Source organism: Pseudomonas sp. RL_105y_Pfl2_101 (assembly GCF_963970585.1).
GTDB lineage: Bacteria > Pseudomonadota > Gammaproteobacteria > Pseudomonadales > Pseudomonadaceae > Aquipseudomonas.
Genome location: NZ_CAXAPG010000002.1, coordinates 110651 through 338199 on the forward strand (window position 1 = coordinate 110651; position 227549 = coordinate 338199).

The window sequence follows — 227549 nt, forward strand, 5'->3', positions numbered from 1 at the left end:
CCAGGGCCTGGGGCGGCAGCACCAACTCCGATTGCAGGCGCAGCCAGGAGAAGAAGTCCGGCAGGTGCAGGAAGCCGATCAATGCGATCAAAAAGAGAATGAAAGGAAACAGCGAAAACAGCATTTGGTACGCCAATGCCGAGGCGTAGGTCGACATCTCGTCGTCGAGAAACTCGGTCACGGTGCGCATCATCACACGATGCAAGGGTAAGCCTTTCAAGGCCGGGAACATCATGTGCGTCTCCTTTCGCCGCAAAAAAAGAGGGGTCGCTTGGCGACACAGGGGCCGTTATCACAACAAAGTAGCCTGTTTGGCGACGTTGGATCAATTTCGTCTTTCATGCCCGACGCAGAATTGACCGACGATTGCCGAGCCAAGTTTCATTGTTCCTACAGGCGGGGCTTTATGTTTGCCTTGCAACCACCGAGAATGCCCCACGTATTCAGGCTGCAACCTGAAGCTTCAACCCCGTAGGAACGTTATGAAACTCGATAAAAAGCAGGCCATCGCCCGCAGAAACCAGGAACTGGGCGGCGCCGTACTGGGCGTCAATAACTGCCACTTCAGCGAATTGAACCGTAACCGCAACATCTTCTGGTTCGATCTCCCAGTGGCGCGCCTGGCCATCGGTCAATACGAATGGATTCACCTGCTGCTGCACACGCCGGCCACCGATGAGCTGCTGCACCTGAAGGTGCCGACCGTGTTCCTGCGCGAGAAAATGGAAGGCTTGGAAGTGCGCAACCAAGGTAAACGCAAGGCAGCCCTGAGCCTGGAACTGAGCGCCGACAAAGACTCCTACCTGCAGGACATGCGGCCGGGTGGCACCAATCTGGATTTTGCGCAGTTCAGGTTGTAACGTGATTCTCTAGGGCAAAGCTTTGGTGTGTATATCCGTTTTTTGCGTAACGGCGGCAACGGATATGTACCCAATCCAGCCCAAAAGAAAACGGCGCTTTCCCTCCCTCGGAAAAGCGCCGTTTCTTTAAGTGAAGAGCATTACCGCATCAGCGGTATTTGTCATTGGCAATGGGCTTACTTCTTCAGCCCCAGTTTCCTAAGTTCTTCATCCCGCAACTCGCGCCGCAGGATCTTGCCCACGTTGGTCGTCGGCAAGGCATCACGGAACTCCACGGCCCTGGGCACTTTGTAGCCGGTGACGTTGGCCCGCATGTGTTCCATCACCTGCTCTTTGGTCAACGTGACACCCGGTCGTGCGACGATGAATATCTTGATCGCCTCACCCGACTTCTCGTCCGGTATGCCGATGGCCGCGCACTGCAGCACGCCCGGCAGGGTTGCCAGCACATCTTCCAGTTCGTTGGGGTACACGTTGAAACCGGAGATCAGGATCATGTCTTTCTTGCGATCGACGATGCGCATGTAGCCGTCCGGCTGGATCAGCGCAATGTCCCCGGTCTTGAGCCAGCCCTCACTGTCGAGGATCTCGTCGGTGGCTTCCTGGCGTTGCCAATAGCCCTTCATGACCTGCGGACCTTTCACACACAATTCGCCGATTTCGCCCAATGGCTGTTCGACGCCCGCGTCATTGATCACCTTGCACAGCGTCGACGGCACCGGAATACCGATGGTACCGACCTGGATGTTCTGGATCGGGTTGACGGTAGCCACCGGGCTGGTTTCAGTCATGCCATAGCCTTCGCAGATCGGGCAGCCGGTTACTGCTTTCCAGCGCTCGGCGGCTGCCAGTTGCAGGGCCATGCCGCCAGACAGGGTGACTTTCAGAGCCGAGAAATCCAGCTTGCGGAAGGCTTCGTTGTTGCACAGGGCCACAAACAGCGTATTGAGGCCGACGAAACCGCTGAACTTCCACTTTGACAGTTCCTTGACCATCGCCGGCAAGTCACGCGGGTTGCTGATCAGGATGTTGTGGTTGCCGATCAGCATCATCGCCATGCAATGAAAGGTGAAGGCATAGATGTGGTACAGCGGCAGCGGCGTGATCAGGACCTCGCAACCTTCATTGAGGTTGGAGCCCATCAGCGCCTTGCACTGCAACATGTTCGCCACCAGGTTGCGATGAGTGAGCATCGCGCCCTTGGCCACGCCAGTGGTGCCGCCGGTGTATTGCAGCACGGCCACATCGTCGCTGGTGGGGTTGGCTTCGCTCACGGGTTGGCCGTGGCCCTTGCTCAGCACATCGTTGAACTTGACGGCCTTGGGCAAGTGATAGGCCGGGACCATCTTCTTGACGTACTTGATCACGCTGTTGATCAACAGGCGCTTGAGCGGCGGCAGCAGGTCGGCGACTTCGGTGACGATGACGTGCTTGACGCTCGTCTTGGGTACCACGGTCTCGGCCAGGTGCGCCATGTTCGCCAGGCACACCAGCGCCTTGGCTCCGGAGTCGTTGAACTGGTGTTCCATTTCCCGCGCGGTGTACAGCGGGTTGGTGTTAACCACGATCAGCCCGGCGCGGATCGCACCGAACACGGCCACCGGGTACTGGAGAACGTTGGGCAGCTGCACGGCGATTCGATCGCCCGGCTGTAAATCGGTATGCTGTTGCAGGTACGCGGCAAAGGCACCGGACAACTCGTAGAGTTCACCGTAGGTGATCGTCTTGCCGAGGTTGCTGAATGCCGGCTTGTTGGCAAAGCGTTGGCAGGATTGCTTCAACACCGCCTGAATATTCGGATACTCGTCTGGATTGATGTCGGCAGCAATCCCAGCTGGGTACTTATCCTTCCAAAAGTCTTCAATCATGGAAGCCCACTCCTCAGCAACGCGAATTCTCACCGCATTTGATGCGATTATTATTGGTGTGTGTTTATTGGTGAATCTGGCTTGAATCAAGGCCGAGAAGTCACAAAAGCGCGCCGAGAGTAGCAGCTTTGCCAAGGGCCGCCTAGAGCCAAAAGCAGCCCCCACAGTCACAAACATAACTCATGAATATTTCATGGTCATTTTTAGAGTAAAAATTCTAAGCTCCTGCTAAATCCCCCTGAATACACAAACGACCGTGGGAGCGAGCCCACTCGCGATGCGGTGTATCAGCCAACATCGCTGTCACTGGTATACCGCTATCGCGAGCAGGCTCGCTCCCACAGGATGTCTACTGGACTTCTCTAACCTCAGGCGATATCCCGCAGCTCCCGTCGCAGAATCTTGCCCACCGGGGTCATTGGCAACGACTCCCGCAGCACGATGTGCTTGGGGATCTTGTAGCCGGTGAAGTTCTCCTTGCAGTAGGCCTTGAGCTCTTCAAGGCTGACCCCGGTTTCCCGCGCCACCACGAACAGTTTCACCGCCTCCCCCGAACGCTCGTCCGGCACGCCGATCACCGCGCAGTTGGCCACCTTGGGATGGGCCATCACCACGTCTTCGATCTCGTTGGGGTACACATTGAAGCCCGAGACGATGATCATGTCCTTCTTGCGGTCGACGATGCGCACGAAACCGTCCGGATCGATCACTGCGATATCGCCGGACTTGAACCAGCCCTCGTGGTCCAGCACTTCGGCCGTGGCCTCAGGCTTGTTCCAGTAGCCTTTCATGATCTGCGGGCCCTTGATGCACAGCTCGCCGCGCTCGCCGAAGGGCTGCTCGACGCCATCGTCGTTGATCACTTTCATCAGCGTGCCCGGCACCGGCATCCCCACCGTGCCCAACCGGGACTTGCCGCCATAAGGATTGGCACTGGCCACTGGCGAGGTTTCGGTCAGGCCATACCCTTCGGTGATGCCGCAACCGGTGATCTGCTCCCAGCGCTCGGCGGTGGCCTTGATCAGCGCCGTGCCACCCGAGTTGGTGACCTTGAGGTTGGAAAAATCCAGGGTCTTGAAATCCGGATGGTCCATCAATGCCACGAACAATGTGTTGAGCCCCAGCAGCAGCGAGAAACGCCAGTTCTTCAGTTCCTTGATGAAACCACCGATGTCCCGCGGATTGGTGATCAGCACGTTGTGGTTGCCGGTCACCATCATGCACATGCAGTTCGCCGTAAACGCATAGATATGGTAGAGCGGCAACGGCGCGATCATGACCTCCTGGCCTTCGCGCAGCAGTGGATGGCCGTCATCACCGAGCTGTCCCAGGCAGGCCCGGGCCTGTTGCATGTTGGCCACCAGGTTACCGTGGGTCAGCATCGCGCCTTTCGCCAACCCGGTGGTGCCGCCGGTGTATTGCAATACCGCAATATCGTCGAGACTGACTGTCAGCGGCTTGATGCCCTGGCCGTGTCCCAGACGCAAGGTGCTCTTGAAGGAAGTGGCCTGGGGCAGCGAATAGGCCGGGACCATTTTCTTGACCTTGCTCACCACCGTGTTGACCAGCCAGCCCTTGGCGGTGGGCATCAAGTCACCCATCTTCGCTTCGATCAGGTACTGCAGGTCCGTATCGGGCAACACCTCCTGGACTTTCTGCCCGAACATATTCAGGTACACCAGCGCCCGAGCACCGGAGTCCTTGAACTGATGACGCATTTCCCGCACGGTGTACAACGGGTTGGTGTTGACCACGATCAGCCCGGCGCGCAAGGCTCCGAATACGGCGATCGGGTATTGCAGAATGTTAGGCATCTGCACCGCGATTCGATCACCCGGTGCCAGGTCGGTGTGGGCTTGCAGGTAGCCGGCGAAAGCCGCGCTGTAGCGCTCGAGCTCGGCATAGGTGAGGGTCACCCCCATGTTGCTGAACGCCGGACGGTCGGCAAATTTCTTACAGGAACGTTCGAACACCTCGATCACCGACTTGTAGGTCCCCAGATCAACATCCAGGGGCACGCCGGCCGGGCGCTTGTCATTCCAGAAATCAGGTTGCATTGTTTTTGTCCTCTTTACCTGAGCATGTCCGGGCCGCGTCTGTATCGCTTACAGAGGCGGAGCTCTTGGGACACTAGCAGCTATGGCCAATCAGGCAAATATGGCAACCTGCGTCATAGATTGTGTGAATCTTCTTGCCATGGGCGAGACGCAATGGATGCGCTATACAATGCAGCGACGCTGCGTCTGACTTTGTGCAAAGGAATCGCCATGATCCACCAAACGTTCTGGCTGACCGCGACCGACCATAGCCGCCTGCTCGTCAACCAATGGCTGCCTGAAACCGCCCCGTTGGCGGTGATCATGCTGGCCCACGGCATGGCCGAACACAGCGGCCGCTATGCACGCCTGGCCCAGGCGTTGTGCGACGAAGGCTACGGTGTCTGCGCCATGGACTTGCGCGGCCATGGCAAGACGGGCGAGGAAGCGATTCTCGGCCACTTTGCAGACGAGGACGGCTGGGCCAAGGTCGTGGGCGACCTGGCCAGCCTCAACCAGCACATCGGTCAACAACACCCCGAAACCCCCATCGTGTTGCTCGGCCACAGCATGGGCAGCTACATCACCCAGGGTTATTTATTGCATCACAGCGCCAGCCTGCACGGGGCGATTCTCAGCGGCTCGAACTTTCAGCCGGTGACGCTCTACCGCAGCGCTCGCCTGATCGCCCGCTTCGAACGCTGGCGCCAGGGTGCCACCGGGCGCAGCGCATTGATCGAGTGGCTGTCGTTCGGCAGTTTCAACAAGAAATTCAAACCCACGCGTACCCCCTTCGACTGGCTCAGCCGCGACCCGGCCGAAGTCGACCAGTACGTCCACGACCCGCTGTGTGGCTTTCGTTGCTCCAATCAACTGTGGGTCGACCTGCTCGGCGGGTTGCAGCAAATCAGCAAAGCGTCCAATCTCGCCCAGATCGATCCGGGCCTGCCCCTGCTGGTGATGGGTGGCGAATGTGATCCGGTGAGCGAAGGCAAGCGTCTGAAGGATCTGGCCGACGCCTTGCGTGACGCCGGCATCCGGCACCTGCAATTGACGATTTACCCGCAGGCCCGGCACGAACTGTTCAATGAAACCAACCGCGATGAAGTGACCGCCGACGTGCTGGCCTGGATTGCCCAGGCCCTGAGCCGCAAGCGGCCGCCACGCAGCGAGTAGGCTTGCAGCGTTTTTTCCTTTACCCGTCACAGGATTTGAAACAGATGACCCAGGTTACCAACACCCCTTACGAAGCCCTCGAAATCGGCCAGACCGCCAGCTACAGCAAGACCGTCGAAGAGCGTGATATCCAGCTGTTCGCGGCGATGTCGGGCGATCACAACCCGGTGCACCTGGACGCCGAGTTCGCCGCCGCGAGCATGTTCAAGGAGCGCATCGCCCATGGCATGTTCAGCGGTGCGCTGATCAGCGCGGCGGTGGCCTGCGAGTTGCCTGGGCCGGGCACTATCTATATCGGTCAGCAGATGAGCTTCCAGAAACCAGTGAAAATCGGCGACACCCTGACCGTGCGCCTGGAAATCCTGGAAAAACTGCCGAAATTCCGCGTGCGCATCGCCACACGTGTGTTCAACCAGCGCGACGAGCTGGTGGTGGACGGCGAGGCCGAAATCCTCGCACCGCGCAAGCAGCAGACCGTGACCTTGCCGACGTTGCCTACGATTACTGTGGGTTGATTACCGCGCTCTAAAGTGAATGGCATGTGGCAAGCCGCCCGCTCTGTGGAGCAGGGCTTCTGTGGGAGCAAGGCTTGCCCGCGATGATGGTGATGCGGTCCTTGAGCAGTAGGCGCTCGTTTCGCGAGCAAGTTTTGCTCCCACAGAGCAGGCGCCTTGCCACAATGGCCATTGTGCAACGAGTTACAGCTGGTCTTCGCGCACCTGCACGCTCGCCGTCATCCCGGCGCTCAAGTTCACCCCCTCCGGCACCTTGTCCAATTTGATCCGCACCGGTATCCGCTGGGCCAGGCGCACCCAGTTGAAGGTCGGCTCGACCTCCGCCAGCAACTGCGCATCGGGGTTGGTGTTGCGGTCGGTAATGCCACGACTGATGCTCTCGACATGCCCTTGCAGGGCATGGCCGGCGCTCATCAGCCAGATTTTGACCGGGTCACCGACGCGGATCCTCGGCAACTTGGTTTCTTCGAAATAGGCCTGCACATAGAACGTCGAGTCGTCGATCAGCGCCATCACCGGCTGCCCGGCATTCACGTAGTTGCCTTCGGCCAGGCGCAGGTTGGTGATGTGACCGTTGCGTGGAGCCAGGACCTGGCTGCGCGCCAGGTTGAGCTCGGCCACCTTGGCCTCGGCCTGGGCTTCACGCAGTTCGCCTCGAGCGATGCCGGCGTTGATCTGGGCGTTTTCCCGCAGTTCGGCACTGATGGCCTGGGGCCCAAGGGCGGCGCGGCGGCTGGCTTCGTGTTCGCGCAGGCTCAGTTGCTGCTGGCGCGTCTGGACCACGGCCCGAGCCTTCTCCACCGCCGCCTCGAAACGCTCACGGTCGATATTCAACAACACATCGCCGGCTTTGACCTGCTGGTTATCCACCGCCTTGAGCTCGCGCACCCAACCCGACACGTCGGGTGCAATCACCACCACGTCGGCGCGGATCCGCGCATCGCGGGTCCAGGGTGTGAGCATGTAGTACTGCCACAAGTGAAACCCGGCGAAGATCGCCACGGCCACCATGCACAGCGTGACGGCGACACGTACGGATGTACGCATGTTCAACTCCTATAGCGGCCCGAGGACCACGGTAATAACGGTCAGGACACAGACATACAGGGCGCAGTCGAACAAGGCCTCATGCCAGATCCAGCGCCCGGCCGGCACCAGGCTGAGCAACAGGCGCAACGCACCGGTCACCAGCAACGCCAGCACCACATAAATCAGGAACGGGCTAAGCAACACCCCGCCAATCGACCACTCACGCAAGCCCATGGCTGTGCTCCCGTCGTTCAGGTTCGTGCTGGTGGCACCAGGCGCGCCAGCTGTTTTGCAATTGCACCACCGCGCCCAGGGCCAGCTTCAGTGCGTCACCGGGCGGCTGCGTCGACAATACGTTCAGGAACTCGGCGCTTGCCGGGGCCAGCGCATCGGCCCGGTCACCGGCCGGGCCGTGCTCAAGCACCTGCTCCAGCGCTTCGAAATACCGGCGCTGCGCCCGGGTATCGGGCACCTGGGCGACGGCCAGGCTCAGGCGCAAATGCAACAGTTCATCGCCAATGTCCAGGCCCAGCAAACCATCGTCCCAGCGGCTACGCGCCTGCACCGGCAATTCGGGGTAATGCCGCGCCAACTGCAACAGCCGGTCGGCCATGCGCCCGCCGAACCAGCTTTCAGCGCCACGCAGGCTGCGATGGGTCAGGCGCACCAGATCGTGGAGGGTCGCGGACAGCAGGCGGCGGCTGTGCCAGGCCGGGTTACGCAAAACCAGCAGATTGAAGGCCAGCACCGCCGCGCCCACACCAATCATCATGGCCTGGGCGTTGTTGAAGAACGCCGCGACGTCGTACTTCATGGCATTGAGCGGTGAAATCAACACCACGAAATGCAGGCAGAACGACGTCGCCGTGGCGAAAATCTGCGGCTTGGCCATACCCAGCGCGCCGAAAAACAACGGCACGCCCATGGCCATGCCGAGCATCGCGAAACTGCTCCATTGCGGGAGTACGAGCTCACCAATCACGAACGCCGTTGGCACGGCCAACAGGATGCCGCGCAGAAAACTCATGCCGATCTGCGCGCCGTTTTCGCGACTGGCGAACAGGCTGCACACCACGCACGTCAACAGCATCGCGCCCGATGCGGCGGGCCAGGCGGTCGCCAGCCAGAAACCGGCAACGACCAAAAACGCCAGGGCGCTGCGAGCGCCGAAGACCATGGCCAGGGACAGATCACGATGAGGCGCCAGGGTTCGCGGTGGATCCGCCGCTTCCCTGCCCTCCTGCACCGCCGTCAAAGCCGCGCAAGCGGCCAGGGCGGTGTCGAGCAACAAGGCAAACCGCGCCAGGCAGTAACTTTGTGCCGAGCTGATCTGCGGGTCATGAGACGCATCCCACACCCGGGGGCGCAAGGCTTGCAGGGTCGCATCGTCGGCGTCGAGGGCTTGCTGCACCTCGTTCATCCACGGCCGGAGGGCCTTGGCCTCCTCGGGGTCGAGTTGTTTCCACTGCCGACGCACCGAGCGCGAAAGGCGCAGCAGCATCAGCAATTTCTGACTCAAGCCGCTGATAGCTCGGGCTCGCTGTCGGCCACGGCTGCCTTCGAACCAGGCATGTTCACGCTGGGCATCCACCGCGACGATCCTGCCCAGAATTTCCAGCAACCCTTTACGGGCCTGGGCATCGCCAGCCAGGGTCGCACGGGCGGCCTGCATGCCGCTCTGCCAGGCAGCAAATGCCTGACCGGCCAATTGCCGCTCGACCCGCAACGGCCAGAGCAAGGCACTGGCCGCCGTGGCGCAGACGATGCCCAGGCTGATCTCGGTGCAGCGCGCCACCGCTTGGTCGAATATACCCAGCGGGTGGGAAATGGCTGGCAAGGCAATGATCGCCACCGTGTAGCCGGCCAACACGAATGAATACGACCAGGCACTGCGCAGCAGCGTCGAACAGGCTGTGCACAACCCCAGCCAGAGCGCCAAGGCTAGCAGGAACAACCAGGGCGCCTGGGCAAACAGGCCCATGAACACCACCGACATGACGGTGCCCACCAACGTGCCAAGCAATCGCGCCAGCCCCTTCTGCACCACCATCCCGGACAGTGGCTGGGCGACGATGATCGCAGTCATCAGCGCCCATGACGGCTGCTCCAACCCCCAGCGCAGCGCCAGCCACAACGCCAGCCCAGCGCCAAGCACCGTCTTGATGGCGAACTGCAAAGCGAGACGGTCAGGGGCAAACAAGGCCTGGAAGGTTATGGGCACGCGAAAAACTCTTTGGGGGACGCCAGTAACAATAGATGCAATGCAGGGATAGGCGACGCAATTATTAGCTAGCTATCTATTAGAGTCCAGAGTTGTTTGTCGCCCAATCATGCGAACGCTTTGGCGGTCGCAGATTGCTCCCGCTAGAACCTGTAGGAGCTGGCGAAGCCTGCGATCTTTTGATCTTTTGATCTTTTGATCTTTCGCTTGAGATTCAAGTGTCTGGGGAAGATCGCAGCCTCGTTTCACTCGACAGCTCCTACACAGCGCCTACACAGCGCCTATGGGCCCAGCGAGGTGATCTCTGTCGACAAAAAAACGCCAGGCATGCTGGCGTTTTTTTTGGCGTTGACCGCGTGCTTAACTGTTGGCGCGCGTCTGGTTACGCAGTGCCTTGACCTGGTCATGGTTGCGTTGCACACCGTGGTACTGACGCTCAACCAGATCACGAATACCCACCAGGTTGTTCTTGCTGATTTTCTCCAGCGCTTCGTTGTAGGCCTTGAGCGCATGGTCTTCGCCGCGCTCGGCTTCGTTGAGCACCGCTTCTTCATCCTGGCCGGTGAACATGGATTTCACGTCCACCCAACGACGGTGCAGGTCACCGGCGACGCTGGTGGAAGTTTCCGGATCGCCGCCCAACGAGCGAACCGCCGCTTGCAGCTCGGCCGCAGCGGTCGCGCAATCGGCAGCACGTTGAACGAACAACGCCTTGAGCTCTGGGTGCTTGATGTCTTCAGCACAGGTCTTGAAGCCTTGCTGACCATCTTTGCTGATCTCAATCAGGTCGTTCAAGACGGAGATGGCTTCTTTGTTGGTGTCAGTCATTTTTCAGCTCCTTTGCTGGGGGAATAAAAAACCTGCAAGGGATATTGCATCGGCCATGCCAGTCAAATAACTCAGTTAATTTTCTTTAAAATCAGCAAGTTAATGAAATCTCAGAAAACTGTATCCGCGTTATTTGCATGATCTGTCATTTGGCCTGCATGCAGAATGCCTGTATTTTCGAGGCAGATTTGAATCAAGACGATTGCCATGAACCCGGAAAAGCTCGAATTGCTCATCACGCGTCAAATGCCGTTCGGCAAATACAAGGGTCGAATCCTGGCTGACCTGCCCGGTCAATACCTGAACTGGTTCGCCCGCGAGGGTTTTCCTCACGGCGAACTGGGTGGCTTGCTGGCACTGATGCAGGAAATCGATCATAACGGGCTGTCGGACCTGCTCGATCCATTGCGTGCCAAATATGGCAGACCCAAGCCTCGCCCCTGAGCAATTGAGCCCCCGCCATGCCAGAAAACACGCTACGCGCCCACGATGAAGCTTTCTGGCAGACGTTTGCCGGCCGCTACGACGTCGATCCCGACGGCCCGCTCAACCTGGAAAACGGCTACTTCGCACGTATGTCCCGCACCGTGGTGGAGGAGTACCAGCGCAACATCGAATTCATCAACCAAGGCAACTCGGTGTATGTGCGCCAGCATTTCGACCGTGAACACGGCGAAGCCATTCGTCGACAGGTGGCCCGGCTGATCCACGCTTCACCCCAAAGCGTGGGGTTGGCCGGCAGCGCGGTGGATGCCTTGCAGACGCTGATTCGCAACTACAACGGCCTCAAGCCAGGCGATCAAGTGCTGATCTGTGATCTGGAATACGCCTCGGTCAAAAGCGCGATGCGCTGGCTGGCCCGCCAGCGGGGCGTGGAGGTGATCGAAATCGTCCACCAGCACCCGGCCAGTTTCGAAAGCCTGGTGGGCACTTATCGCGAAGCGTTCATTCGCTACCCTCGCCTCAAGTTGATGATGCTGACCTACGTCAACCACCTCACCGGGCTGGTGATGCCGGTCCAGGCCATTGCCGAGAATGCCCGCGAGTTTGTCGTCGACATCATCCTCGACGGTGCCCACGCCCTGGGCCAGATCGATTTCGACCTGAAGAAGCTCGGGATCGAATTTGCCGGATTCAACCTGCAGAAGTGGATCGGCGGGCCCCTCTCCCAGGGCTTCCTGTACATCGCCCCGCAGCGGTTGGCCGACATCGACCCGGACATGGACGAAGACAGCTACCCCGTCACCGACATCCGCTCGCGCACGCCCCACAGCACGCCCAATATCCCTGCCTTGCTCACGCTGCCGCTGGTCTTCGAAGAACACCAGGCTCTGGGTGGCGCTTCGGCCAAAGGCGCGCGTCTCTGTTACCTGCGTGACCTGTGGGTGAGGGCCGTGCGCGATGTGCCGGGTATCGAAGTCATGACCCCGGATGACGGGCGTCTCTATTGCGCAATCACCGCGATGCGCTTCACCGCCCATACAGACCAGCAGGCAATGGCCGATCGATTGCTCAATGACTATGGGATCTTCACCGTGGTACGCAACACGAGCGTTGGGCCATGCATCCGCATCACACCCGGCCTGGTCACCCTGGCGAGCGACATTCAGCGGTTGACCCGAGCGCTGATCGAACTGAGCAGTACCTAGATCCCTTGCTCCCGCTGGGCCCTGTAGGAACTGGCGAAGGCTCGGGCCGCGTTCGGACGATCTTTTGATCTTGATCTTGATCTTTCGCTCTCGACTCAATTGTCAGTGGAAAGATCGCAGCCTCGTTGCACTCGTCAGCTCCTACACAGCTCCTATACGCAGCCCAGCGGGAGCAAGCTCGCCACAAGAATTTTGTACTGCCATAAAAAACCGGGCAAAAAAAAACGGCGCGCCGACCAAGCGCACCGTAAAACCGTAGAACACCCAACGAGGTTCGGTAAAACAATCAGTCCAGCAGTGCCAAGGCCTCGGCGGTGCATTCCTGAATGCGGGCCCAGTCGCCGTTCTTGATCCACTCAGGATCAAGCATCCAGCTTCCGCCCACGCACATCACGTTTTTCAACGCCATGTAGCTCTTGATGTTGGCCGGGCTCACGCCGCCAGTCGGGCAGAATTTCACTTCGCCGAACGGGCCACCCAAGGCCTTGATGGCCGCGACGCCGCCGCTGACTTCAGCCGGAAACAGTTTGAAGCGGCGATAGCCCAGGCCGTAGCCTTCCATGATGCCCGAGGCGTTGCTGATGCCGGGCAGTAACGGGATAGAGCTGTAGACGCTGGCCTCGAGCAGATCACGGGTGATGCCCGGGGTGACGATGAACTGCGAACCGGCAGCCTCGGCGGCGTCCAGCATCTGGCGGTCGAGCACCGTGCCGGCACCGGTCACCAATTCAGGACGCTGCTCGCGCAGCACCTGGATAGCCTTGAGGCCGTATTGGGAACGCAGTGTCACTTCCAGCGCCGTCAGGCCACCGGCAGCCAGGGCATCGGCCAGCGGCAGGATGTCCTGTTCACGGGCGATGGTGATCACTGGCAGAATCCGCGCCTTGGCGCAGAGGCTGTCGATCAGGGCAACTTTGTCCGCCATGGAAACGGTCGGGGATGGGTTTGTCATAGCGGCTGATCCTTGGTTCATGGGCACCAGTAAATCTCTAACGTAGGTTGCAAAAACGCGCGGATCGGCATTTCGGCGACATCGTCTCCCGCCACCGCAGCGTTCAGGGTGGTCAATTTCGACTGACCGGAAATCGACAGCACTTTGTGTTGCGCCGAAGCCAGCAAGGCACGGCTCATGGTCAAGCGCTGGTGCGGCACGGTCGGCGCCAGCATCGGCCAGCAACGACGTGTGCCGTTAGCGTCCAGGGCCTGGGCCAGGTTCGGGCTGTCAGGGAACAGCGAGGCGGTGTGCCCATCATCGCCCATGCCCAATACCAGCACATCGATCAGCGGCAGCTCGGCCAGCAGACGATCGGCCTGCTCGGCAGCTGCTTCCAGGTTGGCGCTGGCGCTGTAGAGGCTCAGGAACTGGGCCTTGGCCGCCGCGCCTTGCAGCAGGTAACGCTTGAGCAGGCCGGCGTTGCTGTCGGCGTGCTCAACCGGTACCCAGCGCTCATCGGCCAGGCTGACCACCACGTTGGACCAGTCCAGCGCCTGCTTGGCCAGGTGCTGGAAAAACGCCACCGGGCTGCGGCCACCGGAGACCACCAGGGTCGCCGCACCGCGCGTCTCGATTGCATTGCGCAACTGCTCGGCCACTTTCAGCGCCAGGCCTTCGGCCAGCACCACCGGGTTCTTGAACTCATGGGCGCTAACGCCCTGCGGCAGTTTCACTTCAGATATCGCCATACCATGACCTCCCATCCCGCGTGATCAGTGCAATGGAGCTCATCGGCCCCCAGGACCCGGCCGCATACGGCTTGGGCGCATCGCCGGATTTCTTCCACCCGGCGATCAACTGGTCACACCACGTCCACGCGGCTTCAATTTCATCTTTACGGACAAACAGGTTCTGATTGCCGTTCATGACCTCCAGCAACAACCGCTCGTAGGCATCGGGAATACGTGCGCTGCGATAGGTATCGGAGAAGTTGAGTTGCAACGGACCGCTGCGCAATTGCATGCCCTTGTCCAGGCCCTGCTCCTTGGTCATCACCCGCAAGGAAATCCCTTCGTCCGGTTGCAGGCGGATGATCAGCTTGTTGCTGATCTGCAAACGCTGCTCGGGCGCGAAGATGTAGTGGGACGGCTCCTTGAAGTGAATGACGATCTGCGACAGCTTTTGCGGCATGCGCTTGCCGGTACGCAGGTAAAACGGCACCCCGGCCCAACGCCAGTTGCGAATGTCGGCACGCAGGGCGACGAACGTCTCGGTGTCGCTCTGGGTATTGGAGTTGGGTTCTTCGAGATAGCCAGGCACTGCCTTGCCCTCGCTGTGGCCGGCGATGTATTGGCCGCGCACCACCTGGGTGGTCAGGCCTTCCGGGCTGATCGGCGCCAGGGCCTTGAGCACCTTGACCTTCTCGTCACGGATGCTGTCGGCGGACAAATCAGCCGGTGGGTCCATGGCGATCAGGCACAGCAACTGCAACAGGTGGTTCTGGATCATGTCCCGCAGTTGGCCAGCCTTGTCGAAATAACCCCAGCGGCCTTCGATACCGACCTTCTCGGCCACGGTGATTTCCACGTGGGAAATGTAGTTCTGGTTCCACTGGGTTTCGAACAGGCTGTTGGCGAACCGCAGCGCGATCAGGTTCTGGACGGTCTCTTTACCCAGGTAATGGTCGATGCGATAGGTACGGTTTTCCGGGAAGAACTGTGCCACGGCGTCGTTGACCTTGCGCGAAGACTCCAGGTCCGAGCCGATGGGCTTCTCCAGCACGACACGGGTGTTCTCGCTCAAACCAACCTTCGCCAGGTTCTCGCAGATCGCCCCATACACCGCCGCTGGGGTGGCGAAATAGGCAATGACCTGCTGGGCCGAACCGGCTGCTTCGGCCAAGGCGACGTAATCGTCGGCCTTGAGGAAATCCACGTGCAGGTAGGTCAATCGTGCCAGGAAGCGCTCGAGTACGGCTTCGTCCAGGTCTTTTTCACCGACGTAGCGACGCAGTTCGGCGGCGATGAATGCCAAGTGCGGCTGCTCGCTGCCGGGTTCACGGGCCAGCGCGATGATCCGCGTGTCCTCGTGCAACAATTGGGCGCCATCAAGCTGATACAGGGCAGGAAAGAGCTTGCGCAAGGCCAGATCGCCCAACGCGCCAAATAGGGCAAAGGTGCACGGTTCAACCGTAATCGAAGGCATGATGTTTGTTCTTTTATCAAGTTAAACTACAAATACCTTTTTTCAAGGCATCACTCAAGGAAAAATGTAGTAATAACCACAACATTTTTCGAAAATACCGATTCCGAGTGGTGGTCCGTCGGAGCCATCAGTAGGATAGGCCACCGCAAAGGGTCGTATCAAAGACCCGTCTTCCTAGGAATCTTGTATGGACCGCGTGCGAAATTTACTGGAACAGATCCAGAGTCGCCTTGAAGACCTGAACAAGGCCGAACGCAAGGTGGCCGAGATCATCCTGCTCAACCCGCAGCAGGCGACCCGCTTCAGCATCGCCGCCCTCGCCCAGGCGGCTTCGGTCAGTGAACCGACCGTCAACCGTTTTTGCCGTTCGTTCGGCGTCAGCGGTTACCCGGAACTCAAGTTGCAACTGGCCCAAAGCCTGGCCAGCGGCGCTGCGTATGTGAGCCGTGCGGTGGAGGCCGACGACGACCCGGAAGCCTACACCCGGAAAATCTTTGGCAGTGCCATTGCCTCATTGGACAGCGCCTGCCAGGCCCTTGATCCCAATTTGATCAGTCGCGCCGTAGACCTGCTGATCCAGGCCCGGCAAATCCACTTCTTCGGCCTCGGCGCCTCCGCCCCGGTGGCGCTGGATGCCCAACACAAGTTTTTCCGCTTCAACCTGGCGGTAACCGCGCACGCCGACGTACTGATGCAGCGCATGATCGCGTCGGTGGCCCATACCGGTGAACTGTTCGTGATCATTTCCTACACCGGCCGCACCCGCGAACTGGTGGAAGTGGCGCGCATCGCCCGGGAAAACGGCGCATCGGTGCTGGGCTTGACTGCCGAAAACTCGCCACTGGCCAAGGCCAGCACCCTGAGCCTGAACATTCCACTGCCCGAAGACACTGATATCTATATGCCGATGACCTCACGGATCATCCAGCTCACCGTACTGGATGTGCTGGCCACCGGCATGACCCTGCGTCGGGGCGTGGACTTCCAGCCGCACCTGCGCAAGATCAAGGAAAGTTTGAACGCCAGCCGGTATCCGGTGGGGGATGAGTTCAACTGATCCGATTCAGGGTTTTCGGCGCCCGATAACCCCTCTTCGCGAGCAAGCCAGCTCCCACAGGGTTTTTGTGAACACCCAAGATCCATTGTGAGGGCGGGCTTGCTCGCGAAAGGGCCAGCCGCCACACCCCACATCCTGAATCAAGCCCCCACTCGCGCCTGCAAACTCAGATGCGCCCGCTCCCCCGGTGCCAGGCACAGGCTGTCGGTGCCGCCACTGGCCGCTTCGACGCAGACGAATTCGCAGACCTCATCCCAACTCACCCCCAGCAACGGCCGCGCACCGGGATGCCAGACCACGGTGTCGGCGCTGGCGCCGGTGTCGATGCACAACTCACGCTGCCAAGCGTGGTCCTTGAGCTGCAACTCTCCCTCATGCTGGAACACTCGCTGGCAACCACCCTCGACCCGTAACTCGCCTTCCTGCTGGCAAATCGCACGGTTCAACTGGTCATAGCCTTGGGCGCCTTCGAGGCCAGACAGCGCTACCTCGCCGACATCACCAATACGCCAATAGGCGTGCAGCGCCTGGCTCAACTGGCACGGCAGGCTGTCCTGATGCTCGGTGCTCAAGCGCAGCTCCATGCGCTCACCCAGGTCTGCATGCAGGTCCACTTGCCAGTCGCACAACTGCAGTTGCCAGTGCAAATGCACACCGTCTTCATCGCTGCGGCTGTCGAGCAGTTTCCAGTCGATCAACCGCGCCCAACCGTGGGACGGCCAGGCGTTTTCACTGGGATGACGGCCATACCAAGGCCAGCACACCGGCACCCCGCCGCGTATCGCACCGACTTGCGGCCACTTGGCTGCACACCACAACCAGGGCTTCTGGCCTTTGGGCTGAAAATGTAGCAACTGTGCGCCCTGACGACTGAACACCGCTTGGCACAACGGGTGATCGATCAGCAACACATCGCGCTGCTGATAGCGCTCCCACGCGAACACCGGGCGCTCGCGCAAGGATCTGAAAAAGCGTTGTAGCGGATGCTCATGCATGGGCCGCGGTCCTGGAAATCATTGAATACCCAACTTTGGACGACACTTCTTTTTTGTGGCGAGGGAGCTTGCTCCCGTTCGGTTCTGTAGGAGCTGTCGAGCGAAGCGAGGCTGCGATCTTTCCACAGCCCATTGAATCGAGAGCGAAAGATCAAACTCAAAAGATCGTCCGAACGCGGCCCGAGCCTTCGCCAGCTCCTACAGAACCCAGCGAGAGCAAGTCCTGCGCTCCCCAAAAAAAAGCGGACAGCCTTGGCTGTCCGCAAATATGCGCACATAGAGAGGAGCTTATCGCAACAGCGTTAGAACACCGACTGAATTTTCAGGCCGGCCACCAGCGCGTTGTCGACTTCATCCACACCACCTGGGTGAGTGATGTATTGCAGGTTGGGACGCACGGTCAGCCAGTTGGTCACGTGGAAACCGTAGTTGATCTCGTAGTTGTACTCGGTGCCACGCAACGGCGCGAACAGTGGATCATCGTAGTCGCTGACGCCATTGGCGGCGTTGACCAGTTCGGCGTTTTTCTTCACGTCTTCGTTGACATGGATACGGGAGAAACCGATCCCGACGTCATCTTTAGGACGCGCATCGAACGGCCCTTTGTACACGAACATCAGCGACTGGTAGTTGTCGACGAAGTTGGTTTCCTTGTCGTGGAAGGTGGCGTTGGCGGCGATGTTCAGACCGCGCGAAGCGTCACCGTTGTGGGTGGTGAGCTGTTGCTGCGCCACGAACCAGTAGCCGTCCTTGCTGCTGTGGCTGCGATAGGCGTTGCCGGTGGTCGCGGCGTCGTTGCCATCGTCGTCCTTACGGACGTCATCTGCCTTGGCCGTACTTTTGTAGTAACCGATACGGTACTCGCCCGGCAGACTATTGAGCTTGGGCGACCAGACCAACTCGATCGGAATGAGAGTGCCCTTGGTGCCACTGCCGCTGAGTTTATAGCGGTTTTTGTTTTCCAGTTGCGAAGGGTTCTGGTTGTAGGCACCGATCTGCGCGTAGAGCTCAGGCGTGAGGTTGTACTTGACGCGAATCGCCGCCTGCATGATCGGCCAGTTGTACCAGATGCCGGTTGCCCAGTTACCCGCTTGGGAACCGCAAAACGCCAGGTTCTGGAACTCGCACGGGAAGGTGTTGAAGTCTTCGCCTGGACCGTAATAACCGGCTTTGACATCCAGCTTACTGTCGAAATACTTTTGCTGGATCCACAACTGGGTCAGACGGGTGGTTTGCCCACGACCCCAGACTTCCTGGGAAGAACTGAGGGTACCGGCACGTGGATCGCCGATACGGTCGTTAGAGATGTTGCGACCATCACGCCGGGTGAACTGAATCTTGGCCGTTGTGTCGCCCCAGCCCGCCAGTTTTTCCAGGTCCAGCGCGACGCCCAAGCCAAACTGCTGGGACCAACGCGCCGTCTTGTCATCGTTGTAACCGCCGTCGAGGTTGGCGCCCATCTCACCGACGAAGTCAGCCTTGATATCGATACCTTGTTCGATCAGCTTGGTCCGCTCGCCCCCCCAGTCACCCGTCATCCACTGCGAATCGGCGCTGAACGCGTCGGCAGCGTGTGCGCTACCGGCCAGCATCATCGCCGCAACGGCTGATAGCTGGCAGATAAGCTGGGCGTTGTTTTTCTTCTTCATCCCTACATCCTCGTCTTTATTGTTATTAACTGTTTTTATCTAACGCGGTTTACAACGATTGCGGCGGATGTCCCCATCCACCGCATACTCCTTGCTGTGGAAGCAGGCCTGCTCCCCCATCTGTTCTTCATCGGCCTTTGAACTGCGCCACGTTCGCCGACCGGGCATCTGCCTGCGGCTGACCGGCCACGCCCAGGCGTTCACCGGACTGAGCGTCGAACAGCAGCACTTTCGACGGATCGAATTGCAGCGTCAGGGTCTCCCCGACTTGCGGCGCCACGTCCGGCGCCAGGCGGCAGCAGACCTTGGTGTCGTTGAGATTGACGAACACCAGGGTGTCCGGCCCGGTAGGCTCGGTGACCTGGACTTCGGCGCGAATGGTCGGCAAGCCATTGGACTCGCTGCCCGCCAGCATGATCTGCTCCGGGCGCATACCCAGGATCACCTCACGGTCTTCCAGGCCGGCGTCCTGCATGCCCATCGGCAGTTCGCAACGGGCCTGGCCACTGTCGAGCAGCGCCAGCAGGCGACCGTCCTTGCGTTGCAGGCGCAGTGGGATGAAGTTCATCGGTGGCGAACCGATGAAACTCGCCACGAACAGGTTGGCCGGGTTGGTGTAGATGTCTTTCGGCGTACCGAACTGCTGGATGATCCCGTCCTTCATCACCGCCACTTTGTCGCCCAGGGTCATGGCTTCGATCTGGTCGTGGGTCACGTAGACCGTGGTGGTCTTCAGGCGCTGGTGCATCAGTTTCATTTCGGTACGCATCTCGACCCGCAGCTTGGCGTCGAGGTTGGACAGCGGTTCGTCGAACAGGTAGATCTTCGGCCGCCGCGCCAGTGCCCGACCCATGGCCACGCGCTGTTGCTGGCCACCGGAAAGCTGGCCGGGCTTGCGATTGAGCAGGTGTTCGATTTGCAGCAGCTTGGCCACGCGGGTGACTTCTTCGTCGATGGCGGCCTGGTTCATCTTGCGAATTTTCAGGCCGAACTCGATGTTCTCGCGCACGCTCATGGTCGGGTACAGCGCGTAGGACTGGAACACCATGGCGATGTCACGATCCTTCGGGCTCATGCCGCTGACATCCTGATCACCGATCATGATCGCGCCACCGGTGATGGTCTCAAGGCCCGCGATGCAGTTCATCAGCGTCGACTTGCCGCAGCCCGAAGGCCCGACGAGAATCAGGAACTCACCGTCCTTGATCGACAACTCGATGTTCTTCAGGGTGTCCGGCAGGCCGGCACCATAGGTCTTGTTTACGTTGCGAAGTTCAAGCGTTGCCATGATTACCCCTTGACTGCGCCGGCCGTCAGACCGCGCACGAAATACTTGCCTGCGACCACATAGACCAGCAGGGTCGGCAGCCCGGCGATCATCGCCGCCGCCATGTCCACGTTGTATTCCTTGGCCCCGGTACTGGTGTTGACCAAGTTGTTCAGCGCCACCGTAATGGGCTGCGAGTCACCGCTGGAGAACACCACGCCGAACAGGAAGTCGTTCCAGATCTGCGTGAACTGCCAGATGAGGCAGACCATGATGATCGGGGTGGACATCGGCAGGATGATCCGCCGGAAAATGGTGAAGAAACCCGCGCCGTCCAGCCGCGCCGCCTTGACCAGCGCATCGGGAATGCTGACGTAGTAGTTACGGAAGAACAGCGTGGTGAATGCCAGGCCGTAGACCACGTGCACGAACACCAGGCCGGAAGTGGTACTGGCCAGGCCCATTTTGCCGAGGGTGAACGAAGCCGGCAGCAGGACAGTCTGGAACGGCAGGAAGCAACCGAACAGCAGCAGGCCGAAGAACAACTGCGAGCCTCGGAAGCGCCACATCGACAACACGTAGCCGTTCAAGGCACCGATAGCCGTAGAGATCATGACCGCCGGCACAGTGATCTTGATCGAATTCCAGAAGTAACCGTCGACCGCCGCCCAGGCCTTGACCCAACCGATACCGCTGACCACGGTCGGCCAGCTCAGCAGGTTGCCGGTACTGATGTCCTCCGGCGTCTTGAAGCTGGTCAACAGCATGACCACCAACGGCACCAGGTAAAGCAGTACGGCGAGGATCAGTACCGCGTAGATCGCGATGCGACTCAGGCTGATGGAAGGTTTAGTAGCGAGACTAGTCATGACGCTTGGTCCTCAGCTCGGAGTACAGGTAAGGCACGATGATTGCGAGAATCGCACCGAGCATCAGGATTGCACTGGCCGAGCCCATGCCCATCTGACCGCGACTGAACGTGAAGGAATACATGAACATGGCTGGCAGGTCGGAGGAATAACCCGGGCCGCCGGCCGTCATCGCCGCCACCAGGTCGAAGCTCTTGATCGCGATGTGCGCCAGGATCATCACGGCGCTGAAGAACACCGGCCGCAGGCTCGGCAGCACCACTTTCCAGTAGATGCGCGGCATGCTTGCGCCATCGATCTGCGCGGCACGAATGATCGATTGATCGACACCGCGCAGGCCGGCCAGGAACATCGCCATGATGAAGCCCGAGGCCTGCCATACCGCTGCGATCACCAGGCAGTACACCACGCGATCCGGGTCGATCAGCCAATCCAGGCGGAAGCCTTCCCACCCCCAGTCACGCAACAATTTGTCCAGGCCCATGCCCGGGTTGAGCAGCCATTTCCAGGCCGTACCGGTGACGATCATCGAGAGCGCCATCGGGTACAGGTAAATGGTGCGGATGAAACCTTCACGACGAATGCGCTGGTCAAGGAACACCGCCAGCAACACGCCGATCACCAGCGTGATACCGATGAACAGGCCGCCGAACAGCGCCAGGTTCTTGCTTGCCACCCACCAGCGGTCGTTGTCCCACAACCGGGCATATTGCGCCAGGCCTGCCCATTTGTAGTTGGGCAAGAACGTCGAAGTGGTGAACGACAGGACGAACGTCCACAAGATATAGCCATAGAAGCCCACCAGAACGATGAACATGCTCGGCGCCAGCACCAGTTTTGGTAGCCAGCGCTGCAACACATCGAACGGCGAGGCCTTGCTGAACACAGCAACAGAACTCATGGGAAGATCCAAAACAAGGTTACAAGGACATCCCTTTGTGGGAGCAAGCTTGTGTGGGCGCTGCGCTTGCTCGCGATGAAGGCACCTCGGTCTTTCTAATGACCGCGTCATCGTTCATCGCGAGCAAGCCTTGCTCCCACAGTCTCGCCCCCACATGGGGACTGCGGCGCTAATTACTTGGCAGACTGGACCGCTGCGCCCAGTTTCTTGGCAGCATCGGCAGGGTCGGCTTTCGGGTCGTTGATGTAGTTGGTCACCACATCAAAGAACGCCCCCTGTACGGCCAGCGTGGTCGCCATGTTGTGCGCCATGCTTGGCTGTAGGCCGCCGGACTTGGCGTCCGCCAGGAAGTCCTTGGCAGCGGTCTGTGCGCAGGAATCGAAACCGTACTTGGCCATGTCGCCCAGCATGTCGTTACGCACCGGGATCGAGCCCTTGTTGATGCTGAAGACTTTCTGGAAGTTCTCACCCAACACGACCCTGGCGATGTCCTGCTGGCCAGCCGCGGTGCCATCGTCCTTCTGCTTGAACACCGCCAGGGAGTCGATGTTGTAGGTGAAGGCCTTGTCGGTGCCCGGGAAGGCAACGCACTCGTAGTCCTTGCCGGCGACTTTCTTCGCCGCGGTCCATTCGCTCTTGGCCCAGTCACCCATGATCTGCATGCCGGCCTTGCCGTTGATGACCTTGGCCGCTTCCAGGTTCCAGTCCTGCCCTTTACCGTCAACGTCCATGTAGGTCGCGATTTTCTTCAGCTCGGTCAACGCCTTGACCATGTCCGGCCCGGTCAGTGCCTTGTTGTCCAGGTCGACCAAGGCCTTTTTGTAGCCATCGGCGCCCATGACCGAAAGCACCACGGCTTCGAACACGGTGCTGTCCTGCCAAGGCTGGCCACCGTGGGCAAGCGCGATGAAACCCGCGGCCTTGAGCTTGTCGCCCGCCGCGTAGAATTCTTCGAGGGTGGTCGGAGCTTTTTCGATGCCGGCTTTCTTGAAGACTTGCGGGTTGATCCACAGCCAGTTGACGCGGTGGATGTTCACCGGCACGGCAACGTAGTCACCTTCGTACTTCACGGTATCGGAGACTTTCTTATCGAGCAGGCTGTCCCACTTCTCTGCTTTGGCAACGTCTTTCAGCACGTCGGTGTCGAGCAGCCCGGTGGACGCCCATTCCTGGATGTCCGGGCCCTTGATCTGGGCGACACCCGGTGGGTTGCCGGCCACCGCACGGCTCTTGAGCACAGTCATGGCAGTGGAACCACCACCCCCGGCGACAGCGCCGTCCTTCCAGGTAAAGCCGTCTTTTTCTACCTGGGCCTTGAGCACATCGACCGCGGCTTTTTCGCCACCCGACGTCCACCAGTGGACGACTTCCACGGAACCTTTGGATTCAGCGGCAAGGGTAGTGACAGGGAATGCTGCGACGGGAAGCAAGGAAGCAAGAGAAATGACAGTAGCGAGGCGAGAAATCGCATTCATCTAGAATTACCTTTCTTGTTGTTATGCATGCAAGTCTGGTGCTTGCGCTGCATAGATTCTAATCAGAGGGAATCCCTTCGCAGGTAACGAAGGGACGTGTAAATGTCACGACATGGTTACACAGGCGAAGCGCTGGATAACCGCGCCAGGGCTGACGCCATGCTCGGTGCCAGGGGCAGGCGCGGAATCAAGACCGCCTGCCAGGCGTGATACAGGTCCGGCTTGCCCGGCCAGATGTCGGCGCTGGGGCAATTCTGCGGATCGAGTTCGTGATGCCAGCTGCCGTTGCAGCGGTCGATGAAATGTTTGTCACAGAACTCCCAGAAGCGCCGGTACCAGGCTTCGTACTTCGCCTCGTCGGTGCGTTTGAGCAAGGCGCTGGCAGCAGCCGCCGCTTCGGCGTGAACCCAGTGCAGGCGATGGCGAACCACGGCGCGGTTGTCCCAATCCAGGGTGTAGACAATGCCCGGCGCACCATCGACGCCCCAGCCGTGGTGGCAGTTCTGATCGAAGAGTTTTTGTGCGTCCTGGGCCAGCCAACCCGGGGTCAACATGCCGATCTGGACCCGTGCCGCTTCAAGGTGCAGCAGCAGTCGCGCCCATTCGAAACCGTGGCCTGGGGTGGTGCCATAGGGGCGAAAACCATCGGCAGGATTGTCCTGGTTGTATTCGCGCAGCGGCTGCCAGTGGCGATCGAAGTGCTCCACCACCAAGTAGTCATTGGTGGCGGCATGGCCGTGGATCACCCGTTCGACGATGTGCAGGGCGCGGGTCAGCCAACGTGGGTCGTCGGTGACATCGGCCAGGGCGAGGAAGGCTTCGGTGGCGTGCATGTTGCTATTGGCGCCACGATAGGCCTCTTCCTCGCTCCAATCGCGGTTAAAGGATTCGCGCAGCGCCCCCTCTTCTTCGCTCCAGAAATGCTCATCGATGATCCGCACCGCCTCATCCAGCAAAGCCTGGGCGCCGGGACGCTGGGCCACCACCGCGGAACTGGCCGCCAGGGCAACGAATGCATGCAGGTAGGCCGCCTTGCCCGCGCCGTCTTCATCAGGCCGCGTCGTGGCAAACCAGCCACCGTGCTCGGCGTCGCGCAAAGGGCCGCTCAGCGCCTGGACGCCGTGGTCTACCAGCTCGGCAAAGCCCGGCAGGCCCTGGATGTGGGCCATGGCGAAGCTGTGGGTCATGCGCGCAGTGTTCATGGTCTCGGCCTGGGCATCGGCCGGCAGATGGCCACGCTCGTCCAGGTTGCCAAAGCCGTCCGCCAGCTTCGATGCCTGGGCGAACGCCAGCAGCCGCAAGCCTTCGTCGGCAAGCCATTGCTGATGGGCAGGGGCATTCAGCCAACTGCTGAAGGCCGGTTGGAAGGTGTCCATTGGGTGGTACCTTTTTTCTTGTTTTGACGCAGGGAGTCTAAACAAGGGATGGCGAGGGGCAGGTAACGAAAGGGGCGAGTTATGTCACCGAGTTGTGACATTTACCTGGGAGAGGCGTTGAGGCTACTGGCGCCATCGCGAGCAAGCTCGCTTGTACAAGGAGATCGGTGTTCCATGACACCCACTGTGGGAGCGAGCCTGCTCGCGATGAACGATAACGCGGACCGATCAATCGACACTGCGGGGCAACTGCAACGTCACCCGCAAACCGCCTTCACGCAGGTTCTGCAAGCTCACTTCCCCGCCATGGCTGTGGGCGATGTTGCGGGCGATGCCCAGGCCCAGGCCATAACCTTGCTGTTGCCCGGCGAGGCGGAAGTGCGGTTCGAAGACTTGCTCCAGGCGCTGTTCCGGCACACCGGGACCTTCGTCGTCGACGTGCAGGATGAACGCGGCTTCATCGTCATCGATGTGCAGATGGGCGTTCTGCCCGTATTTCAAGGCGTTGTCGATCAGGTTGCCGATGCAGCGTTTGAGGGCCAGCGGCTTGCCGGGATATGGCGCCAGCGCCCGGCCATCCTGAGTCACCTGGCCGTTGCCGTTGGGCGCCAGGTAAGGTTCGACCAGGCAATCGAGCACATGGTTGAGGTCCACCGGCTCGATGTTTTCGTGGATGTCGGTGTCCTTGACGCATTGCAGCGCGCCTTTGACCAGCAGTTCCAGCTCATCCAGGTCACGACCGAACTTGGCCTGCAGGTTCTCGTCTTCCAGCAGCTCGACCCGCAGCCGCAATCGGGTGATCGGTGTGCGCAAGTCGTGGGAGATCGCGCTGAACAACTGGCTGCGTTCCGTCAGGTACCGACTGATGCGTTCGCGCATGGCATTGAACGCCCGCCCCACCTCCACCACTTCGCTGCCGCCGCCCTCGGCCACTGGCTCCACTTCGGCGCCCAGGGACATGTCTCGCGCGGCCCGGGCCAGACGCTTGAGCGGCCGGCTCTGCCAGTGCACCAGCAAACCGATGAACAGCAACAACAAGCTGCTGGTGAGCACAATGAAACCGACCTGTTGCTTGGGCAGGCCTTGCTCTTCAAGGCTGGTGTAGGGTTCGGGCAGCAGCGAGGCGATGTACAGCCATTCTCCCGGCGCCATCTGGATCTGCGTGACCAGCACCGGAGGGTTCACCGGTTCCAGGGTCAAGGCGTAGTGAGCCCACGAACGGGGCAGTTCATCGAGTTTGAGCCCAGCATTGAAAATCCGCAGGTCATCGGGGCTGACGAACGTCACCGAGATGTCGGCGCTACTGCCCAACGAGCGACGCAGCACATCGTCCACCGCCTTGAGCACCGCCAGTTTGCGCGGCGTGACCGGCAGCACATCCATGCCCAGGGGCTTGTCGTTGAGGGTGACGACAAACCGCGTGCCGCCCATGCTGCGCAACTGGTCCAGCACCAATGGCCGGTACGCCACCGGCAGAGAACGCAAATAACTGACGCTGGCGGTCATCGAATGGGCCAGGCTGCGGGCGCTGGTGACCAGGCCTTCGAGCTGGGTGGCGCGCAGTTGCGCGACCCAGATCAGGCTCGACAAGGTCTGGGCGAACAACACCACCAGCAACGTCAGCAACAGCATCCGTCCTAGCAACGAGCGCGGCACCGGCACCCGTCGGGCGACTTTTTTGAACCCGTCAATGACCATTGCTGGCAACCACACTGGCCGCCAGTTGATAACCGCTGCCACGCACCGTGCGAATCAGCCGCGGCGGCTTGTCGGTGTCACGCAGGCGCTGGCGCAGACGGCTGACCGCCATGTCGACGATCCGATCCAGGGGCATCAACTCACGACCACGGGTCGCATTGCCGATGGTGTCGCGATCGAGGATTTCCTGGGGATGATCGAGAAACAACTTGAGCAGGGCGAAATCGGCACCGGAGAGAATCACCTCTTCGCCGTCGGCGTGAAACAGCCGATGGCTGACCATGTCCAGCCGCCATTCATCGAAGGCCAGCACTTCGCCGCCGGAGCGTTCCTGGCCAAATTGCGCCCGACGCAGCAGCGCCTTGATGCGCGCCTGCAATTCACGCGGACTGAAAGGCTTGCCCAGGTAATCATCGGCGCCCAACTCAAGGCCGATGACCCGGTCGGCCTCGTCGGAACTGGCGGTGAGCATGATGATCGGCACATGGGCCTGGCGTGGGTGCTGACGAACCCAGCGGCAAAGGCTGAAGCCGTCTTCATCGGGCAGCATCACATCGAGGATCACCAGGTCGCTCGGCGCATCGTTCAGCGCCTGGCGAAACCCGGCGCCGTCGGGTGTGGTCCGCACCTGGAAACCCGCACGACTGAGGTAGGTGTCCAGCAGTTCGCGAATCTCCTGGTCGTCGTCGACCAACAAAATCGATTTGTTCACTGAACTCACGGGCCTCGTCCTTGTTGTTTGGATGGGGGCGATTATGCCTGATGGATGAGGACTACAAACACACTACCCCCCTTGTGAGAGCGGGCTTGCCCGCCCCACAAGGGGTCGTATTTCAAACTTCAAGCGTGCGCCGACTGCTCCAACGCCACACCCGCGCCCATCAGGCCGGAGTACGGCGCGGTCACCAGCCAGACCGGAATGCCCTTGAAGTAATCGCTCATGCAGCCCTTGTCGGCGAAGCAGCGGACGAAACCACTTTCGAGGAAGAAATCGGCAAACCGCGGGACCACGCCCCCGACGATGTAGACACCGCCGCGCCCGCCCAGCGTCAACACATTATTGCCGGCCACACGCCCCAGCCAGCGGCAGAACTGCTCGAGCACTTCGAGGGCAATGGGGTCGCCAGCCAGGCCGGCGGCAGTGATGGATTCGGGGGTGTCGAGTACCGGCACATGGCCATCCACCGCGCAAATGGCCCGGTACACCCGAGGCAACCCGCTGCCACTCAGGGCGGTTTCGGCGCTGACATGGCCGATTTCGTTGTAGATGTGCTGCCACAGCTGGGTTTCCCGCGGGCTGCTCATGGGCAGGTCGACATGGCCGCCCTCCCCCGGCAACGCCGCGAAACGGCCTTCGCCCAAGTCCAGCAACGTACCAACGCCCAACCCGGTGCCTGGGCCGATCACCACTGCCGGGCGCAACGGCTCCGGGGTGCCTTCGCACACGACCCGGTATTCATCGGGATGCAAACGGGTCATGCCCAGGGCCATGGCCGAGAAGTCGTTGACCAGCACCAGCTTCTCCACTTGCAAGGTCTGGCAGAACGCCAGGTTGCTCAGGCGCCAATGATTGTTGGTAAAGCGAAACTCATCGCCGCTCACGGGACCGGCCACCGACAGGCACACCGAACCGACGGCGCCCGGCTTCAGGCCCAAGCCGTTCAGGTACACCTGGATGGCATCTTCCGGGCAGGCATAATCGGCCGTTGCCAGCACCTGAATGTTTTCCAGGGTGTGGTTTTTCCACAGCGCAAAGCGTGCGTTGGTCCCACCGATGTCACCGACCAAAGCCAGTTTCAATTAAGCGTCTCCAGGGCAGAAGTGAAGGCGCTGGCGCCCTGCTCCGCGGAGCTGAAGGCCATGCGCATGAAACCGAACAGCTCGCGACCGGTGCCGATGTTGTTGCCCAACAGGCCCTTGGCCGGCGTGCGCGCGGCGAATTCCTCGGCGTCCACCTTCAATTCCAAGGTGCCTTTGACGCCATCGACACGGATGATATCGCCCTCCTGCACCCGGGCCAATGCACCGCCGACATAGGCTTCGGGGCTGACATGAATGGCCGCCGGGATTTTCCCCGACGCGCCAGACATGCGCCCGTCGGTCACCAGCGCCACTTTGAAGCCACGATCCTGCAGCACGCCGAGGAACGGCGTCATTTTATGCAGCTCGGGCATGCCATTGGAGCGCGGCCCCTGGAAGCGCATCACCGCGACAAAATCTTTCTCCAGCAGGCCAGCCTTGAATGCATCGGCCAGGTCCTGCTGATCCTGGAACACCATCGCTGGCGCTTCGACAATCTGGTTTTCCAAGGCCACGGCGGAGACCTTCATCACCCCACGGCCCAAGTTGCCTTCCATCACCCGCAGGCCGCCTTCAGACGAGAACGCGCGAGCCACTGGGCGCAGGATGTTTTCGTCAAGACTTTCGATCGGGCCGTCGCGCCACACCAGCTCGCCGTCCTCGAGGAACGGTTCCTGGGTGTAACGGCTCAGGCCGTGACCGAGCACGGTGTTGACGTTTTCGTGGAGCAAACCGGCTTCCAGCAATTCACGGATCAGGAACGACATGCCGCCCGCCGCCTGGAAGTGGTTGATGTCAGCCTTACCGTTCGGGTAGACGTGGCTCAGGGTCGGCACCACCTCAGAGAGGTCGGCCATGTCCTGCCAGGTCAGTTGGATACCCGCCGCCATGGCGATGGCCGGCATGTGCAGGGTGTGGTTGGTGGAGCCGCCGGTGGCATGCAACGCGACGATGGAGTTGACCAGCGAGCGTTCGTCGACGATTTCGCCGATAGGCATGAAGTTGCCGCTTTGCTTGGTCATGCGCGTGACCTGGAACGCCGCTTCACGGGTCAGGGCATCGCGCAGTGGCGTATTCGGGTTGACGAACGAGGCGCCCGGCAAGTGCAGACCCATCACTTCCATCAACAACTGGTTGGTGTTGGCGGTGCCGTAAAAGGTACAGGTGCCGGGGCTGTGGTAGGACTTCATCTCCGATTCCAGCAGCTCTTCGCGGGTGGCCTTGCCTTCGGCATAGCGCTGGCGCACGTCGGCTTTTTCCTTATTGGAAATGCCCGAGACCATCGGCCCGCCTGGCACGAAGATCGTCGGCAAGTGGCCGAAGCGCAGCGCGCCCATCATCAGGCCTGGGACGATCTTGTCGCAGATGCCGAGCATCAGTGCGCCGTCAAACATGTTGTGGGACAGCGCCACCGCCGTGGAGAGCGCGATCACTTCGCGGCTCGGCAGACTCAGTTCCATCCCCGCCTCGCCCTGGGTCACGCCGTCGCACATCGCTGGCGTGCCACCGGCGAACTGGCCGACCGAGCCAATCTCGCGCAGGGCTTTCTTGATCTGTTCCGGGAAGGTTTCGTAGGGCTGGTGGGCCGAAAGCATGTCGTTATAGGACGACACGATGGCGATGTTGGCGGCGTTCATCATCCGCAGGTGATGCTTGTCTTCGGTGCCGCAACCCGCCACGCCGTGCGCGAAGTTGGCGCATTGCAGCTTGCCGCGCATCGGACCGTCGCTGGCTGCATCGTGGATCAATGCAAGGTAAGCCTGACGCGTGGCGCGGCTGCGGGCGATAAGCCGTTCGGTGACCTCAAGAACGCGGGGATGCATGTGTAGAACTCCAGGCTAACGGGTGTGGCGACCTGATTGTCTATGCTGATCAAAAGCCCACTGCACGCTGTGTAAAAGGCGAGACGACAGACGGTTTTTGACCATTCGGACCAGTTGATTCAGGTCACTCGTTGTAGATAAAACAAAATATTGCCATTAAAAAGGCTTGTTTTCTATTTTTATGCGAATAATCTTGTAATTCCAACAACAAATCGACGGCGGCGCATTTAATGACTCTTCGAATCGCAATCAATGGTTTTGGCCGCATCGGCCGCAACGTCCTCCGTGCACTGTATACCCAAGGCTATCGTCGCGACCTGCAGATCGTCGCCATCAACGACCTGGGCGACAGTGCAATCAATGCCCATCTGCTCAAGTTCGACACCGTCCACGGCACGTTCGATGCTGACGTGCAGCATGATCACGAAAGCCTGACGGTCAATGGCGACCGCATCTCTGTCAGTGCCATCCGCAATCCGGCCGAACTGCCCTGGGCGGCCGAGAAGATCGACGTCGTTTTCGAATGCACCGGCCTGTTTACCGACCGTGCCAAGGCAGCCGCGCATCTCAGCGCCGGTGCCCGCAAGGTGATCATTTCGGCTCCGGCCAAAGGCGCCGATGCCACCGTCGTGTATGGCGTGAACCACGATATCCTGCGCCAGTCCCACCAGATCATCTCCAACGCTTCGTGCACCACCAACTGCCTGGCCCCTGTGGCCCAGGTGCTGCACCGCGAACTGGGCATCGAAAGCGGCCTGATGACCACCATCCATGCCTACACCAACGACCAGAACCTGACCGACGTCTACCACAGCGACCCGTACCGCGCCCGTTCGGCTACCCAGAACATGATCCCGAGCAAAACCGGCGCCGCCGAAGCGGTGGGCCTGGTGCTGCCGGAGCTGGCGGGCAAGCTGACCGGCATGGCGGTGCGTGTACCGGTGATCAACGTGTCCCTGGTGGATCTGACCGTGCAACTCAAGCGCGAAGCCTCGGCCGAAGAAGTCAACGAACTGCTGCGCCAGGCCAGCCAGCATTCGAAGGTCCTCGGCTACAACACCCTGCCGCTGGTCTCCAGTGACTTCAACCACAATCCGCTGTCGTCGATCTTTGACGCCAACCACACCAAGGCCAGCGGCAAGCTGCTCAAGGTACTGGCCTGGTATGACAACGAATGGGGCTTCTCCAACCGCATGCTGGATAACTGCCTGGCGTTGTGTAACGCCGAATAATGTTCGGCACCGTAGGAGCTGCCGCAGGCTGCGATCTTTTCAGGCTCAATTGAATCGCGAGCGAAACATCAAGATCAAAAGATCGAAGCCTGCGGCAGCTCCTACGAGGAATCAGCGCTTGACCAAAAGAGTAGATGATAAGCATTATCATCTACTCGAACCGGATCGGGCCCTACCGTGAGTCAATCGCGCTTTCATCACGTCTTCCTCGCCCAGCGCACGCCGCTGCTGCGCACCCTCGAGCGCATGGTCAGCAACCCCAGCACTGCCGAAGACCTGCTTCAGGAAACCTACCTGCGCGTCACCCGCGCACTGGGCGAACGCACGGTCGAGCACCTCGAACCCTTTGTTTTCCAGACAGCCCGCAACCTCGCGCTGGACCATCTGCGTGCCCGGCGCATCCAGTCGCGGAGCGTGCTGGATGACGTACCGCCGGAGGTCGTCCACAACGTCGTCGCCCCCCAGAGCAGTGCCGAGGACGCCGCCCATGCCCAACAACTGCTTGAGCGCCTGAACGTCAGCCTCCAGGCCCTGAGTTCGCGACAGCAGCAGATTTTCATTCTCAGCCGCCTGCAGGGTCACAGTTACCAGCAAATCGCCGAACGCCTGGGCGTGTCCCTGAGCACCGTGCAAAAGGAACTGAAACTGATCATGGCGATCTGTGTGGGAGTGGCTGAACGCAGCCACGGCGAGCAGTGACCCGCCCCACGCTTCAGGCCATAAGCTGCGTACACGCTTGCCACTTGCTGCATACAGCTTGTAGCTTGAGCCCGTGCCGCTAATACCGAGAACCCACTGTGACGGACAATCACCGCTCTGCCGAGCCCACTGTGACGCAGGAAACCGCCCATGCCATGGAGCAGGCGCTGGACTGGCTGATCCTGCTGGACAACCCCAGCGAGGAACAGACGCGGCAGTTCCACGCCTGGCTGGCGGCCGATCCACGCCACGGCGAGGCGTTCGCCCGGGCCCAGTCGATCTGGAACGGCCCGCAGGTGATGGAAAGTGCCCGCCGACTTGAAGCCACGTCCAAGGTCTCCGTGCTGTCGCGCCTGCGCGCCCACTGGAAACCCCTGGCCACCGCCGCCGTGCTGTTTCTCGGCCTGTTCAACTTCAGCGACCTGCCCCTGCGCTTGCAGGCCGACCACCTGACCGTGGTCGGTGAGCGCCAGCGCTTGCAGTTGGAGGACGGCTCCAAGGTCCTGCTCAACACTGATTCGGCCTTCTCCAGCACGTTCAACGAACAGCGGCATGTGGCGCGCCTGTACAAGGGCGAGGCATTTTTCGAAGTCCCGGGCAACCGTAACCTGCCGCTGGAAATCGATGCCGGCCCGGTCATGGCCAGCGTCAGCGACACCACGTTCGCCGTGCGTTACCTCGACGGCGTGGCCCAGGTCCAGGTGCAGCGCGGCGACGTGGACCTGCGGGCCACCCGCAACGACGCCCATGTACGACTGTCGGCCGGCGAAAGCATCCGCATCGGCCCCAACGGCTTCGACCACCCGGCCCGGCTCGATGCCAACACTGACCTGGCCTGGGTCCAGGGTCGGCTGGTGTTCGAAAACCGGCCACTGAGCCAGGTACTGGCCGAGCTGCGACGCTATTACCCCGGCTGGATCATCAACAGCAACGAACAGTTGGCCAACGTTGCCGTGACCGGCAATTACCGCCTCGACCAGCCATTGGACGTGGTCCGTTCGCTAGCCAATATCACCTCGGCGCAGCTTCAGGAGTTCCCGGCGCTGGTCATCTTGAACTAAATGAGAATTATTTTTACTCGATAGGCTCCGCTGATTCGTCTCGTTATAGTCAATGCAATTGATTCGCATCCAGCGATGTGAATCTGCACCTATAACAGATGCGACACGGAGCGCTATCGATGTCCTCTCGCCTTACTTGCCGGTTTCTTGCCCCTTCTTGCACGCTGTCACTGCTCACCGCCGCCCTCCTGATGGCCGGCACTGCGCCGCTCGCCCTGGCCGCCACCACCGTACAACCCGCTGCACGTAACATGGGCGACTACACCTTTGCCATCGCCCGGCAGCCACTGGTCTCGGCCCTGAATGCCTTCACCACGGTCACAGGCTGGCAGGTCGGGATGTCGGCGGAACTGGCCGCAGGTGTCGCCTCGCCAGGGGTGAACGGCTCGCTGTCACCTGAAAAAGCCCTCTCGCGCCTGCTGGTGGGGACCAACCTGAGCTACCGCAAGCTGGGCGACAACAACATCATCCTGGAAAAACGCAGTGCTGGCAGCGCGCTGGAGTTGCAACAGGTGACCATCAGCGCCACCCGCCAGGAACAGGACATCACCAGCGTACCGAGCACGGTCACGGTCCACGACCGCCAGGAACTGGATCGCAACAACGTCAATACCCTCAAGGACCTGGTGCGCTATGAGCCGGGCGTATCGGTGGGCGGCGCGGGCCAGCGCGGCGGTATCAGCGGCTACAACATCCGCGGCATCGACGGCAACCGGATCCTGACCCAGGTCGATGGCGTGGAAATTCCCGGCGGCTTCTTCAACGGGCCTTACGCCAAGACCCAGCGCAACTACGTCGACCCGGAAATCATCAAGCGCGTGGAAATCCTGCGCGGCCCGGCCTCGGTGCTGTACGGCAGCAATGCCATTGGCGGTGCCGTCAGCTACTTCACCCTCGATCCGGACGACATCATCAAGCCGGGCGAGGACGTTGGCGCCCACCTGAAGACCGGCTACAGCTCCGCCGATGAGAGCTGGCTCAAGTCCGCCACGGTGGCCGGTCGCAGCGGACAGTTCGACGGTCTGTTGCACTACAGCCAACGCGACGGTCATGAAACCGAATCCTACGGCAGCCACAACGGCACCGGCCTGGACCGCACCGCGGCCAACCCGGAAGACGTGCGCGCCAACAACGTGCTGGCCAAGCTCGGCTGGAACTACAGCGATGACGCACGCCTTGGCCTGGTCTACGAGAAATACAAGGACGACCGCGACACCGACCTGAAAAGCGCCTATGGCGGCCCCTACTCCAACGGCCGCCCCACGATCCCCTCCTCCATGCTGCCCGGCGGCATGTACCAGTGGCGCACCGGCAACGACACCATCACCCGCGAGCGTTTCGGCCTGGAGCACAGTTTCGCCCTCGACAGCCTGCTGGCCGATCACATCAAGTGGAGCCTGAACCACCAGGTCGCCAAGACCGATGAGAGCACCGCCGAGTTCTATTTCCCCATCACCCGCCAGGTCCTGCGCACCCGGGAGACCCTCTATGAAGAGAAACAGTGGGTCTTCGACGCGCAACTGGACAAGGCCTTCAGCGTCGCCGACACCGATCACGCGCTGACGTACGGCACCACCCTAAAGCAACAAAAAGTCACCGGCTCGCGCAGCGGCAATGGTGTGTGCCTGGCGATCGGTGCCGGTTGCTCCGCGGTAGGCGCCATCAGCACCCGGGACGTGCTGGCAAAAGCCAGTGATTTCCCGGACCCGACCATCAACACCTACAGCCTGTTCGCCCAGGACCAGATCAGTTGGAACCGCTGGACCTTCACGCCAGGCCTGCGCTACGACTACACCCGGCTCAAGCCGCACCTGACCGAGGAGTTCCTCAACGCCGTGAACCCTACCGGCGGCGGTACAGTCAGCGACAAGAACAAGACCTGGCATCGCGTCTCACCGAAGTTCGGCGCGACCTACGCCCTGAGCGATGAGTACACCTGGTACGGCCAGTACGCCGAAGGTTTCCGCACACCGACCGCCAAGGCCCTGTACGGTCGTTTCGACAACCCCAGCGTCGGCTACAGCGTAAAACCCAACCCCGATCTGGAACCGGAAAAAAGCAAGAGTTACGAGACCGGCCTGCGCGGCCGTTTCGATTCCGGCTCGTTCGACGTGGCGGTGTTCTACAACAGGTACCGCGACTTCATCAACGAAGATGCCATCACCCCCGGCGCCGACCAGTTGACCTTCCAGAGCAACAACATCAAGCACGCCACCATCAAGGGCGCCGAAGTCAAGGGACGCCTGGACCTGGACGTGTTCGGCGCACCGAAGGGCTTGTACACCCAAGGCTCGGTGGCCTACGCGTACGGTCGCAACGACGACACTGGCGAACCGCTCAACAGCGTCAACCCGCTGAGCGGCGTATTCGGCCTGGGCTACGACCAGGACCGCTACGGCACTTTGCTCAGTTGGACCCTGGTCAAGAAAAAGGACCGCGTCGACGACAGCAACTTCAACTCGCCCGATGGCGTGAGCAGCCAGTTCAAGACACCGGGCTTCGGCATCCTCGACCTGAGCGGTTTCTACAAGGTGACCGACGACCTAACCGTCAGTGGCGGTCTCTACAACCTCACCGACAAGAAGTACTGGCGGTGGGATGACGTGCGCGGCTACGACAGCGTCGGCGAAGCGGCGGTGCTGAGCCCCGCCAACCTCGATCGCCTGACCGCGCCAGGGCGTAACTTCGCGGTGAACCTGATCTGGGATATCTGACGGCTCTGCACCGTAGAAGCTGTCTGCCGTAGGCGCTGTCGAGTGCAACGAGGCTGCGATCTTTCCCAAGACACTTGAGTCTCAAGCGAAAGATCAAAAGATCGCAGCCTTCGACAGCTCCTACACGAAGCGAGCGGCTGCAAGCTCCCTCGCCACAAGTTCTCATTTGAAGGATTTTTTCATGACCACACAACGTCCCGCTTCACGTTCCCAACGCCTGAACCAGATCACCCACGAGCCCCACAGCAAGCTCGACGCGCTGGTCAAGGCCCACGCCCCGTTCGAAACCCCGGCCAGCTTCGCCCGTTTCGTCGTCGCCCAGTACCTGTTCCAGTCAGAACTGGTGGCGCTGTACAACGACGCCGAACTGTCCGCGCTGATTCCCGACCTGCCGGACCGATGCCGGGCGGATGCGGCCGAGGCGGATCTTGTCGACCTGGACACCGAAGTCCCCGCGCCAGTGGCCGGTGCGGTGAAAAACCCGACTCAGGCTGAGGCCTTGGGCTGGCTGTTCGTCTCCGAAGGCTCCAAGCTCGGCGCCGCGTTCTTGATCAAGCGGGCCGTGGGCCTGGGGCTGAGCGAGGCCTTCGGCGCCCGGCACCTGGCAGAACCTGCCGGTGGGCGCGCCGAAGGCTGGAAATCCTTCACACGCACCCTCGACGGCCTGGCCTTTACCGAACAGCAGGAAGCCGAGGCGGACAAAGGCGCGCTGGACGCCTTCAACCGGTTTACGGTGCTGTTGGAACAGGCCTACGCGGCCGAGTTGGCCTGAAAATCACCGCTATTCTCTGTGGGAGCGGGCTTGCCCGCTCCCACAGAGATTGTGCATGACTGAAAAACGCTGATGAACCGCCCCTCAAAACTCACCCAACTGCTCTTCGCCCTGCTCGCCTACACCAGCCTGGCCATCGGCCTGGTCGCCATCGTCGTGCCCGGCTTGCCGACCACCGAGTTCATCCTGTTGGCCGCCTGGGCCGCGACCCGCAGTTCGCCGCGCCTGAGCGCCTGGCTGGAGAACCATCGTCTGTTCGGGCCGATGCTGCACAACTGGCGCAACGGCAAGGTCATCGCGCGCCGGGCCAAGGTCGGTGCCACCACCAGCATGCTGCTCTGTGCAGGATTGATGCTGGTGCTGATCGACCACGGCTGGCCGGTTTACCTCGCGCTCGCCGGCATGGGCCTGGGCAACCTGTGGATCTGGTCACGCCCGGAACGGGTGCCGGGCCCTTGCTCCCACTCGGACGCGCAGCGGCCCCCAACGGTTTTTTGATCTATGCTCGCCCTCTCATACTGGAGGGCTTTCGATGTCAGATCTGCTCACGTCCATGCAAGCTGCGCTCGGCCTGCCCACAACCCCAATCACCTTCACTGGCGCTGGCGCCCTGCCCTCGGCCTTCGCCGTCACGGGGCTGGCCAGCGCCAGCATTGCCGTGGCCGGCCAGGCAACCACCGAACTCATCCAGCAACAAACCGGTCGCCTGCCGCCTGTCGAGGTCGACCGGCGCCTGGCGTCGTTCTGGTTCTCCACCTCCCTGCGCCCTATCGGCTGGAGCGTGCCACCGATGTGGGACCCGGTGGCCGGCGACTACGCCAGTGCCGACGGCTGGATTCGCCTGCACACCAACGCGCCGCATCATCGCCTGGCTGTGGAAAAAGTCCTCGGCACCTGCACCGACCGCGCCGACATGGGGGCCAGCGTGGCCCGATGGAACAAGGCCGAGTTGGAGCAAGCCGTGGTCGATGCAGGCGGTTGCGCCGCCCAGATGCGTTCGTGGCAGGCCTGGCAAACCCACCCCCAAGGCCTGGCCGTCAATGCCGAGCCGCTGGTGCACCTGAGTGAAACGCCTGAAGAGCAGCGCAAACCCTGGCTCGGCTCCGTGACCCAGCCACTGGCGGGCCTCAAGGTGCTGGACCTGACTCGCGTGCTGGCCGGCCCCGTCGCCAGCCGCTTCCTCGCAGGCCTGGGGGCCGACGTGCTGCGCATCGATCCGCCGACCTGGAACGAACCCGGCGTGGTGCCGGAAGTCACCCTGGGCAAACGCTGCGCCCGCCTCGACTTGCATCGGGCCGATGATCGCGCGGCATTCGAAGCATTGCTCAAGGACACCGATATTTTTCTGCATGGCTACCGTGCCGACGCCCTGGAGCGCCTGGGCTACGGCGCCGAACAGCGCCGGCAACTGGCCCCGGGCCTGATCGACGTCAGCCTCAATGCCTACGGCTGGAGCGGCCCGTGGCAGAACCGCCGTGGCTTCGACAGCCTGGTGCAAATGAGCAGCGGCATCGCCGAAGCGGGCATGGGCTGGAAACACACCGACAAACCGACACCGCTGCCGGTGCAAGCGCTGGATCACGGTACTGGCTATCTGCTTGCGGCCAGCGCTCTGGTGTTGTTGTCCCAGCGCCTGGCAAGCGGTCACGGTGGCTCGGCACGCTTGTCACTGGCGCGCACGGCGAAACTGTTGATCGAACGTGGCGCCGGGGACTCGACCCCATTGCGAGCCGAGACAGAGGATGATCAAGGCCTAGTGGTCGAACAAACGCCGTGGGGGCCAGCCCACCGCTTGCAGGTACCCTTGAAAATCACCGGAACGCCGCTGCAATGGGCCTTGCCGGCAGCGGAACTGGGGGCGCATCGGGCACGGTGGTGATGGCCGTTCATTGTGGCGAGGGGGATTTAGGTGGGAACATCGCGGGCAAGCCTTGCCCCCACAGAACCTCTTCAACGCCCCAAAAAGGTGACCTTCGCCTCACAGCGCCAAAAAGCCACTGTACAACCCATACGCCGCCACGCCCGCCCCGGACATCACACAAGCAAAGACGCCTTTCTCCACATGAGTGAACAAGGGCTGTCCCTGTTCTCGCTTGGCCTGGGCAAACAGGATCACCCCTGGCGCGTACAGCAACGCCGACAGCAGCAGGTATTTCACGCCACCGGCATACAGCAGCCACACCGCGTAGCACAGCGCGACGCCACCGATGCACAGGTCTTTCATGCGCCGGGCCGAGCCCTGTTCGTAGGTTTCCCCCCGGGCGCAAAGCAGCACCGCATAGGCCGCCGACCACAGATACGGCACCAGGATCATCGACGAGGCGAGGTAGATCAGGCTGGTGTAGGTGCCTGCGGAAAACAGAGTGATCAGCAGGAACAGCTGGATCATGCCATTGGTCAACCACAGCGCATTGACCGGCGCATGATTGGCATTCTCCTTGGTCAGGAACGCGGGCATGGTCTTGTCCCGGGCGGTGGCGTAGAGGATTTCAGCACACAGCAGCGCCCAGGACAGCAAGGCTCCCAACAATGAAACCGCCAACCCCACGCTGATCAGCAACGCGCCCCAGGGCCCGACAATGTGCTCCAGCACGCCGGCCAAGGATGGGTTCTGCAACTGTGCCAGTTCCGGCTGGCTCATGACCCCCAGGGACAACACATTTACCAGCACCAGCAGCGCCAATACGCCGAGGAACCCGATCACCGTCGCACGCCCTACGTCCGCACGTCTTTCTGCCCGCGCCGAATAGACGCTGGCGCCTTCGATGCCGATGAACACGAACACCGTGACCAGCATCATGTGCCGCACCTGGTCCATCACACTGCCCAGGTCCGGGCTCATCGCGCCCCAGATATCGCGGGTGAAAATCTCGGCCTTGAAGGCCACAGCGGCCATGACGACGAACATCAGCAGTGGCACGACCTTGGCCACGGTGGTCACCAGGTTGATGAAGGCCGCCTCCTTGATCCCGCGCAACACCAGAAAATGCACCGCCCACAGCAACAACGAAGCACACCCGATGGCCACCGGCGTGTTGCCTTGGCCGAATACCGGGAAGAAGTAGCCCAAAGTGCTGAACAGCAGCACAAAGTAGCCGACATTGCCCATCCAGGCGCTGATCCAGTAGCCCCAGGCAGACGAGAAACCCATGTAGTCGCCGAACCCGGCCTTGGCATAGGCGTACACGCCCGAGTCCAGCTCCGGCTTGCGATTGGCCAGGGTCTGGAACACCAAGGCCAGGGTCAGCATGCCGATGGCGGTGATGGCCCAGCCGATCAGCACCGCACCGACATCGGCCCGAGCCGCCATATTTTGCGGCAGGGAAAAGATCCCGCCGCCGATCATCGACCCCACCACCAGTGCGACCAGTGCACTCAGTGGCAACTTTTCAATCGACTGCGGCATTTTTTCTCACTATTAAATTAAGTAAATAAAGCGACATAAGTTTTTTGAATAACGTCACCCACACAAAGTCCAAAGCCTTATGACTCGAGCATTGTCGGCGCGCCCAATTAAAAACACCATGACACCCAAATATTGTTGTCATGAACGCAGTCTACAAAATAGTGGCGACTCAATGGGAATCAACTAGCGTGAATAGTCCTGCGCCAAGGAAAACCTTCAAATATCCATTACCAAAGGCCCTGAAACGGGCCTTTCGAGCAACTTCAAGACGCCAACGGTCGCTGTTAACTCCTTCATTAACAATGGAATGTTGCCATGCACTGATCCAGATCAGCTATTCAACTTTCAAATCAACCTAGTCTGTTGACTCTCCTTCTCCTGCACTGGAGTCTCGCAAATGTCTGATACCCCCGGAAAACTTCGATTGGGTGCGCTGGTTGCACTGGTGGTCGGCTCAATGATCGGCGGGGGAATCTTTTCCTTGCCACAAAACATGGCGGCCAGCGCCGATGTCGGCGCGGTACTGATCGGCTGGGCGATTACCGCCGTCGGCATGCTGACCCTGGCCTTCGTGTTCCAGACCCTGGCCAACCGCAAACCCAATCTGGACGGCGGTGTGTATGCCTACGCCAAGGCCGGCTTCGGCGACTACATGGGCTTCTCATCCGCCTGGGGCTACTGGATCAGCGCCTGGCTGGGTAACGTCGGTTACTTTGTGCTGCTGTTCAGCACCTTGGGCTACTTCTTCCCGATTTTTGGTGAAGGCAACACCGTAGCAGCGGTGATTGGCGCCTCGGTGTTGTTGTGGGCGGTGCATTGGCTGGTGCTGCGCGGCATCAGGGAAGCGGCATTCATCAACCTGGTGACCACCGTCGCCAAGATCGTGCCGCTGGTGCTGTTCGTATTGATCGCGGTGTTCGCCTTCAAACTCGATATCTTCACCGCCGACATCTGGGGCCTGAAAAATCCGGACCTGGGCAGTGTGATGGACCAAGTGCGGCGCATGATGCTGGTCACCGTGTGGGTGTTCATCGGCATTGAGGGGGCGAGTATTTTTTCCGCCCGCGCCGAGAAACGCACCGACGTGGGCAAGGCCACCGTCATCGGCTTCATCACCGTGCTGCTGTTCCTGGTGCTGGTGAACGTGCTGTCCCTGGGCATCATGACCCAGCCTGAACTGGCGAAGTTGCAGAACCCGTCCATGGCCGCCGTGCTGGAGCATGTCGTGGGGCACTGGGGCGCGGTGCTGATCAGCGTCGGCCTGGTGATTTCGCTGCTCGGCGCCCTGTTGTCCTGGGTGCTGCTGTGTGCCGAAATCATGTTCGCCGCCGCCAAAGACCACACCATGCCCGAGTTCCTGCGCCGGGAGAACGCCAACCACGTACCGGCCAACGCCTTGTGGCTGACCAACGCGATGGTCCAGCTGTTTTTGGTCATTACTCTGTTCTCGGCCAGCACCTACCTGTCGCTGATCTACCTCGCCACCTCGATGATCCTGGTGCCGTACCTGTGGTCGGCGGCCTACGCAGTGCTGTTGGCGGTGCGCGGCGAGACCTATGAGAACGCCCTGGCCGAGCGTCGCAAAGACCTGGCCATCGGTGCCATCGCCCTGATCTATGCGGTGTGGCTGCTGTATGCCGGCGGGATCAAGTACCTGCTGCTCTCCGCCCTGCTCTATGCGCCCGGCGCGATCCTGTTCGCCAAGGCCAAGCGCGAGCTGGGCAAACCGATTTTCACCTCTGTCGAGAAGCTGATTTTCGCCGCAGTGATCGCAGGCGCCCTGGTGGCGGCCTACGGGCTCTACGACGGCTTCCTGACCCTGTAACTGGCCGATTGTTCTAACTGGAGGATTTGTAATGACCACGGAAAAAATGAAGTACGGCGTGCATTCCGAAGCCGGAAAATTACGTAAAGTCATGGTGTGTTCCCCAGGCCTGGCCCACCAGCGGCTGACCCCGAACAACTGCGACGAGCTGCTGTTCGACGATGTGATCTGGGTCAACCAGGCCAAGCGCGACCATTTCGATTTCGTCACCAAGATGCGCGAGCGCGACATCGACGTGCTGGAAATGCACAACCTGCTGACCGACATCGTCGCCATCCCCGAAGCCTTGGACTGGATCCTGCAGCGCAAGATCACTGCCAACTCAGTGGGCCTGGGCCTGGTGAATGAAGTCGGTTCGTGGCTGCGCAGCCTGGAGCCGCGCCATATCGCCGAATTCCTGATCGGCGGCGTCTCGGCCGATGACCTGCCGGACAGCTTCGGTGGCAAGACCATCCAGATGTTCCGCGACTTCCTCGGACACTCCAGTTTCATCCTGCCGCCGCTGCCCAACACCCAGTTCACCCGCGACACCACGTGCTGGATCTACGGCGGCGTGACGCTGAACCCGATGTATTGGCCGGCGCGCCGCCAGGAAACCCTGCTGGCCAACGCCATCTACAAATTCCACCCCGAGTTCACCCAGGCTGACTTCCAGGTCTGGTACGGCGACCCGGACCAGGATCACGGCAACGCCACCCTCGAAGGCGGCGACGTGATGCCCATTGGCAACGGCGTGGTGCTGATCGGCATGGGCGAGCGCTCGTCCCGCCAGGCCATCGGCCAACTGGCACTGAACCTGTTCAAGAACAAAGCTGTGGAACGCGTGATCGTCGCCGGCTTGCCGAAATCCCGCGCCGCCATGCACCTGGACACCGTGTTCAGCTTCTGCGACCGCGACCTGGTCACGGTTTTCCCGGAAGTGGTGAGCCAGATCGTCGCCTTCTCCCTGCGCCCCGACGAAAGCAAGCCCGGCGGCATCGATGTGCGTCGCGAGGACAGCAGCTTCCTCGACACTGTGGCCGCGGCCCTCAAGTTGCCAACACTGCGGGTGGTGGAAACCGGCGGCAACAGCTTCGCCGCCGAGCGCGAGCAATGGGACGACGGCAACAACGTGGTGGCCCTGGAACCGGGCGTGGTGATCGGCTACGACCGCAATACCTACACCAACACCCTGCTGCGCAAGGCCGGTGTGGAAGTCATCACCATCAGCGCCAGTGAACTGGGCCGAGGCCGGGGCGGTGGTCACTGCATGACCTGCCCGATCATCCGCGACCCGATCGATTACTAACCTTTGAGCCTGGGCCGGCACTGCTCTCCATCCCACGGCAGAGACCGGCCCCGGGGATAACCTACACCTGAGGAGATCCACATCATGGCGTTCAACATGCGCAACCGCAGCCTGCTGAGTCTGATGCACCACACCAACCGCGAGCTGCACTTTTTGCTGGACCTGTCCCGCGACCTCAAGCGTGCCAAGTACACCGGCACCGAACAGCAGCACCTCAAGGGCAAGAACATCGCGCTGATCTTCGAAAAAACCTCGACCCGCACCCGTTGCGCCTTCGAAGTCGCGGCCCATGATCAGGGCGCCCACGTCACCTACATCGACCCGGTGTCGTCGCAGATCGGTCACAAGGAAAGCATGAAAGACACCGCCCGAGTCCTGGGGCGGATGTTCGACGCGATCGAATACCGAGGCTTCGAGCAAGAGATCGTCGAGGAACTGGCCAAGTTCGCCGGGGTGCCGGTGTTCAACGGCCTGACCGCTGAATTCCACCCCACCCAAATGATCGCCGACACCCTGACCATGCGCGAACACAGCGACAAGCCGCTGCATGACATCAGCTACGCCTACCTGGGCGATGCCCGCTACAACATGGGCAATTCGCTGCTGATGATCGGCGCCAAACTGGGCATGGACGTGCGCATCGGCGCGCCGAAAGCCTTGTGGCCGCATCAGGATTTCATCGACCAGTGCCAGGCCTTCGCCGTCGAAAGTGGCGCGCGCATCACCATCACCGAAGACCCGAAAGAAGCCGTCAAGGGCGTGGACTTCATCCACACCGACATCTGGGTGTCCATGGGCGAGCCAGTGGAAGCCTGGGATGAGCGCATCGAGCAATTGCTGCCCTACCAGGTCAATGCGCAAATGATGAACGCCTCGGGCAACCCACGGGTGAAGTTCATGCACTGCCTGCCGGCGTTCCATAACAGCGAAACCAAGGTCGGCAAGGACATCGCCGCCCGTTATCCGAACCTGGCCAATGGCGTGGAAGTGACCGAAGAGGTCTTCGAATCGCCGGCCAACATCGCCTTCGAGCAAGCGGAGAACCGCATGCACACCATCAAGGCGATCCTGGTGTCGGCGCTGGCGGATATCTGAGCAACCGACACATTCCCCTGTGGAAGCGAGCCTGCTCGCGATAGCGATAGACCAGCCAACATCAATGCAAGCTGACACTCCGCCATCGCGAGCAGGCTCGCTCCCACAAGGAGACCGAGTCGTCCGTTATTTCTCTGTCAGAAGGACAGCACCATGCGTATCGTCGTTGCCCTGGGCGGTAACGCCCTCCTGCGTCGGGGTGAACCCATGACCGCAGACAATCAACGCATCAACATCCGCACCGCGACCGAACAGATCGCGAAAATCCACTCAGGCAACCAACTGATCATCGCCCACGGCAACGGCCCGCAGGTCGGCCTGCTGTCGTTGCAGGCGGCGGCCTACACCTCGGTCACGCCGTATCCGCTGGACGTGCTCGGCGCCGAAACCGAAGGCATGATTGGCTACATCATCGAGCAGGAACTGGGCAATCTGCTGGACGTCGACGTCCCCTTCGCCACGCTCCTGACCCAGGTTGAAGTAGACGCCAACGACCCCGCCTTTCAAAAACCCACCAAGCCCATCGGCCCTGTCTACAGCCAGGAAGAGGCGCAGAAACTGGCCGACGAAAGAGGCTGGGCCATCGCCCCCGACGGCGACAAGTTCCGCCGCGTGGTCGCAAGCCCCAGGCCCAAGCGCATCTTTGAAATCCGCCCGATCAAATGGCTGCTGGAAAAAGGTAGCATCGTGATCTGTGCCGGCGGTGGCGGCATCCCGACGATGTATGACGCCCACGGCAAGCTGCAAGGCGTGGAAGCGGTGATCGACAAGGACCTGTGCTCGGCGCTGCTGGCCGAACAGTTGGAAAGTGATCTGCTGGTGATCGCTACCGACGTCAACGCCGCCTTCATCGACTTCGGCAAGCCGACCCAGAAAGCCATCGCCCAGGCCCACCCCGACGAAATGGAAAAGCTCGGCTTCGCCGCCGGCTCCATGGGGCCGAAGGTACAGGCGGCCTGCGAGTTCGCGCGCAATACTGGCAAGGTCGCGGTGATCGGTTCACTCTCGGACATCAACGCGATTGTCCAGGGCAAAGCCGGCACCCGCATCAGCACGGCGACACCGGGCATCGCTTATCGATAACAGGAAACTTGCGGGGCGGATCCAGGGTCTGCCCTACTCCCCATGCCTACAAAGGAGAGTTGCTTATGGCCATGTTCGAACCCGGGCACCTGCACATGGAACGCCATGCGCTGAACAAGGATGATTTCAGCTACAACCTGTGCATCGACTACAAGGTCGACCAGGACGGTAAGGAAGGCGCGGGCATGTCGTTCCGGATCCACGGCACCGTCGAGGACAAGCCCCTGGACGAGATGTTCTTCCTGGCCAAGGACCAAGCTTTCGACTTCGCCCGCCATGCCACGCGCATCGCCCAGAAACACGGCTTGCCCAAGACCGCCAGCATTGGCTCGATGCACAAGTACTACGACGAAATGTTCGAAGACGTGCGTAAGCAACTGGACGTCAAGCCAGGCGACCCGATGAAGCCAGAACACCTGGAATAAGCGCCCGAAAGCCCCTATCCCCTGTTTGAGGGAGCAGACCTGTGGGAGCAAAGCCTTGCTCCCACCCACAGGGGGTTATCAGTGTTCTGAATATCGGGTTAAACACACTCACTGCCTGGCTGGCAACTCACCATAGCTGACCTATTCTGAAAGTAGTACCCCCGGGTATTCGTTCAGAGGTCACCGCCATGAACATCAAAACAAGAAGACGCCTCGCCATTTTCGTCACCTGCGCCGCCACGCTTGCGCTGTATGGCACGGCGGCTTACCGGGTTGAGCAGGCCAGGCAATTGCCCCGTGAATACGCCAGTTGCAACTTCGAGCGGTGCGTCCCCCACAGCGCAACCCTGAACGCCCTGCGCTGAGGCGTGGTCAGTCGTCCTGTTGATCGGTCTTGAGCCGGTCCCGGAACGCCTTGGGCGAGATGCCCACGCGCCGGCGGAACAGCCGGGTGAAGTTGGTCGGGTCGGAAAACCCGAGTAGTTCTGAAATTTCGTAGATGGTCATGCCGGTGTAGGTCAGCAAGCGCTTGGCCTCCAGCAACTGGCGCTCATGCATGATCTGCAACGCCGGTTGCCCCGCCAGCTCCCGACAGGTGCCGTTGAGGTGCGACACGGAAATGCCCAGGCGGTGGGCCAGGTCCTCGACCTTGACGTGCTCGCGATAGGTTTCTTCCACCAACTGAATGAACCCGTTGAGGTATTCCCGGGCCCGTTGCGGGCGCTGGGCCTGGGAGTGTCGCTGCATCACCTGGCGGCTGACCCAGACCATGATCACGCTGACCAGTGCATGCATCAGCATTTCCCGGGCCGGTTGATGCCCCCCGTACTCATTCTGCAAGGCGCTGAACAGGCTATTGAGGTACTCGGCATTCTCAAGGGTGGGGTAACTTTCGGCCTGAGCCAGGACGTTGACCGAATGCCCCAGTTGCGCTTGCAGATGCGTGACCAGCGGCGCCGCCAGGGTCACCACGTAACCTTCCACATCCTCGGAAAAACGAAAGCCATGGACCGACAGCGGCGGCAGGATCTGCACGGCCGGCTCGGTGAGTAGCGTGCGGCGGCCCTCAATCTCCAGTTCCGCCTGGCCCTTGAAAACAAACAACAACTGGCACAGATCGGCATGCCGATGGGGTTTGATTTCCCATTGATGCTCGCGGCTGCGCTTGGAGATGGTCTCGCAGTGCAACAGGTCCGGCGTCGGCCATTCCTGGCTCTCGCCGTAGAGCTTGAACACCGGGATCGAAGGCAGGTCAGGTTTTTTCATAACGTGGATCTGGGCCTGGGGTTGCGGGCGATAATCGCACCAATTGGCAAAAAGAACAGGTATCGGCTCAGTTTTCCCCTTCAATTGACAGGTCCGCAAGCGAAAAATGTAGGCACTCGATTTCTAATAATCAACACCGACCCTGGTCGCGTGCTTCGTGCGAGTCATAAGAACAATGAAAACCCTCAAGACCCAAGTCGCTATTATCGGTGCCGGCCCCTCTGGCCTGCTGCTCGGCCAGTTGCTGCACAACGCCGGGATCGACACTGTCATCCTCGAACGCCAGACCCCGGAATACGTACTGAGCCGCATCCGCGCCGGTGTGCTGGAGCAAGGCATGGTCGAACTGCTGCGCCAGGCCGGTGTTGGCCAACGCATGGACGCCGAAGGCCTGCCCCATGACGGCTTTGAACTGGTGCTCAACGATCGGCGGGTGCACATCGACCTCAAGGGCCTGACCGGTGGTAAAAATGTCATGGTCTACGGCCAGACCGAAGTGACCCGTGACTTGATGGCTGCCCGCGAAACCACCGGCGCCCGGACCCTGTACCTGGCCAGCAATACCCAACCCCACGACACGCAAACCGAACACCCCTTCGTGACGTTTGAGCACCTGGGGGAAACCTGGCGCCTGGACTGCGACTACATTGCCGGTTGCGACGGTTTCCACGGCGTGGCGCGACAGTCCATTCCAGCGGATAAACTCAAGGTCTTCGAACGCGTCTACCCGTTTGGCTGGCTCGGCGTGCTGGCCGACACCCCTCCGGTCCACGAAGAACTGGTCTACGCGCGTCACGCACGCGGTTTTGCCTTATGCAGCATGCGCTCCAAGACCCGCACCCGTTATTACCTGCAAGTGCCCGCCGAGGAACAAGTGGCCGACTGGCCGGACGAGCGTTTCTGGGAGGAACTGAAAAACCGCCTGCCCGCCGACCTCGCCGACGCCCTGGTGACCGGCCCCTCCATCGAAAAAAGCATCGCCCCGCTGCGCAGCTTCGTGGTTGAGCCGATGCAATACGGGCGAATGTTCCTGGTGGGCGATGCGGCCCACATCGTCCCACCCACCGGCGCCAAGGGGCTGAACCTGGCGGCCAGCGATGTCAGCACGCTGTTCAACATTCTGCTCAAGGTCTATCGCGACGGCCGTGAGGATCTGCTGGAGAAGTATTCAGCCATCTGCCTGCGACGCGTCTGGAAAGCCGAACGGTTCTCCTGGTGGATGACCTCGATGCTGCACCGCTTCGACGACGATGCCTTCAACCAGCGCATCAGCGAAGCTGAGCTGGAATATTTCGTCGACTCCGAGGCCGGTCGCAAAACCATCGCGGAAAATTACGTCGGACTTCCTTACGAGGCTATCGAATAGTCGCCTATCGACTTAAACTGCGGGCTCCCATTTTGCCTCTCCGGCGCGATGCCCGCAGGTTCTGCCTTGACTCAGTTCAATACGCTCCACGCCCAAAAACCGGCCATCCGCAGCGTACTGGTGGCCCTGATGCTGGCGATTTTCCTGGGTGCGCTGGACCAGACCATCGTCGCCGTCTCGATGCCGGCCATCTCCGCACAGTTTGCCGACGTCAGCCTGCTGGCCTGGGTGATTTCCGGCTACATGGTCGCCATGACCGTGGCGGTGCCGATCTACGGCAAGCTCGGTGACCTCTACGGTCGCCGGCCGCTGATGCTGTTCGGCATGGGCCTGTTCACCCTGGCCTCGCTGTTCTGCGGGCTGGCACAAAACATGGAACAACTGGTGCTGGCGCGGATTGTCCAGGGCATCGGTGCCGGCGGGATGATTTCGGTGAGTCAGGCGATCATCGGCGACATCATCCCGCCCCGCGAACGTGGCCGCTACCAGGGCTATTTCAGCAGCATGTACGCGGTGGCCAGTGTGGCCGGGCCGGTGCTCGGCGGCTACATGACCGAGTACCTGTCGTGGCGCTGGGTGTTCTGGATCAACCTGCCGCTGGGGCTTGCGGCCTGGTGGGTGGCCCGGCGCAGCCTGGTTGGGCTGCCGGTGCCGCAACGCACGCCGATCATCGACTACCTGGGCACCGTGTTGCTGATCATCGGCCTGACGGCGCTGCTGCTGGGGATCACCCAGGTCGGCCAGGGCCATGCCTGGCACAGCCGTGAAGTGCTGGGGTTGCTGGGGTGCGCAGGAGCAGCGCTGGGGGTGTTCGCCTGGCACGAGCGCCGGGCGCGGGAACCGTTGTTGCCGATGCACCTGTTCGCCAACCGCGATGCGGTGCTGTGTTGGTGCACGGTGTTCTTCACCAGCTTCCAGGCGATTTCCCTGACGGTGCTGGTGCCGTTGCGCTTCCAGAGCGTGACCGGCGCCGGCGCCGACAGTGCGGCGTTGCACTTGTTGCCGCTGGCGATAGGGCTACCGATCGGCGCGTATTTCGCCGGACGCCGGACTTCGGTCACAGGGCGCTACAAACCGATGATCCTGAGCGGCGCCCTGCTCTTTCCGTTCGCCATCCTCGGCATGGCCTTCACCCCGCCTGCCGCGTTCTGGCTCAGCAGCTTGTTCATGCTGCTCAGCGGCATCGCCTCCGGCATGCAGTTCCCCACGTCGCTGGTGGGCTCGCAGAACGCCGTACACCAACAGGACATCGGCGTCGCCACCAGCACCACCAACCTGTTCCGCGCCCTCGGCGGCGCGGTGGGCGTGGCACTGATGTCAGCGTTGCTGCTGGCCTTGCTGCAGGATTCAAGCTTCGCCCAGCTCGCCAACTCGTCGCTGATCGGTGAAGGACATTCCGGCAGCGTCTTGCTGGACGGTCTGAACGCCGCCCCGGGTGAGGCGCAGGATGCCTTGCGCGAGGAATTGCAGGCGACGTTCCGGCACTTGCTGGCGATCAGCGCGGCCGTGTCGCTGCTGGGGCTGGCGGCGGCGCTGGTGATGCCCAATCGCTTGCTGCGTGGGCGGGATGAGAAAGCTGGATAGACACGGGCGCCTGTAGGAACTGTTGAGCGAAGCGAGGCTGCGATCTTGCCCCAGACTGTTGAGTCTTAAGCGAAAGATCAAGATCAAAAGATCGCAGGCTTCGCCAGCGCCTACAGAGCCCGGCGGGAGCAAGCAGCCTCTTCACTCAACCTATTCAGGCCGTTGCCACGGCACCTTCGGGCACCACCACCGCGCTCATTCCGTCCTTCATCCGCTTGGCATCGCGCACGAAGCAGCGTGACGCCAGGAACAGGAACACCATGGTCAGGAACAGTGCTATCGGAATCAGGTACATGGCGTCATGCAGACCAATGGCCTTGAACGCTTCGGTCATCTGCTCGACCCCGGCCGCCGCCATGGCCGTGCGGGCGAAGTAGTCGGACAAACCACCCACCACCACCGGCCCCAGGCCGCCACCGAGCAGGTACAGGCCGGCGAAGAACAGCGCCATCGCTGTGGCCCGCAGGCGCGGCTCGACCACGTCCTGGATCGCCGTGTACACGCAGGTATAAAAGGTATAGGCGAACAACCAGCCGACACTGAACACCGCGACGAACACGCCGATTTCAATCCGCCCGGCATGCAATGCCCAGGCGGTGGTGAGCGTCGAGATCACCAGGCTGAACGCGGCAAACAGCAAGCGACCACTGGGCACGCGCTGGTGAATCTTGTCGGCGATCCAGCCGCCGAGGGTCAAGCCGAACAACCCGGTCACGCCCACCATGATCCCGGTGGCCACCGCCGCCTCGTGCAACGGCATCAGGAAATAGCGTTGCAGCATCGGCACCAGGAAGGAGTTGCAGGCATAGGTGGCAAAGTTGAAGCACAACCCGGCCAGCACCAGCCACAAGAAAGTGGGAATCGCCAATACCCGACGGATCGGCCGGTCGATCTTTTCCTGGGACACCAGCACGGTTTCCGCCGCACCGCGCTTGGGTTCCTTGATGAAGAACATGAACAATGCCAGCACCAAGCCAGGCACCGCGGCAATAAAGAACGGCGCGCGCCAGCTATCGAAGGCCTTGACCATCGCCCCGATGGTGAAGAACGCCAACAACAACCCAATCGGCAGGCCCAGCATGAAGATGCCCATGGCCCGCGCCCGGCGATGGGCCGGGAACAGATCGCCAATCAATGAGTTGGCAGCCGGCGCGTAGCTGGCCTCGCCGATCCCGACGCCCATGCGCACCACCAGGAACGCCCAGAAACTGCCCACCAGGCCATTGACCGCCGTCAGCGCGCTCCAGGTCGCCAGGCCCCAGCCCATCAACTTGCTGCGCGAACCGGTATCGGCCATGCGTCCCAAGGGCAACCCGGCAATGGCGTAGACGATGGTGAAAGCTGTGCCGATGATGCCGATCTGGAAGTCGCTGAGGCTCCACTCCATGCGGATCGGCTCGATGATGATCGCCGGGATGGTGCGGTCGAAGAAGTTGAACAGGTTGGCCAGAAACAACAGGAACAGAATGCGCCAGGCATTCGCCGCTTGGGTCGAGTTCTGCATGGGTCCGTCTCTTTTATTGTTATGGAGCATTAGCGGAATCTGCAATCTAGACAGCGGCGCGCGGGCTGTCTCCAATCATTCGCAAGGCTGATACCCGCCCATGGCGAGCGGCGCATTTCTTGATAACGGTCAATTCCCTGTAACAATTGCCATCATTTTGCCCATCCTTGATTAAAGATCGTCTCCCGGTGGCCGATTCAACCTATCAGGAAAGAATCTCTCGAGCGGCGCTCAGGCCATAGCCCTGAACGCTCGGGCCGACCTTCGCGCCATCCAAGGACGCGAGCTCCCATCCGCGATGGTTCGATGACAGCGCTCGTCGAACCAACCAGTTCAGGCATACGGCGCACAATGACTTCCAAAAAAACAGCCACTGCGGTATCCGATCTGACCCTGAGCCCGGCCGCCAACGGCCCTGAAGCCTCGAAACCACCGAGTAGCTCGCGTCCCCTGTCGACTCAGCAGTATCTGTATTTCACCGAAACCAACACCGATCGGATCCTCGACAACCTCGATGGCCTGCGCGACGCGGTGTTTCCGCGACCGCCCCATCTGGTAGAAGACGAGAACGATCGAGCCCAGCAGGAGTTCCCGTCGGTGTGCCTGATCGGTCTGGGACGCTGCGGCTCCAACATCGCCCTGGACGTGGCAGAACTGGTGTACAACGCCCGCAAGTTCTACCTCAACGAATTCAACGCTGAAGACAAGGGCTACAGCGACAAGGGCTACAGCCCCGCGCAGTGGATCCGCAACAACCTGCGCCTGGGCAGCAGCAAGGCCAGCAAACCGGTGTTCCTGGTGGAACCGCTGGTGATGCTCGGCGACTTGGACAAGGACATCGCCGGGCGTATCCGTTTCTCGCGCAAGGGCGAGAAAAGCGGCTTTTTACGCGACTACAGCAAAATGAAGATCATGGACCTCTCGGAGGTCCACGCCGGTGGCGCCGGTAACGCGCCGATCCTGGGCCAGTACCTGGCCAAGATCATCCTGAACAAGGACACCCAGCGATTCTCCAGCCCCGACTGGAAGATGATCCACTCGTACCTGATCGACAGCTGTGGCATCAAGGCCAACCAGTCGCGCCTGTACTTCTCGATCTTCAGTGCCGGCGGCGGTACCGGCTCGGGCATGGCCTCGGAGTTCGGCCTGGCCCAGCAATACTCGTACATGAACAAGACGTTCGACACCAAGCCGATGGACGAACACGACAGCAAGAGCGGTCACTCCTTCGTCTTCGAACCGATTTTCACCAGTGGCATCTGCGTGCTGCCGAACATTTCCGACCACCGCAGCGAAATGTCCGAGGCCTTGCACATCAACGCCGGACGCCTGCTGTGCAAATACCTGTCGGAAGAATGGGATTTCTCGTACAACTTCGCCAACGAAGACAGCAGCGAAGCCAGCGTGATGGGCCGTATCCGCCCCTGGAACGCGATGATGCTGATCTCCAACGACATCATGCGCTACGCCGAAGAGAGCGATGACGGCAATATCCAGAACATTGATGTCAATGCCATGGAGAAGCACGCCAACCAGTACATCTCCCAGCAGATCTTCAACATCCTGACGGCCCAGGCGGTCACCACCGACTACGACCAGAACTATTTCCGCCGTGCTGGCATCGACATTGGTGAAACCATTCGCCTGGACGCCAACGACCTGTTCATGAGCCTGGCCGGTCCGGTAGCGATTGCCTACGCCGAGTCCGTCGTCCCGGAAACCCCGGCGCCAAGCGGCGACAAGTTCAAGGTGTTCGAGAAAGAGCCTCCACGCCTGAACATCGACGACCTGTTTTTCCGCTCCATCGACCTGCCGCACTTCAACAAAGTCACCCAAGCCATCGAAGGCATCAGCCTGTTGCCGATCGAATCCAAGCGCTACCGGGCATCCCTTGAGCAGTACAAGAATTCCGGCTACGACGCCGCGGCCCTGCATGACCTGCACTTTTTCAAGAATTGCTCGTCGGTGGTCTCCATCGTCTCCCTGCCCAAGGACTACAAGCTGTCCTACATGGACCTGAATCGGCTCAAGACCCACCTCAACAGCCTGTTCCCCAACACCACCCTCAAACGTTACGCGTTGGTGATCGGCGCGTCGGCCAACCTGTCGCTCACCACCCTGATCGCCAAGAGCCCGTGCCTGTCGGATGATTTCCTGACCCTGATCGTGGCCTTCATCAAACGCTGCTTCGCCCGCAACCCGTACCGCTTCGACGACACCCTGGACAACTCGATCCTGGACTTCATCATCAATGAAGACTTCGACGAAGAACATATCGACGACCTGCTCAACGAATTCGAAAACCCGGCGAAGATCCTCGACACCAACTGGTACGCGATCAAGCCGATGTACGAGAAGAAGTATCGCGAGCTGATTAACGACAAGGACAAGTTCGTCTCGATCAACGACATCCGCCTGTCCCGCGACTGCGTAAAAAAGGCCATCAAATACCTGCGCGAAATCTACCGTCATCGCATTGGCAAGACCAAGGTTATTTCCCTTAATAACCATACGGGCAAGACTTATTGATGTGTGGTGCCCCAATCGCGAGCAGGCTCGCTCCCACATTTGATCGCAGTCTTTCTGAAAGAATGCGGTCCCCTTGTGGGAGCGAGCCTGCTCGCGATGACGGCCTCAGCCACACCGCGAAAACAACATTCAGAAACAATTAAGCAGCCCAAAGGCTGCTCCATAAACTGTTCCCGTTACGTATACGTCACCCTCCCCTGTGGCGTTTCGCCACGGCAGGACGCAATCACGCTACTCACCTACACACTTTCTTGCCCATCCGAACACGAACCAACTTGGTGCATCGATCAGTTCGACGCCCTTTCCTGGATCATAATCCAGGGCGAAACCACCACCGCCCAAAGTTGCGGATCGCGTTCCAGAAAATCCAGCGCCCGCGTTTCAGACAGCTTGGCGACCTGGTCGGCGGCCAGCCAGGCGGCGACTTTGGTACCTTCATCCTGGGCGACGGCTTCGGCGGCGGCGATCAAATCCAGGGCCGGATCGACCCACAATAGGGCACCCTTGGCAAAGAACGGCTCCAGCTCTTTCCAGGTGATCGATGCGGTTTCACCAAGCAATTTGGCATAGAGGGTGCTAGGTTCTTGATTCATGGGACCTGTCCGGAAAAGAAATCGGCGCGAATGATAACGTCGGTGGTCTGGTAGAAAAACCCGGTAGCAATTGCAGTACCGATTGAAAAGTGCAGGAAAGCCAAGGATTGCCGATTTGACCGGACGAACCCCGCCGCTATTCTGTCTTTTTCTTTCAATTACGCGACACCCTCAGGTTTTGCCCCCAAGCGCCAGCTTCCCTTGCCAACAATCGGCGCTCTACACTGTACCGGTACAGTTGCCGGGGGCATTTTCCGCGGGGGTATCGAAGATATCTGACCCGGTTCTGCTGCTACGGCGCCAGGGCTATAAAAACTACAACAGCATGAGTGGAGCACTATGACTAAGGCTACTAAGCAGATTTCCAAACTGTTTGCCGCTATGGTTCTGGCCGGGGTTGCCAGCCATTCGTTTGCCGCCGACACCATCAAGATCGGCATCGCCGGCCCAAAAACCGGCCCTGTAGCCCAATACGGCGACATGGAGTTCAGTGGCGCCAAAATGGCCATCGAACAAATCAACGCCAAGGGCGGCGTCAACGGCAAGCAACTCACCGCCGTTGAATACGATGACGCCTGTGATCCAAAACAAGCGGTCGCGATCGCGAACAAAGTCGTCAACGACGGCGTCAAGTTCGTGGTCGGCCACCTGTGCTCCAGCTCCACCCAGCCGGCTTCGGATATCTATGAAGACGAAGGCGTGATCATGATCACCCCGGCCGCTACCAGCCCGGACATCACCGCTCGCGGCTACAAAATGGTCTTCCGCACCATCGGCCTGGACAGCGCCCAAGGCCCTGCGGCCGGTAACTACATCGCCGACCACGTCAAGCCGAAAGTCGTTGCGGTCCTGCACGACAAGCAGCAGTACGGTGAAGGCATCGCCAGCGCCGTGAAGAAAACCCTCGAAGGCAAAGACGTCAAGGTTGCCGTCTTCGAAGGCGTGAATGCCGGCGACAAAGACTTTTCCTCGATAATCGCCAAGCTCAAGCAAGCCAACGTCGACTTCGTCTACTACGGCGGCTACCACCCTGAGCTGGGCCTGATCCTGCGTCAATCCCAGGAAAAAGGCCTGAAAGCCAAGTTCATGGGTCCGGAAGGCGTGGGTAACGACTCCATCTCGCAAATCGCCAAGGAGGCTTCCGAAGGCCTGCTGGTGACCCTGCCGAAATCCTTCGACCAGGATCCGGCCAACATGGCCCTGGCTGAAGCGTTCAAGGCCAAGAAAGAAGACCCGAGCGGTCCGTTCGTGTTCCCGTCCTACTCCGCTGTCCAGGTGATTGCCGGTGGTATCGCAGCCGCCAAGAGCGAAGACACAGCCAAAGTGGCTGAAGCCATCCACGCCGGCACCTTCAAGACGCCAACCGGCGACCTGAGCTTCGACGAGAAAGGCGACCTGAAGGACTTCAAGTTCGTGGTCTACGAGTGGCATTTCGGCAAACCTAAAACCGAAGCCTCGCCTCAGTAAGGCCTGGCCTGACTGACTGCCAATAAAGCCCACGGCGTGCCGTGGGCTTTGTTTTAAATGTATTGGGCCGCGCTGGCGTGATCCGCCAGTCTCCCCACCTGAAAATCTCAAAACCGTCATCAGCGGTTCGCTGGCAAACCTCGTGTTCGAAGTGGATGCAGATCTGCGGGACCCGGGCGGGAAAATGACTCCACCAGTGAAATGCGTATCAGGTTTTTAGGAGCGCTGTAATGCCTGACATCTATCACTTCTTCCAACAGCTGGTTAACGGCCTGACCGTTGGCAGCACGTATGCCCTGATCGCCATCGGCTATACGATGGTTTACGGCATCATTGGAATGATCAACTTCGCTCACGGCGAGGTGTACATGATCGGCTCCTACGTGGCGTTCATCGCCATCGCCGGGCTGGCCATGATGGGACTCGACAGTGTCCCGCTGTTGATGACCGCGGCTTTCATCGCGAGCATCGTGGTTACCAGTTCCTATGGCTACAGCATCGAACGGATCGCCTACCGCCCCTTGCGCGGCAGCAACCGTCTGATCCCGCTGATTTCCGCCATCGGCATGTCGATCTTCCTGCAGAACACTGTTCTGCTTTCGCAAGACTCCAAGGACAAATCCATTCCCAACCTGATTCCGGGTAACGTTACCTTCGGGCCAGGGGGGGCACAGGAAGTGCTGATTTCCTACATGCAAATCGTGGTGTTCGTGGTGACCCTGGTCGCCATGCTCGGCCTGACGCTGTTCATCTCCCGTTCCCGCCTGGGCCGCGCCTGCCGCGCCTGCGCCGAAGACATCAAGATGGCCAACCTGCTGGGCATCAACACCAACAACATCATTGCCCTGACCTTCGTCATCGGTGCGGCCCTGGCGGCCATCGCCGCGGTGCTGTTGAGCATGCAATATGGCGTGATCAACCCCAACGCCGGTTTCCTCGTGGGCCTGAAAGCCTTCACCGCCGCGGTTCTGGGCGGCATCGGCAGCATCCCCGGCGCGATGCTCGGCGGGCTGGTGCTGGGCGTGGCGGAAGCCTTTGGCGCCGACATCTTCGGCGACCAGTACAAGGACGTCGTGGCATTCGGCTTGTTGGTTCTGGTTCTGTTATTCCGGCCGACCGGCATCCTGGGCCGCCCGGAGGTTGAGAAAGTATGACTAGACATCTCAAATCGGCGCTCTTCAGCGCGCTGCTGGTCTGGGCCGTGGCCTACCCGGTACTCGGTCTTAAACTGACCATCGTCGGCATCAACCTGGAAGTACACGGCTCCAGCCCGGCCATCCTGGCGACCATCGCCGTGTGTTCGCTGCTGATGTTCCTGCGCGTGCTGTTCAGCACGCAGATCAGCGCCATGTGGAAGTCCTCGCCCGGCCTGCCGGCGATCCCGGCCAAGGCCAGCAATTTCCTGACCCTGCCGACCACCCAGCGCTGGATCATCCTGGCCCTGGTCGTCCTGGCACTGGTCTGGCCGTTCTTCGGCTCTCGCGGCGCGGTGGACATCGCCACACTGATCCTGATCTACGTGATGCTCGGCCTCGGCCTGAACATCGTGGTGGGCCTGGCTGGCCTGCTGGACTTGGGTTACGTCGGTTTCTACGCCGTCGGGGCCTACAGCTATGCGCTGCTGTCCCACTACTTCGGCCTGAGCTTCTGGATCTGCCTGCCAATCGCCGGGATGATGGCAGCCACCTTCGGGTTCCTGCTGGGCTTCCCAGTGCTGCGCTTGCGCGGTGACTACCTGGCGATCGTGACCTTGGGGTTCGGCGAGATCATCCGCCTGTTCCTGCGAAACCTCACCGGCATCACCGGTGGCCCGAACGGCATCAGCAACATCGAGAAGCCGACATTCTTCGGCTTGACCTTCGAGCGTAAAGCCGCCGAAGGCCTGCAGACCTTCCACGAGTACTTCGGCCTGCAATACAACTCGATCAACAAGGTGATTTTCCTTTACCTGGTTGCCCTGTTGCTGGCCCTGGCCGCGCTGTTCGTCATCAACCGCCTGCTGCGCATGCCCATCGGGCGCGCCTGGGAGGCGTTGCGTGAAGACGAAATCGCCTGTCGTGCCCTGGGTCTCAACCCAACCGTGATCAAATTGTCGGCCTTTACCCTCGGCGCTGCGTTCGCCGGTTTTGCCGGCAGTTTCTTCGCCGCCCGCCAGGGTCTGGTGACGCCGGAATCCTTCACCTTCATCGAGTCGGCGATCATCCTCGCCATCGTGGTGCTGGGCGGGATGGGCTCGCAGTTGGGCGTGATCCTGGCGGCCATCGTGATGATCCTGCTGCCCGAAATGATGCGTGAGTTCAGCGAATACCGCATGTTGATGTTCGGCGCTTTGATGGTGCTGATGATGATCTGGCGTCCTCAAGGTCTGCTGCCTATGCAACGCCCCCACATGGAGCTGCGCAAATGAGCCGCGAGATTCTGAAAGTCGAAAACTTGAGCATGCGCTTCGGCGGTCTGCTGGCGGTCAATGGTGTGGCCCTGACCGTGAAAGAAAAACAGGTAGTCGCCCTGATCGGGCCCAACGGCGCGGGCAAGACCACCGTGTTCAACTGCCTGACCGGCTTCTACCAACCTACCGGCGGCACTATCCTATTGGACGGCGAGCCGATCCAGGGCCTGCCCGGTCACCAGATCGCCCGCAAGGGTGTGGTGCGCACCTTCCAGAACGTGCGGCTGTTCAAGGACATGACGGCAGTCGAAAATCTGTTGATCGCCCAGCATCGTCACCTGAACACCAACTTCCTTGCCGGCCTGTTCAAGACCCCTGCGTTCCGCAAGAGCGAACGCGAGGCCATGGAGTTCGCCGAGTATTGGCTGGAGAAGGTCAACCTCAAGGAGTTCGCCAACCGTACCGCCGGGACGCTGGCCTACGGTCAACAACGGCGCCTGGAAATCGCCCGCTGCATGATGACCCGTCCGCGGATCCTCATGCTCGACGAACCGGCCGCCGGCCTGAACCCGAAGGAAACCGAAGACCTCAAAGCGCTGATCGGCGTGCTGCGCGAGGAGCACGACGTCACCGTGCTGCTGATCGAGCACGACATGAAGCTGGTCATGAGCATTTCCGACCACATCGTCGTGATCAACCAGGGCACACCGCTGGCCGATGGTTCACCGGAACAGATCCGAGACAATCCTGAAGTGATCAAAGCCTATCTGGGGGAAGCGTAAATGCTGCAATTCGAAAACGTTTCCACCTTCTACGGCAAGATCCAGGCCTTGCACAGCGTCAACGTCGAAGTCCGCCAGGGCGAAATCGTGACGCTGATTGGTGCCAACGGCGCCGGCAAATCCACCCTGCTGATGACGCTCTGCGGTTCGCCCCAGGCCCACAGCGGCAGCATCCGCTACATGGGTGAGGATCTGGTGGGCCAGGACTCATCACGGATCATGCGCAAGAGCATCGCGGTGGTGCCGGAAGGTCGTCGGGTATTTGCCCGGCTGACCGTGGAAGAAAACCTCGCCATGGGCGGATTCTTCACCGACAAGGGCGATTTTCAGGAACAAATGGACAAGGTCCTGCACCTTTTCCCACGCCTGAAAGAGCGCTTTAGCCAGCGCGGCGGCACCATGTCCGGCGGTGAACAGCAAATGCTCGCCATCGGCCGTGCACTGATGAGCAAGCCCAAGCTGCTGCTGCTCGACGAGCCTTCCCTGGGCCTGGCACCGATCATCATCCAGCAGATCTTCGACATCATCGAACAACTGCGCAAGGATGGCGTGACGGTGTTCCTGGTGGAGCAGAACGCCAACCAGGCGCTGAAAATCGCCGACCGGGCGTACGTGCTGGAGAATGGTCGCGTGGTGATGCAAGGTACCGGTGAAGCCCTGCTGACCGATCCGAAAGTGCGCGAGGCGTACCTGGGCGGTTGAATCCGTTGCGATGAAAGAAACGGCCTTCGGGCCGTTTTTTTTGTGGGAGCAAGGCTTGCCCGCGCTGAAGGCGATGCGTTTTTTCAGCAATCGAGGCGCCTGTTTCACGAGCAAGCTTTGCTCCCACACCGTCAACTCTCAACTCATTGGGTTTCGGGGGTAAACAAAAAAAATCGAGGCCCCGCTGTAACACTCGTCCACCTCCCCTCTCTAGTTCAGTAGACCGGCGCTAACGCCGGTTCATTTCCCTGAATGACTGGAGAATCATCATGACTGCTTCGACCCGCACCCTGTCCGCCACCGCCCTGATCCTGGCCCTGGGTTCCGCCCTGAGCATGACAGCCGTCTCGACCGTCCACGCAGCCGACGACACCATGGAAAAATGCTTCGGCGTTGCCCTCAAAGGCAAGAACGACTGCGCCGCCGGCGCCGGCACCACCTGCGCCGGTACGGCAAAAATGGACTATCAGGGCAACGCCTGGAAATCGGTACCCAAAGGCACTTGCACCACCATGGAAAGCAAAACCTCCCCGACTGGTTTCGGCCAACTCGAAGCCTTCAAAGCCAAGTCTTGATCGCATCTGCCTGAGGCCCGTCACCATGTTGACTACCCCTACCCTCGCCACAGATAACCGGCTGCCGCCAAGGGCAGGGTTGGGGCTCAAGAGCGAGCATTTTCGTGAGGTGCTCCAGACCCGACCGGACCTGGGCTTTTTCGAAGTGCACGCGGAAAACTACATGGTGGCCGGTGGGCCGCTTCATCACTTCCTGGGGCGGATACGCGAACAGTACCCGCTGTCGCTGCACGGCGTCGGCCTGTCTATCGGTGGGGAGGGGCCCCTGGATGTCGCGCATTTGCAGCGCCTGGCCGCATTGATCGAACGCTATCAGCCCCAATCCTTTTCCGAACACCTGGCCTGGTCCAGCCACGGCCCGATGTTTCTCAACGACCTGCTCCCCCTGGCCTACGACGAAGCGACCCTCGACCGTGTCTGCGAACACGTCGACCAGGTGCAGTCGAGCCTCAAACGTACGCTGTTGCTGGAAAACCCGGCGACCTATCTGGCGTTCGAAGCCTCGACACTCGACGAGCCACACTTCATTAGCGAAGTCATTCGTCGCACCGGCTGCGGCCTGCTGTTGGATGTGAACAATGTCTACGTTTCGTGCGTCAACCACTGCCGCGATCCGCAGGCCTACCTCGATGCCCTCCCCCTGCAAGCGACCGGTGAAATCCACCTGGCCGGCTTTGCCGAAGACACCGACAGCCTTGGCGAGCGTCTGTTGATAGACGACCACGGCGCGCCAATCGACAACGCAGTCTGGCAACTGTACCTCAAGGTTCTGGAGCAGATCGGGCCGGTAGCCACCTTGATCGAGCGCGACAACCACATCCCCCCATGGGAGGTGCTGTTGGCCGAAGCGCGTCAGGCCGATCAACTTTTAAATACCGCAGGAGTCCGGTCATGAGCGGGCAGCGCGCATTCGCCGCCGCCCTGCTCGACCCGCGCAAGGCGTGCCCCTGCGGCCTGATCAGCGCCAACGGCGCCGACCCACAGAGCCGCTTCGCGGTGTACCGCAACAACGTGCTCAGCTCATTGATCAACGCCCTGGCCGACAATTACCCGGTGGTGGCGCAACTGGTGGGCGAGGATTTTTTCCGAGGCATGGCTGGGGTCTACGTCCAGTCGGCGCCACCGCGAAGCCCGGTGATGAGCGACTACGGGGATGATTTTGCCGGGTTCATCGAACGCTTCGAACCCGCCGCCTGCGTACCGTACCTGGCAGATGTCGCCCGACTGGAGCGACTGCAGGTGCAAGCCTGGCATGCCGCCGACGCCGAGCCCATGGCCGGAGAACGGATCATCGAGGCGCTGTCGTCCCCCACACAGCCAAGGCATCTGAAGATCGGCCTGCACCCGTCACTGCGGCTGCTGCAATCGCCCTTCGCCGTGGTGACGATCTGGGCCGCCCATCAGCACGAGACGCCCGTGCCGTTCGAGGCGTTTGTTGCACAAAACGCCTTGGTGCTGCGCAACGACCTCGACGTCCAAGTGTTCGCGATCGATCACGCGGCCCATGAGTTCATCACCGCCCTGCAACAAGGGCTGTCCCTGACCACTGCCATTGAAGCCTCAATCGACCTCGACCTGGAACAGACCCTGGCGGGGCTCATTCGCCACAGAGCTATCACTCATCTCCTAGCTGAACAGGTGTCCCCATGAACGCCCTGATTGCCGGTTCCATTCAATGGCTGGAGAAAATCCCCCACAGTCTGATCGCCTTCATCGCGCGATTCTCGATTGCCGCGGTGTTTTGGAAATCCGGCCAGACCAAAATCGAAGGCCTGGCCATCGACCTGTTCGACGGCACCTTCCAGATCGGTCTGCCACGGCTGGCGGACTCGACCATTCCCCTGTTCAAAAGCGAATATGCCCTGCCGTTGCTGTCGCCGGAACTGGCTGCGTACCTGGCGGCCTCTGCCGAGCATGTGTTCCCGGTCCTGATCCTGCTTGGCCTGGCGACACGCTTTTCAGCGCTGGCCTTGCTGGGCATGACGGTGACCATCCAGTTGTTCGTCTACCCGGGCGCCTACCCGACCCACGGCACGTGGGCGGCGGTATTGCTCTACCTGATGGCCCGTGGGCCTGGGGTGTTGTCAATCGATCACCTGATTGCCAAGCGTTACGCCCGCTGATTGCGACTAGAAACTCCCACAAGGGCTATCCAATGGGTTGAGCCCCTTGTTACTTGAGCCGATCCAACGCCTCACCACTGCGCTTGAACCAGTCGATCAAATAGTCAGCCAGCACTTGGGTGCGCTTGGGCAGTCCACCCTGGTACGGGTGCACCAGGTACATCGGCATGCGCCGGGTCTGGTAGTCGCGCAGCAACCAGTGCAGGCGTCCGTCGGCCAACTCTTCATGCAGCAGGTACGACGGCAGCCGGGCGATCCCGGCGCCGGCCAGGGCAGCTTTTTTCAACAGGCTGTAGTGATTACTGGCGAACGGCCCCGACACTCGGACCCGTAGCAGTTCGTGTTGCTGGTGGTAAAGCCATTCTTCCCGGCCGCTGTAGTGGCTGTTGAGCAGGCAACGGTGCTCGGCCAGGGCCAGGGGCGTCTCGGGTTCGCCATAGCGCTCAAGGTAGGCCTGGCTGGCGCAGGTCATTTCGTGCCACGCCAGCAACGGCCGGGCCACCAGCCGCTCATCGATGGTGGCATCGGAGCGTATCGCCAGGTCGAAGCCATCGCGGGTCAGGTCTCGGTAACCGTTGTTGAGCTCGAGTTCAATCTGCACGTTGGGATACCTGCCAGCGAACTCCATCAGCAAGCCTTCGAAGAAAGTTTCGCCCAACGAAACCGGAACCGTCATACGCACCGGTCCGGAAATATCGTCCTTCAACCGGGCCAAAGCCTGACGTGCCCTTTGCACCTGCACCAGCAGCGCCTGGGCCTGGGGCAGCAACGCCGCCCCCGCCGCCGAGAGGCTCAGGCGCCGCGTAGTGCGTTGCAGCAACACCACCGAAAACCGCCTCTCCAACAGACTGATGCGCTTGGACAACTGGCCCTTGCTGCACCCCAACTGCTGGGCCGCCAAGGTGAAACTGCCAGCCTCCATCAACACGGCAAACGCCGCCAGGTCATCCATTTCGCTCATTGGATTGTTTCCAATTGAAAACCAAAGGTTGCCTATTAGCATGATTATCAGCACAAAGAACCTCTCTAGACTGAAAACTCATTCAATCCTTTGAGGAACAGCTCATGAAAATCCTGTTGATCGGCGCCAACGGCACCCTCGGTTCGGCCATCGATCACGAACTATCACCGCGCCACGAAATCGTGCGGATCGGCCGCCACAGCGGTGAACTGCAGGTGGATATCAGCGACAGCGCCTCAATTCGCGCGCTGTTCGCAAAGACCGGCCCTTTTGATGCCCTGGTTTGCGCCGCCGGCAACGTCACCTTTACGCCCCTGGACGACATGACCGAAGACAGCTTTGCCCTGGGTTTGAAAGACAAGCTGATGGGCCAGGTCAACCTGCTGCTGATCGGTCGCGAATTCGCCAACGACGGTGCGTCCTTCACCTTCACCACCGGCGTCCTCAGCCACGATCCGATCAAAAGTGCTGCTTCAGCGGCCCTGGTCAACGGCGCCCTGGACAGTTTCGTGCGCGCCGCAGCAATCGAATTGCCACGGGGCTTGCGGGTCAACTCGGTGAGCCCGAACGTGTTGCTGGAAGCCATGGACACATACGCCCCATACTTTCGCGGCTACAAACCCGTCCCGGCCGCCGATGTCGCATTGGCCTACGCCAAGAGTGTCGAAGGCCTGCAAACCGGTCAGACCTTTCACGTGGGCTAACCGACGCCCTACCCGTAGGAGCTGCCGCAGGCTGCGATCTTTTGATCTTTTGATCTTTTGATCTTTGGTCTTTCACTCAAGACTCAATTGCCAGGGGAAAGATCGCAGCCTCGTTGCACTCGACAGCTCCTACACAGCTCCCACGCAACTTCTATGGGTTGTGGTGTGGGATCAGTCTGAGTAACGTGGCGGCACTTGTCTGGAGACCCAATGATGCGTGCCGCCCGCTCCCTGCTGTTTGTCGCCCTCCTGCCGCTGTTCAGCGGCTGCCAATTGCTCGATGCCCCTCGTCAGAGCGCCTCCCACGCCGGCCAGACGCGCATGCAGGGCGAGCTGACGGCAGCCGATGGCAAGCTGGTGTTCCAGCCGTGCCAGGAACAGCGCCGCTACATCGTCAACGACAGCGGTGGCACCAGCGTGCTGCAGCAGGCCGCCGGTCTGGCCGATGACCAGGGCAAACTGTTTGCCGATGTGCGCGGCCCTATCGTCTCCAGCACAGTGGCTGGCACCGACAGCCAGTTGGACCTGGAGCAGTTGTATCGCCTGGAGCGCTCGGGCAGCGCTTGCGAGGACGTTAATTTCAAACGATTGGTCTTGCGTGCCGCCGGTCACGGCCCGGAATGGAACCTCAAGGCCAGCGGCAAGGGCATGGTGCTTGAGCGTGAAGGCGAACCGACGCTGGCGGTGCCTTACCTTGAAGAACAACTGGGCGATGGCCGCTTCAATCTCAGCACCGAAGCCAACGGCCAGAAGGTCGAGCTCTGGGTGGCCGCTCAGCGCTGCGTCGACAGCGTCAACGGCAGTGTGCAGCACATGAGCGCCGAACTGCGGGTCAATGGCCAGGTCCAGCGTGGCTGCGCCTACTTCGGTGGCGCACGCAACGACTGATTCGCCGGTTTTGGCTTATAATCGCCGGTTCACGCCCTGGTGCAGTTGTGCATCCCGCGAACCGGATCCCACCATGTTACGAATCACCGAACTCAAGCTGCCGATCGACCACCCAGAAGAAGACCTGCGCCCCGCCATCGTGCAGCGCCTGGGCATCGCCAGCGATGACCTGCTCGACTTCACCTTGTTCAAGCGCAGCTACGACGCGCGCAAGAAATCCTCCGAACTGTGCTTCATCTACACCATCGATCTGACGGTACGCGACGAAGCCAGCCTGCTGCGCAAGTTCGCCGATGACCGTAACGTCAACGAGGCGCCGGATGTCAGCTATAAAGTGGTGGGCCAGGCACCGGCTGACCTGAGCGAGCGGCCGATCGTGGTCGGCTTCGGCCCGTGCGGGATCTTCGCCGCCCTATTGCTGGCGCAGATGGGCTTCAAGCCGATCATCCTCGAGCGTGGCCCGCAAGTGCGCCAGCGCACCAAGGACACCTGGGGCCTGTGGCGCAAAAGCGTGCTCAACCCCGAATCCAACGTGCAATTTGGTGAAGGCGGCGCCGGGACGTTTTCCGACGGCAAGCTCTACAGCCAGATCAAGGATCCGAAATTCCTTGGTCGCAAGGTTCTGCACGAATTCGTCAAGGCCGGTGCGCCGGAAGAAATCCTCTATGTCAGCAAGCCGCACATCGGCACGTTCCGTCTGACAGGTGTGGTGGAAACCATGCGTGAGCAGATTCGCGCCCTGGGCGGCGAAGTGCGCTTCCAGCAGCGGGTCACCGATGTGCTGATCGAGGACGGCCAACTGCTCGGCGTCGAACTGGCCAGCGGCGAACAGATTCATTCGAAACATGTGATCCTGGCTCTGGGCCACAGTGCCCGGGACACCTTCCGCATGCTCCACAGCCACGGCGTGTACATGGAAGCCAAGCCGTTCTCGGTGGGTTTCCGTATCGAACACCCGCAATCGCTGATCGACAGCGCGCGCCTGGGCAAGTATGCCGGCCACCCGAAACTTGGGGCCGCCGACTACAAGCTGGTGCACCACGCCAAGAATGGTCGTTCGGTGTACAGCTTCTGCATGTGCCCGGGCGGCACCGTGGTGGCCGCGACGTCCGAGCCGAACCGCGTCGTGACCAACGGCATGAGCCAGTATTCGCGCAACGAGCGTAACGCCAACTCCGGCATCGTCGTCGGCATTACCCCGGAAGTGGATTATCCGGGTGGCCCGCTGGCCGGGATCGAGTTGCAGGAGCGCCTGGAATCCCACGCTTACGTACTCGGCGGCAGCAATTACGAGGCCCCGGCGCAACTGGTGGGTGATTTCATCGCTGGCAAGCCGTCTACAGCACTGGGCAGCGTCGAACCGTCCTACAAGCCAGGGGTGTCCCTGGGTGACTTGGCCCTGGCTCTGCCGGATTTCGCCATCGAAGCCATCCGCGAAGCCTTGCCGGCGTTCGAGAAACAGATTCGCGGTTACTCGCTGCACGACGCCGTGCTGACCGGCATCGAAACCCGCACCTCATCGCCCCTGCGCATTACCCGCAACGAATCGCTGCAGAGCCTGAACGTCAAGGGCCTGTTCCCGGCCGGAGAAGGCGCCGGTTATGCTGGCGGGATCCTGTCGGCGGGCGTGGACGGGATCCGGATTGCCGAGGCGGTGGCGCGGGATATCCTCGGCCTCGAGGCCTGACACCTCCCCACTGTGGGAGAGCCTTTGTGGGAGCTGGGCTTGCCCGCGATGCAAGCAACTCGGTCTATCAGGTGAACCGAGGTGATGCTATCGCGGGCAAGCCAGCTCCCACACAAGCCCGCTCCCACAAAAAACCTCAGTGTCTTCGGGGTCAGATATTGGCCCGCAACACACTCTCCGGCAGCGCCTCGCCCCGTTCCACACACGCCGCCACGATGTCCATCAGCCCACTCAGCTCATACCCCTGGGCCTTGAGCCACGCTGGGTCGTAATAGGTCGTGGCGTAGCGCTCACCACCATCACACAAAATCGCCACGATCGACCCCGACTCTCCCGCATCCACCATCTGCCGGGCCGCCATGAGTGCGCCGATCAGATTGGTACCGGTGGACCCGCCGACCCGTCGTCCCAAGCGTAGGGCCAGGTAATGCATGGCCGCCAATGACAAGGCGTCCGGGACCTTGACCATCGCATCGATGACTTTCGGCAAGAACGACGCTTCGACCCGTGGCCGGCCGATGCCTTCGATGCGTGAACCGCAATCCAGGCGCAGGCTGGCATCGCCGCTGCGGTAATAGTCGAAGAACACCGAACGCTCGGCGTCAGCACACAGCACGCGGGTACCGTGCTGGCGATAACGCACGTAGCGCCCCAGGGTGGCGGTGGTGCCGCCAGTGCCGGGGCTTGAAATCAACCAGCTCGGCTCCGGGTGCCGCTCGAAGCGCATCTGCTGGAAGATCGACTCGGCAATATTGTTGTTGGCCCGCCAGTCCGTGGCGCGCTCGGCATAGGTGAATTGGTCGATGAAATGCCCATCATGCTCGCGGGCCAGGCGTTCGGACTCGGCGTATATCTGCGTGGGATCGTCCACCAGATGACTCTGGCCGCCATAGAAAGCGATCTGTGCGATTTTTTCCCGGGAGGTGGTCGCCGGCATCACTGCAATGAACGGCAAGCCCAGCAACCTGGCGAAATAAGCCTCGGAAATCGCCGTCGAGCCGCTGGAAGCCTCGATCACCGGCGCACCGGGCTTGAGCCAACCGTTACACAACGCGTAGAGAAACAGCGAACGAGCCAGTCGGTGCTTGAGGCTGCCGGTGGGATGGCTGGACTCATCCTTGAAATACAGTTCGATGCCCGGCAGGCCAGGCAGCGGCAGCGGAATCAGGTGGGTATCGGCGCTGCGCTGGAAGTCAGCCTCGATGATGCGGATCGCTTCGCGCACCCACTGGCGATGGTCATTCATGGTGTTTTCTCACTGGCTCGGTTCGACGCGGGGAAACCTGATGGTCATGCAGGTGCAACTTGGTCTCGGAAAACCAGTCGCAAGCTTAGGAAAAAACCGACATCGCGCACAGGTACAGCTAAGGTCCAATATGGCCCATAACTGCCCGACTGCGTGGAGCAGGCGTTGTAACGATATATAACAAAAAAGAATATAACTTTTGTTTTAACAACTAACAGTACGAGTTAGGGTGTGCCATCTTTTTGATTCAATGAATGGAGAGCGATCGTGGCTCTACGCAATTCTCTGACCCGTTTTTTCCAACTGGAGGCTGCCAGTGGCCTACTGCTGATCGCCGCCGCCCTGCTGGCCCTGGCCATCAATAATTCGCCGCTGTCCTGGCTGTATAACGGCCTGCTGGACACCCCGGTGGTCGCCCAGGTCGGCGCGTTGAAGATCGCCAAGCCCTTGTTGCTGTGGATCAACGACGGCCTGATGGCGATGTTCTTCCTGCTCATCGGCCTCGAAGTCAAGCGAGAGGTCCTCGGCGGGCAACTGTCGAAACCGTCGCAAATCGTCTTGCCGGGTGCGGCGGCGATTGGCGGCATGGTGGTGCCGGCGCTGATCTACTGGTTCCTCAACCGCGACAATCCCCCCGCCCTCTCCGGCTGGGCTATTCCGACGGCCACCGACATCGCGTTCGCCCTCGGCGTGCTGGCCTTGCTCGGCAAGCGGGTACCGGTGTCGCTCAAGCTGTTCCTGATGACCCTGGCGATCATCGACGACCTGGGCGCCATTATCATCATCGCGATCTTTTACTCCGGCGCCCTGTCCACCCTGTCGCTCATACTGGCGGCAACCTGCATCGCCACGCTGGTGGCGTTGAATCGGATGGGCGTGGTCAAGCTAGGGCCCTACATGCTTGTCGGCTTGATTCTGTGGGTCTGCGTGCTCAAGAGCGGTGTCCATGCCACCCTAGCCGGGGTGACCCTGGCGTTCTGCATCCCGCTGCGCACGAAAAACGCCGAGACTTCGCCGCTGCTGAGTCTGGAACATGCGCTGCATCCCTGGGTGGCCTATGGCATCCTGCCGCTGTTCGCCTTCGCCAACGCAGGCCTATCCCTGAGCGGCGTCACCGTCGAAAGCTTCACCCATCATGTGCCAATGGGCATTGCCATTGGCCTGTTGCTGGGCAAGACCGTCGGCGTCTTCGGCCTGACCTGGCTGGCCGTGAAAATCGGCATCGCCAGCCTGCCCCTAGGCGCCAACTGGGGCCAGGTATTGGGTGTGGCGATCCTGTGCGGTATCGGGTTCACCATGAGCCTGTTCGTCGGGTCCCTGGCGTTCGAGCCAGGCGTAAGTGACTACGCCGGTATGGACCGGATGGGGATTCTCACTGGTTCGATCCTGGCGGCGTTGCTCGGTTATGCGGTGACGGCGGCGGCCAGTCGCAAGCAGCCTGCATTGCCTGGCTGACTCCTGGCTGCCAGGAGGGGTGTGCATATCCGTTGCTGCGGTAACGGATATACACCCCGTCCCCCGAAACGAAGCCATAAAAAACGGCGCGTTCCCATTCAGGAACAAGCGCCGTTTTTTCTCTTACCTAACCAAGCTTAGTGCGATACGCGACTCGTACCACCCACAGTGGAAATACGAACCCGCTCACCCACACGGAACACCTCGTTCTCCTGAACCTGCTGCACATAGGCACGCATGCTACCGTCATCTTCACGAACGGTGATTTCCACGCCCTGGGTACGGGTCAGACCTTCTTCAGTAGCAGAACCAATCAGGCCACCAGCTACCGCGCCGATCACAGCAGCGACAATGCTGCCACGGCCACCACCGATGGCACTGCCGCCGACACCACCCACCACCGCACCGGCTGCACCGCCGATCGGGGTCTTGGTGCCTTCGATCTTGACCGGACGCAAGGATTCGATGGTCCCCATGCGAATCGTCTGCACGCGACGCGCTTCGTCACGGGAGTAGGAGTCACCGGTCAGGCTCGACTGACAACCAGTGAGCAACATCGCCATCGTGGAAAAGGAAGCAACCAGCAAAACAGACTTACGCATAGCATCAACTCCAGAAGACAGGGATTCATTAAACTCCGCAGCTTGACGCCTGTCACGGCCTCGCCGGGATAAAATTGTTTTCATACAGGTGGGATACAGGTGCACCCGAAAAATTCACCAAACAGTAGCGCCAATTTCCGAAACCTGCGTCATCAACCCGGGGATCTTTCATGGATTATTTCATCATCGTCGCGGTCACCGTGGCCGGTTTGTACTTCCACTGGTGGCTGTACGTACGAATCAAACACTGGATGGACCGCGACCTGGCGCTGTCCCTGGCGGGGCAGGATGAGCAGAAGAAGACCTACATGCTGCAACAATTGACCCGCGCCCGGGAGCAAGGGGTCAAGCGCCGGGACTTGCCGCAATGGCTTAAAACCGCTGCGGCAGGTTACCCCGAAGCTAAGGCGCCAGACGCTCGCACGTCCAGTTCGCCCCCTGCAGGCGGTAGTTGAGGCGATCGTGCAGGCGGCTCGGACGACCCTGCCAGAACTCGATGCGCTCGGGCAGCAAACGATAACCACCCCAATGTTCCGGGCAATGCGGTTGGCTGTCACTGAAACGTTGCTCGGTGGCCTTGAGCAGGTCGTCCAGCTCACCACGCCCTGCAATTACCCGGCTCTGGGGTGAAGCCCAGGCGCCGAGACGGCTACCTAGCGGGCGAACCTGATAATAGGCGTCCGACTCCTGCGCGGTGACCTTCACCACTTTGCCCTCGATGCGCACCTGACGCTCCAGGGCTGGCCAGAAAAACGTCATGGCCGCGAATGGATTCGCGGCCAGTTGCTGGCCCTTGGCACTGTCGTAGTTGGTGAAGAACGTGAAGCCCAGGGTGTCCAGGCCCTTGAGCAGCAGGATTCGGCAGTGCGGGCGCCCTTGAGCATCCACCGTTGCCAGGGTCATGGCGTTGGCCTCCACCGGGACCTGCTCGGTTTTCACCGCGTCGGCAAACCATTGGTGGAACAGTGCAAACGGCTCGGCCGGGGCTTGTGCCTCGGTCAAGCCATCGCGGGTGTAGTCGCGGCGCATATCTGCCAGCGGTTGGGTCATGGCGCGTTCCTTGTGGTTAGCCCATCACTGCTTGGGGGTGCCGGCGGCCGCGACTTTCTTGGCACCGGTGGTGGCTTTGGCCGGTTGGGTTTTCTTCGCAGGGGTAGTGGCCTTGGCTGGAGCTTTCTTGGCAGGCGCCTTGGCCACGGCTTTCTTGGCCGGTGCTTTTTTGCTGGTTGGGGTCACGGCTTTTTTTGCCGCAGGTGCTGGAGCCTGGGCCACGGGCTTCACGTCCTGGACCGCCACCAGCCTCACTGGCGCAGGGGCCGGCATGTTGTATTTGCTCAGCAGCGCAACCATGGTGTTGGCCGGTGTGACCAGCAGTTCCACGCGACGGTTCAAGGCACGCCCTTGCACACTGTCATTGGCCGCACGTGGCGCCACTGCGCCCATGCCGCGCAGCATCAGGCGATCACGTTGCAGACCGCTGAGACGGAAAATCGCCGCCACGGACTGGGCACGCTCCTGGCTGAGCTTCAGGTTCGCAGGTGCGGCACCCGAGGTATCGGCGTGACCGAGGATCAGTACGGCGGCCTTGGGGTCGGCTTCAAGGATCTTCGCCACCCGGGTGAACGGCCCTAGGATCACGGGCAGCAGCATGGCTGGGCGGTCCGGGTTGAAGGAGCCGTCCACCGGTGCGGTGACCACCAACACGTTGTCGCGGCGCGACAGTTCGAGCTTGCTGTCCTGGACAGCCTTGCGCAACTTTGGCTCGTAGTCGTCGAGCCAGGCCTGGGTGACTTTCGGATCAGGCATCGGCACCGCTTTGGCGGTTTCCTGATCCTTGCCACCAAACGGCCACCACCACTTGCCGTTGCTTTCGGCTTCGGCCTTGGCCTTGGCCTTGGCCTTGGCCTTGGCCTTGGCCTTGGCAACGGTCGGCGCCTTGGCATCAGGCTTGTCTTGGGACTTGGCGGCATCTTTCTTCGCAACATCGGCCGCATCATCGGAAGAGAACGGCCACCACCCGTGGGTAGCGCTCTGCGCCTTGGCTTGCGGTGCGACGGCGGCCGTTTTCAGAGGCGCCGCTGGCGCCGTTTCCTTGGCCACCACCTTGTCGGAAGAACCGAACGACCACCAGCTACCGCCGCCCTCGGCATCATTTTGTGGGGTTTGTGCGCAACCGGTGATAGCGAAACACAGCGCCAGAGCGAGGGTTTTATTCGATGACATTGGATATCCACAAAATGATCTAAATGAAAAAACAAGGCCATGTTTTGGCCGCATAAACAGTCGTTTGGAAACTGGAAAGGCCACGAGGTTCCGGTGCCCGCCGCCTTCAATGGCGTTTTATAGACAAGTGGCTAGTACCCTCGCAAGGTTCTGCGCACGCGGATCCATCAATACAAAAGGTCCGAGCGTGTTGGTCACGAAGCCAAAAGCCACATCATGCTCCGGGTCGGCAAACCCCGTGGAGCCCCCGGCCCCTGGATGACCGAACGCCCGTGGGCCGAGGCCGAAAGTCGCATTCGGCACATCCGGCTGGTCGAGCATGCAACCCAGGCCGAAACGGGTCTGGGTCAACAAAGTCTTGTCCTCGCCAAAGCTGTGCTGGCGAGTCAGTTCGTCGAGCATTTCACCTTCCAACAGGCTGCCGTCCAGCAGCCCCGCATAGAACCCGGCCAGGCTGCGGGCGTTGCCGTGGCCATTGGCCGCCGGTTGCTGCATGCGCCGCCACTCCGGTTTGTTGGTGCTGGTCATGATCGACGGCGGGTTGGTGAAGGCCCGGGTGGTCATGGCCGTGGGTTCGCGCATCGTCACCTGCAACAGGCGTTGGGCCGCGGCATCGCCGACGTTCCCTTTGCCACGGGCGATGTGGGCCACACGATGAAACTCCTCGTCGGCCAGACCAACATGAAAATCCAGGCCCAACGGCTTGGCAACGCGAGCCACGATGGACTCACCCGGGCCACGCCCATCGGCCCTGCGCAGCAGCTCGCCGATCAGCCAGCCATAGGTGATCGCGGCATAACCGTGGCCCTCGCCCGGCGTCCACCAAGGTGTTTCGGCGGCTAGGGCATCGACCATGGTTTGCCAGTCATAAAGCGCTTCGGGCGGCAGCAATTCACTTAGCGCCGGCAGCCCGGCCTGATGGCAGAGCAACTGGCGCAGGGTAATGGATTGCTTGCCGGCTGCGGCAAACTCGGGCCAATAGCGGGCTACCGGGGCATCCAGCTGCAACTTGCCTTCGGCCACCAGTTGCAGGGCGGTGACGGCGGTGAAGGTCTTGGTGCAGGAAAACAGGTTGGCGATGGTGTCGCTGTGCCAGGCTTCATGGCCATCCTTGTCGGCGGTACCGGCCCACAGATCGATCACCGTGCGGCCACCCACCTGGATGCACAACGCCGCGCCGCGCTCCTGGGGATCATCGAACAGCGCCGCGAACGCTTCACGCACCGCCTCGAACTGAAGTTCATAATGGCCTTGAATCTGCACCCGTAACTCCCTTGAAACAAACACTTTTAAGGTGGCTGGTATTGTTTCAGCCATTAAGGGTTTTGGGAACCGCTGAAAGACGGCTGACCGCACTGGCGCCGGCCTTTGTGGCGAGGGAGCGTGCTCCCGCTGGACTGCGTCGTAGGAGCTGTCGAGTGCAACGAGGCTGCGATCTTTCCCCAGACACTTGAATCTCAAGCGAAAGATCAAAATCAAAAGATCGCAGGCTTCGCCAGCTCCTACAGCCTCCAGCGGGAGCAAGCTCCCTCGCCACGGCAAGTCATTGCACGTATCAGGAAATCTCCCGCCGAAACGGCGGCAGCGCGTTGAGGATCGCCTTGCCGTAGCGCTGGGTTACCAGCCTGCGGTCGAGCAAGGTGATGGTGCCGCGGTCTTCTTCGGTGCGCAGCAAGCGGCCACACGCCTGGACCAGCTTCAGCGAAGCGTCCGGTACGGAGATTTCCATGAACGGGTTGCCACCGCGGGCTTCGATCCACTCAGCCAGCGCGGCCTCCACCGGGTCATCAGGGACCGAGAACGGAATCTTGGCGATCACCACGTGCTCGCAATAGGCACCCGGCAAGTCCACGCCTTCGGCAAAACTCGCCAGGCCGAACAGCACGCTGGAATCACCGCCGTCGACCCGCGCCTTGTGCTTGTTCAGGGTCTCCTGCTTCGACAGATTGCCCTGGATGAACACCTGCTTGCGCCAGTCACGGTCAAGGCCGTCGAACACGTCCTGCATCTGTTTGCGCGAGGAAAACAGCACCAGGGTGCCCCGTGAGCCCTCCACCAGTTCCGGCAGGTCACGGATGATCGCCGCAGTATGGCCGGCGGCATCTCGTGGGTCGGCCTTGAGATCCGGCACCCGCAGCACGCCGGCGTCAGCGTGGTGGAAGGGGCTCGGGACCACAGCGGTCACCGCTTTCTTCGGCAGGCCAGCGCGCATGCGAAAACGGTCGAACGTGCCCAGCGCGGTCAACGTGGCGGAGGTTACCAGCGCGCCGTAGGCCACGTTCCACAGGTTGCGACGCAGCATTTCCGCCGCCAGGATCGGGCTGGCATTGACCTCGATATCGAACAGCGAACCGCTTTCGGCCAGGGTCAACCACCGCGCCATTGGCGGGTTGTCTTCCGGGTCTTCGGCGGTGAAGGCCGTCCACAGTTCCCAGTTGCCTTGTGAGCGGGACAACAGGCTGCCAAACAGCGGGTACCACTCCTCGGCCTGGTTGCTGGCGATTCCGATGTTGACCTCGCCATCCATGCCTTCCTTGAGCAGCTCGGTCAGGCGCGTGAACAAGTCGGTCAGGCGTGCGAAACCTTTCTTGAGTTCGATGCCCATTTCGCGCATGTGCTCGGGAATCACCCCGCCGACAAACCGGTGGCGTGGCCGCTCGCGGCCCTCGACGTCTTCGCCGGGCTTGAAGTCGGCCACTTGCTCGCAAGCGGTGAACATGAACTGCTGGTTCGTCTTGATTTCCCGCGCCAGCTCCGGCACTTGCTCGATGAACTTGCCCAGGTCACCCGGCAATGGATGCTGGGCCAACAGTTTGGTGAGGTTCTTGGCGGTGGTTTCCAGCCAGTCGGCGGTGGAGCGCAGCCGGGTGTAATGGGCGAAATGGCCGATGGCCTTGTCCGGCAGGTGATGGCCTTCGTCGAACACGTAGATCGTGTCGCGCGGATCCGGCAGCACCGCACCACCGCCCAGGGCCAGGTCGGCCAGCACCATGTCGTGGTTGGTGACGATGACATCGACCTTGCCCATGCCTTCGCGGGCCTTGTAGAAGGCACACTGGCCGAAGTTCGGGCAATGCCGGTTGGTGCACTGGCTATGGTCGGTCGTCAGGCGGGACCAGTCGGCGTCTTCCAGGGCCGTGGACCAGCTGTCGCGGTCGCCGTCCCATTTATTGCCGGCCAGCTTCTCGATCATGCTGGTGAACAGCTTCTGGCTGGCCTCATCGACTTCGATCTTGAAGCCTTCTTCTTCGAACAACTGGGCCGTGGCGGTCTGCGCGTGGCCTTCCTGGAGCAACATATCGAGCTTGGACAGGCACATGTAGCGCCCACGGCCCTTGGCCAGCGCGAATGTGAAGTTCAGCCCGCTGTTGCGCATCAGGTCGGGCAGGTCCTTGTAGACGATCTGCTCCTGCAGGGCGACGGTGGCCGTGGCGATCACCAGGCGTTTGCCGGCGGCCTTGGCGGTGGGAATCGCCGCCAGACTGTAGGCCACGGTCTTGCCGGTACCCGTACCGGCCTCCACTGCCACGACGGCGGGCTCGCCACTGCGTCGGCCTTCGTCGTCGGTGTCGATGTCACCCAGGACTTTTGCCACTTCGGCAATCATCAGGCGCTGGCCATATCGCGGCTTGAGGCTCTTGGCTTCGAGAAAACGCGAATAGGCGCCCTGGATAGTGGTTTTGAGTTCGGTGCTGATCATGAATGGTCGGGCGCTAAAAACGCTGGATAAATTTTCAGTGGTTCGGATCGGCGGCTATCATACCCCGCTAATGAATCCTGCGCAGAACGGAGTAACCCAATGACACCCTTTGCCCTCATCTACACCCTGCATCTACTGGCGGCCCTGATCTGGGTCGGCGGTATGTTCTTCGCCTGGATGATCCTGCGCCCCGCCGCAATGACGGCGCTTGAGGGCCCTGCCCGGCTCAAGTTGTGGGTAGAAGTGTTTCAGCGTTTTTTCGTCTGGGTCTGGGTGGCGGTGGTGCTTTTGCCGATCAGCGGCATAGGCCTGATCCATCTGCGCTTCGCCGGTTTCGAAACCGCGCCGCGTTATGTGCAAGTGATGATGGGGTTGTATGTAGTGATGACAGCGCTGTTTATCCGCATCCAGGGCCTGCAACTGCCGGCATTGCGTAATGCCGTGACGGCGCAGGACTGGCCGGTGGGTGCGGCGGTGCTGGGGAAGATTCGCAGGCTGGTAGGGATCAACCTGTTGATCGGGTTGCTGGTGGTGGCGATTGGCGCGGCGCGACCGATGTTCTGAAAAACGTCGGCATCACACAGAACTTGTGGGAGCGGGCTTGCTCGCCAAGGCAGTGGGTCAGTCAATGCTGATTAACCTGACACGCCCTCTTCGCGAGCAAGCCCGCACACATTATGTTCGCCATACGTTCAGAACCGCTGCACCGTCACCGTCCCCGCCGCTCCGGCGGGCCCAGGCTGACCGTCAGCACCAGGACGGCCGCTTTTGCCGCCGTCAGCGGTATAGACCAGGCAGCCCTTGGCCTTGCCCCCCGCCCCAGGTTTACCGCCAGGCCCCGCCGCGCCGCCGGCACCGCCGTCCACCGTCACCTTGACCTGTTCGGCAGGGTAGGCGCGGGGCAGCGCTAGGCGTACCAGCGCACCGGCCGCACCCGGCTGGCCATCGCTGCCATTGCTGCCGTCGGCCCCGCGACCGGCCGAGCCCCAGGTGCAACCCGGCGCCTGGCCATTGGCACCGTCAAGGCCGACGTAACCCGGCGCACCAGTGCCGCCACGGGCGTCCACCGACAACAACGGCGCATTCAACACCTTGAACTGCAGATTGAGATCGCGCCCCGGCCGCGCGGCCTTGGTGTAAGTACCCCGTGCGCCGCGTGAAGTGATCTGGCTGCCCTCGGCCAGCTCGGCCTGGGCCACTTTCATTTGCAATACCTGCTGAGCCGGCACGATGGCGATCCGTGCTTCACGCCCCAGGTGCAATTGGTCGATGGTCAGTTCGGTGACATTGGAAGGCACCAGCAGCGTGCCGTAGTCAGCCACATCCAATCGTTCAAGGGCCAGGGTGCTGGTGGTGTTGGGCAGGCGCATCAACGAATGGCTTTCGACCTGGACCACCTGGGCCGAAGCCCATGGGCATACGAGTGCGGCGAGCAGACACAATTTACGCATGGGAAGCCTCTGGCGCAGTCGGGAGGGTTTGCAAGTGAAAGATACCGAACAGCAGCACTCTGAGGCGATCACTACCAGGCGCGAGGCGGCCACGGAAACTGGCCCTGAACAACAGCAGTTCCAGCAGATGGAGCGCCAGCAAAAAAGCGCCGGCGACGTTGACCAACAAATGCAGCGGATGGACGAACGGCACGACCAGATTGACCAGCAGCACCAGCCAGAACAGCAAGGTCAGCAAGCGCCCCAGCCCCCAAAACACCTTCATACGCCCCCCTGATCGGGAATTATTCTTTGCGCGCACAGTAACGGCTTGCACGCAGGATAAGCCAGAGGGCCAGGCAAATTTAATCTAACCCAAGCCCCGGCCCCCGGATCGCCTCCCCGACGAACCGGCAGCCCTGGCCTGAGCCTCAACGCTGGATATGCAGTTCAACCCGACGGTTTTGCGCCCGCCCTTCGTCGGTCTCATTGTCGGCCACCGGCTCGCTTTCGCCTTTGCCTTCGCTGGTGAGTTTGTCGGGGGGCAGCCCCTGGCTCAGCAAATACTCCACGACACTGCTGGCCCGACGCTCAGACAGCCCCTGGTTATAGGCATCAGTGCCGACACTGTCGGTGTGACCCACCACCCGGATACTGGCGACATTGACATGGCTGAGCTTACCCATCAGCCCATCGAGCTCGCTTCGAGCTTCTGCGGTGAGGTCGGATTTGTCGAAATCGAAGAGTACCTTGCCGGCATCGTTGAGGGTGATGACCTCGCTAGCCGGTGCTTCAGGCTCCACGGGTGGGGCGCTGGCCGGGTATTGCGGCACCGGGCAACCGTGGTGCTCGACCGGGGTATTGGCCGGCGTATCGGGACAACGGTCGCGGCGGTCGAACACCCCGTCGTCGTCTTCATCGCCATCCTGGGCGTAGCAGATCAAACCACCGCCCAGTAGCCCCAGCGCGGCGCCGCCGGCAGCCCAGCCGCTGCTTTCAATGGCCCCCAACCCACCGCCGACCAAGCCGCCGATCAGGCTACAGATTGGCCAGGTGCGTTGATTGAGAGGTGCACTACCGTCGCTGTGAGTGGCGCAACCGGACAACAGACTGCTCGCCAGCAGTACCGGTAAGGCGGCCCTGATTAGAACGTTCATAGTGAAGGCTCCTGTGTCACCGGCCCATACCGGTCACACAGGAGTAAAGACCCGCATCCGCAACTCCACAAGCCTCGGATGGCGAGGGGTTCAGCGGTTTATCTTGATTTCCGTGCGACGGTTCATCGCGCGGCCGTCGGCGGTGTTGTTATCGGCCACCGGCTGGCTTTCTCCGGCGCCGGACACCGAGACGAAACTGGCACGCGGTACGCCATTTTCAACCAGGTATTGCACCACCGAGTTGGCCCGTTTCTCCGACAACCGTTGGTTATAGGCATCGCTGCCGACACTGTCGGTATGACCGGAGACCCGCAATTGCGCGGTGGACGTTTCCTGTTTCAGCCGGGTGGCAACCGTGCTCAGCACATCCTTGTCGACTGGGGTCAGCGTGGCTTTGTTGAACTCAAAGTGCACGTCGCGGATCACGATGGTTTCTTCCTTGACCATTGGAGGCTCTTCAGCCATCGGCGGTGGTGCCGGTGGTGGGCAACCGTCGGCATCGACCTGCACGCCCTTCGGTGTGCCCGGGCACTTGTCGCGGCTGTCCGGCACGCCATCGCCGTCTTCATCGCCATCGCCGTGCACCCAGCAATAAGCCGCCGCCATGCCACCGACGAACAACGCGCCGCCGCCGGCCCAGGAAGTACTTTCGGTGGCGCCCAAGCCTGCGCCGATCACACCGCCGACGGCGGCACAGGTCGGCCAGTCGGTTTTCTGCAAACCTGCGCAACCAGTCAACACACTGGTTAGCAGAACCAGGGGTAACGCTGTCCGAACTATGCTCATCGGGTTTTCTCCTTGAGGGATCGGCTTGTCGCCGATTCAGGGGAGTAAAGACCCGTCTTCGAATCTGCGCCAGCCTGAGCAATCGCGGGTTTTCGCCCCGTGTTTGCGAAGATTCCGCACGTTCAGGGGACAAACCGCTCTAGGCCACGATGTCCGGGCAGGCTATCGTGGTGGTTCTGACAGAGGAACTTCGATGACCGTTGCCATTTCTGCGCGTACGCCCCAGCAAGCCCTGGCGGCCGTGCTTGACCGTTATGCCCCGCAAAAACTGCTATTGATCGGTGCCAGCGGCTTTCCCGCGCTCGAAGCATTCCAGCAGGCCCATCCCGACACCGAAGTGGTCCACGTCGGCCCCGGCGCGCTGCCGGCGGACGTCGCGGCGCGGCGTTTTGACCTGGCTCTGGCGCTCGATTGCCTGGAGCATTTGCCCAAGCGCGAGGGTCTGAACCTGTTGGGTGGCATCCGCAATCTCAATGCCAGCCGCATCGCCGTACTGACAGACCTCAACGCCTGCGGCTGGCAAGAGACGGACTTTTTTTCCCTGGCCCTGCAAGCCAGCGAACGATTCCAGCGCGAAGATCAGGTACTGACACTGTTTACCTACGATCTGCTTGAATACAAACAAGTCCCCGACTGGCTCAACTCGCGCTTTTGGGCCAACCCGGAAAATTTTGGAAAATATTGGTGGTAACCGTGAACACAAGCCTGCACACACCCATTTGCCCCTGCGGCAGTGGCAATTCACTGGACGCCTGCTGCGGCCACTACCACAACGGTCACCCGGCGCCCTGCGCCGAAGCCTTGATGCGCTCGCGCTACAGCGCCTATGTGCTGGGCCTGGTGGATTATCTGGTCGCCACCACCCTGCCCGCCCAGCAGCCTGGTCTCGATCGCCAGTCGATCAGCGAGTGGAGCGCCACCAGCACCTGGCTGGGGCTGGAAGTGGAAAGCAGCGAAGTGCTCGGCGGTCAACCGGAACACGCCTTTGTCACGTTCACGGCACGCTGGCATGACGGCCAGGGTGAGCACAGCCACCGTGAACAGTCTTCGTTCGTGCAGAACACCGGGCGCTGGTACTTCATCGACCCGACCGTGCCAGTCAAGGCGGGCCGCAACGACGGCTGTCCGTGCGGCAGTGGGCATAAATTCAAAAAGTGCTGCGCCGGCTACTTCAATCGTTGATTTCGCAAATGTCCGACACCCGTCCATCGGCCCATAGGGCTAGACTGGGGGTAGACCAGAGGCTCGGACATGACCCCCACATCACTCTTGCTGCGCATCACCTGCCTGCTGCTGTTCGTCGGGCTCGGCAGTTGCGCGTCCTGGCAAGGTGAAGAAGCCCCTGAACCACAAGTGCATCTGGTCAAGGTCGAAGTGGTGCGGGCCCGACTGCTGGAACAGAAGTTCATGCTGCATTTTCGCGTCGATAACCCCGGCGACAGCGACCTGACCGTTCGCGGCCTGACGTACCGCCTCCACCTGGGTGATCTGTTGCTGACCGAAGGTGAGCATGAACATTGGTTCACCGTGAGCCCCCGGCTCAGCGCCTACTTCAAGGTGCCGATCCGTACCAACCTGTGGCCGCAGGTGCGGGACGTGGTGAAGTTGCTGGAGAAACCCCGAAAACAGATCCCCTATCGTCTGGAAGGTGCGCTGGAAACCGGATTATTCATCGCTCACTACGTGCACCTGGAACGCAATGGCGTGATAATCGCCGCCGATTTTATTGCGGAGTAACCCCGATGACCCAACAACCCCACGTCCATGGCCCTGATTGCAACCACGATCACGACCATCATCACGATCATGACCACGACCATGTCCACGGTCCGAACTGCGGCCACGCCCACCAGGAACCGGTGCGCAACGCCCTGAAAGATGTCGGCCGCAACGACCCTTGCCCGTGCGGCAATGGCAAGAAATTCAAGAAGTGCCACGGAGCTTGAGGGTCCGGGCGAAAAACTTTTTCGCCTGTTAGACCATCATCGCGAGCAAGCCCGCTCCCACAGGGGATTTGCGGTGAGGCGATACCAATGATCGCCGAATCAATGTGGGCGCGAGCCTGCTCGCGATGAGGCCAGCACATTCACTGCTTATGTATCAGCCCGCCTCCAAAATCTGCTTCACCGCGACCACCGTCGCATACTCACCCTGCAAGTTGCCCAGGGACATGGCATGCACGTCGGCAGCCGAACGGGCGTTACCGAAGTAATCGCTCTTGTCGAAGGTAAAGCAGGCATCCTCAACCACCCACGTGTCGAATCCCAGGTTACCGGCCGTACGCGCCGTGGACTCCACCGAGTTGTTCGTCGACACGCCGACGATCACCAGTTGCCCGATGCCCGCCCTGCGTAGATCTTCCTCCAGGCGCGTGGCACTGAACGCATCTGGCACCCGTTTTTGAACCAGCCATTCCCCCGCCTGCGGCGCGAACCGTGGCTGGACCTCCACGCCCGACTGCCCCGGCCAGAACACCGAGTCCGGCGAGCGGGACAAGTGGTGGACGTGAATCACCGGCCGCGCCGTGTGTCGCCATAAAGCCAGTAGTTCCAGCATGCGCAGCTCTGCCTCGGGGTTGTTGCGAGGACCGAGCCTGGGGTGAAGGATGCCTTTTTGTTGATCGATGAGGATCAGCGCCGCACTGTGTTGTAGCTCCATGCCGATTTTCTCTTCTCAGTCATTGAATCTTTCACACTTGATCATCACCTCTTCCTACAGGCAAGCCTTCGAGTAAAAGCGATGACTCGGCCCCGGGCTTTCATCGCCAAACCAACAAATAACCCTCGCCCCCGCTTGCGCGGCCCCCTCCTGCTCACTAACGTAGCGCCTTTATTGGTGCCCCCCCTCCCGCAGGAGCTTTGCCATGGCCTCGCCAGCCTCTATTTCCCTTATCCCCCGGCTCGGCGTTGCCGCCGCAGTGGCCAGTGTGCTCGGTTTGAGCGGATGCCAGACCTGGAATGCCCAGAACACTGTCCCACCGACTTCCGGCGTGCAACCGCTCAAGGGGCTGGCGCAGAACGTCTCGGTCCGGCGCAACGCCACGGGCATGCCGCTGATCGAAAGCAACAGCTTCCATGACGCCCTGTTCACCCTCGGCTACGTCCACGCCAGCGATCGCATCACCCAGATGGTCACCCTGCGCCTGCTGGCCCAGGGGCGCCTGGCAGAGATGTCCGGCGCCGAACAGCTGGACATCGACCGCTACATGCGCGCCGTCAACCTGAGGAAAAACGCCGACGAGCTGTACAAGGCGTCCTCGCCACGACTCAAGCGCTTCTTTGAAGTCTATGCCCGCGGGGTCAACGCCTACCTGTTCCGCTACCGCGACAAGTTGCCGTCGGACCTGGCCGCCACAGGTTACAAACCCGAATACTGGAAGCCGCAAGACTCGGCGCTGATGTTCTGCCTGCTGAATTTCAGCCAGTCAGCCAACCTGCCGGAAGAAATCGCCAGCCTGGTACTGGCCCAGACCGTCACCCACGACAAGCTCGCCTGGCTGAGCCCGTCCTATCCGGACGAACCACTGCCCGTGGCTGAGGCCGACAAACTCCAGGGCTTGCGGCTCAACGGCCAGGTTCCAGGCCTGAACGAGATCAGCAAGGCCACCGGCCAGTTGGTCGAGCTGAACCTTTTGAGCGCTACGTCTTCGAGTCACTGGGCTATCGCGCCGCAACGCAGCCGTAGCGGCAAGAGCCTGTTGGCCAGCGACAGCCATGGGCCGCTGGGCATGCCGGGGCTGTGGATCCCCGTACAGATCCGGGCACCCAAGTACCAGGCGGCCGGGGTTTCCGTGGCAGGTATCCCGATGATCCTCGCGGGGTTCAACGGCAAAGTGGCCTGGAGCATGAGCAGCGTACTGGGGGACAACCAGGACCTGTTCCTGGAAAAGATCCGACGCCAGGGCAACAGCCTGTCCTATGAGGTCAACGGCAAATGGCAGCCAGCAATCGTGCGCAACGAAACCTATTTCATCAAAGGCCAGCGGCCGATTCGTGAAGCGGTGTTCGAGACCCGTCACGGCCCGCTGCTCAACAGCGCCCAGGGCACGGCCATGGCCAACGGCTTTGGCCTGGCCTTGCAGGCGCCGAGCTTGAGCGACGACAAGACCCTGGATGCCTTCTTCGACCTGTCCCGGGCGCAGAACGTCGAGAAAGCCTCCGACGCCAGCCGGGAAATCCGCGCCATGGCGGTAAACCTGATATTTGCCGACGCCAGCCACATCGGCTGGCAAGTCACCGGGCGCTATCCGAATCGCCGTGAAGGAGAGGGCCTGTTACCGTCGCCAGGTTGGGATGGTCGCTACGATTGGGACGGTTACGCCGACCCCATGCTGCACCCCTACGATCAGGACCCGGCCCAGGGCTGGCTTGGCACGGCCAATCAACGGGTCATTCCCCACGGCTATGGCATGCAGCTGTCCAACTCGTGGGCCGCACCGGAGCGTGGCGAACGCATGGCCGAACTGGCCGGCGCGGGCAAGCACGACACCCGCAGCCTGAGCGCCATGCAATATGACCAGGGCACGACGTTCGCGGCCAAGCTCAAGAGCGTCTTTGAAGCACCGGGCATGGCCCAGCCACTCAAACAGGTGATCGAAACCCTGCCGGTGGCAGACCGGGCCAAGGCTCGCGAGGCCTATACCCGCTTGATGGCATTCGATGGCCGGCTCAGCCCGACCTCCGCCGATGCAGCATTCTATGAGCTGTTCCTGCAGGAAAGCATGAAGCAGATTTTCCTCGACGAACTGGGCCCGGACAACAGCCCGGCGTGGAAGGCGCTGGTCGCCAACGGCCAATTGTCCTACTCGGCCCAGGCCGATCATCTGCTGGGGCGCGAAGACAGCCCATTCTGGGACGATGTGCGCACACCCCAGAAAGAAGACAAGGCCGTCATCCTCGCGCGCAGCCTGGCAGCGGCTATCAGTGCCGGCGACAGCCGGTTGGGCGGTGACCACAAGGCTTGGCAGTGGGGTCAGTTGCATCGCTACGCGTGGAAGAACAGCAACGGCCAAATCGTACGCGGCCCGCTGCCGGCCGGAGGCGACGCCAGCACACTCAACACCGCAGCGTTCGCCTGGGGGCAGGATTTCACTGCCTCCCCGGCACCGACCATGCGCCTTATCGTTGACTTCGGCCAGCCCGAACCGTTGATGATCCAGGATGGCGCCGGACAGTCCGGCAACCCGGCCAGCCCGCACTATGCCAACGGCATCGATCCGTGGATCAAGGGGCAGTACCAGAGCCTACCGTTGCAATCGCAGAACTTTGATCGTGCCTATGGCAGGACGCGGCTGACGCTGGTACCGGGCAAATAGACTCTCTGCTGTGACACGGGGCTTTAGTGAAACTTCGCACCGCCCCCTGGACTGCACCCTGTAGCTGCCGAAGGCTGCGATCTTTTGATCTTGATCTTTCGTTCTCGATTTAATTGTCTGGGGAAAGATCGCAGCCTCGTTGCACTCGACAGCTCCTACACGGGCCCGGCCGCCCTCGCCACAGGAGCAGCTCGCTCTATCCTGGTGCATCTTTTGATGTACGCTCATCCCCGCGCACCATCACATTCCGTTGCCTGGCGCCTAAGCTTTTTAAAACACTTGTTCGGCACTCTGGTTCGGAAATTGCTACCTTTAAGCCGTCATACCGTTCTCGCCTTCACCGGTAACAATACTTACGCGCCACAAGCGCTCATATTGGTTTTAGGGATTGAATAATGAAAAAAGCACTGCTGACCCTTTCTGCACTGGCGTTGTGCATGGCTGCTGGCGTCGCCACGGCCAAGGAATACAAGGAACTGCGTTTTGGTGTCGACCCTTCCTACGCCCCGTTTGAGTCCAAGGCCGCCGACGGCAGCCTGGTCGGTTTCGACATCGACCTGGGCAATGCAATCTGCGCAGAGCTGAAGGTCAAATGCAAATGGGTCGAAAGCGATTTCGACGGCATGATCCCGGGCCTCAAGGCCAACAAATTCGACGGCGTGATTTCTTCCATGACCGTTACCCCAGCCCGCGAAAAAGCCATCGACTTCTCCAGCGAGCTGTTCTCCGGCCCAACGTCCTATGTATTCAAGAAGGGCTCGGGCCTGAGCGAAGACGTTGCCTCGCTCAAAGGCAAGACCGTCGGCTACGAGCAAGGCACCATCCAGGAAGCCTACGCCAAGGCCGTGTTGGACAAGGCTGGCGTCAAGACCCAGGCCTATCAGAACCAGGACCAGGTCTACGCAGACCTGACCTCGGGCCGCCTCGACGCTGCGATCCAGGACATGCTCCAGGCTGAGCTGGGCTTCCTGAAGTCGCCAAAAGGTGAAGGCTACGAAGTCAGCAAACCGGTGGACAGCGAACTGCTGCCCTCCAAGACCGCTATCGGTATCAAGAAAGGTAACAAAGACCTGAAGGCACTTTTGGATAAAGGTATCAAAGCGTTACACGACGACGGCAAGTACGCCGAGATCCAGAAAAAACACTTTGGCGATCTGAATCTGTACAGCGGCAAATAATGCGCTGCGCCCATCCGGTCTCGGATGGGCGCTTTTCTCCTGCCAAAGGCCTCTTTCATGTTCGAACAATTCCTACAAAATCTGGGGCTCTCCGCCTTCAGCCTGCAGGGCTTTGGCCCACTGCTGATGCAAGGCACCTGGATGACCATCAAGCTGTCGGCCCTGTCTTTGTTGTTGAGCGTCTTGCTCGGCCTGCTAGGCGCCAGTGCCAAGCTGTCCAGCGTCAAACTGCTGCGAATCCCTGCCCAGCTCTACACCACGCTGATCCGCGGCGTGCCGGACCTGGTGCTGATGCTGCTGATCTTCTACAGCCTGCAAACCTGGCTGACCTCGTTTACCGACTTCATGGAATGGGAATACATCGAGATCAACCCATTCGGCGCCGGGGTGATCACCCTGGGCTTCATCTATGGCGCGTACTTCACCGAAACCTTTCGCGGCGCGATCCTCGCGGTCCCCCGAGGCCAGGTCGAAGCCGCCACCGCGTATGGCCTCAAGCGTGGTCAGCGCTTTCGCCTCGTGGTGTTCCCACAAATGATGCGTTTTGCCCTGCCAGGTATCGGCAACAACTGGATGGTGATGCTCAAGGCCACCGCACTGGTGTCGATCATCGGCCTGGCCGACCTGGTCAAGGCCGCCCAGGATGCGGGCAAGAGCACCTACCAGCTGTTTTACTTCCTGGTACTGGCGGCACTGATCTATCTGCTGATCACCAGCGCGTCCAACTTCATCCTGCGATGGCTTGAGCGCCGCTACGCCGCCGGCGCCCGGGAGGCGGTGCGATGATCGAACTTCTGCAAGAATACTGGCGACCGTTCCTTTACAGCGATGGCGTCAACGTCACGGGCCTGGCCATGACCCTGTGGCTGCTCAGCGCCTCGCTGCTGATCGGTTTCCTGGTGTCGATCCCGCTGTCCATCGCCCGGGTGTCGCCCAAGGTCTACGTCCGCTGGCCGGTGCAGTTCTACACCTACCTGTTCCGTGGCACACCGCTCTATATCCAACTGCTGATCTGCTACACCGGCATCTACAGCCTCGAGGCGGTACGCGCCCAACCCATCCTCGACAGTTTCTTTCGCGATGCGATGAACTGCACGATCCTGGCCTTCGCCTTGAACACCTGCGCCTACACCACGGAAATCTTTGCCGGGGCGATTCGCAGCATGAACCATGGCGAAGTCGAAGCGGCCAAGGCCTACGGCCTGACCGGTTGGAAGCTGTACACCTACGTGATCATGCCGTCAGCGTTGCGACGTTCGCTGCCGTATTACAGCAACGAAGTCATCTTGATGCTGCACTCGACGACCGTGGCGTTCACCGCGACCGTTCCAGACGTACTGAAGGTTGCCCGGGACGCCAACTCGGCGACGTTCATGACGTTCCAGTCGTTCGGGATCGCCGCATTGATCTACCTGACAGTCACCTTTGCACTGGTGGGCCTCTTTCGCCTCGCCGAACGCCGCTGGCTGGCCTTTCTCGGGCCGACCCACTAAGGCTTTTGTTCCAGGACACTCACGCACATGCGCCACCAGATTCATGACCTGCGGTCCCCAGTACCGGGGACCGCACGCAAGATTCACAGCTTCCACTTCGGCCCGGAAAACGCCGTCGGTAAAATCTATATCCAGTCGTCCCTGCACGCCGATGAACTACCCGGCATGCTGGTCGCCTGGCACCTCAAGCAGCGCCTGACCGAACTCGAAGCGTCGGGCCACCTGCGGCACGAGATCGTGCTGGTGCCCGTCGCCAATCCCATCGGCCTCGAACAAGTACTGATGGACGTGCCCTTGGGTCGCTACGAAACCGAGAGCGGGCAGAACTTCAACCGCCGTTTCGTCGACCTCAGCGAAGAGATCGGCAACGAAATCCAGGACCTGCTCACCGACGATCCACAGCACAACCTGATGCTGATTCGTACCAGCCTGCGCGATGCCCTCGCCCGGCAGACCCCAGGCACACAATTGCAATCCCTGCGCCTGGCCTTGCAACGGCTGGCCTGCGACGCCGACATGGTGCTGGACCTGCATTGCGACTTCGAAGCCGTGGCCCACCTCTACACCACGCCCGAAGCCTGGCCGCAGGTCGAGCCGCTGGCCCGCTACATCGGTGCCGAAGCCAGCCTGCTGGCGACCGATTCGGGCGGCCAATCGTTCGATGAATGCTTCACCCTGCTCTGGTGGCAACTCAAGGAACGCTTCGGCGAACGCTTCGAGATTCCCCTGGGCAGCTTTTCGGTCACCATGGAATTGCGTGGCCAGGGTGACGTCAACCACGGGCTGGCGAGCCAAGACTGCCAGGCCTTGATCAACTACCTGATCCGCTTCGGCGCCATCGACGGCGAACCGATGCCCATGCCCGAACTGCCCTACCCGGCCACGCCACTGGCCGCTGTCGAGCCAGTGACGACGCCCGTGGGTGGGTTGCTGGTCTACAACGCCCTGCCCGGCGAATACCTGGAGGCGGGGCAACTGATCGCGCAAGTCATCGACCCGATCAACGACACCGTCACCCCCGTTCATTGCCGTAACGCCGGGCTGCTGTACGCCCGTTCGCTGCGCCGCATGGCCACGGCCGGTATGGTGATCGCCCATGTCGCCGGCACCGAAGCCTATCGCAGCGGCTACCTACTTTCGCCTTGAGGATGCATGTTCCATGTACAAACTGACCATCGAAGGCCTGTATAAAAGCTATGGCGAACATGAAGTGCTCAAGGGCGTTTCGCTCAAGGCCAAGACCGGCGACGTCATCAGCCTCATCGGCGCCAGCGGCTCAGGCAAAAGTACCTTTTTGCGCTGCATCAATTTCTTGGAACAACCCAACGACGGCGCCATGAGCCTGGACGGCCAGCCGATCCAGATGATCAAGGACCGCCACGGCATGCACGTGGCTGACGCCGACGAACTGCAACGCATCCGCACGCGTCTGGCCATGGTGTTCCAGCACTTCAACCTGTGGAGCCACATGACCGTGCTGGAAAACATCACCATGGCGCCGCGCCGGGTACTGGGGGTCAGCAAGCAGGAAGCCGACGACCGCGCCCATCGCTATCTCGACAAGGTCGGCCTCCCGGCACGGGTCGCCGAGCAATACCCGGCGTTCCTCTCCGGCGGCCAGCAACAGCGCGTGGCCATTGCCCGTGCCTTGGCGATGGAGCCGGAGGTGATGCTGTTCGACGAACCCACCTCGGCCCTGGACCCGGAGCTGGTGGGCGAAGTGTTGAAGGTGATTCAGGGGCTGGCAGAGGAAGGGCGGACCATGATCATGGTGACCCACGAAATGAGCTTCGCCCGCAAAGTCTCGAACCAGGTACTGTTCCTGCACCAGGGCCTGGTGGAAGAAGAAGGCAGGCCGGAAGACGTGCTGGACAATCCCACGAGTGAACGGCTCCAGCAGTTTCTCAGTGGCAACCTGAAATAAACTTTTTGGCGGCCCTTGTGTGGGAGCAAGCCTTGCTCCCACAGCTGACAGGTCATAGTTCGATCAGGCAACAGGCGCAGGAGGTGGCTCGTCCGGCAGGGTGGGTTCGCCGGGCTCTGTCGGTTGTTCGTTTGGGGTATCGGGATCGGGCTGGCCGGGGATGCCACCCGCCGCTTCGACAGGATGGGCCAGCAATGACCAGGCCATGACGCCAATCTGATTGGGCTCAAGCCTTGCCAGTTCAGCGCTGATTCGCGGATCGATCTTCATAGAGCAACTCCTGAGCGAAGGCCCGCTGCGCTGACGCACAAAAACGGGCAGTACACGCAATAGAGTGTCTGCCCGCCCAGGAATTCCAACAGCTCGTCAGATTCAGGTACGCGGCAGCGTCACACCGCGCTGGCCCTGGTATTTACCGCCACGATCCTTGTAGGACACTTCGCACTCTTCATCGGATTCCAGGAACAGCATCTGCGCCACACCCTCGTTGGCGTAGATTTTCGCCGGCAGGGTCGTGGTGTTGGAAAACTCCAGTGTCACGTGGCCTTCCCACTCGGGTTCCAGCGGCGTGACGTTGACGATGATACCGCAACGGGCGTAGGTGCTCTTGCCCAGGCAGATGGTCAGTACGTTGCGCGGAATGCGGAAGTACTCGACGGTGCGGGCCAGGGCGAAGGAGTTCGGCGGGATGATGCAAACGTCGCTCTTGACGTCGACGAAGCTCTTCTCATCGAAGTTCTTCGGGTCGACGGTGGCCGAATTGATATTGGTGAACACCTTGAATTCGTCGGCGCAGCGCACGTCGTAGCCGTAGCTGGAGACACCGAAAGAGATCAGCCGGTCGGCGCCTTCGCCACGCATCTGGCGTTCGACGAAGGGCTCGATCATGCCGTGCTCTTGCGCCATGCGGCGAATCCACTTGTCCGATTTGATGCTCATGGCGGTTTCCTGAAATAGCGAGGTGGAAAAAATACGTCCGGCATCTTACCGGGGCGCGGGGCAGGGTTCAAAGCACGGCGCGCAAATCTCGCCGATCCACCTTGATTTCCGGGTCCTGCCGGCCATCGCCCGCGCCGTCAGTCACCAAATAAGAGAAACCTTCGCAAAGACCATTGGCACATTCTGGAAAAAGGGTTAAGGTGGCGCCACTGTGTTGCTTGTGTCACTGAGAATCTCTACACGATATGTTGAATTTCGATCCAACCATCTACAAGAATTTTTCCTGCTCTTTGCACTCAGTCTCGGCCAGGGTTCTTCCTGAGTCGCAGTTATCTTTGTTCAAGGAGTTACACCATGTCTAATCGCCAAACCGGTACCGTTAAGTGGTTCAACGATGAAAAAGGCTTCGGCTTCATCACCCCACAATCCGGTGACGACCTGTTCGTTCACTTCAAAGCTATCCAATCCGACGGCTTCAAAAGCCTGAAAGAAGGCCAACAGGTTTCTTTCATCGCTACCCGCGGTCAGAAAGGCATGCAAGCTGAAGAAGTTCAAGTTATCTAACTTGTCCTTGCTTTAGTAAAAGGCCCCGCCCTCAAAAGCGGGGCTTTTTTGTGCCTGTCTGTTTTGCCGGCACAAACCAATGTGGGAGCGAGCAAGCCCGCTCCCACATTGGTTTGTTGTTAGCCCGGGATTACCAGGTCACGCCAAACCCGGCCGTGTAGCGCGTTTTGCTCAAGTCGCTGTCTTCGGTACCCTCGATGACATCCTTCTCCGCCTTGAGATTGAGCGACGCCCAATCGGTGACCTTGTAGCGCAGCCCCATCTCGGCGTCATAGGCGTACTCCGCCACGCCGGACAGTGGCTTGCCCACTTCGCCGTTGGTAAAGAACTCGACGCGCTTGCCAATCAAGTAGCGGTTGTAGTCCCACTTCATGGCGACGGAATAGAAGTTGTCCTTACCACCGTCGCGGTATTCATAGTCGGTGCGGTTCAACAGCGAACCCAGCGAGAACGCCCCCAGCTCGTCATCCCAGAACTGATACCCCGGACCGGTACCCACCACACGCTGACGCGCCAGGTCTTCGACTTTGTCACGCTTGTAGTTCAGGCGGCCTTGCCAGAACCATTTATCCGTCAGGAACCGGTCGAGGGAATATTCCAGGCGCCAGTTATCGGCAGAAACCACATCGTCCTGGAACTTACGGTTGTATTCACCCTCGGCGGTGTGCCGCCATCTGCCGTGACGAGCCGAAGTCTTGACGTCGATGTCGTAATCGTCGATATCGTTTTCCGCCCGCTGGTAATCCAGCGCGGCATCGATATTGCCCTTCCACACCAGGTCCTCGACCACCGGCTTGGGCTTGAGGATCTGCTGGATACTGGCCAGCTCAACGGTCTTGGGCCCATCACCATTGGCCAAGGTGACCTTGCCATCCTCGGCCGCCTGCAGCGCCTTGGCTTTCTCACCGGTATACGCATCCTGCTTGACCAGGAGCTGCTGGTCACTCTCCAGGGTCTTGACCTGTTTCCAGTCGATGGGAATCGAGCCGGCGTAATCGGTCTGAATCAGCAACTTGCCGCCATCAAAAACGGTAATCTTGCCACTGAGTTTGTCCCCATTCTTCAACCAGACTGTGTCGGCAAGCAAGGGCATGGAGGCACTGGCAACTGCCAGGCATAGCAGGGTTCTAGACAACATAAGCGTATAAAGAGCTCAAGTTTGCGGTGAAAAGGCGGCATTATCCCCCGGGACGACACCTCAGCAAGGACTGACCAACGTATTTGTAATGAGTTCATTCCTCAACCAGCTTTACAGGACTTTACCTACAAACGGCCATACACCCTTTTTCTGGACGCCTGAACGTGACTGACGCCCCCCTGGATACCGAGAACGCCGCCAAAATCCGCCGCACCACCCTTTACCTGACCCTGGCACAGGTGCCCGCGGGCAAGGTGGTCACCTATGGCCAACTCGCCGAAATGGCCGGCCTGGGCCGTGCGGCGCGCTGGGTCGGGCGAACCCTCAGCCAGTTGCCGAACGACACCAAGCTGCCCTGGCACCGAGTATTGGCTGCCGGTGGTCGGATCAGCCTGCCAGCAGGCAGCGCCTCAGGGGATGAACAGCGCGCACGCCTGCGCCTGGAAGGGATCAGTGTCCTGAACAATCGTGTTGATATTCAGCGCCATGGCTGGCGCCCGGTAGAGCACAGCGGTTAGAGTGCGCGCTTTGTTTTCGCAATTTTTGAGGCAGACTCCAGCCCATGCCCCGTAAAACCTGGCGCGCCGCCCTCGCCGCCTATGCCAGTCCCTCGACGCTCGTGCTGTTGCTGCTTGGTTTCGCCGCCGGCTTGCCATACATGCTGGTGTTTTCCACGCTTTCAGTCTGGTTGCGCGAAGCCGGTGTGGCCCGCGAAACCATTGGCTACGCGAGCCTGATTGGCCTGGCCTATGCCTTTAAATGGGTCTGGTCGCCACTGCTCGACCAATGGCGCCTGCCGCTGCTGGGCAAATTGGGGCGCCGTCGCTCATGGCTGGTGCTCTCCCAGACCTTGGTGATCCTCGGCCTGATCGGCATGGGTTTCTGCGATCCACAAAAACACCTGTCATGGTTGATCGCCATCGCCGTGATCGTGGCCTTTGCCTCCGCGACGCAGGACATCGCCGTCGACGCCTACCGCCTGGAGATCGCCGACGACACGCGCCAGGCCGCCCTCGCCGCCAGCTACATGTCCGGTTACCGCATCGCCGCCCTGCTGGCCACCGCCGGCGCACTGTTCTTCGCCGAAGGCTTTGGCTCCACCGGTTTCAGTTACAAACACTCGGCCTGGGCCGGCACTTACCTGTTGTTCGGCGTGCTGATGGTCCCGGCCCTGCTCACCTCACTGTTCATGCGCGAGCCGCCGGTGCCGCTGCGCACCCAGTTGCAGGCCGGACGCTATACGTTCGTTCACCAGTTGGCGTCGGTATTCGTGCTGATCGTGTTGCTGGTCTCCGTGCCGGCGATGTTCACTCAGCTCTTCAACACCGACTTTGCCAGCGTGCTGTTCGAGGACGTGAGCCTGCTCGACCTGCTGCTCGAAGACCGCGCCTTCCTGCGGGCCATTCTCTATATCATCCTGACCGCCCTGTGCCTGTCGGCGGTAGGTCGCCGCGGATTGGCGCCCGTACTGACACCAGTCAACGATTTCATCCTGCGCTATCGCTGGCAAGCGCTGCTGCTGCTCGGGCTGATCGCAACCTATCGGATGTCTGACACCGTCATGGGCGTCATGGCCAACGTGTTCTACATCGACCAGGGGTTCACCAAGGACCAGATCGCCAGCGTCAGCAAGATTTTCGGATTGATCATGACCCTCGTCGGTGCCGGCATGGGCGGCCTGCTGATCGTGCGCTTCGGCATCCTGCCCATCCTGTTCATCGGAGGCATAGCCTCGGCCGCGACCAACATCCTCTTCCTGATGCTCACCGACATGGGCGCCAACCTGCAGATGTTGATTGTCACCATCTCCCTGGACAACTTCAGCTCCGGCCTGGCCACTTCGGCGTTCGTCGCCTACCTGTCGAGCCTGACCAACCTGAAGTTCTCCGCCACCCAATACGCCTTGCTCAGCTCGATCATGCTGCTGCTGCCGCGCTTGATCGGTGGTTATTCAGGGGTGATGGTGGAGAAATTCGGCTATCACAACTTCTTTCTGATCACCGCCCTGCTGGGCGTGCCGACCCTGCTGCTGATCGCCTTGCACTGGTTCCAGGAGAACCGTCGCCAGGACTCGACACCCACCGAGGAGCCGGCGCCCACCCGGCCCGCGGAAGAATCGTAGGAAACTTCAGCAAACGCCGGGGAAACCGGCGCTCGTACCTGGCGACCGGCCACGCGCCTGTACGCCAGGGCATCTCGCCCGTACAATGCTCCGTCACTTCTCGTCATCAGCAACCGACAACGGCCAACCATGCGCACCAGTCAATATTTGCTTGCCACACAGAAAGAAACGCCTTCCGATGCCGTCGTGATCAGCCATCAGTTGATGCTGCGTGCCGGCATGATCCGCAAACTCGCCTCGGGCCTGTACACCTGGCTGCCGATGGGCCTGCGGGTCATGCGCAAGGTGGAAGCCATCGTTCGCGAAGAAATGAACGCCGCCGGCTCCCTGGAAGTGTTGATGCCAAGCACCCAACCGGCCGAGCTGTGGCAGGAATCGGGGCGCTGGGAAGAATACGGCCCTGAGCTGCTGCGCATCAAAGACCGTCACGGTCGCGACTTCTGTGCAGGCCCGACCCACGAAGAAGTGATCACCGACCTGATGCGCAACGAGTTGAGCAGCTACAAGCAGCTGCCAATCAACCTGTATCAGATCCAGACCAAATTCCGTGATGAGATCCGTCCACGCTTCGGCCTGATGCGCGGTCGTGAATTCATCATGAAGGACGCCTACTCGTTCCATACCGACCTGGCTTCGCTGCAAGTCACCTACGACCGCATGCACCAGGCGTATTGCAACGTGTTCACCCGCCTGGGCCTGAAGTTCCGCCCGGTTGAAGCCGACAACGGCTCCATCGGCGGTGCCGGCTCCCACGAATTCCACGTACTGGCTGAGTCCGGCGAAGACGACATCGCCTTCAGCAATGGCTCCGACTACGCCGCCAACATCGAGAAAGCCGAAGCCGTGCCACGGGAAACCTCCCGCGCCGCACCGACTGAAGCCCTGCGCCTGGTGGACACGCCAAACGCCAAGACCATTGCCCAGTTGGTGGAAGGCTACAACCTGCCAATCGAACGCACCATCAAGACCCTGATCGTGCGAGCGGAAGAAGCCGGCAAGCTGATTGCCCTGATCGTCCGTGGCGACCACGAGCTCAATGAAATCAAGGCCGCCAACCAACCAGGCGTCGCCAGCCCGCTGGTCATGGCCACCGAAGCCGATCTGCGCGACGCCATCGGCGCCGGTGCCGGCTCCCTCGGCCCGTTGAACCTGCCACTGCCGATCATCATCGACCGCTCGGTGGAGTTGATGAGTGATTTCGCCATCGGCGCCAACCTCGACGACAAGCACTATTTCGGCGTGAACTGGGAACGCGACCTGCCGGTTCCAACCGTCGCGGACCTGCGCAACGTCGTGGCCGGCGACCCGAGCCCGGACGGCAAGGGCACCCTGGAAATCAAGCGGGGCATCGAAGTCGGGCACATTTTCCAGCTGGGCAACAAGTACAGCAAGGCAATGAAGTGCGAAGTGCTGGGCGAGAACGGCAAGCCGGTCACCCTGGAAATGGGTTGCTACGGCATCGGCGTTTCCCGCGTGGTGGCTGCCGCCATTGAGCAGAACAACGACGAGAAAGGCATCATCTGGAGCGACACGCTGGCGCCTTTCCAGATTGCTCTGGTGCCGCTGCGCTATGAAACCGACCTGGTGCGTGAAGCCACCGACAAGCTCTACGCCGAACTGACGGCCGCCGGCTTCGAAGTGCTGCTGGACGACCGCGACAAGAAAACCAGCCCCGGCATCAAGTTCGCGGACATGGAACTGATCGGCATCCCGCATCGGATCGTCGTCAGTGACCGCGGCCTGGCCGAAGGCAACCTGGAATACAAGAGCCGCACCGAGGCCGAGCCGCAAGCGCTGCCAGTCGCCGATGTGCTGTCGTTCCTTCAGGCCCGTATCCGCCGCTGACACCAGATAGAGACGTCATGTTCAAGCGAAACACCTTAGGCCTCGGTGGCGCCGCCCTGTGCGGCGCCCTGCTGGTCAGCGGCTGTGCCAACCAAATGTCACAACGCAGCGAGCACGAAGAGCGGGTCGAGCGCAAATTGCTCGACCACAGCCTGCAGATCGACGTGGGCGAACCCAAGGTGCTCGACCTGCCGCAGCGTCGGGTGCGTATCCATGAGCAGAAGACCTTCGAAGTCACTGAGTTCGAGGTCACTCGCCATTATGATCGCTACACGCCGTACCAACCCTGGCGGGAGATTTACGAGATTCCCTTGGGCGCGGTGGCCGTGGTGGCCGGTGTCGGCGCGAACGTGGTCAATGTGCTCGCCCTCGGCAACCTGCCGGACACCGTGACCCGTGACTGGATCAGCTACGGTTTCGCCGGGCTCAACCCATTCATGAACGTCCCTTCCCATGGCCGTGCCCAGCAGAACCTGGCGGGTATCGACGAAGTCCAGCGCGACAAGCGCACGGAACACTCGAGCCTGCCCTGGAGCGAACGCCCGGTGGAGGTCAAGGCCGCCCGGCAGACCTTCGAGCTGAGCACTGACCGTAACGGCGTGCTGCGCTTGAACCTGCTGGAAAGCCCGTTCGCCGAACAGGACCTGAGCCAGTTCGGCAAATTGCAGATCAGCGTGACCGATGCCCAGGACGAAGTGCACACCGACTCATCCCTGAGCATCAGCAGCACCTTGCGCAGCAGGCTGGTGGAAGCCCACGCGTTGATCTACGACGACCTGGAAGATGACGAGGTGAGCCAGTGGGTGCATCGAGTCAAGCGCCTGTCGGAGCTGGGACTTGAAGAAGAGGCCAGCGAACTGGAACAGAGCCTGATCGAACTGACGCGCAATGATCCGGAGCTGCAAGCCGAATTCATGAAAGCACTGACCAAGGATGGCGGGCGGTTGGTGGCGGATCCTAGCGTTAACTGAGCCCAGCTTGGATTGGTCAACCTCTCTTGCTCCCGCTGGGCTGTAGGAGCTGCCGAAGGCTGCGATCTTTTGATCTTTCGCTTGAGATGCAAGCGTTAGGGGAGAGATCGCAGCCTCGCTTCGCTCGACAGCTCCTACAGGCCCAGCGGGAGCAAACCCCCTCGCCACAAGAGCAAGGCAAGGCAAGGCATTCAGCCAACCGACAGCCCTACCGCTCAAACAACTCCAACTGCTCAAACCCACCGCGCAAATCCTCCAGCCGCACCCCGATCCCCAATAACCGCACCGGCTTACCACCCCGGTTGAACGCCTGGGTCAGCAGCAACTGGTAGCTGCCCAAGTCCCGCCCTGCCCCGGCCTGCTCCAGCGTGGTCTGGGTGAAGTCGTGGAACTTCACTTTGACGAACGGCTTGCCCGGTCGATAACTGCTGTCGATCCGCGCCATGCGCCCTTTAAGGGTTTCCATCAGCTCCGGCAGCTTGTCGAGACAACTCACCAGGTCGGGCAGGTCGACATCGTAGGTGTTTTCCACACTGATGGACTGCCGTCGGCTGTCGTTGTGCACCAGCCGCTCATCGATCCCCCGGGCCAAGCTCCAGAGCCGCTCACCGAAACTGCCAAATTCGCGCACCAGGGCCAACTTGTCCCATTGACGCAACTGCAGGCAATCGACAATGCCGAACCGGTTCAACTTATCGGCGGTGACCTTTCCAACACCGTGGAGCTTGCTGACCGGCAGGGCCGAGACAAAGTCTTCGACCTGGTCGGGTGTGATGACGAACAACCCGTTGGGTTTTTTCCAGTCACTGGCGATCTTGGCCAGGAACTTGTTCGGTGCGACGCCGGCCGACACGGTGATGTGCAACTGGTTGGAAACCCGCCGACGAATGTCTTGGGCGATGCGGGTGGCGCTGCCACCGAAATGGGCGCAGGTGGAGACGTCAAGGTAGGCTTCGTCCAGCGACAGTGGCTCGATCAGGTCAGTGTAATCGCTGAAAATCGTATGAATTTCCTTCGACGCTTCCCGATAGGCCTCCATTCGTGGCTTGACGATGGTGAGGTCCGGACAAAGCTTCAAGGCGTGGCCGGAGGACATGGCCGAGCGCACCCCGTAGGTCCGCGCTTCGTAGTTACAGGTGGCAATCACACCTCGTCGATCCGCCGAGCCTCCCACCGCCAAGGGCTTGCCGCCCAGCCGCGGGTCATCGCGCATCTCGATGGCGGCATAGAAACAGTCACAGTCGACATGAATGATCTTACGTTGCGTCATAATAAAAGAAGCAGAGTGTGCGACGAATCGGGCCACCAGTATCGCACCGGCACCTGTATATAGCACCAGTAGTTTGAAAGATCCTTCGTTGAGACCCGAAAGCGCCTACACAAATGTACTTTTTCAATCGCAACGAACCCTTCAATAGAGCTAGAGCCCTTGCCAGGCCTGCGTCACAGCGTTGCCACAATGCATTCTCTCAAGGCTAAGCACTTGAAGCGGAACAGGTTTTTATCGCATCAGGGTTGACAGCGGCGCGATACTCTGTAGAATGCAGCCACACAGACGCGGGATGGAGCAGTCTGGTAGCTCGTCGGGCTCATAACCCGAAGGTCGTCGGTTCAAATCCGGCTCCCGCAACCAAACATCAAAAAAGGCTACTCGAAAGAGTGGCCTTTTTTGTGCCTGTTCGTTTTTTGACTGGCTGATCAGAGAGTCGCCGCCTACGCCTCCCCTACAAGCAACGAGTTGTAGGACAATTTCCTTTAAATTCCGAGCATTTAGGAAGGTACAGGGCGGATCGACGGTTTATTTGAACCCATCGCCTTTTAACGGTTGACACTTGGGCGTTCGCCTGTAGAATGCCGCCACACAGACGCGGGATGGAGCAGTCTGGTAGCTCGTCGGGCTCATAACCCGAAGGTCGTCGGTTCAAATCCGGCTCCCGCAACCAAACATCAAAAAAGGCTACTCGAAAGAGTGGCCTTTTTTGTGCTTGGTGAAAAAAGACTTTATTAAAAATATTTTGTAATTATTTTTTACTGCAGGGATTGGTAACTTAGCTGCATACCCCCATCCTGTCGCGCATAGCTCAAGAGGTGATTGATGCGCGCCCACTCGTCTGACCCGCAAGACTCCGTTACTGCGACACACCCCATCAAGGCCGAGCGACTGAGCTGGCTGGATCGGATCAGCCAATATCGCCAGCCCATAGGCCTCGCCGTCACACTGCTGCTATTTGCAATTGCATTGATTGCCTGCCGCCACCTGCTGAGCGAGCTCGATCTGTACGCCCTGCACGACTCGATTCTGCAAGTGCCCCAGCCAGCCCTCCTCGGCGCGATCGCCGCCACGGTAGCCGGCTTCATCATTCTTTTGGGCTACGAATGGTCCGCCAGTCGTTATGCCGGGGTGACGTTGCCGCCACAAACCCTGGTCCTGGGTGGGTTCACCGCATTTGCCATCGGCAATGCCATTGGCCTGTCACTGCTGTCGGGCGGCTCGGTTCGCTACCGTCTGTATGCGCGTCATGGCCTGGGGGCCTCGGATGTGGGCCACATGACGCTGTTCGCCAGCCTATCCCTTGGCTGCGCACTGCCGCCATTGGCAGCCCTGGCGACACTCAGCAACCTGCCCGCCGCGTCCGCCGCACTGCACCTGCCTGCGACTTTGCTGGGGGCAATTTCCGTGGCGGTGCTGCTGCTCACCAGCGTGTTGGCCATCGGCATTTACCGCCGACGCCTGCCGGAACAGCCACATCGTGACAGCCTTCTGGTTAAAGTCGGGCGCCGTACACTGCGCCTGCCGGGGCGCCGTCTGACCTTCCTGCAACTGGTGATCACCGCGTTGGATGTCGCCGCCGCGGCCACCGTGTTGTATCTGTTGCTGCCCGAGGCGCCGCCGTTCGGCGCTTTCCTGCTGGTGTACCTGCTGGCGCTGGCCGCTGGGGTGCTCAGCCATGTACCGGGCGGCGTCGGGGTGTTCGAAGCGATCCTGCTGGCCGCGTTCGCCGACAAACTCGGGGCCGCGCCACTGGCCGCCGCGCTGTTGCTGTATCGCTTGATCTACGTGCTGCTGCCGATGCTGGCGGCCTGCCTGCTGCTGCTAATCAATGAGGCGCAACGGCTGTTCCAGACGCGTCAGACCCTGCGGGCGGCATCGGGTTTCGCCGCGCCGATCCTGACGGTGCTGGTGTTTCTCTCAGGTGTGGTGCTGCTGTTTTCCGGGGTAACACCGGAAATCGACACCCGCCTGGAGCACATCGGCTTCCTGATCCCTCATCGGCTGGTCGACGCTTCGCACTTCGGCGCCAGCCTGGTGGGCGTGTTGTGCCTGTTGCTCGCCCAAGGCTTGCGCCGTCGCCTGTCGGCCGCCTGGATGCTGACCACGGTTCTGCTCCTGGTGGGCGCCCTGCTCTCGCTGCTCAAGGGTTTTGACTGGGAAGAAGCCACGCTGCTGACCCTGACCGCCGCCCTGCTGGCGATATTCCGACGCTCCTTTTATCGTCCGAGCCGCCTGACTGAGCTGCCCTTTTCCCCGTTATTCCTGATCGCCAGCCTCTGCGTGCTCGGTGCATCGACCTGGCTGCTGCTGTTTGCCTATCAGGACGTGCCCTACAGCCATCAACTGTGGTGGCAGTTCACTCTCGATGCCGACGCTCCTCGCAGCCTGCGCTCCCTGCTGGGCGCCGCAGTGCTGCTGGTGGTGGTGTCCCTGACCTGGCTGCTGCGCACCGCACGGCCGATGATCCAGTTGCCGACGGCGCAAGAACTGGAACGCGCCAAGCCGATCCTCATGACCTCGTCGCAGCCCGACGGCGGCCTGGCCTTGACCGGTGACAAGGCATTGCTGTTTCACCCCAACGACGAGGCGTTCCTTATGTACGCCCGCCGCGGCCGCAGCCTGGTGGCGCTATACGACCCGATCGGGCCGCCCCTGCAACGGGCTGAAATGATCTGGCAGTTCCGCGACCTGTGTGACACCCACCATGCCCGCCCCGTGTTCTATCAGGTACGTGCCGAGAACCTGCCGTACTACATGGACATCGGCCTGACAGCCATCAAGCTGGGCGAGGAAGCCCGGGTCGACCTCAAGCACTTCGATCTCGAAGCCAAGGGCAAGGAGATGAAGGACTTGCGCTACACCTGGAACCGCGGCACCCGTGACGGCCTGTCGCTGGAGATCCACGAACCGGACCAGGCGCCGATAGAGGAGCTCAAGGTCATTTCCGATGCCTGGCTGACCGGCAAGAACGTGCGCGAGAAAGGCTTCTCCCTGGGCCGTTTCAGCGATGATTACCTCAAGCATTTTCGTATCGCGGTGATTCGTTTCGAAGGCCGTCCGGTCGCATTCGCCAATCTGCTGGAAACCCACGCCCATGATCTGGCCAGCCTCGACCTGATGCGTGCCCACCCCGAGGCCCCGAAACTGACCATGGAGTTCATGATGGTCGGCCTCATCCAGCATTATAAAAACCATGGCTACGCCCGCTTCAGCCTCGGCATGGTCCCGCTGTCGGGCCTGCAACCGCGTCGCGGCGCACCGCTGACCCAACGCCTGGGTTCGATGGTGTTCCGCCGTGGTGAGCAGCTCTATAACTTCCAAGGGCTGCGCCGCTTCAAAGACAAATTCCAGCCTGACTGGGAGCCTCGCTACATGGCCGTGCCCGCCGGACTCGATCCGCTGGTGGCACTGGCTGATACCGCCGCCCTGATTGCAGGCGGCCTGACTGGATTGGTGAAACGCTAATGATGCAACGCTCCTGGCGATACCTAGTGACCGCCCTACTGGTGCTGGCGGTAATTCTCGGTGGCGGTTACTGGTACTGGAACCGCCCAGCCCCGCAACCGACCCTGGAACAGCTGGCGCCCGCCGATGGCGTAGCGATGACCCGGGTTATTCCCGGCACCCAGCCGCGCGCCCAGGTGCTGGTGGCGGTCAATGAAGACCAGAAGCTCAGCGACACGCTGTTGACGACCCTAAGCCGCAGCGGCGCGGCACAGATCGTCCAGGTCATTCTGCCCAAGGACTGCATGTTGCAGGGCCGCGCCCTGCAGATTGGTCTGCGGCAGCTCCAAGGGCCAGCCACACTGGTCAGCGGCATCGGCCCTGGCGCTGTGCTGGCCTGGCGCTGGCTGGCCGAGCAAAAGGACGACAAGGCCAAGGCCGTTTCGGTGGACCTGGCCCTGGAAAAACCCGGCTGCACCCACCTGCTGCCTAAAAGCGCAGCCCACGGTCACTGGCTGGTGGCCTGGAATGACAACCCCGACGACACCAGCGCCGGCTTCGTACGCGATCAATCGAATGCCGAGACCAGCATCAGTGACTACGACATCAACCTGCCGCAAGTGCTGAACAACGAACTGCGCAAGATCCTGGTAGGCACTGACAAGGCCAAGGACGGGCTGAGCATTGCGGTGGTGGAAGTCCCAGCCAGCCAGGCGCGGGATACCGTGACCCTGTTTCTCTCCGGAGATGGCGGCTGGCGCGACCTGGACCGCGACGTGGCCGATGAAATGGCCAAGATTGGCTACCCAGTGGTCGGCATCGACACCCTGCGCTACTACTGGCAGCACAAGAGCCCGGAGCAAAGCGCGGCGGATCTGAGCGAACTGATGCAGCACTACCGTCAGATCTGGGGCACCAAGCGCTTTATCCTGACCGGTTACTCCTTCGGCGCCGACGTGTTGCCGGCCATCTACAATCGCCTGCCGACCACCGAACAACAGCGGGTCGATGCGATCATCCTGCTGGCTTTCGCCCGCACCGGCAGCTTCGAGATCGAAGTCGAAGGCTGGCTCGGCAACGCCGGTACCGAAGCCGCCACCGGCCCGGAAATGGCCAAGCTGCCAGCCGAGAAAGTGGTGTGCATCTACGGTGTTGAAGAAGCCGACGAAAGTGGCTGCACCGACAAGACAGCCGTGGGCGAGGCCATCAAGCTGCCTGGCGGCCACCACTTCGACGAGAATTACCCGGCCCTGGCCAAGCGTTTGATCGACGAGATCAACAAGCGGCAGAGCAAGCAGCCGAACAGTGATCTGACGCAGAACTGAGAAAAGCCCCGGCTACCGCAAGGCAACAAGGGCCGTTTGTTTCCGGTTGCTACATCTCCACCTGCGTCCCAAGTTCAATCACCCGGTTCAACGGCAGATTGAAGAAGCGCAGATTGCCGTTGGCGTTCTTCAACATGAAGGCGAACAACGCCTCGCGCCAGCGGGCCATGCCCTCGAGCTTGGAGGCAATGACGGTTTCGCGGCTGAGGAAGTAGGTGGTGCGCATCGGGCTGAAGTCCAGGTCATCGAGATGACAGAGCTTGAGTGCCTGCGGGACGTCCGGCTCGTCGGTGAAGCCGAAGTGCAGGATCACCCGGAAGAACCCTTCGCCATAGGCATCGACGTCGAAGCGCCGCTGCGGCGGTACCCGGGGGATGTCTTCGTACACCACCGTCAGCAGCACCACTTGTTCATGTAGCACCTGGTTGTGCAACAGGTTGTGCAACAGCGCATGGGGTACGGCGTCCGAACGTGCAGTCAGGAACACGGCGGTGCCCTGTACGCGATGGGGCGGCTGCACGCGAATACTGCTGATGAAGATCGGCAGCGGCAAAGCACCTTCGTCCAGGCGTTCTACCAGCAATTGCTTACCGCGCTTCCAGGTGGTCATCAGCACGAACAAGGCGATACCGGCGATGACCGGGAACGCACCGCCCTGAACGATTTTCGGCACGTTAGCGGCAAAGTACAGGCCATCGACCAGCAGGAAACCGATCAATACCGGCACAGCCAGCAGCGGCGGCCATTTCCACAACAGCAGCATGACCGCCGAGACCAGGATCGTGGTCATCAGCATGGTGCCGGTCACTGCCACGCCGTAGGCCGAAGCCAGCGCGCCGGAAGATTCGAAACCCAGCACCAGCAGCACCACGCCGACCATCAGCGACCAGTTCACCGCACCGATGTAGATCTGGCCCTGCTCGGCGCTGGAGGTGTGCTGGATATACATGCGCGGGATGTAACCGAGCTGGATCGCCTGGCGCGTCAGGGAGAATGCGCCGGAAATCACCGCTTGCGAAGCGATCACCGTCGCCAAGGTCGACAGGCCCACCAACGGGATCAGCGCCCAGCTCGGTGCCAACAGATAGAACGGGTTACGCGCCGCTTCCGGGTCACCCAACAACAACGCGCCCTGACCGAAATAATTGAGCAGCAACGCCGGCAGTACCAGCAGGAACCAGGCCCGTGCAATGGGTTTACGACCGAAATGCCCCATGTCGGCGTACAACGCTTCGGCACCGGTCAGCGCCAGCACCACGGCACCAAGAATCGCCACGCCGATGCCCGAATGGACGATGAAGAAACGCACAGCCCAGGCTGGGTTCAACGCCTGCAGCACTTCCGGGTGTTGGCTGATGCCGTAGACACCGAGGGCGCCGAGCACCAGAAACCAGATGACCATGATCGGGCCGAACAGGATGCCGATCCGTGCCGTGCCATGGCGCTGGATGACAAAGAGCCCCACCAGCACGACCAACGACAGGGGCACGACCCAATGGTCGATGCCCTCGAACGCCAGACCAACGCCTTCGATCGCCGAGAGCACGGAAATCGCTGGCGTGATCATGCTGTCGCCGTAGAACAACGCCGCACCGATCAAGCCGCAGATCACCAGCAATTTGCGCAGCCTCGCCCGTCCTGCTGCTGCCCGCCGCGCCAGGGCGGTGAGCGCCATGATTCCACCCTCACCCTGGTTGTCGGCGCGCAGGACGAACATCATGTACTTGATCGACACGACCCAAATCAACGACCAGAAAATCAGCGACAGGATGCCCAGCACCCCATCGTGGTTGACGGGCACGCCATAACCGCCGGAAAACACTTCTTTGAGGGTGTACAACGGGCTCGTGCCAATGTCGCCATAAACCACTCCGACCGCAGCGACCAGCATGCTCAGCGGTTTCGCTACCGAATGCTCGGCACCCGCCGCCTGACTACTTGCATGACCCATCCAACACTCCTGATTCCCAGACCTGTCTGCTTCTAATGAAGCCCTATGCTTTATGAAGCAGCATGCGCTGTTTTTTACATTTAGTTACAGATGTTTTGTTGACTGTAAAAAACAATACCGCGCAAAGCCGCGAAGCATAGCGCAGCACTCGTCGTATTTCCCGGTATAAAGCTGGTCAAGCAGCCCGGCCGCAGATAGAATTGCGCACTTTTTGATCAGAGGCGCGCCAGGCGCCCTGTCTCGGCAAGAGACGATCCCCCCTTACACCGAGGTTAGACATGTCCACCACTACCGCGCCTGCCAATCCAAAGGTTGGCTTCGTATCCCTGGGTTGCCCGAAGGCTCTGGTCGACTCCGAGCGCATCCTGACCCAGCTGCGCATGGAAGGCTATGACGTTGTGTCCACCTATCAGGACGCCGACGTGGTCGTGGTCAACACCTGCGGCTTCATCGACTCGGCCAAGGCCGAGTCCCTGGAAGTGATCGGCGAAGCCATCAAGGAAAACGGCAAGGTCATCGTCACCGGCTGCATGGGCGTGGAAGAAGGCAATATCCGCAACGTGCACCCGAGCGTGTTGTCCGTGACGGGTCCGCAGCAGTACGAGCAGGTGGTCAACGCCGTGCACGAGGTGGTGCCGCCACGCCAGGACCACAACCCGCTGATCGACCTGGTGCCGCCACAAGGCATCAAGCTGACCCCGCGCCACTACGCCTACCTGAAGATTTCCGAAGGCTGCAACCACAGTTGCAGCTTCTGCATCATCCCCTCGATGCGCGGCAAGCTGGTGAGCCGCCCAGTAGGCGATGTGCTCGACGAGGCCCAGCGCCTGGTCAAGGCTGGCGTCAAGGAGCTGCTGGTCATCTCCCAGGACACCAGCGCCTACGGCGTCGACGTGAAATACCGCACCGGCTTCTGGAATGGCGCCCCGGTGAAAACCCGCATGACCGAGCTGTGCGAGGCCCTCAGCACCCTCGGCGTGTGGGTCCGTCTGCATTACGTTTACCCATATCCGCATGTCGACGAACTGATCCCGCTGATGGCCGCCGGCAAGATCCTGCCGTACCTGGACATCCCGTTCCAGCACGCCAGCCCGAAAGTCCTCAAGGCCATGAAGCGCCCGGCGTTTGAAGACAAGACCCTGGCCCGCATCAAGAACTGGCGTGAAATCTGCCCGGACCTGATCATCCGCTCGACCTTCATCGTCGGCTTCCCCGGTGAAACCGAAGAAGACTTCCAGTACCTGCTGGATTGGCTGACCGAAGCCCAGCTCGACCGCGTCGGCTGCTTCCAGTATTCGCCCGTCGAAGGCGCACCGGCCAACGACTTGGACCTGGACGTGGTGCCGGACGACGTCAAGCAGGACCGTTGGGAGCGCTTCATGGCGCACCAGCAGGCCATCAGCTCGGCGCGCTTGCAAATGCGCATCGGCCGTGAAATCGAAGTGCTGGTGGATGAAGTGGACGAGCAAGGCGCCGTGGGCCGCTGCTTCTTCGACGCCCCGGAAATCGACGGCAACGTCTTCATCGACAATGGCAACAACCTCAAGCCGGGTGACAAAGTCTGGTGCAAGGTGACCGACGCCGATGAGTACGATTTGTGGGCTGAGCAGGTCGGTTGACCTGTGAGAGCAAAGCTTGCTCGCGATAGCGCAGTGTCAGCCACTGCAAATGTTGACTGATACTCCGCCATCGCGAGCACGCGTTGCTCCCACAGGCTCTTGCGAAACTCGGTAAAAAATTGAAAGCCCCGCTCTTGCTACAAGATGCGGGGCTTTTTTGCAGCTATCGTATGGAGATATCCAGCACAAGGAACAGGCGGGCATGCGTCAGCATTCGGTCATCCACACACCGAAACCCAGCGATTACCAGGAACTGACCCAGGTGTGGGAGGCGTCGGTACGAGCCACCCACGACTTCCTGCCGGACAGCTACATCGAGCTGCTGAAAAACCTGGTGCTCACCCGCTACCTGGATGCGGTGATGCTCATTTGCACCCGGGACGCGCGCCAGCGGATCACCGGTTTCGCCGGCGTTGCGGCCGGCAAGATCGAGATGCTCTTCATCGACCCGCAGCACCGTGGCCAGGGCCTGGGCAAGCAACTGCTGCGCTACGCCATGGAACACCTGAACGCCGATCAACTGGACGTCAACGAGCAGAACCCGCAAGCCCTGGGCTTTTACCTCAAGCAAGGCTTCGAAGTGGTCGGGCGCTCGGCGAAAGATGGCATGAACCAACCCTACCCGCTGCTGCACATGCGCTACAAGCAGCCCGGCCTGAAGGCTGGACGCGGCTAAAAACGGCATGAGGCAAATGGACCCGCGATTAACCGGCGCCAGGCAGGTACAATGCCCACCCTCTTTTTGTTACGGCCCCCGTCATGACTGACCCGATTCGTCTCTCCAAACGCCTCATCGAACTCGTCGGCTGTTCCCGTCGGGAGGCTGAGCTGTTCATCGAGGGCGGCTGGGTCAGCGTGGATGGCGAAGTAATCGATGAGCCGCAGTTCAAGGTCACCACCCAGAAAGTCGAACTCGACCCCGAGGCCAAGGCCACCGCGCCGGAACCGGTGACTCTCCTGCTGAATGCGCCTGCTGGCATGGATTCAGACACCGCGATGGCCTCCCTTGGACCGCAGACCCTGAGCGAAGAACATCGCTTCGGCAAACGCCCGCTCAAGGGCCATTTCCTGCGCCTGACCGCCAGCGCCGACCTGCAGGCCAACGCCAGCGGGCTGCTGGTGTTCACCCAGGACTGGAAGATCTTGCGCAAGCTCACCGCCGACGCCGCCAAGATCGAGCAGGAATACGTGGTGGAAGTCGAAGGCGAGATGGTCGCCCATGGCCTCAATCGCCTGAACCATGGCTTGACCTACAAGGGCAAGGAGCTGCCGGCGGTCAAGGCCAGCTGGCAGAACGAGAACCGCCTGCGCTTCGCCATGAAAAACCCGCAGCCCGGCGTGATCGCTCTGTTTTGCCAGGCGGTCGGGCTCAAGGTCGTCGCCATTCGCCGCATTCGCATCGGCGGCGTGTCCATCGGCAAGGTGCCGCTGGGCCAGTGGCGCTACCTGTCTGCCAAAGAGAAATTCTAATTTTCCGGCGCCACACCGAACCGGGGCGCCCACTGCCGATTGATCAGGACTGCACACATGATTCACAACGACGTACTGCGCAGCGTGCGCTACATGCTCGACATCAGCGACAAGAAAGTCATCGAGATCATCAAGCTGGGCGGCCTGGACGTCTCCCTGGCGGACCTGGAGGGCTACCTCAAGAAAGACGAGGAAGAAGGCTTCGTGTTCTGCCCTGACGAAGTCATGGCGCACTTTCTCGATGGCCTGGTGATCTTCAAGCGTGGCAAGGACGAAAGCCGCCCGCCACAGCCGATCGAAGTGCCGGTGACCAACAACATCATCCTCAAGAAACTGCGGGTGGCCTTCGAGCTGAAGGAAGACGACATGCACGCCATCCTCAAGGCCGCCGAGTTCCCGGTGTCCAAGCCGGAACTGAGCGCGCTGTTTCGCAAGTTCGGCCACACCAACTACCGTCCGTGCGGCGACCAGTTGCTGCGCAATTTCCTCAAGGGCCTGACGCTGCGTGTGCGCGGCTGACACCCCCCATGGTCACCCAGATCGTCCCCAACCCATGACTTACAGCGTCTCTCCCATCGGCTTCGTCCGCTCCTGCTTCAAGGAGAAGTTCGCCATCCCCCGCCAACCGCAGTTGGCGCCGGCCGCACGTGGTGTGCTGGAGCTGGTGGCGCCGTTCGATCAGGGCGAGGCGGTGCAAGGCCTGGAGCAGGTCAGCCATGTCTGGCTGCTGTTCCTGTTCCACCAGGCCCTGGAAGACAAGCCACGGTTGAAAGTACGCCCTCCGCGCCTGGGCGGCAACAAGTCCATGGGGGTATTCGCCACCCGCGCCACCCACCGCCCCAACGGCATCGGCCAATCGGTGGTGAAGCTGGAGCGGGTCGAAGCCGGGCGCCTGTGGATCTCAGGGATCGACTTGCTGGACGGCACCCCGGTGCTGGACATCAAACCCTACGTGCCCTACGCCGACATCATCGGCTCAGCCTCCAACAGCATCGCCAGCGCAGCGCCTGCGTTGATTCCGGTGCAATGGGCGGACACTGCCCTGCTTCAAGCGCGCGAGCACGCTACGCGCCTGGAAGAGCCCTTGGTGGAACTGATTGAACAGTGCCTGGCTCAAGACCCACGTCCGGCGTACCAGGTTCCTACCGTCGAACGGGAATATGGCGCGCAGTTCTGGGACCTGGACGTTCGTTGGCATTACCCGCAGGCGGGATTGATTCGGGTATTGGAAGTGATTCCGGCAAAACCGTAACCACCAGAAACGAAAAAGCCCGCGCGGCCTTCATCAGGCGGCGCGGGCTTTTTTGTGGGGCATCTGTTGGACCGAGTCGCCTTCTTGGCGAGCAAGCCCGCTCCCACACTGGATCTCTGGTGAACACAAGATTCGCGCTCACTGCGATCTAATGTGTGTGGGCTTGCTCGCGAAAGCGGTCCAACATTCAACGACTATGTCGGCTGACACCCCCACTCCACACTCCACACTTATCGCAACAGCTTACTTCTCTACAAACGCCCGCTCGATCAGGTAATCACCCGGTTCGCGCATACGCGGCGAAACGGTCAGGCCGAAGCTGTTGAGCACTTCGCTGGTCTCGTCGAGCATGCTCGGGCTGCCGCACAACATGGCGCGGTCGTCCTGCGGGTTGATCGGTGGCAAGCCGATGTCGCGAAACAGCTTGCCGCTGCGCATCAGATCGGTCAAGCGGCCTTCGTTCTCGAACGGCTCGCGCGTCACGGTCGGGTAGTAGATCAGCTTGTCACGCAGCGCTTCGCCGAAGAACTCGTTCTGCGGCAAGTGTTCGGTGATGAACTCGCGGTAAGCGACTTCATTGACGTAACGCACGCCGTGGCACAGGATCACTTTTTCGAAACGCTCATAGGTTTCCGGATCCTGGATGACGCTCATGAAGGGCGCCAGGCCAGTACCGGTGCTGAGCAGGTACAAATGTTTGCCAGGCTTGAGATCGTCCAGCACGAGGGTGCCGGTGGGTTTCTTGCTGATGATGATCTCGTCGCCTTCCTTCAGGTGCTGCAACTGGGAGGTCAGCGGACCATCAGGCACCTTGATGCTGAAGAATTCGAGATGCTCTTCCCAGTTCGGGCTGGCAATCGAGTAAGCGCGCATAAGCGGGCGGCCATTGGGCTGTTGCAGGCCGATCATCACGAACTGACCGTTCTCGAAGCGCAGGCCCGGATCGCGGGTGCACTTGAAGCTGAACAGAGTGTCGTTCCAGTGATGAACACTGAGGACACGCTCGTGGTTCATGTTGCTCATGTACGGGGACTCCTGGGAATAATGCCTGCGCCGATAATCTGCGCAATTGCATCGCATTCTAATGGCGGCGACAATATCTGTTAAATGGATTATTAAGATAAGGGTTATCGGTTATATAGATATGCGATTTACTCTCCGTCAACTTCAGGTCTTCGTCGCCGTCGCCCAGCAAGAAAGCGTGTCTCGCGCTGCGGGCCAACTCAATTTGTCGCAGTCGGCGGCCAGCACCTCCATCACCGAACTGGAGCGGCAATCGAGCTGCCAATTGTTCGACCGTGCCGGCAAGCGCCTGAGCCTCAACGCCTTGGGCAAACAACTGCTGCCCCAGGCAGTGGCGCTGCTGGACCAGGCCAAGGAAATCGAAGACCTGCTCAACGGTAAGTCCGGCTTCGGCTCACTGGCGGTCGGTGCCACCCTGACCATCGGCAATTACCTGGCGACCTTGTTGATCGGCGGTTTCATGCAGCGCCATCCAGAAAGCCAAGTGAAGCTGCACGTGCAGAACACTGCCAATATCGTGCACCAGGTTGCTCACTATGAAATTGATCTGGGTCTAATCGAAGGTGACTGCAGCCATCCGGACATCGAAGTACAGAGCTGGGTCGAGGACGAACTGGTGGTGTTCTGCGCACCTCAACACCCGCTGGCCAAGCGCGGCCAGGCGACCATGGAGGAACTGACCCATGAGGCGTGGATTCTACGGGAGCAGGGTTCCGGCACACGCCTGACCTTCGACCAGGCCATGCGTCACCACCGTAGCGCACTGAATATCCGCCTGGAGCTGGAACACACCGAAGCGATCAAGCGCGCCGTGGAATCCGGCCTGGGCATTGGCTGCATCTCACGCCTGGCACTGCGCGACGCCTTCCGCCGCGGCAGCCTCGTCGCAGTGGAAACCCCGGACATGGACCTGGCGCGGCAGTTTTATTTCATCTGGCATAAACAGAAGTACCAAACCTCGGCCATGCGCGAATTCCTCGAGCTGTGCCGGGCTTTCACCGCCGGGGCCCAGCGCAGCGACGAAATCGTGCTGCCGACCATTGCCTGAGCCGTTACAACAGTACTACGCCCCACACCAACGCGATCATCGTCAGCGCGAGTAACTGGGCTGCGCTGCCCATGTCCTTGGCGTTCTTTGACAATGGGTGCAGCTCCAGGGAGATGCGGTCGATGGCCGCCTCCACTGCCGAGTTGAGCAATTCCACGATCAATGCCAACAGGCACACGGCAATCAGCAGCGCCCGCTCGACACGACTGACGCTCAGGAAGAATGACAACGGAATCAACACGACGTTGAGCAGCACCAACTGACGGAAAGCCGCTTCGCCGACAAAAGCTGCACGCAGCCCGTCCAAGGAGTAGCCGGAGGCGTTGAGGATGCGTTTCAGGCCGGTCTGGCCTTTAAAAGGTGACATAGAGTGGGCAACTGATCTAAAAGGAGTGGAGAAGCTAATTCAAAGCCGGTCAAAAAAGCGTGAAGCGGAACACTAAGCCTGCGGTGAAATTGACTCAAGTTGTTGCAGCAGCAAGGCCGCCTGGGTCCGGGTGCGCACCTTCAGTTTACGAAAGATCGCCGTGACATGAGCCTTGATGGTGGCCTCCGAAACGTTCAGTTCGTAGGCAATCTGCTTGTTCAGCAAGCCTTCGCAGACCATGGTCAGCACCCGGAACTGCTGCGGTGTGAGACTGGCCAGCCCCTCGCTGGCGGCCTTGGCTTCCTCGGACACGCTCACGGCGTCGAACGCCTGGGGCGGCCAGCAGACATCACCGTCCAGGACCGCCTTCACAGCCTTCTGAATCATCTCGAGGGAACTGGACTTGGGTATGAATCCGCTGGCGCCGAACTCCCGGGCCTTGACCATCACCGAGGCTTCTTCCTGAGCCGAGACCATGACCACGGGGATCTGCGGGTATTGGCCTCGCAACAGCACCAACCCTGAAAAACCATAGGCCCCGGGCATGTTCAGGTCCAGCAGCACCAGGTCCCAATCGGCCTTCGCCGTCAACTGGACCTCCAATTCCGCGATACTGGCCACCTCCGTCAACCGGACAGCCGGGCCGAGGCCCAGGGTCACAGCCTGATGCAACGCGCTGCGAAAAAGCGGGTGGTCATCGGCAATCAGGATTTCGTATGTGGCCATTTTTCAAATGATCCTGTTTTTTATGGCAGGCCCGATGCATTCGCGCCTCGCCAAGACAACTCAAGACCCCGCCATGCAGCGGCATCCACAGGGGCACATTCAACCGTTTCAAACATTGCGGCGCCCTGGTCGGCGCCAAGCATGCCCAGCGAAGCCGGGGTGGTCAAGCAGCACGGCCGCCACACTGTCCAGTATGGGCCACTATTGAGCCAATACTGCTTGCCGCGTACGGATAAAGGGTTGTAACTCGGCGTGGGCCGGGGTCGACACGTTCACCTCCTGCTGGCCCTTGGCGCCGAGGTAATGCTGACTGAACACATCGAAATAGGCGTCCAGGGCCGAAGCGGCATCGCTGTCCCCCGCCAGTTCCAGACACAATGCCGCCACTTCGGCGGTGCACAGGTGCTCACTGCGGGTCGAACGGCGCAGGCGGTAGCGCGACAGTCTGTCGGGCAGCAGGCTCAGAATCGGCAGTCGGTCGAAATACGGGCTTTTTCGAAAAATCTTCCGCGCCTCGGTCCAGGTCGCATCCAGCAGAATGAACAGCGGGCGCTTGGAATGATCGAGGTCGACCGTGTGGGTAACCCGCGATGGCTCGACGTATTCGCCCGGAAACACCAGGTACGGTTGCCATTGCGGATCGTTCAACAGCGCCAGCAGTTGCTCATCGACGTCAGTGCGCGACCAGATGAATGCGTGATTGTCGCGCACGACGTCAGCAATCAGCCAACCCGTGTTGCTCGGTTTGAACACTTCCTTGTTGGTCATGATCAGGCAGACCCCGGAGCGGGTCTCGACACTCGGACGCCAGGCGCACAGGCAATGGCTCTCGATCACTCGGCAGGCACTGCAACGGGGTGCGCGCCAGCCACGGGCCTGAATCGGCCTGATCCCTTCATCGATGCGCTGGTCGCGCAGGCGAGCAACGGCGTTAGGGGCGTGATTCATCGTGGGCGACGCCGACAGACAGGAAAACTCGACACGAACAACACTCGGTAGGGCAATAAAGGCCGGCAGTCTACCAGAGCCCACGCGCCTGTACCGTCCATCCGGGCTCCCCTATAATTCCCAGCCACTGAACGCACAGTCATGTGATCGGTCGAACCACCAGTCACTGAACCAGGAGAGTTTCATGCTGCGCCTTATCGTCCCTACCGTTGCCGTTCTGCTGGCGACGTCTTTCAGCGCTCAGGCTGCTTCGCTGAAAGAACTCGAACTGAACAAGATGCTGCAGAACGTCGCCAAGGAAAGTAGCGTCGGTACGCCACGGGCGATCAACGAAGACATTCTCGACCAAGGCTATACCGTCGAAGGCACCGAGCTGATCAACCATCTCAGCGTGCAAAACAGCCACGCCCAGAAAATGCGCGCAGACCCCAAGGCCGTGTATTTCCAGTTGGGCTCCACGGTGTGCAGCAATCCGGGTTTCCGCAAGTTGATGGCCAAGGGTGCAACGATGCGCTATGAGTTCACCGAGGTTAAGACCAACCGCCCAGTCGCGACCGAGCGCTTCCAGGAATCGGATTGCCCGAAACCCGCCAAGACGAAGAAGTAATCAACCTGAGCTTGCGCGCTGCGGCTCATCGTCGGCGCGCAACTCCGCCACCAGCGCCTGCAAGTAACGCGAGCGCCATGCTCGCCCTCCCAGCCGACGACAGCATTCTTCCTCAAGACTCACCCGATTGGCCTGTGCCGACTCCAACAACATCAAGTACAGCTGCCTGTCGAGCTCCAGAGTGACCCTGGTCATTTTCCCGCCTCCATGCCCGATTCGCTTCAATCCATCACGTGGCACCCAACCCTGGGCGTCAAATTGCATTGGCACGCTTGTTATCAGTAAATCAGAGCGGCACACACCCGGCCGGCAATCTGACGAGCGGCGCGTTAGTTCAGGGCATGTATCAGCGGTTGCCAACGGTCACTTTTGAGCGCCATGATCAGGGCAGCAAAGATCGGCATGACGGTCTAGATTCAAACGTATCCATAGGATTTTCATCGGGCAGAAAGAGGCCGCCCGGCCAACACCTTGGCGTGTCATTGTTTTTTATCAAAGGGAAAAGCAGAACCCGCTGGATGGCTTGGTCGCCTGGCTGTAGACCGCGTCAAGCCAGGTCACCCTCCAGGCCGATGCCTGGGCTGACAACGACACACGGTGTCGTGGCCTCGATGAATTTTCATCCGGGCCGGGGTCCTGTTAAGAAGGAGAAGCTGAATGCCTTACAAACCGAATGACCTGCTCAGTCGTCATTTTGAGAACCACGGCCACGACCTCACTCGCAAGGTCGAAGAGCAACTCAACCTAGTGTCCCCCAACAGCCCCAACCTCCCCATTTACCGAGACATGATCCTGACCGTGCTGCGCATGGCCCAGGAAGATCACAACCGCTGGAATGCCAAGATCACGCTACAAGCCCTGAGGGAACTGGAACACGCCTTCCGTACACTCGAGCAGTTCAAGGGTCGACGCAAGATCACGGTCTTCGGCTCAGCCCGAACGCCCATCGAACATCCACTGTATGGCCTGGCCCGAGAACTGGGGGCGGCGCTGGCCCATTCGGACATGATGGTCATTACCGGCGCCGGCGGAGGCATCATGGCCGCCGCGCATGAAGGCGCAGGGCGCGACCACAGCCTGGGATTCAATATCACCCTGCCTTTCGAGCAACACGCAAACCCGACCGTTGAAGGCACGCCGAACCTGCTGCCGTTCCACTTCTTCTTCACCCGTAAACTGTTTTTCGTCAAAGAGGCCGACGCACTGGTGCTCTGCCCCGGCGGTTTCGGCACGCTTGATGAAGCGCTGGAAGTCCTGACGCTGGTACAGACAGGCAAGAGCCCGCTGGTGCCGGTGGTCCTGCTGGATGTCCCGGGAGGCAAGTTCTGGCAAGGTGCCCTGGACTTCATTCGTGAGCAATTGGAGGAAAACCGCTACATCCTGCCCACCGACATGAAGCTGATGCGCCTGGTGTACAACGCCGAAGAGGCCGTGGAAGAGATCAACCAGTTCTACCGCAACTTCCACTCCAGTCGCTGGCTCAAGCATCAGTTCGTGATTCGCATGAACCACAAGCTAAACGAACAGGCGTTGCAGCAGATGCAGGGAGAATTCGCCGATTTGTGCCTGAGCGACTGCTTTCATCAACATGACTACAGCGGTGAAGAGCACGATGAAGCCCAGTTCAGTCATCTGGCGCGACTGGCGTTTGCCTTCAACGCCCGGGATCACGGGCGCTTGAGGGAACTGGTGGATTACATCAATCTGCCGGAAAACTGGGCCCAACCCACCCCAAAACCCCATCCCCTCACATGGACGCCGATCAAGGTAACCTGAGCCCATAAAAAAACGGCCTGCTATCGAAATAGCAGGCCGTTTTTGTTTAATCATCCATACCGCGACCGCTGAACAAGCGGTTGATCATTTCCATGGAGTAGCCTCGATACGCCAGGAAACGCCCTTGTTTGGCTCGTTCCCGTGCATCGATGGGTAAATGTCCTGAGAACTTTCGGCGCCAGGTGGCCGTCAGTTGCTCCTGCCAATCGATACCACTTTCGCGCAAGGCAAGTTCGATATCCGGGCGTTGCAAACCACGCTGGCCCAGTTCCTCACGAATTCGCAAAGGACCATAACCGGAACGGGCGCGATAGGAGACAAAGCTTTCCAGGTAACGGGACTCCGACAGCAAGCCCTCTTCGGTCAAACGGTCGAGGGCTGTGTCGATCAACTCATCGGGAGCGCCGCGCTGACGCAGCTTACGCGTCAGCTCGACTCGACCGTGCTCGCGCCTGGCGAGCAGGTCCATCGCGGTTCGCCGCACCGCGACGAGGGTATCGAGTACGCCGGTCATCGAATCGATCAGATGTCAGCGTCAGCCAGGTCGTCAGCGGTCTCGCGATTAGCCACGGACTTGACGTCTGCCACCGGGCTCAACAGTTTGTCACGCAGTTGCTTCTCAAGGGTGGCGGCGATTTCCGGGTTGTCCGCCAGGAACTTGGCCGAGTTGGCCTTGCCCTGACCAATCTTGGTGCCGTTGTAGGCATACCAGGCACCCGACTTCTCGACGAAGCCGTGCAATACACCCAGGTCGATCATCTCGCCATTGAGGTAGATGCCCTTGCCGTAAAGAATCTGGAACTCGGCCTGACGGAACGGTGAAGCCACCTTGTTCTTCACGACCTTGACGCGGGTTTCGCTGCCGACAACCTCATCACCTTCTTTCACCGCGCCGGTGCGGCGGATATCGAGGCGAACCGAGGCGTAGAACTTCAGTGCGTTACCACCCGTGGTGGTTTCCGGGCTGCCGAACATCACGCCGATCTTCATACGGATCTGGTTGATGAAGATCACCAGACAGTTGGCATTCTTGATGTTACCGGTGATCTTGCGCAGGGCCTGGGACATCAGGCGAGCCTGGAGACCCACGTGCATGTCGCCCATTTCACCTTCGATTTCAGCCTTTGGCACCAGTGCGGCCACGGAGTCGACGATGATCACGTCAACCGCGTTGGAACGCACCAGCATGTCGGTGATTTCCAGGGCCTGTTCGCCGGTGTCCGGCTGGGAAACCAGCAGGTCGTCGACGTTGACACCCAGCTTGCCGGCGTATTCCGGGTCCAGGGCGTGTTCGGCGTCGACGAAAGCGCAGGTCGCACCGGCTTTTTGGGCCTGGGCGATCACGGACAGGGTCAGCGTGGTTTTACCGGAAGATTCAGGACCGTAGATTTCAACGATTCGGCCTTTTGGCAGGCCGCCAATACCAAGCGCAATGTCCAGGCCCAGGGAGCCGGTGGAGATGGAAGGAATAGCCTGACGGTCCTGATCGCCCATACGCATTACGGCACCCTTGCCGAATTGACGTTCGATCTGACCCAAGGCCGCAGCCAAGGCTTTCTTCTTGTTGTCGTCCATTAAAGTCCTCACGTAATCAATAAGGCCTGACGGCCAACACCTGTATAAGTAGCCAGTATTATTCCACAGCGTTTGAGGATCGCCTACCCCTGATTTGAGATTTCTACAGCGGCATGTTGCAACAGCCCCTCTAGCGCGGCCTTCACCGTTTGTCGGCGGACCTCGTCGCGGTTGCCTGCAAAGAATCGCTGCTCGCTGATCACCGCCTCGCCAACACCCCAGGCCAGCCACACGGTGCCCACCGGTTTATTCGACGAACCACCGTCCGGCCCCGCTACACCGCTGACCGCCACAGCAAAACGCGCCAGGCTTTTATGCTGGGCACCTCGCACCATGGCCTCGACCACCTCGCGACTGACCGCCCCCACCTTCTCGAACAACTCGGTCGGCACATCCAGCTGCTGGCTCTTCTGGCGATTGGAATAGGTGACGAAACCGGCCTCGAACCAGGCCGAACTCCCGGGAATCCGGGTAATTGCCTCGGCAATCCCGCCTCCCGTGCAGGACTCGGCCGTGGTGACATGGGCATTGAGCAACTGCAGGCGCCTGCCCAGCTCAGCGGCCAGTTCGGTAATGTCGTCCATGGTGCTCTCCTGATTCCACACAAGTGAGGCCTACCGTACACGAGCAATGGAAGCTTGCAAGGCTCGCCGGATTATCGACCCAGCGCTCTGATATAGGCCTGACAGGCCTGCAAGGCAATCAGTCCGCGATCACCGGCATCGGTGATGGCGACAATTCGTTGAGCATGCGCCGGGTCAAGTCGGGCTCTCGCGCTTCCATGATCCACGCCGCCGGCGCGGGTGGCGGCAGGCACTGCACAACCGGCGGCAACATCGTCGGCGTCGAGGAGGACTGACAGCCGGACATCGGCAGTAGCAAGGCGATCGCGCAGGCGATCCTGGTCACGTTGGGCATCGCTCAAGGCTCGGTAATGGGTTTGTTCGCTGGCGGAGAGTTGCTGTTCCAGGGCCCGGCGTTTGTCTGTTTCGTGCTGCTGCGCACTAGCGGCCGACAAGGTCAACTGACGCAGGGTTTCGGCCTGAAGCCTGCCCTGTTCTGCCAATGCCTTGCCATAACGCCAATCCTGGACTTTCCACGTCACACCAGCCGCCGACAGCAGAAGCGCCAGCATAAACACCGGGGCAAACCTCATCACGACGGGGTTCATCCCAGCACCTTCAGCGCCTTTGTATAAAAGGCTCGACGCTCCGTCGCACCGTTCTGGCCACCGTTGATTCGCTGCGTGATCTTGTCGAAAAGTCCCGCGTCAGCCAGGGGATTGAGCTCATGGGCCGCCCAGAACCAGGCCGCCGAATGAGCCGCCCACTGAGGCTGCTCCAACAACCCTGGTTCACTGATCAGGTCCAGGCCCAAGGCTTCACCGCACGCTTGATAATTGGCCCGGCCGGTGATCTGAATCAAACCCCGGCCCCGGTATTTCTGGCCATCGCCGTCCACTTGCGGCGTGTTGCCCAGGCGCAGGGCCAATGGACCGGTGTCGTATTTCGACAGATAGGCATTGTTGCCCAACTCGCGCACGTAGCGCAGTTGACCGGACTCATGACCCACCTGGGCAATGAACGCGGCAACACGCTTCGAGCCGATGACCTGATAATGACCCATGGCTACGTTCAGCACAGGTGCAAAAACGCCGGCATTGGCGCCGGCGTTCGGGAGGATCTGCAGCAGTTGTGCCTGCGTGATTGGCATGGCGTTCTCCTTGACGCAGTTGAAGGACATCTTGAAAAATGACAAATCGGCATAGACAACGCAGGAAGCACCGCTATATTCAGCCGCTCACCCCCATCGGAACGATTTGATGAAAACGAAGGATCTCAGCAAACTTGCGGTTGATGGAGTCCTTTGCATCAGCCTCAGGGAGCGACAGGACCGCAGGGATTTGCTGATCAAATCCATGAAGAACTCAGGATTGGACATAGAGTTCGTGCTGGTAGATGCAGACAGGGAGAACCCGGTCAGAGGCTGTTTCGAATCGCACGTGAGATGCGCAAATCTCGCACTGCAGCGCAACTACACAAGGGTTTTGATTCTTGAGGACGACGCGCTTCAGTACGCCTTCGCTCCGAGTGCAGTCAATCACATCAACAAATTCATCACATCGAAAGACTTCGCCATTCTCTATATGGGTTACACCATGGGGAAAATATGGCTCACCTGGCACCGCTTCATCGCTCGAGGGCGGGTTACCGCACTACATGCGTACATACTTAGCCGACGGGGTTGTGAAGAGGTTTCAAAACTCGAATTTAAATCGGAGCCTGTTGATAGAGCCGTAAGGCAACAGATCAAGCAACACTGCGTGTTCCCCATGATGTTCGGGCAACAACCTGCACATCTGACGTCCAGCGACATAGAAAACGTTGCTTGTAATGACGATGCGTTTTGGAGCAGAAATTGGAACAGGCACATTAGATCGGCCGCGAAAAATTTATATCTGACTGTTTTTCGCAGAAATTTTTAGACCGTCTGGCATCTGATCCACAAGACTCATCATTCGTGCGCCCTTTTACAGGGCGCTTTTCGACGGATCAGTATTTTATTACGTACAGCAGTGCCACGTTTCGAGGGCGCGTCTCGTTGCCACCAGAAGCAGCTACGGTGATGACATGCGCGTGGTCCCCGGCGGACGCCGCTGTGCCGGATATGACGTGAGTGTGGTCTCCTGCCGACGCAGCCGTTCCTGAAACAGTGTGCGTATGGGCTCCAGCTGAGGCCGCCGTACCGCTAACAGTGTGAGTATGTGCTCCTCCTGGGTTAGTGGGAGCAGTCACGCCGCTTTGCAGGTTCGCGGTAGTAAAGTTGGGGCTGCCCCCACCCACGTCATTGTTCTGCGCACGCGGAGCAGTATGAGTATGTTCACCCGCACTTGCTGCAGCACCACTTACGGCATGCGTATGCGCCCCATCAGCCGCAGCGGTTGCACTCAGCGTGTGAGTATGAGCTCCGCCCGACGCGGCCGTAGCACTAAGTGTATGAGTATGCGCACCAGCATTAGCAGCCGTTGCCGTGTGGATATGTGTTGCGTTCTGCCCGGCCTGGCCTGCCCCCAAAACCCTTCCTGAATCAATCCCCCGCCCGTCATCCCAACCCCGAACGAACTCGCCTCGTAGATCCGGCAAGGCGAAGGTCGTGCTGCCATCACCCGCCCCGAAACGCGTACTTATCGCCGCAAACAATGCCGCGTACTGTGCACGAGACACCAAAGCACCGTTGCATTTGAGCCAGCCTTGGGGCGGTTCCGCTGTCGCTACAACTTTGATGTCACCTACATCACTGCCCGTATCCTTGGTCATCCCGGTACTGGCGATCATGACCCAGGCTCCGCTTCCGATGGAGCTATTCCATTGCACCCAAACATCGCCACCAACGGTAATTTCCCCGCTTTGAATGGCGTTATGGTCCAACCCTACGATTGGGTTGGCCGGTAGTCCATTTGGGGCGAAAGTGCTAGCACCCGTATTGGAGCGTGCTGCTTTGAAGCGCAATATCAAGCCATCAACCAGAGCCGAGGGCGCAGGTTTGTAAGTAGCGCTGTAAGCGTTGACGGTGCCAGTATCCAATGCGTAATCGACCAATCCTGCCTGGTTGATTTTGCGTACAGCCAACAGCAACTGTCCAAGATCAGCTTCGTCAGGAACCATCCCTGCCCCAGTAATGACCCCCAATAGCTCCTGCGTAACGGAATTGCCCCAAGCTGCCGGAATCAATGAACCTGGCGCACCGGTAACAGGATTCTCATCGACAAACTTGCCATTGACCAAGCCAACACTGGGCACGCTTTTTGGATAATCCATTTTCTACTCCTTAGTCATAATTGATGTGCACCTGCGCATGAGCGGGTGCGCTGCGGTGGATCAGGCATTCCAAGGCAGAGCCTGGGTTCATACCGAAGCGTTCGCCCCAATAGCTGGCGCCAAAACGACGGCCAAGCGAGAGGCGTCCACCGGTGTTGAGGGTCCACATGAATTGCACTTTCCAGGTTCCGAAATGCGTCTGACCAAACCGCGAAAGCCCCATGCGTGGCGCGCGGCGCTCAGTCACAGTCGCGTTGGGGTAACCCTGACTACGTGCGATGCTGACGAAATACGCCGCAGTCTGGCTGCCCACCGCCAACAACCGCCGACGCACCGCCAAGCGACGATCGTCATACAACGGCGTGGCGCCCAGGCACGGATCAGGCAGGTTCATCACCCGCTCCCAATCCGGCACCAGCTCACTCACGCCCGCCGGGTCCATTTCGTTGAGCAAGTCGGCGGCACGGGCGTCGAGGCGGGCCAGCTCCTGGGCGATACCTTGCAGCACTTCGTCCAGTTCCGGCACGCGCTCCGGATCCCAGGCCGGGCCGCTGGGCAGCAGGCTGCGCAGTTGGGCCTGGTACTGCTCGGCGGTTCTTATTCCAGCCATGTGCAGCCTCCGAACGTCAGCAACTGGTTGCTGGCGGCGACGACATCGGCGATAGGCGCGCTGAGTTTGTGGTCGGTTTCGCCGGTGGCGCTGCTGATGGCTTCAGCGATATGACTCAGCAACAGCGTTTCGCCGAGGCCAGCTTCACGATTGTGCAAGTCGCGCAGTTGCGCCTCGATGGCGGCCCGCACGGCACTGGTGTCCGGGGTGATGCGCAGCCTGTAGTTCACCGGCAGTTGCGTCGGCGCCAGCACGTGCAACTCGGCGGTCACCGGACGCAAGGGCTCGATATAAGTCCGCACCTCTTCCAATTGTTCGGCGTTGGGGATCGGTTGCGGATCGTCGTCCCGCATCACGAACAGGCCGACAGTACCCGGTCCCAGGTAGCTGCCCCGGCACCACGCACGGGTAATGCCAGGGCACTCCAGGGCCCAGGTTTCATAATCCTGGGCCGAACCGCCGTGAGGAATGACGCGATAGGAACGGATCACCCTGGCCCGCAGGGACTCGAGGCTTTCCCGGGCGACACCGCCGGTCAGCCCTGGGGCCAGCACGGTGAAGCTACTGCCGATACCGAGGATCGGTTGAACGGGCGTCAGCACCAGGCCGGCGTCGGCATTGCCCAGGCTGCCAGCGTCCAGCGCGGCGATGGTGGCGGTGTTCAAGCCATTGCTGGTGGTGCGGGCGGTGGTCACTTTGTACGTACGGCCATCCGTCGATTGCAACAGCGTGTCGACATCCAGCACTGCACCGGACGTAGCGCTGAAGCTGACATTGCCGCCGGCCACTTGAGCCGCTTTGCGCGCCTGGTTCAGTCGCAGGGCAGCGATGCGTTCAAGGGTGGACTCATCGGCTTTGTCCGGCAGGATCTGCTCGGCGATCCAGTCCAGGTAGCCATACAAGCCATAGGCGGCGCCACCGAGGGTGCGGGCCAGCACTTGGGCATCGGACTGGCGCAGCGAATCGCTGGCCAGGTCGCTTTTGGCGCGCTTGATCAGCACCGGCAGCGAAGGGGTTTCAAACGGCATAGGTCACCTGCCAACTGTTATCGGGGTTGATGTCCAGGCGCTCGCCGTCAGCCAGGGTCAGGACCGTGCGCAGGTTCAGGCGCTGGGCGTCGAGGCGTTCGCTGATGATGTCGATGGCCTTGCAATGGCCGTCGTCGATCAGCCATTGCAAGGCTTCGCGGGCATAGAATTCGGCGTCGAGCTGGGTTTGGCGGGTCAGCTTGACCCGTCGCAACAGCCACAGCCGCGAGCCGATGCGGTCGTCGGCAACGGTAGGAAAGGTGTCGCCCCACCAGCCGAAACGTTCCTCGTCATCGACGGCATCGTCGTCAGCGGCGCGGCGCCAGGTGAACAGACTGATCAGCACCGAGCGCGTCAGTGCGGCATGCAGGTTCTGGCTGATGAACATCATTGGCCTCCCGCCGGTGCACCGGTCTGACCGTTGCCGGCCTGTACACCAACATGCACGTGTTTGATCTGGCTGATGCCGCCGGCGATCTGGTCGCCCTGGGAAACGATCTTGCCGGTGTGGTTGATGACCGGGCTGTCGATGTTCACCGCGCTGCTGGCGCGGATGTTCAAGGTCGCGGTCTGGATGTCGATGACACGGCCGCGCTTGAAGTGGAGCTTGTCGCCTTCATCGGTGTAGAGCGCCACTTCGCCCGGGGCCAGGGCCTGGAGGCGGAAGCGGCGATCGGCGACCACCAGGACCACGGCATGGGAACGGTCGCCCCCCAGGAACGTGGCAATGCCCTCGGCACCGGCCAACGGGTTGCTGGTAAAGCCGTAGGGTTCGAAGTGCTCCATGTCGTCGTTCACTTCGCCGGCGGTGAGGCGCATTTGCAGCGACTGCAACTTGGTGGCCGAATTGGCGAGCACGACAGTGCCGCGCGCCAGGAGGCGGGTCAGTAGGCTCATTGAGGTTTTCCTTCGGAATCGGGTTTAACAGCAATTGGGCGGCTAACCCGGAACACTGTGGGAGCGAGCTTGCTCGCGATAGCGGTCTGACATTCGAAACAGATGTTGACTGACACACCGCCATCGCGAGCAAGCTCGCTCCCACAGGAGATCTCTGGTGGGCAGGCATCGGTGCCGGATTCAGGGTTTGGGCGGCAGCGGGTTGGCGTCGAACGTATGCGGCGGCGCGACTTGCAGGGTAGTGACGGAGCCTTGTGCCGACAGCGAGTACGTCACTTTTGAAATCAGCATGTCACCGTCGAACCCCAGCACCGGGTCGATCACCCGCACCAAGATGTTATGCCGCCACAAGTCGCCATTGGCCTGGCGCCAGCCCTGCACGCGGTAGGTGGTGGTCAGGGCCTTGCCGGTGCGGATGGCGCTTTCCCAATCGGCCCGCTGCTGGGCCAGTTCGAAGGTCAACTGCGCGCTCTCGCTGATCACCGTCACCCGCTTGCGCTTGAAACTCAAGTCGGTGGCGGTGCCAGAGACTTCGCTCACCGCCGCCCCGCTCTGCTGGTCACTGCCCTTGTGCTGGCCGATGACCCGGTATTCGGAGAACACCTGGCTGTAGTCCATCGGTGCGTTGCCCGAAAGAATATTCTTACCCAGCTCCAACACATCACTGGCCCGCCCGCCGCTGCCGGGTTTGGCCAGCAGCACCCGCCCTTGCGCGTCATCGGTGGAGAACACCCGGAACAACGTCAGCAAGCGGTCGATGGATTGAAAAACCGTTTCCCCCGGCACGATGCTGTGTTCGCTCAACCGCGCGGTTTCAGGGATTTCACTGATGCCCCCCACGCCGTATTGCGACGCCAGAGCCTGGACGATGCTCAACACCGTTTGCCCGCGCCATTGCGTCGGGCGGTTGATCGCCGCGCAGTCCACCAAATCCTGGGTCTTGGAACCGCCTTCAATGCTCAGGCTGATCTGCCGACCGTCATAGCTGACCGGTGCCTTGAACACATAACCGCTGAGGACCAGGTCGGCACCAATGCGCACCTGGCATTCATCGCCCGGACGGATCGGCACCGCTTGGGTCTGCCCCGGCCATTGCCAGGTGATGTCGAGTTTGAAGGTGCGGAACTGACGCTCCAGGTCCGCACTGATTTCCACACTTTTCCAGCCGCCGTAATCCAGCCCGCCGACGGCAAGCGAGACAGCGTTGTCGAGCTCGTTCATGGCTTACTCCCCCGAGACTTTCAGGTCATTGGGCGGCAGGAAACCAGGATGGGCTACGCCGTTACGCTGGGTCACTTCAGTCACCCGAGTGGCATCGGCGAATTGCTGATACGCCACCACCAGCGCCGGCAGGCTTTGCTTGAACGACAGGTTGATCAGCCTTACACCCGACGACGCCACCGCCGTCAAGTGCGCGGCCATTTGCTGGCGCAGGTTGTTCATCGCCTGGTAGTGCTCCGGATCTGCCTTGAGGGAGGCCTGCCAGATCGCATCGTTAAGGGCATCGCGCAGGGCCAGCACATCGTCGGCCACCGGCACGTCCCGGCGCTGGACCGGTTGCACGGCCTGTTGCGCCACCGACGGCGTGGCCCCCGACTTGACCGCAGGCGCCGCCACCGGCATCGCCGCAATCCATTGCGCGGCCTGCACCAGCAGCGTGTCCTGCACCAGGTCGGCCACGGCCTGGGCTGCCGCCGTGGTGTCCTTGCCGGTGGTGAGTTTGGGCGCGTCGGCCTTGCGAATGGCTTCCACCTGTTGCGACACGCTGGCAATCACGCCGCGATAGCCGTCACGGGCAAAGTCCTTCAGTTCGCGGATGTCGCCCAACAATCCCTTGAACTCGGCCACCACTTCCTTGGGCAATTCTTTCACCGCCTTGACCAGATCGCTGAGTTGCCGATAGGTCTCGATCAACGGCTTGAGCTCCTGCTCGATCACGCCGTAGATATCCTTGAGGCTGTTGCGCAGGTCCGCGATGCCGATCCGTGCGGCCTTGATCAAGGTCATGGCGTCTTCAAAGCGCCGCACCGCCGAACCGAGGAAGCTGTCGGCCGAGACCAGCAGCAGTTTCTGGCTGTTGATCGTGGCCGAGGGAAATTGCAACGGCTGGTCGGGATAGAACTTCAGGGCGAACGTCACCAGCCCGCCGTCCTGACGGGTCTGGGTCATGTCGCATTCGCCGACCTTGACTTGCAGGCGCCCCAGCCATGGATGCACCAGTTCACCGCTGCCCTGCTCCAAAGCCTTGAGCAGCTTGTCGCGCTGCTCCAGGCAATCGGGGCCGACGATGAACGCGGCCAACTCATGAATCTTCGCCTGCTGGCCGAGCCCCTCGAAAAACGGCTGGTCGCGTTGTGGATATTCATGCAACTGGCCCTTGTGGCCGACCGGGGTTTTCGCCTGATCGACCCAGAACCCGACGCCACGAAACGACGCCGGCAACAAACGATCACGCCAGCTCATTGGAGCCTCCTGTGGAAAGTGAGCGATAGCCGATGCGCGAACTCACCGCCAAGGCCGGTTGATTGGTCTGAGGCGGATCGGCGCGCAACCCGGCCGGCGCGTTTTCGAAGCGCACAGTCAGGCCGCCTTCGAGTTGCGTGCGGTTGTTGGCGGCGCTTTGTTGTACCAGGGCGCTGGAGGTTTGCGGCAACGCACCCGGCGCCAGCGAGGTTTTCGCTGGCCCGTTGGCGGACGCTGGCGCCAGGCTGGACGACAGGACCGGAGGCTGCTCGCTGGCCCCGCCAAAAAACGCCGGCGCCAGCTCACCCTTGCCTTCGGCATTGGTGGCGCGCTGCGCTTCGGTCAGTCCTTCGACCTTGCCAGTGAACGTGGTGATGAGTTCACCGAAGCCGCCATTGAAGAACGCCTTGATCGGTGCAATCACGCCCTGCAGCTTGTCCCACCACTGGCCGAACCACTCGCCCACCGGCCCCCACTGTTGGGTGAGGCCCTCGATGGGCGACCAGTCGAACAGGCCGCTGAACACCGCCAGCATGATCGCCACCTGATTGCGGACGCCCTCCCAGATCCCAGCGAAGACCTCTCCGATCGTGCCCCAGTTGGCCATGATCAGTCCCAACGGCGTCCAGTCGAAAAGGCCTTTCAGAGCATCCATCACTGGCACGGTCAAGGCCTTGAGCAGATCCCAGATCGCCGCGAACAACCCGGTCAGGGGCGCCCAATTGGCAACAATCAAACCCAAGGGTGACCAAGCGAACAGCGTCTGCATGAAACCAATGACCGGCGTTGCCGCCGCCACGATCACATTCCAGAGCGCGCCAAAAAAACTGCTGATCGGGCCCCAATTACTGATCACCAGCCCCATCGGGGTGAAGGCGAACATTGTCTTGAAGAACTCGACCATCGGCAGCACGATCGGCGCAAGCCGCTGCCAGAGCCCGGCGAAGAACGCCGAAATCGGCGTCCAATGGGCGATGATCATCCCTGCCGCCAAGGCGATGCCCATGGCAATCAAGCCGATGGGGTTCATCTTCATGGCCAGGTTGACCACTTCCATTGCCTGACTCGCGCCGCTGACCGCCATCTGGATCGCGTTGAACGCCACGACGCCATTCGCCAGGCCCTGTACCAGTTGCGGGTTGTCCTGCAGCACCTGGGCCACGCCGCTGACCATGGGCTGCAAACTGACCGCCACCGCGTTGACCGCAGGCCCCAGCGCCGAACCAAACTGCACCGACACGTTGCTGATGGAAGTCTTCAATCCATCCAGGTTCTATGCCGCTACACGGGGGGCTTCAGGCGCCTGGACGGCACTGGCCACCGCGCTCGCTGCGCCGGCTTCATCCTTGAAGGCCAGCGCCGACTTGAGCCCGTCCATAAACGGTTGGGCCAGGCCGCCGCTGGGCAGCAGACCGGAAATATCCAGGCTGCCCAGGCCCGTAGCGTCGAGGTTCTGCTTGAAACTCGCGACCTTCGCACGAAGGCCGGCGAGCTTGGGTGACAGCTCATCGATGCCCGTGAGCAGCACCGCTTTTTTCTCTACCGTTTGTGTGTCTGCCATCACTGCACCTGCTGCATCGCATTGATCCGTTGCGCGTGCTCCAGGGATTCGCGGAGCACATCCAGTGGCCTGGCCATCATCTGTTCGGGGTCAACCTTCCAGAACCAGGCCAGGTCATAGGCGGCGGCGATCAGGTCGCCGATGGCTGCGACGCCGCACTCATGAAAAAACTCGCGACGGCCCAGCTCAGGGCGTTGAGGTCAGCCAGATCCAACTGGTTGACCGACGACGGTGGGATACCGGCGCACACCGCGATGTATTTGGCCGCGACGTCCATGTCCAGGCTCACCTCCTCGCTCTTGTCGATCTTGTACGGCAACGCCTTGATCGCCCGGACTTCCTGCACCGTCGGACGGCGCAGGGTCAGTTCGCTCACCGGCTCGCCGTGGGCCTCGATGGCCACGCGCAGCGTCACGACATCGCTCATTGCCAGGTCCCCTTGATGCCTTCGAATTTCAGTTCGATGGTGGCGTCGTCGCCCTTGGACACCGGCTCTTCCACCAGGTAGGCGCCGGCCAGTACGTAGACCTTGCCGTTGTTGAATTCGCAGGTGACAGTCATGTCGGTGCCCGCAACCAGTTGCTTGAGCGGGAAGTCCGCGGTGTGCAGCGCCGTCACCTTGAAGGACGGGGCAATGTCGGTTTCCTTGTAGAAACCCGGTACGACGGTTTCGCGTTTGGTGAACATCAGTGGCACTTCGCAGCCGCCGTTGATGGTCAGTTGAGCGCCGTCCACTTTGACGTAGCAGGTGCCCGCAATCAGTTGACCCATGGTGTTTCTCCCTTCAATAAAAAGCCCACGCGAAGTGGGCTGAATGCATGCGACTGAGTGCTACCGTCAGGCGGCGTCGTCGTATTGCAGGCGGAATTGGTTGAGCAGCGCGAACACCCGCAGGCCGTTGATGTAATCCGGCGGGAACAGCACGTTGACCCGGCTCGGGTCCTGACTGTCACGCTCGACCACCAGGTGCTCGGCGAACAGCTCGGCGTTTTCCACATGGCCTTCCAGTTCGAGTTTGGCGTATTGAGCGATCAGCTCGCCGCGGATCGTGCTCGGGGTCACGATGGGCTGACCGGCGCCGAAACGAGTGCCGTCGGCGGCCAGTTTGTGGCGACCGTACTTGCTGGTGATCACGCTTTGCAGACGACGGACGATGAACGCCGACTGGTGCATGGTTTCGCTGTCCAGGTAGGAGTTGTCAGCCTGGCCGAAGGCATTCTTCTGATACGTGGTGATGGAACGCTGGATGCGCACGTAACCACCTTCGTAATACGCCGTGGCGATGCCGTAGTTGAGCAGCGATTGGCGCTCGGTCAGGGTGAAACGTTCGCTGGCCGGTGCTGGGTCCAAGCCCGGCAGGCTGCCGCTCTGGGTCGGACGGCTGGCGTCGGCGGAGATGAACACCGCCGTGCGAGCCGCCAAGGCAGCGGCCTGGACCCAGAACGGTTGCGGTACGCCCAGCTCCAGGGCCTGGATGGTCATGTGCTGGTCGTTGCGTGCCTGACCGGCGGCAACCAGGGTGCCAATAGTGCCGCGCTTGGCGCTGTAGACATGGCCGAACAACTGCTTGGCCCAGGACCAGCGACCGGTGCTGTCGTCCATGACCGCTTGCCAGGTGTTGAGGCTTGCCACATCGGACCAGGGCATGGCGATGAATTCGAAAGGCTCGTCGCCCAGGGCCGCAACGGCAGCGGTCTGGTCCGGCACACCGGCGCCGCCGGTCATCGCAGTGATGGCAGTGGTCAGCCCCGCCGGGGTGTTTTCGCCATTGCTCTTGCCCAGGCGATTGAATTGCAGGCTGATGTCGTTGCCGCTGTCACCGGTCCATTTGGCGCTGAGGGTCACGACACCTTCGGCGGCCGCAGCAGTCACCGGCAGGTCGGCGGCGGCGTTGATTTTCAAGGCCAGCGCAGTGGCAGCCTGAACCGCCGTGGCGCCGTTGACGATGGCGGCCTGGACACGCACACCGCCAACGTACAGGTTGAGCACACCGCTTTCAGTTGCGGCGCCGGTGAGGGTCAGCACGCCCTGGGCGATGGCGCCTTCGACGTTGTGCAGCGGCAGGCACCAGATTTCACCGAGCGGGTCGGTCTTGCGCCAGGTCTCGTACATCGACGCGAGCATCGAACCCTGCCCGCCGATGTTCTTGGCCAACGCGACGCTGGACACCAGCACCAGTTTGCCGACCTCGGCCGGGGCGACGTTGTCGTTGACCTGTGCGACGATCAAACGGCGCATGGCCGATGACGCGCTATTGGCGGCCGAGTTGTCCATTTCGGCGTAGAACAGCGGAACACGAATGTCCGCGGGAATATTGCTGAATCCGATCGCCATTATTTGGCTCCCTGTGGTTTTGCCGCTTTCACGGCTTTGGTAGTGATATCGCCATCGGCCAGGCGTTGTCTGGCACTTCACGGCCTTCGAGGGGCAACAGATCGCCCGCTTCCGGGTCCGGTACGGCACGGCCCGGGGCCGGCAGCACGGTGATGCGTTTGCTCATGGGGTTACGTCTCCAGAGAAAGTCAGTTCCACGCGCCCGTCGGGGCCGGGACGTTTCAGGTTGGGGTCCGCCGGGTCGATGGCATCGACCCGCACGGTGGCCCTGGTAAAGGACGACAAGCCGTCCAGTTCACGCTCGTGCCAGCTTTCGGCAGGCTGGCTCGCCAGATTGCGGCCCAACTGGAACTCGGCGAAAAAACGCAGCCGGAACAACGCACGGCTGCTATTGATGGAAACCAGTTCGCTGCCGTCGTATTCAATGCCGATGTACTCGGCGCCCGGCTTGAACCCCACCAGCGCGCGCCACAGTTCGGCCCGCAGGTCGTGCAACAGATCCAACGCTTTTGTCGCGTCAGTGGCGTCGAGCACCAGCACGGCATCGAAGCGATCACGCACCGCTTGCAGCGTGACGTTCTGAGCCGCGTTCTTGCTGGCAATGTCGGCGGTGGGCAGGACATAGGCGCAGGGGGTCTGCAGCGGGATCTCGGCTTGCAGCGTGGCGAGGTCAAAGCCTGCGGCCACGCGATGGGCGAGCGTCGGACATTGCTCACGCAACTGCGTGAGGATCGGTGTGATCTTCATGGGGGGGCTCCAGTATCTGAAGGCGCGAGTCCCCCTGTGGGAGCAGGCTTGCTCGCGAAAGCGGTGGGTCAGGCAACATGGATGTTGGATGGCAGGCCATCGAGTTCCGTGGGCAAGTCGCATTGATCGCCCGACAGCCCCCAGCGGTTATCCATAACCAGGTGTTTCAGCTCCCCGGCCAGATCGCAGGCATCCCATCCTGGAACGGCCATGACCACTTGCAAGGAAACCGTCAGGACATGGGCAATACGCCCGTCATTGGCGCGGTGACCGGGCGCATCACGCTCAAGGGCAATCAGCACCCAGGGTTGGTCGTCAGTGCCATCGAAATCCTGGGGGCTGCCGACTTTCAAGGCGGGATAAATGGCGCGCAGCGTCTGGGCAATGGCCGAGCACAACTGCGACGGTTTTTCGATAAGGGCAGGCATTGATCGCCTCCTTTGGTATGGATCAGCGCTGTCGATTCACGGCTGGTCGGGAGGAACGTCCCGCGGCGGGACTTCGCAAACACCGATCCGCTTGGCGACCCAGCGCTCGTAAAGACCGATGGCCACATCGGCACCGGCCATGGCGGTCAGGCAACCCAGGGCGCAGGCGCTCCAGATCGACAGGCCGAGGGCGTACAACAGCATGGTTGCCGAGACGCCGCAGACCACGCAGGCACCGGAGCGCAAGGCCAGGCGCCGCAATAACGACCAGCCACGGGCGCCCTCCTTGTCGGCGCGCCACATCTCGCCGGACACCCCGCCCACCAGGGCGAGCACGATGACCAGCCAGATCGGCATGTCCAGCAACGCTTGTTGCTCGTTTGTCATGTCACGCCTCCTGGGGGTGATTGATGAGAAAGGTGTGTTGGGTTCAAACGATGTCTCTTGAGGTAGGCATTCCAAAAAGCCCGGGGTGAACCGGGCTTTTCAGTAATGCGGTCCTTCGCCTTCCCTGGCCGATGGGCTGAGGGAAGTTGATCTTTCGGCGCGACTGGCGCGGTACGGATCCATTCAAATTGTTCCTCCGACCGCGGTCCCTGCCCGCCGGATAACTGCTTCTGGTGCTTTACGCTGCACACCCGGGTCAGTTGCCAACCCTCTGAACCGTTAAGGCCGGTTCATCGCTGCCTGTTGGTGGAACTAAAGAGCTTCGTTGCCAGCCGCTTTGTCGAGCGGCTTGGACACAGAATATGCATGAGTGCATACACAGTCAATGCATAAATGCATTTGTTTATGCATGGCGAATGCGCAAATGCATTAATCCCTCGTAGACACAGGGGTTGCGGGGTTTCAGGAGGCGAAAAAAAACCCGCACGGCGGCGGGTTTTATCTGACAGCGATGGGGTTAGCGGGCGTACATGCCCCACCAGAAGACGTGACCGAGGATGACGATTTGCTCATCCTGCATTTCCTGGAAGGTGTAGTCCTCGTCCGGATGTTCATCACGGTTGAAGCTGCGCAGGCGAATGCCGGTGGGCAGGCGGTAAAGCTGCTTCACCCGCAGTTGGCCGTTGTGGTTGATGGCGTAGAGGTCACCGTCGACGATGTCGCCGATCCCACACTTGCCTGCGTTCACCCCAACCGTGGCCCCGTCGCGCAGCACCGGCAACATGCTGTTGCCGCGCACCGTCACGCACTTGGCCTGGTCGAACTGCACGCCATTGTGGCGCAGGCTGCGCTTGCCGAACCGCAGGCTGGAGCGCTCGCTTTCCTCGATGACGAATCTTCCTGATCCAGCAGCCAATTCAACCTCGCGCAGAAAAGGGACCGACACTTCGTCTTCTTCGACGGGTGTTTCGTCGTCCCACAGGCGTATGTCCTTGAGTTCGGAATGCGGCTCGTCGCGACGGGCATTGCCGGCGGGCACGACGTCCGCGCGCCCGCGCAATTGGTCGGTGCTCACGGCGAAGTATTCGGCGATCTTCGAGATGTGTTTATCCGAAGGGTCGACAATCTTGCCGCTGAGAATCCGCGAGAGGGTGGACTGAGGCACGCCGGTACGCCGGTGAAGCTCCGTGGGGGAGATCCCGTGCTGATCGAGCAATGCTCTTAATACGGTAGAAACGTTGCGTTTTTGCATAACGCGCATAGTGCTTGTTCTTTTCGCAGAAGACAAATGCTGTTTCGCATAAATATGCAATTCCAGCCAATTGCATTCATTGTGGCGAGGGAGCTTGCTCCCGCTTGAGTGCGAAGCGCTCACAAAAGGGTCTGCTGCGCAGCCCAGCGGGAGCAAGCTCCCTCGCCACGGAATCGCCCTACACGCCGTTGGGAAAAGGCTCCAAAGCCGTCCTTCAAATATGTGACGCAAGGCTACGTTTTCTTGCGTCTCTGCCTACAACTACGCCAGAATCCGCCGGCTTGTGCGCCTTGGGGGCCATCGGTACTTTTGATCCTGTCACTGCCCATCAGTGATCGGGTTTAGTCGCTCGGTATTCCAAGGTGCTCATTGCTCCATTCAGTCAGGTACTTCTATTCCTGCACTTGATGGTAGTTGTGCGCAGGGCGCCCTCGGGCGCGCCGGTTCCTTGGATCCCCGGTCGACTAACCTGCGTACAGCTGCCACCCCTCGTTTAGTCGCGAGTGAGTGGTGGCTCAACTTCAAGGATCCATAGAATGCCGAAGAACACACCAAATCCTCCAGACGATCACGTCTCCCGCAGCCAAACGGCCAACGCCAAGAAGCTCGACGACGCGGCCACTCGCGCCCTGGACTATTACCTCAAGCCGAAAGCCGACAAAGAAACCTGCGACACACCCGACACCCTTTTCATCATCGCCCCCAACATCGACGCCGAATGCCTGCTCGCCAACCTCAGCGAAACCCTGGCCTCGGCCAACGCCATGGTCAGCGACCTGGCATTCGACCTGAAGGGCTCGCGGCGGAATATCTTGCTGGGGGTTCAACAGATGATCGAGCTGAGCCAGTTGCTGGCGAATCGGGCGCTGGATGTGGTTGAGGTGAGGTAGGCATCCATGATGCAAGCCGAGACCTAAGAGAAGCCCGAGTAACCACTGTGGGAGCGAGCTTGCTCGCGATAGCGGTAGTTCAGTGACAACTAAGTTGTAGTGGTTGCCGTCATCGCGAGCAAGCTCGCTCCCACAGGGGAAACGCGGTCCCATCAAGAACCAGGTCGGCTACCAGGCCGCCTCGGCGTGGACGTTGATCTCGGCGCCCCATTAACCACGCTGGCTGAACGAAGGTATTGCGCAGTGGGCAACCCGGCATGGATGCCGGGTTAGCCGCGCTGGGCCATGGATGGCCCTTCGCGGCGGCCCACGGAGCAATGCCTTCGTTCAGGCATGCCGAGCCTAGGCGAGGCACCTAGTGGTGGGGCATGAGCGTTTTGCTTACTTTTGCGCTTCTCAAAAGTGAGCCGCTGTAAGAGCGGAACCGTCAGCAGCCATTACCTAAATAACGGATATACACCCCACCCCAAAAACCACTCACGCCTGGGTCCCCCCCGACCACCCATGTTAACCTTGCGCCCATCGCGGAAAAGCCGGGCCAATGCCCCTCCTTTTGCCCCACACCTTTCAACGAGCTTGCCTGACACCCATGAATACAGCCGTAAACGACCTGTCCTCCCATACGCCGATGATGCAGCAATACTGGCGTCTGAAGAACCAGCACCCCGATCAGCTGATGTTCTACCGAATGGGCGACTTCTACGAAATTTTCTATGAAGATGCGAAGAAAGCCGCCAAGTTGTTGGACATTACCCTGACGGCACGTGGGCAATCGGCAGGCATGGCGATTCCAATGTGTGGGATTCCTTACCACGCGGCGGAAGGTTATTTGGCGAAGCTGGTCAAACTCGGCGAATCCGTAGTGATTTGCGAGCAAGTCGGCGACCCGGCCACCAGTAAAGGACCGGTAGAACGCCAAGTCGTGCGGATCATCACCCCGGGTACGGTCAGCGACGAGGCCTTGCTGGATGAACGCCGGGACAACCTGATCGCCGCGGTATTGGGCGATGAACGCCTGTTCGGCCTCGCGGTGCTGGACATCACCAGCGGCAATTTCTCGGTACTGGAAATCAAGGGCTGGGAAAACCTGCTGGCGGAACTGGAACGGGTCAACCCGGTAGAGCTTTTGATTCCTGATGACTGGCCCAAAGACCTGCCGGCAGAAAAACGCCGTGGCGTGCGTCGTCGGGCACCGTGGGATTTTGAACGTGACTCGGCGCTGAAAAGTCTTTGCCAGCAGTTTTCCACCCAGGACCTCAAGGGGTTCGGTTGCGAAAACCTGACCCTGGCCATCGGCGCTGCCGGTTGCCTGCTGGCCTACGCCAAGGAAACCCAGCGCACCGCCCTGCCCCACTTGCGCAGCCTGCGTCACGAACGCCTGGATGACACCGTGGTACTGGACGGCGCAAGCCGCCGCAACCTGGAGCTGGACACCAACCTGGCCGGCGGACGCGACAACACCCTGCAATCGGTGGTCGATCGCTGCCAGACCGCCATGGGCAGCCGCCTGCTGACCCGCTGGTTGAACCGTCCGCTGCGGGACCTGACCGTGCTGTTGGCGCGTCAAACCTCCATTACCTGCCTGCTGGATCGTTACCGCTTCGAGCAGTTGCAACCGCAGCTCAAGGAAATCGGTGACATCGAGCGGATCCTCGCCCGTATCGGCTTGCGCAATGCCCGTCCCCGCGACCTGGCGCGCCTGCGCGATGCCCTCGGCGCGTTGCCCGAACTGCAAGTGGCGATGACCGACCTCGAAGCGCCGCACCTGCAGCAACTGGCGCGCACCACCAGCACCTACCCGGACCTGGCCGCGCTGCTGGAAAAAGCCATTATCGACAACCCGCCGGCGGTGATCCGTGACGGTGGCGTGCTGAAAACCGGTTACGACGCCGAACTCGACGAGCTGCAAGCGCTGAGCGAGAACGCCGGCCAGTTCCTGATCGACCTCGAAGCCCGGGAAAAAGCCCGCACCGGTCTGGCCAACCTCAAGGTCGGTTACAACCGCATCCACGGTTATTTCATCGAATTGCCGAGCAAGCAGGCCGAGCAGGCCCCGGCCGATTACATTCGCCGCCAGACCCTCAAAGGCGCCGAGCGTTTCATCACCCCGGAACTCAAGGCGTTCGAAGACAAGGCGTTGTCAGCCAAGAGCCGCGCCCTGGCCCGGGAAAAAATGCTCTACGAAGCGCTGCTCGAGGATCTGATCAGCCAACTGCCGCCGCTGCAGGACACCGCCGCCGCCCTGGCGGAACTGGACGTGCTGAGCAACCTGGCCGAACGCGCGCTGAATCTGGACCTCAACTGCCCACGCTTCGTCAGCGAGCCTTGCATGCGCATCAGCCAGGGTCGCCACCCGGTGGTCGAGCAAGTGCTGACCACACCGTTCGTGGCCAACGACCTGAGCCTGGACGACAACACCCGCATGCTGGTGATCACCGGTCCGAACATGGGCGGTAAATCCACCTACATGCGCCAAACGGCGTTGATCGTGCTGCTGGCTCACATCGGCAGTTTCGTCCCGGCGGCCAGTTGCGAATTGTCCCTGGTGGACCGGATCTTCACCCGCATCGGCTCCAGCGATGACCTGGCCGGTGGACGCTCGACGTTCATGGTGGAAATGAGCGAAACCGCGAACATCCTGCACAACGCCACCGAACGCAGCTTGGTGCTGATGGACGAAGTCGGACGCGGCACCAGCACCTTCGACGGTTTGTCCCTGGCCTGGGCAGCGGCCGAACGCCTCGCGCACCTGCGGGCCTACACACTGTTCGCCACCCATTACTTCGAACTCACCGTGTTGCCGGAAAACCAGCCGCTGGTGGCCAACGTTCACCTCAATGCCACCGAGCACAACGAACGCATCGTCTTTTTGCACCACGTGCTGCCAGGCCCGGCCAGCCAGAGCTACGGCTTGGCGGTGGCGCAACTGGCCGGCGTGCCAAGTGAAGTCATTACCCGTGCCCGCGAACACCTGAGCCGCCTGGAGACCACCAGCCTACCCCACGAAGCACCGCGCCCGACCAAAGGCAAACCGGTCGCTCCGCAGCAAAGCGACCTGTTCGCCAGCCTGCCCCATCCGGTGCTCGATGAACTGGCCAAGCTCGATCTGGATGACCTGACACCTCGTCGGGCACTGGATTTACTCTATACATTGAAGACACGGATCTAACACACGGGCTTTCAAGCTGTTAGAATCGCGCGCGGTTTGGGATGCTGCGAACTATTAGCTTGGTTCGCAGACTATCGCTCCCAAACCTGGCGACCCTACCGTGAAGGGGCTTCGCTGCCGCCGCCTGAGGAGAGAATTAGAAATGACCTTCGTCGTCACCGACAACTGCATCAAGTGCAAGTACACCGACTGCGTAGAAGTGTGTCCGGTGGACTGCTTCTACGAAGGGCCGAATTTCCTGGTCATTCACCCGGACGAGTGCATCGACTGCGCCCTGTGTGAACCGGAATGCCCGGCGACTGCCATTTTCTCGGAAGACGAAGTGCCGGCCGGCATGGAGAACTTCATCGAGCTGAACGCTGAACTGGCGGACATCTGGCCGAACATCACCGAGAAGAAAGATGCGCTGCCGGACGCCGAAGAGTGGGATGGCAAGGAAGGCAAGCTCAAGGAACTGGAACGCTGATCGTTGCTGCTTTGGTGGAAAAGGCCCCTTGCGGGCCTTTTTTGCTTTTTCGGATCAAGAAATCGCAGGCAAAAAAAGGGGCGGTTTGACCCGCCCACATTTTTTTCCCTAATCCCTTTAATCCTTTTCATCATCCTGATGAATCGCGTCCTGCGATGTCCTTCCTTCCCATCGTCCTTGACGGGTGTGTCTGTCCGTCGACACAGGACTGATATTAGTATTTTCCCGGGCGAGTGCAACGCGGCTGATACAGGTGGCTTGCTCTGTAACGCTACGTTCATCAACAATTTTTCGTTATAAATCAGATGAATACAAAAAGATCACGGCATTTATAGCGGTCTGTCCGGCCGATGGGGAACTGATCGCTTACGTAAGACTAGGCAAAGGCTTACAAGCTGAACCTACAAATGGATCTCGGCTGGAAAAGCGATTCTTCAGAAACGCTCCAGGCCTAGTCGTTGTTGAGCTGTAGGTTTTATGAGTGGGATTTCAAAGAGGGGGTGTATATCCGTTGCTGCGGTAATGGCCGCTGACGGTTCCGCTCTTACAGCGGGTCACTTTCGAAAAGCCCGGAAGCCGGCCCAGTCGAAAGTAACCAAAGCGCTCATGCCCCACCACTTGGCACCTCGCCTAGGCTCGGTGTGCCCTCACTCCGGCATTGCTCCGTGGGCCCGCCGCGAAGGGCCATCCATGGCCCAGCGCGGCTATCCCGGCATCCATGCCGGGATGCCCACTCCACAATGCCTGCGTTCGGCCAGCGTGGTTAACGGGGCGCCGAGATCAACGTCATCCCCGAGGCGGCCTGATAGCCGACCTGGCTCTCCCGGTCGTACACCCATCAGATCTGTGGGAGCAAAGCTTGCTCGCGATGAGGCCAGTAAGCCCAACATCCATGTGACTGAACCACCGCCATCGCGAGCAAGCTCGCTCCCATATTCAATCTTCAGCGGACACAAAATTCATATCCAACACAGACCTCCTGTGGGAGCGAGCCTGCTCGCGATGAGGCCTGCAAACCCAACATCCATGTGATTGAACCACCGTCATCGCGAGCAAGCTCGCTCCCACATTCAATCTTCAGCGGACACAAAATTCATATCCAACACAGACCTCCTGTGGGAACGCGGTCCCACTAGGAACCAGGTCGGCTATAAGGCCGCCTCGCCCCGGCTTTTGATCTGGGCGCCCCGTTAAACCACGATGGCCGAACGCAGGCATTGTGGAGTGGGCACCTCGGCATGGATGCCGAGGTAGCCGCGCTGGGCCATGGACGGCCCTTCGCGGCGGCCCACGGAGCAATGCCGGAGTGAGGGCACACCGAGCCTAGGCGAGGTGCCGAGTGGTGGGGCAGAGCGTTTTTGGTTACTTTTGGCGCTCTTCCAAAAGTGACCCGCTGTAAGAGCGGAACCATTAGTGGCCGTAACCGCAGCAACGAATATACACCCAAACCCAAACCCAAACCCAAACCCAAACCAAAACCAAAAAAAACGGCACTTCCCATTTCTGAAAGAAGCACCGTTTTTTCCAAGTGGACAGCATCACAACCAGTCAGGGCGTTTCTGCTGCACTTGCCTTGGTATTATTGAAACAACGACTCGCTCGACAAGCCGTTCTTCTCCAGGATCTCTCGCAGGCGCTTGAGACCTTCAACCTGGATCTGCCTCACCCGCTCACGGGTCAAACCAATCTCCAAGCCTACATCTTCAAGCGTGCTGCTTTCATGACCGCGCAAGCCGAAGCGGCGAATCACCACTTCCCGCTGCTTGTCCGTAAGCTCCGAAAGCCACTGATCGATGCTCTGGGACAAGTCATCGTCCTGGAGCAACTCGCACGGATCGGTCGGACGATCGTCGGTCAGGGTATCCAGCAGGGTCTTATCCGAGTCCGGCCCCAGCGAGACGTCCACCGAAGAGACCCGCTCATTGAGCCCAAGCATGCGCTTGACCTCACCCACCGGTTTTTCCAACAGGTTGGCGATTTCTTCGGGTGAAGGTTCATGGTCGAGTTTCTGGGTCAACTCACGGGCAGCCCGCAGGTAGACGTTCAACTCCTTGACCACATGAATCGGCAACCGGATGGTCCGGGTCTGATTCATGATCGCCCGTTCGATGGTCTGGCGGATCCACCAAGTGGCGTAGGTCGAGAAACGGAAGCCTCGTTCGGGGTCGAATTTCTCGACGGCGCGAATCAGGCCCAGGTTACCCTCTTCGATCAGGTCCAGCAGCGAAAGCCCGCGATTGACGTAGCGTCGGGCGATTTTCACCACCAGGCGCAGGTTGCTTTCAATCATGCGTTTTCGACCGGCTGGGTCGCCACTTTGCGACAGTCGCGCAAAATGAACTTCTTCCTCAGGGGAGAGCAGTGGCGAGAAACCAATTTCGTTGAGGTACAGCTGAGTGGCGTCCAGCGCCCGGGTGTAATCGATGTACTTATGTTGTTTAAGCGAAGCGGAGTGTTTGGATTTGGCACGAACGGAAGGTGGAGTCGCCCCTTCATCATTCGACATCGAATCCATAGCGATGCCGGTCTCCATAAGGAGAACCTCATCGTCGATGTCAAACTCCGGCACTTCTTTACTGAGAGCCATTGTTATAGTCCTTTGGTGAGTTCGACCTCAAGCTCAAGCGACGCCTTTATCCTTGGCAACGCTGGAGCCTGTCCCCTCTACGTGACGGAACAGGCTGACAATCAAATCAACGCCGTGGCAGGAATTGCAGCGGATCGACTGGTTTACCTTGTCGGCGAATCTCAAAATGCAGTTTCACCCGGTCTGTTCCCGTTGATCCCATTTCGGCAATTGTCTGTCCGACTTTGACCTGCTGCCCCTCCCGAACCAACAGCCTGCGGTTGTGACCGTAGGCACTGACGTAGGTATCGCTGTGTTTGATGATCACGAGTTCGCCGTAGCCCCTCAAACCACTCCCGGCGTACACAACCGTACCATCAGACGCGGCTAAAACAGGCTGTCCCAAATCCCCGGCGATATCAATTCCTTTATTCAAACTACCGTTTGAAGAGAATTTTCCAATGAGAACGCCACTAGAAGGCCATCCCCAGCCCTTCGGGGCGGGGCCTGCGGGAGGCATCGGCGCAGGGGCCGGTTTGTTCGCGACGGACGGCACTGTCGCCGTCCCAGCCTGCGCCGGCCGGCGAATGACCGTGGTTTTGCTCGATGAAGAAGGCGTCGAACCCGACTGCGTCACCACCGCGGTAGGCGTTGAACCGCTACGGCCATCGAAGCGAATCGCCTGACCGGGGTGAATCGTATAAGGCGCAGGAATTTTGTTGCGCGCCGCGAGGGCTTTGTAGTCCCAGCCGTAGCGAAAAGCGATGGAAAACAGCGTATCGCCGCGACGGACTACATATTGGCCGGTCGTTACTGTAGGACGTTGAGGTGTTGCATTGTTGCGATCGACGACCCGGACATTACCCGACGGTGTACTGGAACATCCGACCAGCAAAGTGCTCAAGACAAGGCCAGTCACCAGGCGCTGAAAGCTCGTGATACCCATACGCTGCGCAATGACTGTGAGACTCACCCGCCGCTCCCTTTGTGGTGGCTGAAAAATTGGAAACTGCCTGTCCAGGCAGAACTCATATAAATATAGCTGGCAACCACTGCGCCTCTATTAATGAAGCGCAATGTGTCGCCGCACACGTTTGCTCGACGCCGTTGGACTCTGTTCAACAAATCGGTGCCGCCGTAAGACACAGGCCAGGCCACGGAATTCAGCGTCTGTTTATAGATGCTCAGGCCAACGGTCCATTGAGTAACGGCACGAACCGCACCGCCCCCAGGACGTGTCGCGAAAAACCGTGCTCTTCGCGCACAATCAGCATCAGTTGCTGGACTTCACCGGCACCCACCGGAATGACCAGTCGTCCACCGGGAGCAAGTTGATCCAACAGGGCCTGGGGTACATCGGTGGCCACCGCGGTCACGATGATGCCGTTGTACGGCGCCAGGGCCGGCCACCCCTCCCAGCCATCTCCCCAGCGAAACACTACGTTGCGCAGGTTCAACTCGACCAGGCGTTCCTTGGCGCGATCCTGCAGTACCTTGATCCGCTCTACGGAAAATACCCGCTCGACCAGTTGCGACAACACCGCCGTCTGGTAACCCGAGCCGGTACCGATCTCCATCACCTTGTCCAGCGGCCCCGCCTCCAGCAGTAACTCGCTCATGCGGGCCACCATGTACGGCTGGGAAATGGTCTGGTTGTGGCCGATCGGCAACGCCGTGTCTTCATAGGCGCGATGGGCCAGGGCTTCATCGACGAACAGATGGCGCGGCGTGCGGCGAATCACCTCCAACACCTGGGCGTTGGACAGGCCTTCTTCGTAAAGTCGCTGGATCAGTCGTTCACGGGTGCGCTGGGAGGTCATGCCGATTCCGCGGCGCAGCATATCGTCTTGCTCACGAGCCATCAGCGCAGCCCCTCCAGCCAGCCATCGAGATTCCGAAAGGCGTCGTTGAAGGTACGGTCCAACTGCAACGGCGTGATCGAGACATAACCTTGCATCACCGCATGGAAATCAGTGCCCGGCCCGCCGTCTTCGGCATCACCGGCGGCGGCGATCCAGTAACCGGCCTTGCCGCGCGGGTCGACGACATGCATCGGCTTGGCGGCGCGGGCACGGTGGCCCAGGCGAGTGAGCTGGATGCCACGGATGTGATCGAGCGGCAGGTTGGGGATATTCACGTTCAGCACCGTGCGTGGCGGCAGGTCCAGTTCGCCGTGGGCTTCGACCAGTTTACGGGCGAAGTAGGCGGCGGTCGGCAAGTTATCGACTTGCCGTGAAACAAACGAAAAGGCAAACGATGGCTTTTCCAGGAAGCGACCTTCCAGGGCGGCGGCAACCGTGCCGGAATACAACACGTCGTCCCCCAGGTTGGCGCCCAGGTTGATTCCCGACACCACCATGTCCGGCTCACGCTCCAGCAAGCCATTGAGGCCCAGGTGCACGCAATCGGTCGGGGTGCCGTTGAGGCTGATGAAACCGTTATCCAGATAGCAGGGGTGCAACGGACGGTCGAGCGTCAGCGAGCTGCTGGCGCCGCTTTTGTCCTGGTCCGGGGCGATGACCACGCACTCGGCATAATCCGCCAGCGCAGCATAAAGCGCGGCAAGACCGGGGGCAGTCACCCCGTCGTCGTTAGAAATCAGAATACGCATGGGCTGTCCGTCTGCCCCACCGGCACCAGATCGACGAGTTCGCGCACCAAGACAGTGGCGAAACATCCGGCCGGCAGGACGAATTCCAGTTGCAGAATGTCCAGCGAGGGATAATGCCACGACAGCCCGCCAATGGGCAGTCGCAGGATGCGACGTTCGTGACTCATTCCCGCGTTTATCAACCAGTCCCGCAGATCGGCCTCGCCCGCGGCGGTGGCTTGTTCCAGTTCGAACGTCGCGCCAGCGGCAGGCGAAGGTCCCTCGCCCCACTGCGGCCCGGTCGGGTGCACGTCGAGAATGGCCAGCCGCGGGTCGCTGCATTCAGCCTCGCCGGCCGGGAAAAAACTGCGGCTGTCGGTGAAGGCGAGCAAATCCCCAACCTGGGCCTTCTGCCAGGTACCGTCGGCGACCCGCGCCGCCAGCACCCGGTTGAACAGAAAGCTGCGGGCGGTGGACAACAGCCGCGAGCGCACATTGCGCTGTTCCGGCAACGCCTTGCGCGCCGCCCAGGCACGGGCATCGACGACATTGCCGCCATCATGGCCAAAGCGCTGGGCACCAAAATAGTTGGGGATGCCCTGGCGGACAATCTGTTGCAGGCGCGCATCGATCGCCGCCGTATCGCCCTTGAATTGGGTCAGGCGCAAGGTAAAGCCATTGGCCGAGTGCGCGCCGCGTTGCAGCTTGCGCCTGTGGCGTGCAGTCTTGAGGATCTTCAGCGTGTCGTTCTCTGCCGCCGACAGGTCCGGATCGGCCTTGCCCGGCAACTGGACGCTGAACCACTGGCGGGTCAGGGCCTGACGGTCCTTGAGCCCGGCATAGCTGACGGTGCGCAACGACACGCCGGCAGCCTTGGCGATTCGCCGGGCGGCCTCTTCGGTGTTCAAATCACGTTTTTCAACCCAGATCCACAGGTGCTCACCATCGCCGGTCAACGGGATGTCGAGCACTTCGTCGACCTGGAAATCTTCGGCGCTGGCCTTGAGTACCGCACTGCCCAGCGACTCGCCGTAGGCCCGTGGCCCCAACAGTTCCAGTTCAGTCATGGGCGCAGCAACAAGGCAACGGAGTGGACGGCAATGCCTTCTTCGCGACCGACGAAACCCAGCTTTTCGGTGGTGGTGGCTTTCACGTTCACTTGGTCCAACTCAACTTGAAGATCCTCGGCAATCAGTTGGCGCATCGCTTCGATGTGCGGCGCCATCTTAGGGGCCTGGGCAACGATGGTGTTATCGACATTGCCGACTTTCCAGCCCTTGGCGTGGATCAGCGAGACCACATGACGCAGCAGCGCGCGGCTGTCGGCGCCCTTGAATTGCGGGTCGGTGTCGGGGAAGTGCTTGCCGATGTCACCCAGGGCAGCCGCGCCGAGCAGTGCATCGCTCAAGGCATGCAGCAGGACATCACCGTCAGAATGCGCGAGCAGCCCGAAGCCGTGTGCGATCCGCACGCCGCCCAGAGTAATGAAGTCGCCTTCAGCGAAACGGTGAACATCGTAGCCGTGGCCAATACGCATAAAAAAACGCCCCGATTTTTGTCAGGGCGTGATTCTACCTGCATTAGGCGTTTAGAGCGCGTGCATGATGCCGTAAGTGGTCATCAATGAAGCTGGCGATGAAGAAATAGCTGTGGTCGTAGCCCGGTTGCAGGCGCAGTTCCAACGGATGGTCGGCCGCCTTGGTCGCCTGTTGCAAGGCTTCGGGCTTGAGCTGGTTGGCCAGGAAATCATCGCGATCGCCCTGGTCCACCAGCAGTGGCAACTTCTCCTGCGCCTCGGCAATCAATGCACAGGCATCCCATTCCCGCCATTTCGAGCGGTCTTCCCCCAGGTAACGAGAAAAAGCCTTTTGCCCCCATGGGCAATCCATCGGATTGTTGATCGGCGAAAAGGCCGACACCGAACGGTAACGCCCCGGGTTGCGCAAGGCGCAGACCAGCGCGCCATGGCCGCCCATGGAATGACCACTGATACCGCGCCTGTCCGAAGCCGGGAAATGCGCTTCGACCAGTGTGGGCAATTCCTGCACCACGTAGTCATGCATCCGATAGTGCCGTGCCCATGGGTCCTGCGTGGCGTTCAGATAAAACCCCGCCCCCAGGCCGAAGTCCCAGGCACCGTCCGGATCGTCCGGCACGTCGGCGCCACGGGGACTGGTGTCCGGCGCAACGATGATCAGGCCCAGCTCGGCAGCCATGCGCTGGGCACCGGCCTTTTGCATGAAGTTCTCGTCGCTGCAGGTCAGCCCGGACAACCAATACAGCACAGGCAACTTGCCGCCCTGCTCGGCTTGCGGTGGCAGGTACACGGCAAACACCATGTCACAACCGAGCACGTCGGAACGGTGCCGGTAACGTTTGTGCCAGCCGCCGAAGCTTTTCTGGCAGGAGATGTTTTCCAGACTCATGACCGACCTCAGAAATGGATAACGGTGCGGATGCTCTTACCTTCATGCATCAGGTCGAACGCCTTGTTGATATCTTCCAGGCCCATGGTATGGGTGATGAAGGTATCCAGCGGAATTTCGCCCTTCTCGGCCATTTCCACGTAGCTTGGCAATTCGCTGCGACCGCGCACACCACCAAAGGCCGAACCGCGCCAGACGCGCCCGGTTACCAACTGGAAGGGACGGGTGGCGATTTCCTGGCCGGCACCGGCCACGCCGATGATCACCGACTCACCCCAACCTTTGTGGCAGCACTCCAGCGCAGCACGCATCAACTGGACATTGCCGATGCACTCGAAGGAAAAGTCCACACCGCCGTCGGTCATATCCACGATGACTTCCTGGATCGGGCGGTCGAAGTCTTTCGGGTTGACGCAATCGGTGGCACCCAGTTGCTTGGCGATTTCGAACTTGGCCGGGTTGATGTCGATAGCAATGATGCGCGAAGCCTTGGCCTTCACCGCGCCAATCACCGCCGACAGGCCGATGCCGCCCAGGCCGAAGATCGCCACGGTGTCACCCGGCTTGACCTTGGCGGTGTTGAGTACCGCGCCGATGCCGGTGGTGACGCCGCAACCCAGCAGGCAGACTTTTTCCAGCGGGGCTTCTTTTTGAATCTTCGCGACGGAGATTTCCGGCAGCACGGTGTACTCAGAGAACGTCGAGGTGCCCATGTAGTGGAAAATCGTCTCGCCCTTGTAGGAGAAGCGCGAAGTGCCATCTGGCATCAGGCCTTTGCCCTGGGTGGCGCGAATCGCCTGACAGAGGTTGGTCTTGCCCGACTTACAGAATTTGCACTGGCCGCACTCTGGCGTGTACAGCGGGATCACATGGTCCCCCACCGCGACCGAGGTAACGCCTTCGCCGATGGCTTCGACAATGGCGCCGCCTTCATGACCGAGGATCGACGGGAAGATCCCTTCCGGATCGGCGCCCGACAAGGTGTAGGCGTCGGTGTGGCAGACACCGGAAGCCACCACGCGCAACAGCACTTCGCCCGCCTTGGGCATGGCGACGTCGACTTCAACGATTTCCAGGGGTTTCTTGGCCTCGAAGGCAACGGCAGCGCGCGACTTGATCATCCGGACTCTCCAGTAAATAAAAACAAGACCGGGAGTGTAATCCTCTACCGGACGATGAATAATCCAACCAAAAGCAAAACATTATTGCTGTATAGGGATAATCCTTCATGTCCGACAACCGCTGGGAAGGCATCGACGAGTTCGTCGCCGTGGCCGAATGCAGTCAATTCACCGCCGCCGCTGAACGTCTTGGGGTTTCGTCTTCCCACATCAGCCGACAAATCGTACGGCTTGAAGAGCGCTTGCAGACACGTTTGCTCTACCGCAGTACCCGGCGGGTCACCCTGACCGAAGCCGGCCAGACATTTTTGCAGCATTGCCAACGCCTGCAGGACGGGCGTGAGGAAGCCCTGCGGGCGGTAGGCGATCTCACCAGCGAACCCAAGGGCATGCTGCGCATGACCTGCGCCGTGGCCTATGGCGAACGGTTTATCGTGCCCCTGGTAACGCGGTTCATGGGGTTGTACCCGCAGTTGCGGGTAGACATCGAACTGAGCAACCGCCCTCTGGATCTGGTGCACGAAAGCCTGGACCTGGCAATTCGCCTGGGTCGCTTGCAGGACTCCCGCCTGGTCGCTACGCGCCTGGCACCACGGCGCATGTACCTGTGCGCGTCGCCCTCTTACCTGGAACGCTACGGGCGGCCCCATAGCTTGTCGGAACTGAGCCGCCACAATTGCTTGATCGGCAGCTCCGACATCTGGCAATTGGAACAGAACGGGCGGGAATTTTCCCAACGGGTGCAGGGAAACTGGCGCTGCAACAGCGGGCAAGCGGTGCTCGATGCGGCGCTGCAAGGGGTGGGGTTGTGCCAACTGCCGGATTATTACGTGCTGGAGCATTTGCACAGTGGTGCATTGATCTCGCTGCTGGAGGCCCATCAGCCACCGAATACGGCGGTGTGGGCGCTGTATCCACAGCAGCGGCATCTGTCACCGAAAGTGCGCAAGTTGGTGGATTACTTGAAGGAAGGGTTGGCTGGGCGACCGGAGTATCGGGGGTAACACTGATTTTTATGTTGCTTGAGCGATTGCTATCGCGGGCAGACTCGCGATGGCGACTCAGAAGACGCCTCCACTTCTCGCTTAATGCCGATTCGCCCAGCGCTGCCGCAACCACTCCAGGTCTTCCGGCCGGGTGACCTTGATGTTATCGGCCCGCCCCTCGATCAGCCGCGGCGCCTGCCCCGCCCATTCCATGGCGGACGCTTCATCGGTAATCACCGCATCGGCAACCAGGCTGTCGGCCAAGGCCCGATGCAAGGCGCCGAGTCGGAACATCTGCGGCGTGTAGGCTTGCCAGATCACGCTGCGATCAACGGTCTCCAGCACCCGACCCTGTTTGTCGACACGCTTGAGGGTGTCACGCGCCGGGACGGCCAGCAGGCCGCCGACCGGATCGGTCGCCAACTCGCTCAGCAGCGTGTCCAGATCGTCCCGGGCCAGGTTAGGCCGGGCGGCGTCGTGTACCAGCACCCAGTCGTGATCGTCGGCGCCTTGCTCGTGCAGGTGTAGCAAGGCATTGAGCACTGAATCCGAACGCTGCTCGCCACCGTCGACGCGCTGGATGCGTGTGTCGCTGGCACAGGCCAGGGTCGGCCAGTAAGGATCATCGTGTGCAAGGCTGACCACCACGCCCTTGACGGTGGGATGGTCGAGGAAACAGCCAAGGCTGTGTTCAAGAATTGTGCATGCGCCCAACTGCAAGTATTGCTTGGGACGGTCCGCGGCCATACGAGCGCCAACGCCCGCGGCAGGAATCACGACCCAGAAGGCCGGCAAACGAATACTCATTGAGCCAACTGGTAGAGGGTTTCGCCCTCCTTGACCATGCCCAGTTCATGTCGAGCCCGCTCTTCAACGGTCTCCATACCTTTTTTCAGCTCTGTCACTTCGGCGTCCATCACCCGATTACGCTCCAGCAGCGCCTCGTTTTCGGCGTGTTGGTCGGCAATTTGCTGAGTCAGGTCGGCCACTTGCGCCAAGCTGCCATTGCCCACCCACAAGCGGTACTGCAGACCGGCCAGCAACAGGAGCAAGACAAGAAACAACCAATTGGGACTGCGCATCGAATATCAGGTTTCCAGTGAAAAAAGACCGCCATGCCAAACTTTGAAGCGTCTGATAGCACGAAGCCTGGAAAACCCAGGCTTGTGCTTGATAAGGCATCAGATTAGAGGCAAAACCGCCGCCATGGCGCCTTTTGCGACCTAATCCGCTGTCTTTTTACCATTTACCGCTTAACCGCGAAACTCGGCGCGACCGTTGTACTTGGCCTTGCCATTCAATTGCTCTTCGATACGCAGCAGTTGGTTGTACTTGGAAACGCGGTCGGAACGGCACAGCGAACCGGTCTTGATCTGGCCTGCCGCAGTGCCCACGGCCAGGTCGGCAATGGTCGAGTCTTCGGTTTCGCCGGAGCGGTGGGAGATCACGGCGGTGTAGCCGGCAGCCTTGGCCATCTGGATGGCTTCCAGGGTTTCGGTGAGGGTGCCGATCTGGTTGAACTTGATCAGGATCGAGTTGGCGATCTTCTTGTCGATGCCTTCTTTCAGGATCTTGGTATTGGTCACGAACAGGTCGTCACCCACCAACTGGGTTTTCTCGCCGATCTTGTCGGTGAGGATTTTCCAGCCGGCCCAGTCGGACTCGTCCAGGCCGTCTTCGATGGAGATGATCGGATAGCGTTCGGTCAGGCCCTTGAGGTAGTCGGCGAAACCTTCCGCGGTGAACACCTGGCCTTCGCCGGACAGGTTGTACTTGCCGTCTTCGTAGAATTCACTGGCGGCGCAGTCCAGGGCCAGGGTCACGTCGGTGCCCAGCTTGTAGCCCGCGTTGGCCACGGCCTCGGAGATCACTTTCAGCGCGTCTTCGTTGGACGCCAGGTTCGGTGCGAAACCGCCTTCGTCGCCAACCGCGGTGCTCAGGCCACGGGCTTTGAGCACAGCCTTGAGGTGATGGAAAATCTCGGTGCCCATGCGCAGGCCTTCGGAGAAGGTCTTGGCGCCAACCGGCTGCACCATGAATTCCTGGATGTCGACATTGTTATCGGCATGCTCGCCGCCGTTGATGATGTTCATCATCGGCACCGGCATCGAATAGACACCCGGGGTACCGTTGAGGTTGGCGATGTGGGCGTACAGCGGCAGGTCCTGGTCCTGGGCAGCGGCCTTGGCAGCGGCCAGGGACACGGCGAGGATTGCGTTGGCGCCCAGGGTGGCTTTGTTTTCGGTACCGTCGAGCTTGATCATCGCGTGATCGAGGGCTTTCTGGTCGGCAGGATCCTTGCCCAGCAACAGGTCACGGATCGGACCGTTGATGTTGGCGACGGCTTTGAGCACGCCCTTGCCCAGGTAACGGCTCTTGTCGCCATCACGCAGCTCCAGCGCTTCGCGCGAGCCAGTGGAAGCACCGGACGGCGCGCAGGCGCTGCCGATGATACCGTTGTCAAGCAGCACGTCCGCTTCAACAGTGGGGTTGCCACGGGAGTCGAGAACTTCACGACCTTTGATGTCGACGATTTTTGCCATTGTTGTAAACACTCCAAAGTTGACGTAAACGCTGTGGGAGCACGGCTCGCCGGCGATGGGCCCTCAAGGACGCCATCGCTGGCAAGCCATACTCCCACAAGAGCAGTGCGGCCAGCGGGCCAGAGCGATAATCGAGCGGTACTTTACCGGAGAAAACCGCGTTACGCGGTTTCTATTGTCGGAAAACTCTTGACCAGCTCGTCCAACGCCTTGAGCTGAGACAGGAAGGGTTCCAGCTTGTTCAAACGCAAGGCACACGGACCATCGCACTTGGCGTTGTCTGGATCAGGATGGGCCTCGAGGAACAGACCGGCCAGGGACTGGCTCATGCCCGCCTTGGCCAGATCAGTGACCTGGGCACGACGACCGCCGGCGGAGTCTGTGCGACCGCCCGGCATCTGCAAGGCGTGCGTCACATCGAAGAGCACCGGGTATTCAAACTGCTTCATGATGCCGAAGCCGAGCATGTCGACCACCAGGTTGTTGTAGCCGAAGCTTGAACCACGCTCGCAGAGGATCAACTGGTCATTACCGGCCTCTTCGCACTTGCTCAGGATGTGTTTCATCTCCTGGGGCGCGAGGAACTGGGCTTTCTTGATGTTGATCACCGCGCCGGTCTTGGCCATTGCAACCACCAGGTCGGTCTGACGCGACAGGAAGGCCGGCAACTGGATGACGTCGCAGACCTCGGCGGCGACTGCGGCCTGGGCAGGCTCGTGGACGTCGGTGATGATCGGCACGCCAAAGGCTTGCTTGATGTCCTGGAAGATCCGCATGCCTTCTTCCAGGCCCGGGCCACGGTAGGACGTCACGGACGAGCGATTGGCCTTGTCGAAGCTGGCCTTGAAGACATAGGGGATACCCAGTTTCTGGGTGACCTTCACGTACTCTTCGCAGATCTGCATCGCCATGTCACGGCTTTCCAGCACGTTCATGCCGCCAAACAGCACCATGGGCTTGTCGTTGGCAACCTCGATGTCGCCGACGCGGATGATCTTCTGGGCCATCGTCTTATGCCTTTTTCTGGTGTTGAGTCAAAGCGGCTTTCACGAAACCGCTGAACAACGGATGACCGTCCCGTGGCGTCGAGGTGAACTCGGGGTGGAACTGGCAGGCGACGAACCATGGGTGATCCGGGGCCTCGACCACTTCGACCAGTGCGCCGTCACCGGAACGACCGGAGATTTTCAGGCCCGCTTCGATCAACTGTGGCAGCAGGTTGTTGTTCACTTCGTAGCGATGACGGTGACGCTCGACGATCACATCCTTGGCGTAGCAATCGTGCACCTTGGAGCCGGCGTCCAGCAGGCACTCCTGGGCACCGAGACGCATGGTGCCGCCCAAGTCCGAACTTTCGGTGCGCACTTCCACGGCACCGGTGGCATCTTCCCACTCGGTGATCAGGCCCACGACCGGATGGCCACTGGCGCGATCGAACTCGGTGGAGTTGGCGTCTTTCCAGCCCAGCACGTTACGGGCGAACTCGATGACCGCCACTTGCATGCCCAGGCAGATACCCAGGTAAGGCACCTTGTTTTCGCGAGCGTATTGCACGGCAGTGATCTTGCCTTCCACGCCCCGCAGGCCAAAGCCGCCCGGCACGAGGATCGCATCGGCGCCTTCGAGCAGGCCGGTGCCCTGGTTCTCGATGTCTTCGGAATCGATGTAGCGCAGGTTGACCTTGGTACGGTTGCTGATGCCGGCGTGACTCATCGCCTCGATCAGCGACTTGTAGGCATCCAGCAGTTCCATGTACTTGCCAACCATGGCGATGGTGACTTCGTGCTCCGGGTTGAGCTTGGCATCGACCACCGCTTCCCATTCGGACAGGTCGGCGCTGGCACACTGCAGGCCGAAGCGCTCGACGACGAAGTCGTCCAGGCCCTGGGAGTGCAGGATGCCCGGGATCTTGTAGATAGTGTCGGCGTCTTCGAGGCCGATGACCGCGCGCTCTTCAACGTTGGTGAACTGGGCGATCTTGCGACGCGACGAGATGTCGATCGGGTGATCGGAGCGGCAGATCAGCACGTCAGGCTGCAGGCCGATGGAACGCAGCTCCTTGACCGAGTGCTGGGTAGGCTTGGTCTTGGTTTCGCCGGCCGTGGCGATGTACGGTACCAGTGTCAGGTGCATCAGCATCGCGCGCTTGGCGCCGATTTCAAAACGCAACTGGCGGATGGCTTCCAGGAACGGCTGGGACTCGATGTCGCCCACGGTACCGCCGATTTCGACCATCGCCACGTCGGCATCGCCAGCACCCTTGATGATGCGGCGCTTGATTTCGTCGGTGATGTGCGGGATGACCTGGATGGTCGCGCCCAGGTAGTCACCACGACGTTCCTTGCGCAGCACGTGTTCGTAGACACGGCCGGTGGTGAAGTTGTTGTTCTGGGTCATGGTCGTGCGGATGAACCGCTCGTAGTGGCCCAGGTCCAGGTCGGTCTCGGCGCCGTCGTGGGTGACGAACACTTCACCGTGCTGGAACGGGCTCATGGTGCCCGGGTCAACGTTGATGTACGGGTCCAGCTTGAGCATGGTGACCTTAAGTCCCCGCGCCTCCAGGATGGCCGCCAATGAAGCCGAGGCAATGCCTTTCCCCAATGAAGAAACAACACCGCCCGTGACGAATATGTAGCGCGTCATGAAAAACCCTAGAAGTCTGCGTTAAAGCGGTCCGAGCCGCCGGGGAAAGCGAAGGAAGGCCGAAGCCCCCGATCACCTGCATTAATCACAGTGCACCTTTCAAAAAAACCGCCGCGTTGGGACAGACCGGAAGTGAAATCACCGGTACGTTGCTCGCTACACATTTTTTGGAATCGCCCAGCAAAGACTGCTTGGTAATCGGCAACTCCTGCAATTCAGGCGAATCCACAGAAGTTGTATCAAGAAGGGAGCGTAGTCTACCGGAAAGCCCCTTTCAGCTCAAATCCAGATCTTGGCTTCCTGGCGTCCAGATCAATTGCCAACTGCCATCAGCCTGTGCATCGAGCCCGGCAAGGTTGGCCACCGCCAGCAATTGCTCGCCCTGGTAGAGCAGCGGCAATCGGCCGCGAACGAACGCCGGCACGCCCTTTTCATTGAGCAAACGCTTGAGGTCACGGTGACCACGCCCCGCTAACGCCAGCACCTCGCCGCCTTGACGATAGCGCACACTAAGCGGCCCCGCAGGCGGTGTGCCGTCGAGCACCACCCGGCCATTGCCCGGCAAGCGCTGCGCAACCGCCGGATCTGCCCAGTCGACGCTGCCTGGCAACGAACATAGCCAGTGGTCGGATAACCACCAGACCCGCCCGGCGGCGCGGTGCAGCTCGCCACCGGCCAGGCGCCAGATCGGCCGGGCGTCGTCGGCGGCATCGCGCAACGAGTCCCAGCCCGACCAGTGATCGGTGTCGGGCAGCAGGGTCAGTGGTGCCAGCCAGTGGCTCAAGGCGTTGCGCTGACGGGCCGGCGACAACGCCCGCAAAGGCGCCAGCGCCAGGGATTGCAGTCCGAGCCAGTCGAACGCACCCGCAGTCGCGGCCTGGGCCAGGTCGATTCGCGCCAGATCGTCCAGCAGACCTTGGGCCTCCCCCATGTGCGCAGCGCTGCGAGCCAGGGTCACCGAAGCTTGGGGCCACTGCTCGGCCAGCACTGGAAAAACCCGCTGGCGCAGGTAATTGCGCGCGTACCGTTGGTCGTCGTTGGACGGGTCTTCGATCCAGCTCAAGCCTTGTTGCCTCGCATAAGCCTCCAGCTCCGCCCGGGACACATCGAGTAACGGCCGCAGCAAATGCCCCTGACCCAAAGGACGCTGCCGCGGCATCGCCGCCAACCCCTTCACCCCCGCCCCCCTTAGCAGACGAAACAGCAGGGTTTCAGCCTGGTCATCGCGATGCTGGGCAGTGAGCAGCACTTCGTTGCCGTGGATCGCCGCGACAAAGGCCGCGTAACGCGCCTCCCGGGCGGCACGCTCGACACTGGCACCGGGGCGCACTTGCACAGTCACCACATCCAGCGGCACGCCCAGAGCCGCGCAGACCGAGCGGCAATGGCCCGGCCACGCCTCAGCCACAGCCTGGAGGCCGTGATGCACATGGATAGCACTCAGTGCGGGCAAGGGTTGGCGTTGCGAAAGCGTCGCCAGCAGGTGCAGCAGGACGGTGGAGTCGAGGCCGCCGGAGAAGGCGATGCGCCAGGTGGCGGCGTTGCGCCAGGGAATGAGTTGAGTAAGCAGGCGGCTTGGCAGATCGTTGCTTGGGTTCATGGGTTTCAGCCTTGGCACAAATCAAATGTGGGAGCGGGCTTGCTCTCGAAGGCGGTGAATCAGTCAACACATGGGTTGAATGTTAAACCGCTTTCGCGAGCAAGCCCGCTCCCACATTGGCTCCCCACAACTGCTGGAAGCTTGGTCAGATCAGAGGCCGTAGCTCATCAAGCGCTCGTAGCGACGAGCCAGCAGCGCTTCGTTGTCGAACTTCTTGAGCATCGACAACTGCGAGCTCAGCTCGGCACGAATCAGCGCCGCCGCTGCAGCCGGGTCACGGTGAGCGCCGCCGACTGGCTCGTTGATCACTTTGTCGACGATGCCCAGGCCTTTGAGACGCTCGGCGGTAATACCCATGGCCTCAGCGGCATCCGGCGCCTTCTCGGCAGTTTTCCACAGGATCGAGGCGCAGCCTTCCGGCGAGATCACCGCATAGGTGGAATATTGCAGCATGTTCAAGTGGTCGCAGACACCGATGGCCAACGCACCGCCGGAACCACCTTCGCCGATTACGGTGGCGATGATCGGGGTTTTCAAGCGCGCCATGACGCGCAGGTTCCAGGCAATCGCTTCGCTCTGGTTGCGCTCTTCGGCGTCGATGCCCGGGTAGGCGCCCGGTGTGTCGATGAAGGTCAGGATCGGCATCTTGAAGCGCTCGGCCATTTCCATCAGGCGGCACGCCTTGCGGTAGCCTTCCGGACGCGGCATGCCGAAGTTGCGGCGCACCTTCTCGCGCACTTCGCGGCCTTTCTGATGGCCGATAACCATCACCGGTTGGTCGTCCAGGCGGGCGACACCGCCGACGATCGCGGCGTCGTCGGAGAAGTGACGGTCGCCATGTAGCTCATCGAACTCGGTGAAGATGTGGTCGATGTAGTCCAGGGTATAAGGACGACGTGGATGACGCGCCAGGCGGGCAATCTGCCAGCTGGTCAGCTTGCCGAAGATGTCTTCGGTCAGCGTGCGGCTTTTGTCCTGCAGACGAGAGATTTCATCGCCGATATTCAGCGAATTGTCATTACCGACCAAGCGCAACTCTTCGATCTTGGCTTGCAGGTCGGCGATCGGCTGTTCGAAATCTAGAAAATTCGGGTTCATAGGCGTCCGTCTTGGGTCGACGTCCAAAAGAGCTTGGGCCGGCCGGTTGTCTATTCGCGCCTACCTTAAGGGAGAGGCGCGTTCAGGTCGAGATTAAAAATTCAGGTCGAGATCAGGGGTATTCCGGTTTCAGGAATGGCCCCTGGCCGTCAACGGTATTGGAGGAAGACGTTGTCTTTGCCGAACTGGTCACGCAAGGCTTGAATCAACGCATCCGCCGGATCGATCCGCCAGCCTTCGCCGAACTGCAGCACAGCCTTGGCATCGGGGCGTACATACTCCATGGTGATCGGGCAGGCACCGCGATGGCGCTTGAACAATTCGCCCAACCAGCGTAGCTGATCGCCCTTGAGATCCTGGGTCTGCAACTTCAGGCGCAGGCTTTCAGCCAGGTTGGTACGGGCATCTTCCATGCTCATCACCCGTTTGACCCGCAGCCGCAGGCCACCGGAAAAATCATCGTTGCTGACCTCGCCTTCCACCACCACCATCGCATCGGTCTGCAACAGCGCCTGCGCCGAGTGGAACGCATCGGCGAACAATGAGGCCTCGATGCGCCCGGAGCGGTCGTCGAGGGTGATGAAGCCCATCTTGTCGCCCTTTTTGTTCTTCATCACCCGCAGGGCGATGATCATGCCGGCGACGGTTTGCGTGTCGCGCGCAGGCTTGAGGTCGATGATGCGCTGACGGGCGAAACGGCGGATCTCGCCTTCGTATTCGTCGATCGGGTGACCAGTGAGGTACAGGCCCAAGGTGTCTTTCTCACCCTTGAGGCGCTCCTTGAGGGTCAGCTCCTTGGCCTTGCGATGGTTGCCGTAGACATCGGCGTCTTCTTCGACGAACAACCCGCCAAACAAGTCGGCGTGGCCGCTGTCGTGGGTGCGGGCGGTCTGCTCGGCAGCCTTGATCGCCTCCTCCATCGCCGCCAGCAACACCGCGCGGTTGCGGTCGATGTTGGCCTGGTAGGCCTTGGGCTCATCCTGGAAGTAAGGCCCCAGCCGGTCCAGGGCACCACTGCGGATCAAACCGTCGAGGGTGCGCTTGTTGATGCGCTTGAGGTCAACCCGAGCGCAGAAATCGAACAGGTCCTTGAACGGCCCGTCCTGGCGCGCTTCGGTGATGGCCTCCACCGGTCCCTCGCCCACGCCCTTGATCGCACCCAGGCCATAGATGATGCGGCCTTCGTCGTTCACCGTGAACTTGAACTCCGAAGTGTTCACATCCGGTGCGTCGAGGCGCAGCTTCATGGTCCGCACTTCTTCGATCAAGGTCACGACCTTGTCGGTGTTGTGCATATCCGCCGAAAGCACGGCGGCCATGAACGGCGCCGGGTAGTGCGCCTTCAGCCACGCGGTCTGGTACGACACCAGGCCGTAGGCGGCGGAGTGGGATTTGTTGAAACCGTAGCCGGCGAATTTTTCCACCAGGTCGAAAATGTTACCGGCCAGGTCAGGGTCGATGCCGTTGGTCGCGCACCCCTCAATGAAACCGCCGCGTTGCTTGGCCATTTCCTCGGGCTTCTTCTTACCCATCGCCCGACGCAGCATGTCCGCACCGCCGAGGGTATAACCGGCCATGACCTGGGCAATCTGCATCACCTGTTCCTGATACAGGATGATGCCGTAGGTCGGTGCCAGCACCGGTTTCAAGCCTTCGTACTGATAATCCGAGTGCGGGTATGCCAGCTCGGCGCGGCCGTGCTTACGGTTGATGAAGTCATCCACCATGCCCGATTGCAGCGGACCCGGACGGAACAGGGCCACCAGTGCGATCAGGTCTTCCAGGCAGTCGGGCTTGAGCTTTTTGATCAGCTCCTTCATGCCCCGGGATTCAAGCTGGAACACCGCCGTGGTTTCGGCTTTTTGCAACAGGCTGTAGGTCGGCTTGTCATCCAGCGGGATGAAGGCAATGTCCAGCGGCTCTTCGCCGACCTTGGCCCGGTCGCGATTGATGGTTCTCAGCGCCCAGTCGATGATGGTCAGGGTTCGCAGACCAAGGAAGTCGAACTTCACCAGGCCCGCCGCCTCGACGTCATCCTTGTCGAACTGGGTCACCAGGCCGTCGCCTTCTTCGTCGCAATAAATCGGCGAGAAGTCAGTCAGTTTGGTCGGCGCGATCACCACGCCCCCGGCGTGCTTGCCGACGTTACGCACCACGCCTTCGAGCTTGCGGGCCATCTCCCAGATCTCTGCGGCTTCTTCGTCGACCTTGATGAAGTCCCGCAGGATCTCTTCCTGCTCGTAGGCTTTTTCCAGGGTCATGCCGACTTCGAACGGAATCATCTTCGACAGACGATCCGCCAAACCGTAGGACTTGCCCTGCACCCGCGCCACGTCGCGCACCACTGCCTTGGCGGCCATGGAACCGAAGGTGATGATCTGGCTCACGGCGTTGCGGCCATATTTCTCGGCCACGTAGTCGATCACCCGGTCGCGACCATCCATGCAGAAGTCGACGTCGAAGTCGGGCATGGAGACCCGTTCCGGGTTGAGGAAACGTTCGAACAGCAGGTCATATTCCAACGGGTCGAGGTCGGTGATCTTCTGCACATAGGCCACCAGCGACCCGGCACCCGATCCACGGCCAGGACCCACCGGCACGCCGTTGTTCTTGGCCCACTGGATAAAGTCCATCACGATCAGGAAGTAACCGGGAAAGCCCATCTGGATGATGATATCCAGCTCGAAATTCAACCGATCGACATAGACCTGGCGCTTGGCTTCGTAATCTTCGGTGGTGTCCTTGGGCAGCAGGACGCTGAGGCGCTCCTCGAGGCCGTCGAAGGACACCTTGCGGAAATACTCGTCGATGGTCATGCCATCGGGGATCGGGAAGTTGGGCAGGAAGTGTTTGCCCAGCTTCACTTCGATGTTGCAGCGCTTGGCGATCTCGACGGTGTTTTCCAGCGCCTCGGGCAGGTCGCTGAACAACTCGGCCATTTCCTCGGCGCTCTTGAGGTATTGCTGGTTGCTGTAGTTCTTCGACCGACGCGGATCGTCGAGGGCTCGGCCTTCACCGATACAGACGCGGGTTTCGTGGGCTTCGAAATCGTCCTGCTTGATGAACCGCACATCGTTGGTCGCCACCAGCGGCGCACCTATCTTGTCGGCCAGGGCCACGGCGGCATGCAGGTGCTCTTCGTCATTAGGACGATTAGTGCGCTGCACCTCGATGTAGAAGCGGTCAGGGAACACCGACATCCAGTCACGGGCCAGGGTCTCGGCTTCCTCGGGATTGCCACTGAGCAGGGCCAGGCCGATTTCACCCTCCTTGGCCGCCGACAGCATGATCAGCCCTTCACTGGCCTCGGCTACCCACTCGCGCTCGATGATGATCGAGCCGTTGCGCTGGCCATCGATAAAACCACGGGAGATCAGCTCAGTGAGGTTACGATAGCCCAGGGCGTTCATCACCAACAGGCTGATACGGCTCAGCGGTGCGTCCGGGTCCTTGTTCGACAGCCACAGGTCCGCGCCACAGATCGGCTTGATCCCGGCGCCCATGGCGGCCTTGTAGAACTTGACCAGCGAACACATGTTGTTCTGGTCGGTGACCGCCACGGCAGGCATGTTCATGCCCACCAGGGTCTTGACCAGGGGCTTGATCCGCACCAGACCGTCGACCAGGGAGTATTCAGTGTGCAGGCGTAGATGAACGAATGAAGCCGGCATAGTGATCCTGCGTTAAGTCATGAAAACAACAAGGCCCGGATTGTACCGGGCCGTGGGTAAAACATGTAGGAGCTGTCGAGCGAAGCGAGGCTGCGATCTTTCCACTGCCGATTGAGTCGAGAGTGAAAGATCAAGATCAAAAGATCGTCCGAACGCGGCCCGAGCCTTCGCCAGCTCCTACAGGGCACGGCAGGGCATCGCGACGCTTTCGCTAGATCCTTTCGATCAAGCCATCACGGGCTTCATAAGCCAGCCGCACCGGGGCGAACGAGCGCCGATGGATCGGCGTTGGCCCAAGGCGCGCCAGGGCCTCTAGATGAACGGGGGTCGGGTAACCCTTGTGGCCGCCGATGCCATAGCCCGGGTAAATCAATTCGAAGGCGGCCATTTCCCGGTCTCGACTGACCTTCGCCAGGATCGAGGCCGCCGCGATAGCCGGCACCTTGGCGTCGCCCTGGATCACCGCTTCGGCGCGCATCGACAGTTTCGGGCAGCGATTGCCATCGATCATCGCCAGTTTCGGCGTGATGTGCAGGCCCTGCACGGCACGCTGCATGGCGAGCATGGTGGCATGCAGGATATTGAGCTCATCGATTTCTTCGACTTCGGCCCGGGCGATGCACCAGCTCAGGGCTTTCTCGCAGATCTCGTCGTAAAGCTTTTCGCGACGGGCCTCAGTAAGTTTCTTCGAATCATTGAGGCCCAGGATCGGACGCTTCGGGTCGAGAATCACCGCCGCCGTCACCACCGCGCCGCACAACGGGCCGCGTCCCACTTCATCGACACCGGCCACCAACTCTTCCACTTCGGCGACCAGGTTGAAATCCAGGCCCATCTGTAGCTTTGAGTTGCTCATGGTTTTGCGCCAATCAGGGTCAATACCGCGTCAGCCGCCTGGTTGGAAGCATCACGCCGCAAGGTACGGTGGATTTCGTCAAAGCCCCGGGTCTGTTCCTCGCCGCCGTCGATCAAAGGCGACAGCGTGTTGGCCAGCGCCTCGGCGGTCGCCTCTTCCTGCAACAGCTCCGGCACCAACAAGCGCTGGGCCAACAGGTTCGGCAAGGACACGTAGGGGCTCTTGACCATGCGTTTGAGAATCCAGAACGTCAGCGGCGCCAGGCGATAGGCAACCACCATCGGGCGCTTATACAACAGCGCCTCAAGGGTTGCGGTGCCAGAGGCAATCAACACGGCATCGCAGGCCGCCAACGCTTCATGGGAACGGCCGTCGAGCAGCGTCACCGGCAAATCTCGGCCGACCAGCAACGCTTCCAACTGGGCGCGACGCTGCGCACTGGCACACGGCAGGACAAAACGTACACCGGGGCGCAGCGCCCGCAGGCGCTCGGCCGCGTCGAAAAACAAGCCGCCCAGGCGACTCACTTCGCCGCCTCGGCTGCCGGGCATCAAGGCCACCAGCGGCCCATCGGGCAGGCCCAACGCCTGGCGAGCCGCGTCGCGGTCGGCTTCCAGGGGAATGGTATCGGCCAGTGTGTGCCCGACAAAACGCACCGGTACGCCCTTCTCTTCGTAGAACTTGGCCTCGAACGGCAGCAGGGTCAGCATCAGGTCGCAACCTTCGCGTATCTTCAGCACCCGCTTCTGCCGCCAGGCCCAGACCGACGGGCTGACGTAATGCACGGTCTTAATACCGGCCTGACGTAACTTGAGTTCGATATTGAGGGTGAAATCCGGCGCATCGATGCCGATGAACACATCCGGTTTTTCATTGATCAGGGTCTGGATCAGCTTCTTGCGCCGGGCCAGCAGCTCACGCAGGCGACCGAGCACTTCCACCAGCCCCATTACCGACAGGCGTTCCATCGAAAAATAGGACGTCAGGCCCTCGGCCTCCATCAACGGCCCGCCGACCCCAATGAATTCGACAGCGGGATGCTGCGCCTTGAGCGCACGCATCAGACCGGCGCCCAGAATGTCACCGGAAGCCTCTCCCGCCACCAGTGCAACACGCAAATTAGCCATGGTCAGCGAGTGATGCCGCGGGTCGAAGACTGGATGGAATCACGGAAGATCGCGACTTCCGGGTATTGCGCCGAAGCCTCGGCCAGTTCGGCGAGTGCCTGCTCGACTGTCAGGCCCTGGCGATACACGACTTTGTAGGCGCGACGCAGCGCCGTAATCGCCTCTTCGCTGAAACCACGACGACGCATGCCTTCGAAGTTCATGCTGCGGGCTTCGGCCGGGTTGCCGAACACTGTGACATAGGCAGGGACATCCTTGCCGATGGCAGTGCCCATGCCAGAGAAACTGTGGGCGCCAATATGGCAATACTGGTGCACCAGGGTGAACCCTGACAGGATCGCCCAATCATCCACGTGCACATGGCCGGCCAGCGCAGTGTTATTGACCAGGATGCAATGGTTGCCAATCACGCTGTCATGGCCGATGTGCGCATAGGCCATGACCAGGTTGTGGTTGCCCAGGGTCGTTTCGCAGCGATCCTGAACGGTGCCACGGTGAATCGTCACGCCTTCGCGGATCACGTTGTGATCGCCGATGACCAGACGGGTTTCTTCACCTTTGTACTTGAGATCGGGCGTGTCCTCGCCTACCGAAGAAAACTGGTAGATGCGATTGTGCCGACCAATCCGGGTCGGTCCCTTGAGAATTACGTGGGGACCGATCACCGTACCCTCGCCGATTTCCACACCTGCGCCGACAATCGACCACGGGCCGACCTCGACATCGGCGGCCAAAACGGCCGTCGGATCGATGATTGCGCGAGGGTCAATCAAACTCATAGTTTGCGTTCCGCGCAGATGATTTCAGCGGAGCAGACTGGCTTGCCATCGACCGAAGCCTGGCATTCGAACTTCCAGATCTGGCGCTTGCAACTGATGAACGTGGCCTCGAGGATCAACTGATCGCCCGGGGTGACCGGCTGGCGGAAACGCAGCTTGTCGGAACCGACAAAGTAATAGAGCGTGCCGTCGGCAGGCTTTACGTCGAGCATTTTGAAACCAAGGATTCCGGCAGCCTGAGCCATCGCCTCGATGATCAATACACCCGGCATGATTGGATGCGCGGGGAAGTGGCCATTGAAGAACGGCTCGTTGATGCTGACATTCTTGTAGGCACGAATGCGCTTGCCTTCAACGTCCAGGTCCACCACCCGATCCACCAGCAGGAACGGGTAACGGTGAGGCAGGTATTCGCGAATCTCGTTGATGTCCATCATTTCGGGGGGAAGCCTATGTAAAGATTGGGAGCGCACGAGTGACGCGCACTCCGCTAGCAAATCAAGATGCCCTAACGGCTGTGCACACTTGATATGGAAATGGTATCAGCCATCAGATGAAGCATTACCGCCAGGGGTCACGTCCCCTACACGCTTTTCCATCTGTTTCAGGCGCCGTGCGATGTCGTCGAGCTGGCGGATACGCGCCGCGCTCTTGCGCCATTCGGCTGCCGGCTGCATGGCCGTACCGGAAGAGTAGGCACCTGGCTCGGTAATCGAGTGGGTCACCATGGTCATTCCGGTCAGGAACACGTTGTCACAGATATCGATATGGCCCACCAGCCCCACACCACCGGCGAGCATGCAGTGCTTGCCGATCTTGGTGCTGCCAGAGATGCCCACGCAGGCGGCCATGGCGGTGTGATCACCAACCTGGACGTTGTGGGCGATCTGGATCTGGTTGTCGAGCTTGACGCCATTGCCAATGACCGTGTCGGCCAGGGCACCGCGGTCGATCGCGGTGTTGACGCCAATCTCCACGTCATCACCAATGGTGACGCCGCCGATCTGAGCAATTTTCTGCCAGATGCCTTTCTCGTTGGCAAAACCGAACCCTTCACCGCCCAGCACCGCGCCGGACTGAATCACCACCCGCTTGCCGATGCGCACATCGTGATACAGGGTGACCCGTGGTGCCAGCCAACCGCCTTCGCCGATCTCGCTGCGCGCGCCAATGACACAATGGGCACCCAGCGTGACGCCGGCACCGATACGGGCCGCACTTTCGATGACCACAAATGGGCCGACGCTGGCCGTGGGGTCAACCACGGCATCCGTCGCGATCACGGCGCTGGGGTGAATACCGGCAGCCGATTTTGGCTTGGGGTCGAACAGATGGGAGATACGAGCATACGCCAGGTACGGATCGGGCACGATCAGGGCATCGCCGGCAAACCCATCGGCATCAGCGGCCTTGAGCAACAGCGCGGCAGCCCGGCTGTCGGCCAGGTACTTGCGGTATTGAGGATTTGCCAGAAAGCTCAACTGAGCTGGGCCAGCCTCTTGCAAAGTGGCTAGCCCAGTAATTGCCTTCTCCGGGTCGCCACGCAGGGTGGCGCCGAGGAACTCGGCCAACTGGCCGAGCTTGATAGTCGCTGTCATGGATTACTTCAGCTGATTCATGCGCTCGATTACTTGGCGCGTGATGTCGTATTGAGGCTTGACATCGATTACTGCACCACGCTCGAACACCAGGTCAAAACCACCTTTCTTGATGACCGCTTCCACGGCGCTGTCGAGTTTCGGCTTGAGTTGCTTGAGCATTTCGCGGTCGGCAACAGCTTTCGCTTCGTTCAGCTCCTTGGACTGGAACTGGAAGTCACGAGCCTTTTGCTTGAATTCAAGCTCCAGACGCTCGCGCTCGCCCTGGGCCATCTTGTCGCCACCGGCTACCAGACGATCCTGAATGCCCTTGGCGCTGCTTTCCAGGCCTTTAAGCTTGGTCAGTTGCGGGCCGAATTTCTTCTCCGCATCCACGGCGTATTTCTTCGCCGCGTCGGATTCCAGCAGGGCCATCTGATAATTCAGAACGGCGATCTTCATGTCGGCAAAAGCCGGACCGGCGACCAGTACGGTTGCCAGGAGAACCAATTGAGTCAACTTACGCACGATGCACTCCTACAAAATCCGTTGTCGTTATCTTGGGTCAGACGCTTAGAACGTCTGGCCGAGGGAGAATTGGAACACTTGGGTTTCAGCGTCATCCGGTTTCTTGATCGGCATCGCCAATGCAAAGCTCAAGGGACCCAGCGCGGTGACCCAGGTCACACCCACACCGACGGAACTGGCCAGGTTGCTCAGACTGATGTCGTTGCACTTTGTATTGGACTTGCTGCCGTTGGCGTTGGTGGTGTTGTTGCAACTGGAGTCGAAAACGTTACCCACGTCCCAGAATACCGAGGTGCGCAAAGAGCGTTGATCCTTGACGAACGGCAACGGGAACAGGATCTCGGCACCGCCCTGAATAAGGACGTTGCCACCGAATGGTAGTGGATCCTGGTCCGGGTCTTTAATAGTCCCTGGGTTGGTACCCTGGCTAGGCGAACTGCGCGGACCCAAGGTACTGTCCTTGAAGCCACGCACCGAGTTGAAACCACCGGCGTAGTAGTTCTCGTAGAACGGCAGGCCGTCGGTCGAACCGTAACCGTCACCGTACCCCAGCTCGGTATGCAGGCGCATGGTGTAGTTGTCGGTCAACGGCTGGAACAGTTGGCCACGATAGTCGAGCTTGAAGAACGACAGGTCGCTGCCAGGCGTAGTCGCTTCCAGAACCAGGCTCTGGGAATGACCACGGGTCGCCAGCACGCCCTTGTTCAGGGTCGACTCGGACCAACCGGCAGACGCCTTGAAGTTCAGGTAGTTGTCGCCTTCCTTATTAACGAAGTCAAAAATCTCATCGACGGTGTAGCGGCCGGTGTTGATCTTGTCCTGCTGGGCAGTGAGGCCGAAGGTCAAGCGCGAAGTCTCGCTGATCGGGTAGCCCACGTTGGCGCCCACACCGAAACTGTCCACCGCATAGCTGGAGATATCAGAGTCCAGTTCGTCATAGTCGGTGGTGCGGTAGAAGGCGTTGTAGCCCAGGCTCACACCGTCCGCGGTCCAGTAGGGGTCCACGAAGCCGAAGTTGTAGCGGGTCTGGTATTCGCTGCGGGTCAAGCCGACGCTGACCTTGTTACCGGTTCCCAGGAAGTTGTTCTGGGTGATCGAGCCACCGAGGATCAGGCCGGCGCTCTGGGCGAAACCGACACTGGCGGTGATCGAGCCGGAAGCCTGCTCTTCGACGCTGTAGTTCACATCGACCTGGTCATCGACGCCCGGTACAGCCGGTGTCTCGACGTTGACTTCCTTGAAGAAGCCCAGGCGCTCCAGGCGGGTCTTGGACTGGTCGATCAGGTAGGTCGACGCCCAGCCACCTTCCATCTGGCGCATCTCACGGCGCAGCACTTCGTCCTCGGACTTAGTGTTGCCACGGAAGTTGATACGGTTGACGTAGGCACGCTTGCCCGGGTCCACGGCGAAGGTGATGTCGACGGTATGGTCGTCATCGTGCGGCTGTGGCACGCCGTTGACGTTGGCGAAGGTGTAGCCCTCGTTACCCAGGCGACGGGTGATCAGCTCGGACGTGGTGGTCATCAGCTTGCGCGAGAACACCTGGCCCTTCTGCACCAGCAGCAGCGACTTGACCTGGTCTTCAGGTACCTTCAGGTCACCGCTGAGCTTGACGTCACGAACGGTGTACTTCTCGCCTTCGTTGATGTTGACGGTGATGTAGACGTGCTTCTTGTCCGGGGTGATGGACACCTGGGTCGAAGCGATGTCCATGTTGATATAGCCGCGGTCCAGGTAGTAGGAACGCAGGCGCTCCAGGTCACCGGAGAGCTTTTCACGGGCGTACTTGTCGTCGTTCTTGAAGAACGACAGCCAGTTGCTGGTCTTGAGCTCGAACAGGTCGATCAGGTCTTCGTCAGGGAAAACCGTGTTGCCCACCACGTTGATGTGCTGGATGGCCGCCACGGTGCCTTCGTTGATATTGACCTTCAGGCCGACGCGGTTACGCGGCTGCGGCACCACTTCGGTGTCGACGGTGGCCGAGTAGCGGCCCTGGGCAACGTACTGGCGTTGCAGCTCGTTACGTACACCTTCGAGGGTGGCACGCTGGAAGATCTCGCCTTCGGCCAGGCCGGATTGCTTGAGGCCCTTCATCAGGTCTTCGGTGGAGATCGCCTTGTTGCCTTCGATCTCGATACTGGCGACCGACGGGCGCTCGACAACGGTGATGACCAGGACATTGCCGTCACGACCCAGTTGGATATCTTGAAAGAAGCCGGTCTTGAACAGCGCACGCGTGGATTCCACCAGGCGCCGATCATCCGCCTGCTCGCCGACGTTCAACGGCAAGGCACCAAAGACGCTACCCGCGGAGACCCGCTGGAGGCCATTGACGCGAATATCAGAGATAGTGAAGGACTCGGCGTGAACTTCGGCGATCATCAATACGGTGAGAACCGCAGTTAGCAGCAGACGTTTCATGAAGTCCTTTCTTATTCCAACTGGCAATAAACAAACTGCCGCAAAATGCGGCAGATTCGCAATTCAGCGAAGCGTTACAGACGACCCAGATCGTTGACGAGGGCAAGCAACATGACCCCGACCACCAAGCTGATACCGATCTGTATCCCCCAACCCTGCACCCGATCCGACAAGGGACGACCACGCGCCCACTCGATCAGATAAAACAGCAGATGCCCCCCATCCAGTACCGGGATGGGCAGCAAATTCAGAACCCCCAGGCTAATGCTCAGATAAGCGAGGAAATTCAGGAAATCAGCGACGCCCGACTGGGCAGAAGCGCCCGCCACTTTAGCAATGGTTATCGGTCCACTCAAGTTTTTTACCGAGAGCTCGCCGAACAACATTTTCTTGAGCGAGTCCAACGTCAGGACACTCATGGTCCAGGTACGACGCGCCCCCTCGCCAATCGCCGCCACAGGGCCGAAACTGACCTCGCGGATCATTTCCGGCGGCCAGTCGACCGCCTTGACGCCCGCCCCCAGGTAACCAGTCGGCGTCTTGCTCTCGCCACGGGTGGCCAGGGTCACTGAGACATCGATTGGAGCACCGTCGCGCTCGATACGCAGCACAATCTTGCTATCAGGACGTACGCGAACCGAATCCACCACCTGCTGCCAGTCGCCGACCGGCTGGCCGTCGAGCGCCAGCAACCGATCACCGGTCTTCAGGCCAGCAGCCTGGGCCGGGCCTTTCGGATCGAGTTCGGCGAGTATCGGCGGCATCGCTGGACGCCATGGCTGGATCCCCAGAGACCGGATCGGATCCGGCTCATCGGCGCCCTTGAGCCAGTTGTCCAAGGTCAGCTCGCGAGGCGAATCCACCGTAGAGCCCTGCTCGCGCACCATCAATTGCAACGAACCACTCTCACCCAGGCGACGCACCAGTTGCAGATTAACCGCGGACCAGCCCGACGTGGGCTCCCCATCGATAGCGACGATTTCCTGCCCGACACCCAGGCCGGCACGGGCGGCAATGCTACCCACCTCCACCGCACCGATGACCGGACGCACCTGCTCGCTGCCCAGCATGGCCAGGCCCCAGAAAAACACCATCGCCAGCAGGAAGTTGGCAATCGGCCCCGCCGCAACGATGGCGATACGCTGACGGACGGTCTTGCGATTAAAGGATTGATCGAGCTGATCGGCCGGGACTTCGCCTTCGCGCTCATCAAGCATCTTGACGTAGCCGCCCAACGGGATGGCCGCTACGACGAACTCGGTGCCTTTCTTGTCGTGCCAGCGCAGCAAGGGCATGCCAAAGCCCACGGAAAAACGCAAGACCTTGACGCCACAGCGCCGCGCGACCCAGAAATGACCGAATTCGTGAAATGTGACCAACACCCCCAAGGCAATCAGGGTGCCGACAATCATATAGAGCGCGCTCATCTGTTTTCTCCGCAATCCTGTCCAGGGCAACCCTGGCTAACGTATCGCAGCTTCAACGCCCGTGGCGCCGCAGCCATTGGCCCGCCAATTCACGAGCCCTGGCATCCGCCGTAAATACCGCATCGAGGTCATTGACCGAAACCACGGCCTCGAGATTCAAGACTTCCTCGATGATACTCGCGATCTCGAGGTAACGAACACGTCCATCGAGAAACGCTGCAACCGCCACTTCATTGGCGGCGTTAAGCATGGCCGGTGCGCTATTGCCCACCTCGGCCGCCTGGCGCGCCAGGCGCAGGCAGGGAAAACGCTGCTCATCGGGCGCCTGGAAATCCAGGCGAGCGATGGCGAACAGGTCCAGCGGGGCAACACCCGAATCGATGCGCTCCGGCCAGGCCAAGGCATTGGCGATCGGGGTACGCATGTCCGGATTGCCCAACTGGGCCAGCACCGAACCGTCGACATAGTCCACCAGGGAGTGAATCACGCTCTGGGGATGAATCACTACCTCGACCTGGGACGGCTTGGCATCGAACAGCCAGCAGGCCTCGATCAGTTCCAAGCCCTTGTTCATCATGCTGGCCGAATCCACGGAAATCTTGCGCCCCATGGACCAGTTCGGGTGCGCACAAGCCTGCTCGGGTGAAACATGCACCAATTCTTCCAGCGGCGTCTGCCGGAACGGACCACCGGAGGCTGTCAGCAAAATCCGCCGGACGCCCACCGAGCCGAGGCCACGGGAAAAATCCTGCGGCATGCATTGAAAAATCGCATTGTGCTCGCTGTCGATGGGCAGCAATACCGAACCGCTCTTGCGCACAGCCTGCATGAACAACGCGCCGGACATCACCAACGCCTCCTTGTTGGCCAGCAGGATCTTCTTGCCGGCTTCAACCGCCGCCAGCGTCGGACGCAAGCCCGCCGCACCGACAATTGCCGCCATCACGGCATCGACCTCGGGGTCGGAAGCGACTTGGCAGAGGCCCTCCTCCCCCACCAGCACGCGAGTTTGCAGGCCGGCCGCGCACAGATCGTCCTGCAGCGTCCGCGCCACAGCGGCCTCAGGCACCACGGCAAACCGCGGCGTGTGGCGTATGCACAACGCCAGCAATTCACTCATGCGCGTGAAGCCACTGAGGGCGAACACCTGGTAACGCGCCGGGTGCCGGCCGATGACGTCAAGCGTACTCAGACCGATCGAACCGGTCGCGCCAAGGACCGTGATCTGCTGGGGGCGACTCACGACGCCGCCATCCACAACAGCACGGCAAAGATAGGAATTGCAGCGGTAAGGCTGTCGATGCGATCCAGCACGCCACCGTGACCGGGCAGCAGGTTACTGCTGTCCTTTATCCCCGATTGACGCTTGAACATACTTTCGGTCAGGTCGCCGACCACGGACACAGATACGATCAAGGCGGCGCCAACAAGGCCCATCAGCAGTTGCGCAACCGTCCAGTCCCGCACGAAACCGACCACCGTGGTGACCACCAGGCTCAAGACCAGGCCACCATAGACCCCTTCCCAGCTCTTGCCTGGACTGACCTTCGGCGCGAGCTTGCGCTTGCCGAAAGCCCGACCGGAGAAGTAGGCCCCGACGTCGGCACCCCAGACCAGCACCATCACGGCCATGATCTGCCAGTTGCCCAGCGGGCCTTGCTTGATCCAGATCAGCCCCTGCCAGGCCGGCAGCAGGATCAATAAGCCGATCACCAGCTTGGTCGCCGCATTGGCCCAATGATGCGTCGTCTGCGGATAGGTCAGGACCAGGTAGGTCGCTGTCGCCCACCACAGCACCGCGACACCCAACACCCAAGGCGCGAGACTGGGTACCACGTACATGATGAACAGCATGGCCGCCACGGCTGCTGCGTAGGCCACGCGCGCCGACTGCGCGGGGAAACCCGCCAGCCGCGCCCACTCCCATGCCCCCAAGGTCACGACCAACCCGATGAACAGCGCAAAACTGGCGCCTTCAAGCAGGAAGAAACCACCCAGGGCGATGGGCAACAGGATCAAGGCAGTGATGATTCGTTGTTTAAGCATTAAACCCGGGCTCCAGCTTCGATCTGCTCGCTCGTTTTACCGAAGCGACGCTGACGGGAAGCGAAATCGGCCAGTGCGGTGCGCATGGCTTCGTGTTTGAAGTCCGGCCAGAACAGGTCGGAGAAGTACAACTCGGCATAAGCCAACTGCCAGAGCAGGAAGTTGCTGATGCGATGTTCACCACCGGTACGGATGCACAGGTCCGGCAACGGCAGGTCACCGGTCGCCAGGCAGGTCTGCAGCAGTTCCGGCGTGATGTCTTCCGGGCGCAAGTGCCCGGCCTGGACTTCCCGCGCCAGCCGCTGGGCAGCCTGGGCAATGTCCCACTGACCACCATAGTTGGCAGCGATCTGCAGGACAAACCGATCGGCGCCCGTCGTCGCGGCCTCGGCTTCGCGCATCGCAGCCTGCAATTCAGGATGGAAGCGCGAGCGATCACCGATGATCCGCAGGCTGATTTTGTTCTCGTTGAGGCGCTTGGCCTCGCGACGCAGCGCCTTGAGGAACAGGTCCATCAAGGCACTGACTTCATCGGCCGGACGCTGCCAGTTCTCGCTGGAGAAGGCGAACAGGGTCAGCACCTCGACCCCGGCTTCGGCGCACACTTCAATGACCGCACGAACCGCATCGACCCCCGCCTTATGCCCGGCGACGCCAGGCATAAAGCGTTTCTTGGCCCAACGGTTGTTGCCGTCCATGATGATCGCCACGTGGCGCGGCACCGCGAACGGCACGGCCTGCTTGGTCTTTTCCATGAAAACGAGACCCTTAAACGGCCATCAGGTCCGCTTCTTTTTGCTTGGTGGCCGAGTCGATATCAGCCTCTGCCTTGTCGGTCAGCTTCTGGATATCGACGGCGGCGCGACGTTCCTCGTCTTCGCTGATTTCCTTGTCCTTGACCAGCTTCTTCAGCTCACCCAAGGCGTCGCGACGAATGTTGCGCACGGCCACCCGAGCGTCTTCGGCGGCGCTGCGCGCCTGCTTGGTGAAGCCCTTGCGCGTTTCCTCGGTGAGGGCCGGCATGGAGATCAGCAACAACTCGCCCAGGTTGGTCGGATTGAGGTTCAGCCCGGCGCTCTGGATCGCCTTGTCGACCGCCGCCAGCATGTTGCGCTCAAAGGCTACAACCTGCAGGGTGCGCGAATCCTTGACCGTGACATTGGCGACACCGCTCAAAGGCGTATCGGCGCCGTAGTAAGGCACCATTACACTGCCCAGGATGCTGGGGTGAGCCTTACCGGTACGAATCTGGCCGAATGCGTGATTCAGCGATTCAAGGGATTTTTGCATGCGCGCCTGGGCGTCTTTCTTGATGTCGTCGATCATTGTTGCGCTTCCTCGATCAGTGTTCCTTCGGCGCCGCCATGCACGATATTCAGCAGGGCGCCGGGCTTGTTCATATTAAAGACACGTAGCGGCATCTTGTGGTCACGGCACAGGCAGATGGCCGTCAGGTCCATGACACCCAGCTTGCGATCCAGCACTTCATCGTAGGTCAGATGATCGAACTTCTCGGCATGCGGGTCCTTGAACGGGTCAGCGGTGTACACGCCATCGACCTTGGTTGCCTTGAGCACGACATCGGCATCGATCTCGATCGCTCGCAGGCAGGCTGCCGAGTCCGTGGTAAAGAACGGATTACCGGTACCGGCAGCAAAAATCACCACTTCCTTGGAGTTGAGGTGGCGCATGGCTTTGCGACGGTCGTAGTGATCGGTTACGCCTACCATGGAAATGGCCGACATCACGATGGCCGAGATATTGGCACGCTCCAGCGCGTCACGCATAGCCAGGGCGTTCATCACAGTGGCCAGCATGCCCATGTGGTCGCCCGTGACCCGATCCATGCCGGCCGCGCTCAGCGCTGCGCCGCGGAACAGGTTGCCGCCGCCGATGACCAGGCCGACCTGAACGCCAATCCCGACCAGCTGACCGACTTCCAGGGCCATGCGATCCAGCACTTTAGGATCGATCCCGAACTCTTCCGAGCCCATCAGGGCCTCGCCGCTAAGCTTGAGTAGAATGCGTTTATAGCGAGCCTGATAACCACTGCCCTGCTGAGCCATTGCGAATCTCTCCTGCGGCGTATTTTCGAAAATTTTTGCAGGCTGTTTGCAGCCTGCCTCTACTCTAGGCTTTGAACGAAAAGTGTCTGTACGACGATCATGCTACGTTCAAAACAGGCTCGGAATGCTCATTGACAACCGTCAAGTCGAACGCGACCCCGGCCGTTCCTTGCCTGTTTTCGCCTTGCCTGATCGCCGCTCGGCGACTTTTCGTTCAAAGCCTAGCCTGACGCTGACACAGCGCCATCGGAACACGGCTTTGTAAGCCAGTTCCGACAGGAAACCAATCAAAATCGGCATCCCCATCCAAAAAGAGGCTGCGCGCGTTAAGCGGGCAGCCTCTTCAGGGCGACAGTTGTAAAAACCGTCTTATTGCTTGCTGGCAGCAGCTACCTGGGCAGCAACTTCAGCAGCGAAGTCGTCAACCGGCTTCTCGATGCCGTCGCCCACTTTGAAGTAGGTGAAGGAAACGATTTCAGCACCGGCTTTCTTCGCCAGGTCGCCAACTTTGACTTCCGGGTTCTTGACGAAAGCCTGCTCAACCAGGCTGGCTTCGGCCAGGAACTTGGAGATACGGCCGCTGACCATTTTTTCTGCGATTTCAGCAGGCTTGCCTTTGAGCTTCTCTTCGTTCAGCTGCAGGAAAACGCCCTTCTCGCGCTCGATCGCTTCAGCCGAAACGTCCGTAGGCAGCAGGAACTCAGGGTTGGTTGCAGCCACGTGCATGGCGATGTCTTTCGCCAGCTCGGTATCGCCGCCCTTCAGGACAACTGCAACACCGATCTTGTTGCCGTGCAGGTAGGTACCGACCACGCCACCTTCAACGCGAACCAGACGGCGGATGTTGACGTTCTCGCCGGTCTTGCCAACCAGGACCAGGCGCGCTTCTTCCTGAGACTCGATCAGCGGAGCTGCGTCGGTCAGTTTGTCAGCGAAGGCTTTTTCGACGCTGGCAGCGACGAATGCCTTGAAGTCATCCTGCAGAGCCAGGAAGTCGGTCTGGGAGTTAACTTCCAGCAGAACGGCAGCCTTGCCGTCGTCCTTGATGGCGATGGCGCCTTCAGCGGCGACGTTGCCCGCCTTCTTGGCAGCCTTGATGGCGCCCGAAGCACGCATGTCATCAATGGCTTTTTCGATGTCGCCGCCAGCCTTGGTCAAGGCTTTCTTGCAGTCCATCATGCCTTCGCCGGTGCGCTCGCGCAGTTCTTTGACCAACGCTGCAGTAATCTCTGCCATTTCAAAATCCTCTTGGATAGGTTTTCAACCATTCCACCCGATCGAACGGGCGATCAATTCTTCCTGGAAAACCACTGCTTATAGGCCGCTGCAGGTTACAAACAAGTCACTGCGCTGGCGGCAAATGGTTTCCGAGGTGGCAAAAAGGGGGCCAAGCCCCCTTTTTGCTTACTGAGTCAACGCCAGGGCGTCAATTACTCAGCCGCTGCTGCCGGTGCCTGAGCTTCTTCAACGAAGACTTCGGTGCCGCCATTCACGTTGTTGCGACCACGAATAACAGCGTCAGCCATCGAACCCATGTACAGCTGGATGGCGCGGATGGCGTCATCGTTGCCTGGGATGATGTAGTCAACGCCTTCCGGGCTGCTGTTGGTGTCAACAACACCGATGACCGGGATACCCAGCTTGTTGGCTTCGGTGATCGCGATGCGCTCGTGGTCAACGTCGATCACGAACAGTGCGTCAGGCAAGCCGCCCATGTCCTTGATACCACCCAGGGAGCGGTCCAGCTTCTCAAGATCGCGAGTGCGCATCAGCGCTTCTTTCTTGGTCAGCTTGGCGAAAGTACCGTCTTCGGACTGGACTTCAAGGTCACGCAGACGCTTGATGGAAGCGCGAATGGTCTTGAAGTTGGTCAGCATGCCGCCCAACCAGCGGTGATCGACGTACGGCGAACCGCAACGTGCTGCTTCTTCAGCAACGATCTTGCCAGCGGAACGCTTGGTGCCGACGAACAGAATCTTGTTTTTGCCCTGGGCCAGGCGCTCTACGAAGGTCAGTGCTTCGTTGAACATCGGCAGGGTTTTTTCAAGGTTGATGATGTGAATCTTGTTACGCGCGCCGAAAATGTACTTACCCATTTTCGGGTTCCAGTAACGGGTCTGGTGACCGAAGTGCACACCGGCCTTCAGCATATCGCGCATATTGACTTGGGACATGATAGTTCCTTGATAAGTCGGGTTTGGCCTCCACGTATCCCAATGACCAACCAGCGGCTAAATAAGCCAAAGGCACCCAGGTCATCGTGTCGACACGTGTGTGGATTTAAGCTTACGGGGTCATCCCCGGAAAGCGGCGCATTTTATACCACAGCAAGGGCGAAAACGGAATACGGATTCTGAAATCCTCTGTGGCAAGGAACTTAGCGAAGCGTCGCACCGCCCCGCTGGGCTTTGTAGGAGCTGGCGAAGCCTGTGATCTTTTGCTCTTTCGCTTGAGACTCAAGCGCCTGGGGAAAGATCGCAGCCTCGTTGCACTCGACAGCTCCTACGGGTACGGGCGGGCGCCAGCGGGGTTCCCCTTGCCACAGAGTTCGGGCTGGGGAGCTCTTTGTGCCGATCGTCTGTTAGAATCGGCTCTTTACAGGGCCACGTGAATCATCATCCGCCGCCCATTTCGCTTTGAACAGCGCCGTCGGGCGCAGAGAGAGCCTGTATGACCGTTACCCTCAAGACTCCCGAGGACATCGCAAAAATGCGTGTCGCCGGCAAACTCGCCGCCGATGTGCTGGAGATGATCGCCGACCACGTCAAGCCTGGCGTGACCACCGAAGAGCTGGACCGCATCTGCCACGACTACATCGTCAACGAGCAGAAAGCCATCCCGGCCCCGCTCAACTACAAAGGCTTCCCGAAGTCGATCTGCACCTCGATCAACCACGTGGTCTGCCACGGCATCCCCAACGAAAAACCGTTGAAGGATGGCGACACCCTGAACATCGACGTCACCGTCATCAAGGACGGCTTTCACGGCGACACCAGCCGCATGTTCCATGTCGGCAACGTGCCGGAATGGGCCGAGCGCCTGTCGAAGGTCACCCAGGAATGCATGTACATGGCCATCGAACTGGTGAAACCGGGCTGCCGCCTGGGAGACATCGGCGAAGTGATCCAGAAGCACGCGCAGAAAAACGGCTTCTCGGTAGTGCGCGAGTTCTGCGGCCATGGCATCGGCAAGGTGTTCCACGAAGAGCCGCAGATCCTGCACTACGGCCGTGCCGGCACGGGCATGGAACTGCAGGCGGGCATGACCTTCACCATCGAGCCGATGATCAACCAGGGCCGCGCCGACACCAAGGTACTGGGCGACGGCTGGACCGCCATCACCAAGGACCGCAAGCTGTCGGCCCAGTGGGAACACACCTTGCTGGTCACCGAGACCGGATACGAGATTTTCACCCTGCGCGGCGATGACACCATCCCTCGCGTTTCCGCCTGATCCGAACCCAGCCTATAGATATAGAGAGAAAGGAAAGTCATTCAATGCCGCAGGTGGATCCCGAACTCTTCGATCGCGGCCAGTTCCAGGCTGAACGGGCCCTGAAGGCGAGCCCCATCTCGGCGTTCAAGAAGGCGATCCGCCAGGCCCACGAAGTGCTCGACCAGCGCTTTCGCAATGGCCGGGACATTCGACGACTGATCGAGGACCGCGCCTGGTTCGTCGATAACATCCTGCAAAAGGCCTGGGAGCAGTTCGACTGGAGCGAAGATGCCGACATCGCCCTGGTAGCGGTGGGCGGTTATGGACGCGGCGAGCTGCACCCCTACTCCGACATCGATCTGCTGATCCTGTTGGACAGCGCCGATCATGAGGTTTTCCGCGACTCCATCGAACGGTTCCTGACACTGCTGTGGGACATCGGCCTGGAAGTCGGCCAAAGCGTGCGTTCGGTGCAGGAATGCGCCGATGAGGCCCGCGCCGACCTGACGGTGATCACCAACCTGATGGAAAGCCGGACCATCGCCGGCCCCGAGCACCTGCGCCAGCGCATGCTCGATGTCACCAGCACGGCACACATGTGGCCCAGCAAGGACTTTTTCCTGGCCAAGCGCGCAGAGCAAAAGGCCCGCCACCACAAGTACAACGACACCGAATACAACCTGGAGCCCAACATCAAGGGCTCGCCCGGCGGACTGCGGGACATCCAGACCCTCCTCTGGGTCGCCCGCCGCCAGTACGGCACGCTGAACCTGCGCGCCCTGGCCGGTGAAGGTTTCCTGGTGGAAAGCGAAAACGCCTTGCTGGCTTCGTCCCAGGAGTTTTTGTGGAAGGTCCGCTACGCCCTGCACATGCTGGCCGGGCGCTCCGAGGACCGCCTGCTGTTCGACCACCAGCGTTCCATCGCCAGCCTGTTGGGTTTCGAGGGGCAGGATGCCAAGCAATCCATCGAAAACTTCATGCAGCAGTACTACCGCGTGGTGATGAGCATTTCCCAGCTCAGCGAACTGATCATCCAGCACTTCGAGGAAGTCATCCTCGCCCCCGACGACGAAGAACCGTCGCAGCCGATCAACTCACGTTTCCAACTGCACGACGGCTACATCGAGGCGCGCAACGACTATGTGTTCCGCCGAACCCCCTTCGCCATGCTGGAAATCTTCGTGCTCATGGCCCAGCAGCCGGAGATCAAAGGTGTGCGCGCCGACACCATTCGCCTGTTGCGGGAAAACCGTCACCTGATCGATGAAGATTTCCGCCACGACATCCGCAACACCAGCCTGTTCATCGAGTTGTTCAAGTGCAAGATCGGCGTGCACCGCAACCTGCGACGCATGAACCGCTACGGGATCCTCGGGCGTTATCTGCCAGAGTTCGGCTTCATCGTCGGACAGATGCAGCACGACCTGTTCCACATCTATACGGTCGATGCCCACACCCTGAACCTGATCAAGCACCTGCGTAAGTTGCAGTACACCCAGGTGTCGGAGAAATTCCCGCTGGCCAGCAAGCTCATGGCCAAGCTGCCCAAGCCCGAGCTGATCTACATGGCCGGGCTGTACCACGACATCGGCAAGGGCCGCCAGGGCGACCATTCCGAGATTGGTGCGGTGGATGCCGAGGCATTCTGCCAACGCCATAAACTGCCTCTGTGGGACAGCCGGCTGGTCGTCTGGCTGGTGCAGAACCACCTGGTGATGTCGACCACCGCCCAGCGCAAGGACTTGTCCGACCCGCAGGTTATCCACGACTTCGCCCAGATTGTCGGCGATGAAACACGCCTGGATTACCTCTACGTGCTGACCGTGGCCGACATCAACGCCACCAACCCGACCCTGTGGAACTCCTGGCGCGCCAGCCTGCTGCGCCAGCTCTACACCGAGACCAAGCGTGCGTTGCGTCGCGGCCTGGAAAACCCGGTGGATCGCGAAGAGCAGATCCGTCGCACCCAAAGTGCCGCCCTGGACATCCTGGTACGCGGTGGCACCGACCCGGACGACGTCGAGCAACTCTGGTCGCAATTGGGCGATGACTATTTCCTGCGCCACACCGCCGGCGACGTGGCCTGGCACAGCGACGCGATCCTGCAGCAACCGGCCGATGGCGGGCCGCTGGTACTGATCAAGGAGACCACCCAGCGCGAGTTCGAGGGGGGGACGCAGATTTTCATTTACGCGCCGGACCAGCACGACTTCTTCGCCGTGACTGTGGCGGCGATGGACCAGCTCAACCTCAACATCCATGACGCCCGGGTCATTACCTCCAGCAGCCAGTTCACCCTCGACACCTACATCGTGCTCGACACCGACGGCGACTCGATTGGCGACAACCCGGCGCGGGTCAAGCAGATTCGCGACGGCCTCACCGAAGCCCTACGCAACCCGGCGGACTACCCGACCATCATCCAGCGCCGGGTGCCGCGCCAGCTCAAGCATTTCGCCTTCGCGCCCCAGGTGACGATCCACAACGACGCCCAGCGCCAGGTCACCGTGCTGGAACTCAGCGCACCGGACCGCCCGGGCCTGCTGGCGCGGATCGGCCATATTTTCCTGGAGTTCGACCTGTCGCTGCAAAACGCCAAGATCGCCACCCTCGGCGAACGGGTAGAAGACGTGTTTTTCATCACCGACGCACATAAGCAGCCGCTGTCCGATCCACAACTGTGCAGCCGGCTACAGGAAGCGATCGTGCGGCATTTGAGCGTCAACCAGGAACCCGATACTCACCTGACACGCATCAGCATCTGAACGAACACATTTCCCCCTGTGGGAGCGAGCCTGCTCGCGATGGCGGCGGAACATCCAGCATTGATGTTTCCTGACACACCGCTATCGCGAGCAGGCTCGCTCCCACATTGAAAGAGGCCCTCGATGAACAACGCTCTGAACCAGTTGCAGCCCTACCCGTTCGAAAAGCTCCGCGCCTTGCTGGGCAGCGTCACGCCCAATCCGGACAAACGCCCGATCGCCCTGTCCATCGGCGAACCCAAGCATCGCTCGCCAAGCTTCGTAGCCCAAGCGCTGGCCAGCAATCTGGAAAAGATGGCCGTGTACCCGACCACCCTCGGTATCCCGGAGTTGCGTGAAGCCATCACCGGGTGGTGCGAACGTCGTTTCAACGTACCGAACGACTGGCTGGACCCGGCGCGTCATGTGCTGCCGGTCAACGGCACCCGCGAAGCCCTGTTCGCCTTCACCCAGACCGTGGTCAACCGTGGCGACGACGCCCTCGTGGTCAGCCCGAACCCGTTCTATCAGATTTACGAAGGCGCAGCGTTGCTGGCCGGGGCCAAGCCGCACTACCTGCCGTGCCTGGACGCGAACGGCTTCAATCCGAATTTCGATGCCGTATCGCCGGACATCTGGAAACGCTGCCAGATCCTGTTCCTGTGCTCCCCAGGCAACCCGACCGGCGCACTGATCCCGGTGGACGAACTGAAGAAACTCATCGCCCTGGCTGACGAATATGACTTCGTGATCGCCGCGGACGAGTGCTACAGCGAACTGTACTTCGACGAACAAACCCCGCCGCCGGGGCTGCTCAGCGCCTGCGTCGAACTCGGCCGCAAGGATTTCAAGCGCTGCGTGGTGTTCCACAGCCTGTCCAAACGCTCCAACCTGCCAGGCTTGCGCTCCGGCTTCGTCGCCGGCGACGCGGACATCCTCAAGGGTTTCCTGCTGTACCGCACCTACCACGGCTGCGCGATGCCGGTTCAGACCCAACTGGCGAGCATTGCCGCGTGGAACGACGAAGTGCACGTACACGCCAACCGCGCGCTGTACCGGGAGAAATTCGATGCCGTGCTGGAGATTCTCAGCCCGGTGCTGGACGTGCAACGCCCCGATGGCAGCTTCTACCTGTGGCCGAACGTAGCGGGCGATGATGCGGCGTTCTGCAGGGACCTGTTCGAACAAGAACACGTGACGGTCGTACCGGGCTCGTACCTGTCCCGCGACGTGGATGGCGTCAACCCAGGCGCCGGGCGCGTGCGCATGGCCCTGGTTGCGCCGCTGGCCGAATGCGTGGAAGCGGCGGAGCGAATCCGCGCGTTCATCCAGCGTCGGGGTTGATGACTGTACCGCACTGAGGCGGACCGCTGCTGTGGCGAGGGAGCTTGCTCCCGCTGGGCTGCGCAGCGGCCCCAACAGCAGCATCCGTACCAACCACCTGTCCCCCGTACAAATCCTCAGTAATACCTGGGCTGCGCAATGCACCTATTTCGGTACACTCCGTTCATGGTTGATATTGCCCCCATACTGAACGTACGTTTCTTCCGCACAGACGCCGGGAATGAGCCCGTTCGCGAATAGCTGACTGACCTGCCTCGCGAGCATAGACGGATGATCGGGACTGACATCAAAACCGTTCAGATTGGTTGGCCTATAGGTATGCCGGTGGCTCGCAAGCTGGACACTGGGTTATGGGAGGTCAGGATTGACCTCGCAGATACCATCGCCCGCGTTCTCTTCACTGTGGTGGGCTCGGACATGGTTCTACTCCACGCTTTCATAAAGAAAAGTCAAAAACGCCAACCACCGACATGGCAACCGCCAAGCAGCGCAAAGCAAGACTATGAGGCACAGCACATGAACAAGCACATCGGATCTGATTTTGACGACTTCCTCGCCGAGCAAGGTATCGCCGAAGAGGTTTGCGCAGCTGCGCTCAAACGCGTTATTGCCTGGCAGATTGCCGAAGCAATGAAGCTTCAGAAAGTGACCAAAAAAGCCTTGGCACAGCGGATGCACACCCGTCGCACTGCTGTTGATCGCGCACTAGACCAGAACGATGCGGGAATGACGCTGGCAACACTTGCCAGCGCAGCGCGTGCGTTGGGTCAAAGGGTGGAAGTACGGTTGGTGCCCGAGCAGGAAGAGGCTCACGCATAAGCGTTGTTGTGGCGAGGGGATTTTTGTATTTGCCTTTCGATTTATCGCGAGCAAGCTTTGCTCCCATGGAAGGTATTCAAGGCGCTGGTAGCATTTGCGTGGGCGGTTCTCGGCATAGTGGGAAATTTGGCGGTTCTCGCTATTACGGTCCCATAAGACTCCTCACGGTGATGGGCAACATGGTATGTACTAGCAGGCGGCTTGCAGCCATGAGCAGTTGATAGAAAACACTGGGCGGTTGCAGGAGCTCAAAGCAACCGCCTATGTCGCTCCCACGGGTTTTGCAACGCATCAACCTGGGCCGTCGCGAAACCGTCCGGTCATGGCATAATCCTTCACCTTTTATTTTCAGCACCTGCAAAGGGGGCAATTCCTTGACCGATTCAAGCAAAACGTTGCACCTTTTCGGCATCAAAGCCTGCGACACGATGAAAAAGGCGCGGACCTGGCTCGATGATCACGCTGTGCACTACGACTTTCATGACTACAAGACTGCCGGCATCGACCGTGAGCACCTGACCCAATGGTGCAACGAGCATGGCTGGCAAGTGGTGTTGAACCGTGCCGGTACGACCTTTCGCAAACTCGACGACGAACGCAAAGCCGATCTCGACCAGCCGAAAGCCATCGAACTGATGCTCGCCCAACCCTCGATGATCAAGCGCCCGGTGCTCGATCTCGGTGACCGAACCCTGATTGGCTTCAAGCCAGATATTTATGCGGCAGAGATCAAGTAAGCCTGCCCAGTCCATTTTGTAGAGGTAATTTCATGTCCACTACCCTGTTCAGCCTGGCCTTTGGTGTCGGCACTCAAAACCGTGAAGGCGCCTGGCTGGAGGTGTTCTACGCACAGCCGCAGCTCAAACCGTCGGCGGACATCGTCGCAGCCATCGCACCGATTCTCGGCTACAGCGACGGCAACCAAGCCATCACCTTCACCACCGCCCAGGCCTCGCAACTGGCAGAAGCCCTCAAGGGTGTCGATGCCGCGCAAGCCGCGCTGCTGACCCGCCTGGCCGAAAGCCACAAGCCACTGGTCGCCACGCTGCTGGCCGAAGATACCCAACTGAGTTCCACGCCTGAGGCTTACCTCAAGCTGCACCTGCTGTCCCATCGCCTGGTCAAGCCTCATGGCCTGAACCTGGCCGGCATCTTCCCTCTGCTGCCGAACGTGGCCTGGACCAGCCAGGGCGCGATCGATTTGAGCGAACTGGCCGAACACCAGCTCGAAGCCCGCCTGCGTGGCGAACTGCTGGAAGTGTTCGCGGTGGACAAGTTCCCGAAAATGACCGACTACGTGGTCCCGGCTGGCGTACGTATCGCCGATGCCGCGAGGATCCGCCTGGGCGCCTATGTGGGCGAAGGCACCACCGTGATGCACGAAGGTTTCGTCAACTTCAACGCCGGCACCGAAGGCCCGGGCATGATCGAAGGCCGTGTTTCGGCGGGCGTATTCGTCGGCAAGGGCTCGGACCTGGGCGGCGGTTGCTCGACCATGGGCACCCTGTCGGGCGGCGGTAACATCGTGATCAAGGTGGGCGAAGGCTGCCTGATCGGCGCCAACGCCGGCATCGGTATCCCGCTGGGCGACCGCAACACCGTGGAGTCGGGCCTGTACGTGACCGCCGGCACCAAAGTCGCCCTGCTGGACGAAAACAACCAACTGGTCAAAGTGGTCAAGGCCCGCGAGCTGGCCGACCAGCCCGACCTGTTGTTCCGCCGTAATTCCGAGACCGGCGCGGTGGAATGCAAGACCCATAAATCGGCCATCGAGCTGAACGAAGCACTGCACGCCCACAACTAAGCTTCACACCCTCACCTGTGGGAGCGAGCCTTTTTTGGGGGAGTCGAGCTTGCTCGCGATGGCAGCGACACGGTTTTACTGCAAGACCGCGTCATCGTTCATCGCGAGCAAGCTCGGCTCCCACATAAAGCCCGCTCCGACAAGGTCCGGCGTCATTCCAGCAGGGCCCGAAAGCATGTTGATTCCATCCCCTTGGCGCGCCGATTTCCCGGCCATCGCCGCCCTGCAACGGCAAGGCCAGACCTACCTGGACAGCGCCGCCACCACGCAAAAACCCCAAGCCCTGTTGGACGCCCTGGCGCATTACTACGCCAATGGCGCGGCCAACGTGCACCGAGCGCAGCATTTGCCGGGTGCTCATGCCACCCAGGCGTTCGAGGACAGCCGCCTCAAGGTCTCGCAATGGCTCAATGCCGAAAACTGCGGGCAAGTCGTCTTCACCCACGGCGCCACTTCGGCGCTGAATCTGCTGGCCTACGGGCTGGAACATCTATTCAACCCGGGCGACGAGATCGTCATCAGCGCCCTGGAACACCACGCCAACCTGCTGCCGTGGCAGCAACTGGCCAAGCGCCGTTCGTTGACACTGGTGGTGTTGCCACTGGATGCCGACGGGGTTATCGACCCTGGCGCCGCCGCCGAACTGATCGGCCCGCGTACGCGCTTGCTGGCGGTGAGCCAGTTATCCAATGTGCTGGGGGCCTGGCAGCCGGTGCCGGCGCTGCTGGCACTGGCCAAGGCCCAAGGCGCGCTGACGGTGATCGACGGCGCCCAAGGCGTGGTTCATGGCCGCCACGACGTGGAGGCGCTGGGCTGCGACTTTTATGTGTTTTCCAGCCATAAACTCTATGGCCCCGATGGGCTGGGCGTACTGTTTGGCCGAACCGAAGCCCTCGGCAACCTGCGTCATTGGCAGTTCGGCGGCGAAATGGTGCAACAGGCTGATTACCACAGCGCCAGCTTCCGCCCGGCGCCGCTGGGTTTCGAAGCGGGCACGCCGCCGATTGCCAGCGTGATCGGCCTGGGGGCGACCCTGGATTACCTGTCCGACCTCGACCCGCTGGCGGTCATCGAGCATGAGGCGGCGCTGCATGACTACCTGCTCCATGGCCTGCTGGCCCGCAACGGCGTTCGCCTGGTGGGCAACCCGCGCGTGGCCTTGGTCAGCTTCGTGGTCGAAGGCATTCACAACGCCGACCTGGCACACCTGCTGACCGAGCAAGGCATCGCCGTGCGCGCTGGGCATCACTGCGCGATGCCGTTGTTCAAGCATTTGCAGCTGTCCGGGGCGATCCGAGTGTCGCTGGCGCTGTACAACGACTCCGCCGACATCGAACGCTTCTTCGAGGCCCTGGACCAGGCGTTGGAGATGCTGCGATGAACCTGCCTGCCGAGGCCGCCACCGCGCTGCAGATTTTCCAGGACGCGTCAGGTTGGGAGCAACGCGCCCGACTGCTGATGCAATGGGGTGAACGTTTGCCGGCGCTGAGCGACGAGGACAAGTGCGAGGCCAACCTGGTCCACGGTTGTGAAAGTCAGGTGTGGCTGGTGGGTCAGTTGCACGATGGGCACTGGCAGTTTTGCGCCAGCAGCGATGCGCGGTTGATCCGTGGGCTGGTGGCGTTGCTGTTGGCGCGGGTCAATGGGCTGTCCGCCGTTGAGCTACAACAGGTGGACTTGCCTGACTGGTTCAATCAGTTGGGATTGTCGCGGCAATTGTCGCCGTCGCGTAGCAATGGATTGAATGCGGTCCTCCAGCGGATGCGCGAATTGACGCAATGATTGTGGCGAGGGAACTTGCTCCCGCTGGACTGCGCCCGTAGGAGCTGTGTAGGAGCTGTCGAGTGCAACGAGGCTGCGACCTTGTCCCAGACAATTGAATCGCAAGCGAAAGATCAAAATCAAAAGATCGCAGCCTTCGGCAGCGCCTACAGAACCCAGTGGGAGCAAGCTTCCTCACCACAAGAGCGATCACTCTCCGGGCTTGGTCCGGTCAGCCGGCCGCCGCACCCCCGCCACGATCTTATCCACAGCCTTGGTCGCCGCAACCATGCCGAACGTCGCCGTCACCATCATCACCGCGCCGAACCCTCCGGCACAGTCGAGCTTGACGCCGTCGCCAACAAAACTCTTCTGCAAACAAATGCTGCCGTCCGGTTTCGGGTAGCGCAGTTGTTCGGTGGAGAACACGCAAGGCACGCTGTAATGGCGGGTCACGGTGCGGGAGAAGCCGTAGTCGCGGCGCAAGGTGGAGCGCACCTTGGAGGCCAGCGGATCGTTGAACGTACGGTTCAAGTCACAGACCTGGATCAGCGTCGGGTCGATCTGCCCGCCTGCGCCGCCCGTGGTGATGATCTGGATTTTGCGGCGCTTGCACCAGGCGATCAGCGCAGCCTTGGCATTGACGCTGTCGATGCAGTCGATCACGCAGTCGATGTTCGGCGTGATGTATTCGGCCATGGTGTCGCGGGTGACGAAGTCGGCCACTGCGTGCACGGTGCAGTCGGGGTTGATCCCACGCAGCCGCTCGGCCATCACGTCGACCTTGGGTTTGCCGACGGTGGTGTCCAGGGCATGTAACTGACGGTTGGCGTTACTGACGCAAACATCGTCCAGGTCGAACAGCGAGATCTCGGCCACACCGCAACGGGCGATGGCTTCCGCCGCCCAGGAACCGACACCGCCAACGCCGACAATCGCCACATGGGCCGCCCGCAGGCGCTCCAGGCCTTCGATGCCATACAAACGGGCGATACCGGCAAACCGTGGATCTTCTGTACTCATGACCATTACCCCAAAAACCGGCGCGCATTATAGGGCTTTGCCGTGGCAATTTAAGCAAAACCTCTCTCCCACAGGTTTTGTGTTCCAACTGACCAGCACCAGGGCCCATGGTGGTCGTTTTGCTATAAGATAACCGCCATTTTGCGAGCCTTGGTCAAATACACTTCAGCGGCCAACCTCAGGACTTGTGGGAGCAGGCTTGCTCGCGAAAGCGGTGTGTCAGCCAATGAAGATATCGACTGACACACTGTCTTCGCGAGCAAGCCCGCTCCCACAAATCCGCGCCTTTATTCCATGCTTTCGGAGTTTTTCATGACGGCCCACGCCGACCTCTCGCCGACCCTGCAACTCGCCTGCGACCTGATCCGCCGTCCGTCCGTGACGCCGCTGGATGCCGATTGCCAGAAACTGATGATGCAGCGCCTGGGCAACGCGGGCTTTACGCTCGAGCCGATGCGCATCGAGGACGTGGATAACTTCTGGGCCAGCCATGGCAAGCATGACGGTCCAGTGTTGTGCTTCGCCGGACATACCGATGTGGTGCCGACCGGTCCGGTGCAGGCCTGGCAGCTCGACCCGTTCGATGCGGTCATCGACGAACAGGGCATGCTCTGCGGTCGTGGCGCGGCGGACATGAAGGGCAGCCTGGCAGCGATGGTCGTGGCGGCCGAGCGATTCGTCGCCGACTACCCGGACCACAAGGGCTCGCTGACATTCCTGATCACCAGTGACGAAGAAGGCCCGGCCCACCACGGCACCAAAGCCGTGATCGAGCGCCTCAAGGCCCGCCAGGAACGACTGGACTGGTGCATCGTCGGCGAGCCGTCGAGCACCACGTTGGTGGGTGATGTAGTCAAGAACGGCCGGCGCGGCTCCCTCGGCGCGAAGTTGACCGTGCGCGGCAAGCAAGGCCACGTGGCTTATCCACACCTGGCGAAGAACCCGATCCACCTGGCCGCGCCTGCCTTGGCAGAATTGGCCGCCGAACATTGGGACCATGGCAACGACTTCTTCCCGCCGACCAGTTTCCAGATCTCCAACCTCAACTCCGGCACCGGCGCGACCAACGTGATCCCCGGTGACCTGGTGGCGGTGTTCAACTTCCGCTTTTCCACCGAATCCACCGTCGAAGGCCTGCAGCAACGCGTCACCGATATCCTCGACAAGCATCAACTGGATTGGCACATCGACTGGGCGCTGTCCGGCCTGCCGTTCCTCACCGAACCGGGTGCGCTGCTCGACGCCGTATCGTCGAGCATCAAGGACGTCACCGGGCGCGAGACCCAAGCGTCCACCAGCGGCGGCACGTCCGACGGTCGCTTCATCGCCACCATGGGCACGCAAGTGGTGGAATTGGGGCCAGTCAACGCGACCATCCACCAGGTCAACGAACGCGTGCTGGCCGCTGATCTCGATGTGCTGACCGAGATCTACTACAAGACTCTGATCAAGTTGCTCGCCTGATGCTCGCCTGCCCGATCTGCAGTGAACCGCTGAACGCGGTGGACAACGGCGTGGCGTGCCCGGCCGGCCACCGGTTCGACCGCGCGCGGCAGGGTTACCTGAACCTGCTGCCGGTGCAACACAAGAACAGCCGCGACCCCGGCGACAACCAGGCGATGGTCGAAGCCCGGCGCGACTTTCTCAACGCCGGGCATTACGCCCCGGTCGCCCGGCGCCTGGCCGAACTTGCCGTCGAACGCGCGCCCGGGCGCTGGCTGGACATCGGCTGTGGCGAGGGCTATTACACCGCGCAGATCGCCGAGTCATTGCCCCATGCCGATGGCTACGCCCTGGACATTTCCCGCGAGGCGGTCAAGCGTGCCTGCAAACGCAACCCGCAGCTGACCTGGTTGATCGCCAGCATGGCCCGAGTGCCGCTGGCGGACGGCTGCTGCCAGTTTCTGGCCAGCGTGTTCAGCCCGCTGGACTGGCAGGAAGCCAAACGCCTGCTCAGCTCCGGCGGCGGCCTGATGAAAGTCGGCCCCACCGCCGGCCATCTGATGGAATTGCGCGAGCGCCTGTACGACGAAGTGCGCGAGTACACCGACGACAAGCACCTGGCCCTGGTGCCGCCAGGCATGATGCTGGATCACAGCGAAACCCTCGAATTCAAACTGACCCTCGACAGTGGCCAGGACCGCGCCAACCTGCTGGCCATGACACCCCATGGCTGGCGCGCCAGCGCCGAACGCCGCGCCAGCGTGATCGAGCAGGCCGAACCGTTCCAGGTCACGGTATCGATGCGCTACGATTATTTCGTTCTTCAATAACCCTTTGATTCCGGGCCCCGGGCAACCGTTCGGGGCCAGTTAAATCCGCGAATGGATTTTTCAAGACCGCAGCGAGGACATCCATGCGCCAACCCGATATCGAGATTTACCTCAAAGACGCCGACGTCGACCACAAGGCCATCGCCGCCTGGCTCGGCCAGGCCCTGGGCCCGTGCAGCGACTGGGTCCAGAAAGGCCAGACCTACAAGTGCAAGGCCGGTAGCATCCCGGTGACCTGGCTGCCCAAGGCCGTGGGTAAATGGAACAGCTTGTACCTGGAAAGTGACCAGACCCCGTGGGAAGACGACATCGCCTGCGCCCGCGCCGCCTTCGCCGCATTGAACGTCGAAGTGCGCTGCGCGCCTGGGTCATGGGTCGAGGAAGAAGGCGAGGAATCGGCGGATCGCTGGATTCGCATCAGTGCCGATGGGGAAGAAGAGATTACCTGGAAGACGGCGTGACGCCAGTCTCAGGTGCAGCCTAGCCCCAAATGTGGGAGCGCTGTGGGAGTAAAGCTTGCTCGCGATGGTGGAGGTACATTCAACATCGATGCATGCTGACCTACCACTGTCGCGAGCAAGCTTTGCTCCCACAGGGCATCTACTATGGCTTCAAGAGTGGGGTTACAACCCCACCACATCCTCAGCCTGCAAGCCCTTCTGCCCTTCCACGACCGCGTACTCGACCTGCTGGCCTTCGGTCAGCGAACGGTGGCCTTCACCGCGGATGGCGCGGTAATGCACGAACACATCCGCCCCGCCTTCACGCTGGATGAAGCCGTAGCCCTTCGCGTCGTTGAACCACTTCACACTGCCGGTTTCCCGTGCTGCCATGGTGCTCACTCCCATTTTTATTTTTTGAGTCGGCTTTTCCCGCCCAACCGCAAAAGGCAAAGCCGTACGAACTTCAGCCACCACATGTCCCTCCATAAGGAAGGCCGTGGCAGTCACTGGCCGAGTATATGACACCCGAGAAAACTCTCAACTGACTTTATTTCGGCGCTTTTTGCCGATTTTCGATGAATCCGGCACACTAGCGGGCCCGAGCAGCCGCTCGGTTTTATCCACTCATGCAGAAGCCGTATGACCCGCTCCCCCTTCCGCCGTCTTGTGTTTGGCACCCTGCGCCGACTGTTGTACCTCTGGGTTCGCTCCGAAACGATCAACCAGTCGTCCTTCTCCCTCAACCTCGACCGCAGTCGTCCGGTGCTCTACGTCCTGCAAGATCCTTCGCTCACTGACCTGGCGGTGCTCGACACCGAATGCACCAAGGCCGGTCTGCCCCGTCCGGTGCTGCCCGTCTCGGTGGGCAACCTGCTGGAACCGGCAGCCTTTTTCTACCTGACGCCAGCACCGGACTGGGTCGGGCGCCAGGATAAGCGCGGTGCGCCGCCGACCCTGACGCGGCTGGTCAACGCCCTGACCCACAATGCCGCCGAAGACGCCCAGATCATTCCAGTCAGCGTGTTCTGGGGACAGTCGCCCGATAGCGAATCCAGCCCCTGGAAGCTGTTGTTCGCCGACAGTTGGGCGGTCACTGGGCGTCTGCGTCGCCTGTTGAGCATCATGATTTTGGGGCGCAAGACCCGCGTGCAATTCTCCGCGCCGATCCACCTGCGCGAGCTGATCGAACACGACAAGGGCCACGAACGCACCGTGCGCATGGCCCAGCGGATCCTGCGGGTACACTTCCGCAATTTGAAAGCCGCGGTCATCGGCCCCGACATCTCCCACCGACGCAACCTGGTCAAGGGCCTGTTGAACCAGCCGCTGGTCAAGCAGGCGATTGCCGAGCAAGCCGAGCGGGAAAACATCTCCGCCGAAAAAGCCAAGGCCCAGGCCCTGCGCTACGGCAACGAGATTGCCTCGGACTATACCTACACCGCGATCCGTTTCCTGGAAGTGGTGCTGAGCTGGTTCTGGAACAAGATTTACGACGGCATCAAGGTCAACCACATCGAAGGCGTGCAGCACGTCGCCCAAGGCCACGAAGTCATCTACGTGCCCTGCCACCGCAGCCACATCGACTACCTGCTGCTGTCATACCTGTTGTTTCGCAACGGCCTGACGCCGCCGCACATCGCCGCAGGCATCAACCTCAACATGCCGGTAATCGGCAGCCTGCTGCGCCGTGGCGGGGCGTTCTTCATGCGCCGCACCTTCAAGGGCAACCCGCTCTACACCGCCGTGTTCAACGAATACCTGCACACGCTGTTCACCAAAGGCTTTCCGGTGGAGTACTTCGTCGAGGGCGGGCGTTCGCGCACCGGACGCATGCTGCAACCCAAAACCGGCATGCTCGCCATCACCCTGCGCAGCTTCCTGCGCTCGTCGCGCATGCCCATCGTGTTCGTGCCGGTCTACATCGGTTATGAGCGGGTACTGGAGGGCCGCACCTACCTAGGCGAACTGCGCGGGGCCAGTAAGAAAAAAGAATCGATCTTCGACATCTTCAAGGTCATCGGCGCCCTCAAACAACGCTTTGGCCAGGTGGCGGTGAACTTCGGTGAACCGATCAAGTTGGCGGAGTTCCTCGACGGCGAACAGCCGGGTTGGCGCCAACAGGAACTGGGCCCGCAATTCAAACCGGCCTGGCTCAACGCGACCACCCACCGCCTCGGCGAGCGCGTGGCCCGTCACCTGAACGAAGCCGCGGCGATCAACCCAGTCAACCTCGTCGCCCTGGCGCTGCTGTCCACCAGCCGCCTGGCCCTGGACGACCGCGCTATGGCGCGGGTGCTCGACCTGTACCTGGCGTTGTTGCGCAAAGTCCCGTACTCACCCCACACCACCCTGCCCGAAGGCGATGGCCGGGCGCTGATCGAACATGTAAAAGGCATGGATTTGCTGTCGGAACAGAGCGATGCACTGGGCAAGATCCTGTACCTGGATGAGCAGAACGCGGTACTGATGACCTACTACCGCAACAACGTATTGCACATCTTCGCCCTGCCGGCGTTGCTGGCGAGCTTCTTCCAGAGCAGCTCGCGCATGAGCCGCGAGCAGATCCTGCGCTACACCCATGCGTTGTACCCGTACCTGCAATCGGAGTTGTTCATTCGCTGGTCGCTGGAAGAACTCGACGGCGTGGTCGACCAGTGGCTCGAAGCATTCGTCGAACAGGGCCTGCTGCGTTTCGAAAAGGACCTGTACCTGCGTCCGGCGCCGAGTTCGCGGCATTTCGTGCTGCTGACTCTGCTGTCAAAAAGTATCGCCCAGACGTTGCAACGCTTTTACATGACCGTTTCGCTGCTGCTCAACAGCGGCCAGAACACCATCAGCGCCGAAGAACTGGAGGACCTCTGCACCGTCATGGCCCAGCGCCTGTCGATCCTGCATGGCCTGAATGCGCCGGAGTTCTTCGACAAGAGCCTGTTCCGCCACTTCATCCAGACGATGCTCGACCTCGATGTGCTGCGCCGCGACGAGGTCGGTAAACTCAGCTACCACGAGTTGCTGGGCGAACTGGCCGAAGGCGCGGCCAAGCGGGTGCTGCCGGCGGAAATTCGCCTGTCGATCCGCCAGGTGGCGCTGCATCGCAGTGAAGATGCCGCGGAGGTCGCCGTCAGCCCCGACAGTTGAAGACTGTCGATCTCTCACCGAGAGCCATGGAACGGTTCCGGTGAGTTGATGGGGCAGTTAACGAGCCTACTCCGACGCTGCGAAGCGGCTAAGACGACGTCAAACAAAGAAAAGACCTACAGAGAACTTTGGAGCAGGCCCCTAGGATGAGCTCACGTCAATGTCGACGTACTGAAAAGGAATTCAGCATGAGCTTACATACCATTACAGCATCCATTCACCTGCCTGACGGCTATAAACTACCCGAAAGCGGTGGTACTCACATCAGCTTCACAACACCGCATACCTCCGGTGGTAGTGGCTCCAACCAAATACCTAAAATGCCATGGATCGTCAGCCTGACCGTTGATGGCGATGTTGCCACCAAAGGGGAGGAGTTTTCGCTGAAAGTGCAAATCAATAGCCCCACCCCATTATTTCTTGATACCCCCCAGACCTTTATCTGGAACGGTGGTGATCAGGAAGTTGATGTCAATCTGACCCTTGCGCCAGTATCGAACACCGAAACCACTCAGCAACTCTCGTTCGGCTCCTGAGTCGCAACGTTCAATTGGGTATGAACCTGCGCCTCCCATCTCTTTGACGCCAGCATGTTGCTGGTGTCATCCCGCGCCACTGACGGCAAAAAACTTAATATAAGGACATTACTGTGGACAACTACTACAACATTTCTTGCATCGCCTACTATCTGGAAAAAATCAGCCTGGCTCCCGACTCAACTCTCTATGCGTTCCTTGAAGATATCAGTGTCGCTGACGCACCGGCTGAAACCGTTGTCACTTGCGTTATTAAAAACGCCGAAACCGCCGGCCTGGGTTTCGAACTCCGAGTGCCCGAATCGGCTATTATCGAAAATCATACCTATGGGATCAGGGTGCGTATCGAAACGGAGGGGGAACTACGTTTCATCACTAAAAAGACTCATACCGTCGACCCTCGCGCCAATTACTTGAAACCGATCGAGATACTGATGACTTCGGTTTAATACATATGCTCCATAAACCCACCTATTCAAGAATAGGCAGTGCGTTTGGCGTTTGAGTTTCACGCATCGAGGGGTGAAAGAATCACCTGGGCAGTGACGCTTCGGCTGGATTTTTACCTCTTGATGCTCCAGATTCGCTCTGACGCCAACACGTTGCTGGCGTCAAAGCAAAAAGGTACTTCCAAATGAAAAAACTCGTTCTGTTCGCATTCATTGCCTTGCTGACCGCTTGCCAGTCGTCATTCCCGCCCAGCGCATCCACCCAGAACCTCGATGGAGAAGTGTTCTATCTGCAACGCATCGCCCTGCCGCCCAACGCGACCTTGAGCGTGAGCCTGCAGGACATTTCCCTGGCCGACGCCCCTGCGGTGGTACTCGATGAGCAGAGCGGCCCGATCAAAGGCCAGGTCCCGTTGCCGTTCCACCTCAGTTATGATCCGGCCCAGGTCAAGCCCGGCCATCGTTATGCCGTGAGCGCCCGCATCGAAGTGGACGGCCAGTTGATGTTCATCACCACTGAACAACACGCCGTGCAACTCGATGGCAAGGATCCGCAGCCGTTGAAGATCCGCGTCAACGCCGCACGCTGATTCCTTTTCCAACTTTCATCAAGGACGCCATCATGCTTCGCTCAACCCTCCGTTTCACCGGCCTGTGTGCAGGCCTGCTGATCTGCGCCAATGCCATGGCCCTGTCCCTGGGCGACCTGTCGCAAAAAGACGCCACGGGCGGTCTCAAGGACGCCTTGACCCAAGGCGCGCAGGTAGCGGTCAAGCAACTGGGTACACCCGGCGGCTTCAGCAACAACCCGGATGTGAAGATCGAGTTGCCAGGCAAGCTCGGCAAAGTCGCCAGCAAGATGAAAGCTTTCGGCATGGGTGAGCAGGTCGATCAGCTGGAAACCAGCATGAACCAGGCTGCCGAAGCCGCCGTGGTCCAGGCCCAGCCGATCCTGGTCAATGCCGTGAAGAACATGAGCGTAAGCGATGCCAAAGGCATCTTGAGCGGTGGCAACGATTCGGCCACGCAATACCTGAACAAGAGCAGCCACGAGCAGATCCGCGCCAAGTTCCTGCCCATCGTCAAGCAAGCCACCGACAAGGTCGGCCTGGCGCAGAAATACAATGCCTTCGCCGGCCAGGCCGCGACCTTCGGCGTGCTGGACGCCAAGAGCGCCAACATCGAAAACTACGTGACCGAGCAGGCGCTGGACGGCTTGTTCGAGATGATCGGCAAGCAGGAAGCCACCATTCGCCAGAACCCGGCGGCGGCGGCGACCAGTTTGGCGAAGAAGGTGTTTGGTACCCTCTAAGCCAAGCGCAAAAACACTGTGGGAGCGAGCCTGCTCGCGATAGCGGTATCAGCCGTAACATCTCTGTTGGCTATTGCACCGCTATCGCGAGCAGGCTCGCTCCCACACTTGATCTTCAGTGCTATCAGAATCGGCTCAAGTCTTCTTGACCCTGAACCACGCCGCATACAACGCCGGCAGGAACAACAGCGTCAACGCCGTGGCCACGATCAAGCCGCCCATGATCGCCACGGCCATTGGCCCAAAGAACAGGCTGCGCGACAACGGGATCATCGCCAGCACCGCCGCCAGTGCGGTGAGCACAATCGGGCGGAAGCGGCGTACCGTCGCTTCGATGATCGCCTGCCAGGGCGCGAGCCCCGCCTTGATGTCCTGTTCGATTTGGTCCACCAGGATCACCGAGTTGCGCATGATCATCCCCGACAGCGCGATAGTGCCCAGCATGGCGACGAAACCAAACGGCTGGCGGAACACCAGCAGAAACAGCGTGACACCGATCAATCCCAGCGGCGCGGTGAGAAACACCATGGCCGTGCGTGAGAAACTGCGCAGTTGCAGCATCAGCAACGTCAACACCACCACGATGAACAGCGGCACACCGGCATTCACCGATTTCTGGCCCCGGGTCGAGTCCTCTACCGTACCGCCCACCTCCAGCAGGTAACCGTCCGGCAGTTGCGCACGAATCGGCTCCAGGGTCGGGAATATCTGCTGCACCAGGGTCGCAGGTTGTTCCTTGCCGTAGATATCGGCCCGTACGGTCACGCTCGGCAGGCGGTTGCGGTGCCAGATCACGCCTTCTTCGAAACCGTACTCCAGGGTCGCAATCTGCGACAGAGCAACGCTCTTGCCGTTGTCGGTCGGCACTGCCAGGCTCGGCAGCAACGACAGCTCAGTGCGCTCGTGCACCGTGCCACGCAGCAGGATTTCGATCAGTTCGTTGTCTTCCCGGTACTGGCTGACGCTGGAGCCAGTGAGGGAGCTGCGCAGAAAACTCGCCAGGCCGGCGGTGCTGACACCCAGGGCTCGGGCACGGTCTTGATCGACGTTCAGGTACACCACCTTGCTCGGCTCTTCCCAGTCCAGGTGCACATTGGTCACGTAGGGGTTTTCGCGAACTTTGACCGCCACTTTGCGCGCCAGGGCGCGGACCTCTTCGATGTGCTCGCCCGTGACGCGAAACTGCACCGGGTAGCCGACCGGCGGGCCGTTTTCCAGGCGTGTGACCCGCGAACGCAGGGTGGGGAACTGTTCGTTCAGGGTCGCGATCAACCAACTGCGCAAGGGCTCGCGGTCTTCGATGGTCTTGGCCAGCACCACAAACTGGGCGAAGCTGGACGCTGGCAGTTGTTGATCCAGCGGCAAGTAGAAACGCGGAGAACCGGTGCCAACGTAGGCCACGTAATTGTCGATGCCCTCGTGGTCCTTGAGCAGCGCTTCAAGGCGCTTGACCTGCTCGGCGGTGTTGCTCAGGGAGGCGCCTTCCTGCAGTTTCAGGTCGACCATCAGCTCCAGACGCCCCGAGGCCGGGAAGAACTGTTGCGGCACGAAACGGAACAACACCACCGAGCCGACAAACAACAGCACGGTCAGGGTGATGACGGTTTTGCGGCGACGCACGCACCACTCCACCATCCGCCGGACACGCTGATAAAACGGCGTGCCGTAAGGGTCGGTCTGGCCGTCAGCCGTGCCATGTTTGGCCGCGTGAATTTTCGCCAGGTCCGGCAGAAGCTTCTCACCCAAGTACGGCACAAACACCACGGCAACCACCCAGGACGCCAGCAACGCCAGCGTCACGACCTGGAAAATCGAGCGGGTGTATTCGCCGGTGCCCGATTGCGCGGTGGCGATGGGCAGGAAGCCGGCCGCGGTGATCAACGTACCGGTGAGCATCGGGAACGCCGTGCTGGTCCACGCAAAACTGGCGGCCTTGATCCGGTCGAAGCCCTGCTCCATCTTGATCGCCATCATTTCCACCGCAATGATCGCGTCGTCCACCAGCAGCCCCAGCGCCAAGACCAGCGCGCCGAGGGAAATCTTGTGCAGGCCGATCCCCAGGTAATACATCGCGGCGAAGGTCATCGCCAACACCAACGGGATCGCCAGGGCCACCACCATCCCGGTGCGCAGCCCCAGGGAGAAGAAGCTCACCAGCAACACAATCGTCAGCGCTTCCACCAGCACCTGGACGAACTCACCGACCCCGGTCTTCACCGCCGCGGGCTGATCCGACACCTTGCGCAATTGCATGCCGGCCGGAAGTGTGTTCTGGATACGGGCAAAATCGACCTCAAGGGCCTTGCCCAGCACCAAGATGTCACCGCCGTCCTTCATAGCCACCGCCAAGCCGATGGCGTCCTCCCCCATGAAGCGCATGCGTGGCGCCGGTGGGTCGTTGAAACCACGGCGCACATCGGCCACATCACTGATACGGAACGTACGATCGGCGACCCGGATCGGAAAGTTGCGGATCTCTTCCACAGACTGGAAATTCCCCGAAACCCGTAGCTGCAATCGCTCGCTGCTCGTTTCGAAGAAGCCTGCGCTCGATACTGTGTTCTGCTCTTCCAGGGCCTGCTGGACCACCGCCAAGGGCAAGCCGAGGGTCGCCAGTTTGACGTTCGACAGTTCGATCCAGATCTTCTCGTCCTGCAAGCCGAGCAGTTCGACCTTGCCCACGTCCTTGACCCGCTGCAGCTGGATCTGGATGCGATCGGCGTAGTCCTTGAGCACGGCGTAGTCGAAACCCTCGCCGGTCAGCGCGTAGATGTTGCCGAAGGTGGTGCCGAACTCATCGTTGAAAAATGGCCCCTGGATACCCGGCGGCAAGGTGTGGCGAATGTCACTGATCTTCTTGCGGATCTGGTACCACAGCTCGGGAATCTGCGCCGAATGCAGGGAGTCGCGTGCCATGAAGGTCACCTGGGACTCCCCCGGTCGGGAGAACGAGACGATTCTTTCGTAATCGCCGGTTTCCATCAGCTTCTTTTCAATGCGCTCAGTGACCTGTCGCGAGACTTCCTCGGCCGTGGCGCCCGGCCAGTTGGTGCGGACGACCATGGCCTTGAAGGTGAACGGCGGGTCTTCGCTCTGGCCGAGCTTGGTGTAGGAAAGCGCGCCAACGATCGCCAGCAAAAGCATCAGGAACAGTACGATCTGGCGGTTACGCAGCGCCCATTCGGAAAGATTGAAACCCATCGGGGATTACTCCTTGGCCGTCAAGTTGACCAGGCGGTTAGAGCGATCCACCGGCCGCACCTGCTGGCCGTCGAGGAGCACATGCACGCCGGCCGCCACCACCCAGTCATCGGGGCTGAGGCCTTCAAGCACCGGAACGGTCTTTTCGCCGAAGGCGCCGACCCGCACCGGGACTTTTTTCAGGGTGTTGTTGGCGTTGACCACCCAGACATAGGTCGCGCCACTTTCAGCCGTCAGGGCCGACAAAGGCACCGACAGCGGCACCTTTTCGGCGGCCTGGATAGAAACCCGGGCGCTCTGGCCCAACTCGGCCGGAACACTGCCAGCGGTGAAAGCCACACGGGCGGCGAAGGTGCGAGACTTGGGGTCGGCGGCCGGCGATAGCTCGCGAATGCGCCCACTGAAACGCTGGCCGGGCTGGCTCCACAGTTCGACCGAAACCGGCTGGCCGATCTTGAACCGGCCAAACCCCTGTTCCGGCAGGTTGATCAGCACTTCACGCTCGCCGTCGGTGGCTAGGGTGAAGACGGTTTGCCCGGCTGACACCACCTGGCCGACTTCCACCGAACGCCGGGCGACCACGCCATCCTGGGGCGCACGCAGTACCGAATAGCCGGCCTGGTTGTTGGCGACATCGAACACGGCCTTGATCTGCTTGAGCCGCGCGGTGCCGGAGCGGTAAAGGTTCTCGGCATTGTCGTACTTGGAGCGGCTGACCATCTGCCGTTCCATCAAGGTTTTGTAGCGGTCACGCTCGGCGCGTACCAGGTTCAAGTTGGCCTCGGCGGCGGCGACCTGGGCACGGGTCGCTTCCAGTTGCAGGCGCACATCCTCAGGATCGAGTTCGGCCAACGGTTGATTGGCCTTGACCCGCTGCCCCTCTTCGACCAGCCGTCGGCTCACCTTGCCGCCAATGCGAAAGGCCAGTTCGGGCTCGAATCGTGCCCGCACTTCGCCGGGGTAACTGTCCATCGCCTGGGTTGAAGGCTGTGGTTTGACCACCATGGCAGGGCGCACGGCGACCGCGACCGGTTCGTCCTGACCACACGCAGACAATAAAAAAGCCAAGGTGACTGGCACGGCGAGGGGCAGGACATAGCGGAACATGGCGAGTGACCTTTCGCTAATGGTGCTTGGAATAATTATACTGGCGAGTATGTTATTAATAGCAAACTCACCAGTCCAGTATTAAAGCGAAAAAATGTCGAACAATCCTTCACCCCCCTCCGGCCCCGGCCGTCCCAAGGATCTGGCCAAGCGCCAGGCCATTCTCGACGCGGCCAAGCGCCTGTTCGTGAGCACGGGTTACGCCAGTACGAGCATGGACGCCGTCGCTACCGAGGCAGGGGTCTCGAAGCTGACGGTCTACAGTCACTTCAACGACAAGGAGACCCTGTTCTCCGCTGCGGTGATCGCCAAGTGCGAAGAACAGGTGCCGACGCTGTTTTTCGAATGGCCGGACGGTGTTCCGATCGAACACGTGCTGCTGAACATCGCCCGTGGCTTTCACCAACTCATCAGCAGCGAGGAATCGGTGAACCTGCATCGGGTGATCATGGCCCTGGGCAGTCAGGACCCGAAGCTGTCGATGATTTTCTACGAAGCAGGCCCACAGCGGATGCTCTCAGGCATGGAGCGGCTGCTGATCAAGATCAACCAGAGCGGTGCCCTGAGCATCGATAAACCGCGCAATGCCGCCGAGCATTTCTTCTGCCTGATCAAGGGCGCGGCGAATTTCCGGTTGTTGTCTGGTTGCGGCCCAGCCCCGGAACCGGAAGGCGCCGAGGCTCATGTGCAGGAAGTGGTGGGGTTGTTCATGCGGGCTTATCGGCCTTAGCTCGACCGGTAGCCTTCTGCTGGCTGGAAGGGCCTCATCGCAAGCAGGCTCGCTCCCACAGGGTTTGATGAACACACAGATCGTGGGAGCTTGCTCGCGATGCAGGCGACGCGCGCTCAGGGCTTGAGCGCTTTCTTGGGGTAGATGTCGTAGCGACTGGATTTGCCATCGAGCCCATGGCTCGGCTTCGGCCCGTCGATACACGGGGCCTTGCGCGGTCGCTTGACCACCACCCGGTGAGTTGCCAAGGCCAAGGCCGCGGCGAGCAGCGCCGGGGCATCCGGATCATCGCCCACCAGGGGGCGGAACAAGCGCATTTCCTTCTTCACCAGGGCGGTTTTCTCACGATGGGGGAACATCGGGTCCAGGTAGATCACCTGGGGCGGCTCGCCTTCCCAGTGGCGCATCACTTCGATGGAGTTGCCCTTGAGCAAACGCATGCGCGCCACGATCGGCGCCACGTCGAAGTCCTCCGCTGCGCGAGCCAGGCCATCCTCCAGCAGAACCCCAATCAGCGGTTGACGCTCGATCAGGCTCATTTCGCAGCCCAGGCTGGCCAACACAAACGCATCCTTGCCCAACCCGGCTGTGGCATCCAGCACCCGCGGACGCACTCCCTGGGCAATGCCGACCGCCTTGGCGATCATCTGGCCACTGCCGCCACCGTACAAACGCCGATGGGCGGCACCGCCCTCGACGAAGTCCACACGCACCGGCCCAGGCGCATCCGGCCCCAGTTGCTGCAATTGCAACCCCTGTTCGCCGACCTGCAAGGCAAACTCGCCATCGCCGCCCTGCAAAGGCAGGCCAAGCCGCTCGGCCCAGTGCTCGGCCTGCGGCTGGAAGGCCGGGGCCAGGGCCTCGACGTGGATGCGGCAGGCCGCAGGTTGCTCACTCATAGAAGTTGTTCATTCATGGAAACATGCTCAAAAAATTAAGGATCGGCAAAAACGGCCGATAACAACGGTGAACGGCATTTTGCCAGAGCTGAGCGTCGACCGAGAAAAATGTCAGACATTCAATCCACATCGATAGGCGTTATCTCCCCTTACGGCGATTACAGCCTGCGCAATACCCAAGCGCTGAGCGGCGTCAGTCACCTGTGGCAGGATTTTTTTGCCCGGGCCCTGGCCGATCAACTGGGTGATAGCGCACCGGCACCTGGCAGCTACCAGCCAGTGGCCCTCGATGAGGCCGTTGAACCCACCCTCGGCGCCGAATTGCTGGAGCACATCGTCAGCCAGCGCACTTGCGAAGTGACCGAAACGCCGGTCAAGCCGCCTGAACCGCTGTTCCTGCCCATCGCTGAATTCGAACTCGACCTGTTGGACAAACCCTTCCCGCCCTTCCCTGTGGAAGAAATCGCTGCCCAGCAAAAACAGCAGACCTTCGAAAGCAACTGGGTTCGCCCCCTCGTCCTGACCGCCGGCCAACCGCTGCCGGAACCCGGTCCGGCACCACAACCGCGCCCACTGCACCTGCCGATTGCCGAGTTCGAACTCGACCTGCTGGACAAGCCGTTCCCGCCCTTCCCGGAAGAGGAATTGGTGGCGCAGCAAAAACAACTGGATTTCGACACCCGCTGGGCACGTCCGATCGTGCTGCAGAACCTGCGCATCGCCGCCTGACGGGGGGCCTGTATCACAAATACTGTTCCTTTTTGATGGCGTCTGTCGTCGTCAAAAAAGAAGCGTATTTGCGAAACAGGGCACTCAGCGACAGATCCACCATGGCCCCACGTCCAGATGAAAATGGTTGCGGTGCGCCGCGTTGTAATCGGGACTCAAGACCACACTGAACATATCGCAGGCGCCGTCGCGGGCCTGACGCAGGAAGCGCGCATCGGCATTGTCCTTGGGCCAGTCCTTGAGCACGCTGACCGTGCGCCCATCGGCCAGGCGAAACCCGGCAATGTCCAGCGCGCTGGCGGTGGCGTGCTGGCTACGCGCCCCGCTCTCACGACCGTACATATTGCGACAGGCAAAACTGCCAAGGTGATCGACCCGCGTCACTTTCTGCCCGTAGACCGCCATTGCCGCCGGCTGCAACCCATGGCGCTCGAACAGCGCGAAGGCCACGGCCAGCGGACAACTGGCGAGGAAACTGCTGCTCAACGCCACGTCACCGCCCTGTACCCTCAGCACATTGTTCAGCGGGCAATCGGCCTGGGAGCGGCTGTCGGCCTGGCGAGCGGTGCGCAGCCCCGAGGTGGCGAGGGCCTGGTCACACAACTGCGGGTCGTTGCGCAGGGCCATGAGCTTGAAGCGGGTCAGCAGGTTGGGCGCAAGGTTGACGTTCAGGGGCGCCCAGGGATTCCATTGGGGCGGCAGCGCCACCCAACCGCGCCATACCCCCAGCCCTGCAACGCCAACGAGCAGTGCCACGACCGCAAGAACTTTCAAAAACCGCACGACGTTGCCTCGGGTATCAACCCTTGAATAATTGGTTGGCCTGCTTGAACGGCATCGATCGGCGCGTGAAGGTGAACGTGCCCTGCTGCTGGATTTCTTCGGCGGCGCGGAAGAACTCGCCATACGCGGCCAGGGCCAACGCCGATCCGACACTGATGCGCTTGACGCCCAACTCGCTCAACTGCGCGACGGTCAGGTCCAGCGCCCCGGACATCAGCACGTTCACCGGTTTCGGCGCTACGGCCCGCACCACGGCGAGCACTTGCTCGGCGCTGCTCAGCCCCGGGGCATACAACACGTCGGCCCCCGCGTCGGCGAAGGCCTTCAAGCGGCCAATGGTGTCCTCCAGGTCCGGATTGCCGTGCAGGAAGTTCTCCGCGCGGGCCGTCAGCAGAAAGGGATACGGCAAGCTGCGCACGGCGTCGGCGGCGGCCTTGACCCGCGCCACGGCATGGTCGAAGCAATAGATCGGGCTGTCTTCGCGTCCCGTGGCATCTTCGATCGAACCGCCCACCGCACCAGCCTGCGCTGCACGGAGCAGGTTACGCGCACAATCGTCGGGGGCATCGGCAAAACCGTTCTCCAGGTCCACGGCCACAGGTAGATCGGTGGCGGCCACAATCGCCCGCACGTTGGCCAGCGTGTCCTCCAGGCCCAGCGCACCATCGGGCCGGCCCAAGGAAAAGGCGTGGCCGGCACTGGTGGTCGCCAAGGCCTCGAAGCCGAGGCTGGCCAACATCTTGGCGGACCCGGCATCCCACGGGTTGGGAATGACAAAAGCCCCTTCACGTTCGTGCAAGGCCTTGAACGCCTGGGCTCGACGAGTTTGCGCATCCATGTAGTTCGCTCCTGAGCAGAGAGGGTTGGCCTCAGAGCAAACCCAGTTGCTCGGCGGCGGGCTCTCTATATAGCTCAGGCAGGGCCGGCAAGCCAGGCAAACGACTCATCAGGCGAGCGTGGAAGCGTTGCGCCAGTTTCGCCGCCAGCAGGTTATCGGCGGTGTGCAGGAAGATATAGGGGGTACGCCCCTCTTCGATCCATCCGGCGATTTTCTCCACCCACGGCGTCAGGAACGGCTCGTTGGCTTCCAGCACCGGATGGCCGATAAAGCGCACTTGCGGGCATTGGGTGAACGCCGCTGGCCGGGGCGGCACCCGGGGCTTTTTCGATTGCGCATGAAGCACGGCAGGATCAAGCGAGGTGCAACTGAACAAGGCCCGGGGATCGAGACAGATGCGTTCGACACCGCGATCGAGCAACAAGCGGTTGAGGCGCCGTTCGGCATCGCCCTTGGCAAAGAACTCATCATGACGGACCTCCACGGCCAAGGGGCGCTGCAAGGCGTCGATGAACCCTGCCAGTTCCGGCAACCGATTCGGGGTGAAAGCCTTGGACAGTTGCAGCCAGTACGGCGAGACACGCTCACCCAAGGGGCTGAGCAATTGCAGGAAGGTTTCGGTGGCCGTCAGGCGCTCGCGCAAGTCGCCATTGTGGCTGATGTCACCGGGGAATTTGGCGGTGAAGCGAAAGTGCTCGGGCATGGTCTCGGCCCAACGCCGCAAGACGGCCGCAGACGGGCTGGCGTAGAAGGTCGTATTGCCTTCCACAGCATTGAACACTTGGGAATAGAGATTCAGGAAGTCGGTGCTTTTGGCGTCCTGGGGATAAAGGTAATCGCGCCAGGCGTTTTCGCTCCAGGAGGGGCAGCCCAGGTAGTAAGGCAAGACCATCAGATGTAGAGATCGAGTCCCAGCACTTCCATATCCCAATCGACGAAACCGGCGGTACTCAGGTAGCTCGCCAGGGCCGTGGCGACACTGCGGCTCATCGCACGGTGGTAAAGCATGTCTTGCTGACGGGCGGGGAGATTGCTCAGGCGTTGCGCGGAAGCTTTGGCGGCACGGGCGGCCAATTGCTCTTCAGACGGAAACTCCAGTTCGCCATCGATATCATCATCGAAGGACTCTTGCTCAGCGACTTTGCCTGCACGAGGCTTGCGCTTGATGGGGTAGGACTGGGAGGAAAAGCCGTCTATACGCATAACAGAATGCTCGGTATCAATGATGGCAATTTAGCGGCACTTTCACAGCCGCGCAAATGCACAAGTGATAACTAGAGCACATAAAGCCTAAAAGGTTTAAAAACGGGGTAAAAAAGTGACGACTGGCAATATTGGGTGTGACTTTTGGCCGGGGAAATGAGTTTGTGGGAGCAAGGCTTGCCCGCAATGATGACGCGGTCTGCTGGAAACCGAGGCGCCTGTATCGCAAGCAAGCTTTGCGCCCACAAAGCCAGGGCTTATCGCTCGGATTTTGGCGTTGCGACCTTGTCCCGCAGATACACCGGTTGGGCATCATCGGCCACAATAGCTTCACCCCGGGCCCAGGCGAAACGGGCCAGCGCCAGCAGGTCTTCGGCGTGAGGCAGCAGAGTAGCGTCCTGGCCGGTCAGGTTGACGGCGATTCGCTCGCCGTAGCCCCACCCGGTACCGGCGCCGAACCAGTCACCGTCGGCCCCGCTCGGCAACGCTGCCGCTTCGGGTGGCAATACCGCTTCAGCGCCGACCAGGCGCATCTCGCCGTCAGTTTCACGATAGCAGCCCCAGTACACCTCGTCCATGCGCGCATCGATGGCCGCTGCGACTTGGCGGGCGCCCTGTTCGCGCAAGGCGCGCTGGGCCAGCACCGCCAGGTTCGACACCGGCAGCACCGGCCGCTCCAGGGCAAACGCCAGTCCTTGCACCACGCCGATAGCGATGCGCACCCCCGTGAAAGCCCCCGGCCCACGGCCAAAGGCAATCGCGTCCACTGCCTGCAAGGTCGTCCCGGCATCGCTCAGCAGTTTCTGGATCATCGGCAACAGTTTCTGCGCATGCAGGCGCGGGATCACCTCGTAATGGCTCGTGACCTTGCCGTTGTGCAGCAAAGCAACGGAGCAAGCTTCAGTCGCGGTGTCCAGGGCCAGCAAGGTGCTCATCGATGTGTCCGTAAATCAGGTGGAAAAAAGTGCGCCAGTATAAACAACTACGGCCCGCAAGCGGGCCGTAGTTGATGCAACTGATCAGACTTTTCAGCTCAGGGCTTCGAGCACCTTACCGGTGATCGCATCGACCGAGCCGACGCCCGGGATGTGGCTGTACTTCGGTTTGCCCTGGGCAGCCGACAGGTTCTGGTAGAACGCCACCAGCGGCTTGGTCTGGGAATGGTAGACCGACAGGCGATGACGCACGGTTTCTTCGGTGTCGTCCTTGCGCTGCACCAGCTCTTCACCGGTGACGTCGTCCTTGCCCGCAAGTTTCGGCGGGTTGTAAACGGTGTGGTAGACACGGCCGGACGCCTCGTGGACGCGACGACCGGCAATGCGCTGAACGATCTCTTCGTCATCGACCGCGATTTCGACCACGTGATCGAGCTCCACACCGGCTGTCACCAGGGCTTCGGCCTGGGGAATGGTGCGCGGGAAGCCGTCGAACAGGAAGCCGTTGGCGCAATCGGCTTGAGCGATGCGATCCTTGACCAGAGCGATGATCAGGTCATCCGACACCAGGCCGCCGGCATCCATGATGCTCTTGGCCTTGACGCCCAGCTCGGTGCCCGCCTTGACTGCGGCACGCAGCATGTCGCCGGTGGAAATTTGCGGGATACCGAATTTTTCGGTGATGAACTTTGCCTGAGTACCTTTACCGGCCCCGGGAGCTCCCAGCAGAATGACGCGCATCGATGTGCTCCTCAATTTTTTTATGTAAAACGCTCGGATTCGCCTCGTGGGGCCAATCTTCGAAAAACAGAATCGTGACCGCCCAAACGGCCAAAGGCTGATCAAGATACACAGCAGGCTCGACCCACACAAGCCGCCGAAAGTCGGAGGAACCCGCGCCCGATACGACCTTCGGAGGGGGTGGCGAGAGGCGCAACCGGGCAACGAACTGTGGCCAGGTCGACCTGTTCTCTCCCCCGGCGGACAGCGCCCGGGAACACCGGGCGAGCCGTTTCGGTGCGCTGCCTAACCTTAACCGGTGTTGCGCAAACCGGCGGCAATCCCCGCCACAGACACCAGCAACGCCTGTTCCACGGGGCTGCCCTGGGCCACATCCTGCTGCCGTGAGCGCGCCAACAGCTCGGCCTGCAACAGGTGCAGTGGGTCGAGGTAAGTGTTGCGCAAGCGAATGAATTCCAGTGTGGCAGGGCTATGTGCCAGTAGCTGCGACTGACCGGTCAACCCAAGGACCACCGAGCAGGCCTGCGACAATAGGTCGCGTAAATGCGTCCCCAAAGGCAGCAGCCCAGGCTCCACCAAACGCTCGTCGTAGGAGCGGGCAATATCGGCGTCGGCCTTGGCCAGCACCATCTCCAGCATGTCGATGCGGGTCCGGAAGAACGGCCATTGCTCGCGCATCTGCCCCAGCAACTCACCTTCGCCGCGCTCCAGGGCCTTGCTCAGTGCGGTTTCCCAGCCGAGCCAGGCCGGCAGCATCAGGCGGGTCTGGGTCCAGCCGAAGATCCATGGGATCGCCCGCAGGCTTTCGATGCCGCCGGCCCGTCGCTTGGCCGGACGGCTGCCCAGGGGCAGGCGCCCCAGTTCCTGCTCGGGGGTGGACTGGCGGAAGTACTCGACAAATTGCGGGCTCTCCCGCACCACGGCACGGTAGGCACTGACGCCATCGGCCGCCAGTTCGTCCATCAGGTCCCGCCACTGTGGCGTTGGGGGTGGCGGTGGCAGCAGCGTCGCTTCAAGCACGGCGGCGAGATAAAGATTGAGGTTCTGTTCGGCGATGTCCGGCAGGCCGAATTTGAAACGAATCATTTCGCCTTGCTCAGTGGTGCGGAAACGCCCGGCCACCGAACCCGGTGGCTGGGACAGGATCGCCGCATGCGCCGGACCGCCACCACGGCCCACGGTGCCGCCGCGACCGTGGAACAACAGCAATTCGACTTGCTGCTCGCGGCAGATGTCCACCAGCCGTTCCTGGGCCCGATACTGCGCCCAGGCCGCCGCCGTGGTCCCGGCGTCCTTGGCCGAATCGGAATAGCCGATCATCACTTCCTGGGGACCTTGCAGCCGCGAGCGATAACCGGGCAACAGCAACAGCTGCTCGATCACCGGCCCGGCGTTGTCCAGGTCGGCCAGGGTTTCGAACAGCGGCACCACCCGCATTGGCCGCAACACGCCGGCGTCCTTCAGCAACAGCTGCACCGCGAGGACATCGGAAGCCGCACCGGCCATGGAGATCACGTAGGACCCCAGGGACGCCGCCGGTGCCGCGGCCACTTCCCGGCACGTCGCCAAAACTTCCGCCGTATCGGCCGACGGCTTGAAATGGGCCGGCAGCAGCGGACGCCGGTTACTCAGTTCCGCCAGCAAGAAGCTGATGCGCTGCTCCTCGTTCCAATCCTCATAGCGTCCCAGGCCCAGGTAGTCAGTTATTTCCGTCATGGCGGCGGTATGGCGCGTCGAGTCCTGGCGTACATCGAGGCGCACCAGGAACAAGCCGAAGGTCACCGCCCGGCGCAGGCAATCGAGCAGCGGCCCGTCGGCAATCACGCCCATGCCGCATTCGTGCAACGAGTGGTAGCACAGCTCCAGGGGGTCCAGCAGCTCGCGGTTGTGCTGTAACACGTCGGTGCTTGGCGGCGTGGCGGCGCTCAGGGAAGCGTGGGCCCAGTTGCGGGTGGCGCGCAGGCGTTCACGCAGTTGCTTGAGCACGGCGCGATAAGGTTCGGCGCTGTCGCCCGCCTGGGCACGCAAGGCTTCGCTGGCGCGTTGCATCGACAGTTCGGCCGCCAGTTGATCAACGTCACGCAGGTACAGATCCGCTGCCATCCACCGCGCCAGCAACAGCACCTCGCGGGTCACGGTGGCGGTGACATTGGGGTTGCCGTCACGGTCGCCGCCCATCCAGGAGGCAAAACGGATCGGCGCGGCCTCCAGCGGCAGGCGCAAGCCGGTGGCGGCATGCAGGGCCTGGTCGGCCTTGCGCAGGTAATTGGGAATGGCCTGCCACAACGAGTGCTCGATTACCGCGAACCCCCACTTGGCCTCGTCTACCGGGGTCGGCCGGGTGCGGCGGATTTCTTCGGTGTGCCAGGCTTCGGCGATCAAGCGCTGCAAGCGTTCGTGAATCTGTGCGCGCTCGGCGCTGGTCAGGTCGCGGTGATCCTGGGCGGCCAATTGCGCGGCGATGGCGTCGTATTTCTGGATCAGCGTACGGCGAGCCACTTCCGTGGGGTGGGCCGTGAGAACCAGTTCGATCTCCAGCCTTCCCAATTGCCGGGCCAGGGCTTCGGCGCCATGGCCCTCAGCCCGCAACCGGGCGAGCAGCTCGGGCAACACCCGCGCCTCGAAGGGCTCCGGCTGCGACGCTTCACGGCGGTGGATAAGTTGGTATTGCTCGGCGATGTTGGCCAGGTTAAGAAACTGGTTGAACGCCCGCGCCACCGGAAGCAGTTCGTCCTCGCTCAACTGATTGAGACTGGCGCTGAGTTCGGCGTCCACGGAACCGCGTCGGTCAGCCTTGGCGCCCTTGCGGATCTGCTCGATCTTGTCGAGAAACGTGTCCCCGTATTGTTCGCGGATGGTGTTGCCCAATAGCTCACCGAGCAGGTGAACGTCTTCGCGCAAGCGTGCATCGATATCGGTCATCAGCATTTCTCCAGCAAAAAAGTCCGGGCAGCTCTTGGACTAGAGAGTGCCGATGCCCACCGTTTCTGACAAGCGATGAAGGGACATTAAACCTTGGACGACAAAGCTAGTCTCATGATTAAGCCACACAACGGCTTGTCACTCTCCGCGCCCGCCACGAGCAGGCTTATCGAGGTCATCATGAAAATTCGTGAGCTTGCCCAGCATTGGGAAGAAAACGCCAAGGGCCGTCTGACCCAGACTGGCTACATGATTCATCTGGACGTGGAAGCCGCCGCCCGGCTGGCAGCAATCTGCGACATGTACCCCAAGCGCCAGCCCGAGGAACTGCTCGGCGAGCTGATCGGGGCCGCACTGGAAGAGCTGGAAGCCAGCTTCCCCTACATCAAAGGCTCGCAAGTCGTGGCCACCGATGAAGAAGGCGACCCATTGTACGAAGACGTGGGTCCGACCCCGCGATTCCTCGCACTGTCCCGTCGGCACCTGCACGAACTTTCCTCGCAGAACGACAAATCCAAACACTGACGCCTGTAGGAGCTGACGAGCGAAGCGAGGCTGCGATCTTTCCCCTGACGCTTGAGTCTCAAGCGAAAGCAAAAGATCGCAGCCTTCGGCAGCTCCTACGCGCGCGCCCGCCAAAAAACGCACGTATCCCTACACCGGGAGTACTGCTGCGCGCCTTGAAAGTTCAGCTTCTCTACCACTGACCAATCAGTCAGTAATTCTTTTGGCGAATGGCCATCTTCGCTGAACTTTTGAAAACCGCCTCGGGTCACACCGAGTAACCATACTGGAACGGTTGTTTAAATAAACGCGCCTTGGCGCCAGCGTCAAACCGGACGTCACGGCTTCGGTCCCAGCATGGATTTGTAGTTTTTTCAGGAGTTTTCCAATGGAGTTGAAGCCTATGAATACCTGCACTGCCAAACCCTCATCCACTGGCCTGCGTGGCTTGAAGTTGGCTGCCCTGGCGATCGGTAGCAGCTTCATTCTCGCCGGTTGCGCCGGTAATCCACCCTCGGAGCAGTACGCGGTGACCCAATCGGCGGTCAACAGCGCCGTCAGCGCCGGCGGTACCGAATTCGCTGCTGTGGAAATGAAATCGGCCCAGGACAAACTCAAGCAGGCCGAAATCGCCATGCATGACAAGAACTACGGCGAAGCCAAGCGTCTGGCCGAACAGGCCGAGTGGGATGCCCGCGTCGCCGAGCGCAAGGCTCAGGCCGCCAAGGCCGAACAAGCACTCAAGGATTCTCAGAAAGGGGTTCAGGAACTGCGTCAGGAAGGCATGAACAAGGTTCAGTAAACCGTTCACGCCACGACGTACTTCTCATTGATAAAAGGACGACAGACTATGATGCACAAACACTTGATGATGCCCGCCCTGCTCGCTGCCTGCGTAGCCCTGGCCGCTTGCTCCCACGACCCGAACGCGAACCTGGAACAGGCACGGACCAACTACAACGGCCTACAGGCTGACCCGGCGGCGACCAAAGTGGCAGCATTGGAAACCAAGGACGCCGCCGACTTCCTGGCCAAGGCTGACAAGGCCTATCTGGACAAGGAAGACGAAGCTAAGGTCGACCAGTTGGCCTACCTGACCAACCAACGCGTTGAAGTAGCCAAGCAGACCATCGCCCTGCGCAAGGCCGAAGCCGAGCTGAAAAATGCCGGTGACGAACGTGCGCGTGCCTTGCTCGATGCGCGCAATGCGCAGATCAAGCAGTTGCAGGAAAGCCTCAACGCCAAGCAGACCGAACGCGGTACGCTGGTGACCTTCGGCGACGTGCTGTTCGCCACCAACAAGTCCGAACTGCGCGCCAGCGGCATGACGAATGTGAGCAAACTGGCGCAGTTCCTCCAGGAAAACCCGGACCGCAAGGTGATCATCGAGGGCTATACCGACAGCACCGGTTCGGATTCCTACAACCAATCGCTCTCCGAGCGCCGCGCCAGCTCGGTGCGCACTGCCTTGGTGAAAATGGGCGTGGACCCGGCTCGCATCGTGACCCAGGGCTACGGTAAGGAATTCCCGGTGGCCGACAACAGCAGCGTCTCGGGCCGTGCGATGAACCGTCGTGTGGAAGTGACCATCTCCAACGACAACCAGCCAGTGGCCCCGCGTTCGACCATGAGCGCCAACTGATCGGCTGAGTGCAACGCAAAAGCCCCGCCTGACTTCAATCAGGCGGGGCTTTTTCATGGCGCACACATTGTGTCGAGCCGGCCATATCCCCTGTGGGAGCGAGCCTGCTCGCGATAGCGGTGGTTCAGTCACCACCTATGTCAGCTGATCTGCCGCCATCGCGAGCAGGCTCGCTCCCACAGGGGGTTACTTATGGCTGCAATTTTTGCGGCGTTTCCTGGCCCATGCAGCGCACCGCGCGTTTCTTCTCGTTGATCAGCACGCCGGTCAGGCCTTTCTGCTCGGTGTCGAACAGCACCAGCACGCCGTCGATGCATTGGGCGACCTGAGGGGCCGGGTCCAGGGACACCTTGTAGTCCTCCCCCGGCACGGTCTTGAGCATGGTGAATTGGTTGAGCAGCAACGCGTCCTCGGGCTTGGCGAAGTGCAGGTAACCGTAGTACCACAGCGTCGCAACAGTGCCGAGGATGCTGCAGATACCGGTAATGATCAGGGGGATGGCGTTACGTTCTTCGCTCATTGCGGACTCTCTGGTAATTCAACGGGTGATTTCGGGTAATTCGGGACCTCGCCCAGGCGGCGCAGGCCGTCGAAGTGCTGGGGGTCGTCAAGGTAGCGCAGCATCACGGTGCGCCAGACCGGGTCGGCGAACGTCTGCACATGGCCGCCGCGTGTCAACTGCAAGACCCGTGGCGGCGGCGCAGCTTGATACAGGCGGATGCCGTTGGAAAGGGGCACGATGGGGTCGTCCAGGCTGTGGTAGATCAATTTCGGCACACCATTCAAGTGCGCCACGGAACTGATCGCGCTGTCACCGTCCGGCACCAGCCAGGACAATGGCACCTGGAACGGCCAAGTCAGCCAGGACGTACTCAAGGCAAAACGGCCGACCTCGCGGTAACTGGCGGGCACGCCATCGAGCACCAGGGCCTTGAGCTGCCGTTGGCGCTGCGGGTGCTCGACCAGGTAATGCACCGCCAGCGCGCCGCCCAGGCTCTGGCCGAGCAGCACCTGCGGCTTGCCCTGCACCTCGGGCGCCTGGTCGAGCCATTGGAACGCGGCGTCGACGTCCTGGTAAATTGCCGGCAGGCTCGGCTCGCCTTCGGACAGGCCATAACCCCGGTAGTCGAGCATCAACACCTGGTAGCCCTGCTCCGGCAACCACCAGCTACCGCCCAGGTGCCAGGCCAGGTTGCCGCCGTTGCCGTGCAAATGCAGGACCGTGCCCTTGACCTCCACACCCGGTTTGACGGGCAGCCACCAGCCATGGAGCTTGAGACCATCGGCGGTGGTCAGGGTGACGTTGCGGTACTCGAGCCTGGCCCGCTCCGGGGTGAACGCCAGGCCGTGCTCGGGGTAGAACAGCAGGGAACTGCAACCGCTCAGGGCCAGCAACAGGCAAATGATGCCGAGGGTTCGCATCCGGTGAAGCCTCGCAAAAAATCAGAAGTTATACACAGCCCGCTCCCACCGTTGGACGGTGTTGTGCTCAAAGGATATTGGAATAATCCGCTTCGATCCGGTCCAGGCTCAGGTGGTTCAAGAAGTTGGAGAAACACATCCAGGCCGACAGGGCGTTCATGTCGCGGAACTGCTCGGGCAGGTACTTGGGCGCTACGACTAGGCCTTCGTCCACCAATTGTCGCAACGTGCGCATGTCCTCGAGGGTGGTCTTGCCGCAGAACATCAACGGCACCTGTTCCAGCTTGCCCTTGCGCACGGCCAACTGAATGTAGTTGTAAACCATGATAAAGCCCTTGAGGTAGGACAAGTCTTTGGTGAATGGCAGACCCGTCGGCACCGACCCACGGAAAACCCGACTGGCGTTGCCGTAGCTTTCGGCCATTTCAAAACCCTGCTCGCGGAAAAATTCGAAGACCTGCAGGAAATCGGCCCCCTCCTCCACCATGTGAATGGCCCGGGTACGGTTGGTCAGTTTGCGCAGGCGACTCGGGTAGGAGGCGAAGGTGATGATTTCCATCAGGATCGCCAGGCCTTCCTGGGTCACCGTGGACGAGGGCGGGCCCTTGGACAGGAAGGTGCAGATCGGTTGGTTGAGGCCGTTGAGCGTAGTGCCGACGTGCACCAGCCCCTCGTGGACTTCCAGCGCCCGCACGTCGCGCTCGTTGAACATCGCATCGGCGCGGATCTTGATGTAGTCCGCGCCCGCCGCCGCGTCGGCCACGATGCCATCGGACTCGAACACCCGGATGGTTTCCTCGGCTTCGCCAAACACCCGATTGAGGCGGTGTTGCAGCAGCTTGACCGCGTCCTTGGCGACCAGCGTCTTCGGCTCGTCCTTGAGGTCGCCACGGCCATCGATGTTGTTCAGGTAATCGGAGAGCATCAGGCCCAGGTCGGCCAGGGTCGGGTCGCCGGCGTGGAAAGCATCGGAGGCGGCGCCATAGAGCTCCTGGGAGATCAGCCCGAAATCCTCGGTGCCACGCGCCTCGAGCATGCGCACCACCATGCGGTATTCCTTGCACATACGGCGCATGATCTGGCCAACCGGGTTGAACTGCCCAAGCTGACGGGTGATGTCGCGCTCGATGTTCTGGAACTCCAGCTTCACCTTGCTCGAATCGAAAGACAGTGGCCGGTTGAGGTAATAGTCGCGATCCACCGCAGGCATTTCCTTGCCCTTGGCCTTGAGAAACCCCTTGCGGATGCTCTCGTCCCACTTCACCGCGTCGAGGATGCGAATCGGCGTTTGCGCCAGCACAATGCGATCGGACAAGGTGCGTATCGTCTGCTGGTAATCGTCCACCCGGAACTCCTGTGAAAAAACGTCCGCTTATTGCTGTTATTGGGATTTGACCAGCCGCTGGTAGCGCACGGCCTCCGAGAACACATCGGAATTGGCCGGATCGTCGAGGTAACCGAAAACCTTGTTCATGTCGCTGTCCACCAGCACACCGTCGCCTTGCTCGCTCGGATTCGGTTGGCCGCTGAGGATTTTCTGGCTGATGGCCTGGTTGATCTGCTCCAGGTCCAGGTTGTAGACCACCAGCTCGTGCTTGTCGGTCAACTCGAAACCGGCGATCAAATAATGACCGCCAAACCGGACCGGTACCTTGGCCGACACGTACCAGCGGCTGCCATGACGGGAAACAGTCAGAGGAATGGCTTCGCGCTCATGGGGCTTGGCCCTGAAGTAGCTGATGGCCTGGTAGCGGTGCTTGCCGACCTTCCTCAGCTCCAGGTTCAACGGTTCGCCCCAGGCATTGGCGCTGGTCCAGTGACCGAGCAAGCCCTCAGGCGCGGCTTCGCTGTCAGGCAATGGCGCCTTGAACGACACCAGGCAGCCACTGAGCAGTAGCAACGACACGGTCAGTACAACGGCACGCCAAGCTTTCATTTGAACTCCCTATGGCACAGTGCCTCGTCCTTACATAGGGGAGCAGGTGTGTGTGGGAGCAACGCTTGCTCCCACATAGCCTACTCCCACAAGGGGGTTACACCGACGCCAGTACCAGGTGCATGTAGCGGGTCAGGATACCGAGCATATCTTCATCGGCTTCCAGCTCGGCGCTATTGAGCAAGCCCTGATATTCCATCCGTCCGATAATCGCCGTCAACACTTTGGCATCCTGTTGCGGCTCACGAGAGCCCAATACCTGGAAAAACTGACACGTGCCGTGCAGCAAAATCTGCTGATGGGAACGCACCAACACCGCCAGACGCGGGTTGAGCAGCGCTTCCTGGCGAAAGGCCTGTTCGGCCATCAGGTAGTCGCGACGACTGTCCAATTGGTGTTGTACGTAGTCGGCGGTCATCCGGGCAATGTCGTCCGCCAGTTGCGAGCGTGATTGGGCGCTGCCGTCACCGTAGGCGACCATCTCGCGCAGCAGGCCTTCGTTGTTGGCCCACAGCTTGGCCATGAACGCCGCGCTGCGTTCCACATACTGGGCGAAGGCATCGGTGAGCAAGTCATCGATGTCCTTGAAATAATACGTGGTGGCCGACAGTGGCACGCCGGCTTCGGCGGCCACAGCGCGATGGCGTACGGCTCGCACGCCATCGCGCACCACAATGCGCATCGCCGCGTCGAGAATCTCCTGGCGACGCTGCTCACTGCCCTGTCGGCTGGCCTTGCGGCCCTGGTACTGAACACTTTCAGCGACAGCCGTGGCGACGCCCGCTGCACCTTCTGAAGCCATTGCACGATTCACGACAGGTCTTCCTCTTTTTTTCAAAAGTAACCAATTGATACGTTTGTACCAGACAGGCAATAAAAAGCCGCCCTTCCAGGCGGCTTTTTATTTGAAACATTTACGCTTGAGGCCGCATGTGCGGGAAGAGAATCACATCCCGGATCGACGGCGAGTTGGTCAACAACATCACCAGGCGATCAATGCCGATGCCTTCGCCAGCGGTCGGCGGCATGCCGTACTCCAGGGCACGCACGAAGTCGGCATCGTAATGCATGGCTTCGTCGTCGCCGGCGTCCTTGTCAGCCACCTGGGCCATGAAACGCTCGGCCTGGTCTTCTGCATCGTTGAGCTCGGAATAGGCGTTGGCGATTTCGCGGCCACCGATGAACAGCTCGAAACGGTCGGTCACGCTTGGGTTCTCGTCGTTACGACGGGCCAGCGGCGACACTTCGAACGGGTACTGGGTGATGAAGTGCGGCTGTTCCAGCTTGTGCTCGACCAGTTCTTCGAAAATCATCACTTGCAGCTTGCCCAGTCCTTCGAAGCCGAGCACCTTGGCCCCGGCTTTCTTGGCAATGGCGCGAGCCGTCTCGATGTCCTGCAGATCAGCGGCGGTGATCTCTGGGTTGTACTTGAGGATCGAGTCGAACACCGACAGGCGCACGAACGGCTCGCCGAAGTGGAACACCTTGTCGCCGTACGGCACGTCGGTAGTCCCGAGAACAAGCTGAGCCAGCTCGCGGAACAGTTCCTCGGTCAGGTCCATGTTGTCTTCGTAGTCGGCGTAGGCCTGGTAGAACTCGAGCATGGTGAACTCGGGGTTGTGCCGGGTCGAAACGCCTTCGTTACGGAAGTTGCGGTTGATCTCGAACACTTTCTCGAAGCCGCCCACCACCAGGCGCTTGAGGTACAGCTCCGGCGCAATGCGCAGGAACATTTCCATGTCCAGGGCATTGTGGTGGGTTTCGAACGGCTTGGCCGCCGCACCGCCGGGGATGGTCTGCAGCATCGGTGTCTCGACTTCCAGGAAGTCACGCTTCATCAGGAAGCTGCGAATGTGGGCGATGACTTGCGAGCGCACGCGGAACGTCTGGCGCACGTCTTCGTTGACGATCAAGTCGACGTAGCGCTGGCGATAGCGCTGCTCGGTGTCGGTCAGGCCGTGGTGCTTGTCCGGCAGTGGGCGCAGGGACTTGGTCAGCAGGCGCACGCTGGTCATCTCGACGTACAGGTCGCCCTTGCCGGAACGGGCCAGGGTGCCTTCGGTGGCAATGATGTCACCCAGGTCCCAGGTCTTGACGGCTGCCAGGGTTTCTTCCGGCAGGGTCTTGCGGTTGACGTAGACCTGAAGGCGCCCGGTCATGTCCTGGATCACCATGAACGAACCACGATTGAGCACGATACGACCGGCCACCTTGACTGGAATCGCCGCCTCGGCCAGCTCTTCCTTGGTCTTGTCCGCATACTGCTTCTGCAAGACGTCGCAATAAGCGTCGCGGCGGAAGTCGTTGGGGAAGGCCTGGCCCTTGGCGCGCTCGGCAGCAAGCTTTTCCTTGCGCAGGGCGATCAGGGAGTTTTCTTCCTGTTGCAGGGCTTGCGGGTCGAGTTCTAGGTCGCTCATGTCTTTAAGGATTCCATCACAGGTTCGTTGCCTCCGGCCCCGGGCCGGAGTTTGCGGGCGAGTCGCGCTCCTTGGTGCAAGCGTGGCCTGCCCGCCGCATGGGTGTCGCGTTACAGCCCTTGTTTGAGGCTGGCGATCAGGTATTCATCGATATCGCCATCGAGCACCTTGTCGCAATCGCTGCGTTCGATGCTGGTCCGCAGATCCTTGATCCGCGAGGCATCGAGCACGTACGAACGGATCTGGTGGCCCCAGCCGATGTCCGACTTGGTGTCTTCCAGTGCCTGGGACGCCGCGTTGCGTTTCTGCACTTCCTGCTCGTACAGGCGAGCCCGGAGCATCTTCATCGCGGTGTCTTTGTTGGCGTGCTGGGAGCGCTCGTTCTGGCAACTGACCACGGTGTTGGTCGGTACGTGGGTAATCCGTACGGCCGAGTCGGTGGTGTTTACGTGCTGACCGCCGGCCCCGGAGGAACGGTAGGTGTCGATGCGCAAGTCCGCCGGGTTGATCTCGATCTCGATGTTGTCATCGATTTCCGGCGAAACGAACACGGCCGAGAACGAGGTGTGGCGGCGGTTGCCGGAGTCGAACGGGCTCTTGCGCACCAAGCGGTGCACGCCGATCTCGGTCCGCAGCCAGCCAAAGGCGTATTCGCCCTTGATGTGCACGGTGGCGCCCTTGATCCCGGCGACTTCACCAGCCGACAGTTCCATGATGGTGGCGTCGAAACCGCGTTTGTCAGCCCAGCGCAGGTACATGCGCAGCAGGATGTTGGCCCAGTCCTGGGCTTCGGTGCCGCCGGAACCGGCCTGGATGTCCAGGTAGGCGTTGTTCATGTCCATCTCGCCGCTGAACATGCGACGGAATTCCAGCTTGGCGAGGTTCTCATCAAGGCGTGTCAGCTCGGCGACGACATCGCCGACCGCGCCTTCATCGTTCTCTTCGACGGCCATGTCCAGCAGGTCGCGGCAGTCGGCCAGGCCGCTGGACAGCTCGTCCAGGGTCTCGACAATCTGCGCCAGCGCAGAACGCTCGCGGCCCAGCTCCTGGGCGTACGAAGGGTTGTTCCAGACATTCGGATCTTCAAGCTCGCGATTGACTTCGGTCAGACGCTCATGCTTTTGATCGTAGTCAAAGATACCCCCGAATAGTTTCGGAGCGCTCGGACAGGTCCTTGATGGTGTTAAGGATCGGGTTGATTTCCATGGCGGGCAGCACTCGTTGGCGAACTTTTGAAAGCCGGCGAGTATAACGTAATCAAGCGCCAGCGGCAGCCCGCCTGGCGGCTTTAGGGGCAATGAGATTCAGCGTTCGCGCTCCGTGGTAAGGGAGCAAGCTCGTGCTGACCCTGTAGGTGCTGGCGAAGGCTCGGGCCGCGTTCGGACGATCTTTTGATCTTGACTTTGATCTTGATCTTGATCTTTCGTTTGGGACTCAATTGGCTGGGGAAAGATCGCAGCCTCGTTGCACTCGACAGCTCCTACACAGCTACACAGCCATAGCGCCTACAGGTGCAATCCGGTGGGAGCAAACGCCCTGCCTCTCAAGGGCTTATTCGACGCCCACCCGATTGCGCCCATTGTGCTTGGCCGTATACAACCCCTTGTCCGCCGCCGAGATCAGTTGCCGGCAATCGCTACCCTGCTGGGGGATGAAGGTCGAGACGCCAATGCTGACGGTCAGGTTTTCGCCACCGTCGGGCGTGGTGTGGGGGATTTTCAGGGCGACGACGCCCTGGCGCAGTTTCTCGGCCATCAGCCGGGCACCGCCCGGCGAGGTGCCGGGCAGGACCAGGGCGAACTCCTCGCCGCCGTAGCGGGCCGGCAAGTCGGATGGACGGCTACACGCCTCGCGGATCGCCGTGGCGACCTTACGCAGCGCTTCGTCACCGTCCAAGTGGCCGAAGTTGTCGTTATAGGCCTTGAAGTAGTCCACATCGATCATCAGCAGCGACAGTTGGCTCTGGTCGCGCATTGCCCTGCGCCATTCCAGCTCCAGGTATTCGTCGAAGTGCCGACGATTGGACAACCCGGTCAGGCCGTCGGAGTTCATCAAGCGTTGCAGCACCAGGTTGGTGTCGAGCAGTTGCTGCTGGCTGACCCGCAATGCCCGATAGGCCGCGTCGCGCTGCAACAGCATCATGTAGGAACGCGAGTGATAGCGGATGCGCGCCACCAGTTCGATGTTGTCCGGCAACTTGACCAGGTAGTCGTTGGCCCCGGCGGCGAACGCCGCGCTCTTGATCAGCGGGTCCTCCTTGGTAGACAGGACAATGATCGGGATATCGCGGGTGTCGGGATGGTTACGGTACTCGCGCACCAGGCTCAGGCCATCCAGGCCGGGCATCACCAGGTCCTGGAGAATCACCGTCGGCTTGATGCGAACGGCCTGGGCGATGGCCTGGTGAGGGTCGGAGCAGAAGTGGAAGTCGATGTTTTCTTCATTTGACAGCCCGCGCCGCACCGCCTCGCCGATCATCGCCTGGTCGTCGATGAGCAAGACCATGGCGGCGTTTTCATCGCGCTTGAATTCGTCGAGCTGCAGATCATTCATGGTGGCTTACCTGAATACGGCCTGGGGCAACGCTGACGGGGTTCTTCATGGGGTAAAAATCTCCAACAACCGAGGCGCGATAGCGTCCAGGGCGAGAATATGGACGGCGGCGTCGATGGCGGCAGCCGCTTTGGGCATCCCGTACACCGCACTGCTGCGCTGGTCCTGGGCGATGGTCACATAGCCCTGCTGGCGCATGAGTTTAAGCCCTTGTGCACCGTCGCGACCCATGCCGGTGAGCAATACGCCCACCGCGTCACCGCTCCAGTACCGGGCGACACTGTCGAAAAACACGTCGATGGACGGCCGGTAGATCTCGTTCACCGGCTCGGCGGTATAGGCCAGGGTGCCGTCCTTCAACAAGCGCAAATGATGGTTGGTCCCCGCCAGTAACACCGTGCCGCTCTGCGGCGTCTCGCCGTGCCGGGCCAGGCGCACCGTGTGGCCCGACACACTGCCCAGCCACTCGGCCATGCCTGCGGCGAACACCTCGTCCACATGCTGGACCAGCACGATGGCCGGGGCAAAGTCACGCGGCAGCGCCTTGAGCAGCACCTCCAGCGCCGCCGGCCCGCCCGCCGACGACCCGATGGCGACCAGGCTCTTGCGCGACACCGCCGCACGCTGCACCGCCGGCGCGGGTCGCTCACGCTTGTTGCGCTCACCGATCAGCCAGCCGATGTTGGTGATCTTGCGCAGTAGCGGCGCCGCCGCGTCCGCCGGGTTGCCGACGCCCAGGGCCGGGGTATCGACCACATCCAGCGCACCGTGACCCATGGCCTCGAACACCCGGTGGACGTTCTGCTGGCTGTCACCGGTGACGATAACGATAGCGCATGGGCTGGCGGCCATGATCCGCCGGGTGGCCTCCACGCCATCCATGATCGGCATGAGCAGGTCCATGAGGATCAGGTCCGGGGTGTATTCGGCACAACGCTGCACCGCCTCGCCCCCGTTGGTGGCCACCCAGACCAGTTGATGCGCCGGCTCGAACGCCAGGGCACGGCGCAAGGCCTCGACCGCCAGGGGCATGTCATTGACGATGGCGATCTTCAAGCGCGAGCCCCTCCGATCAATTCAACCACGGCGTCGAGCAAGGCGTCGTCGTGGAAGCTCGCCTTGGCCAGATAATAGTCGGCGCCGGCATCCAGGCCACGACGGCGATCCTCTTCGCGGTCCTTGTAGGACACCACCATCACCGGCAGCGATTGCAAGCGGTTGTCATGCCGCAACAGCGACACCAGCTCGATGCCGTCCATGCGCGGCATGTCGATGTCAGTGATCAGCAGGTCGAAATCCTCCGAGCGCAAGGCGTTCCAGCCGTCCATGCCATCCACCGCCACCGCCACGTCGTAGCCGCGATTGAGCAACAACTTGCGTTGCAGCTCGCGCACGGTCAGGGAATCATCCACCACCAGGATCCGCTTGCGCGGGGCCTGGGCCTGGTTCTGCCGGGCGATGCGTTCCAGGCGCCCGGTATCGAGCAGCTTGTCCACCGAACGCAGCAGGTCTTCGACATCGACAATCAACACCACCGAGCCATCGTCGAGCAAGGCCCCAGCGGAAATGTCCTGGACCTTGCCCAAGCGTTCGTCCAGGGGCAGAACCACCAGGGTCCGCTCGCCGATGAACCGCTCCACCGCCACGCCATAGATCCTCTCGCGCTCGCGTATCACCACGACCTTGAGGGTCTGGCTACTGCCTTGCGGCGCCGGCCGATTGAGCAATTGGCTGGCGGCGACCAGCCCGATATGCCGGCCTTCGTGCCAGAAATGCTGGCGGCCTTCAACCTGGACGATGTCCTCCGGCGCCAGGTCGCACATGCGTTCGATGTGGGCCAGGGGAAAGGCATACGCTTCATCGCCGACTTCCACCACCAGGCTGCGCACCACCGACAGCGTCAGCGGCACCTCGAGATGGAAACGACTGCCCTCGCCCGCCGTCTGCTCCAGCACCACCGCACCGCGCAACTGCCGGACCATGTGCTGGACGGCGTCCAGGCCGACGCCGCGCCCGGACACTTCGGTGACTGTGTCGCGCAGGCTGAAACCGGGCAGGAACAGGAAGGTCAGCAGTTCCTCTTCACTCAGGCTGGCGGCGGTTTGCTCAGGGGAAAGCCCGCGCTCGACGATGCTGCGGCGCACCCGCTCCAGGTCCACCCCGGCGCCGTCATCCGCCAGTTCCAACACCAACAAGCCAGCCTGATGGGAAGCCCGCAGGCGGATCAGGCCTTCGGCCGGCTTGCCGGCCAGTATTCGTTGCTCCGGGGATTCGATGCCATGGTCTACGGCGTTACGCAACAGGTGGGTCAGCGGCGCTTCTAGTTTTTCCAGCACATCACGGTCGACCTGGGTCTTCTCGCCTTCAATCTCCAGGCGCACCTGCTTGCCCAGGCTGCGGCCCAAGTCCCGGACCATGCGTGCCTGGCCCGAAAGCACATCGGCGAACGGTCGCATACGACAGGCCAGCGCCGTGTCGTACAGCACCTGCGCCCGCTGACTGGCCTGCCAGGCGAACTCATCCAGCTCGGCGGTTTTCTGCGCCAGCAATTGCTGGGTTTCGGCAAGCAAACGGCGAGCATCGCCAAGGGCTTCCTGGGCTTGCAGGCTCAGGGCGTGGTCCTTGAGGTGTAGGTTCAGCTCTTCAAGGGCGCGCAGGCCTGTGCTTTGCTGGCGCTTGAGCCGTTGCAACGTCGCCAGCCAGGGCTTGAGGCGCTGGGTCTCTACCAGGGACTTGCTCGACAAATCGAGCAAGCTGTTGAGGCGTTCGGCAGTGACCCGCAAAACCCGTTCGCCGCCTTCGGTGACCCGTTTGCGCTTGGCGGGCGGCTCCGTTGCTGTGGGCAGTTCCACTTCCGGTAGCTCGACGTGTAGCGGCTCGGCCGGTGTTTCGACGCTCGGTAACGCCACTGCCGGCGCCTGTGGCGCGTTGGGATCAAGCAGGCGCCCCATCAACGCTACATAGGCGTCGATGTCCGGGGCGCCGACACTATTGCCCGGGGTGGCGATGCGCGTCAGCAGGTCCGTGCCTTGCAGCAAGGCATCAATGTGTTCAGCGCCCAGGACCAGACGCCGCTCCTGGGCACTGACCAGGCAATCTTCCATCACATGGGCCACGCTAACCCCGGCGTCCACCCCGACAATGCGCGCCGCGCCCTTGAGGGAATGCGCCGCGCGCATGCACGACTCCAGGTAATCGGCCTGGGTCGGATCGCGCTCCAGGGCCAGCAGGCCGGCGCTCAGCACCTGGACCTGGGCTTCGGCTTCCAGGCTGAACAGTTCCAGCAACGAGGCGTCGCGCATCTGATCAGGGGTCATGACAGGCTCCGAGCCACGGCGCACAGCAGTTGTTCTTCATCCAGCCAGCGCAGACTGCGGCCCTTATAGGGCAGCACGCCACGGGTGTACTTGCCCGTCGATTGCGAAGCGCTCGCCAGGATGCGTTCATCGATGGCGTGGATGCCGTCCACCTCATCCACCGGCACCACCACCGGCCCGCCCTTGGCCGCGACAATCAACATGCGCGGCATGACCCGTGCGCCGGAAACCACCGCCGCGCCGGGCTCCAGGTCCAACAGCTCCACCAGCGACAGGCAGGCCACCAGCGCCCCGCGTACATTCGCCACGCCCAACAAGGCCCGCGAGCGCTGGTGGGGCAAGGAATGGATCGGCTGCAACGGCGCCACTTCCACCAGGCTGCGCGTCGTCAGGCCCAGCCATTCCTCGCCGAGGCGGAACATCAGCAGCGAGCGCGTGACCACATCGGTGTCCACGGGGGCAAGGGACAGATCCCGCTGATCCTGCGGCAAGGCATAACGATCGAGCAGCCGGGTAGCGGCCGCTGAATACACCGAACAGTTGCGGCAGTGGATATGCTCGACCAACAACGGACAGGATTTGTCGCCATGCACCCCGATGCGATTCCAGCAGTCGTCGATAGCTTGGGCATCGTCATGGGTGACGGTGTAAGAAGCCGAACCGCTCATTGTTTATGCTCACTGTCTGCCGTGCGTCCGCTGCGAGCGGCGCGTTCCTGCAATCGACGGGCTCCGGCCGCGTCTCCCTGGGAAGCCAGCAGCGCCGCCAGATGCACCAGTGCCTCGGCGTGTTGCGGTTCAAGATAAAGCGCCTTGCGATAAAAACCCTGGGCTTCAAGGGCGCTGCCGGCCATGTCGCTGAGCAGGCCCAACCAATAGAAAACCTGGGCGTTTGGTGCGTGGCTGCGCACGTAGGCTTCGCAAGCCTCGCGGGCCTCGGCGCTTTTGCCGCCGTTGGCCAGGGCGGCGATATTGGCCAGCAAGGTCGCGGTGTCGCTGCTTTTGGGTTCGGCAATCGGCGTCACGCTCGCCGTAAACGGCCGCGGTCGAATCACCGGCGGGACGACGCGGGGCGGTGGCTGACGAACCGGCAACGGGGTCGGCATCAAGGCCGGCAACGATTGTGGCTCAGGGGCCCCTTGGCGGCTGAAGGCGAACGATTGGGCGATCCCGATCGAGCGCATGCCCAGGCGTCCCAGCAAGCTGCCCTCGGCGGGGCCGATAAACAGCACACCGTCCTGATGGGTCAGGCGCTTGAGTACCTCGAACACCTGCTGCTGGGTCGGCTGGTCGAAATAGATCAGCAAGTTGCGACAGAACACAAAGTCATAAGGAGCCTCGTTCACCAGCAAAGCCGGATCCAGCAGGTTGCCCACTTGCAAACGCACCTGTTCGCGCACCCGCTCGCTGAGGCGGTAACCCTCGTCTTCGGCGTCGAAGTACCGCTCGCGAAAACCCAGCTCCGCGCCACGGAAGGAATTCCTGCCGTAACGCGCTTCCTTGGCCCGCGCCACCGACAGCGGGCTGACGTCCAGGCCGTCTACCTTGAACTGATGCGGTCCCAGGCCTGCGTCGAGCAAGGCCATGGCGATCGAATAAGGTTCTTCGCCGGTGGAACACGGCAGGCTGAGAATGCGCAGCGCGCGCAGGTGCTTGATCTCGGACAGACGCTTGACGGCCAGCCTGGCGAGGGTCGCGAAGGATTCCGGGTAGCGGAAGAACCAGGTCTCCGGGACGATCACCGCTTCGATCAGCGCCTGCTGCTCCTGGGCCGAATGCTGTAGGCCGCGCCAATATTCATCGACGGTTCGCCCGGGCACGGCAGCGATGCGCTGGCGCACAGCTCGCTCAATGATCGCGGTGCCGACGGAGGTCACATCCAGGCCGATGCGCTCCTTGAGAAAATCAAAAAAACGTTGGTCGTTGTTCATGGCGTTGCCTCGAGGTCGTCGAGGCTCAGCGGCGGCGCAGGGAACAGCAGCGCTCGAACGGATTCATCGAGCAGGTCATTGACCCTTACCCATTGCAGCAACCCCTGGGCATCTTCGCGTACTGGGCCAAGGTACGGTGCCTGGTGGTTGTCCAGGCCATAGGGTTTGAAATCGGCTGGGTCACAGCGCACCATGTCGGTCGCCTGTTCCAGAATCAAGCCCAGCACCTGTCCCGTTTGTTGCGTGTCGCCCTGATAGCGCACCAGCACCAGTCGCGTACTGGTCCGGGCCTCGGCGCTCTGGCCAAAGGTCAGGGCGCACAGGTCGATCACCGGCACCACCGTGCCACGCCAGGCAAACACCCCCGCTACCCAGGACGGCGCCCGGGCGATCGGTTTGAGGGGTAGGCGCGGCAGCACTTCCACCACATCGATGGCCTGCAGGGCGTAACGTTCGTTGTCGATGCTGAACACCAGGAACAACGTCTGGCGGGCCGTCGGAGCGACGCCACGCCGGGTCTCGAGTTCGCCCATCAGACTTTGAAACGCGAGACGCCGCTGCGCAGCCCCACGGCTACCTGGCTCAGCTCGTCGATGGCGGAACTGGCCTGGCGCAGGGACTCCACGGTCTGGCTGCTGGCATCGCCCAGTTGCACCAGGGCGTGGTTGATTTGCTCGGCGCCGGTGGCCTGGGCCTGCATGCCTTCGTTGACCATCAACACCCGCGGTGCCAGGGCCTGGACCTGATGGATGATCTGCGACAGTTGCTCACCCACCTGCTGCACTTCGGCGATGCCCCGACGCACTTCTTCGGAGAACTTGTCCATGCCCATCACCCCGGCCGACACCGCGGACTGGATCTCGCGCACCATCTGCTCGATGTCATAGGTCGCTACGGCGGTCTGGTCAGCCAGGCGTCGTACTTCAGTGGCGACCACGGCAAAACCGCGACCGTATTCGCCGGCCTTTTCGGCCTCGATGGCCGCGTTGAGGGACAACAGGTTGGTCTGGTCGGCCACTTTGACGATGGTCACCACCACTTGGTTGATGTTGCCGGCCTTCTCGTTGAGGATCGCCAACTTGGCGTTCACCAGGTCGGCGGCCCCCATCACCGAATGCATGGTTTCTTCCATGCGCGCCAGGCCTTGCTGACCGGAACCGGCGGCCACCGAGGCCTGGTCGGCGGCGGTGGACACTTCGGTCATGGTGCGCACCAGGTCTCGGGAGGTGGCGGCGATTTCCCGGGACGTCGCGCCAATCTCGGTGGTGGTGGCAGCGGTTTCGGTGGCCGTAGCCTGTTGCTGGCGCGAGGTGGCGGCGATTTCAGTGACCGAGGTGGTGACCTGCACGGAGGAGCGTTGGGCCTGGGACACCAGTGAGGTCAGCTCGGCCATCATGTCGTTGAAGCCGGTTTCCACGGCACCGAATTCGTCTTTACGCGCCAGGTTCAGGCGCCCGCTCAGGTCGCCGCTGCGCATGATCTCGAGGATCTCGACGATGCGGTTCATCGGCCCCATGATCGCCCGCATCAGCAACAGGCCACAGAGCACAGCAATGATCAGCGCGACCAGTAACGACAGGCCCATGGCGACCTTGGCCGCCGTTACTGCATCGTCGATGGTCTGGGTGGCGTTTTCCGCCAGCTCACGATTGCGCTCGATGATGTGATTCAAATGCTCGCGGCCGCCGATCCATGCTGGCGTCAGCTCTTTGTCCAGAGCCTGCCGCGCACTTTCGTAATCCTTGCGCTGGTACAAGTCCAGGACCTTTGCCATGGCCTGATTGAACGCCAGGTGATTGGCCTCGAACTCGTCGAAAGAGACTTGGTCGGCCGGGTTCTGGATCAGTTTTTGATAGTTCTGTATTTCTTCGCGCAGGTGCTGCTCGAAGCCCTGGTAAAGGGCCTTGTCCTCAGCGGTGATTTCCCGATTGCCCGAATGGCCGACGATTTGTTGGGTCAAGACGTAGCTGTCAACCCAGCCACCGCGAATCATGGAGCTGTAATACACCCCTGGCACCGCCTCGACCCGGACGTTTTCTTCACCGTCCTGGATCTTCAACAACCGTGAATAGGAGACAACCACCATCAACAGCATAATGGCGATGATCACTGCAAAACTCACCAGGATGCGTTGGCGTAATGTCCAATTCTTCACAGTAAAACCTCAGGCACTTGAAATGCCGGGGAGTATAGCCGAGGGCGGTGTCAGGCCTGTATGGCGGTGTGAGAAGATTTTTGACGAAGGCGAAGCCTCGTAGTTTTCTCAAGATGAGCAATGTCTCCTGCTCGCGACAGCGCAGTGTCAGGCAACGAAGCTGTGACTGACCGGGCCCCATCGCGAGCAGGCTCGCTCCCACAGGAAATGCGTTGGACACAGGAGTATCAGACGACACAAAACCACTGTGGGAGTTAGCTTGGGACTGTTCTATACAGTCGCCTGGCGTACCTGTTTCTCCAACTCCACCTTCAGCCCTGGCTCCAGTTTGAGTTGGCGCGCCAGTTCATCGAGATAGGATTTCTCCATGAAGTTTTCCTCATCCACCAACATCACGCTGGCGATGTACATTTGCGCCGCCATTTCCGGGGTACTGGCGGCGCGGGCGACGTCGGTGGGGTCCAGGGGCTTGTTGAGTTCGGCGTGCAGCCAGTGTTGCAGTTCCTGGTCGTTGTCGAGCTTGGTGAATTCGCCTTCGATCAACTGGCGCTCGCGCTCGTTCACATGGCCGTCGGCCTTGGCCGCCGCCACCAGCGCCTTGAGGATCGCCTGGCTGTGCTGCTCAACCTGCGCCGGGGGGACGCGGTCGAGGGTCTGCGGTTCGGTTTTCGGCGCGGTGCCTTGCTGGGCCTGCCAGTTGCCGTAGGCCTTGTAGGCGATCACGCCCAAGGCCGCGAGACCACCGTAGGCCAGGGCCTTGCCGCCGAAACTGCGGGCTTTCTTGTTGCCCAGCAACAGGCCCATGGCCCCGGCGGCCAGTGCCCCACCACTCGCACCGGAAAGCATGCCGCCCAGGCCGCCGGACGACTTGCCCTGGGCGCCGCCGGCCTTGTTCTGCAACATTTCCTGGCCGGACTTGAGAAGCTGATCGAGCAATCCACGGGTGTTCATTTGTTGCCTCCACCTATTCGGGTCAACTTGAGGCCACCAGCCTAGATCGAAAATGCTTTGGCGCCGCGGGCGAGATTGCTTCCAGATGTTGCCTGACGCCTTCAGCGAAGCGCTCACCTGCCCTTCTAAAAAAACGATATACACTCCAGTACATCGATAAAATCGCCCACCGGGGATTCGACCATGATGACCCTGCGTCAGATCCGCCATTTCATCGCCGTGGCCGAAACCGGCTCCATCTCTGCCGCTGCGCAAACGGCGTTCATTTCCCAGTCCACCTTGACCCTGGCCATCCAGCAACTGGAGCAGGAAATCGGCGTCAGCCTGTTCAACCGCCATGCCAAGGGCATGACCCTGACCCACCAGGGGCATCAATTCCTGCGCCAGGCCCACCTGATCCTGGCCACCGTCGAGAACGCCAAGCGCAGCCTGCAACAGAGCACCGACCAAGTCGCCGGCCAGGTCACCATTGGCGTCACCAGCCTGGTCGCCGGGTATTACCTGGCGGACCTGTTGACCCGCTTCCAGCGCGCCTATCCCAATGTGGAAATCCGGGTGATGGAGGACGAGCGACCCTACATCGAGCATTTGCTGGTCAGCGGCGAAATCGACGTCGGGGTGTTGATCCTGTCCAACCTGGAAGACCGCGACGCCTTGCAGACCGAAGTCCTGACGCACTCACCACACCGCTTGTGGCTGCCGGCGCAGCACCCACTGCTGGAACACGACAGCATCAACCTGGCCGACGTGGCCCGCGAGCCGTTGATCCAACTGAACGTCGACGAAATGGACCGTAACGCCCAGCGCCTGTGGCGCGGTGCCGGCCTGCAACCGAAGATCAGCCTGCGTACTGCCTCGACCGAAGCGGTGCGCAGCCTGGTGGCGGCAGGGTTGGGGGTGTCGATCCAGCCAGACATGACGTACCGCCCCTGGTCGCTGGAAGGCGACATCATCGAAGCGCGACCGATTGCCGATCTCAACCAGACCCTCGACGTCGGCCTGGCCTGGCGCCGGGGCACGGCGCGACCGGCCTCGGTCGACCCATTCCTGGCCGTCGCCCGGGAACAACCCCATGGTGGGCGCAAGCCATCTATTTAATCGAACGCAGCCTTGAGTATTTCGAATTTGTCGGCCTTAAAGCTGGGCACTAGTCTTGCTGCATCGCCGCAATCCATTGTGGGGGCGAGCCTGCTCGCGAAGCGGCGGTACAGATAGACCGCTATCGCGAGCAGGCTCGCTCCCACAGGTTTTGTGTTGTAACTGATAGCAGTAGTCATCCCCCTTAAAAGAGAAGGCGAACATGGCTGGTACGCAAACCCCGTTGTGCACCGCGCTGCTGATCGACGGAGAACTCGTTCCCGGTGAAGGCATTGTCGAGCCGATCCTCAACCCGGCCACCGGTGAAGTAGTGGCTCACATCGCCGAGGCCAGCACCGAGCAGGTCGAAGCCGCGATCCTCGCCGCCCATCAGGCCTTCGACGGCTGGTCGCGCACCACGCCGCAACAACGCTCGAACCTGCTGCTGGACATTGCCAGCGCCATCGAAAAGAACGCCGATGAGCTGGCCCGCCTCGAATCCCTGAACTGCGGCAAGCCGCTGCACCTGGCGCGCCAGGACGACCTCAGTGCGACGGTGGATGTATTCCGTTTCTTCGCCGGCGCCGTGCGCTGCCAGACCGGCCAGCTCAGTGGCGAATACCTGCCCGGTTACACCAGTATGGTGCGCCGCGACCCGATCGGCGTGGTGGCGTCCATTGCGCCATGGAACTACCCGATCATGATGGCTGCCTGGAAAATCGCCCCGGCCCTGGCCGCCGGCAATACGCTGGTGTTCAAGCCATCGGAACACACGCCACTGTCGATCCTGGCCCTGGCGCCGACACTGGCCCAGATCCTGCCACGGGGCGTGATCAACATCCTTTGCGGGGGCGGCGAAGGGGTCGGCAGTCATCTGGTCAGCCATCCCAAAGTGCGCATGGTCTCGCTGACC

The 227549-nt window shown here is 60.9% G+C and carries 213 protein-coding genes, 2 tRNA genes and 4 pseudogenes (2 of these 219 running past the window's edge); 93 read left to right on the forward strand and 126 right to left on the reverse strand.

The window, feature by feature from the left end:
• Window positions 1–235 carry the 5' end (the start) of a YihY/virulence factor BrkB family protein gene (locus AACY31_RS03185; RefSeq protein ID WP_057448927.1) on the reverse strand. The gene continues 716 nt to the left of window position 1, outside the view, so 235 of the gene's 951 nt are visible here — the first part of the coding sequence; its start codon is at window positions 233–235; the stop codon falls past the left edge of the window.
• A gap of 247 nt (window positions 236–482) precedes the next feature.
• Here AACY31_RS03185 and AACY31_RS03190 point away from each other — a divergent pair, with 247 nt between their 5' ends.
• On the forward strand, window positions 483–860 hold the full coding sequence (locus AACY31_RS03190) for a hypothetical protein (protein ID WP_339475923.1): 378 nt from the start codon (window positions 483–485) through the stop codon (window positions 858–860).
• A gap of 176 nt (window positions 861–1036) precedes the next feature.
• Here the strand turns inward: AACY31_RS03190 and fadD1 are convergent, their stop codons facing one another.
• On the reverse strand, window positions 1037–2728 hold the full coding sequence (fadD1, locus tag AACY31_RS03195; RefSeq protein ID WP_339475926.1) for a long-chain-fatty-acid--CoA ligase FadD1: 1692 nt from the start codon (window positions 2726–2728) through the stop codon (window positions 1037–1039).
• A gap of 368 nt (window positions 2729–3096) precedes the next feature.
• On the reverse strand, window positions 3097–4785 hold the full coding sequence (fadD2, locus tag AACY31_RS03200) for a long-chain-fatty-acid--CoA ligase FadD2 (protein WP_339475929.1): 1689 nt from the start codon (window positions 4783–4785) through the stop codon (window positions 3097–3099).
• A gap of 210 nt (window positions 4786–4995) precedes the next feature.
• On the opposite strand from fadD2, the gene AACY31_RS03205 reads away from it, so the two are divergent.
• Together AACY31_RS03205 and AACY31_RS03210 are read left to right on the forward strand one after the other, a co-directional pair.
• Window positions 4996–5940 carry an alpha/beta hydrolase gene (locus AACY31_RS03205; RefSeq protein ID WP_339491516.1) on the forward strand — a complete coding sequence of 315 codons (945 nt, stop codon included), beginning with the start codon at window positions 4996–4998 and terminating at the stop codon, window positions 5938–5940.
• 44 nt (window positions 5941–5984) lie between these two features.
• Window positions 5985–6455, forward strand: a complete 471-nt coding sequence (locus AACY31_RS03210; protein ID WP_072342114.1) for a MaoC family dehydratase — start codon at window positions 5985–5987, stop codon at window positions 6453–6455.
• A 183-nt stretch (window positions 6456–6638) separates the two neighbouring features.
• Here the strand turns inward: AACY31_RS03210 and AACY31_RS03215 are convergent, their stop codons facing one another.
• The 4 genes from AACY31_RS03215 to AACY31_RS03230 form a co-directional block, all read right to left on the reverse strand.
• Window positions 6639–7502, reverse strand: coding sequence for an HlyD family secretion protein (locus AACY31_RS03215; RefSeq protein ID WP_339491518.1), 864 nt, complete (start codon window positions 7500–7502; stop codon window positions 6639–6641).
• A gap of 9 nt (window positions 7503–7511) precedes the next feature.
• Window positions 7512–7718, reverse strand: coding sequence for a DUF1656 domain-containing protein (locus AACY31_RS03220; protein WP_003198565.1), 207 nt, complete (start codon window positions 7716–7718; stop codon window positions 7512–7514).
• Window positions 7705–9705 (reverse strand): FUSC family protein, encoded by a 2001-nt coding sequence (locus AACY31_RS03225; RefSeq protein WP_339475938.1) that lies wholly within the window; start codon window positions 9703–9705, stop codon window positions 7705–7707. The genes AACY31_RS03220 and AACY31_RS03225 overlap by 14 nt, the downstream gene beginning before the upstream one ends.
• A gap of 360 nt (window positions 9706–10065) precedes the next feature.
• Window positions 10066–10533, reverse strand: coding sequence for a PA2169 family four-helix-bundle protein (locus AACY31_RS03230; RefSeq protein WP_339475940.1), 468 nt, complete (start codon window positions 10531–10533; stop codon window positions 10066–10068).
• A 207-nt stretch (window positions 10534–10740) separates the two neighbouring features.
• Here AACY31_RS03230 and AACY31_RS03235 point away from each other — a divergent pair, with 207 nt between their 5' ends.
• Both AACY31_RS03235 and AACY31_RS03240 read left to right on the forward strand, forming a co-directional pair.
• Window positions 10741–10977, forward strand: a complete 237-nt coding sequence (locus AACY31_RS03235; protein WP_339475943.1) for a DUF3820 family protein — start codon at window positions 10741–10743, stop codon at window positions 10975–10977.
• Window positions 10978–10994: 17 nt separating this feature from the next.
• Complete coding sequence (locus tag AACY31_RS03240; protein WP_339475945.1) at window positions 10995–12182, forward strand: aminotransferase class V-fold PLP-dependent enzyme; 1188 nt, start codon at window positions 10995–10997, stop codon at window positions 12180–12182.
• 286 nt (window positions 12183–12468) lie between these two features.
• Here the strand turns inward: AACY31_RS03240 and AACY31_RS03245 are convergent, their stop codons facing one another.
• The 3 genes from AACY31_RS03245 to zwf are packed head-to-tail and all read right to left on the reverse strand — an operon-like array spanning window position 12469 to window position 15321.
• Window positions 12469–13134 carry a bifunctional 4-hydroxy-2-oxoglutarate aldolase/2-dehydro-3-deoxy-phosphogluconate aldolase gene (locus AACY31_RS03245; protein ID WP_339475947.1) on the reverse strand — a complete coding sequence of 222 codons (666 nt, stop codon included), beginning with the start codon at window positions 13132–13134 and terminating at the stop codon, window positions 12469–12471.
• A 17-nt stretch (window positions 13135–13151) separates the two neighbouring features.
• Window positions 13152–13865 (reverse strand): 6-phosphogluconolactonase, encoded by a 714-nt coding sequence (gene pgl / locus AACY31_RS03250; RefSeq protein ID WP_339475949.1) that lies wholly within the window; start codon window positions 13863–13865, stop codon window positions 13152–13154.
• Window positions 13852–15321: a glucose-6-phosphate dehydrogenase gene (zwf, locus tag AACY31_RS03255; protein ID WP_339475951.1), complete on the reverse strand. Its 1470-nt coding sequence runs from the start codon at window positions 15319–15321 to the stop codon at window positions 13852–13854. Before zwf ends, pgl begins: the two co-directional genes overlap by 14 nt.
• 196 nt (window positions 15322–15517) lie before the next feature.
• Between zwf and AACY31_RS03260 the strand changes: the two genes are divergently transcribed.
• Window positions 15518–16378 (forward strand): MurR/RpiR family transcriptional regulator, encoded by an 861-nt coding sequence (locus AACY31_RS03260; protein ID WP_339476465.1) that lies wholly within the window; start codon window positions 15518–15520, stop codon window positions 16376–16378.
• Window positions 16379–16518: 140 nt separating this feature from the next.
• Here the strand turns inward: AACY31_RS03260 and AACY31_RS03265 are convergent, their stop codons facing one another.
• From AACY31_RS03265 to edd, 11 genes are all read right to left on the reverse strand, one after another.
• Entirely contained in the window at window positions 16519–17373 is an 855-nt protein-coding gene (locus AACY31_RS03265) for a D-hexose-6-phosphate mutarotase (protein ID WP_339475954.1), read from the reverse strand.
• A gap of 302 nt (window positions 17374–17675) precedes the next feature.
• On the reverse strand, window positions 17676–19022 hold the full coding sequence (locus tag AACY31_RS03270) for a carbohydrate porin (protein WP_339475957.1): 1347 nt from the start codon (window positions 19020–19022) through the stop codon (window positions 17676–17678).
• 127 nt (window positions 19023–19149) lie between these two features.
• Window positions 19150–20310, reverse strand: coding sequence for an ABC transporter ATP-binding protein (locus AACY31_RS03275; RefSeq protein WP_339475960.1), 1161 nt, complete (start codon window positions 20308–20310; stop codon window positions 19150–19152).
• Window positions 20311–20312: 2 nt separating this feature from the next.
• Complete coding sequence (locus AACY31_RS03280) at window positions 20313–21158, reverse strand: carbohydrate ABC transporter permease (protein WP_339475962.1); 846 nt, start codon at window positions 21156–21158, stop codon at window positions 20313–20315.
• The gene (locus AACY31_RS03285; protein ID WP_339475964.1) at window positions 21151–22059 is read right to left on the reverse strand and encodes a carbohydrate ABC transporter permease; all 909 of its coding nucleotides are present in this window, start codon (window positions 22057–22059) and stop codon (window positions 21151–21153) included. Before AACY31_RS03285 ends, AACY31_RS03280 begins: the two co-directional genes overlap by 8 nt.
• 173 nt (window positions 22060–22232) lie before the next feature.
• Window positions 22233–23534 (reverse strand): ABC transporter substrate-binding protein, encoded by a 1302-nt coding sequence (locus AACY31_RS03290; protein WP_339475966.1) that lies wholly within the window; start codon window positions 23532–23534, stop codon window positions 22233–22235.
• A 116-nt stretch (window positions 23535–23650) separates the two neighbouring features.
• Window positions 23651–24910 carry a D-mannose isomerase gene (locus AACY31_RS03295; protein ID WP_339475969.1) on the reverse strand — a complete coding sequence of 420 codons (1260 nt, stop codon included), beginning with the start codon at window positions 24908–24910 and terminating at the stop codon, window positions 23651–23653.
• 228 nt (window positions 24911–25138) lie between these two features.
• Window positions 25139–26608, reverse strand: a complete 1470-nt coding sequence (locus AACY31_RS03300) for an ATP-binding protein (RefSeq protein WP_339475972.1) — start codon at window positions 26606–26608, stop codon at window positions 25139–25141.
• Window positions 26598–27329, reverse strand: coding sequence for a response regulator transcription factor (locus AACY31_RS03305; protein ID WP_339475975.1), 732 nt, complete (start codon window positions 27327–27329; stop codon window positions 26598–26600). Before AACY31_RS03305 ends, AACY31_RS03300 begins: the two co-directional genes overlap by 11 nt.
• A 119-nt stretch (window positions 27330–27448) precedes the next feature.
• Entirely contained in the window at window positions 27449–28408 is a 960-nt protein-coding gene (locus AACY31_RS03310; protein ID WP_339475977.1) for a glucokinase, read from the reverse strand.
• Window positions 28405–30231, reverse strand: a complete 1827-nt coding sequence (edd, locus tag AACY31_RS03315; RefSeq protein ID WP_339475979.1) for a phosphogluconate dehydratase — start codon at window positions 30229–30231, stop codon at window positions 28405–28407. Before edd ends, AACY31_RS03310 begins: the two co-directional genes overlap by 4 nt.
• A gap of 230 nt (window positions 30232–30461) precedes the next feature.
• Between edd and gap the strand changes: the two genes are divergently transcribed.
• The 7 genes from gap to AACY31_RS03350 all read left to right on the forward strand — a co-directional run bounded on the left by gap (window position 30462) and on the right by AACY31_RS03350 (window position 38588).
• Window positions 30462–31463, forward strand: a complete 1002-nt coding sequence (gene gap / locus AACY31_RS03320; RefSeq protein ID WP_339475982.1) for a type I glyceraldehyde-3-phosphate dehydrogenase — start codon at window positions 30462–30464, stop codon at window positions 31461–31463.
• Between the two features lie 177 nt (window positions 31464–31640).
• A complete protein-coding gene (locus AACY31_RS03325; RefSeq protein ID WP_339475984.1) occupies window positions 31641–32162 on the forward strand; it encodes an RNA polymerase sigma factor in 522 nt (173 codons plus the stop codon).
• Window positions 32163–32260: 98 nt separating this feature from the next.
• Window positions 32261–33223, forward strand: coding sequence for a FecR family protein (locus tag AACY31_RS03330; protein ID WP_339475987.1), 963 nt, complete (start codon window positions 32261–32263; stop codon window positions 33221–33223).
• 119 nt (window positions 33224–33342) lie between these two features.
• Window positions 33343–35937: a TonB-dependent receptor gene (locus tag AACY31_RS03335; RefSeq protein WP_339475989.1), complete on the forward strand. Its 2595-nt coding sequence runs from the start codon at window positions 33343–33345 to the stop codon at window positions 35935–35937.
• A 181-nt stretch (window positions 35938–36118) separates the two neighbouring features.
• A complete protein-coding gene (locus AACY31_RS03340; protein WP_339475991.1) occupies window positions 36119–36709 on the forward strand; it encodes a biliverdin-producing heme oxygenase in 591 nt (196 codons plus the stop codon).
• A gap of 72 nt (window positions 36710–36781) precedes the next feature.
• Window positions 36782–37207, forward strand: coding sequence for a YbaN family protein (locus AACY31_RS03345; RefSeq protein ID WP_339475994.1), 426 nt, complete (start codon window positions 36782–36784; stop codon window positions 37205–37207).
• A gap of 34 nt (window positions 37208–37241) precedes the next feature.
• Window positions 37242–38588 (forward strand): CoA transferase, encoded by a 1347-nt coding sequence (locus tag AACY31_RS03350; protein WP_339475996.1) that lies wholly within the window; start codon window positions 37242–37244, stop codon window positions 38586–38588.
• 99 nt (window positions 38589–38687) lie between these two features.
• Here the strand turns inward: AACY31_RS03350 and arcD (AACY31_RS03355) are convergent, their stop codons facing one another.
• Window positions 38688–40115 carry an arginine-ornithine antiporter gene (gene arcD, locus AACY31_RS03355; RefSeq protein WP_339475998.1) on the reverse strand — a complete coding sequence of 476 codons (1428 nt, stop codon included), beginning with the start codon at window positions 40113–40115 and terminating at the stop codon, window positions 38688–38690.
• A 397-nt stretch (window positions 40116–40512) separates the two neighbouring features.
• Here arcD (AACY31_RS03355) and arcD (AACY31_RS03360) point away from each other — a divergent pair, with 397 nt between their 5' ends.
• From arcD (AACY31_RS03360) to AACY31_RS03385, 6 genes are all read left to right on the forward strand, one after another.
• Window positions 40513–41940: an arginine-ornithine antiporter gene (gene arcD, locus AACY31_RS03360; protein WP_339476001.1), complete on the forward strand. Its 1428-nt coding sequence runs from the start codon at window positions 40513–40515 to the stop codon at window positions 41938–41940.
• Window positions 41941–41971: 31 nt separating this feature from the next.
• Complete coding sequence (gene arcA, locus AACY31_RS03365; protein WP_339476004.1) at window positions 41972–43228, forward strand: arginine deiminase; 1257 nt, start codon at window positions 41972–41974, stop codon at window positions 43226–43228.
• 84 nt (window positions 43229–43312) lie between these two features.
• Window positions 43313–44323: an ornithine carbamoyltransferase gene (locus AACY31_RS03370; protein ID WP_339476006.1), complete on the forward strand. Its 1011-nt coding sequence runs from the start codon at window positions 43313–43315 to the stop codon at window positions 44321–44323.
• Window positions 44324–44476: 153 nt separating this feature from the next.
• The gene (arcC, locus tag AACY31_RS03375) at window positions 44477–45406 is read left to right on the forward strand and encodes a carbamate kinase (protein WP_339476008.1); all 930 of its coding nucleotides are present in this window, start codon (window positions 44477–44479) and stop codon (window positions 45404–45406) included.
• Window positions 45407–45471: 65 nt separating this feature from the next.
• Window positions 45472–45831 (forward strand): DUF5064 family protein, encoded by a 360-nt coding sequence (locus tag AACY31_RS03380; protein WP_339476010.1) that lies wholly within the window; start codon window positions 45472–45474, stop codon window positions 45829–45831.
• A 188-nt stretch (window positions 45832–46019) separates the two neighbouring features.
• A complete protein-coding gene (locus AACY31_RS03385) occupies window positions 46020–46196 on the forward strand; it encodes a hypothetical protein (RefSeq protein ID WP_339476012.1) in 177 nt (58 codons plus the stop codon).
• Between the two features lie 7 nt (window positions 46197–46203).
• Here the strand turns inward: AACY31_RS03385 and AACY31_RS03390 are convergent, their stop codons facing one another.
• Window positions 46204–47097 (reverse strand): helix-turn-helix domain-containing protein, encoded by an 894-nt coding sequence (locus AACY31_RS03390; protein WP_339476013.1) that lies wholly within the window; start codon window positions 47095–47097, stop codon window positions 46204–46206.
• Between the two features lie 175 nt (window positions 47098–47272).
• Here AACY31_RS03390 and pobA point away from each other — a divergent pair, with 175 nt between their 5' ends.
• Both pobA and AACY31_RS03400 read left to right on the forward strand, forming a co-directional pair.
• The gene (gene pobA / locus AACY31_RS03395; RefSeq protein WP_339503844.1) at window positions 47273–48463 is read left to right on the forward strand and encodes a 4-hydroxybenzoate 3-monooxygenase; all 1191 of its coding nucleotides are present in this window, start codon (window positions 47273–47275) and stop codon (window positions 48461–48463) included.
• A 48-nt stretch (window positions 48464–48511) separates the two neighbouring features.
• A complete protein-coding gene (locus tag AACY31_RS03400) occupies window positions 48512–50047 on the forward strand; it encodes an MDR family MFS transporter (protein ID WP_339476017.1) in 1536 nt (511 codons plus the stop codon).
• Between the two features lie 154 nt (window positions 50048–50201).
• Here AACY31_RS03400 and AACY31_RS03405 read toward each other — a convergent pair whose 3' ends face one another.
• Entirely contained in the window at window positions 50202–51551 is a 1350-nt protein-coding gene (locus tag AACY31_RS03405; RefSeq protein ID WP_339476019.1) for a spinster family MFS transporter, read from the reverse strand.
• Window positions 51552–51902: 351 nt separating this feature from the next.
• On the opposite strand from AACY31_RS03405, the gene AACY31_RS03410 reads away from it, so the two are divergent.
• Window positions 51903–54080, forward strand: a complete 2178-nt coding sequence (locus tag AACY31_RS03410; RefSeq protein WP_339476021.1) for a hypothetical protein — start codon at window positions 51903–51905, stop codon at window positions 54078–54080.
• Window positions 54081–54367: 287 nt separating this feature from the next.
• Here AACY31_RS03410 and AACY31_RS03415 read toward each other — a convergent pair whose 3' ends face one another.
• Complete coding sequence (locus AACY31_RS03415) at window positions 54368–54673, reverse strand: DUF2288 domain-containing protein (protein WP_339476024.1); 306 nt, start codon at window positions 54671–54673, stop codon at window positions 54368–54370.
• Between the two features lie 339 nt (window positions 54674–55012).
• Between AACY31_RS03415 and AACY31_RS03420 the strand changes: the two genes are divergently transcribed.
• The 9 genes from AACY31_RS03420 to AACY31_RS03460 all read left to right on the forward strand — a co-directional run bounded on the left by AACY31_RS03420 (window position 55013) and on the right by AACY31_RS03460 (window position 62711).
• Window positions 55013–56140 (forward strand): branched-chain amino acid ABC transporter substrate-binding protein, encoded by a 1128-nt coding sequence (locus tag AACY31_RS03420; RefSeq protein WP_339476026.1) that lies wholly within the window; start codon window positions 55013–55015, stop codon window positions 56138–56140.
• Window positions 56141–56370: 230 nt separating this feature from the next.
• Entirely contained in the window at window positions 56371–57294 is a 924-nt protein-coding gene (gene livH, locus AACY31_RS03425) for a high-affinity branched-chain amino acid ABC transporter permease LivH (RefSeq protein WP_339476029.1), read from the forward strand.
• The gene (locus tag AACY31_RS03430; protein WP_339476032.1) at window positions 57291–58547 is read left to right on the forward strand and encodes a high-affinity branched-chain amino acid ABC transporter permease LivM; all 1257 of its coding nucleotides are present in this window, start codon (window positions 57291–57293) and stop codon (window positions 58545–58547) included. The genes livH and AACY31_RS03430 overlap by 4 nt, the downstream gene beginning before the upstream one ends.
• On the forward strand, window positions 58544–59311 hold the full coding sequence (livG, locus tag AACY31_RS03435) for a high-affinity branched-chain amino acid ABC transporter ATP-binding protein LivG (protein WP_339476035.1): 768 nt from the start codon (window positions 58544–58546) through the stop codon (window positions 59309–59311). The genes AACY31_RS03430 and livG overlap by 4 nt, the downstream gene beginning before the upstream one ends.
• Window positions 59312–60013 carry an ABC transporter ATP-binding protein gene (locus tag AACY31_RS03440; RefSeq protein WP_339491523.1) on the forward strand — a complete coding sequence of 234 codons (702 nt, stop codon included), beginning with the start codon at window positions 59312–59314 and terminating at the stop codon, window positions 60011–60013.
• Window positions 60014–60282: 269 nt separating this feature from the next.
• Window positions 60283–60588, forward strand: coding sequence for a BufA1 family periplasmic bufferin-type metallophore (locus AACY31_RS03445; RefSeq protein ID WP_014336888.1), 306 nt, complete (start codon window positions 60283–60285; stop codon window positions 60586–60588).
• 25 nt (window positions 60589–60613) lie between these two features.
• On the forward strand, window positions 60614–61483 hold the full coding sequence (gene bufB, locus AACY31_RS03450) for an MNIO family bufferin maturase (protein ID WP_339476042.1): 870 nt from the start codon (window positions 60614–60616) through the stop codon (window positions 61481–61483).
• Window positions 61480–62238 carry an HvfC/BufC N-terminal domain-containing protein gene (locus AACY31_RS03455; protein WP_339476043.1) on the forward strand — a complete coding sequence of 253 codons (759 nt, stop codon included), beginning with the start codon at window positions 61480–61482 and terminating at the stop codon, window positions 62236–62238. Before bufB ends, AACY31_RS03455 begins: the two co-directional genes overlap by 4 nt.
• Window positions 62235–62711, forward strand: coding sequence for a DoxX family protein (locus tag AACY31_RS03460; protein WP_339476046.1), 477 nt, complete (start codon window positions 62235–62237; stop codon window positions 62709–62711). Before AACY31_RS03455 ends, AACY31_RS03460 begins: the two co-directional genes overlap by 4 nt.
• Before the next feature lie 49 nt (window positions 62712–62760).
• Here the strand turns inward: AACY31_RS03460 and AACY31_RS03465 are convergent, their stop codons facing one another.
• A complete protein-coding gene (locus tag AACY31_RS03465; RefSeq protein ID WP_339503846.1) occupies window positions 62761–63672 on the reverse strand; it encodes a LysR family transcriptional regulator in 912 nt (303 codons plus the stop codon).
• Between the two features lie 104 nt (window positions 63673–63776).
• Between AACY31_RS03465 and AACY31_RS03470 the strand changes: the two genes are divergently transcribed.
• The 3 genes from AACY31_RS03470 (at window position 63777) to AACY31_RS03480 (ending at window position 66951) form a co-directional block, all read left to right on the forward strand.
• Window positions 63777–64376 (forward strand): short chain dehydrogenase, encoded by a 600-nt coding sequence (locus tag AACY31_RS03470; protein ID WP_339476049.1) that lies wholly within the window; start codon window positions 63777–63779, stop codon window positions 64374–64376.
• Window positions 64377–64589: 213 nt separating this feature from the next.
• Complete coding sequence (locus AACY31_RS03475; RefSeq protein WP_339503917.1) at window positions 64590–65264, forward strand: COG3650 family protein; 675 nt, start codon at window positions 64590–64592, stop codon at window positions 65262–65264.
• Window positions 65265–65337: 73 nt separating this feature from the next.
• Window positions 65338–66951 carry an NAD(P)/FAD-dependent oxidoreductase gene (locus AACY31_RS03480; RefSeq protein WP_339476054.1) on the forward strand — a complete coding sequence of 538 codons (1614 nt, stop codon included), beginning with the start codon at window positions 65338–65340 and terminating at the stop codon, window positions 66949–66951.
• A gap of 151 nt (window positions 66952–67102) precedes the next feature.
• Here the strand turns inward: AACY31_RS03480 and AACY31_RS03485 are convergent, their stop codons facing one another.
• Window positions 67103–68197 carry a PLP-dependent cysteine synthase family protein gene (locus AACY31_RS03485; protein WP_339503848.1) on the reverse strand — a complete coding sequence of 365 codons (1095 nt, stop codon included), beginning with the start codon at window positions 68195–68197 and terminating at the stop codon, window positions 67103–67105.
• 267 nt (window positions 68198–68464) lie between these two features.
• On the opposite strand from AACY31_RS03485, the gene nhaA reads away from it, so the two are divergent.
• Window positions 68465–69652, forward strand: coding sequence for a Na+/H+ antiporter NhaA (gene nhaA / locus AACY31_RS03490; RefSeq protein WP_339491526.1), 1188 nt, complete (start codon window positions 68465–68467; stop codon window positions 69650–69652).
• A 137-nt stretch (window positions 69653–69789) separates the two neighbouring features.
• On the opposite strand, the gene AACY31_RS03495 is transcribed toward nhaA, so the two are convergent.
• Entirely contained in the window at window positions 69790–70254 is a 465-nt protein-coding gene (locus AACY31_RS03495; protein WP_024776354.1) for an outer membrane lipoprotein, read from the reverse strand.
• Between the two features lie 170 nt (window positions 70255–70424).
• Here AACY31_RS03495 and AACY31_RS03500 point away from each other — a divergent pair, with 170 nt between their 5' ends.
• Window positions 70425–70709: a hypothetical protein gene (locus tag AACY31_RS03500; RefSeq protein WP_339476061.1), complete on the forward strand. Its 285-nt coding sequence runs from the start codon at window positions 70425–70427 to the stop codon at window positions 70707–70709.
• Here AACY31_RS03500 and pdxH read toward each other — a convergent pair.
• The 4 genes from pdxH to dinG all read right to left on the reverse strand — a co-directional run bounded on the left by pdxH (window position 70657) and on the right by dinG (window position 76177).
• Complete coding sequence (gene pdxH / locus AACY31_RS03505) at window positions 70657–71304, reverse strand: pyridoxamine 5'-phosphate oxidase (protein ID WP_339476063.1); 648 nt, start codon at window positions 71302–71304, stop codon at window positions 70657–70659. The two genes, AACY31_RS03500 and pdxH, sit on opposite strands and share 53 nt — an antisense overlap.
• Window positions 71305–71328: 24 nt before the next feature.
• Entirely contained in the window at window positions 71329–72477 is a 1149-nt protein-coding gene (locus tag AACY31_RS03510) for an OmpA family protein (protein ID WP_339503850.1), read from the reverse strand.
• Window positions 72478–72594: 117 nt separating this feature from the next.
• Complete coding sequence (locus AACY31_RS03515) at window positions 72595–73740, reverse strand: serine hydrolase domain-containing protein (RefSeq protein ID WP_339503852.1); 1146 nt, start codon at window positions 73738–73740, stop codon at window positions 72595–72597.
• 292 nt (window positions 73741–74032) lie between these two features.
• The gene (gene dinG, locus AACY31_RS03520; RefSeq protein WP_339476069.1) at window positions 74033–76177 is read right to left on the reverse strand and encodes an ATP-dependent DNA helicase DinG; all 2145 of its coding nucleotides are present in this window, start codon (window positions 76175–76177) and stop codon (window positions 74033–74035) included.
• Between the two features lie 99 nt (window positions 76178–76276).
• Here dinG and AACY31_RS03525 point away from each other — a divergent pair, with 99 nt between their 5' ends.
• Window positions 76277–76741: a CopD family protein gene (locus AACY31_RS03525; protein ID WP_339476072.1), complete on the forward strand. Its 465-nt coding sequence runs from the start codon at window positions 76277–76279 to the stop codon at window positions 76739–76741.
• Between the two features lie 128 nt (window positions 76742–76869).
• Here the strand turns inward: AACY31_RS03525 and AACY31_RS03530 are convergent, their stop codons facing one another.
• The 4 genes from AACY31_RS03530 to AACY31_RS03545 all read right to left on the reverse strand — a co-directional run bounded on the left by AACY31_RS03530 (window position 76870) and on the right by AACY31_RS03545 (window position 79550).
• Window positions 76870–77628, reverse strand: a complete 759-nt coding sequence (locus AACY31_RS03530) for a collagen-like protein (protein WP_339476075.1) — start codon at window positions 77626–77628, stop codon at window positions 76870–76872.
• The gene (locus tag AACY31_RS03535; RefSeq protein ID WP_339476078.1) at window positions 77621–77893 is read right to left on the reverse strand and encodes a DUF1145 domain-containing protein; all 273 of its coding nucleotides are present in this window, start codon (window positions 77891–77893) and stop codon (window positions 77621–77623) included. Before AACY31_RS03535 ends, AACY31_RS03530 begins: the two co-directional genes overlap by 8 nt.
• 145 nt (window positions 77894–78038) lie before the next feature.
• Complete coding sequence (locus tag AACY31_RS03540; RefSeq protein ID WP_339476081.1) at window positions 78039–78764, reverse strand: OmpA family protein; 726 nt, start codon at window positions 78762–78764, stop codon at window positions 78039–78041.
• A 90-nt stretch (window positions 78765–78854) separates the two neighbouring features.
• Complete coding sequence (locus tag AACY31_RS03545) at window positions 78855–79550, reverse strand: OmpA family protein (RefSeq protein WP_339476084.1); 696 nt, start codon at window positions 79548–79550, stop codon at window positions 78855–78857.
• 193 nt (window positions 79551–79743) lie between these two features.
• Here AACY31_RS03545 and AACY31_RS03550 point away from each other — a divergent pair, with 193 nt between their 5' ends.
• The 4 genes from AACY31_RS03550 to AACY31_RS03565 all read left to right on the forward strand — a co-directional run bounded on the left by AACY31_RS03550 (window position 79744) and on the right by AACY31_RS03565 (window position 81496).
• The gene (locus AACY31_RS03550; protein ID WP_339476087.1) at window positions 79744–80241 is read left to right on the forward strand and encodes a DUF6231 family protein; all 498 of its coding nucleotides are present in this window, start codon (window positions 79744–79746) and stop codon (window positions 80239–80241) included.
• A gap of 14 nt (window positions 80242–80255) precedes the next feature.
• Window positions 80256–80732 carry a YchJ family protein gene (locus AACY31_RS03555; RefSeq protein ID WP_339476468.1) on the forward strand — a complete coding sequence of 159 codons (477 nt, stop codon included), beginning with the start codon at window positions 80256–80258 and terminating at the stop codon, window positions 80730–80732.
• A 69-nt stretch (window positions 80733–80801) separates the two neighbouring features.
• Window positions 80802–81287: an LEA type 2 family protein gene (locus AACY31_RS03560; RefSeq protein ID WP_339503854.1), complete on the forward strand. Its 486-nt coding sequence runs from the start codon at window positions 80802–80804 to the stop codon at window positions 81285–81287.
• A gap of 5 nt (window positions 81288–81292) precedes the next feature.
• Complete coding sequence (locus AACY31_RS03565; RefSeq protein ID WP_339476092.1) at window positions 81293–81496, forward strand: SEC-C metal-binding domain-containing protein; 204 nt, start codon at window positions 81293–81295, stop codon at window positions 81494–81496.
• A 154-nt stretch (window positions 81497–81650) separates the two neighbouring features.
• On the opposite strand, the gene AACY31_RS03570 is transcribed toward AACY31_RS03565, so the two are convergent.
• A complete protein-coding gene (locus AACY31_RS03570; RefSeq protein WP_339476095.1) occupies window positions 81651–82208 on the reverse strand; it encodes a cysteine hydrolase family protein in 558 nt (185 codons plus the stop codon).
• Window positions 82209–82413: 205 nt separating this feature from the next.
• Here AACY31_RS03570 and AACY31_RS03575 point away from each other — a divergent pair, with 205 nt between their 5' ends.
• The 6 genes from AACY31_RS03575 to AACY31_RS03600 all read left to right on the forward strand — a co-directional run bounded on the left by AACY31_RS03575 (window position 82414) and on the right by AACY31_RS03600 (window position 89459).
• On the forward strand, window positions 82414–84864 hold the full coding sequence (locus tag AACY31_RS03575) for a penicillin acylase family protein (RefSeq protein ID WP_339476097.1): 2451 nt from the start codon (window positions 82414–82416) through the stop codon (window positions 84862–84864).
• 395 nt (window positions 84865–85259) lie between these two features.
• Window positions 85260–86042 (forward strand): transporter substrate-binding domain-containing protein, encoded by a 783-nt coding sequence (locus AACY31_RS03580; RefSeq protein WP_339476100.1) that lies wholly within the window; start codon window positions 85260–85262, stop codon window positions 86040–86042.
• Window positions 86043–86099: 57 nt separating this feature from the next.
• Entirely contained in the window at window positions 86100–86828 is a 729-nt protein-coding gene (locus tag AACY31_RS03585; RefSeq protein ID WP_339476103.1) for an ABC transporter permease, read from the forward strand.
• Window positions 86825–87535, forward strand: coding sequence for an ABC transporter permease (locus tag AACY31_RS03590; RefSeq protein WP_339476106.1), 711 nt, complete (start codon window positions 86825–86827; stop codon window positions 87533–87535). The genes AACY31_RS03585 and AACY31_RS03590 overlap by 4 nt, the downstream gene beginning before the upstream one ends.
• Window positions 87536–87562: 27 nt before the next feature.
• Window positions 87563–88681 carry a succinylglutamate desuccinylase/aspartoacylase family protein gene (locus AACY31_RS03595; RefSeq protein ID WP_339476109.1) on the forward strand — a complete coding sequence of 373 codons (1119 nt, stop codon included), beginning with the start codon at window positions 87563–87565 and terminating at the stop codon, window positions 88679–88681.
• Between the two features lie 13 nt (window positions 88682–88694).
• Window positions 88695–89459, forward strand: coding sequence for an ABC transporter ATP-binding protein (locus tag AACY31_RS03600; protein ID WP_339476112.1), 765 nt, complete (start codon window positions 88695–88697; stop codon window positions 89457–89459).
• A 63-nt stretch (window positions 89460–89522) separates the two neighbouring features.
• Here the strand turns inward: AACY31_RS03600 and AACY31_RS03605 are convergent, their stop codons facing one another.
• Both AACY31_RS03605 and dcd read right to left on the reverse strand, forming a co-directional pair.
• On the reverse strand, window positions 89523–89729 hold the full coding sequence (locus AACY31_RS03605) for a hypothetical protein (protein WP_003184748.1): 207 nt from the start codon (window positions 89727–89729) through the stop codon (window positions 89523–89525).
• A gap of 102 nt (window positions 89730–89831) precedes the next feature.
• The gene (gene dcd / locus AACY31_RS03610; protein WP_003184751.1) at window positions 89832–90398 is read right to left on the reverse strand and encodes a dCTP deaminase; all 567 of its coding nucleotides are present in this window, start codon (window positions 90396–90398) and stop codon (window positions 89832–89834) included.
• Window positions 90399–90752: 354 nt separating this feature from the next.
• On the opposite strand from dcd, the gene AACY31_RS03615 reads away from it, so the two are divergent.
• Window positions 90753–90962 (forward strand): cold-shock protein, encoded by a 210-nt coding sequence (locus AACY31_RS03615; protein WP_002554837.1) that lies wholly within the window; start codon window positions 90753–90755, stop codon window positions 90960–90962.
• A gap of 130 nt (window positions 90963–91092) precedes the next feature.
• Here the strand turns inward: AACY31_RS03615 and AACY31_RS03620 are convergent, their stop codons facing one another.
• Window positions 91093–92100 (reverse strand): DUF481 domain-containing protein, encoded by a 1008-nt coding sequence (locus tag AACY31_RS03620; protein ID WP_339476116.1) that lies wholly within the window; start codon window positions 92098–92100, stop codon window positions 91093–91095.
• A 164-nt stretch (window positions 92101–92264) separates the two neighbouring features.
• Between AACY31_RS03620 and AACY31_RS03625 the strand changes: the two genes are divergently transcribed.
• From AACY31_RS03625 to AACY31_RS03640, 4 genes are all read left to right on the forward strand, one after another.
• Window positions 92265–92618: an MGMT family protein gene (locus AACY31_RS03625; protein WP_339476119.1), complete on the forward strand. Its 354-nt coding sequence runs from the start codon at window positions 92265–92267 to the stop codon at window positions 92616–92618.
• Between the two features lie 44 nt (window positions 92619–92662).
• Window positions 92663–94222: an AmpG family muropeptide MFS transporter gene (locus tag AACY31_RS03630; RefSeq protein ID WP_339476121.1), complete on the forward strand. Its 1560-nt coding sequence runs from the start codon at window positions 92663–92665 to the stop codon at window positions 94220–94222.
• Between the two features lie 129 nt (window positions 94223–94351).
• A complete protein-coding gene (locus AACY31_RS03635) occupies window positions 94352–96067 on the forward strand; it encodes a proline--tRNA ligase (RefSeq protein ID WP_339476123.1) in 1716 nt (571 codons plus the stop codon).
• Between the two features lie 17 nt (window positions 96068–96084).
• The gene (locus tag AACY31_RS03640; protein ID WP_339476126.1) at window positions 96085–97038 is read left to right on the forward strand and encodes a hypothetical protein; all 954 of its coding nucleotides are present in this window, start codon (window positions 96085–96087) and stop codon (window positions 97036–97038) included.
• A gap of 208 nt (window positions 97039–97246) precedes the next feature.
• On the opposite strand, the gene dinB is transcribed toward AACY31_RS03640, so the two are convergent.
• Complete coding sequence (gene dinB, locus AACY31_RS03645) at window positions 97247–98308, reverse strand: DNA polymerase IV (protein WP_339503857.1); 1062 nt, start codon at window positions 98306–98308, stop codon at window positions 97247–97249.
• 286 nt (window positions 98309–98594) lie between these two features.
• On the opposite strand from dinB, the gene AACY31_RS03650 reads away from it, so the two are divergent.
• The 4 genes from AACY31_RS03650 to AACY31_RS03665 all read left to right on the forward strand — a co-directional run bounded on the left by AACY31_RS03650 (window position 98595) and on the right by AACY31_RS03665 (window position 103080).
• Window positions 98595–98671: transfer RNA gene (locus AACY31_RS03650), tRNA-Met, on the forward strand.
• A 233-nt stretch (window positions 98672–98904) separates the two neighbouring features.
• A tRNA-Met gene (locus tag AACY31_RS03655) sits at window positions 98905–98981 on the forward strand.
• Between the two features lie 152 nt (window positions 98982–99133).
• Window positions 99134–101776 carry a bifunctional lysylphosphatidylglycerol flippase/synthetase MprF gene (gene mprF / locus AACY31_RS03660; RefSeq protein WP_339476130.1) on the forward strand — a complete coding sequence of 881 codons (2643 nt, stop codon included), beginning with the start codon at window positions 99134–99136 and terminating at the stop codon, window positions 101774–101776.
• Window positions 101776–103080, forward strand: coding sequence for a virulence factor family protein (locus tag AACY31_RS03665; protein WP_339476132.1), 1305 nt, complete (start codon window positions 101776–101778; stop codon window positions 103078–103080). Before mprF ends, AACY31_RS03665 begins: the two co-directional genes overlap by 1 nt.
• A gap of 49 nt (window positions 103081–103129) precedes the next feature.
• Here the strand turns inward: AACY31_RS03665 and AACY31_RS03670 are convergent, their stop codons facing one another.
• Window positions 103130–104971, reverse strand: a complete 1842-nt coding sequence (locus tag AACY31_RS03670; RefSeq protein ID WP_445261520.1) for a potassium transporter Kup — start codon at window positions 104969–104971, stop codon at window positions 103130–103132.
• A gap of 338 nt (window positions 104972–105309) precedes the next feature.
• On the opposite strand from AACY31_RS03670, the gene rimO reads away from it, so the two are divergent.
• From rimO to tsaA, 5 genes are all read left to right on the forward strand, one after another.
• On the forward strand, window positions 105310–106650 hold the full coding sequence (gene rimO, locus AACY31_RS03675; protein ID WP_339476138.1) for a 30S ribosomal protein S12 methylthiotransferase RimO: 1341 nt from the start codon (window positions 105310–105312) through the stop codon (window positions 106648–106650).
• Window positions 106651–106852: 202 nt separating this feature from the next.
• On the forward strand, window positions 106853–107326 hold the full coding sequence (locus AACY31_RS03680; protein ID WP_339476141.1) for a GNAT family N-acetyltransferase: 474 nt from the start codon (window positions 106853–106855) through the stop codon (window positions 107324–107326).
• A gap of 83 nt (window positions 107327–107409) precedes the next feature.
• Complete coding sequence (locus AACY31_RS03685; protein ID WP_339476143.1) at window positions 107410–108120, forward strand: rRNA pseudouridine synthase; 711 nt, start codon at window positions 107410–107412, stop codon at window positions 108118–108120.
• Window positions 108121–108177: 57 nt separating this feature from the next.
• Window positions 108178–108639, forward strand: a complete 462-nt coding sequence (locus AACY31_RS03690; RefSeq protein ID WP_339476145.1) for a YehS family protein — start codon at window positions 108178–108180, stop codon at window positions 108637–108639.
• A gap of 34 nt (window positions 108640–108673) precedes the next feature.
• The gene (tsaA, locus tag AACY31_RS03695; RefSeq protein ID WP_339476147.1) at window positions 108674–109372 is read left to right on the forward strand and encodes a tRNA (N6-threonylcarbamoyladenosine(37)-N6)-methyltransferase TrmO; all 699 of its coding nucleotides are present in this window, start codon (window positions 108674–108676) and stop codon (window positions 109370–109372) included.
• 243 nt (window positions 109373–109615) lie between these two features.
• On the opposite strand, the gene fpr is transcribed toward tsaA, so the two are convergent.
• Window positions 109616–110395, reverse strand: a complete 780-nt coding sequence (gene fpr, locus AACY31_RS03700) for a ferredoxin-NADP reductase (protein ID WP_003184787.1) — start codon at window positions 110393–110395, stop codon at window positions 109616–109618.
• 121 nt (window positions 110396–110516) lie between these two features.
• On the opposite strand from fpr, the gene AACY31_RS03705 reads away from it, so the two are divergent.
• Window positions 110517–111443, forward strand: coding sequence for a LysR family transcriptional regulator (locus AACY31_RS03705; protein WP_063322709.1), 927 nt, complete (start codon window positions 110517–110519; stop codon window positions 111441–111443).
• A gap of 4 nt (window positions 111444–111447) precedes the next feature.
• Here the strand turns inward: AACY31_RS03705 and AACY31_RS03710 are convergent, their stop codons facing one another.
• The 3 genes from AACY31_RS03710 to AACY31_RS03720 all read right to left on the reverse strand — a co-directional run bounded on the left by AACY31_RS03710 (window position 111448) and on the right by AACY31_RS03720 (window position 113484).
• Window positions 111448–111810, reverse strand: coding sequence for a diacylglycerol kinase (locus AACY31_RS03710; protein WP_339476154.1), 363 nt, complete (start codon window positions 111808–111810; stop codon window positions 111448–111450).
• A gap of 72 nt (window positions 111811–111882) precedes the next feature.
• Window positions 111883–112536, reverse strand: a complete 654-nt coding sequence (gene erdR / locus AACY31_RS03715; RefSeq protein WP_339476157.1) for a response regulator transcription factor ErdR — start codon at window positions 112534–112536, stop codon at window positions 111883–111885.
• A 201-nt stretch (window positions 112537–112737) separates the two neighbouring features.
• Window positions 112738–113484 (reverse strand): tRNA-uridine aminocarboxypropyltransferase, encoded by a 747-nt coding sequence (locus tag AACY31_RS03720; protein WP_339476159.1) that lies wholly within the window; start codon window positions 113482–113484, stop codon window positions 112738–112740.
• A 184-nt stretch (window positions 113485–113668) separates the two neighbouring features.
• Here AACY31_RS03720 and AACY31_RS03725 point away from each other — a divergent pair, with 184 nt between their 5' ends.
• Window positions 113669–114091, forward strand: a complete 423-nt coding sequence (locus tag AACY31_RS03725; RefSeq protein WP_339476160.1) for a quorum-sensing-regulated virulence factor family protein — start codon at window positions 113669–113671, stop codon at window positions 114089–114091.
• On the opposite strand, the gene AACY31_RS03730 is transcribed toward AACY31_RS03725, so the two are convergent.
• On the reverse strand, window positions 114092–114286 hold the full coding sequence (locus tag AACY31_RS03730; protein ID WP_339476162.1) for a hypothetical protein: 195 nt from the start codon (window positions 114284–114286) through the stop codon (window positions 114092–114094). It lies immediately after the preceding gene.
• A 462-nt stretch (window positions 114287–114748) separates the two neighbouring features.
• Here AACY31_RS03730 and AACY31_RS03735 point away from each other — a divergent pair, with 462 nt between their 5' ends.
• A complete protein-coding gene (locus tag AACY31_RS03735) occupies window positions 114749–115867 on the forward strand; it encodes an LOG family protein (RefSeq protein WP_339476164.1) in 1119 nt (372 codons plus the stop codon).
• A gap of 46 nt (window positions 115868–115913) precedes the next feature.
• On the opposite strand, the gene recX is transcribed toward AACY31_RS03735, so the two are convergent.
• The 5 genes from recX to AACY31_RS03760 form a co-directional block, all read right to left on the reverse strand.
• Window positions 115914–116381 (reverse strand): recombination regulator RecX, encoded by a 468-nt coding sequence (gene recX, locus AACY31_RS03740; RefSeq protein ID WP_339476166.1) that lies wholly within the window; start codon window positions 116379–116381, stop codon window positions 115914–115916.
• A gap of 8 nt (window positions 116382–116389) precedes the next feature.
• Window positions 116390–117442, reverse strand: a complete 1053-nt coding sequence (recA, locus tag AACY31_RS03745; protein WP_047230023.1) for a recombinase RecA — start codon at window positions 117440–117442, stop codon at window positions 116390–116392.
• A gap of 83 nt (window positions 117443–117525) precedes the next feature.
• The gene (locus tag AACY31_RS03750; protein ID WP_339492802.1) at window positions 117526–118026 is read right to left on the reverse strand and encodes a CinA family protein; all 501 of its coding nucleotides are present in this window, start codon (window positions 118024–118026) and stop codon (window positions 117526–117528) included.
• Between the two features lie 71 nt (window positions 118027–118097).
• Entirely contained in the window at window positions 118098–118613 is a 516-nt protein-coding gene (locus AACY31_RS03755; protein WP_339503860.1) for a lysis system i-spanin subunit Rz, read from the reverse strand.
• A complete protein-coding gene (locus tag AACY31_RS03760; protein ID WP_339503862.1) occupies window positions 118610–119155 on the reverse strand; it encodes a glycoside hydrolase family 19 protein in 546 nt (181 codons plus the stop codon). The genes AACY31_RS03755 and AACY31_RS03760 overlap by 4 nt, the downstream gene beginning before the upstream one ends.
• A 109-nt stretch (window positions 119156–119264) precedes the next feature.
• Here AACY31_RS03760 and AACY31_RS03765 point away from each other — a divergent pair, with 109 nt between their 5' ends.
• Window positions 119265–119927, forward strand: coding sequence for a hypothetical protein (locus AACY31_RS03765; RefSeq protein ID WP_339503864.1), 663 nt, complete (start codon window positions 119265–119267; stop codon window positions 119925–119927).
• Between the two features lie 67 nt (window positions 119928–119994).
• Here AACY31_RS03765 and AACY31_RS03770 read toward each other — a convergent pair whose 3' ends face one another.
• From AACY31_RS03770 to AACY31_RS03845, 16 genes and pseudogenes are all read right to left on the reverse strand, one after another.
• Entirely contained in the window at window positions 119995–121260 is a 1266-nt protein-coding gene (locus tag AACY31_RS03770) for a phage tail protein (RefSeq protein WP_339503866.1), read from the reverse strand.
• Window positions 121261–121270: 10 nt separating this feature from the next.
• Window positions 121271–121870 carry a YmfQ family protein gene (locus AACY31_RS03775; protein WP_339503867.1) on the reverse strand — a complete coding sequence of 200 codons (600 nt, stop codon included), beginning with the start codon at window positions 121868–121870 and terminating at the stop codon, window positions 121271–121273.
• Entirely contained in the window at window positions 121858–122898 is a 1041-nt protein-coding gene (locus tag AACY31_RS03780) for a baseplate J/gp47 family protein (RefSeq protein ID WP_077505951.1), read from the reverse strand. The genes AACY31_RS03775 and AACY31_RS03780 overlap by 13 nt, the downstream gene beginning before the upstream one ends.
• The gene (locus tag AACY31_RS03785; protein ID WP_079303617.1) at window positions 122888–123286 is read right to left on the reverse strand and encodes a phage GP46 family protein; all 399 of its coding nucleotides are present in this window, start codon (window positions 123284–123286) and stop codon (window positions 122888–122890) included. Before AACY31_RS03785 ends, AACY31_RS03780 begins: the two co-directional genes overlap by 11 nt.
• Window positions 123286–123795 (reverse strand): phage baseplate assembly protein V, encoded by a 510-nt coding sequence (locus tag AACY31_RS03790; protein WP_028237198.1) that lies wholly within the window; start codon window positions 123793–123795, stop codon window positions 123286–123288. The genes AACY31_RS03785 and AACY31_RS03790 overlap by 1 nt, the downstream gene beginning before the upstream one ends.
• A gap of 180 nt (window positions 123796–123975) precedes the next feature.
• Window positions 123976–125016, reverse strand: a complete 1041-nt coding sequence (locus AACY31_RS03795) for a phage baseplate assembly protein (RefSeq protein ID WP_339503873.1) — start codon at window positions 125014–125016, stop codon at window positions 123976–123978.
• 3 nt (window positions 125017–125019) lie between these two features.
• On the reverse strand, window positions 125020–126258 hold the full coding sequence (locus AACY31_RS03800) for a DNA circularization protein (protein WP_339503875.1): 1239 nt from the start codon (window positions 126256–126258) through the stop codon (window positions 125020–125022).
• A pseudogene (locus AACY31_RS03805) lies at window positions 126245–127819 on the reverse strand (phage tail protein). Before AACY31_RS03805 ends, AACY31_RS03800 begins: the two are co-directional and overlap by 14 nt.
• Window positions 127820–127949: 130 nt before the next feature.
• Window positions 127950–128246, reverse strand: a complete 297-nt coding sequence (locus AACY31_RS03810) for a phage tail assembly protein (protein WP_003198316.1) — start codon at window positions 128244–128246, stop codon at window positions 127950–127952.
• The gene (locus AACY31_RS03815; protein WP_339503878.1) at window positions 128243–128590 is read right to left on the reverse strand and encodes a phage tail tube protein; all 348 of its coding nucleotides are present in this window, start codon (window positions 128588–128590) and stop codon (window positions 128243–128245) included. Before AACY31_RS03815 ends, AACY31_RS03810 begins: the two co-directional genes overlap by 4 nt.
• Window positions 128591–128656: 66 nt before the next feature.
• Window positions 128657–130153 carry a phage tail sheath subtilisin-like domain-containing protein gene (locus tag AACY31_RS03820; RefSeq protein ID WP_339503880.1) on the reverse strand — a complete coding sequence of 499 codons (1497 nt, stop codon included), beginning with the start codon at window positions 130151–130153 and terminating at the stop codon, window positions 128657–128659.
• Window positions 130153–130319, reverse strand: a pseudogene (locus AACY31_RS03825) (DUF2635 domain-containing protein). Before AACY31_RS03825 ends, AACY31_RS03820 begins: the two are co-directional and overlap by 1 nt.
• Window positions 130316–130900: a phage tail terminator protein gene (locus tag AACY31_RS03830; RefSeq protein ID WP_339503882.1), complete on the reverse strand. Its 585-nt coding sequence runs from the start codon at window positions 130898–130900 to the stop codon at window positions 130316–130318. The pseudogene AACY31_RS03825 and the gene AACY31_RS03830 overlap by 4 nt, the downstream one beginning before the upstream one ends.
• Before the next feature lie 86 nt (window positions 130901–130986).
• Window positions 130987–131328, reverse strand: a pseudogene (locus tag AACY31_RS03835) (hypothetical protein); the annotation flags it as partial.
• A 36-nt stretch (window positions 131329–131364) separates the two neighbouring features.
• A complete protein-coding gene (locus AACY31_RS03840) occupies window positions 131365–131715 on the reverse strand; it encodes a phage holin family protein (protein ID WP_339492792.1) in 351 nt (116 codons plus the stop codon).
• A 517-nt stretch (window positions 131716–132232) separates the two neighbouring features.
• Complete coding sequence (locus AACY31_RS03845) at window positions 132233–132967, reverse strand: LexA family transcriptional regulator (RefSeq protein WP_339492809.1); 735 nt, start codon at window positions 132965–132967, stop codon at window positions 132233–132235.
• A 536-nt stretch (window positions 132968–133503) separates the two neighbouring features.
• Here AACY31_RS03845 and AACY31_RS03850 point away from each other — a divergent pair.
• The 3 genes from AACY31_RS03850 (at window position 133504) to fdxA (ending at window position 137492) form a co-directional block, all read left to right on the forward strand.
• Window positions 133504–133857: a DUF6124 family protein gene (locus AACY31_RS03850; protein ID WP_339503884.1), complete on the forward strand. Its 354-nt coding sequence runs from the start codon at window positions 133504–133506 to the stop codon at window positions 133855–133857.
• 589 nt (window positions 133858–134446) lie between these two features.
• Window positions 134447–137026: a DNA mismatch repair protein MutS gene (mutS, locus tag AACY31_RS03855; RefSeq protein WP_339492790.1), complete on the forward strand. Its 2580-nt coding sequence runs from the start codon at window positions 134447–134449 to the stop codon at window positions 137024–137026.
• 142 nt (window positions 137027–137168) lie between these two features.
• The gene (gene fdxA / locus AACY31_RS03860) at window positions 137169–137492 is read left to right on the forward strand and encodes a ferredoxin FdxA (protein WP_339476220.1); all 324 of its coding nucleotides are present in this window, start codon (window positions 137169–137171) and stop codon (window positions 137490–137492) included.
• A gap of 1579 nt (window positions 137493–139071) precedes the next feature.
• Here the strand turns inward: fdxA and rpoS are convergent.
• The 8 genes from rpoS to AACY31_RS03900 form a co-directional block, all read right to left on the reverse strand.
• On the reverse strand, window positions 139072–140079 hold the full coding sequence (gene rpoS, locus AACY31_RS03865; protein WP_003198289.1) for an RNA polymerase sigma factor RpoS: 1008 nt from the start codon (window positions 140077–140079) through the stop codon (window positions 139072–139074).
• A gap of 106 nt (window positions 140080–140185) precedes the next feature.
• Window positions 140186–141031, reverse strand: coding sequence for a peptidoglycan DD-metalloendopeptidase family protein (locus tag AACY31_RS03870; protein WP_339476223.1), 846 nt, complete (start codon window positions 141029–141031; stop codon window positions 140186–140188).
• Window positions 141032–141242: 211 nt separating this feature from the next.
• The gene (locus AACY31_RS03875; RefSeq protein ID WP_170862085.1) at window positions 141243–141878 is read right to left on the reverse strand and encodes a protein-L-isoaspartate(D-aspartate) O-methyltransferase; all 636 of its coding nucleotides are present in this window, start codon (window positions 141876–141878) and stop codon (window positions 141243–141245) included.
• Between the two features lie 41 nt (window positions 141879–141919).
• Window positions 141920–142669 (reverse strand): 5'/3'-nucleotidase SurE, encoded by a 750-nt coding sequence (gene surE, locus AACY31_RS03880; RefSeq protein ID WP_339476225.1) that lies wholly within the window; start codon window positions 142667–142669, stop codon window positions 141920–141922.
• The gene (truD, locus tag AACY31_RS03885) at window positions 142657–143715 is read right to left on the reverse strand and encodes a tRNA pseudouridine(13) synthase TruD (protein WP_339476228.1); all 1059 of its coding nucleotides are present in this window, start codon (window positions 143713–143715) and stop codon (window positions 142657–142659) included. Before truD ends, surE begins: the two co-directional genes overlap by 13 nt.
• On the reverse strand, window positions 143712–144185 hold the full coding sequence (ispF, locus tag AACY31_RS03890; protein ID WP_063322748.1) for a 2-C-methyl-D-erythritol 2,4-cyclodiphosphate synthase: 474 nt from the start codon (window positions 144183–144185) through the stop codon (window positions 143712–143714). Before ispF ends, truD begins: the two co-directional genes overlap by 4 nt.
• Before the next feature lie 43 nt (window positions 144186–144228).
• Window positions 144229–145074: an S-formylglutathione hydrolase gene (gene fghA / locus AACY31_RS03895; RefSeq protein WP_339476231.1), complete on the reverse strand. Its 846-nt coding sequence runs from the start codon at window positions 145072–145074 to the stop codon at window positions 144229–144231.
• An 8-nt stretch (window positions 145075–145082) separates the two neighbouring features.
• On the reverse strand, window positions 145083–146195 hold the full coding sequence (locus AACY31_RS03900; protein WP_058542189.1) for an S-(hydroxymethyl)glutathione dehydrogenase/class III alcohol dehydrogenase: 1113 nt from the start codon (window positions 146193–146195) through the stop codon (window positions 145083–145085).
• 107 nt (window positions 146196–146302) lie between these two features.
• On the opposite strand from AACY31_RS03900, the gene AACY31_RS03905 reads away from it, so the two are divergent.
• Window positions 146303–147199, forward strand: coding sequence for a LysR substrate-binding domain-containing protein (locus AACY31_RS03905; protein WP_230152137.1), 897 nt, complete (start codon window positions 146303–146305; stop codon window positions 147197–147199).
• 81 nt (window positions 147200–147280) lie between these two features.
• On the opposite strand, the gene ispD is transcribed toward AACY31_RS03905, so the two are convergent.
• The 23 genes from ispD to rpsB all read right to left on the reverse strand — a co-directional run bounded on the left by ispD (window position 147281) and on the right by rpsB (window position 173737).
• Window positions 147281–147988 carry a 2-C-methyl-D-erythritol 4-phosphate cytidylyltransferase gene (ispD, locus tag AACY31_RS03910; RefSeq protein WP_339476239.1) on the reverse strand — a complete coding sequence of 236 codons (708 nt, stop codon included), beginning with the start codon at window positions 147986–147988 and terminating at the stop codon, window positions 147281–147283.
• Window positions 147985–148263 carry a cell division protein FtsB gene (ftsB, locus tag AACY31_RS03915; RefSeq protein ID WP_003184873.1) on the reverse strand — a complete coding sequence of 93 codons (279 nt, stop codon included), beginning with the start codon at window positions 148261–148263 and terminating at the stop codon, window positions 147985–147987. The genes ispD and ftsB overlap by 4 nt, the downstream gene beginning before the upstream one ends.
• A 171-nt stretch (window positions 148264–148434) precedes the next feature.
• Window positions 148435–149724, reverse strand: coding sequence for a phosphopyruvate hydratase (eno, locus tag AACY31_RS03920; RefSeq protein ID WP_028237207.1), 1290 nt, complete (start codon window positions 149722–149724; stop codon window positions 148435–148437).
• 161 nt (window positions 149725–149885) lie between these two features.
• Window positions 149886–150731 carry a 3-deoxy-8-phosphooctulonate synthase gene (gene kdsA / locus AACY31_RS03925; protein ID WP_339476245.1) on the reverse strand — a complete coding sequence of 282 codons (846 nt, stop codon included), beginning with the start codon at window positions 150729–150731 and terminating at the stop codon, window positions 149886–149888.
• Window positions 150732–150735: 4 nt separating this feature from the next.
• Window positions 150736–152367 (reverse strand): CTP synthase, encoded by a 1632-nt coding sequence (locus AACY31_RS03930; protein ID WP_339476247.1) that lies wholly within the window; start codon window positions 152365–152367, stop codon window positions 150736–150738.
• Window positions 152368–152641: 274 nt separating this feature from the next.
• Window positions 152642–153967: a tRNA lysidine(34) synthetase TilS gene (gene tilS / locus AACY31_RS03935; RefSeq protein WP_339476250.1), complete on the reverse strand. Its 1326-nt coding sequence runs from the start codon at window positions 153965–153967 to the stop codon at window positions 152642–152644.
• A gap of 150 nt (window positions 153968–154117) precedes the next feature.
• Entirely contained in the window at window positions 154118–155065 is a 948-nt protein-coding gene (locus tag AACY31_RS03940; RefSeq protein ID WP_339476252.1) for an acetyl-CoA carboxylase carboxyltransferase subunit alpha, read from the reverse strand.
• 149 nt (window positions 155066–155214) lie between these two features.
• Window positions 155215–158736: a DNA polymerase III subunit alpha gene (dnaE, locus tag AACY31_RS03945; protein ID WP_339476255.1), complete on the reverse strand. Its 3522-nt coding sequence runs from the start codon at window positions 158734–158736 to the stop codon at window positions 155215–155217.
• A gap of 211 nt (window positions 158737–158947) precedes the next feature.
• Window positions 158948–159592 carry a ribonuclease HII gene (gene rnhB / locus AACY31_RS03950; RefSeq protein ID WP_057451690.1) on the reverse strand — a complete coding sequence of 215 codons (645 nt, stop codon included), beginning with the start codon at window positions 159590–159592 and terminating at the stop codon, window positions 158948–158950.
• Complete coding sequence (lpxB, locus tag AACY31_RS03955; protein WP_339503887.1) at window positions 159589–160719, reverse strand: lipid-A-disaccharide synthase; 1131 nt, start codon at window positions 160717–160719, stop codon at window positions 159589–159591. Before lpxB ends, rnhB begins: the two co-directional genes overlap by 4 nt.
• A gap of 2 nt (window positions 160720–160721) precedes the next feature.
• The gene (gene lpxA / locus AACY31_RS03960) at window positions 160722–161498 is read right to left on the reverse strand and encodes an acyl-ACP--UDP-N-acetylglucosamine O-acyltransferase (RefSeq protein ID WP_339476263.1); all 777 of its coding nucleotides are present in this window, start codon (window positions 161496–161498) and stop codon (window positions 160722–160724) included.
• Window positions 161495–161935 (reverse strand): 3-hydroxyacyl-ACP dehydratase FabZ, encoded by a 441-nt coding sequence (gene fabZ / locus AACY31_RS03965; protein ID WP_339476265.1) that lies wholly within the window; start codon window positions 161933–161935, stop codon window positions 161495–161497. Before fabZ ends, lpxA begins: the two co-directional genes overlap by 4 nt.
• Window positions 161936–162040: 105 nt before the next feature.
• Window positions 162041–163096 carry a UDP-3-O-(3-hydroxymyristoyl)glucosamine N-acyltransferase gene (gene lpxD / locus AACY31_RS03970; RefSeq protein ID WP_339492263.1) on the reverse strand — a complete coding sequence of 352 codons (1056 nt, stop codon included), beginning with the start codon at window positions 163094–163096 and terminating at the stop codon, window positions 162041–162043.
• 3 nt (window positions 163097–163099) lie between these two features.
• Window positions 163100–163603, reverse strand: a complete 504-nt coding sequence (locus AACY31_RS03975; protein WP_339476273.1) for an OmpH family outer membrane protein — start codon at window positions 163601–163603, stop codon at window positions 163100–163102.
• Window positions 163604–163648: 45 nt separating this feature from the next.
• Window positions 163649–166024 carry an outer membrane protein assembly factor BamA gene (gene bamA, locus AACY31_RS03980; protein WP_339476275.1) on the reverse strand — a complete coding sequence of 792 codons (2376 nt, stop codon included), beginning with the start codon at window positions 166022–166024 and terminating at the stop codon, window positions 163649–163651.
• 74 nt (window positions 166025–166098) lie between these two features.
• A complete protein-coding gene (rseP, locus tag AACY31_RS03985; RefSeq protein ID WP_339476277.1) occupies window positions 166099–167451 on the reverse strand; it encodes an RIP metalloprotease RseP in 1353 nt (450 codons plus the stop codon).
• A 52-nt stretch (window positions 167452–167503) separates the two neighbouring features.
• Window positions 167504–168694, reverse strand: a complete 1191-nt coding sequence (gene ispC / locus AACY31_RS03990; RefSeq protein ID WP_339503889.1) for a 1-deoxy-D-xylulose-5-phosphate reductoisomerase — start codon at window positions 168692–168694, stop codon at window positions 167504–167506.
• The gene (locus tag AACY31_RS03995) at window positions 168691–169497 is read right to left on the reverse strand and encodes a phosphatidate cytidylyltransferase (RefSeq protein ID WP_339476283.1); all 807 of its coding nucleotides are present in this window, start codon (window positions 169495–169497) and stop codon (window positions 168691–168693) included. The genes ispC and AACY31_RS03995 overlap by 4 nt, the downstream gene beginning before the upstream one ends.
• Entirely contained in the window at window positions 169497–170252 is a 756-nt protein-coding gene (gene uppS / locus AACY31_RS04000; RefSeq protein ID WP_339476285.1) for a polyprenyl diphosphate synthase, read from the reverse strand. Before uppS ends, AACY31_RS03995 begins: the two co-directional genes overlap by 1 nt.
• A gap of 13 nt (window positions 170253–170265) precedes the next feature.
• On the reverse strand, window positions 170266–170823 hold the full coding sequence (frr, locus tag AACY31_RS04005; protein WP_339476287.1) for a ribosome recycling factor: 558 nt from the start codon (window positions 170821–170823) through the stop codon (window positions 170266–170268).
• The gene (pyrH, locus tag AACY31_RS04010; RefSeq protein ID WP_186705496.1) at window positions 170820–171563 is read right to left on the reverse strand and encodes a UMP kinase; all 744 of its coding nucleotides are present in this window, start codon (window positions 171561–171563) and stop codon (window positions 170820–170822) included. Before pyrH ends, frr begins: the two co-directional genes overlap by 4 nt.
• 369 nt (window positions 171564–171932) lie before the next feature.
• Window positions 171933–172799, reverse strand: a complete 867-nt coding sequence (gene tsf, locus AACY31_RS04015; RefSeq protein ID WP_339503891.1) for a translation elongation factor Ts — start codon at window positions 172797–172799, stop codon at window positions 171933–171935.
• Between the two features lie 194 nt (window positions 172800–172993).
• On the reverse strand, window positions 172994–173737 hold the full coding sequence (gene rpsB / locus AACY31_RS04020) for a 30S ribosomal protein S2 (protein WP_339476291.1): 744 nt from the start codon (window positions 173735–173737) through the stop codon (window positions 172994–172996).
• 496 nt (window positions 173738–174233) lie between these two features.
• Here rpsB and map point away from each other — a divergent pair, with 496 nt between their 5' ends.
• The 9 genes and pseudogenes from map to AACY31_RS04065 all read left to right on the forward strand — a co-directional run bounded on the left by map (window position 174234) and on the right by AACY31_RS04065 (window position 183491).
• Window positions 174234–175016 carry a type I methionyl aminopeptidase gene (gene map / locus AACY31_RS04025; protein WP_339476292.1) on the forward strand — a complete coding sequence of 261 codons (783 nt, stop codon included), beginning with the start codon at window positions 174234–174236 and terminating at the stop codon, window positions 175014–175016.
• Between the two features lie 44 nt (window positions 175017–175060).
• Window positions 175061–177763, forward strand: coding sequence for a [protein-PII] uridylyltransferase (locus tag AACY31_RS04030; RefSeq protein ID WP_339476294.1), 2703 nt, complete (start codon window positions 175061–175063; stop codon window positions 177761–177763).
• A gap of 123 nt (window positions 177764–177886) precedes the next feature.
• Window positions 177887–179086 (forward strand): succinyldiaminopimelate transaminase, encoded by a 1200-nt coding sequence (gene dapC / locus AACY31_RS04035; protein WP_339476297.1) that lies wholly within the window; start codon window positions 177887–177889, stop codon window positions 179084–179086.
• A 240-nt stretch (window positions 179087–179326) separates the two neighbouring features.
• Window positions 179327–179592: pseudogene (locus tag AACY31_RS04040) on the forward strand (type II toxin-antitoxin system RelE/ParE family toxin).
• 10 nt (window positions 179593–179602) lie between these two features.
• Window positions 179603–179905: a Fis family transcriptional regulator gene (locus AACY31_RS04045; protein WP_339476298.1), complete on the forward strand. Its 303-nt coding sequence runs from the start codon at window positions 179603–179605 to the stop codon at window positions 179903–179905.
• Between the two features lie 374 nt (window positions 179906–180279).
• A complete protein-coding gene (locus tag AACY31_RS04050) occupies window positions 180280–180642 on the forward strand; it encodes an ArsC family reductase (protein ID WP_046065315.1) in 363 nt (120 codons plus the stop codon).
• 32 nt (window positions 180643–180674) lie between these two features.
• Window positions 180675–181709 (forward strand): 2,3,4,5-tetrahydropyridine-2,6-dicarboxylate N-succinyltransferase, encoded by a 1035-nt coding sequence (dapD, locus tag AACY31_RS04055; protein WP_339476299.1) that lies wholly within the window; start codon window positions 180675–180677, stop codon window positions 181707–181709.
• Window positions 181710–181884: 175 nt separating this feature from the next.
• On the forward strand, window positions 181885–183090 hold the full coding sequence (locus AACY31_RS04060) for a cysteine desulfurase (RefSeq protein ID WP_339476301.1): 1206 nt from the start codon (window positions 181885–181887) through the stop codon (window positions 183088–183090).
• A complete protein-coding gene (locus AACY31_RS04065) occupies window positions 183087–183491 on the forward strand; it encodes a SufE family protein (RefSeq protein WP_339476303.1) in 405 nt (134 codons plus the stop codon). The genes AACY31_RS04060 and AACY31_RS04065 overlap by 4 nt, the downstream gene beginning before the upstream one ends.
• 189 nt (window positions 183492–183680) lie before the next feature.
• Here AACY31_RS04065 and tcdA read toward each other — a convergent pair whose 3' ends face one another.
• On the reverse strand, window positions 183681–184499 hold the full coding sequence (tcdA, locus tag AACY31_RS04070; RefSeq protein WP_339476305.1) for a tRNA cyclic N6-threonylcarbamoyladenosine(37) synthase TcdA: 819 nt from the start codon (window positions 184497–184499) through the stop codon (window positions 183681–183683).
• 306 nt (window positions 184500–184805) lie between these two features.
• On the opposite strand from tcdA, the gene dapE reads away from it, so the two are divergent.
• The 3 genes from dapE (at window position 184806) to AACY31_RS04085 (ending at window position 187227) form a co-directional block, all read left to right on the forward strand.
• Window positions 184806–185957, forward strand: a complete 1152-nt coding sequence (gene dapE, locus AACY31_RS04075; RefSeq protein ID WP_339476306.1) for a succinyl-diaminopimelate desuccinylase — start codon at window positions 184806–184808, stop codon at window positions 185955–185957.
• The gene (locus AACY31_RS04080) at window positions 185957–186766 is read left to right on the forward strand and encodes a putative RNA methyltransferase (RefSeq protein ID WP_339476309.1); all 810 of its coding nucleotides are present in this window, start codon (window positions 185957–185959) and stop codon (window positions 186764–186766) included. The genes dapE and AACY31_RS04080 overlap by 1 nt, the downstream gene beginning before the upstream one ends.
• An 83-nt stretch (window positions 186767–186849) precedes the next feature.
• Window positions 186850–187227, forward strand: coding sequence for a hypothetical protein (locus AACY31_RS04085; RefSeq protein WP_053182357.1), 378 nt, complete (start codon window positions 186850–186852; stop codon window positions 187225–187227).
• A gap of 162 nt (window positions 187228–187389) precedes the next feature.
• On the opposite strand, the gene AACY31_RS04090 is transcribed toward AACY31_RS04085, so the two are convergent.
• Window positions 187390–187599 carry a cold shock domain-containing protein gene (locus AACY31_RS04090; protein WP_003198198.1) on the reverse strand — a complete coding sequence of 70 codons (210 nt, stop codon included), beginning with the start codon at window positions 187597–187599 and terminating at the stop codon, window positions 187390–187392.
• Between the two features lie 249 nt (window positions 187600–187848).
• Between AACY31_RS04090 and plsB the strand changes: the two genes are divergently transcribed.
• The 5 genes from plsB to AACY31_RS04115 all read left to right on the forward strand — a co-directional run bounded on the left by plsB (window position 187849) and on the right by AACY31_RS04115 (window position 192644).
• Window positions 187849–190347 carry a glycerol-3-phosphate 1-O-acyltransferase PlsB gene (gene plsB, locus AACY31_RS04095; RefSeq protein WP_339476317.1) on the forward strand — a complete coding sequence of 833 codons (2499 nt, stop codon included), beginning with the start codon at window positions 187849–187851 and terminating at the stop codon, window positions 190345–190347.
• Window positions 190348–190535: 188 nt separating this feature from the next.
• The gene (locus tag AACY31_RS04100) at window positions 190536–190883 is read left to right on the forward strand and encodes a hypothetical protein (RefSeq protein ID WP_339476320.1); all 348 of its coding nucleotides are present in this window, start codon (window positions 190536–190538) and stop codon (window positions 190881–190883) included.
• Between the two features lie 113 nt (window positions 190884–190996).
• Window positions 190997–191332, forward strand: a complete 336-nt coding sequence (locus AACY31_RS04105) for a YbaY family lipoprotein (protein WP_339492258.1) — start codon at window positions 190997–190999, stop codon at window positions 191330–191332.
• Window positions 191333–191517: 185 nt separating this feature from the next.
• The gene (locus tag AACY31_RS04110; protein ID WP_339492257.1) at window positions 191518–191922 is read left to right on the forward strand and encodes a YbaY family lipoprotein; all 405 of its coding nucleotides are present in this window, start codon (window positions 191518–191520) and stop codon (window positions 191920–191922) included.
• A 32-nt stretch (window positions 191923–191954) separates the two neighbouring features.
• A complete protein-coding gene (locus AACY31_RS04115) occupies window positions 191955–192644 on the forward strand; it encodes a DUF4197 domain-containing protein (RefSeq protein WP_339476327.1) in 690 nt (229 codons plus the stop codon).
• 135 nt (window positions 192645–192779) lie between these two features.
• On the opposite strand, the gene AACY31_RS04120 is transcribed toward AACY31_RS04115, so the two are convergent.
• Together AACY31_RS04120 and AACY31_RS04125 are read right to left on the reverse strand one after the other, a co-directional pair.
• Window positions 192780–195845: an efflux RND transporter permease subunit gene (locus tag AACY31_RS04120; protein WP_339476330.1), complete on the reverse strand. Its 3066-nt coding sequence runs from the start codon at window positions 195843–195845 to the stop codon at window positions 192780–192782.
• Between the two features lie 6 nt (window positions 195846–195851).
• Window positions 195852–196952: an efflux RND transporter periplasmic adaptor subunit gene (locus AACY31_RS04125; protein WP_339476333.1), complete on the reverse strand. Its 1101-nt coding sequence runs from the start codon at window positions 196950–196952 to the stop codon at window positions 195852–195854.
• Window positions 196953–197046: 94 nt separating this feature from the next.
• On the opposite strand from AACY31_RS04125, the gene AACY31_RS04130 reads away from it, so the two are divergent.
• A complete protein-coding gene (locus AACY31_RS04130) occupies window positions 197047–197682 on the forward strand; it encodes a TetR/AcrR family transcriptional regulator (RefSeq protein ID WP_339476335.1) in 636 nt (211 codons plus the stop codon).
• Window positions 197683–197798: 116 nt separating this feature from the next.
• Here AACY31_RS04130 and AACY31_RS04135 read toward each other — a convergent pair whose 3' ends face one another.
• Entirely contained in the window at window positions 197799–198581 is a 783-nt protein-coding gene (locus tag AACY31_RS04135; RefSeq protein ID WP_339476341.1) for a class I SAM-dependent methyltransferase, read from the reverse strand.
• 108 nt (window positions 198582–198689) lie between these two features.
• Between AACY31_RS04135 and AACY31_RS04140 the strand changes: the two genes are divergently transcribed.
• Window positions 198690–199310, forward strand: coding sequence for an energy transducer TonB (locus tag AACY31_RS04140; protein ID WP_339476343.1), 621 nt, complete (start codon window positions 198690–198692; stop codon window positions 199308–199310).
• Between the two features lie 84 nt (window positions 199311–199394).
• Here the strand turns inward: AACY31_RS04140 and AACY31_RS04145 are convergent, their stop codons facing one another.
• The 7 genes from AACY31_RS04145 to ppc form a co-directional block, all read right to left on the reverse strand.
• Window positions 199395–200093: an extensin-like domain-containing protein gene (locus AACY31_RS04145; RefSeq protein WP_339476345.1), complete on the reverse strand. Its 699-nt coding sequence runs from the start codon at window positions 200091–200093 to the stop codon at window positions 199395–199397.
• Between the two features lie 16 nt (window positions 200094–200109).
• Window positions 200110–200931 carry an isocitrate lyase/PEP mutase family protein gene (locus AACY31_RS04150; RefSeq protein WP_339503894.1) on the reverse strand — a complete coding sequence of 274 codons (822 nt, stop codon included), beginning with the start codon at window positions 200929–200931 and terminating at the stop codon, window positions 200110–200112.
• A gap of 31 nt (window positions 200932–200962) precedes the next feature.
• On the reverse strand, window positions 200963–201823 hold the full coding sequence (locus tag AACY31_RS04155) for a DUF72 domain-containing protein (protein WP_339503896.1): 861 nt from the start codon (window positions 201821–201823) through the stop codon (window positions 200963–200965).
• A complete protein-coding gene (locus AACY31_RS04160; RefSeq protein ID WP_339476353.1) occupies window positions 201823–202134 on the reverse strand; it encodes a hypothetical protein in 312 nt (103 codons plus the stop codon). The genes AACY31_RS04155 and AACY31_RS04160 overlap by 1 nt, the downstream gene beginning before the upstream one ends.
• A gap of 257 nt (window positions 202135–202391) precedes the next feature.
• Window positions 202392–203069, reverse strand: coding sequence for a tRNA (adenosine(37)-N6)-threonylcarbamoyltransferase complex dimerization subunit type 1 TsaB (tsaB, locus tag AACY31_RS04165; RefSeq protein ID WP_339476356.1), 678 nt, complete (start codon window positions 203067–203069; stop codon window positions 202392–202394).
• Window positions 203070–203162: 93 nt separating this feature from the next.
• The gene (gene adk, locus AACY31_RS04170; protein WP_339476359.1) at window positions 203163–203810 is read right to left on the reverse strand and encodes an adenylate kinase; all 648 of its coding nucleotides are present in this window, start codon (window positions 203808–203810) and stop codon (window positions 203163–203165) included.
• Between the two features lie 291 nt (window positions 203811–204101).
• Window positions 204102–206732 carry a phosphoenolpyruvate carboxylase gene (gene ppc / locus AACY31_RS04175; protein ID WP_339503898.1) on the reverse strand — a complete coding sequence of 877 codons (2631 nt, stop codon included), beginning with the start codon at window positions 206730–206732 and terminating at the stop codon, window positions 204102–204104.
• A 180-nt stretch (window positions 206733–206912) separates the two neighbouring features.
• Here ppc and AACY31_RS04180 point away from each other — a divergent pair, with 180 nt between their 5' ends.
• The 3 genes from AACY31_RS04180 (at window position 206913) to AACY31_RS04190 (ending at window position 208878) form a co-directional block, all read left to right on the forward strand.
• Window positions 206913–207257, forward strand: a complete 345-nt coding sequence (locus AACY31_RS04180) for a pilin assembly protein (protein WP_339476364.1) — start codon at window positions 206913–206915, stop codon at window positions 207255–207257.
• A gap of 367 nt (window positions 207258–207624) precedes the next feature.
• The gene (locus tag AACY31_RS04185) at window positions 207625–208038 is read left to right on the forward strand and encodes a DUF4398 domain-containing protein (RefSeq protein ID WP_339476367.1); all 414 of its coding nucleotides are present in this window, start codon (window positions 207625–207627) and stop codon (window positions 208036–208038) included.
• Window positions 208039–208089: 51 nt separating this feature from the next.
• Window positions 208090–208878, forward strand: a complete 789-nt coding sequence (locus AACY31_RS04190) for an OmpA family protein (protein ID WP_339476473.1) — start codon at window positions 208090–208092, stop codon at window positions 208876–208878.
• 190 nt (window positions 208879–209068) lie between these two features.
• Here the strand turns inward: AACY31_RS04190 and AACY31_RS04195 are convergent, their stop codons facing one another.
• The 15 genes from AACY31_RS04195 to AACY31_RS04265 all read right to left on the reverse strand — a co-directional run bounded on the left by AACY31_RS04195 (window position 209069) and on the right by AACY31_RS04265 (window position 225559).
• On the reverse strand, window positions 209069–209398 hold the full coding sequence (locus tag AACY31_RS04195; protein WP_339476370.1) for a hypothetical protein: 330 nt from the start codon (window positions 209396–209398) through the stop codon (window positions 209069–209071).
• Window positions 209395–210300 (reverse strand): alpha/beta hydrolase, encoded by a 906-nt coding sequence (locus AACY31_RS04200; protein ID WP_339476373.1) that lies wholly within the window; start codon window positions 210298–210300, stop codon window positions 209395–209397. Before AACY31_RS04200 ends, AACY31_RS04195 begins: the two co-directional genes overlap by 4 nt.
• A gap of 67 nt (window positions 210301–210367) precedes the next feature.
• Entirely contained in the window at window positions 210368–211645 is a 1278-nt protein-coding gene (locus tag AACY31_RS04205) for a flavohemoglobin expression-modulating QEGLA motif protein (RefSeq protein ID WP_339476376.1), read from the reverse strand.
• 36 nt (window positions 211646–211681) lie between these two features.
• On the reverse strand, window positions 211682–212236 hold the full coding sequence (locus tag AACY31_RS04210) for a hypothetical protein (protein ID WP_339476378.1): 555 nt from the start codon (window positions 212234–212236) through the stop codon (window positions 211682–211684).
• 97 nt (window positions 212237–212333) lie between these two features.
• On the reverse strand, window positions 212334–213050 hold the full coding sequence (locus AACY31_RS04215; protein ID WP_339476380.1) for a TetR/AcrR family transcriptional regulator: 717 nt from the start codon (window positions 213048–213050) through the stop codon (window positions 212334–212336).
• Between the two features lie 100 nt (window positions 213051–213150).
• Window positions 213151–214653 (reverse strand): lysine--tRNA ligase, encoded by a 1503-nt coding sequence (gene lysS, locus AACY31_RS04220; protein WP_339476382.1) that lies wholly within the window; start codon window positions 214651–214653, stop codon window positions 213151–213153.
• A 110-nt stretch (window positions 214654–214763) separates the two neighbouring features.
• A protein-coding gene (gene prfB / locus AACY31_RS04225; RefSeq protein ID WP_095963568.1) for a peptide chain release factor 2 occupies window positions 214764–215859 on the reverse strand; the annotation gives its coding sequence in 2 pieces (ribosomal slippage) (window positions 214764–215786 and window positions 215788–215859; 1095 coding nt in all).
• A gap of 345 nt (window positions 215860–216204) precedes the next feature.
• Entirely contained in the window at window positions 216205–217206 is a 1002-nt protein-coding gene (locus AACY31_RS04230; protein ID WP_339476385.1) for a diguanylate cyclase domain-containing protein, read from the reverse strand.
• Between the two features lie 45 nt (window positions 217207–217251).
• The gene (locus AACY31_RS04235) at window positions 217252–218262 is read right to left on the reverse strand and encodes a chemotaxis response regulator protein-glutamate methylesterase (RefSeq protein WP_339503900.1); all 1011 of its coding nucleotides are present in this window, start codon (window positions 218260–218262) and stop codon (window positions 217252–217254) included.
• Window positions 218259–220523 carry a hybrid sensor histidine kinase/response regulator gene (locus AACY31_RS04240; protein ID WP_339476391.1) on the reverse strand — a complete coding sequence of 755 codons (2265 nt, stop codon included), beginning with the start codon at window positions 220521–220523 and terminating at the stop codon, window positions 218259–218261. The genes AACY31_RS04235 and AACY31_RS04240 overlap by 4 nt, the downstream gene beginning before the upstream one ends.
• A complete protein-coding gene (locus AACY31_RS04245; protein ID WP_339476394.1) occupies window positions 220520–221191 on the reverse strand; it encodes a chemotaxis protein CheW in 672 nt (223 codons plus the stop codon). Before AACY31_RS04245 ends, AACY31_RS04240 begins: the two co-directional genes overlap by 4 nt.
• A complete protein-coding gene (locus AACY31_RS04250; RefSeq protein WP_339476396.1) occupies window positions 221188–222453 on the reverse strand; it encodes a protein-glutamate O-methyltransferase CheR in 1266 nt (421 codons plus the stop codon). Before AACY31_RS04250 ends, AACY31_RS04245 begins: the two co-directional genes overlap by 4 nt.
• Window positions 222450–222986 carry a chemotaxis protein CheW gene (locus AACY31_RS04255; protein WP_339476398.1) on the reverse strand — a complete coding sequence of 179 codons (537 nt, stop codon included), beginning with the start codon at window positions 222984–222986 and terminating at the stop codon, window positions 222450–222452. Before AACY31_RS04255 ends, AACY31_RS04250 begins: the two co-directional genes overlap by 4 nt.
• On the reverse strand, window positions 222986–224548 hold the full coding sequence (locus tag AACY31_RS04260; protein ID WP_445261521.1) for a methyl-accepting chemotaxis protein: 1563 nt from the start codon (window positions 224546–224548) through the stop codon (window positions 222986–222988). Before AACY31_RS04260 ends, AACY31_RS04255 begins: the two co-directional genes overlap by 1 nt.
• A 330-nt stretch (window positions 224549–224878) precedes the next feature.
• Window positions 224879–225559 carry a tellurite resistance TerB family protein gene (locus AACY31_RS04265; RefSeq protein WP_339476403.1) on the reverse strand — a complete coding sequence of 227 codons (681 nt, stop codon included), beginning with the start codon at window positions 225557–225559 and terminating at the stop codon, window positions 224879–224881.
• 183 nt (window positions 225560–225742) lie between these two features.
• Here AACY31_RS04265 and AACY31_RS04270 point away from each other — a divergent pair, with 183 nt between their 5' ends.
• Complete coding sequence (locus AACY31_RS04270; protein WP_339476406.1) at window positions 225743–226657, forward strand: LysR family transcriptional regulator; 915 nt, start codon at window positions 225743–225745, stop codon at window positions 226655–226657.
• A 202-nt stretch (window positions 226658–226859) separates the two neighbouring features.
• On the forward strand, window positions 226860–227549 hold the 5' end (the start) of the coding sequence (locus AACY31_RS04275) for a gamma-aminobutyraldehyde dehydrogenase (RefSeq protein ID WP_339476409.1). 768 nt of this gene lie beyond the right edge of the window; only the first 690 of its 1458 coding nucleotides appear in the window; the start codon lies at window positions 226860–226862; the stop codon falls past the right edge of the window.

What these genes read in the sequence shown, in the direction of transcription:
- AACY31_RS03190 (WP_339475923.1), top strand. Translation starts at nt 483, where the DNA reads ATGAAACTCGATAAAAAGCAGGCCATCGCCCGCAGAAACCAGGAACTG.
- fadD1 (WP_339475926.1), bottom strand. Translation starts at nt 2,728, where the DNA reads ATGATTGAAGACTTTTGGAAGGATAAGTACCCAGCTGGGATTGCTGCC.
- fadD2 (WP_339475929.1), bottom strand. Translation starts at nt 4,785, where the DNA reads ATGCAACCTGATTTCTGGAATGACAAGCGCCCGGCCGGCGTGCCCCTG.
- AACY31_RS03205 (WP_339491516.1), top strand. Translation starts at nt 4,996, where the DNA reads ATGATCCACCAAACGTTCTGGCTGACCGCGACCGACCATAGCCGCCTG.
- AACY31_RS03210 (WP_072342114.1), top strand. Translation starts at nt 5,985, where the DNA reads ATGACCCAGGTTACCAACACCCCTTACGAAGCCCTCGAAATCGGCCAG.
- AACY31_RS03215 (WP_339491518.1), bottom strand. Translation starts at nt 7,502, where the DNA reads ATGCGTACATCCGTACGTGTCGCCGTCACGCTGTGCATGGTGGCCGTG.
- AACY31_RS03220 (WP_003198565.1), bottom strand. Translation starts at nt 7,718, where the DNA reads ATGGGCTTGCGTGAGTGGTCGATTGGCGGGGTGTTGCTTAGCCCGTTC.
- AACY31_RS03230 (WP_339475940.1), bottom strand. Translation starts at nt 10,533, where the DNA reads ATGACTGACACCAACAAAGAAGCCATCTCCGTCTTGAACGACCTGATT.
- AACY31_RS03235 (WP_339475943.1), top strand. Translation starts at nt 10,741, where the DNA reads ATGAACCCGGAAAAGCTCGAATTGCTCATCACGCGTCAAATGCCGTTC.
- AACY31_RS03240 (WP_339475945.1), top strand. Translation starts at nt 10,995, where the DNA reads ATGCCAGAAAACACGCTACGCGCCCACGATGAAGCTTTCTGGCAGACG.
- AACY31_RS03245 (WP_339475947.1), bottom strand. Translation starts at nt 13,134, where the DNA reads ATGACAAACCCATCCCCGACCGTTTCCATGGCGGACAAAGTTGCCCTG.
- pgl (WP_339475949.1), bottom strand. Translation starts at nt 13,865, where the DNA reads ATGGCGATATCTGAAGTGAAACTGCCGCAGGGCGTTAGCGCCCATGAG.
- zwf (WP_339475951.1), bottom strand. Translation starts at nt 15,321, where the DNA reads ATGCCTTCGATTACGGTTGAACCGTGCACCTTTGCCCTATTTGGCGCG.
- AACY31_RS03265 (WP_339475954.1), bottom strand. Translation starts at nt 17,373, where the DNA reads ATGCATGAGCATCCGCTACAACGCTTTTTCAGATCCTTGCGCGAGCGC.
- AACY31_RS03270 (WP_339475957.1), bottom strand. Translation starts at nt 19,022, where the DNA reads ATGAAGAAGAAAAACAACGCCCAGCTTATCTGCCAGCTATCAGCCGTT.
- AACY31_RS03275 (WP_339475960.1), bottom strand. Translation starts at nt 20,310, where the DNA reads ATGGCAACGCTTGAACTTCGCAACGTAAACAAGACCTATGGTGCCGGC.
- AACY31_RS03280 (WP_339475962.1), bottom strand. Translation starts at nt 21,158, where the DNA reads ATGACTAGTCTCGCTACTAAACCTTCCATCAGCCTGAGTCGCATCGCG.
- AACY31_RS03285 (WP_339475964.1), bottom strand. Translation starts at nt 22,059, where the DNA reads ATGAGTTCTGTTGCTGTGTTCAGCAAGGCCTCGCCGTTCGATGTGTTG.
- AACY31_RS03290 (WP_339475966.1), bottom strand. Translation starts at nt 23,534, where the DNA reads ATGAATGCGATTTCTCGCCTCGCTACTGTCATTTCTCTTGCTTCCTTG.
- AACY31_RS03295 (WP_339475969.1), bottom strand. Translation starts at nt 24,910, where the DNA reads ATGGACACCTTCCAACCGGCCTTCAGCAGTTGGCTGAATGCCCCTGCC.
- AACY31_RS03300 (WP_339475972.1), bottom strand. Translation starts at nt 26,608, where the DNA reads ATGGTCATTGACGGGTTCAAAAAAGTCGCCCGACGGGTGCCGGTGCCG.
- edd (WP_339475979.1), bottom strand. Translation starts at nt 30,231, where the DNA reads ATGCATCCCCGCGTTCTTGAGGTCACCGAACGGCTTATCGCCCGCAGC.
- gap (WP_339475982.1), top strand. Translation starts at nt 30,462, where the DNA reads ATGACTCTTCGAATCGCAATCAATGGTTTTGGCCGCATCGGCCGCAAC.
- AACY31_RS03335 (WP_339475989.1), top strand. Translation starts at nt 33,343, where the DNA reads ATGTCCTCTCGCCTTACTTGCCGGTTTCTTGCCCCTTCTTGCACGCTG.
- AACY31_RS03340 (WP_339475991.1), top strand. Translation starts at nt 36,119, where the DNA reads ATGACCACACAACGTCCCGCTTCACGTTCCCAACGCCTGAACCAGATC.
- AACY31_RS03345 (WP_339475994.1), top strand. Translation starts at nt 36,782, where the DNA reads ATGAACCGCCCCTCAAAACTCACCCAACTGCTCTTCGCCCTGCTCGCC.
- AACY31_RS03350 (WP_339475996.1), top strand. Translation starts at nt 37,242, where the DNA reads ATGTCAGATCTGCTCACGTCCATGCAAGCTGCGCTCGGCCTGCCCACA.
- arcD (WP_339475998.1), bottom strand. Translation starts at nt 40,115, where the DNA reads ATGCCGCAGTCGATTGAAAAGTTGCCACTGAGTGCACTGGTCGCACTG.
- arcD (WP_339476001.1), top strand. Translation starts at nt 40,513, where the DNA reads ATGTCTGATACCCCCGGAAAACTTCGATTGGGTGCGCTGGTTGCACTG.
- arcA (WP_339476004.1), top strand. Translation starts at nt 41,972, where the DNA reads ATGACCACGGAAAAAATGAAGTACGGCGTGCATTCCGAAGCCGGAAAA.
- AACY31_RS03370 (WP_339476006.1), top strand. Translation starts at nt 43,313, where the DNA reads ATGGCGTTCAACATGCGCAACCGCAGCCTGCTGAGTCTGATGCACCAC.
- arcC (WP_339476008.1), top strand. Translation starts at nt 44,477, where the DNA reads ATGCGTATCGTCGTTGCCCTGGGCGGTAACGCCCTCCTGCGTCGGGGT.
- AACY31_RS03380 (WP_339476010.1), top strand. Translation starts at nt 45,472, where the DNA reads ATGGCCATGTTCGAACCCGGGCACCTGCACATGGAACGCCATGCGCTG.
- AACY31_RS03385 (WP_339476012.1), top strand. Translation starts at nt 46,020, where the DNA reads ATGAACATCAAAACAAGAAGACGCCTCGCCATTTTCGTCACCTGCGCC.
- AACY31_RS03390 (WP_339476013.1), bottom strand. Translation starts at nt 47,097, where the DNA reads ATGAAAAAACCTGACCTGCCTTCGATCCCGGTGTTCAAGCTCTACGGC.
- pobA (WP_339503844.1), top strand. Translation starts at nt 47,273, where the DNA reads ATGAAAACCCTCAAGACCCAAGTCGCTATTATCGGTGCCGGCCCCTCT.
- AACY31_RS03400 (WP_339476017.1), top strand. Translation starts at nt 48,512, where the DNA reads ATGCCCGCAGGTTCTGCCTTGACTCAGTTCAATACGCTCCACGCCCAA.
- AACY31_RS03405 (WP_339476019.1), bottom strand. Translation starts at nt 51,551, where the DNA reads ATGCAGAACTCGACCCAAGCGGCGAATGCCTGGCGCATTCTGTTCCTG.
- AACY31_RS03410 (WP_339476021.1), top strand. Translation starts at nt 51,903, where the DNA reads ATGACTTCCAAAAAAACAGCCACTGCGGTATCCGATCTGACCCTGAGC.
- AACY31_RS03415 (WP_339476024.1), bottom strand. Translation starts at nt 54,673, where the DNA reads ATGAATCAAGAACCTAGCACCCTCTATGCCAAATTGCTTGGTGAAACC.
- AACY31_RS03420 (WP_339476026.1), top strand. Translation starts at nt 55,013, where the DNA reads ATGACTAAGGCTACTAAGCAGATTTCCAAACTGTTTGCCGCTATGGTT.
- livH (WP_339476029.1), top strand. Translation starts at nt 56,371, where the DNA reads ATGCCTGACATCTATCACTTCTTCCAACAGCTGGTTAACGGCCTGACC.
- AACY31_RS03430 (WP_339476032.1), top strand. Translation starts at nt 57,291, where the DNA reads ATGACTAGACATCTCAAATCGGCGCTCTTCAGCGCGCTGCTGGTCTGG.
- livG (WP_339476035.1), top strand. Translation starts at nt 58,544, where the DNA reads ATGAGCCGCGAGATTCTGAAAGTCGAAAACTTGAGCATGCGCTTCGGC.
- AACY31_RS03440 (WP_339491523.1), top strand. Translation starts at nt 59,312, where the DNA reads ATGCTGCAATTCGAAAACGTTTCCACCTTCTACGGCAAGATCCAGGCC.
- AACY31_RS03445 (WP_014336888.1), top strand. Translation starts at nt 60,283, where the DNA reads ATGACTGCTTCGACCCGCACCCTGTCCGCCACCGCCCTGATCCTGGCC.
- bufB (WP_339476042.1), top strand. Translation starts at nt 60,614, where the DNA reads ATGTTGACTACCCCTACCCTCGCCACAGATAACCGGCTGCCGCCAAGG.
- AACY31_RS03455 (WP_339476043.1), top strand. Translation starts at nt 61,480, where the DNA reads ATGAGCGGGCAGCGCGCATTCGCCGCCGCCCTGCTCGACCCGCGCAAG.
- AACY31_RS03460 (WP_339476046.1), top strand. Translation starts at nt 62,235, where the DNA reads ATGAACGCCCTGATTGCCGGTTCCATTCAATGGCTGGAGAAAATCCCC.
- AACY31_RS03465 (WP_339503846.1), bottom strand. Translation starts at nt 63,672, where the DNA reads ATGAGCGAAATGGATGACCTGGCGGCGTTTGCCGTGTTGATGGAGGCT.
- AACY31_RS03470 (WP_339476049.1), top strand. Translation starts at nt 63,777, where the DNA reads ATGAAAATCCTGTTGATCGGCGCCAACGGCACCCTCGGTTCGGCCATC.
- AACY31_RS03475 (WP_339503917.1), top strand. Translation starts at nt 64,590, where the DNA reads ATGCGTGCCGCCCGCTCCCTGCTGTTTGTCGCCCTCCTGCCGCTGTTC.
- AACY31_RS03480 (WP_339476054.1), top strand. Translation starts at nt 65,338, where the DNA reads ATGTTACGAATCACCGAACTCAAGCTGCCGATCGACCACCCAGAAGAA.
- AACY31_RS03485 (WP_339503848.1), bottom strand. Translation starts at nt 68,197, where the DNA reads ATGAATGACCATCGCCAGTGGGTGCGCGAAGCGATCCGCATCATCGAG.
- AACY31_RS03495 (WP_024776354.1), bottom strand. Translation starts at nt 70,254, where the DNA reads ATGCGTAAGTCTGTTTTGCTGGTTGCTTCCTTTTCCACGATGGCGATG.
- AACY31_RS03500 (WP_339476061.1), top strand. Translation starts at nt 70,425, where the DNA reads ATGGATTATTTCATCATCGTCGCGGTCACCGTGGCCGGTTTGTACTTC.
- pdxH (WP_339476063.1), bottom strand. Translation starts at nt 71,304, where the DNA reads ATGACCCAACCGCTGGCAGATATGCGCCGCGACTACACCCGCGATGGC.
- AACY31_RS03510 (WP_339503850.1), bottom strand. Translation starts at nt 72,477, where the DNA reads ATGTCATCGAATAAAACCCTCGCTCTGGCGCTGTGTTTCGCTATCACC.
- dinG (WP_339476069.1), bottom strand. Translation starts at nt 76,177, where the DNA reads ATGATCAGCACCGAACTCAAAACCACTATCCAGGGCGCCTATTCGCGT.
- AACY31_RS03525 (WP_339476072.1), top strand. Translation starts at nt 76,277, where the DNA reads ATGACACCCTTTGCCCTCATCTACACCCTGCATCTACTGGCGGCCCTG.
- AACY31_RS03530 (WP_339476075.1), bottom strand. Translation starts at nt 77,628, where the DNA reads ATGCGTAAATTGTGTCTGCTCGCCGCACTCGTATGCCCATGGGCTTCG.
- AACY31_RS03535 (WP_339476078.1), bottom strand. Translation starts at nt 77,893, where the DNA reads ATGAAGGTGTTTTGGGGGCTGGGGCGCTTGCTGACCTTGCTGTTCTGG.
- AACY31_RS03540 (WP_339476081.1), bottom strand. Translation starts at nt 78,764, where the DNA reads ATGAACGTTCTAATCAGGGCCGCCTTACCGGTACTGCTGGCGAGCAGT.
- AACY31_RS03545 (WP_339476084.1), bottom strand. Translation starts at nt 79,550, where the DNA reads ATGAGCATAGTTCGGACAGCGTTACCCCTGGTTCTGCTAACCAGTGTG.
- AACY31_RS03550 (WP_339476087.1), top strand. Translation starts at nt 79,744, where the DNA reads ATGACCGTTGCCATTTCTGCGCGTACGCCCCAGCAAGCCCTGGCGGCC.
- AACY31_RS03560 (WP_339503854.1), top strand. Translation starts at nt 80,802, where the DNA reads ATGACCCCCACATCACTCTTGCTGCGCATCACCTGCCTGCTGCTGTTC.
- AACY31_RS03565 (WP_339476092.1), top strand. Translation starts at nt 81,293, where the DNA reads ATGACCCAACAACCCCACGTCCATGGCCCTGATTGCAACCACGATCAC.
- AACY31_RS03570 (WP_339476095.1), bottom strand. Translation starts at nt 82,208, where the DNA reads ATGGAGCTACAACACAGTGCGGCGCTGATCCTCATCGATCAACAAAAA.
- AACY31_RS03575 (WP_339476097.1), top strand. Translation starts at nt 82,414, where the DNA reads ATGGCCTCGCCAGCCTCTATTTCCCTTATCCCCCGGCTCGGCGTTGCC.
- AACY31_RS03580 (WP_339476100.1), top strand. Translation starts at nt 85,260, where the DNA reads ATGAAAAAAGCACTGCTGACCCTTTCTGCACTGGCGTTGTGCATGGCT.
- AACY31_RS03585 (WP_339476103.1), top strand. Translation starts at nt 86,100, where the DNA reads ATGTTCGAACAATTCCTACAAAATCTGGGGCTCTCCGCCTTCAGCCTG.
- AACY31_RS03590 (WP_339476106.1), top strand. Translation starts at nt 86,825, where the DNA reads ATGATCGAACTTCTGCAAGAATACTGGCGACCGTTCCTTTACAGCGAT.
- AACY31_RS03595 (WP_339476109.1), top strand. Translation starts at nt 87,563, where the DNA reads ATGCGCCACCAGATTCATGACCTGCGGTCCCCAGTACCGGGGACCGCA.
- AACY31_RS03600 (WP_339476112.1), top strand. Translation starts at nt 88,695, where the DNA reads ATGTACAAACTGACCATCGAAGGCCTGTATAAAAGCTATGGCGAACAT.
- AACY31_RS03605 (WP_003184748.1), bottom strand. Translation starts at nt 89,729, where the DNA reads ATGAAGATCGATCCGCGAATCAGCGCTGAACTGGCAAGGCTTGAGCCC.
- dcd (WP_003184751.1), bottom strand. Translation starts at nt 90,398, where the DNA reads ATGAGCATCAAATCGGACAAGTGGATTCGCCGCATGGCGCAAGAGCAC.
- AACY31_RS03615 (WP_002554837.1), top strand. Translation starts at nt 90,753, where the DNA reads ATGTCTAATCGCCAAACCGGTACCGTTAAGTGGTTCAACGATGAAAAA.
- AACY31_RS03620 (WP_339476116.1), bottom strand. Translation starts at nt 92,100, where the DNA reads ATGTTGTCTAGAACCCTGCTATGCCTGGCAGTTGCCAGTGCCTCCATG.
- AACY31_RS03630 (WP_339476121.1), top strand. Translation starts at nt 92,663, where the DNA reads ATGCCCCGTAAAACCTGGCGCGCCGCCCTCGCCGCCTATGCCAGTCCC.
- AACY31_RS03635 (WP_339476123.1), top strand. Translation starts at nt 94,352, where the DNA reads ATGCGCACCAGTCAATATTTGCTTGCCACACAGAAAGAAACGCCTTCC.
- AACY31_RS03640 (WP_339476126.1), top strand. Translation starts at nt 96,085, where the DNA reads ATGTTCAAGCGAAACACCTTAGGCCTCGGTGGCGCCGCCCTGTGCGGC.
- dinB (WP_339503857.1), bottom strand. Translation starts at nt 98,308, where the DNA reads ATGACGCAACGTAAGATCATTCATGTCGACTGTGACTGTTTCTATGCC.
- mprF (WP_339476130.1), top strand. Translation starts at nt 99,134, where the DNA reads ATGCGCGCCCACTCGTCTGACCCGCAAGACTCCGTTACTGCGACACAC.
- AACY31_RS03665 (WP_339476132.1), top strand. Translation starts at nt 101,776, where the DNA reads ATGATGCAACGCTCCTGGCGATACCTAGTGACCGCCCTACTGGTGCTG.
- AACY31_RS03670 (WP_445261520.1), bottom strand. Translation starts at nt 104,971, where the DNA reads ATGCTGGTCGCTGCGGTCGGAGTGGTTTATGGCGACATTGGCACGAGC.
- rimO (WP_339476138.1), top strand. Translation starts at nt 105,310, where the DNA reads ATGTCCACCACTACCGCGCCTGCCAATCCAAAGGTTGGCTTCGTATCC.
- AACY31_RS03680 (WP_339476141.1), top strand. Translation starts at nt 106,853, where the DNA reads ATGCGTCAGCATTCGGTCATCCACACACCGAAACCCAGCGATTACCAG.
- AACY31_RS03685 (WP_339476143.1), top strand. Translation starts at nt 107,410, where the DNA reads ATGACTGACCCGATTCGTCTCTCCAAACGCCTCATCGAACTCGTCGGC.
- AACY31_RS03690 (WP_339476145.1), top strand. Translation starts at nt 108,178, where the DNA reads ATGATTCACAACGACGTACTGCGCAGCGTGCGCTACATGCTCGACATC.
- tsaA (WP_339476147.1), top strand. Translation starts at nt 108,674, where the DNA reads ATGACTTACAGCGTCTCTCCCATCGGCTTCGTCCGCTCCTGCTTCAAG.
- fpr (WP_003184787.1), bottom strand. Translation starts at nt 110,395, where the DNA reads ATGAGCAACATGAACCACGAGCGTGTCCTCAGTGTTCATCACTGGAAC.
- AACY31_RS03705 (WP_063322709.1), top strand. Translation starts at nt 110,517, where the DNA reads ATGCGATTTACTCTCCGTCAACTTCAGGTCTTCGTCGCCGTCGCCCAG.
- AACY31_RS03710 (WP_339476154.1), bottom strand. Translation starts at nt 111,810, where the DNA reads ATGTCACCTTTTAAAGGCCAGACCGGCCTGAAACGCATCCTCAACGCC.
- erdR (WP_339476157.1), bottom strand. Translation starts at nt 112,536, where the DNA reads ATGGCCACATACGAAATCCTGATTGCCGATGACCACCCGCTTTTTCGC.
- AACY31_RS03720 (WP_339476159.1), bottom strand. Translation starts at nt 113,484, where the DNA reads ATGAATCACGCCCCTAACGCCGTTGCTCGCCTGCGCGACCAGCGCATC.
- AACY31_RS03725 (WP_339476160.1), top strand. Translation starts at nt 113,669, where the DNA reads ATGCTGCGCCTTATCGTCCCTACCGTTGCCGTTCTGCTGGCGACGTCT.
- AACY31_RS03730 (WP_339476162.1), bottom strand. Translation starts at nt 114,286, where the DNA reads ATGACCAGGGTCACTCTGGAGCTCGACAGGCAGCTGTACTTGATGTTG.
- AACY31_RS03735 (WP_339476164.1), top strand. Translation starts at nt 114,749, where the DNA reads ATGCCTTACAAACCGAATGACCTGCTCAGTCGTCATTTTGAGAACCAC.
- recX (WP_339476166.1), bottom strand. Translation starts at nt 116,381, where the DNA reads ATGACCGGCGTACTCGATACCCTCGTCGCGGTGCGGCGAACCGCGATG.
- recA (WP_047230023.1), bottom strand. Translation starts at nt 117,442, where the DNA reads ATGGACGACAACAAGAAGAAAGCCTTGGCTGCGGCCTTGGGTCAGATC.
- AACY31_RS03750 (WP_339492802.1), bottom strand. Translation starts at nt 118,026, where the DNA reads ATGGACGACATTACCGAACTGGCCGCTGAGCTGGGCAGGCGCCTGCAG.
- AACY31_RS03755 (WP_339503860.1), bottom strand. Translation starts at nt 118,613, where the DNA reads ATGAACCCCGTCGTGATGAGGTTTGCCCCGGTGTTTATGCTGGCGCTT.
- AACY31_RS03760 (WP_339503862.1), bottom strand. Translation starts at nt 119,155, where the DNA reads ATGCCAATCACGCAGGCACAACTGCTGCAGATCCTCCCGAACGCCGGC.
- AACY31_RS03765 (WP_339503864.1), top strand. Translation starts at nt 119,265, where the DNA reads ATGAAAACGAAGGATCTCAGCAAACTTGCGGTTGATGGAGTCCTTTGC.
- AACY31_RS03770 (WP_339503866.1), bottom strand. Translation starts at nt 121,260, where the DNA reads ATGGATTATCCAAAAAGCGTGCCCAGTGTTGGCTTGGTCAATGGCAAG.
- AACY31_RS03775 (WP_339503867.1), bottom strand. Translation starts at nt 121,870, where the DNA reads ATGGCTGGAATAAGAACCGCCGAGCAGTACCAGGCCCAACTGCGCAGC.
- AACY31_RS03780 (WP_077505951.1), bottom strand. Translation starts at nt 122,898, where the DNA reads ATGCCGTTTGAAACCCCTTCGCTGCCGGTGCTGATCAAGCGCGCCAAA.
- AACY31_RS03785 (WP_079303617.1), bottom strand. Translation starts at nt 123,286, where the DNA reads ATGTTCATCAGCCAGAACCTGCATGCCGCACTGACGCGCTCGGTGCTG.
- AACY31_RS03790 (WP_028237198.1), bottom strand. Translation starts at nt 123,795, where the DNA reads ATGAGCCTACTGACCCGCCTCCTGGCGCGCGGCACTGTCGTGCTCGCC.
- AACY31_RS03795 (WP_339503873.1), bottom strand. Translation starts at nt 125,016, where the DNA reads ATGAACGAGCTCGACAACGCTGTCTCGCTTGCCGTCGGCGGGCTGGAT.
- AACY31_RS03800 (WP_339503875.1), bottom strand. Translation starts at nt 126,258, where the DNA reads ATGAGCTGGCGTGATCGTTTGTTGCCGGCGTCGTTTCGTGGCGTCGGG.
- AACY31_RS03810 (WP_003198316.1), bottom strand. Translation starts at nt 128,246, where the DNA reads ATGAGCGATGTCGTGACGCTGCGCGTGGCCATCGAGGCCCACGGCGAG.
- AACY31_RS03815 (WP_339503878.1), bottom strand. Translation starts at nt 128,590, where the DNA reads ATGGGTCAACTGATTGCGGGCACCTGCTACGTCAAAGTGGACGGCGCT.
- AACY31_RS03820 (WP_339503880.1), bottom strand. Translation starts at nt 130,153, where the DNA reads ATGGCGATCGGATTCAGCAATATTCCCGCGGACATTCGTGTTCCGCTG.
- AACY31_RS03830 (WP_339503882.1), bottom strand. Translation starts at nt 130,900, where the DNA reads ATGAAGATCACACCGATCCTCACGCAGTTGCGTGAGCAATGTCCGACG.
- AACY31_RS03840 (WP_339492792.1), bottom strand. Translation starts at nt 131,715, where the DNA reads ATGACAAACGAGCAACAAGCGTTGCTGGACATGCCGATCTGGCTGGTC.
- AACY31_RS03845 (WP_339492809.1), bottom strand. Translation starts at nt 132,967, where the DNA reads ATGCAAAAACGCAACGTTTCTACCGTATTAAGAGCATTGCTCGATCAG.
- AACY31_RS03850 (WP_339503884.1), top strand. Translation starts at nt 133,504, where the DNA reads ATGCCGAAGAACACACCAAATCCTCCAGACGATCACGTCTCCCGCAGC.
- mutS (WP_339492790.1), top strand. Translation starts at nt 134,447, where the DNA reads ATGAATACAGCCGTAAACGACCTGTCCTCCCATACGCCGATGATGCAG.
- fdxA (WP_339476220.1), top strand. Translation starts at nt 137,169, where the DNA reads ATGACCTTCGTCGTCACCGACAACTGCATCAAGTGCAAGTACACCGAC.
- rpoS (WP_003198289.1), bottom strand. Translation starts at nt 140,079, where the DNA reads ATGGCTCTCAGTAAAGAAGTGCCGGAGTTTGACATCGACGATGAGGTT.
- AACY31_RS03875 (WP_170862085.1), bottom strand. Translation starts at nt 141,878, where the DNA reads ATGACCTCCCAGCGCACCCGTGAACGACTGATCCAGCGACTTTACGAA.
- surE (WP_339476225.1), bottom strand. Translation starts at nt 142,669, where the DNA reads ATGCGTATTCTGATTTCTAACGACGACGGGGTGACTGCCCCCGGTCTT.
- truD (WP_339476228.1), bottom strand. Translation starts at nt 143,715, where the DNA reads ATGACTGAACTGGAACTGTTGGGGCCACGGGCCTACGGCGAGTCGCTG.
- ispF (WP_063322748.1), bottom strand. Translation starts at nt 144,185, where the DNA reads ATGCGTATTGGCCACGGCTACGATGTTCACCGTTTCGCTGAAGGCGAC.
- fghA (WP_339476231.1), bottom strand. Translation starts at nt 145,074, where the DNA reads ATGAGTCTGGAAAACATCTCCTGCCAGAAAAGCTTCGGCGGCTGGCAC.
- AACY31_RS03900 (WP_058542189.1), bottom strand. Translation starts at nt 146,195, where the DNA reads ATGATCAAGTCGCGCGCTGCCGTTGCCTTCGAGGCCAAGAAACCCCTG.
- AACY31_RS03905 (WP_230152137.1), top strand. Translation starts at nt 146,303, where the DNA reads ATGTCCGACAACCGCTGGGAAGGCATCGACGAGTTCGTCGCCGTGGCC.
- ispD (WP_339476239.1), bottom strand. Translation starts at nt 147,988, where the DNA reads ATGAGTATTCGTTTGCCGGCCTTCTGGGTCGTGATTCCTGCCGCGGGC.
- ftsB (WP_003184873.1), bottom strand. Translation starts at nt 148,263, where the DNA reads ATGCGCAGTCCCAATTGGTTGTTTCTTGTCTTGCTCCTGTTGCTGGCC.
- eno (WP_028237207.1), bottom strand. Translation starts at nt 149,724, where the DNA reads ATGGCAAAAATCGTCGACATCAAAGGTCGTGAAGTTCTCGACTCCCGT.
- kdsA (WP_339476245.1), bottom strand. Translation starts at nt 150,731, where the DNA reads ATGGCCCAGAAGATCATCCGCGTCGGCGACATCGAGGTTGCCAACGAC.
- AACY31_RS03930 (WP_339476247.1), bottom strand. Translation starts at nt 152,367, where the DNA reads ATGACGCGCTACATATTCGTCACGGGCGGTGTTGTTTCTTCATTGGGG.
- tilS (WP_339476250.1), bottom strand. Translation starts at nt 153,967, where the DNA reads ATGAACCCAAGCAACGATCTGCCAAGCCGCCTGCTTACTCAACTCATT.
- AACY31_RS03940 (WP_339476252.1), bottom strand. Translation starts at nt 155,065, where the DNA reads ATGAACCCGAATTTTCTAGATTTCGAACAGCCGATCGCCGACCTGCAA.
- dnaE (WP_339476255.1), bottom strand. Translation starts at nt 158,736, where the DNA reads ATGCCGGCTTCATTCGTTCATCTACGCCTGCACACTGAATACTCCCTG.
- rnhB (WP_057451690.1), bottom strand. Translation starts at nt 159,592, where the DNA reads ATGAGCAACTCAAAGCTACAGATGGGCCTGGATTTCAACCTGGTCGCC.
- lpxB (WP_339503887.1), bottom strand. Translation starts at nt 160,719, where the DNA reads ATGGCTAATTTGCGTGTTGCACTGGTGGCGGGAGAGGCTTCCGGTGAC.
- lpxA (WP_339476263.1), bottom strand. Translation starts at nt 161,498, where the DNA reads ATGAGTTTGATTGACCCTCGCGCAATCATCGATCCGACGGCCGTTTTG.
- fabZ (WP_339476265.1), bottom strand. Translation starts at nt 161,935, where the DNA reads ATGATGGACATCAACGAGATTCGCGAATACCTGCCTCACCGTTACCCG.
- lpxD (WP_339492263.1), bottom strand. Translation starts at nt 163,096, where the DNA reads ATGACAGCGACTATCAAGCTCGGCCAGTTGGCCGAGTTCCTCGGCGCC.
- bamA (WP_339476275.1), bottom strand. Translation starts at nt 166,024, where the DNA reads ATGAAACGTCTGCTGCTAACTGCGGTTCTCACCGTATTGATGATCGCC.
- rseP (WP_339476277.1), bottom strand. Translation starts at nt 167,451, where the DNA reads ATGAGCGCGCTCTATATGATTGTCGGCACCCTGATTGCCTTGGGGGTG.
- AACY31_RS03995 (WP_339476283.1), bottom strand. Translation starts at nt 169,497, where the DNA reads ATGCTTAAACAACGAATCATCACTGCCTTGATCCTGTTGCCCATCGCC.
- uppS (WP_339476285.1), bottom strand. Translation starts at nt 170,252, where the DNA reads ATGGAAAAGACCAAGCAGGCCGTGCCGTTCGCGGTGCCGCGCCACGTG.
- frr (WP_339476287.1), bottom strand. Translation starts at nt 170,823, where the DNA reads ATGATCGACGACATCAAGAAAGACGCCCAGGCGCGCATGCAAAAATCC.
- pyrH (WP_186705496.1), bottom strand. Translation starts at nt 171,563, where the DNA reads ATGGCTCAGCAGGGCAGTGGTTATCAGGCTCGCTATAAACGCATTCTA.
- tsf (WP_339503891.1), bottom strand. Translation starts at nt 172,799, where the DNA reads ATGGCAGAGATTACTGCAGCGTTGGTCAAAGAACTGCGCGAGCGCACC.
- rpsB (WP_339476291.1), bottom strand. Translation starts at nt 173,737, where the DNA reads ATGTCCCAAGTCAATATGCGCGATATGCTGAAGGCCGGTGTGCACTTC.
- map (WP_339476292.1), top strand. Translation starts at nt 174,234, where the DNA reads ATGACCGTTACCCTCAAGACTCCCGAGGACATCGCAAAAATGCGTGTC.
- AACY31_RS04030 (WP_339476294.1), top strand. Translation starts at nt 175,061, where the DNA reads ATGCCGCAGGTGGATCCCGAACTCTTCGATCGCGGCCAGTTCCAGGCT.
- dapC (WP_339476297.1), top strand. Translation starts at nt 177,887, where the DNA reads ATGAACAACGCTCTGAACCAGTTGCAGCCCTACCCGTTCGAAAAGCTC.
- AACY31_RS04045 (WP_339476298.1), top strand. Translation starts at nt 179,603, where the DNA reads ATGAACAAGCACATCGGATCTGATTTTGACGACTTCCTCGCCGAGCAA.
- dapD (WP_339476299.1), top strand. Translation starts at nt 180,675, where the DNA reads ATGTCCACTACCCTGTTCAGCCTGGCCTTTGGTGTCGGCACTCAAAAC.
- AACY31_RS04060 (WP_339476301.1), top strand. Translation starts at nt 181,885, where the DNA reads ATGTTGATTCCATCCCCTTGGCGCGCCGATTTCCCGGCCATCGCCGCC.
- AACY31_RS04065 (WP_339476303.1), top strand. Translation starts at nt 183,087, where the DNA reads ATGAACCTGCCTGCCGAGGCCGCCACCGCGCTGCAGATTTTCCAGGAC.
- tcdA (WP_339476305.1), bottom strand. Translation starts at nt 184,499, where the DNA reads ATGGTCATGAGTACAGAAGATCCACGGTTTGCCGGTATCGCCCGTTTG.
- dapE (WP_339476306.1), top strand. Translation starts at nt 184,806, where the DNA reads ATGACGGCCCACGCCGACCTCTCGCCGACCCTGCAACTCGCCTGCGAC.
- AACY31_RS04080 (WP_339476309.1), top strand. Translation starts at nt 185,957, where the DNA reads ATGCTCGCCTGCCCGATCTGCAGTGAACCGCTGAACGCGGTGGACAAC.
- AACY31_RS04085 (WP_053182357.1), top strand. Translation starts at nt 186,850, where the DNA reads ATGCGCCAACCCGATATCGAGATTTACCTCAAAGACGCCGACGTCGAC.
- AACY31_RS04090 (WP_003198198.1), bottom strand. Translation starts at nt 187,599, where the DNA reads ATGGCAGCACGGGAAACCGGCAGTGTGAAGTGGTTCAACGACGCGAAG.
- plsB (WP_339476317.1), top strand. Translation starts at nt 187,849, where the DNA reads ATGACCCGCTCCCCCTTCCGCCGTCTTGTGTTTGGCACCCTGCGCCGA.
- AACY31_RS04100 (WP_339476320.1), top strand. Translation starts at nt 190,536, where the DNA reads ATGAGCTTACATACCATTACAGCATCCATTCACCTGCCTGACGGCTAT.
- AACY31_RS04110 (WP_339492257.1), top strand. Translation starts at nt 191,518, where the DNA reads ATGAAAAAACTCGTTCTGTTCGCATTCATTGCCTTGCTGACCGCTTGC.
- AACY31_RS04115 (WP_339476327.1), top strand. Translation starts at nt 191,955, where the DNA reads ATGCTTCGCTCAACCCTCCGTTTCACCGGCCTGTGTGCAGGCCTGCTG.
- AACY31_RS04120 (WP_339476330.1), bottom strand. Translation starts at nt 195,845, where the DNA reads ATGGGTTTCAATCTTTCCGAATGGGCGCTGCGTAACCGCCAGATCGTA.
- AACY31_RS04125 (WP_339476333.1), bottom strand. Translation starts at nt 196,952, where the DNA reads ATGTTCCGCTATGTCCTGCCCCTCGCCGTGCCAGTCACCTTGGCTTTT.
- AACY31_RS04130 (WP_339476335.1), top strand. Translation starts at nt 197,047, where the DNA reads ATGTCGAACAATCCTTCACCCCCCTCCGGCCCCGGCCGTCCCAAGGAT.
- AACY31_RS04135 (WP_339476341.1), bottom strand. Translation starts at nt 198,581, where the DNA reads ATGAGTGAGCAACCTGCGGCCTGCCGCATCCACGTCGAGGCCCTGGCC.
- AACY31_RS04140 (WP_339476343.1), top strand. Translation starts at nt 198,690, where the DNA reads ATGTCAGACATTCAATCCACATCGATAGGCGTTATCTCCCCTTACGGC.
- AACY31_RS04150 (WP_339503894.1), bottom strand. Translation starts at nt 200,931, where the DNA reads ATGGATGCGCAAACTCGTCGAGCCCAGGCGTTCAAGGCCTTGCACGAA.
- AACY31_RS04155 (WP_339503896.1), bottom strand. Translation starts at nt 201,823, where the DNA reads ATGGTCTTGCCTTACTACCTGGGCTGCCCCTCCTGGAGCGAAAACGCC.
- AACY31_RS04160 (WP_339476353.1), bottom strand. Translation starts at nt 202,134, where the DNA reads ATGCGTATAGACGGCTTTTCCTCCCAGTCCTACCCCATCAAGCGCAAG.
- tsaB (WP_339476356.1), bottom strand. Translation starts at nt 203,069, where the DNA reads ATGAGCACCTTGCTGGCCCTGGACACCGCGACTGAAGCTTGCTCCGTT.
- adk (WP_339476359.1), bottom strand. Translation starts at nt 203,810, where the DNA reads ATGCGCGTCATTCTGCTGGGAGCTCCCGGGGCCGGTAAAGGTACTCAG.
- ppc (WP_339503898.1), bottom strand. Translation starts at nt 206,732, where the DNA reads ATGACCGATATCGATGCACGCTTGCGCGAAGACGTTCACCTGCTCGGT.
- AACY31_RS04180 (WP_339476364.1), top strand. Translation starts at nt 206,913, where the DNA reads ATGAAAATTCGTGAGCTTGCCCAGCATTGGGAAGAAAACGCCAAGGGC.
- AACY31_RS04185 (WP_339476367.1), top strand. Translation starts at nt 207,625, where the DNA reads ATGGAGTTGAAGCCTATGAATACCTGCACTGCCAAACCCTCATCCACT.
- AACY31_RS04190 (WP_339476473.1), top strand. Translation starts at nt 208,090, where the DNA reads ATGCACAAACACTTGATGATGCCCGCCCTGCTCGCTGCCTGCGTAGCC.
- AACY31_RS04195 (WP_339476370.1), bottom strand. Translation starts at nt 209,398, where the DNA reads ATGAGCGAAGAACGTAACGCCATCCCCCTGATCATTACCGGTATCTGC.
- AACY31_RS04200 (WP_339476373.1), bottom strand. Translation starts at nt 210,300, where the DNA reads ATGCGAACCCTCGGCATCATTTGCCTGTTGCTGGCCCTGAGCGGTTGC.
- AACY31_RS04210 (WP_339476378.1), bottom strand. Translation starts at nt 212,236, where the DNA reads ATGAAAGCTTGGCGTGCCGTTGTACTGACCGTGTCGTTGCTACTGCTC.
- lysS (WP_339476382.1), bottom strand. Translation starts at nt 214,653, where the DNA reads ATGAGCGACCTAGAACTCGACCCGCAAGCCCTGCAACAGGAAGAAAAC.
- AACY31_RS04230 (WP_339476385.1), bottom strand. Translation starts at nt 217,206, where the DNA reads ATGAATGATCTGCAGCTCGACGAATTCAAGCGCGATGAAAACGCCGCC.
- AACY31_RS04240 (WP_339476391.1), bottom strand. Translation starts at nt 220,523, where the DNA reads ATGACCCCTGATCAGATGCGCGACGCCTCGTTGCTGGAACTGTTCAGC.
- AACY31_RS04245 (WP_339476394.1), bottom strand. Translation starts at nt 221,191, where the DNA reads ATGAGCGGTTCGGCTTCTTACACCGTCACCCATGACGATGCCCAAGCT.
- AACY31_RS04250 (WP_339476396.1), bottom strand. Translation starts at nt 222,453, where the DNA reads ATGAACAACGACCAACGTTTTTTTGATTTTCTCAAGGAGCGCATCGGC.
- AACY31_RS04255 (WP_339476398.1), bottom strand. Translation starts at nt 222,986, where the DNA reads ATGGGCGAACTCGAGACCCGGCGTGGCGTCGCTCCGACGGCCCGCCAG.
- AACY31_RS04260 (WP_445261521.1), bottom strand. Translation starts at nt 224,548, where the DNA reads ATGCTGTTGATGGTGGTTGTCTCCTATTCACGGTTGTTGAAGATCCAG.
- AACY31_RS04265 (WP_339476403.1), bottom strand. Translation starts at nt 225,559, where the DNA reads ATGAACACCCGTGGATTGCTCGATCAGCTTCTCAAGTCCGGCCAGGAA.
- AACY31_RS04270 (WP_339476406.1), top strand. Translation starts at nt 225,743, where the DNA reads ATGATGACCCTGCGTCAGATCCGCCATTTCATCGCCGTGGCCGAAACC.